This is a genomic window from Pseudomonas soli, from assembly GCF_021283165.2.
In the GTDB taxonomy this organism is placed as follows: domain Bacteria; phylum Pseudomonadota; class Gammaproteobacteria; order Pseudomonadales; family Pseudomonadaceae; genus Aquipseudomonas; species Aquipseudomonas soli.
This window is the reverse complement of record NZ_CP128543.1, coordinates 5303768-5533745: the sequence shown is the minus strand read 5'-3', so window position 1 is coordinate 5533745 and position 229978 is coordinate 5303768. Positions and strand designations below refer to the sequence as shown.

The window sequence follows — 229978 nt, the reverse complement described above, 5'->3', positions numbered from 1 at the left end:
CTGCGCGCCCCCTGCGCGGCGAATGGGCCGGCGCGCAGGAGGCGGGGCGTTGGCGGGTGCAGGTCAGGCTGCACGAATAAAAGAGGGGATATCCCGGCCTGCCTGTACCAGGGTCCCCGAAACTGGAGATGTCTGGGTTAATGCAGGTGTCGTGCCAGTTTTATCGGTATGGAAAAACAGGGGTTAGCCGGTATCTACAGCGGTCTTGGTGGATTATTTGCCTCGTCACGGTGCAAGGGGCACGTAATCGGTGCATGCACCGCTCGTGGGGCCAGCCCGTTCCCACGACATCAATGGCGTGGGAGCGGGCTGGCCTCACGATTCGTTGCAACGTTTGGATTCAGTGCTCTTCCGCCTCGTCCTCATCCCCTCCGGCGATATTCATCCCCAGCTCCTTGATCTTGCGCGTCAGGGTATTGCGTCCCCAGCCCAGCAACAGCGCCGCATCGCGACGTCGCCCAGCGGTGTGCTTGAGCGCGGTTTCGATCATGATCCGCTCGAAGCTGGGCACGGCGCTATCCAGCAGGTTGGTCTGGCCGCGGGCAAGGGCCTGGTCGGCCCACTGGCGCAGGGCCTGTTCCCAGTTGGTCACCGGCGCGGCGTCCTGGGGCAGGTTGAGCAGTTCCGGCGGCAGGTCACCGATCAGCACTTCGCGGCTGGAGGCCATCACGGTGATCCAGCGGCAGGTGTTCTCCAGCTGGCGCACGTTGCCCGGCCAGGGCAGGTTGCGGATGAATTCCTCGGTCTCCGGCTTGAGCAGCTTGGGCTCCACCGCCAACTCCTGGGCGGCGCGGCCGAGGAAATGGCGGGCCAGCGCCGGGATGTCCTCGCGCCGGTCGGCCAGGCGCGGGATATGGATGCGGATCACGTTGAGGCGGTGGAACAGGTCCTCACGAAACTTGCCGGCCTGCACCAGGGATTCTAGGTTTTGGTGAGTGGCGGCGATGATGCGCACGTCCACCTTCACCGGCACATGGCCGCCGACCCGGTAGAACTCGCCGTCGGCCAGCACTCGCAGCAGGCGGGTCTGGGTGTCGGCGGGCATGTCGCCGATCTCGTCGAGGAACAGTGTGCCGCCGTCGGCCTGCTCGAAACGCCCGCGACGCAGGTTGGCGGCGCCGGTGAAGGCGCCCTTTTCGTGGCCGAACAGTTCGGACTCCATCAGGTCCTTGGGGATCGCCGCCATGTTCAGGGCAATGAACGGCGATGCCGCACGCGGGCTGTGGCGATGCAGGGCATGGGCCACCAGCTCTTTGCCGGTACCCGACTCACCATTGATCAGCACGGTGATGTTGGAATGGCTGAGGCGGCCGATGGCGCGGAACACCTCCTGCATCGCCGGCGCTTCGCCGATGATCTCCGGGGTGCGGGCCAGCGCCTGGGGCACTTCCAGGGCCTGTTGCTCCTGGGCGTGCTGGTTGGCGCGTTTGACCAGCGACACCGCTTCGTCGACATCGAACGGCTTGGGCAGGTACTCGAAAGCACCGCCCTGATACGACGCCACGGCGCTGTCCAGGTCGGAATGGGCAGTCATGATGATCACGGGCAGCCCAGGGTGCTGTTCGCGGATCTGGGCGAGCAGGTCGAGACCGCTGGCGCCGGGCATACGGATATCCGAGATGATCACGTCCGGTTGCTGGCGGGCCAGGCGGCCCATGACACCATCGGCGCTGTCGAAGCTCTGGGTGGTCATGCCTTCCTGCTGCAGGGCCTTTTCCAGGACCCAGCGGATGGAACGATCATCATCGACGATCCAGACGGTTTCACTTCGGCTCATGGGGCGGTGGCTCCTTGTTCCAGGGGCAGGTAGATCGAGAACGTGGTGTGGCCGGCGTGGCTTTCACATTCGATCAGGCCCTGGTGCTGGCTGATGATGTTCTGGGTGATGGCCAGGCCCAGCCCGGTGCCGTCCGGGCGGCCGCTGACCATGGGATAGAAGAGCGTGTCCTGCAGTTCCGCGGGGATGCCGGGGCCGTTGTCGATGATCTCGATCCGCGCCACCAGGCGGTGGCGCACATGGCCGATGGTGAACTGGCGCACGGCGCGGCTGCGCAGGGTGATACGACCCAGGCGCAGTTCGTTCTGCCCGGCGATGGCCTGCATGGCGTTGCGCACGATGTTGAGTACGGCCTGGATCATCTGCTCACGGTCGATCAGTACGTCCGGCAGGCTCGGGTCGTAATCGCGCACCAGGGTGATGCCGCCCTGGCTCTCCGCCTCGACCAGACTGCACACCCGCTCAAGCACTTCGTGGATGTTGGTCATGCATAACGACGGCAGCTTGTTCGAGCCGAGCATGCGGTCGACCAGATTACGCAGGCGGTCGGCCTCTTCGATGATCACATTTGTGTAGTCGCGCAAGCCATCCTCCGGCAGCTCGCGGGCCAGCAACTGCGCCGCGCCGCGAATACCGCCGAGGGGGTTCTTGATTTCGTGGGCAAGGCCGCGCACCAGCATCTTGGTGGTCTCCTGCTTGCTCAGCTGGGCCTCCTCCTTGGTGATGCGCAGCAGGCGGTCACGCGGGTGCACTTCCAGCAGCAGCAGGGTCTGGCCCTGGTGCAGGATGGGCGTGACGGCGTAGTCGACGGTGATGCTCTGGCCGGTCAGCGAGGTCAGCTGGGCTTCGCGCTTGGTGAACGGGTGCGCCTGCTCCACCGCCTGGCGCAGCGAGTTGAGTGCCTCGGCCGATTCGGTGAACAGCTCGCTGATGAACTGGCCATGGCTGCGCTGGCCACTGACGGCCAGAAGCATTTCCGCAGCGGGGTTCATGTACTCCAGGCGCAGTTCGGCATTGAGCAGGAGCGTAGCCGTGGTCAGGTTGTCCAGAAGCAGACGGTGCTGTGCATCGCTGATGGTCATAAGGCGTCGTTGACCTCTGTAGGCACTCTTTTGGCGCCCCGGCCAGACCTGGGGCGCGCACGGATGACGTGCAGGATGCATTGAAAATGCAAGATCCAAACCAAGGCTCCGAAAAGAAGCGGAATTTCCGGATAAAGTCGCGTATGCGCGCAAATTCGGCACACAAAGTCTTGGTTAAACGATTCTTGCGACCCAAACTGGGATGCCTGCCGAGGCGCTCGGCCTAGTCATGCACCATTATGGAGCATAGGGTGCTCAGGTGTTTTTGCACAGTTGGCCGGTGGCGCGGATGAGTGCGAGGTGTCGCGTGGCTTCGTGGGTGCGTCGCTGAAGTGCGTCGGCCAGATACCCGGGGCAGTTGATCGAGGCGCTTTGGTCGAAGCGGGCAAGGGCCACCAGGAGTTGCGCCTGAAGGCGGTCCAATGTGGGGCGCACATCTTGGCCAAGATCGCGTCGAGGACGGTCCGGTGCCTGCCGTTCCCGGTGCCAGCTGTCTAGCAGGTAATATTGGAGCAGTTTACTGGCCTCGATCTGGTCAGCGAAGAATGCTTCGGCGCGTGCGGGATCCAGTTGGTAGGCAGTTGCGGCCTGGCGTGCACTGGTCAGGACCTGTTGCTCGCGTTCAACGGCCTGCACCGGTTGCCCTCGGTCCCATTTGTGCAGGGCGACCGCTTCGGCAAGGTCAAGGCGGCGCTCGATGGCGTCGAGCAAGGTTTCAAGGTTCGCAGTGGACGGCGCCGCGGCGCTGCAACCAGACAGTGCGAGGCAGCAAGTGAAGGCGAGGTGGGTGGTGCGCATGGCGATCTCCTGAATTGGTGGAGAGTCGAGTGTCGCAGTGCTGCCAAATACGGCTGTAAGCCTAGTCCGATGATGCCGATGCAAAAATGGAAACGGCCTCCCGAGGGAGGCCGTCCTGATGTCACCGACGCGAGGCGCCGATCAGATCAGCAGCTGTAGTACAGCTCGTATTCCAGCGGGTGCACGAAGGTGCGGACCTTGATCTCTTCTTCGCTCTTCAGCTCGATGAAGGCATCGATGAAGTCGTCGGAGAACACGCCGCCCTTGGTCAGGAACGCACGGCCTTTGTCCAGCTCTTCCAGGGCTTCCTTCAGGCTGCCACAGACTTGCGGGATTTCCTTGGCCTCTTCAGGCGGCAGGTCGTAAAGGTTCTTGTCGGCGGCATCGCCTGGGTGGATCTTGTTTTGGATGCCATCCAGGCCTGCCATCAGCAGGGCCGCGAAGGCGAGGTACGGGTTGGCCGACGGGTCCGGGAAGCGCGCTTCGATACGACGGGCTTTCGGGCTGCCGACGTAAGGAATACGGATCGAGGCGGAACGGTTGCGCGCCGAGTAGGCCAGCATCACCGGAGCTTCGAAACCTGGGACCAGACGCTTGTAGGAGTTGGTCGACGGGTTGGTGAAGCCGTTCAGGGCCTTGCCGTGCTTGATGATGCCGCCGATGAAGTACAGGGCGGTATCGGACAGGCCGGCATAGCCTTCGCCGGAGAAGGTGTTCTTGCCGTCTTTCCAGATCGACATGTGCACGTGCATGCCCGAGCCGTTGTCGCCGTATAGAGGCTTGGGCATGAAGGTGGCGGTACGGCCATAGGCGTCGGCAACGTTGTGCACGACGTATTTCAGAGCCTGTACTTCGTCAGCTTTCTTCACCAGGGTGTTGAACTTGACGCCGATTTCGTTCTGGCCGGCAGTCGCCACTTCATGGTGGTGAACTTCGACGGTCTGGCCCATTTCTTCCAGTGCGTTGCACATGGCGGTGCGGATTTCGTGGTCGTGGTCGAACGGCGGAACCGGGAAGTAGCCGCCTTTCACGCCCGGGCGGTGGCCTTTGTTGCCGCCTTCCACGTCAGCGCCAGTCATCCACGAGCCTTGCTCGGAGAAGATCTTGAACATCGAGCCGGAGATGTCCGAATGGAACTTCACTTCGTCGAAGATGAAGAACTCAGGCTCTGGGCCTGCGAACACGGTGTCACCGATGCCGGTGCTCTTCAGGTACTCTTCGGCGCGCTTGGCGATGCCGCGCGGGTCACGATCGTAGCCCTGCATGCTCGACGGGTCGACGATGTCGCAGGTGATGATCAGGGTCGGTTCTTCGGTGAATGGGTCCAGCACGGCGGTTTCGTCGACCGGCATCAGGATCATGTCGGAGGCTTCGATGCCTTTCCAGCCAGCGATGGAGGAGCCGTCGAACATCTTGCCGACTTCGAAGAAGTCTTCATCCAGGCCATCGCGCGCTGGCATGGTCACGTGATGCTGAATGCCTTTGGTGTCCGTGAAACGCAGATCAATCCACTTGACGTCATGATCTTTGATGAGTTGAACCGACTTCGACATGTTGTCCTCCGGATGGTCGAGGGCGCAGTTGGCCGCTGCCCTGGAAATAAGGGTGTCGCTGGGCGCGGATAGTCGGCCAAGCTTACCTGCCTCACAAGGGAGCAAATTGCATGCCAGTGCCCGAAAATGGCGAGGGTGGGATAAAAGGGGGCGTTGGCGGGCATTTGTCCAGGTGGCGCTGATGCAGAGCGCACCCATAAGATGCGCTTTTCAGAATTGCTGCACTATTATGGTGCGCGCCCGGGGGCCTCATTGCGGGGCAAGTCGCATCGGCGCTCCGCCGTGCCACGGTACATGCGCGATAAATCCAACCCTCTGTACAAAAGTTGGTCAAAAGCTGAGCAATTTCCGCTATAATTCGCGCCCCTCATTTTCGGTAGGCCCTGGGCGCGCTGTTAAACCAATGAAACTTATCGTCAAAGTCTTCCCAGAAATCACCATCAAGAGCCGGCCGGTGCGCAAGCGCTTCATCCGCCAGCTCGGCAAGAACATTCGCAACGTGCTCAAGGATATCGATCCTGAGCTCGCGGTCGATGGTGTCTGGGACAATCTCGAAGTGGTTACCCGCGTCGAGGACGAGAAGCTCCAGCGCGAGATGATCGAGCGCCTCACCTGCACACCGGGTATCACCCACTTCCTGCAGGTCGAGGAATATCCGCTGGGCGATTTCGACGACATCGTCGCCAAGTGCAAGCACCACTTCGGCCATCTGCTGGCCGGCAAGCGCTTCTCGGTACGCTGCAAGCGCGGCGGTCACCACGACTTCACCTCGATGGACGTCGACCGCTACGTCGGCAGCCAGCTGCGCCAGCAGTGCGGCGCCGCCGGCATCGACCTGAAGACGCCAGAAGTCGTGGTGCGCATGGAAATCCGTGACCAGCGCCTGTACGTGATCCACAACCAGCACAACGGCATCGGCGGCTACCCGTTGGGTGCCCTGGAGCAGACCCTGGTACTTATGTCCGGTGGTTTCGACTCCACCGTGGCGGCTTACCAGATGATGCGCCGCGGCCTGATGACCCATTTCTGCTTCTTCAACCTCGGTGGCCGTGCCCACGAGCTGGGCGTGATGGAAGTGGCCCACTACCTGTGGAAGAAGTACGGCAGCAGCCAGCGCGTGCTGTTCATCAGCGTGCCGTTCGAGGAAGTGGTCGGCGAGATTCTCAACAAGGTCGACAACAGCTACATGGGCGTCACCCTCAAGCGCATGATGCTGCGCGGCGCGGCGCACATGGCCGACCGCCTGCAGATCGACGCGCTGGTCACCGGCGAGGCGATTTCCCAGGTGTCGAGCCAGACCTTGCCGAACCTGTCGATCATCGACTCGGCCACCGACAAGCTGGTGCTGCGCCCGCTGCTGGCCAGCCACAAGCAGGACATCATCGACCAGGCCAGCGAAATCGGTACCGCCGACTTCGCCAAGCACATGCCCGAATATTGCGGTGTGATCTCGGTGAATCCGACCACTCATGCCAAGCGTCACCGCATGGAGCACGAAGAAAAGCAGTTCGACATGGCCGTGCTGGAGCGCGCCCTGGAGCGAGCCAAGTTCATCTCCATCGACCATGTTATCGACGAGCTGGGCAAGGACATCGAAATCGAGGAAGTGGCCGAGGCGCTCCCGGGCCATATCGTCATCGACATTCGTCATCCCGACGCCCAGGAAGACGAACCTCTGGTGCTCGAAGGCATCGAAGTCCAGGCCATGCCGTTCTACGCCATCAACAGCAAGTTCAAGCACCTGGACCCAACGCGCCAGTACTTGCTGTATTGCGACAAGGGTGTGATGAGCCGTCTGCACGCACACCACCTGCTCAGTGAGGGACATGCCAATGTGCGTGTTTATCGTCCGACATAAGACGCCAGGGCTGTATGGCGGCAGCATCCGCCATCGCCCTCCCGACCACCGGGCCCGCTGAGCCGTAAACCGTACATATTGGCCGCCTACACTGGCGGCAACCGAATCCTCTGATCGAGATACAGTTGTGATCGAAAATCTGCGTAACATCGCCATCATCGCCCACGTTGACCATGGTAAAACCACCCTGGTCGACAAACTCCTGCGCCAGTCCGGCACCCTGGAGCGTAACGAGCTCAACGACGAGCGCGTCATGGACTCCAACGACCAGGAAAAAGAGCGCGGCATTACCATTCTGGCGAAGAACACCGCCATCAACTGGAACGGCTACCACATCAACATCGTCGACACCCCCGGCCACGCCGACTTCGGTGGCGAGGTTGAGCGTGTAATGTCGATGGTCGACTCCGTGCTGCTGCTGGTCGACGCCCAGGACGGCCCGATGCCGCAAACCCGCTTCGTGACCAAGAAGGCCTTCGAAGCTGGCCTGAAGCCAATCGTCGTGATCAACAAGGTCGACCGTCCGGGCGCGCGTCCTGACTGGGTTCTGGACCAGATCTTCGACCTGTTCGACAACCTCGGCGCCACCGACGAACAGCTGGACTTCAAAGTCGTCTACGCCTCGGCCCTGAACGGCATCGCCGGTCTGGACCACACCGCCATGGGCGAAGACATGACCGCCCTGTACCAGTCGATCGTCGACAACGTACCGGCGCCGGACGTTGACCGTGAAGGCTCGTTCCAGATGCAGATCTCGGCACTGGACTACAACAGCTTCCTCGGTGTTATCGGTGTTGGCCGTATCGCCCGTGGTCGCGTCAAGCCGAACACCCCCGTTGTCGCCATCGACACCAACGGCAAGAAGCGTAACGGTCGAATCCTCAAGCTGATGGGTCACCACGGCCTGCACCGCGTCGACGTCGAAGAAGCCCAGGCTGGCGACATCGTCTGCATCAGCGGTTTCGACGAGCTGTTCATCTCCGACACCCTGTGCGCCCCGGACGCGGTCGAAGCGATGAAGCCGCTGACCGTCGACGAGCCAACCGTCTCGATGACCTTCCAGGTCAACGACTCGCCGTTCTGCGGCAAGGAAGGCAAGTTCGTCACCAGCCGTAACATCAAGGACCGTCTGGACAAGGAGCTGCTGTACAACGTTGCCCTGCGCGTCCAGGAAACGGACTCCCCAGACAAGTTCAAGGTCTCGGGCCGTGGTGAGCTGCACCTGTCCGTTCTGATCGAAACCATGCGCCGTGAAGGCTTCGAGATGGCCGTAGGCCGTCCTGAAGTGATCATCCGCGAAGTCGACGGCGTCAAGCAGGAGCCGTTCGAGAACGTCACCATCGACATCCCTGAAGAAGCCCAGGGCAAGGTCATGGAAGAAATGGGTCTGCGTAAAGGCGACCTGACCAACATGGTGCCGGATGGCAAGGGCCGTGTTCGCCTGGAATACAACATTCCAGCCCGTGGTCTGATCGGTTTCCGTAACCAGTTCCTGACCCTGACCAACGGTGCAGGCATCCTGACCTCGATCTTCGATCGCTACGACACCATGAAGTCGGGCCAGATGTCCGGCCGCCTGAACGGCGTACTGGTTTCGGTCGAGACCGGCAAGGCACTGACCTACTCGCTCGAAACCCTGCAGGCGCGCGGCAAGCTGTTCGTCGAGCACGGCCAGGAGATCTACAACGGTCAGATCATCGGCCTGAACAGCCGTGACAACGACCTGGGCGTGAACCCGACCAAAGGCAAGAAGCTCGACAACATGCGTGCTTCGGGCAAGGACGAAGTCATCGCCCTGGTACCGCCGGTTCGCCACACCCTGGAACAGGCCCTGGAGTTCATCCAGGACGACGAGCTGTGCGAAGTCACGCCGAAGTCGATCCGTCTGCGCAAGAAGATCCTGGACGAAGGCGAGCGTACCCGCGCTGCCAAGAAAGCCAAGAACTGAGTTAGCTCAGGCTGAATGAAAACGCCCCCGGTCGAAAGGCCGGGGGCGTTTTTGTTTGCCTTCAGAAATACGGGCTGCTTTGCAGTCCCGACATTTCAGGCGTGGCGCAGTCTCAGCGCCCGACCACCTTGGGCTTGTACGCGCAATACCCCGGCCGCGGTCCGACCTTGGGATGGTTGCGGCAGGTATCCGGGCGCTTGTCGTAGATGGTGCACAGACGGCTCTTGCGGTCCAGATAGAGGCAGTCATCGTTACTCATCCGGGTCAGGGTGAAGATTCCCGACTTCTGGTTGAAGCGTTCGATGATGCCGTCCTTCTGCAGGCGCTTGGCGATGTTCTTCGGTGGCTCGTCCTTCTCGAACTCGTCCACCACGCCAATGCGGATCAGATCCTTGATCTTCACCTCCACCGGCAGGGTGCAGCAGGTCGAGTGGCAGCCACCACACATGTGGCTGGCATAGCGCTGCCAAGTCTCCAGGCGGTCGACTTCAGCGGCGGCGATCAGGGTCGGTTTCATGGTTGCGGTTTTATTCTTGCAAGGAAAATCACGGTTTTGGGGCGCGCGATGATACCGGAGTTGTTCAAATTGTGAACAACCTTTTGCCGGTTTCGCAAACGGTGGATGAAAACCGCGAACCGTCGCTGTCGCTGTGTGTCAGAGCGTCTAGGCTGAACACTCTCCCTGCGCTTTCGCCTACTTGCCCGAGGATGCCGCATGTCCCAGGAAAACAAGGCCCGTGAGGCCAAAGCTCATCATGAAGAAGTGGCCGAGTTTCGCGCCGCCGTGCTGGCCAAGCTGACCTATGCGGTCGGCAAGGACCCGGAACACGCCTTCGACCACGACTGGTTCGAGGCCATCGCCCTGGCGGCTCGCGACCATATGGTCGACCACTGGATGGATCACACTCGCCAGGCCTACCGACGTAGCCAGAAACGGGTGTATTACCTCTCCCTGGAGTTCCTCATCGGCCGCCTGCTGTACGACAGCCTGAGCAACCTCGGCTACCTGGAGATCGCCCGCGAGGCCCTCGAGGGGCTGGACGTCGACCTGGAGCGCATCCGCCTGCTCGAGCCTGACGCGGCGCTGGGCAACGGTGGCCTCGGGCGCCTGGCGGCGTGCTTCATGGAAAGCATGTCGACCCTCGGTATCGCGGCCCATGGCTATGGCATTCGCTACGAGCATGGGTTGTTCCGTCAGGCGGTGGTCGATGGCTGGCAGCAGGAGCAAACTGAGAACTGGCTGGACTTCGGCAACCCATGGGAGTTCGAGCGGGCCGAGGTGATCTACCCGATCAGTTTCGGCGGCAGTGTCGAGACCGTGAACGAAGGTAACGGCCAGCAGCGTCAGGTCTGGTGGCCGGGCGAGACGGTTCGTGCGGTGGCCTACGACACCCCAGTGGTCGGCTGGCGCGGCTCCAGCGTCAACACCTTGCGCCTGTGGCGTGCCCGGGCGCTGGAGGAGCTGCACCTGGAGCGCTTCAATGCAGGTGACCACCTGGGCGCGGTGGCCGAAGTGGCCCGCGCCGAAAGCATCTCGCGAGTGTTGTATCCGGCCGACAGCACCGAGGCGGGTCAGGAACTGCGCCTGCGCCAGGAGTACTTCTTTGTATCGGCTTCCCTGCAGGACCTGCTGCGGCGCCACCTGAACATGCACAAGGACCTGCTCAACCTGCCGGACGCCGCTGCCATTCAGCTCAATGACACTCATCCGTCGATCGCCGTGGCCGAACTGATGCGTCTACTGGTGGACCAGCACGAAATCCCCTGGGAAAAAGCCTGGGAGCTGACCGTAGGGACTCTGGCCTACACCAACCACACGCTGCTGCCCGAGGCTCTGGAAACCTGGCCGGTGGCGCTGATGGAGCGCATGCTGCCGCGGCACATGCAGATCATCTACCTGATCAACGCCTACCATATCGATGCCCTGCGGGCCAAAGGTCTGCACGACTTCGACGTGCTGCGTGCCGTGTCGTTGATCGAGGAAGACAATGGCCGGCGTGTGCGCATGGGCAACTTGGCGTTCCTTGGTTCGCACAGCGTCAATGGTGTCTCTGCGCTGCACAGTAAACTGATGAAAAGCACGGTATTCGCCGAGCTGCACAAGCTCTATCCACAACGGATCAACAACAAGACCAACGGCATCACTTTCCGCCGATGGCTGTATCAGGCCAACCCGCTGCTCACCGCGATGTTGATCGAGGCGTTGGGTCCCGAGCTGCTCGACGATCCTGAAGGCAAGTTGAAGGGGCTGGCGCCGCATGCCGACAAAGCTACCTTCCGCAAGCAGTTCGCCGCCCAGCGCCTGCACAGCAAGCGCGCCCTGGCTAGCATCATCCAGGACAGGTTGGGGGTGACGGTGAATCCGGAGGCGTTGTTCGACGTACAGGTCAAGCGCATTCACGAGTACAAGCGGCAATTGCTCAACCTGCTGCACACCGTGGCGCTGTACCAGGCCATCCGCAATGACCCCAGCACCGACTGGGTGCCCAGGGTGAAGATTTTTGCCGGCAAGGCGGCGGCCAGCTACCACCAGGCCAAACTGATCATCAAGCTGGCCAACGACATCGCCCGGGTGGTCAATAACGACCCCACGGTACGAGGCCTGCTCAAAGTGGTGTTCCTGCCCAACTACAACGTCAGCCTGGCCGAGAGCATCATCCCGGCGGCGGACCTGTCCGAGCAGATTTCCACGGCGGGTTACGAGGCCTCCGGCACCAGCAACATGAAGTTTGGCCTCAATGGCGCCTTGACAATCGGCACGCTCGACGGCGCCAACGTCGAGATGTGCGAGCAGGTGGGGGCGGAGAACATGTTCATCTTCGGCCTGACCGCGCAGCAGGTGGAGGCGCGCAAACGCAGCGGCGACTTTGGCGCCGCGTCGGCGATCGCCGCCTCCCATCGTCTGGGCGACGTGCTGCAGGCGATTCGCAGCGGGGTGTTCTCGCCTGATGATCCAGCGCGCTATGCCGGGTTGGTGGACGGGCTGATCGCCTACGACCGCTTCCTGGTGTGCGCCGACTTCGATGCCTACTGGGACGCCCAGCGGCGGGTCGAGGAGTTGTGGCACGCGCCGCAGGACTGGTGGCGCGTGGCGGTGCTGAATACGGCGCGGATGGGCTGGTTCTCGTCGGACCGGACCATTCGCGAGTATGCGACCGAGATCTGGAAGGCCTTGGATTGAAGCGTGGGGCTGCCCGGCAGCCCCAATCGACCAGCTGCATGAACTCAATGGTCAAAGCGCCGTCTGATCCGCCAGTCGAGTCTCTTTGCTCGCTAGCCCGTCACTCTCCCTGTAAACTGCGGGGGTTTTTCTCCCCCTTTCCTTTTCGGAGCCATACATGTCCCGCGTTACCCTGAGTCGCTATCTGATTGAGCAGACCCGCAGCAACAATACCCCTGCCGATCTGCGCTTCCTGATCGAAGTGGTGGCGCGTGCGTGCAAGGAGATCAGCCACCACGTGTCCAAGGGCGCCCTGGGCGGCGTGCTGGGCAGCATGGGCACCGAGAACGTGCAGGGCGAGGTGCAGAAGAAGCTCGACGTGATTTCCAACGACATCCTGCTCGAAGCCAACGAGTGGGGCGGTCACCTGGCCGGCATGGCTTCCGAAGAGATGGACAATGCCTACCAGATCCCGGGCAAGTACCCCAAAGGCGCCTACCTGCTGGTCTTCGACCCACTGGACGGCTCGTCGAACATCGACGTCAACGTCTCGGTCGGCACCATCTTCTCGGTGCTGCGTTGCCCGAACGAATACCTGAGCCAGAACGAAACCCTGAACGAGAACGCATTCCTGCAGCCAGGCACCCAGCAGGTCGCCGCCGGCTACGCCATCTACGGCCCGCAGACCATGCTGATCCTGACCCTGGGCAACGGCGTCAAGGGCTTCACCCTGGACCGCGAGCTGGGCAGCTTCGTCCTGACCCACGAAAACATCCAGGTACCGGCCACCACTGCCGAGTTCGCCATCAACATGTCCAACCAGCGTCACTGGGAAGCCCCGGTGCAACGCTACGTGGGCGAGCTGCTGGCCGGCGAGACCGGGCCGCTGAAAAAGAACTACAACATGCGCTGGATCGCCTCGATGGTGGCCGACGTGCACCGCATCCTGACCCGTGGCGGCCTGTTCATGTACCCACGCGATGCCCGCGAGCCGAGCAAGCCGGGCAAGCTGCGCCTGATGTACGAAGCCAACCCGATGTCGTTCATCATCGAACAGGCAGGCGGCGCTTCCACCAACGGTTACGAGCGTATCCTCGACATCAAGCCGGAGAGCCTGCACCAGCGCGTGTCGGTGATCCTCGGCTCGAAGGAAGAGGTCGAGCGCGTCACCGCCTACCACAAGGAGTAAGTCATGCTCGCACCTTGGCAGCCGTTGCTGGAGTGGTGGTTCGGTTGGGGCACGAGTGCCCAGGCCGTGGCTGACGAGAAGAACACGCTGTGGTTCGGCAAGCATCACGACGCCGATGCCCAGGCGCTGTTCGGCGACCTGGTCGAGCAAGCCCTGGCGGGCGGGCTCGACGAGTGGCAGCAGAGCCCCCAGGGCTGGCTCGGTCTGGTGCTGCTGCTGGATCAGCTGCCGCGCATGATCTATCGCGACACGCCGCGTGCCTTCGAGGGTGACCGGCGTGCCCAGGTAGTGGCCATGCAGGGGTTGCAGAAGGGCTGGGACTACCAGCTGCTGCCGATCCAGCGGGTGTTCGTGCTGCTTGTGCTGGAGCATGCGGAGGTGCTGGACTGGCAAAATCTGTGCGTCGAGCGTTACCAGACCTTGCTGGACGAGCAGCCCGAGGCCAACCGTCGGTTGTTCGAAGGCTTCCTCGACTATGCCGAGCAGCACCAGCGGGTGATCGCCCGCTTCGGGCGCTTCCCGCACCGCAACCTGGTGCTGAACCGCCCGAGCACCAGTGAAGAGATGGACTTCTTGCTGGAGCCTGGGTCCAGGTTCTAGTGCCAGTGGGGCCGCGAAGCGGCCCCAGCCATCTCAGATCCTGAAGCTACCCACCAGATGCTTCAACCGCTCGACCTGATGCTCCAGGTCGGTGCAGGCACGCAAGGTGCTCTGCAGGTTCTGCACCCCTTCCTGATTCAGCGTATTGATCTCGGTGATGTCGACATTGATCGACTCGACCACGGCCGTCTGCTCTTCGGTGGCGGTGGCCACCGACTGGTTCATGCCGTCAATCTCGCCGATGCGCTGGGTGACGCTGCACAGGCGTTCGCCGGCCTGGTTGGCGATGCCGACGCTGCGGTCGCTGTGCTGCTGGCTCTGGTTCATGGTGCTCACGGCCACCTGGGCGCCGGCCTGCAGCTCCTCGATCAGGCGCTGCACCTGCTGTGCCGAGTCCTGGGTGCGGTGTGCCAGGTTGCGCACCTCGTCGGCCACTACCGCGAAACCGCGTCCGGCTTCGCCGGCACGGGCCGCCTCGATGGCCGCGTTGAGCGCCAGCAGGTTGGTCTGCTGCGAAATGCCGCTGATTACATCGAGGATCTGACCAATGTTCGCCGTGTGATTATTCAGCGTCTCGATGTTGCCGCTGGCATCGCTGATGCGCGCCGATAGCTGGTTCATCACATCGATGGTCTCGCCGACCACTTGCTGGCCTTCCTCGGCCAGGCCGCGGGCGGCGCTGGAATGCTGCGAGGCGAGGGCGGCGTTCTGGGCGATTTCCTGGGCGGCGGCGCCGAGCTGGTTGATCGCCGCGGCGACACTGCTGGTGCGGCTGGACTGCTGGTCGGCGTTGTGGATCGAGGCGTTCGAGGCGCTGACCACCTGACCGGCCACGGCATTCACCTGGCCGGTGGCCGAGGCCACTTCGCGGATCGATTCGTGGATCCGCTCGACGAAGCGGTTGAACGACTGCGCCAGGCTGCCGAACTCGTCCTGGGCGTGGATGGCCAGGCGCCGGGTCAGGTCGCCTTCGCCCTCGGCGATGTCGCGCATGGCGCGGCCCATGACGTGCAGCGGTTCCATCAGCACGCGGATCAGCAAGCCGAGCAGGGCGATGATCACCACCACCGCGATCAGTGTCGCCACCACGGCCGAAGTGCGCAGTTCGCCGAGCATGGCGAAGGCTGCGTCCTGGTCCAGTACCAGCGCCACGTACCAGTCCGCCGACGGCACGCCATCGACGTGGGTGAAGCTGATGAACTGTTTGCGACCCTCGACTTCCACTTCCTTCAGGCCGCTGCCGATGCGCAGGTTGCTGCCAGGGTAGACATCCGCCAGGGGCTTGAGCGCCAGTTCGCCCTTGGGGTGGATGAGCACCTTGCCCTCGCCGTTGACGATGAAGGCGTGCCCGTGGCCGCCGAAGTCCAGGGTGTTGACCAGGTTGCTGATGGTCTGCAGATCGGTGTCGACACCGCTGACGCCGATCATGCGCCCGCCCTGTTGCACCGGAGTGGCCAGGGTAATTACCAGCTTGCCGGCCGATACCGAGATGTACGGTTCGGTGACGATGGTCTGGCCCGCGGCGCTGGCCGCCTTGTACCAGCCGCGCACGCGCGGGTCGTAGTCGGCGGCGCGGTTGCCCACCGGCACCGACTGCATGCTGCCATCCTGGCCGCCGAAGTAGGTGAGGATGAAGTTGCTGCCGTACACCGGCAGCGCCAGGATGCGCTCGAGGCTGCTCTTGGCGGGGCCGTCGACGGCAATCTGCTGGGCCACCGAGTTCACCAGCTGGATACGGCTGTCGAGCCAGGTGCGGATGTTGCCGGCGGTGAGGTTCCCCAGCGATTGCAGCGTCGACTCGGTGTCGCTACGCAGCGACTGACGCTGTCGGTAGTCGTTGAACAGGACGAAGCAAGTGAAGGCGACGGCCACCACCAGAGCGGCGGCCAGCAGGATCTTGTGGCTGAACTTGAGGTTCTTGGTCATTTTTCTTGGAATCTGCGCACGGGCACGAAGGGGAGGGGTGCGGCAAAAGGCCACACAACCGCTCTATGTCGACGCGCAGAGATAAAACATTAATCGTTTGCGCGCCAGGCGACCAACGGTGCACAACGAAACCTCGTCGGCCAGGGAACCGAGGAGCCTTTTTCCCTTCTAAGCTCCCTGCAGGCCCTCGCGCCTGTGTATCCATCTCCAGGAGTGTCCCTTCATGTCGTTGCGTTCCCTCGCCCTGTTGTCCTTGTGCGTCGTCCTGACCGCCTGCAGCAAGATCAACCAGGAAAACTATTCCAAGCTCAAGGCCGGCATGAACAAGGCCGAGGTCGAGCAGTTGCTCGGCACGCCCAAGGAGTGTTCCGGCGCGCTGGGCATGAGCAGCTGCACCTGGGGTGACGAGAAGAGCTTCATCAGCGTGCAGTACGCGGCGGACAAGGTCCTGATGTATTCCGGGCAGGGCCTCAAATGAGGCACCTGCACCTGCTGCTGGGCGTGTGCCTGGTGATGCTGCTGGGTGGCTGCGCCACCTCGGCCACCCACCCGCTGGCGCCGAAGACCGCAGGTGCGGTCGACCTCAAGCGTTACCAGGGCAAATGGTTCGAGCTGGCGCGCCTGCCAATGAAGTACCAGGACGGTTGCGCCCAGTCCGAGGCCCATTACAACCTCAAGCCCGATGGCACGGTCGGCGTGCTGAACCGTTGCCGTACCCTGGGTGATGAATGGCTGCGGGCCGAGGGCCATGCCACGCCGCAGCAGGCGGGGCACACCGACAAGCTGTGGGTGGAGTTCGACAATTGGTTCACCCGCCTGGTGCCCGGGGTGGCCAAGGGGGACTACTGGATCTTGTTCGTCGACGAGCGCTATCGCACGGCGATCGTCGGCAGCCCGGACCGCAAGTACCTGTGGATACTTTCGCGTACGCCCTCGTTGCCGGCGTGGGAGCGTGAGAACCTGCTGGCCAAGGCGCGGCAGCAGGGCTTTGATACCAGCCGCCTGATCTGGCGCACGCCCGACAAGAGCATCGTCGCCCGGCATTGAGGACGCCATCGCGCGTCAAACCCGCTCCCCACACGTACTCGTGGGAGCGGGCCCCGCGATGTTTCGACTGTCAGTCCAGCAACTGTCGCAGCACTTGTACAAACGCTGCCGCGCTTTGCTCCTCCTGTTCATGCCGCCCTTGGCGCACCACCCACTGCCCGTTGACCATCACATCGCGCACCTGGCGATCAGAACCCGCGAACAACCAGCGGTTGAGAATGGCATCGCCGTCGGCCACGGCCAGATACGGATCCTGCCCGTCGAGAACCAACCAGTCCGCCCGCTTGCCCACGGCCAGCTCGCCGATCGGCTGCCCCAGCGCCTGGGCACCGCCCAGCAGCGCGGCGTCGTACAAGGTTCGCCCAACCATCGGTTGATCGGCGCGATACAGGCGATTGCGCCGCTGGTCACGCAGGCGCTGGCCGTACTCAAGCCAGCGCAGTTCCTCGACCACGCTCAAGGACACATGGCTGTCCGAGCCGATACCCATCCGCCCGCCCTGGGCCAGGTAGTCCAACGCCGGGAAGATGCCGTCACCCAGGTTCGCCTCGGTGGTCAGGCACAGGCCTGCCACCGCGCCACTGCGGGCCATGGCGGCGACTTCGTCGCCTTCGGCGTGGGTGGCATGGACCAGGCACCAGCGCTGATCGACATCGACATGCTCGTACAGCCATTGCAGCGGACGGCGGCCGCTCCAGGCCAGGCAGTCATCGACTTCCTTCTGTTGCTCGGCAACGTGGATATGGATCGGGCAGGTTTTGTCGCTGGCACCGAGCACATCGGCGATCTGCTCCGGTGTCACGGCGCGCAGCGAGTGGAAGCACAGTCCCAGTGCCTGCGCCGGCTGTAGTGCCAGCAATGGCGCTAGCTGCTGTTGCAGGCGAAGGTATTGTTCGGTTGAGTTGATGAAGCGCCGTTGCCCGTCATTGGGCGCCTGGCCGCCGAAGCCGGCATGGCTGTACAAGACCGGCAGCAGCGTCAGGCCGATGCCGCTGGCGCCGGCGGCGGCGCTGATGCGGCGTGACAGCTCGGCGGGGTCGGCGTAGGCCTGGCCGTTCTGGTCATGGTGCACATAGTGGAACTCGGCCACCGAGGTGTAGCCGGCCTTGAGCATCTCGATATACAGCTGGCGCGCGATCACTTGCAGTTGTTCCGGCGTGATCCGGCCGACCAGGCGGTACATCAGCTCGCGCCAGGTCCAGAAGCTGTCGTTGGGATTGCCGGCCACTTCCGCCAGCCCCGCCATGGCCCGCTGGAATGCGTGCGAGTGCAGGTTGGGCATGCCCGGCAGCAGCGGCCCGGCCAGGCGCTCGGCGCCCTCGGCGTCGGCATCGGCCATGATCGCGGCCAGCCGACCGTCGGCGGCGACCTCCAGGCGGACATTGCGGGCCCAGCCCGAAGGGAGCAGGGCGCGTTCGGCGAAGTAGGCGGGCATCGGTGAAATCCTGTTATTGTTAACTTGTATATACATATACAGCCGTTTGCCTGCCGGGTAAACTCCGGCAAGCTACCGTTCACTCCAACCGCACAAGGATTCAACGCCGTGCCGACACTTCCTGTCTCCGCGCTGGTTGCCCAGATGGGCGAAGGGCCGGCGCCGCTCTACGCCCGGGTGAAACACATGATCATCCAGCAGATCGAGAGCGGCAGCTGGCCGCCTCATCACCGGGTGCCATCGGAAAGCGAACTGGTCAGCGAGCTGGGCTTCAGCCGCATGACCATCAACCGCGCCCTGCGCGAACTCACCGCCGAAGGCCTGCTGGTGCGCATGCAGGGCGTCGGCACCTTCGTCGCCGAACCCAAGAGCCGCTCGGCGCTGTTCGAGGTCAACAACATCGCCGACGAGATCGCCGGACGTGGCCACCAGCATAGCTGCCAGGTGATAAAGCTTGCCGAGGAAGCCGCCGGTTCCGAACGCGCCCTGGCCCTGGACATGCGCGAAGGCCAGCGGGTCTTCCACTCGCTGATCGTGCATTACGAAAATGGCGTGCCGGTGCAGATCGAGGATCGCTACGTCAACGCCGCCATCGCTCCGGACTACCTCAAGCAGGATTTCACCCGGCAGACGCCCTACGCCTACCTGTCGCAGGTGGCGCCGCTCACTGAAGGCGAGCACGTGGTCGAGGCGATCCTTGCCGAACCTGAAGAATGCAAGCTGCTGCAGATCGAGCGGGGCGAGCCGTGCCTGTTGATCCGTCGTCGCACCTGGTCGGGACGCCAGCCAGTCACCGCTGCGCGCCTGATCCACCCCGGTTCCCGTCACCGTCTGGAAGGACGATTCAGCAAATGACCCAGTTGCAGCTGTTGCGTGCCCAGGATTATCCGCGCATGCCCTGGAAAAACGGTGGCGGTTTCACCGAAGAAATCACCCGCGACGCAGGCGACAGCCTGGACGGTTTCGGCTGGCGCCTGTCGATCGCCGATATCGAGGAGTCCGGTGGTTTTTCCAGCTTCACCGGGTACCAGCGGATCATCACCGTGTTGCAGGGCGATGGCATGCGCCTGCTGGTCGATGGCCAAGCCAGCCGGCCGTTGCTGCCGTTCGACGCCTTCGCCTTCAATGGTGAAAGCCAGGTGAGCTGCAAGTTGTTGGGTGGGGCGATACGCGACTTCAACCTGATCTATGCGCCGCAGCGGTATCGGGCGCGGTTGCAGTGGTTCGATGGTTCGAATCGGTTGTTCAGCTCGGCTTCGACGCTATTGCTGTTTGCCGCCAGCACTCATGTCGAGGTGGGGCTGGCTGGGGAGGAGACGCAGCAGCTTGGGCGGTATGACTGCCTGCGTGTCGATGGCAATGAAGGGTTGCTGGAAGTGGATGTACAGGGGCGGTTCTGCCTGATCGAGCTGATTTCACACTGACCTGTCATCGTTGAAAGGGGCTGCTGTGCAGCCCATCGCTGGTAAGCCAGCTCCCACATGGGCCAAGTGAACCCTGTGGCAGCTGGCTTGCCAGCGATGGGACGCACAGCGGCCCCTTTTTCGTTTCTCCGAGGAATGGGCACTCTTTTTAGTTGCCTATGCTTGTACATACAAGTAAAGATGTGTTTGTATAGTCGCCACGACACACACATGCCGTCGGACGACCGCAGAGGACATCCCCGTGACTGACAACAACAAGTACCGTGACGTAGAAATCCGTGCCCCGCGTGGCAACAAGCTGACCGCCAAGAGCTGGCTCACCGAAGCTCCGCTGCGCATGCTGATGAACAACCTCGACCCACAGGTCGCCGAAAACCCGAAAGAGCTGGTGGTATACGGTGGCATCGGCCGCGCCGCGCGCAACTGGGAGTGCTACGACAAGATCGTCGAAACCCTGACCCGCCTGGAAGACGACGAAACCCTGCTGGTGCAGTCGGGCAAGCCGGTCGGCGTGTTCAAGACCCACAGCAACGCCCCGCGCGTGCTGATCGCCAACTCCAACCTGGTACCGCACTGGGCCAACTGGGAACACTTCAACGAACTGGACGCGAAAGGCCTGGCCATGTACGGCCAGATGACCGCTGGCAGCTGGATCTACATCGGTAGCCAGGGCATCGTCCAGGGCACCTATGAAACCTTCGTCGAGGCCGGCCGCCAGCACTACAACGGCAGCCTCAAAGGCAAGTGGGTATTGACCGCGGGCCTGGGCGGCATGGGCGGCGCCCAGCCACTGGCGGCAACACTTGCCGGCGCCTGCTCGCTGAACATCGAGTGCCAGCAAAGCCGCATCGACTTCCGCCTAGAGACCCGCTACGTCGACGAGCAGGCCACTGACCTGGACGACGCCCTGGCGCGCATCGCCAAGTACACCGCCGAAGGCAAGGCCATCTCCATCGCCCTGCACGGCAACGCCGCCGAGATTCTGCCTGAGCTGGTCAAGCGTGGCGTGCGCCCGGACATGGTCACCGACCAGACCAGCGCCCACGACCCGCTCAACGGCTACCTGCCGGCCGGCTGGACCTGGGAGCAGTACCGCGACCGCGCGGTGACCGACCCGGCAGGCGTGGTCAAGGCCGCGAAACAGTCGATGGCCGTACATGTACAAGCCATGCTCGACTTCCAGAAGCAGGGCATCCCGACCTTCGACTACGGCAACAACATCCGCCAGATGGCCAAGGAAGAGGGCGTGGCCAACGCCTTCGACTTCCCGGGCTTCGTCCCGGCGTACATCCGCCCGCTGTTCTGCCGCGGCGTCGGCCCGTTCCGCTGGGCCGCGCTCTCGGGCGATGCCGAAGACATCTACAAGACCGACGCCAAGGTCAAGGAACTGATCCCCGACGACGCCCACCTGCACCGCTGGCTGGACATGGCCCGCGAGCGCATCAGCTTCCAGGGCCTGCCGGCGCGCATCTGCTGGGTTGGCCTGGGCCTGCGCGCCAAGCTGGGCCTGGCGTTCAACGAGATGGTGCGCAGCGGTGAGCTGTCGGCGCCCGTCGTCATCGGCCGTGACCACCTGGACTCGGGCTCGGTATCCAGCCCCAACCGCGAAACCGAAGCCATGCGCGACGGCTCCGACGCGGTCTCCGATTGGCCGCTGCTCAACGCCCTGCTCAACACCGCAGGCGGCGCCACCTGGGTTTCGCTGCACCACGGCGGTGGCGTGGGCATGGGCTTCTCCCAGCATTCGGGCATGGTCATCGTCTGCGACGGTACCGATGAGGCCGCCGAGCGTATCGCCCGCGTACTGACCAACGACCCGGGCACCGGCGTGATGCGCCACGCCGACGCCGGCTACCAGATCGCCATCGACTGCGCCAAGGAGCAGGGCCTGGACCTGCCGATGATCACCGGCTGATCGCCGCGCTTTGGATCGCACCCTCCACGGGTGATACTGAACAATAAGAAGGGGGCCATGGCCCCCATGCGATTGGAGTAGCGAAGTGACCGAATTGACCCTCAAGCCCGGCACCCTGACCCTGGCCCAGCTGCGCGCCATCCACGCCGCGCCCGTGCGCCTGCAGCTCGATGCCAGCGCCGCGCCCGCCATCGACGCCAGCGTCGCCTGCGTCGAGCAGATCATCGCCGAAGACCGTACCGCCTACGGCATCAACACCGGTTTCGGCCTGCTGGCCTCGACCCGCATCGCCAGCCACGACCTGGAAAACCTGCAGCGCTCGCTGGTGCTGTCCCACGCCGCCGGTATCGGCGCGCCGCTGGACGACGACCTGGTGCGGCTGATCATGGTGCTCAAGATCAACAGCCTCAGCCGTGGCTTCTCTGGCATCCGCCGCAAAGTCATCGATGCGCTGATCGGCCTGGTCAACGCCGAAGTCTATCCGCACATCCCGCTGAAAGGTTCGGTCGGCGCCTCCGGCGACCTGGCGCCGCTGGCGCACATGTCGCTGGTGCTGCTGGGCGAAGGCAAGGCCCGTTACAAGGGCCAATGGTTGCCGGCCACCGAAGCCCTGGCCGTCGCCGGCCTGGAGCCACTGACCCTGGCCGCGAAAGAGGGCCTGGCCCTGCTCAACGGCACCCAGGCCTCCACCGCCTATGCCCTGCGTGGCCTGTTCCAGGCCGAAGACCTGTACGCCGCGGCCATCGCCTGTGGCGGTCTGAGCGTCGAGGCGGCGCTGGGTTCGCGCTCGCCGTTCGATGCGCGCATCCATGAAGTGCGCGGCCAGCGTGGCCAGATCGATACCGCCGCCTGCTTCCGCGACCTGCTGGGCGATTCCAGCGAAGTCTCGCTGTCGCACAAGAACTGCGACAAGGTGCAGGATCCGTACTCCCTGCGCTGCCAGCCGCAAGTCATGGGCGCCTGCCTGACCCAGATCCGCCAGGCCGCCGAGGTGCTGGGCATCGAAGCCAACGCCGTGTCGGACAACCCTCTGGTGTTCGCCGCCGAGGGCGACGTGATCTCCGGTGGCAACTTCCACGCAGAACCCGTGGCCATGGCTGCCGACAACCTGGCCCTGGCCATCGCCGAGATCGGCTCGCTGAGCGAGCGCCGCATCTCGCTGATGATGGACAAGCACATGTCCCAGCTGCCGCCGTTCCTGGTGGAAAACGGTGGTGTGAACTCCGGCTTCATGATCGCCCAGGTCACCGCTGCCGCCCTGGCCAGCGAGAACAAGGCACTGTCGCACCCGCACAGCGTCGACAGCCTGCCGACTTCGGCCAACCAGGAAGACCATGTGTCGATGGCCCCGGCCGCCGGCAAGCGCCTGTGGGAAATGGCCGAGAACACCCGTGGCGTGCTGGCCATCGAATGGCTGGGCGCCTGCCAGGGCCTGGACCTGCGCAAGGGCCTGAAGACCTCGGTCAAGCTGGAACTGGCGCGCCAGGCGCTGCGTCGCGAAGTGCCGCACTATGACCGCGACCGTTTCTTCTCGCCGGATATCGAGGCGGCTGCCGCGTTGCTGGCCAAAGGCACGCTGACCGGGCTGCTGCCGGTGGGCGTCCTGCCAAGCCTGTAACGCCCTCGGGGCCGCTTTGCGGCCCATCGCCGGCAAGCCGGCTCCCACAACTGCTTGTGTGGGAGCCGGCTTGCCGGCGATTGGGCTGCGCAGCAGACCCCATCCCGATATCACGACCAGAACAACAATAAGGACGTGACATGCAACAAGCTCAAGGTCTCAAGCGCGGGCTATCGGCCCGGCACATCCGTTTCATGGCGCTCGGTTCGGCAATCGGTACCGGGCTTTTCTACGGTTCGGCCTCGGCCATCCAGATGGCTGGCCCGGCCGTGCTGCTGGCCTACCTGATCGGCGGCGCCGCGGTGTTCATGGTCATGCGTGCCCTCGGCGAAATGGCCGTGCACAATCCGGTGTCCGGCTCCTTCGGCCACTACGCCAGCACCTACCTCGGCCCCATGGCCGGCTTCATCCTCGGCTGGACCTACGCCTTCGAGATGGTCATCGTCGCCATCGCCGATGTCACGGCCTTCGGGATCTACATGGGTTTCTGGTTCCCCGAAGTGGCACGCTGGATCTGGGTGCTGGGTATTGTCTTCCTGATCGGTGGCCTGAACCTGTGCAACGTGCGGGTGTTCGGCGAGATGGAGTTCTGGCTGTCGCTGCTCAAGGTCGGGGCCATCGTCGCGATGATCCTCGCAGGTCTCGGCATCATGGCCTTCGGCTTCAGCCAGGTGGGCAGCGGGCACGCCGTCGGGGTGAGCAACCTGTTCGAACATGGCGGCTTCATGCCCAATGGCGTCAGTGGCCTGATCGCCTCATTCGCGGTGGTGATGTTCGCCTTCGGCGGCATCGAGATCATCGGCGTCACCGCAGGTGAAGCGAAAGACCCGCAACGGGTGATCCCGAAAGCGATCAACGCCGTGCCGCTGCGCATCCTGCTGTTCTACGTGCTGACCCTGTTCGTGCTGATGTGCCTGTACCCCTGGCCGCAGATCGGCAGCCAGGGCAGCCCGTTTGTGCAGATATTCAGCAACCTGGGGATTGGCTCGGCGGCGGCGGTGCTTAACATCGTGGTGATTTCGGCAGCCATTTCCGCGATCAACAGCGACATCTTCGGCGCTGGCCGGATGATGTACGGCCTGTCCCAGCACGGCCAGGCGCCGCGTGGCTTTGGCAAGCTGTCCAGGCACGGCGTGCCGTGGATGACCGTGGTGGTGATGGGCGCGGCGTTGCTGGTGGGCGTGCTGCTCAACTACCTGATTCCGGAGAACGTGTTCCTGCTGATCGCTTCGATCGCCACCTTCGCCACTGTGTGGGTGTGGCTGATGATCCTGGTCACCCAGGTGGCCATGCGTCGCAGCATGAGCCGCGAAGAAGTCGCCCAGCTCAAGTTCCCCGTGCCGTTCTGGCCCTATGGTCCGGCGATGGCCATTGCTTTCATGCTGTTCATCTTCGGTGTGCTGGGTTACTTCCCGGATACCCAGGCGGCATTGATCGTCGGCGTTATCTGGGTCGTGTTCCTGGTCGCTTCCTACCTGCTGTGGTGCAAGCCGCGCGCAGGTGACGGCGAGCCGGTCCGTGAACCTGCCGAGCTGCACCGTTGAGTCTTACAAGGAGATCCTGATGAGAACCCTCTGGCAGCACTGCCATGCGGCAACCATGGCCGAGGGCCGCTACTCGATCATCGAGGATGCGGCGATCGTCACCAGCGCCGGCCTGATCGAATGGATCGGCCCACGTGACGAGGTGCCGCCAGTGGCGGCCGATCGCATCGTCGACCTCGGCGGTGCCTGGGTTACCCCGGGGTTGATCGACTGCCACACCCACGCGGTGTTCGGCGGCAACCGCAGCGGCGAGTTCGAGCAGCGCCTGCAAGGCGTCAGCTATGCCGAGATCGCCGCTCAGGGCGGCGGCATCGCCAGCACCGTGCGAGCTACCCGTGCCGCCAGCGAGGACGAACTGCTGGTGAGTGCCCGTCAGCGCGTCCAGACGCTGATGCGCGACGGTGTGACCACGATCGAGATCAAGTCCGGTTACGGCCTGGACCTCGAGAGCGAGCGCAAGATGTTGCGTGTCGCCCGGCGCCTGGGTGAGGAACTGCCCGTGACCGTGCGCAGCACCTGCCTGGCGGCCCATGCCCTGCCGCCGGAATTTGCGGGGCGGGCCGACGACTACATCGCCCATATCTGCGACGTCATGCTCCCGGCATTGGCTGCCGAGGGCCTGGTGGACGCGGTGGATGCGTTCTGTGAACACCTGGCGTTCTCCCCAGCCCAGGTCGAGCGGGTATTCATCAAGGCTCGTGAGTTGGGACTGCCGGTGAAACTGCACGCCGAGCAACTGTCGTCGCTGCACGGTTCGAGCCTGGCGGCGCGTTACCACGCTCTGTCGGCCGATCACCTGGAGTTCATGACCGAAGAAGACGCCATCGCTATGGCCGAGGCCGGCACGGTGGCGGTGCTGCTGCCGGGGGCGTTCTACTTCCTGCGCGAAACCCAGCTTCCGCCGATGGATGCCCTGCGCCAGCACGGCGTGAAGATCGCCCTGGCCAGCGACCTCAATCCCGGTACCTCGCCGGGGCTGTCGCTGCGCCTGATGTTGAACATGGGCTGCACCTGTTTCCGCATGACCCCCGAGGAAGCTTTGGCCGGTGTCACCGTGCACGCCGCCACGGCGCTGGGCCTGGGCGATAGCCATGGTTCGCTGGAAGAGGGCAAGGTCGCGGACTTCATCGCCTGGCAGATCGAACGCCCCGCCGACCTCAGCTACTGGCTCGGCGGCGACCTGCCCAAGCGCGTGGTGCGCCTGGGCCATGAGATATCCAATTGAGCGAGGGCATATGGACAAAGTATTGAGTTTTCATCAGGGCCGTCTGCCGCTGCTGATCAGCATGCCCCACGCCGGGCTGGGCCTGACCGATGCGGTGCGCGACGGCCTGGTGGACCAGGCGCGCAGCCTGCCGGACACCGACTGGCACATCCCGCGCCTGTATGACTTCGCCCGCGACTTGGGCGCCAGCGTGGTGACGGCGGAGTATTCGCGTTTCGTCATCGACCTCAACCGGCCGGATGACGACAAGCCACTGTATGCCGGTGCCACCACCGGTCTGTACCCGGCCACGCTGTTCGAGGGAGAGCCGCTGTTCAAGGACGGGCTGGAACCGACTGGCGAGCAGCGCAAACAGTACCTGGAGCAGATCTGGCGCCCTTACCACGACACCATTCGCAACGAGTTGGAGCGTCTGCGCGAGCACTTCGGCTACGCCCTGTTGTGGGATGCCCACTCGATCCGCTCGCTGATCCCGCACCTGTTCGACGGCAAGCTGCCGGACTTCAACCTGGGCACCTTCAACGGTGCAAGTTGCGACCCGGAGCTGGCTCAACGGCTGGAGGGGGTATGCGCTGCGGCGCAGGGCTATAGCCATGTGCTCAATGGTCGCTTCAAGGGTGGGCACATCACCCGCCACTATGGCGACCCGTCCAACCACATTCACGCGGTGCAGCTGGAACTGGCGCAGAGTACCTACATGGAGGAACACGCGCCGTACCTTTATCGACAGGACTTGGCGCAGCCCACGCAGGCTGTCCTGCGCGCATTGCTGCAGGCCTTGTTGGACTGGGGCCGCGCGCGCTACGTCCAATAGGCTGAAAGTGCCCCTGCCTGGGGCACTGAACATTGGTCAGTCGTGCGTGAAGTAAGGCCGCGTCAGTGTCTGAAGCAACTCCCGCTCTTCCTGTTCTTTGTCCTCCATCAGCCCCTGTTGCAGCGCCAGCTCTTCCTGCAACGGCAGGTCCAAAGCGCTCAGCTCCTGCACGCGCCTACCGAAACGTTGGTTGATCCTCCCGAACCGGTCGGTGTACTCGGCGCGCAGGCGCTCGGTCCAATAGCGGTTTGCCAGCAGATACTGCATGAACGAATCGCCGCTTTCTCTTCCCCTGACCTGCTCCAGCACGCTTGCCAGTTCACCTTGCGCAAGCTGGGCAGCGCTTCGAAAGCGCATGCTGTCAGCGATTGGCAAGTCCAGTTCGGCGGCGAGCTCGCGGCGGTATGCCAGGCGTACCGAAACATGGTCGCCAGGAGTGGTGCGTTGGCTGGCAAGTACTTCGAGCTGCCCCATGCGGTACAACTGGCGCAGGCGTCGGAACAGCGTCTGCAATGTGTCACCAGCATCGGTCAGCACTCGGCTGTTCATGACATAGATTTCGATGTTGTTGAACGCCTGGAGCGCACCGTCGTGGCAGGTCTGAGAGTCGTTTATCGGGTCGGGCAATGCTTCTGCGGCAATCACGCTCATGGTGGGCCTCAACTCGTCGTGAGTCGCCGCAGTCACCAACATCAGACGCACGCGCTCGCAGAAGTCGGCTTGCGAGCTCATGTCCACATAGGGCGCGGCGTTGCGCAAACGCCCAGCCAGGCGCAGCAGGTTGTTACCGTCCTCCAACCGTTGCAGCGTCTCCCAGCAATTGTGCAGGGCTTCGTTCTGCGCTTCGGTGCCAAGCGCCCATAGTTCGACTCTTGGGGTGTCGTCACCGGCGAGGGGAAAGTGCGGGTGGTCGGTCAGCGACCCTTCACTCGTGCTATCGGTAAGCATCAGGTTGTCAGGGTCAAGGGCAAAGGTGAAGCTGTGCTGGCTCTCCGAGTAAGCGCGCAGGCGCGTCAGGGTATCGAGTGCCAACGGGTTGTCAAACAACGCAATCGATGAGATAGGCATCCGGTTTTCGAGGTTGTTAAGCACGAAATCCGGTAATTGCGAAATGTTGTTGTTGCTCAAGTCCAGCAGTTCCAATGGCAACAAGCGTTCACACCAGGCTGGCCAGGTTTGCAATCCCATGTTGCTCAGCGTCAACGAAGTGAGGCTCGTGGCCAGGCGTGCAGGTACCTCGGTGATGGCCCCCATTCGATTACCGGAGAGGTCCAGGGAAGTGAGGTTGTGCAGTCGACCGAATGCCTGGAGCATATTCTGGTCAATTTCCAGCCCCATGCCACGAAATTCCAAATGAACCAATCGCGGCAGGTGCGCAAGGGCCGAGGCGAGCGTCTGCGTGGCGGCCACGTGTGCGTCGATGGTCAGGCGGGTTATGTGGGGGAAGTGCCTGAGTAGCTCGCCGAGCTGCTCACTGGAGCCGCTTACCCGGCTGAGCGTCAACGCGTTCACGTGTTCGCTGAAAAATGACGGCAGCCTGCGCGGAAAATTTTCAATGGCCACATCCGCGAGCTGTAATCGCAGATAGCGCAAGCCCCGTTCCTGGTTTTCCCAGAACTGGCGGATCGCGCTGGCGATGCGCTGGCGGTCTTCCAGCATGGCCTGTGTCAAAGGCTGGTTCGAGCTTGACGCTTGCGCCCAGCCATCGATGGCGTCGCGCAGTTGGTCCCGCTCCCGACGGACTCGATCCAGCCGTTGGGTGAGTTCAGGCGATCGGTCGACATGGATGCGCGACGTCATCCCGCTTTCATTCAGCAGCAAGCGCTGCAGGTGGTCTTCGTTTATATCATTGCCCTCCAGCGAGAGCATTGTACCGCCGAGGGCGAGCTCGGGTTGGTCGAGGAGGAATGTCGGAAGCGACCTCAGGTTGTTGTTGCGTAGCGAAACATGCGCAATTCGCCCCAGCGCGTCGCCGCCCAGCCCGATGGGCCATTGGCTGATTTGCATGTCATCCAGGCCGAGATAATCCAGCGATAGCTGATGTAGGCTTGGGCTGTCGCGCTGGGCAAACCGGTTGCCACTCAGATCCAGACGGCGCAGCTCGGGCAGACTGGACAGTTCTGCCATGTGCATCGCACTGAGCGGGATGTTCTGATTGGTGAAAGTCAGCACTCGCAAGCCAGGCAGGTGCTGGCTGATCGTGCCGATACTGTAGAGGAAGGACGAGGGTGCCGCCCGCAATTCGAAGGGCCGGGTGATCACCAGTTCCTCGAGCTGCGGCATCTGCCGCAGCAGGCGTTGCAGCAGACGCTCATGCTGAGCCCAGCCTGAATTGTTGTCTGCTGCCGAACCGATCAAGCGCAGCCGGCGCACACGCGAGGTGAAGTGTGCGGGCAAATTCATCGGAATGTCGGCCAGGCGCACGTGGTTCAGGCTTAGCTGCGCAGCGTGTTGGTTGCTCTCCTCAAGCGCGCTGTCGTACCAGTGCTGGATGATTTCGGTGCGCACATTGGCGTGCTCCAAGGCTTCCTGATCTGAGCCTGAAAAGATCCCCTCGTACCATTCGTCCAGCCTGCTCTGGAGTTCAAGGCGCTGTTCCAGCAACTGTTGAAGGTGATCGAGGACTTGCACTTGAGTGCGGCCGGTACTGGTAATCATCATCAATATCTGCTCTGTGGACCTGCGCGTGTGTTCAGGCAGGCCGGTCGCCGCGATCGCATCGAGCAGCGCCTGGCGGCTGACACCCGTGGCCGCGGCACCGCCACTCAGCGGGTAACCAACGCGGCCATCGGCGAGGCGCATGGGGGAGCGATAGCCTGGCTTCACGGGGCGCATGCCGAGCACCTGGCGTAGTGGCGCGCGGGGCAGGGCATTTTGTTGCAGCAACCGGCGCAACGCGGCTTCGTCGCTGACAGCCAGCTGCACCATGACCTGGGGCAGAGCCTCGAACAGGGCACCGTATAGGTTGGTCAGGGGCCTCATCGGTCTACCCGCCAGCGGCGCGGCATGGACGATGTAACCCGCATGCGCGCACGTGACGGTAGCACGCAATGAGGCGTCCATCGGGCCGACGCTCGCGTGTTGGCTTGGCCAGAATCGGTATTGGCGCAGTTCCAGGTAGGTATCTGCAGGCCATTGGGGCAGTTGTTGCAAGGTGTGGATGATCAGCCGGTCTATGTCCCAGCTCCGCACGCAGTTCAGGTACAGACCTTCGTAGGCGCGTGTCAGGCGAATCTGTTGCTGGTATGCGCGAACTTCCTCGGCCAGACGCAGGGGGACCTTGCCAGCATTGAGCAGTTGCCGCTCCTCGACGCTGGCGTTGCGAACCAGTTCCTCGCCGACTGCGGGCGGCAGTTGCGGGAATACCCGCCGGATGACCTCGGTGCCTGGCTGCCGAGTAGTCGGAAGACCATCATAGGCTCTGGTGAATTCGCCAAATCGGGCGCTGCTGATGGCGCGGTGACCAACTGTCTCGTCCAGCCTGAAGCGCTGCATCGTGTCTTCCAGCAAGGCAGGAAGCCGTTGATTCTTGACCAGGGTCCGGCGCAGTTCGCCTTCGTCAATGTCAGTGATGGCAAGCATGCTGCGTAACGTCGACTCGTCGAAATGCGCGTTCAAGTGGCCAATCCGGCGCAGCAAGGTGGTCCCACTCCAAGTCGTGGGTTGATCGACGACATGCAGCCAGGCGCCAGCACCGTTATGTAGAACCGGCGGCGCGTAGCGCTGGGGCCCGAGCGGGTGTTGTACACGGTAGTCAGCGGTTGCCGATGCGTGTTCGACGATGTAGCGATCGCCCATCGTATCCAGCCAGAGCTTGCCCTGGTGATGCCTGAGGCCCAATGCATCTGGTTCCAGATGGTCGGGCAGGGCATCGCTGCGCCGATAGGGTGTTAGGTCTGGTTTCCAGAGGCGTACCTGGCCATCGGGCATTTCCACGTCCTGCAGTTCCTCGATGAAGGACGGTGTCAGCACAGCAATACGTTCTCGCTCGGGCGCGTGTCTCTCTACACCCTCTGAAGCAGCGGGCGCCCCGGCGCCTGAACTGTTCAGTGCCTTGGTTGCTGTGGCAAGGGCGGCCATCAATGCCACATTTTCGATGACATCGACCAGATAGCCGTAGGCAATGTCGCGTTCGTCGTTCTTCCAGGCGTCGATACCGTCGTACACCTCGAAGGCCAACTGGGTCAGGCTAAGGAGAAGCATCGCCTCCCCAAGCCCTGGTACGAAGAAACCGGCGATGTTCAAGCCGGTCAGCACGCGTCCGAAGACCAGCTTGCGATGGGCCAGGGCGGTGCGCCGGTCGACAATTTCGGTGGGAACGGCGTGGTACAGCGCATCCATCTCGTGACGCTCGGCCTTCTGGAGCGCCATCATCTCCTGAAACCCATGTTTGAACGGTCGGGTGTATGGGTATAGTGCCGCCTGTGGGGCAGACACGCGTTCGTAGAGGCCACGGCTGCTCCATCCGAACGGGGTCAGGCGGCCTGCGAGGCGGCTTTGTACCGAGGCTTTGTCGCGTTCGGCGATGTGTTTGTCCAGGTAGCCGGCGTTGGCCCGCAGTCGTTCGCCCAGCTCGCTGAACAGCGCGTCCAGGGTGGCGAACGCCTTGAGCGGCGTCTCATCATCTTCGGGAATATACAGCGCTTGGCACTTCTGCCCATTTGTTTGCCGAGTGATGAGCAGGACGCCGGTCAGTTCGGCTTCCCAGAGGGACATCGTACTGAAGGTGATGCTTGCAGTTGCCTTCGCAGCGGTGTCCAGGCACTGCGCAAGCGCGCTCTCATAAAAGTCACGGTCGATATCGCCCTTGAGGCGAGCAAAGTGCAGAGACTGTCTGAATGCGGAGACTTCGGCGTTGCCCAAGGTTCGATACACATCCAGTGCCTGCTCATCGGCGCTGCGCCTGGGCGTGGCGGCGGGGTAGTAGATGGCATGCACCAGGTCATGGTATCTGGCGCCGATATCCAAGGTGCGGCACAGGTCGGCGAAGGCTTCGGCGGTGAAGTCTATCTGGTTGGTGATGGGTACGGTGCCCATGAAGCGGCGGTGATCGACGATGACGGACTTTTTCAACGGGGCAGCGGGCGCGTCCATGCCATGCTCTTGCGCAGCGCCAGCGTCGAAATTGTGCAATGCGCAGTGCAGCAGCGAGCGGGTTGCCCTGTCGACTGCCTGGCGACCATCAATGGCTGAGGACGTGTCGATCAGGCGGGCGTCGATCAGATAGGTCTTGTCGACGTCGAGCTCCAGGCCGAAGCGATTTTTGATCCCGTCTGCCAGTATCTTCCTGGCGTAGGTTTCCAGTTCGGGAAGTCCTTCGAACAATCTCTGGACGCCGGCCTGGTGTCGTCGATGGCGAGCATGTTCATCCTGCCACGCCTTGGCAGCATCTGGTTGTTGCCGGACGGCAGCGGCCAGCCAGTCGGGCCCTCGCTGCCAGTTTTGCAGACCTGCGCGCGTCGCTGGCGTGCTCTCCTTGAGCCAGGTGGGTATTGCCTGCTCGATTGTCGTGTAGTGACGGCCGGGTGAGGTGCTTGCGGTTGCTGGCATGTCTTGCTCCTTTGCCGGGTAGGTGGGAGCAACGGACTATGGGCAGGATGCCTGGCGCGCAAGCTGTAGGTATGTAGGCCGCAGATACCTTACCTGGCCCAGCGGCTTGTGGGCACCGGTCCATGCAGTCGGAGTGCCGATTTGCCATAGATACATGCTCAAAGCGTCATTCAGGTTTATGATGGCCCACGGCTGAACCAAACCTCACACGGAGTGCGCGATGCAGACCCTCTACCCGCAGATCAAACCCTACGCCCGGCACGATCTGGCCGTGGAAGCGCCGCATGTGCTGTACGTCGATGAAAGCGGCTCGCCGGAAGGTCTGCCCGTGGTGTTCATCCACGGCGGCCCGGGCGCCGGTTGCGATGCCCAGAGCCGTTGCTACTTCGACCCCAATCTGTATCGGATCATCACCTTCGACCAACGCGGCTGTGGCCGCTCCACGCCGCATGCGAGCCTGGAGAACAACACCACCTGGCACCTTGTCGAGGACTTGGAGCGCATCCGTGAACACCTTGGCATCGACAAGTGGGTACTGTTCGGCGGATCGTGGGGCTCCACCCTGGCCCTGGCCTATGCCCAGACCCATCCCGAGCGCGTGCATGGGCTGATCCTGCGCGGGATTTTCCTGTGCCGCCCGCAGGAGATCAGCTGGTTCTACCAGGAAGGCGCCAGCCGTCTCTTCCCCGATTACTGGCAGGATTACATCGCACCGATACCACCGGAAGAGCGTGGCGACCTGGTCAAGGCTTTCCACAAGCGCCTGACCGGCAACGACCAGATCGCCCAGATGCACGCCGCCAAGGCCTGGTCCACCTGGGAAGGCCGCACGGCCACCCTGCGGCCGAACCCCTTGGTGGTCGACCGCTTCTCTGAACCCCAGCGTGCTCTGTCCATCGCTCGTATCGAATGTCATTACTTCACCCACAACGCGTTCCTCGAACCTGACCAGCTGATCCGCGACATGCCGAAGATCGCTCATCTGCCGGCAGTAATCGTGCATGGCCGATACGATGTGATCTGCCCGCTGGACAACGCCTGGGCGCTGCACCAGGCCTGGCCGAACAGTGAACTGAAGGTGATCCGCGACGCCGGTCACGCCGCCTCCGAGCCGGGCATCACCGACGCCTTGGTGCGCGCCGCCGACCAGATGGCGCGACGCCTGCTCGACCTGCCCCTGGAAGAGGCATGAAAGGGCTGATCCAGCGTGTGCGCGGCGCACGGGTGGAGGTGGCGGGCGAGATCGTCGGGGCCATCGACCAAGGGTTGCTGGCGCTGGTGGCGGTCGAGCCAGGCGATTCGCCCGAGCATGCCGACAAACTGCTGCACAAGCTGCTGAACTACCGAGTGTTCAGCGACGAGCAGGGCAAGATGAACCGCTCGCTCAAGGATGTCGGCGGTGGCCTGTTGCTGGTGTCACAGTTCACCCTGGCCGCCGACACCCGCAACGGCATGCGCCCGAGCTTCTCGACAGCAGCGCCACCGGCCCTTGGCGCTGCGCTTTTCGACTATCTTTTGAATCAGGCACAAGCTCAGCACCCGCAGGTGGCCAGTGGTCGCTTCGGCGCTGACATGCAGGTGCATTTGGTCAATGATGGCCCGGTAACATTTATGTTACAAATATGAGGTCAAAAAACCCCTTGTTTGGCGAAAACAAGGGGTTTTGTACGATAAATAGTTTGTTCAGCCTGATGCGTTGTAACGCGACCTGCTGGATAATCGCGCGCTGCATGAACCTGCGTTCGCAGGTTCGTTTCACTTTGACTCGAGCATTGTCAGGATCCGTTTGGGGAATCATTACGCCCTCACGGGGTCCGAACAGTGCTCGCCAACCCGGCATTTGTCGCTGGCCGTTGGTTTCATGATCTGTTTTCGGCGAGGATTGCTCGTGATTGTAAGCCCCTGTATTGCACCTAGAATCCCCGGTACCCGGCTGCGCAAGGCACTGTTGGCCGGCGTGGCGCTGGTCGGCCTGATGAGCGCGGGCCAGCTGTGGGCATTCAATCTGGACGATGTTGCAGCCAAGGCAAAGGATCTGGCCGGTCAGAAGTTCGAGGCGCCGAAGAGCAACCTGCCGCCGGTGTTCCGCGACATGAAGTACGCCGACTACCAGAAGATCCGCTTCCTGCAGGAAAAGGCCGAGTGGGCCAAGGACAAGACGCCGTTCAAGCTGTCCTTCTATCACCAGGGCATGCATTTCGACACGCCGGTGACCATCAACGAGATCACCGCCAACAAGGTCAGGGAAATCAAGTACGATCCGAGCCGCTTCGAGTTCGGTGACGTGCCCCATGACGCCGACGCCACCAAGAACCTCGGCTATGCCGGTTTCCGTGTGCTCTACCCGATCAACAAGGCCGACAAGCAGGACGAGATCATGACCCTGCTTGGCGCCAGCTATTTCCGCGTGGTCGGCAAGGGCCACCGCTATGGCCTGTCAGCCCGTGGCCTGGCCATCGACACCGCACTGCCGTCGGGCGAGGAATTCCCGCGCTTCCGCGAATTCTGGATCGAGAAGCCCAAGCCGAACGACAAGCACCTGGTGATCTATGCACTGCTCGACTCGCCGCGCTCCACTGGTGCCTACAAGCTGACCCTGCGTCCGGGCGAGGACACCCTGGTCGACGTCAAGTCGCGCGTCTACCTGCGTGAAAACGTCAGCCGCCTGGGCATCGCCCCGCTGACCAGCATGTACCTGTTCGGCCCCAACCAGCCGTCGAAGATCATGAACTACCGCCCAGCGCTGCATGATTCCGAAGGTCTGGCCATCCACGCCGCCAACGGCGAGTGGCTGTGGCGCCCGTTGAACAACCCGAAACACCTGGCTGTCAGCAACTTCAGCGTAGAGAATCCCCGTGGTTTCGGCCTTCTGCAGCGCCAGCGCGCCTTCAGTGACTATGAAGATCTCGACGACGAGTACGAGAAGCGTCCGAGTGCCTGGATCGAGCCGAAAGGCGACTGGGGCAAGGGCACTGTAGATCTGGTCGAGATTCCGACCGCCGATGAGACCAACGACAACATCGTGGCCTTCTGGAGCCCTGAAAAGCTGCCTGAGCCAGGCAAGCCGTTCGAATACGACTACCGCCTGCGCTGGACCATCAAGGAAGACCAACTGCACTCGCAGGAGCTGGGCTGGGTGAAGCAGACCTTGCGCTCGGCTGGTGACGTCAAGCAGTCCAACCTGATCCGCCAGACTGACGGCAGCGTTGCCCTGCTGGTCGATTTCATCGGCCCGAACCTCGCGGCATTGCCGGCGGACACCGCCGTGCGCAGCCAGGTCAGCGTCGGCGACAACGCCGAAGTGGTCGAGAACAATCTGCGTTACAACCCGGAAACCAAAGGCTGGCGCCTGACCCTGCGCCTGAAGGTGCAGGATCCGAAGAAGTCCACCGAGATGCGCGCCGCGCTGCTGCGTGACGTGCCGGTCGAGCAACCGAAGCCCGCCAAGGAAACCAAGCAGGACAAGGCCGCGGCCAAGCACGCCCACGCCAAGGCTGAGAAAGCCAAGGCCGAGCAGGCTGCCGAGCAACCCGCCGCCGACGCGGCATCCACCAACGGGGCCCCGGCCACCACCGAGAAGGTGCTGACCGAGACCTGGAGCTATCAGTTGCCTGCCGATGAGTAACTCAAGCGCAAGGCCGGAATCGCTTGGCGAATACCTGGCCCACCTCCCCCTGAGCGACGAGCAACGCGCGGAACTCGCCCGTTGCACTTCGTTCAGCGAGCTGCACCAACGCCTGGCGGCCAACCCGGCCGCCGCCACCGCCGAGGCCGTCCAGGCTTCGGTGGGGGCCCGTCTTACCGTAGGCAGCGCCGCCGAACTGGAAGAGGCCGAGATGCTCGGCGTCGATGGCAGCGGCCGCCTGTGCCTGAAGATCGCCCCTCCGATCAAACGCACCAAGGTCGTGCCCGAGCCGTGGCGCACCAACGTGCTGATCCGCATGTGGCGGCGCATGACCGGCCGCACCAACGCCCCACAGCCGCCCAAGCGCGAACTGCCGCCGGCACGCTGGCGCACGGTCGGCTCGATTCGCCGCTATATCCTGCTCACCCTGATGATCGGCCAGACCATCGTTGCCGGCTGGTACATGAAGGGCATCCTGCCGTACCAGGGCTGGTCGTTCGTCGACCTCGACGAAGTCATCCACCAGCCGTTGTGGGACACCGTGGTGCAGGTCTGGCCATATGCGCTGCAGACGTCCATTCTGATCCTTTTCGGTATCCTGTTCTGCTGGGTGTCGGCGGGCTTCTGGACCGCACTGATGGGCTTCCTCGAGCTGCTCACCGGGCGTGACAAGTACCGCATCTCCGGCAGCAGCGCCGGCAACGAGCCGATTCCCGCCGAGGCGCGTACCGCGCTGGTGATGCCGATCTGCAACGAAGACGTGCCACGGGTGTTCGCAGGCCTGCGGGCGACCTTCGAGTCGGTGGCCGCCAGCGGCAACCTTGATCGTTTCGACTTCTTCGTGCTCAGCGATACCAACGACACCGATATCGCCGTGGCCGAACAACAGGCCTGGCTGGACGTGTGTCGCGAGACCAAGGGCTTTGGCCGCATCTTCTATCGTCGTCGCCGGCGCCGGGTGAAGCGCAAGAGCGGCAACCTCGACGACTTCTGCCGTCGCTGGGGGGGCGATTACAAGTACATGGTCGTGCTCGACGCCGACAGCGTCATGAGCGGCGAGTGCCTGAGCAGCCTGGTGCGCCTGATGGAGGCCAACCCGGATGCCGGCATCATCCAGACCGGGCCGAAAGCCTCGGGCATGGATACCCTCTATGCGCGCATGCAGCAGTTCGCCACCCGCGTGTACGGCCCGCTGTTCACCGCCGGCCTGCACTTCTGGCAGCTGGGCGAGTCGCACTATTGGGGCCATAACGCGATCATCCGCATGAAGCCGTTCATCGAGCACTGCGCCTTGGCGCCGTTGCCGGGCAAGGGCGCGTTTGCTGGTGCTATCCTTTCCCACGACTTCGTCGAAGCCGCGTTGATGCGCCGTGCCGGCTGGGGCGTGTGGATCGCCTATGACCTGCCGGGCAGCTACGAAGAGCTGCCGCCAAACCTGCTCGACGAGCTCAAGCGCGACCGTCGCTGGTGCCACGGCAACCTGATGAACTTCCGCCTGTTCCTGGTCAAGGGCATGCACCCGGTGCACCGCGCGGTGTTCCTCACCGGGGTGATGTCGTACCTGTCGGCGCCGTTGTGGTTCCTGTTCCTGGTGCTGTCGACCGCGCTGCTGGCGACCAACACCTTGATGGAGCCGCAATACTTCATCGAGCCGTTCCAGCTCTACCCGCTGTGGCCGCAGTGGCACCCGGAGAAGGCCATCGCGCTGTTCTCCACCACCATCGTGCTGCTGTTCCTGCCCAAGCTGCTCAGCGTCATCCTGATCTGGGCCAAGGGCGCGACCGAGTTCGGCGGGCGTATCAAGGTCACCTTGTCGATGCTGATGGAGATGCTGTTCTCCATGTTGCTGGCACCGGTGCGGATGATCTTCCACACCCGTTTCGTGCTGGCCGCGTTCCTCGGTTGGGCCGCGACCTGGAACTCGCCGCAGCGTGACGATGACTCGACTCCGTGGAGCGAGGCGGTACGTCGCCATGGTCCGCAGACCCTGCTGGGCATCGCCTGGGCCGGCCTGGTGGCCTGGTTGAACCCGAGCTTCCTGTGGTGGCTGGCGCCGATCGTCGGCTCGCTGGTGCTGTCGATCCCGGTCTCGGTGATCTCCAGCCGCACCCGCCTGGGCCTGGCGGCCAAGGACGAGAAGCTGTTCCTCATCCCCGAGGAATATGCGACGCCGCAGGAGCTGCTGGCCACCGACCAGTACACCCACGAGAACCGCTGGCATGCCCTGCACGACGGCTTCGTCCGGGCCGTGGTCGATCCGCGCCAGAACGCCCTGGCCTGTGCCATGGCCACGGCACGTCATGGCCAGGCGGCGCCGATCGAGGCGCTGCGCGTTGAGCGTGTGGCCAAGGCGCTGGAGGTTGGGCCGCAGGGCCTGGACCTGAACACCCGTCTGGCGCTGCTCAGCGACCCGGTGGCGCTGTCGCGCCTGCACGAGCAGGTATGGGCCGGGCACAACACGGCGTGGATCGATGTATGGCGCGCTTCCATCGCCAACGACCCGCACTCGCCGCTGCTGCCGTTGCATCCGGAGAACGTGGTCCAGCCAGCACTGGCATGATCGCGTCGCACCGATAATCGCGGGGCAGGCCGGGCCGCCGCATCGCCGCTCCCACGCCGTATCAGCGCTGCGTGGGAGCGGCGATGCGGCGGCCTGACTTGCCCCGCGATTGTTTTACCCTCATCGATTTTTGGCCAACAAAGTCCCCACCGGCTCTAGGTCCCGGCCTTCGCATGCGTTAGCATCCGTCCCGACATTACGCATCGGTCTGTAGGACCGTGCTTACAAAAAAAATCTGCGTACTTCTTGCTAGGGGACTTGGTGATGATGAAGAAATACCTGTCGCGGCTGCTGGTAGGTGCGACCGCCCTGATCGCGGTAGCCACCGCCCAGGCCGGCGCCATCGATGACGCGGTCAAGCGCGGCACCCTGCGTGTGGGCATGGACCCGACCTACATGCCGTTTGAAATGACCAACAAGCGTGGCGAGATCATCGGCTTCGAGGTCGACATCCTCAAGGCCATGGCCAAGTCCATGGGCGTAAAGCTGGAGATGGTCTCCACCGCCTACGACGGCATCATTCCGGCACTGATGACCGACAAGTTCGACTTCATCGGCAGTGGCATGACCCTGACCCAGGAGCGCAACCTGCGCCTGAACTTCAGCGAGCCCTTCATCGTCGTCGGCCAGACCCTGCTGATCCGCAAGGAGCTGGCGGGCGAGATCAAGTCGTACAAGGACCTGAATAACGAGAAGTACCGTCTCACTTCCAAGCTCGGCACCACTGGCGAGATGGTCGCTAAGAAGCTGATCGGCAAGGCCAAGTACCACGGCTACGACAACGAGCAGGAAGGGGTGATGGATGTAGTCAACGGCAAGGCCGACGCCTTCGTCTACGACTCGCCCTACAACGTGGTGGCCGTGGAGAAGGCCGGCGCTGGCAAGCTGGTGTTCCTGGAAGAGCCCTTCACCTACGAGCCGCTGGCCTTCGGCCTGAAGAAGGGCGACTACGACAGCATCAACTACATCAACAACTTCCTGCACCAGATCAAGCATGACGGGACCTACGATCGTATCCACGACAAGTGGTTCAAGAACAAGGACTGGCTGAAGGAAATGGAATAAGGCCTGGGCCAAAAAACCAAGCGCTGACCTCGACGCGCAGGCGAACCCTGCGCGTTCGCATTTACGGAAGTACCCCACGTGATCAAACACAAGAAAGCACAGTGGCCGTGGCACGGGCTGACCGCGCTGGTCCTGGTGGGCCTGGCGATCAGCTTGTACCTGGCCACCTCGATGATTTCCTACGAGTGGCGCTGGAACCGCGTTCCGCAATACTTCGCCTACAAGGCCGAGGAAACCCAGCGTGCCGCCAACCCTGGCACGGTCGAGGAAATCGTGGTCTCCGGCGACAACGCCCGGGTCACCCTGAAGAGCGAGAGCGGCGACACCCAGTTCGTCGAAGTGGCCAAGGACAGCATGCTGCTGGCCCGTGGCGACGACGTCGCCGAGGGCGATGCCATCGGCGTCACCCGCCACTGGGCCGCTGGGCCTTTGGCCTGGGGCCTTTGGACCACGCTGTGGATCTCGGTCATATCCGGCGCCCTGGGCCTGGTTATCGGCCTGTTCGCCGGGCTCTGCCGGCTGTCGAGCAACCCCACCCTGCGTGACCTGTCCACGGTCTATGTCGAACTGGTGCGCGGCACGCCGCTGCTGGTACAGATCTTCATCTTCTACTTCTTCATCGGCACCGTGCTCAATCTGTCCCGGGAGTTTGCCGGGGTAGCGGCGTTGGCACTGTTCACTGGCGCCTACGTGGCCGAGATCGTCCGTGCCGGGGTGCAGTCGATCGCCAAGGGCCAGAACGAGGCGGCTCGCTCGCTCGGCCTGAATGGCGCGCAGTCCATGCGCCACGTGATCCTGCCCCAGGCGTTCAAACGCGTACTGCCGCCGCTGGCGGGGCAGTTCATCAGCCTGGTCAAGGACACTTCGCTGGTGTCGGTGATCGCCATCACCGAGCTGACCAAGAGCGGTCGCGAGGCCATCACCACCTCGTTCTCTACCTTCGAGATCTGGTTCTGCGTGGCGGGGCTGTACTTGCTGATCAACCTGCCGCTGTCGCACATTGCCAGCCGGCTCGAGCGGAGGCTTGCGCAAAGTGATTGAAGTCCGTGACCTGCTTAAAGTCTTCGACACCCGCGGCCAAGTGGTGCGTGCGGTGGACAACGTCACCACCCAGGTCGCCAAGGGCGAAGTGGTGGTGGTGCTGGGCCCGTCCGGTTCGGGCAAGTCCACCTTCCTGCGTTGCTTGAACGGCCTGGAGCATTTCGACCAGGGCCATGTGTCCATCAATGGCGTGCAGCTGGACGACCCTAAGACCGATATCAACGCCTACCGCCGTGAAGTCGGCATGGTATTCCAGCACTTCAACCTGTTCCCGCACATGACTGTGCTGGAGAACCTGTGCTTGGCGCAGAAAGTGGTACGCAAGCGCAACAAGGCCGATCGTGAAGCCAAGGCCCGGGCGTTGCTGGAAAAGGTCGGTATCGCCCAGAAGGCCAACGAGTACCCGTCGCGCCTCTCAGGTGGCCAGCAGCAGCGGGTAGCCATCGCCCGCGCCCTGGCGATGGATCCGAAGGTGATGTTGTTCGACGAACCGACCTCGGCGCTCGACCCGGAGATGGTCGGGGAGGTGCTGGATGTGATGAAGACCCTGGCCCAGGAAGGCATGACCATGGTCTGCGTGACGCACGAGATGGGCTTTGCCCGGGAAGTGGCGGATCGGGTGTTGTTCTTCGATCACGGCAAGCTGTTGGAAGATTCGCCGCCAAAGGCGTTCTTCGATGCGCCGAAGGACCCTCGGGCCCAGGCGTTCTTGCGGCAAGTTTTGTGAGGATGTTGAGGCCTGCGTAATTCGTGGGTGAAATATATCTGATCAAACTGTTCAGGCCTCTTGCCATATATTGGTGAGAGGCCTGGTTGTCGAAATACCTCTAGCCTCCAATCAAAGAACGCTCTCTCTTGATCTTGATCTTGATCTGCTTTTGCTTCTAGGTGCGCGATAGTTCAGGCGACACAAATTGCGACTTCAGGAGGCCGAACGGAGGTCTTGCGGAGGGAGGTGACGGGCATGGATGCCCGTCAAGCGCTGCGCCCCAGGATGGGGCGTTCAGCGCGGTCCTCCCGGGAGCAAGGCCGGAGTGAGGGGACCCCGGAGCGAAGCGTAGGGGCCGGATGAATGGAGCGATGTACGGATCACCCACATGGGTTACACAAAAGTTCACTCACATAGGTGACGACACCTTGAGTGTTACATAACCATCAGTGGCATCCCGCACATCGACTCTGCCAAGGATGATGGGACCGAAAATAACATCCCAGACGCCATCCCCAACCTGCTCCAGTCCAATGGTCTGGTGCTTGAGCACATAACCTACGTAGATCCTCAAGCCCCGGCGATTGATGATGCCGGAGCTATCAGCCGGCAAGCTCTCGATATGACTGGGATAGGTCATTTCGGGGAGCTTTTCAGGGAATGGGCGTGGAGATGGCTGGTAGCAAGACGCCGGTGTTTTCTGCTTCAGCGCTTCATGCAAGCGCTCGTGATTGTAGTGCTGCCGAAAGCGATCAAAGTGCCGTTGTTGAGCCTCCCAGGCCACTGCCGGCGGCGATGGGAGCGTGCTTTTGAGCGTTCGATGCATGCGCTCGTGGCGGCCATTTTGTTCAGGCCGACCAGGCGCAATGCGCTCGGGAATGATGCCTAGACGCAGCCACCAGATCGACAGCTGAGAAAGTCCCGCACGCCCCTTACTGGCAAACGGCACACCGTTATCGGTACGAATCCGCTCAGGCAAACCATTCTCTCGGAACACTTGGGTGAAAACGGCCTGGGTTTCCAGCAGGTTGGTATTGGGCATGCTGTGGCAGGCGAGCAGGAAACGACTGGCGTGATCCATGATCGTCAGCGGATAGCACCAGACGCCTGCACCTGTCAGAAATTGACCTTTGTAGTCCGCACTGAACAGCTGGTTAGGCGACTCGGCCTTCTCCAGGGGCTTGGGATAGACCGCTACACGCTGACGTAAGCGGCGTGGTTTGACCAATTGGGCTTTCTTGAGGATGTTGTAGATCGCTGTCTTCGAGGGCGGCGCCTGATCAGGGAAACGCTCCTGCAGCGCAGCCTGGATCTTTTTCGGCCCCGGTTCCGTTTCGCCTCGACTGCGCAATTCGATGATGGCTTCGCGAACTGCGGCGGGTACGACCCAATCCTGGTTCAACCGGCGGCGGCTGCGTTCTTCCAGCCCCGAAGGCCCCTCTTTCTCATATCGCTCGACCCATTTGTAGCCGGTCTTTCGGCTGATCTCGTAGGCCTGGCACAGGGCGCTGAAGCTGGGCGGCCCCTGCAGGTAATCCGCAATGAAAAGCATTTTAAGGTCCATAGGTTTCAGCTCTCGCCAAGGCATGGTCAGATCCTCGAAAACCGACCCTGCCAGTTAAAGACTGTTACCTATGTGCGTGAACTGATTTGTAACCCATGTGGGTGAGTCATACCGCGAGGATTTTTTGGTTCCTTTTTGATCCTTCAAAAAGGGACCCGCCGTAAGGGCGGAAAGGTGATTAAGCGTCACCATCGCAAATGAATGCGAATATAACTTTCAAAACACACATTGTTTAAGTCAAAGTCAAAGTCAAAGTCAATTGGCATCGGTTTTTATAGTTTTAAGTGCATTCATTTGCGATGTCGACGCACAGTCACCTTTCCGCCCTTACGGCGGCTTACTTAATGAGATGGTCACCCCGGCACCCTGCGAGGCGTACGCTTTCGCAGGGTGTTTTTTCTTCGGAGACCGTCATCATGAACAACGTGACACTGATCGGCATCGACATCGGCAAACATGTCTTCCACCTGCATGCCCAAGACAAGTTCGGCAAAGAGGTATCGCGCAAGAAGTGTTCAAGGCCGCAGATGATGCGGTTTCTGGCCAATCATCCTCTTTGCACGGTGGTGATGGAGGCCTGTGCCGGCTCGCACTGCCTGGCCCGAGAAATCAAAGCGATGGGGCATGAAGCCAAGCTGATCTCTCCCCAGTTCGTTAGGCCTTTCGTCAAGAGCAACAAAAACGACTTCGTTGATGCGCAAGCCATCTGCGAAGCCGCTTCCCGACCTTCCATGCGCTTTGTGACGCCAAAATCGCCTGAGCAGCAAACACTCTCTGTTTCTCATCGGATGCGTGAGTCATTGATCCGCGACCGAACCAAGACGGTGAACCAGATGCATGGGTTCCTGCTCGAGCTCGGTGTGAGCCTGCCGACCGGACTGGCGGTAATCAAACGCCTCGCTTCAGTGCTTGAAGAGCACGACCTGCCTGTACGTCTCGTTGCACTGCTGCAGCGCCTGCATGAGCATTTCGTCTACCTGAGCGAGCAGATCAAGGTGTTGGACGAAGAGCTGGCGAGCCAGCTGGCTGACGATGATCTAGGTAGCCGTTTGCTGACTATCCCGTGTGTCGGGCCGATCACCGCCAGCCTGCTGGCTGTGGAAATGGGTGACGCGCAGCAATACGGCAGTAGCCGGGACTTTGCTGCCTCTGTAGGTCTGGTGCCCCGCCAGTACAGCACTGGTGGTAGGCCAGCTTTGCTGGGGATCAGCAAGCGCGGCGACAAGAACCTTCGACGCTTGTTGGTGCAGTGCGCACGGGTTTACCTGATGCGTTTGAAGTACCAGAAAGGCCCATTGGCCGATTGGGTGTGTTCACTGCTCGCGCGACGTCACTCCAATGTGGTGGCCTGCGCGTTGGCCAACAAACTGGCACGCATTGCGTGGGCCATTACCACTCGGCATACGCAATACAAAACGGAGCCAGACGCCATGAACGCCTGACCCCGTAGTGCTGCACCGTGTTTCACCATCAGGTTTTGCGATAGCTGAACAACAGATGAAATAAACGGCCGATCGGCCTGGCGATGATCCTGAACGACCAATTGGCTCTTGGAAGCCGCTTACTTTATTAGGATCGCCAGGCGCGAATGCTCATCGTGGCGCGGGATACGAGCCCAATAGACGCCGGATAGATTGAAGCAAGCCATCCATTCCATCTGATGAACAGTATTGCAAAAAATGGGGTGACCATAGATTGGTCGTGGCCAAAGTAAGCAAAGCCGTGGCGCTCCATTCATCCGGCCCTCCGCTTCGCTCCGGGTCCCCTCACTCCGGTCTTGCTCCCGGGAGGACCGCGCTGAACGCCCCATCCTGGGGCGCAGCGCTTGACGGGCATCCATGCCCGTCACCTCCCTCCGCAAGACCTGCGTTCGGCCTCCTGAAGTCGCGAAGTTACGGGCGGCGCCTGGGCTGACGCAGCTGTCGCTAGTGGGCTGGGGGGAACCTTCTGATCGCCAAAGCCAAAGCCAAAGCCAAAGCCCGGGGCTGGAGATTTGAACGCACGGCCGGAAGGCCTAAAGGCTGAACCGCCCCACCATGCCCCGCAACTGCTGCCCCAAGTGCTCCAGTTCCCCGCTCGAAGCCGCCGTCTGCTCACTGGCCGCACTGGTCTGATCCGATACATCGCGCACATTGATCACGCTGCGGTTGATCTGCTCGGCAACCACGCTCTGTTGCTCGCTGGCCGTGGCGATCTGTTGGTTCATGCCCTGGATGCTCGATACCGTTTCGGTGATCTGCCCCAGCGCGGCACCCGCCTTGCGGCTGAGCTCGACACTCTGCCCGGTCAGGCTCTTGCTGTCGTCGAGCAAGCCGGTGACCTCGTCGGTACCTCGATGCAGGCTGTCGATCAGTAGCTCGATTTCCTCGGTCGACTGCTGCGTGCGTTGGGCCAGGCCGCGCACTTCGTCCGCCACCACAGCGAAGCCACGCCCTGCTTCCCCCGCCCGGGCCGCCTCGATGGCTGCGTTCAGCGCCAGGAGGTTGGTCTGTTCGGACACCGACTTGATCACATCTAGAATCGATCCGATGCGCTGGCTTTCGCCGGCCAGGTGGCCCATGGCGGTGAGACAGTGGTCCATCTGGCTTGCCAGTTGCTCGATGCGGGCGATGGCTTCGGCCACCACCTGGTCGCCCAGCTGTGCCTGATGATCGGCGGTGGTTGCCGCCAGCGAGGCCTGTTCGGCGTTCTGCGCGACTTCCTGCACCGTGGCGCTCATCTGGTTCATGGCCGTGGCCACCTGATCGGTCTCTTCGCGCTGTTGGCTGATGCGCTCGCGCGTATCCACACTGGCGCTGGCCAGCTCTGCCGCTGCCTTGGATAGCTGGCCAACGCCCTGATCGATGCCGCCGAGCAGTTCGCGAAGGCTCAAGGTCATCTCGCGCATGCTGGTTTGCAACTGGCCCATCTCGTCACGGCGGTGCACCGTCTGTACCTGGCTGAGATCGCCTCGGGCGATTCGCGCAGCCTGGGACAGCACTTGGCGTAGCGGTTGGGTGATCTGGCGGGTGATGAGCCAAGCTGAAAGTACCCCGACCAGCAGAGCCAGCACGGCCACGCTGGTCAGCAGCGAGCGCGCGGCCAGCGCCTCTTCGTCGCGTTGTTCGATCTTGCGTTCGCTAAGCTCGCCGCTGACCGTTTGCAGCTCATCGCCGATTTTTTCCATGCCATCCTGCAATTGCTCGACCTTGAGCGCGGCACCGCGATACTCCCGCAGGTTGTCGCGATAGCGGTCCAGCTCCACCTGCGGGCGTTGCGTCAGGGCACGCGGCAGGTCCAGTGGTGTGGTAGCCCGCAGCAACTGCGCCAGGCTGGTATTCGCCGCTTCCAGCGCGGCATCGCCCATCGTGGCGAAGCTGTCCCGGGGGGAGAATGCATAGGCCGGTACCAGGCTTTGCTGGCTGGCACTTTCAATATGACGTCCCAAGGTATCCATTAACCCCACCAGGCTGCCCTGTTGGCCATCCCCTGGCATTTTCAGCAGCGCCTGGGTCTGCAGTTCGTCGATCACGGTTTCGAGCACGCCGGCTTGCTTCTGCATTGCTACGCGCAAACTGTCACGACTGTCCACGCTGCTCTGCAGGGTGACGAAGTCATCCTGCAGGCGTTGCAGCAGTTGCAGCTTCTGCGCCAGCATCTGTTGCGACTGGTCGATGCTCGCGCGTTGCTGAAGGTTGCTCAGGCGGTTGTGCAACTGTTCGAGGATGCGCGAGATCCGCGTCTTGCTGGTGTCGTCGGCAAGCACCCGGTAAGTGATGCGCTCGGCCCGCAGGTCGCGGGTCAAGTCGTTGAGTTGGCCGATGTCGCTGAGCTGCTCCGAGCGCTCGATGGCGCCGTCAAGGGCGCGCCAGCCGCTGAGTGTGGTGGCCAGGGTGAGCAGCAACACCACGGTGAAGCCCAGGGCGAGCTTGAGCCCGACGCCAAGGTTGCCGAGCTGACGGTCAAGGTATCCGAACATGGCAGGTCTCCGTCCAATTGAGAAATGGCCATAGCGGGTTTTAGCCGCCATGGCCCTTGCTCATCGGCCGGGAGTCCGTCGGACTGGACCTGTAAATAGGGTAGGAAAAGTCCTTACGGGCTGAAGGGTAATGCCTACAGCCCGAAAGCCGCAGTCTAGAGCTTGAAACGTCCTACCAGACCCTGCAGGTGAGTCCCCAGGCGCGCCAGCTCGACGCTGGAGCTTGCCGTCTCCTCGCTGGCCGCGGAGGTCTGGTCGGAGATATCGCGCACGTTCATCACGCTGCGGTTGATCTCTTCGGCTACGGCGCTCTGTTGCTCGGCGGCAGTGGCGATCTGCTGGTTCATCGACTGGATCGACGACACAGTGCGGGTGATGGTGCCCAGCGAATCGCCGGCGCGGCGCGTCAGTTCCACGCTGCTGTCGGTGAGGGCACGGCTGCTGTCCATGACACCGGCCACGCGCTCGGTACCGTTCTGCAGGCTGGCAATCAGCTCTTCGATCTCTTCGGTGGACTGCTGGGTGCGCTGGGCTAGGCTGCGTACTTCGTCGGCGACCACGGCGAAGCCACGGCCCGCCTCGCCGGCACGGGCCGCCTCGATGGCGGCGTTGAGGGCCAGCAGGTTGGTCTGTTGGGCCACCGACTTGATCACATCGAGCACACTGCCGATCTTGTCGCTCTCGGCCTTTAGCTGGTTCATCGCTTCGCTGGAGTTGACCACTTCGCTGGCCAGACGCTCGATCTGGCTGATCGCCTCGCCCACCACCTTGTCACCTTCGCGGGCCTGCTGGTCGGCCATCAGTGCCGCTTCCGAGGCCTGTTCGGCGTTGCGCGCCACTTCCTGGACGGTGGCGGCCATCTCGTTCATGGCGGTGGCGACCTGGTCTGTCTCGACCTTCTGGTTGTTGACCCCGGCGCTGGTCTGCTCGGTGACCGCTGACAGTTCCTCGGCGGCGCTGGCAATCTGGGTCACGCCGTCGCCGATGCCACCGATCAGTTCGCGCAGGCCCTGGGTCATGCGTTGCATGCTGGCCTGCAACTGGCCCAGTTCGTCGCGTCGATCGCTCTTGAGATCCTGGCGCAGGTCGCCTCCGGCCACGCGTTCGGCGGCGGCGAGGGTCTGGCGCAGGGGCACGATGATCTGCCGGGTAATGGCGAACGCGGCGAGCACGCCCAGCAGCAAGGCCAGCGCCGTGGCACCGGCCAGTAGGGTCTTGGCCTGTTGGGTGCCCTGGTCGCGTACGGCGGTTTGCGAAACGGTCATTGCCTGGCTGGTGTCCAGCAGCACCTGACCCTGTGCGGACATGCGCGTCAACGCTTGCTCGCTGGCGGCCTGGGCATTGCCGAACTGCTTCACCGCGTCGCGGTAGGCGGCCAGCGCGCTGGCGGCGTCGTCCAGGCTGGCGGCGAACTCGGCGGGGAGCCTGGCGGGCAGGGCCTTGAGCACGGTCAGGGCCTGGTCGATGGCAGTGAGCGCTGTCTGCTGGAATTCGGCCTTGCCGCTATAGGTGTAGCCACGCACCTGGAAACGCGCCTGCTGCAGCAGCGCCGCGACTTGCACAGCCTCCTGGTACTGCTGGATATCGCCGCCCTGCAGCAGGCGCTGCTGGACCTTGCCGATCAGTTCGGCAGCCTTGTCGGCGCTGTCGCCCAGGGTGCCCCGGCTGGCCTCGCGACGCTGGCCGGCCTGCCTGAGCTCGGCGAAGGCTTGCTGGTACTGGCGCACGGCGCCTTGTTGCTGGTCCAGGCGCTGGCGGTCGGCGGGCAGTTCGATCTGCCCGAGCATGAACTGCACCTGGCGCTCGAGGTTGGCCAGGGCCTTCTCCAGCTCGGCCACGGAGGCGTCATCACGGTTGCGCTCATAGGCCAAGCGGGCGAGGCGCAGGTCCTGGGTGTACTGGTGGATTACCGAGATATTGCCGAGCTTGTCACCACGGCTGGTGACGCTGTCGATGCCCAGCCAACCGGTGAAGGTGATGCCCAGGGTGAGCAGTAGCACCAGGCCGAAGCCGATCCCCAACTTGCGATTGACGCTTACATTTCCCAGTGACTGGGCAAACCAACGGTACATAGACGACTCCCCGGCGCGTGGCAGTGCGGATTATTGTTTTGTTGCATAGGGCATCGGCGCACTGCGGGGAAACTTGATGAGAAAAAGCTGACTGTTTCGTCAGAAAATTCGCGAAAGCAAGGCCGTCACGGCCGTCTCCACGCGTAGGATCCTATCCCCTAATTGCACGGGCTCAAGGCCAGCCTTTCCTAGCAGCTCGACTTCATAGGGAATCCAGCCGCCCTCCGGGCCGATCGCCAGGGTTACCGGGCCTTCAACGGCCCGTGGGCAAGCGGGGTAGGGGCCAGGATGCCCGACCAGGCCGAGGGTGTCTGCGGCAATGGCGGGCAGGCGGTCTTCGACGAAGGGCTTGAAGCGCTTCTCGATGATCACCTCCGGCAGCACCGTGTCACGGGCTTGCTCCAGACCGAGAATGAGGTTTTCGCGGATGGTCTCGGGCTGGAGGAACGGCGTCTGCCAGAAGCTCTTCTCGACCTTGTAGCTGTTGACCAGGATCAGCCGCGGCACGCCCAGGGTGGCGACCGTCTGTAACAGCCGGCGCAGCATCTTCGGACGCGGCACGGCCAGCACCAGGGTAAGCGGCAGCTTGGCCGGTGGCTGCTGGTCGAAGGCTACCTGCAGTTCGGCTTCGTGATGCTCGAGGCGCACGACCTCGGCCTTGCCCATCAAGCCGTTTACGCGGCCCACGCGCAGGCTGTCGCCCACCGCCACGCGGTGGATCTCCTGCATGTGGATGAAGCGGCGATCAGCCAGGACAACACGGTCGGCCGACACGAAGTCGGCCTCTTCGAGGAGCAACAGATTCACGGTTGGGTCGCAGGCGGCTGGTCGTTGTGGTCGTTGTTCGCTTCGTCCGGCTCATGGCTGCGCTTGCGGATCAGACTGCCGCACAGCACGCCGACCTCGAACAGCATCCACATGGGCACGGCCAGGAGGGTCTGGGAGAAGATGTCCGGCGGGGTGAGGATCATGCCGACCACGAAGCAGCCGATGATTACGTACGGGCGGATCTTCTTCAGGTACTGCACGTCGACCACGCCGATCCACACCAGCAGCACCACCGCCACCGGGATCTCGAAAGCGACCCCGAAGGCGAAGAACAGAGTCATGACGAAGTCGAGGTAGCTGGAAATGTCAGTCATCATCGACACGCCTTCGGGCGTGGCGCTGGCGAAGAAGCCGAAGATCAGCGGGAACACCAGGAAATAGGCGAAGGCCATGCCGGCGTAGAACAGGAAGATGCTCGACACCAACAGCGGGATGGCGATGCGCTTCTCATGGCGGTACAGGCCGGGGGCAATGAAACCCCAGATCTGTTGCAGGATGAACGGGATTGCCAGGAACAGCGAGACGATCATGGTCAACTTGAACGGCGTCAGGAACGGCGAGGCCACGTCGGTGGCGATCATCGTCGCGTTGGCCGGCAAGTGCTCGCGCAGCGGCGCCGAGACCAGGGTGTAGATCTGCTGGGCGAAGGAGAACAGCCCGGCGAAGATCAGGAAGATGGCGGCGACGCAGCGCAGCAGGCGGGTGCGCAGCTCGGTCAGGTGCGAGACCAGCGGCATCGGCTGGTCGGTTTCCGGATTCTCGCTCATGGGGCTCGCGGCGGTTGTGGCGGTTCGGAGGGTGTTGCTGCGGCCGGCTGCGCGGGCGCTGCGTCGGCGGCAGGCGTGGCGGGCGTTTCAGCGTTTGCCGGCGGCTGTGTGGGCGGCGTCAGCGGATTGAGGATGCGCTTGGCCTCCTGCTCCATCTGCAGGATGTGCTCGTTGTGCAGCTGGCGGCGGATGTCGTCCGCGCCGATCTCGCGCTCGACTTCCATCTTGATCGCGTTGAAGCTGCGCTTGAGACGGCCAATCCATAGCCCGGCAGTGCGTGCGGCCCCCGGCAGGCGCTCGGGGCCGAGCACCAGCAGGGCGACCAGGCCGACGAGCAGCAGCTCGCTGAAACTGATACCGAACATGGGTCAGTCTTTCCGCTGCGGCTCTTGAACCGGCTGGGCCTGGCCTTCGATGGTGTGGCCCTGGGCCTGCTGCGCGGTGTTCTGCACCGGCGCAGCAGGTTGCGCCGGCGGCGGGGTCTGCTCGGCCGGCTTGACTTCTTCTTCGTTCATGGCCTTGCGGAAGCCCTTGATCGATTCGCCCAGGTCGCTGCCGAAGTTTTTCAGTTTCTTGGTGCCGAACACCAGCACCACGACGACTAGCAGGACGATCCAGTGTTTCCAGTCAAAAATACCCATTTCGTACTCCTGAAAAATGTATGTCAGCCGGAGCCGGCGCTATCGCGGGGCAAGCCCGTTCCTGTAAATACGCGCGGTCAGGCCTGTGGCTGACGGGCGGCCTTCTCGTCATGGCCGGAAAGGCCGAAGCGGCGCTCCAGTTCGTCGAGCACTGCTTGCGGATGCTGGCCCAGCGCGCTGAGCATGACCAGGCTATGAAACCACAGGTCCGCGGTCTCGTAGATGACATCGCTGTAATCCTTGCTGACGGCGGCATCCTTGGCAGCGATGATGGTCTCGATGGACTCTTCGCCGAGCTTCTCGAGTATCTTGTTCAAACCCTTGTGATGCAGGCTGGCCACGTAGCTGCTGTCGGGCGCCGCGTGCTTGCGTTCTTCCAGGACCTCGGCGAGGCGGTCTAGCGTGTCGCTCATGTCAATGTCCTGCGCTATAGATGGCGTCCGGATCCTTGAGGACCGGATCGACAATTTTCCACTGGCCGTCTTCGAACACGCGATAGAAGCAGCTTTCGCGGCCGGTATGGCAGGCGATATGGCCCAGTTGCTCGACCATCAGGATGATCACGTCGGCGTCGCAGTCCAGGCGCATTTCGTGCAGCTTCTGCACATGGCCCGACTCTTCGCCCTTGCGCCACAGCTTGCCCCGCGAGCGCGACCAGTAGATGGCGCGATGCTCGGCAGCGGTCAGGGCGAGGGATTCACGGTTCATCCAGGCCATCATCAGCACGCGCCCGGTCTTGTGGTCCTGGGCGATCGCCGGTACCAGGCCATCGCTGTTCCACTTGATCTCGTCCAGCCAGTCTTTCATCGTCGACTCCAAACCGGGCCCGCTCCCGTACCGGGCCCCTGTACGCTAGTGTGCCAGCCGGCGGCGCGGCTGGCTATCGGCGCACGATCAGGTACAGGCCCGCTGCCAGCATCAACCACGCGGGCCAGGCGGCCGGGGCGCTGAGGCTGACCGCGCCGGCCGCCAGGGTGGCACCACCGCCGAGCAGGCCGGCACCGAGCAGGCGCAGCGCCCAGTTGTCGCCGGCGCGGCGTCGCTCGGGCAGTTGCGGGTCGTGCAGGTGCGGTTGCGACAGGCGCTCGAGCAGGTCGCGGGTCATGTCGGCCAGGTGCGGCAGTTGCTCGGCCTGGCTGTAGAGGTTGCCGATTACCGCCTTGGGGCTCATGCGCTCGCGCATCCAGCGTTCGAGGAAGGGCTTGGCGGTGCTCCACAGATCCAGGTCGGGGTAGAGCTGGCGACCCAGGCCTTCGATATTGAGCAGGGTCTTCTGCAGCAGCACCAGTTGTGGCTGGACTTCCATGTTGAAGCGCCGGGCCGTCTGGAACAGGCGCATCAGCACCTGGCCGAAGGAGATATCCTTGAGCGGTTTTTCGAAGATCGGCTCGCACACCGTGCGGATCGCCGCTTCGAATTCGTTGACCTTGGTCTGCGCCGGTACCCAGCCCGAATCGATGTGCAGCTGGGCCACGCGGCGGTAGTCGCGCTTGAAGAAGGCGATCAGGTTGCGGGCCAGGTAGTCCTGGTCCTCGGCGGTGAGGCTGCCGACGATACCGCAGTCGATGGCGATGTATTGCGGGCTCCACGGCTTGACCGTGCTGACGAAGATGTTGCCCGGGTGCATGTCGGCATGGAAGAAGCTGTCGCGGAACACCTGGGTGAAGAACACCTCGACGCCGCGTTCGGCCAGCATCTTCATGTCGGTGCGCTGGTCGGCCAGCGTCGCCATGTCGGTGACCGGCACGCCGTAGATGCGCTCCATCACCAGTACCTTGGGCCGGCAGAAGTCCCAGTAGACCTGGGGCACGTACATCAGCTCTGAGCCTTCGAAGTTGCGCCGCAGCTGGCTGGCGTTGGCGGCCTCGCGCAGCAGGTCGAGCTCGTCGTAGATGGTCTTTTCGTAGTCGCCGACGATTTCCACCGGGTGCAGGCGACGGGCATCGGCCGAGGCGCGCTCGGCGGCCTTGGCGATCAGGAACAGCCAGGCCAGGTCCTGGGCGATGACCGGTTTCAGGCCCGGGCGCACCACCTTGACCACCACTTCCTCGCCGCTCTTCAGGCGGGCGGCGTGTACCTGGGCCACCGAAGCCGAGGCCAGCGGCTCGACGTCGAAACGGCTGAACACCTCGCCCACCTTGGCGCCGAGCTGTGCTTCGATCAGCGCCACGGCATGCTGCGGGTCGAACGGTGGCACGCGGTCCTGCAGCAGCATCAGCTCGTCGGCGATGTCGGTGGGCAGCAGGTCGCGGCGGGTGGAGAGCAACTGGCCGAACTTGATGAAGATCGGCCCCAGGTCCTGCAGCGCCAGGCGCAGGCGTGCGCCGCGGCTCAGCTCCAGGGGCTTGCGCGGCAGCCAGCGCCAGGGCATCAGCAGGCGCAGGCTGGCCAGCCACCAGGGCAGCAGGGGTTGTTCGAACAGCAGGTCATCGAGGCGGTAGCGGATCACGACGCGCTGGATGCGCAACAGACGGCGGACGGCGAGCAGCTTCATGCGTTATCGCTGGTATCAAGAGTGTGGGCGAGGCGGCGCAGGCGTGCCTCGAGGCGTTCGATATCGACCTTCAGCGCATCGAGCTCGCTGAATGCCGCTTCGGCTTCGCGTTTGCCGACCAGGGTACGCGATTCCTCCGCCAGGTACTCGGAGAGATTCTCGCCGAAGCGGGCCAGGCCCTGGCGGGTCCAGCGCGCACGCAAGCGCAGGTGGCCGGCGATCAGTGCGGTGGGGACCGGCCCCAGCCAACGCTGCAGTTCGTGTTCCCAGTCCAGTTCCAGGTCCTGCAGGATGCCGAACAGGTCGAGCAGCACGGCGCTGTCGCCATGCAGCTCGACCTGGGGGCTGTGCAGCACCGCGGTCTTGTCTTTGGCCAATGCCAGCTGCGCCAGGCGCCCGGCGGGGGCGCGCAGGGTGCAGTCGACCTCGCTTTCCCAGTGGGCGGCGAGCATCAGGCCTTCCTCGTCGGGCAGCACGAACAGCTTCAGGGCCGGCTGCACGCAGTCGATCTCGATCACCTTGCCTTCCAGCGCCGCCAGGCGCGGGAGGGCGGTGCTGTCCAGGCGCAGGACACGGTTGAGCCCGTGCTCGACGCTGGCGAGCAGGCCGGCCAGGAGCATCAGGGCTTGATCCCCCGGTGCACGGCGACGATACCGCTGGTCATGTTGTGGTAGGTGACGCGGTCGAAGCCTGCCTCGACCATCATGCTCTTGAGCGTCTCCTGGTCGGGGTGCATGCGGATCGATTCGGCCAGGTAACGGTAGCTTTCCGAGTCGTTGGTGATGAGCTTGCCGGCCAGCGGCATGAAGGCGAACGAGTAGGCGTCGTAGGCCTTGGACATCAGCTTGTTGGTCGGCTTGGAGAATTCCAGGATCAACAGGCGGCCACCGGGCTTGAGCACGCGCAGCATGGAGCGGATGGCCGCATCCTTGTGCGTCACGTTGCGCAGGCCGAAGGCGATGGTCACGCAGTCGAAGTGGTTGTCCGGGAACGGCAGCTTTTCAGCGTCGGCCTGGACGAACTCGATATTGCCCGACACGCCGCGGTCGAGCAGGCGGTCGCGGCCGACCTTGAGCATCGATTCGTTGATGTCGGCCAGCACCACCTGCCCGGTCGGGCCGACCAGGCGCGAGAACTTGGCGGCCAGGTCGCCCGTGCCACCGGCGATGTCCAGCACGCGGTTGCCGCTGCGCACCCCGGACAGCTCGATGGTGAAGCGCTTCCACAGGCGGTGCATGCCGCCGGACAGCACGTCGTTCATCAGGTCGTACTTGGCGGCCACCGAGTGGAACACCTCGGCGACTTTCTTCGCCTTCTGGCTCTCGGGAACGTCCTGGTAGCCGAAGTGGGTGGTGGGTTCGGCGTGGTCGCCTTTGCGCTGGTCGGTCATATCGCTTCACCAGAAAAAAATTACGGCCATTCTAGGGGCTACGGGCGGATTTGTCTTGGCGGGGTGTGTCATGCAAAGGGGGCGGGCATAATGGCGATTATGTATTCATATCCAGGATCACCCGCATGACCCAGATCAGCGTCGAACGCAAACACACCCTCGGCCGTGAAGCCGCTCGCGCCAAGGCCGAGGCGCTGGTGGACAAGCTGACCCGCGAATACGACCTCAAGGCCAGCTGGAACGGTGATCGCGTCGATGTGAAACGCAGCGGCGCCAACGGCAGTGTGCATATCGGTGAGGACACCATCCGCGTCGAGCTCAAGCTGGGCATGATGCTGTCGATGATGAGCGGCACCATCAAGGGCGAGATCGAGCGGGCCCTGGACAAGGCGCTGGCCTGAGGTCACGGGTTCCTTGGCGTTTGTGGGAGCAGGCCTTGTGGAAGCAGGTATCGCGGGGCAAGCCCGCTCCCACGCAAACGCAAACGCTGCATGACTCCACCTTAGGGTGAGGATTCTAATTTTTCCGCCTACCTTCACGCTCAAGCCCTACCACCCCGGGCAGTTCCTCCCTCCCTTAAATGAGCATGAGGTGCAGAGCATGGCCAAAGTGAATCTCAAGCAGAAAGACGACGCCCAAGGCAGCACGCTGGGCGAGGTGCGCGGCTACGCCCGCAAGATCTGGCTGGCGGGCATCGGTGCCTACGCCCGTGTCGGCCAGGAAGGCTCCGACTACTTCAAGGAGTTGGTAAAAGCCGGCGAAGGCGTCGAGAAGCGCGGCAAGAAACGCCTCGACAAGGCTGTCGAAGCCGCCAATACCCAGATCGACGAAGCCACCCAGGAAGTCACCCGCGTGCCCGGCCGGGTCGAGGCGCAGCTGGACAAAATCGAACGCGCCTTCGACGCCCGTGTCGGTCGCGCCTTGAATCGCCTCGGCATTCCGTCTAAACATGACGTTGAGGCGTTGTCCATCAAGCTTGAACAGCTGCACGAGCTGCTCGAGCGCGTCGCGCACAAACCATAAGGAGAGCAGGATGGCTGGCAAGAAGAACACCGAGAAAGAAGGCAGCTCCTGGATCGGCGGAATCGAGAAGTACTCCCGCAAGATCTGGTTGGCTGGCTTGGGTATCTACTCCAAGGTCGACCAGGACGGTCCGAAGCTGTTCGATTCGCTGGTGAAAGACGGCGAGAAGGCCGAGAAGCAGGCGAAGAAAACCGCCGAAGACGTGGCTGAAAGCGCCAAGTCGTCGACCAATTCGCGAGTGTCGGGCGTGAAGGATCGTGCGCTGGGCAAGTGGAGCGAGCTGGAGGAAGCCTTCGACAAGCGCCTGAACAGCGCCATCTCGCGCCTGGGCGTGCCCAGCCGCAATGAGATCAAGGCCCTGCACCAGCAGGTCGATTCGCTGACCAAGCAGATCGAGAAACTGACCGGTGCCTCGGTCACCCCAATTTCCAAGACCAGCGCCAGCAAGACGGCCGCCAAACCGTTGGCCAAGGCAGCAGCCAAGCCAGCAGCCAAGACCGCTGCAGCAAAACCTGCGGCGAAACCTGCGGCGAAAACCGCCGCCGCGAAGCCGGCTGCCAAGGCCGCGGTCAAGCCTGTTGCGGCAAGACCTGCAGCAAAACCTGCTGCGGCGAAGAAGCCGGCCGTGAAGAAAGCGACGCCAGCCAAGCCTGTCGCCGCCAAGCCGGCTGCACCGGCGCCTGCTGCCACCGCTGCCCCGGCACCGAGCGCGGCGCCGGCTGGCAACACGCCGTCGGCACCGGTGAGCACAGGCTCCCAGGCCTGACATCGCGTCGCACGGATCGCGGGGCAAGCCCGCTCTCACGAAGCCAAGCACTCGTGGGGCGAACTTGCCCCGCGAGTGCTTCAGCCTTCCAGATAACGCATTGCCAGCTGCTCCGCCGCCATCCGCGCCGGGGGCTGCAGGTGCGGCGCTACCAGCATCATCACCTGGTACACCACCACGCCGACATCGCCCTCGCGGCCAAGCACGCGCTGATAATCAAGCGAGCACATCAGGGTCAGGGTGATCTGTTCCACCAATTGCCCCAGTGCCTGGGTCTCGCTGGTCACCTGGCCTTGGCCCTTGAGACTGGCCAGCAGCGCGGCCAAGGTGCGCTTGAGGGCGTTGATCAGGCTGCGCATGCCCCGCGCCAGCTTGGGCAGGCGCCCGGTCAGGTTGGACAGGTCCTGGAACAGGAAACGGTACTGGGCCATGCGTTCGACGATCAGGTGCAGGAACAGCCAGTAGTCCTCGGCATCCAGGCGTACGTCCAGCGGCGGGTCGAGCAGTGGCATCAATTGCTCTTCGAAACGCTCGAACAGGCCGATCACCAACGGCTCCTTGCCGTGGAAGTGGTAGTAGAGGTTGCCAGGGCTGATCCCCAGTTCGTTGGCGATCTCCAGGGTCGAGACGTTCGGTTCGCCCTGGCGGTTGAACAGCTGCAAGGCACATTCGAGGATTCGGTCGCGGGTCTTCATCCGGTCAGCGTGCCAGTACGTAGCTGCCGGGCGCGGGGCCCAGCGGTGGATAAGTGGCGTTGCCCAGCTCGTCGCGTGGCGTCCTGGGCGTGCCGGAGCGCTGCTCTATCCATTCCAGCCACAGGGGCCACCAGCTGCCGTCTCGGCGCTGGGCGTCGTGGAACCAGGCCCGCGGGTCGCTGGAGAGCTTGGGGTTTTCCAGGTAGTAGGCCTTGGGGTTGCCGGGCGGGTTGATGATGCTCTGGATATGGCCGCTGTTGGCCAGGATGAAGCGCCGCTCGCCGCCGAGCAGCAGGGCCGAGCGGTACACCGCGTCCCAAGGGGTGATGTGGTCGTTGCTGCCGGCCACGGTAAAGCTGTCCAGTCCGACCTGCGAGAGGTCGATCGGAGTGCCGCACACCTCCAGGCCTTCGGGGAAGGTCAGCGGGTTGAGCTTGAAGAAATCCAGCAGGTCGCCGTGCAGCGCGGCCGGCAGGCGCGTGCTGTCGGCGTTCCAGTATAGGATGTCGAAGGCCGGCGGCGTCTTGCCCATCAGGTAGTTGTTGACCCAGTAGTTCCAGATCAGGTCGTTGGGGCGCATCCAGGCGAAGATCCGTGCCACCTCGCCGCCGTCCAGCACGCCGCGCTGGTAGGAGCGGCGCTTGGCCGCCTCGATGGTCTGCTCGTCGGCGAACAGGCTGGCGGGGCTGTCGAACTGGCTGTCGAGCAGGCTCACCAGGTAGGTGGCACTGCGCACCTTGCGCAGCTGCTTCTTCGCCTGCAGGTGGCCCTGCAGCGCGGCCATGGTCAGGCCGCCGGCACAGGCGCCCATCAGGTTGGGGTCGCGGCTGCCGCTGATGCTTCGACAAGCGTTGAGCGCCTCCTCCAGGGCCTGTACATAGCTGGACAGGCCCCACTCGCGGTGGCGTGGGTCGGGGTTGCGCCAGCTGACCATGAATACCTGCAGGCCCTGCTTGAGCATGTACTGGACGAAGCTGTTGGTCGGGCCCAAGTCGAAGATATAGAACTTGTTGATCTGTGGTGGCACCACCAACAGAGGTCGGGCGTACTGTTTCTCGCTCATGGGCTTGTACTGGATCAGCTCCAGCAGCTCGTTGCGAAACACCACTGCGCCCGGTGTGGCGGCCAGGTTGCCGCCAACCTCGAAGGCCCGTTCGTCCACCTGCCGTGGCAGGCCGTCGTTGTGGCGCAGGTCGTCGAGCAGGTGGCTGACACCGCGCAGAAGGCTCAGGCCGCCGGTGTTGAACAGTTCCTTGACCGCTAGCGGGTTGAGCAGCGAGTTGCTAGGGGCGAAGGCGTCGCTGACCAGGTTGAACAGGAACTGCGCCCGGGCCCGATCGTCGTCGGCCAGGCTGCTTTCCTCGATCCACAGGCGCGTCTGCTTCTGCCAGGCAAGGTAGGCCTGCAGGCCGCGGCGGTAGAACGGGTTCTGGCTCCAGGTCGGGTCGCTGAAGCGGGTGTCCCGTGGGTGGGGCTGGTAGGGGCTGTCGCCGATCAGCACGCGTCCCAGCTGGCCGCCGAGGGTCAGCAGGTGATGCGCGGTGTGTAGCGGATTGCGCAGGCCGATCCGGCTGACCTGGCGCAGGGTCGAGAACAGGTCGCGACCGCGCAGTCCGGTGATGGCGTTCTGCACGTTCATGCTCGTGGCGGGGACCGGTGTCGATCCTCTGGCCGGTTTGTCCTTCATGCCAACACTCCTTCGTCAGATCCATTTCCGCGTTGGCCTTGGCGCGGGTAAAGCACCTCCTGCAGGCTCGCATCACCTGCCTGGGAGTGCCCGCAAAGGCCCGTGCTGACGCAATAAAAAGCCTTCCTACCCCCGTGCCGCTGGCCGAGGGTGCATGACCGCACGTTGGCGTTCTTGCTCGAGGAATTTCATGATGATCGGGGCGACGGCCTCGGCCCGGGTGATCAGGAACAGGTGGCCATCATCGATTATGTGTAGCTGGGCATTGGGAATCCGCCAGGCCAGCAGGCGCATGTTGATCAGCGGGATCAGCGGATCGTCGTCGCCGGCCAGCACCAGGGTGGGCTGGTGGATCTTGTGCAGCCAGTGGATGCTGGTCCAGCCGAGCCCGGCGAACAGCTGCCAGTAGTAGCCCAGCTTGCCGCCCGAACGAACCTTCGAGGCATGGTGCATGGCCAGGTCCGGATCCCGGCGAAAGCCGCCGCCATAGATCAGCGGCGCGATGCGGATGACATGGGAGGGCTGCACGTAGCGCCGTGGGCTGGCCATCATCCACAACACCTTGGGCTTGCCCGGTACCATCACCGCGCCGGCGGCGGTGGCGGCCAGCACCAGTTTCTTGCAGCGTTCGGGGTAGTCGTGGGCGAACTGCTGGGCCAGGGCGCCGCCCCAGGACACGCCGATGACGTTGACCTGGCCGTAGTCCAGGTAGTCGAGCATGCGCGCGGTCAGCTTGGCCAGGCCGGGAAAACGGTAGGGGTGACGGGGCGTGGACGAGCCGCCCACCCCGGGCACGTCGAAGGCGATGACCTCCAGGTCCGGGTCCAGGGCCTCAATGAATGGAAAAACCAGCTCGAGGTTGGCGCCGATGCCGTTGAAGATCAGCAGCGGCGTCAGGTGAGGCTTGCCCGGGCGGACCGCAGTGCGGATGGACTGGTCGTCCAGCTCGACGGTCCTGAAGATATACGGTTGCGGCATGCGCGTGACTCTGTGGTGAAAGTAGCGCCGCGCTGCGCCACCAGGCGCACCACGGCGGTTCGGCTCAACGCTCGTGCACGTATGTTCCCGGTGCGGCCTCGCCTGCGGTATAGGCGCGGTTACCCAGGCGTGTAGGTGCCTTCTTGAGTTCGCCGGCGCGCTCACCCAGCCAGGCCTGCCAGTGCAGCCACCAGGAGTCGGCGTGCTTGACCGCGTTCTCCTGCCAGGCCACCGGGTCGTCCGGGCGATCCTCGCCGGTCATGAAGCGCGCCTTGGGGTTGCCCGGTGGGTTGAGAATGCTCTGGATATGGCCACTGTTGGACAGCACGAACTCGATCTTGCCGCCGAACAGGTGGGCCGAGCGGTAGCACGACTGCCAGGGCGTGATGTGGTCGGCGGTGCCGGCAACGCTGTAGATGTCGCAGTCGACCTGTTTCAGGTCGATGGCGGTGCCGCACACCTCGAGGGCATTGGAGCGGGTCAGCGGGTTGTTCTTGAACATTTCGATCAGGTCGCCGTGGAAGGCGGCCGGCAATCGGGTGGTGTCGTTATTCCAGAACAGAATGTCGAACACTGGCGGCTCGTTGCCGAGCAAGTAGTTGTTGACCCAGTAGTTCCAGATCAGGTCATTGGGGCGCATCCAGGCGAACACCTTGGCCATGTCGCTACCTTCGAGCACGCCGGACTGATAGGAGTGACGCTTGGCCGCCTCCAGGGTCTGCTCGTCGACGAACAATGCCACCTGGGTGTCGACGGTGGTGTCGAGCACGCTTACCAGCAGGGTCAGGGCATTGACCTTTTTCTCGCCGAGGGCGGCGTAGTGGCCCACCAGCGCCGTGCAAGTGATACCCCCGGAGCAGGCACCGAGCATGTTCAGGTCCTTGCTGCCGGTGATTGCCAGTACCGCGTCGACGGCTTCCTTGAGTGCGTCGATGTAGGTGGACAGGCCCCACTCGCGCTGGGCCTTGGTCGGGTTGCGCCAGCTGACGATGAAAGTCTGTTGCTGTGAGCGCAGGCAGAAGCGCGCCAGGCTCTTTTCCGGGCTCAGGTCGAAGACGTAGAACTTGTTGATCTGCGGCGGCACTACCAGCAGCGGGCGGCTGTGCACCTGCTCGGTGATGGGGCTGTACTGGATCAGCTCCAGCACATCGTTGCGGTACACCACCGCGCCTTCGCTGGTGCCGAGGTTCTTGCCGACCTCGAAAGCCTCCATGTTCACCTGGCTGGGCATGCCGCCGTTGTTGACGATGTCCTTGGCCAGGTTGGACAAGCCGTCGAGCAGGCTCTTGCCGCCGGTCTCGAAGAAGCGCTTGACCGCGGCCGGGTTGGAGAGGGTGTTGGTGGGGGCCATGGCCTCGGTCACCAGGTTGATGACGAACTGCCCGCGGCTGATGTCCTGCGGCGACAGGTCGCTCTCGCTGATCCAGTCGTTGAGTTCCTTGCGCCAGGCCAGGTAGGTCTGCAGGTAGCGGCGATAAAGGGGGTTCTTGCTCCACGCCGGGTCGCTGAAGCGACGGTCGTCGCCTTCCGGTTGCAGCGCCGACTTGCCCAGCAGGACGTTCTTCAGCTCCAGGCCAAAGTGCGCCACGTGCTTGGCGCTGTGCAAGGGCTGGCGCATGGCCTGGCGCAATACCGTGCGCGCCGATGTCAGTAGATCCTTGCGGCGAATGCCGATGACCGGGTTCAGCCCCAGGGTGTTTTCCGAGGCCTGCCGCTGCAACTCATCGTTGTTCTTGTTACTCATCTACGACGCTCCGTTGTCCTGAGACGAGTACCGGTGTGCTGTGACAGCCCGGTACTGCTACTCGGGTGACCAGTGATAAGGAACAGCGGTGCTGCGACCGGATGCGTGCCGATGATGAGCTGCGGGGGTTTCTGCGTGTGAAGACAACCTGCTTTCGCTCGCGACCTCTACATACCGGCCTGGCCCTGCCTGCCCGGAGGCGATGCAGGGAACTTGCCAGCTCCATTGGTTACCCGACTTTCGTGTAATGCGCAAGACAGCCAATCTTTGGCAGTCATCCAGGCATTCAAGCAGATGAGATTAGAAAATGCGCTCTAAAGCTTGCGGGGCTTGAGCTAGAGCATCAATTTCACCACCGATTCGGACGGGTCGCGGGATTTGCCCGCTTTGTGCAATTCGTCGAGGTAGTCGGCCCATAGCTGCTCCTGGCGCAGGCACAGCTGCTCGAGGTATTCCCAGGTGAACAATCCTGAGTCATGGCCGTCGTCGAAGGTCAGTTTCAGTGCATATTGACCGGCCGGTTCCAGGCCGCTGAGGCCGACGTTGATCTTGCCGAATTGCAGGATGGGATTGCCGTGGCCCTGGACTTCGGCGGAAGGCGAGTGCACGCGCAGGAACTCGGCGGGCAGGTGGTAGACCTCGCCGGGGGCGTAGGTGAGGGTGAGGGTCTTGGAGGCTTTGTGCAGATTGATCGCGGTGGGTAGGCGGGCCATGGGTGACTCTCTCTTTGGCTTCAAGCTGCAAGCTTCGAGTGATTCCAGGCATTGTGCAAGGGGGCCGCAAGGCGGCCCCCCTGAGGTCTTACAGGATGTAACGCGACAGGTCTTCGTTCTGCGCCAGCTCACCCAGGTGGCTGTTGACGTAGGCGGCGTCGATGTGGATCGGCGTCTCGTCGTGAGCGCTGGCCAGGTCGCCGGCGCTGAACGACACCTCTTCGAGCAGGCGCTCGAGCAGGGTGTGCAGGCGGCGGGCACCGATGTTCTCGGTCTTCTCGTTGACCTGGTAGGCGATCTCGGCCAGGCGCTTGAGGCCCTCGTCGGCGAACTCGATGTTCAGGCCCTCGGTCTTGAGCAGGGCGCTGTACTGCTCGGTCAGCGAGGCGTGCGGCTCCTTGAGGATGCGCTCGAAGTCTTCCGGGGTCAGCGCCTTGAGCTCGACACGGATCGGCAGGCGGCCTTGCAGCTCGGGCACCAGGTCGCTCGGCTTGCTCAGGTGGAACGCGCCGGAGGCGATGAACAGGATGTGGTCTGTCTTGACCATGCCCAGCTTGGTGTTGACGGTGCAGCCTTCGATCAGCGGCAGCAGGTCGCGCTGCACGCCTTCACGGGAGACATCGGCGCCGCCAACGTTACCACGCTTGGCAACCTTGTCGATTTCGTCGATGAACACGATACCGTGCTGCTCGACCGCTTCCAGGGCCTTGGCCTTGAGCTCTTCCTCATTGACCAGGCGGCCGGCTTCTTCGTCGCGGACCATCTTCAGCGCGTCCTTGACCTTGAGCTTGCGCGCCTTGCGCTTGCCCTTGCCCATGTTGGCGAACAGGCTCTGCAGCTGGTTGGTCATCTCCTCCATGCCGGGCGGCGCGGCGATCTCGACGCCCATGTTCTCGGCGACTTCGATCTCGATTTCCTTGTCGTCCAGCTGGCCTTCGCGCAGGCGCTTGCGGAACAGCTGGCGGGTGTTGGAGTCGCTGCTGCTCTGCTGGGCTTCCTCGCTGAAGCTGCTGACCCGCGCCTGCGGCAGCAGGGCATCGAGGATGCGGTCCTCGGCGGCGTCCTCGGCGCGGTGGCGCACGCGGACGATCTCCTGCTCGCGCAGCATCTTCAGCGCGGCGTCGGCCAGGTCGCGGATGATCGACTCGACGTCACGGCCAACGTAGCCAACCTCGGTGAACTTGGTCGCCTCGACCTTGATGAACGGCGCATTGGCCAGCTTGGCCAGGCGGCGGGCGATTTCGGTCTTGCCCACGCCGGTGGGGCCGATCATCAGGATGTTCTTGGGGGTGACTTCGGCACGCAACTCGGCGGGTAGCTGCATGCGCCGCCAGCGGTTGCGCAGGGCAATGGCGACAGCGCGCTTGGCGTCGTCCTGGCCGATGATGTGGCGGTTGAGTTCGTGGACGATTTCGCGTGGGGTCATGGACATGATGTATGGGGTCCTCAAGCACAGTGATCAGTGTGGAAAAGTCCCGCTGCGAGCGGGACGCCAAAACAACTGATTCACTCGGCCAGGTCCTGCTCCTCGATGGTCAGGTTGTGGTTGGTGAACACGCAGATGTCGCCGGCGATGTTCAGGGCGGCCTCGGTGATCTCGCGGGCCGACAGGTCGGTCTTGTTCAGCAGGGCGCGGGCCGCGGCCTGGGCATAGCCACCGCCGGAACCCATGGCGATCAGCCCGTCCTCGGGTTCGACCACGTCGCCGTTGCCGGTGATGATCAGGGATGCATCCTTGTTGGCCACGGCCAGCATCGCTTCCAGGCGGCTCAGCGAGCGGTCGGTACGCCATTCCTTTGCCAGCTCGACGGCGGCACGCACCAGGTGGCCGGAGTGTTTCTGCAGCTGGGCTTCGAAGCGCTCGAACAGGGTGAAGGCATCGGCGGTGGCACCGGCAAAACCGGCGATGACCTGGCCGTTGTACAGGCGACGCACTTTCTTGGCGTTGCCTTTCATCACGGTGTTGCCGAGGGAAACCTGGCCGTCGCCGCCCATGACGACTTTGCCGTTACGGCGGACAGAAACGATGGTAGTCAAGGGAGAGTCTCCACGCAGCGGGGCGAAAATGCCTGATGCAGACTCATATGGGGGGAGGGGGGAAGGATTTCAACCGAGAGGGATGAATGGTTGTTTCAAGGCATTGCCTGGCAGGCCTGCTCCACACGATGACCCCAGGGGGCTTCGTGGGAGCGGGCTTGCCCCGCGAGGGCGTTACTCAGGCCTCGTGGCAGACGTGTCCATCGACCAAGGTATAACGCACCGCACCCGGCAGGCAGTGGCCGATGAACGGGCAGTTTTCGCCGCGGGAGAACCAGTGTTCGCCGGCCACGGTCGAGGCTTTCGGGTCGAACAGCACCAGATCGGCGGCGGCGCCGACTTTCAGCTCGCCGGCCGGCAGGCGCATGGCGTTGGCCGGGCCGCTGCTCAGGCGCGCCAACAGGGTCGGCAGGTCGAGCAGGCCATCTTCGACCAGGGTCATGGCCAGTGGCAGCAACAGCTCGACACAGCTGATGCCTGGCTCGGTGGCACCGAACGGCGCCAACTTGGCATCGCGCTCGTGGGGCTGGTGATGACTGGAGATCGCCTGGATCACCCCGGATTTCACCGCTTCGCGCAGGCCGTCGCGGTCGGCGGCAGTGCGCAGCGGCGGCTGCACGTGGTACAGGCTGGAGAAGTCGCGCAGGGCCTCGTCGGTGAGGATCAACTGGTACAGCGCCACATCGGCGGTGACCGGTAGCCCCAACTGCTGGGCCTGGGCGATTAGCCGGGCGCCGCGGGCGCTGGTGATCTGGGTGAAGTGGGCGCGCACGCCGCTCTGCTCGACCAGCAGCAGGTTACGGGCCAGGGCCACGGTCTCGGCGGTTTCCGGGATGCCAGGCAGGCCGAGGAAGCTGGCCATCGGGCCCTCGTGGGCGAGGCCGCCCTGGGCCAGGTCACGGTCCTGGGAGTGGAACACCACGGTCAGGTCAAAGGTGGCGGCGTATTCCAGGGCGCGGGCCAGGGTGCGGTTGTTGGGGATCTCTTTCAGGCCGTTGCCGAAGGCCACGCAGCCGGTGTCGCGCAGGGCCACCAGTTCGGCCAGTTGCTCGCCTTCCAGGCCTTTGGTCAGGGCGCCGATCGGATAGACCTTGCTGTTGGCCGCTTCGCGGGCGCGGTCGAGGATCAGTTCGGCGACCGCCGAGGTGTCCAGTACCGGCTTGGTCTGCGGCGGGCAGCACAGGCTGGTGACGCCGCCGGCGACCGCGGCGCGGGTTTCGCTGGCGATGTTGCCCTTGCGGCTGTAGCCCGGTTCGCGCAGGGAGACGCCGAGGTCGACCAGGCCAGGTGCGGCGACCAGGCCTTCGGCCTGGATCGTGCGGCTGGCGCTGAAGCCGGCCGGGGCCGCGCCGATGGCGGCAATGCGCCCGCCATCGAGGTGCAGGTCGGTGATGGTGTCCAGGCCGTTGGCAGGGTCGATGACCCGGGCGCCGATGATGCTTAGGGTCACTGGGCGTTCTCCTGCTCGAATTGACGTTGCGCGTTCTGCCCGCTCATGGCCATGGACAGCACGGCCATGCGCACGGCGATGCCGTAGGTGACCTGGTTGAGGATCACCGAGTGCTTGCCGTCGGCCACCGCCGACTCGATCTCCACCCCGCGGTTGATCGGACCCGGGTGCATGACGATGGCGTCGGGCTTGGCGCCGGCCAGGCGCGCGGTGGTCAGGCCGAACAGGCGGTAGAACTCGCCCTCGCTGGGCAGCAGGCCGCCGGCCATGCGCTCGCGCTGCAGGCGCAGCATGATCACCACGTCGACATCCTTTAGGCCTTCGGCAAGGTCGGTGTAGACCTTCACGCCGTACTGCTCGATGCCGATCGGGATCAGTGTCTTCGGGCCAATCACGCGGATGTCCGGGCAGCCCAGCGCCTTGAGCGCAAGCATGTCCGAGCGTGCTACGCGCGAGTGCAGGATATCGCCGACGATGGCCACCGACAGGTTCTCGAAGCTACCCTTGTGTCGACGAATGGTGAGCATGTCGAGCATACCCTGGGTCGGGTGCGCGTGGCGGCCGTCACCGCCGTTGATCACGGCCACGTCCGGGCACACGTGCTCGGCGATGAAATGGGCGGCACCGGAGTCGGAGTGGCGCACGACGAACATGTCGGCGGCCATGGCCTCCAGGTTGCGCAGGGTATCGAACAGGGTCTCGCCCTTGCTGGTCGAGGAGGTCGACACGTTCAGGCTGATCACGTCGGCCGACAGGCGCTGGGCGGCCAGCTCGAAGGTGGTGCGGGTACGGGTGGAGTTCTCGAAGAACACGTTGCACACGGTCTTGCCGCGCAGCAGCGGGACTTTTTTGACGGCCCGGGCGCCGACTTCGAGGAACGAGTCGGCGGTGTCGAGGATTTCGGTCAGCAGTTCGCGGGGCAAACCGTCGAGCGAGAGGAAGTGGCGCAGCTGGCCCTGATCATTGAGCTGCAGCGGGCGCTTGGCGTCGAATGGCGTCATCGCGGGGGACTCTTAAAGGGCGGATGCGGGAGCGAGGTCCTGGCGCTCGAGGGCGAGCGGCGTGGGTCCGGTCAATTTTACCCGTTCATGGGCGCCCAGGGACAGGGTGGCGCCAAGCACATTCGGGCGGATCGGCAGTTCGCCGGCATCCAGGTCGAGCAGGCACACCAGTGTCACGCTGGCCGGGCGGCCGTAGTCGAACAGCTCGTTGAGGGCGGCGCGGATGGTACGCCCGCTCATCAGCACGTCGTCCACCAGCACCAGGTGCTGGCCTTCGACCTCGAAAGGCAGTTCCGAGGGGCGCACCTGCGGGTGCAGGCCGTTCTGGCTGAAATCGTCACGATAGAAGGAGACGTCCAGGGTACCCAGCGGGCTCTGGTCGCCGAGCTCGGCCTGCAGGGCCTGGGCTACCCACACGCCGCCGGTGCGGATACCGATGAAGCGTGACTCGACGATGGCGCGGCGGGCCAGGTGGGCGCGAAGGTCGACGGCCATCTGCCGGATCAGGTCGGCGGGATTGGGTAGGCTCATTGCGTGCTCCTCGGAAGGCGGGCGCCGGCAAGCCGCCGGCGGCAAAGCGGATTTAAGTGTTGGCCTCCAGCCAGCCTTGCAGCAGCAGGGCCGCGGCGATGGCGTCGACCGGATTGTCGCGGTAGCTGCCGTGACGGCCGCCACGGGCCATCTGCTCGCCCTTGGCTTCGAAGGTGGTGAGCCGTTCGTCGTGGGTGTGTACGGGCAGGTTGTAGCGGCCGTGCAGGCGACGGGCGAATTTTTCGGCGCGTTCGCTCATTTCGCTGGGCGTGCCGTCCATGTTCAGCGGCAGGCCGACGACGATGGCGTCGGGTTTCCATTCCTTGATCAGCTTCTCGACCTGGTTCCAGTCCGGCACGCCGTTCTGTGCCTTGAGCGTGCACAGTTCTCGGGCGTGGCCGGTGATCACCTGGCCGACGGCCACACCGATCTGCCGGGTGCCGTAGTCGAAGCCAAGCAGCAAGCGCAGTTCGGCCATCAGGCGTGGCCCGCCTGGCTGGTCAGCAGGCTGAGGTTGATCCCCAGGCTGGCGGCGGCGGCGCCCAGGCGCATGTCGCTGGCCACGCCGAAGATGATCTCGGGGTCGAAGGGGCAGTTGAGCCAGGCGTTGTCGGCAAGCTCGGCCTCCAGCTGGCCGGCTTCCCAGCCCGCGTAGCCCAGGGTGATCAGGCTCTTGCGCGGACCGTCGCCGGCGGCGATGGCGAACAGCACGTCCTGTGAGGTGGACAGCGACAAGCCCTCCAGCTCGACCGTGGCCTGGTAGCTGCGGTCGTTGCTGTGCAGCACGAAGCCGCGGTCGGTCTGCACCGGCCCTCCCTGGTAGATCGGGATGTGCAGGGTGCTGGCCGGCGGCTCATCGTCCGGGCGCAACTGTTCGAGGATGTCGGCCAGGTTCAGCTCCTGCGGGCGGTTGACCACCAGGCCCATGGCGCCGTGGGCATTGTGCTCGACGATGTAGGTGAGGGTCTGGGCAAAGTTCGGATCGGCCATGTGCGGCATGGCGATCAGGAACTGGTGCTTGAGGTAGCTGGGGGCGAGGGTCTTCATGTCCGCTAGTGTGGCGCCAGGTGGCGAGGCTGACAAGGTGTGCAGAGGGCTGGAGGTATTCCCGCTCCCACCGGGGTGCCCGTCACCCTCGGGTCAGTTGCTCTGCAGCCGGTCACCCCGGGCAAAGCGCCAGGTACGGATGATCTCCAGGCGGTCGAACTCCGCCAGGTCCCCGGTGAACGGCGCGAAGGGCGCCGCCAGGCGCACGATGCGCTGGGCGGCCTGGTCCAGCACTGGCTGGCCCGAGGACTCCAGCACCAGTACCTCGTACAGTGAGCCGTCGCGGTTGATCGACACCATCATCCGCAGGCTGCCGTACATCTGCTGGCGCCGGGCTTCTTCGGGGTAGTTGAGGTTGCCGATGCGCTCGACCTTCTTGCGCCACTCTTCCTTGTACCAGGCGCCCTTGTCGCGCAGGGTCGAGGCGGCGTTCAGGCGGTGGATGCGCGGGCGCTTGGCGTAGAGCTGCTGTTCCTGGGACAGCTCGGCCTCGAGGCTGGCGATCTGGCTGGACAGCTGCGAGCTGTCGAAGTCCGGAACCTTTGCCTGGGGCTGGGGTTGCGGCTTGCTTTCCTTCGGCTTGGGCTCGACTTTCTGCGGCTTCGGCGCCTGGGTGGCGACCACGGCCTTGGCCGGTGCCGGGGGGGGTTGCGGTTTCGCCGCCGGGGGCGGGGTGATCTTGTTGATCTTGCTGTCCTGGAACGGCGCGACCTCGGTGGTCTTGGGCACCGCTTTCTTGTCCAGGGTGCCGCTGCCCTGCTGGTTGTCCTGGGCCTGGAAGTCGGCCTTCTCGGGCGCTTTCTCGCTCTTGAAGGTGGCCAGGGTGATGTCCATGGCGTGACGAATCTCGGCCGGTTTGACCACGGTGAAACCCACGCCCAGGATCAGCGCCAGGTGCACCAGGGCGGCCAGGAACAGGGTGAAACCGAGCCGGTCCACCGGGCGAACGCGCGGTGGCAGCAGGTCGGGTGGGATGTCAGCGGGAAGCGTCATCGGGTATCCAGCAACCGCTAGGCTCTGTACGAAAAGCCTTGATACTTGTTCATGCTGCGTTGAGAACAGCCTCGGAATGCTCATGTACTCCAGTACACTCCGCTTCCTCGGCTGTTTTCGCCTTGCCTGACCTGCGTCTCAAGACTTTTCGTGCAGAGCCTCTGCGGGGCAGCAGCTCAGTCAAAAAGGACCGGCATCATACCCCACTGCGCGGTGTTGCCACGTGTCCTCGGTCAGCGCGCCTGAAGCTTGCGATCAATGGCGTCCATCAATTGCCCGCCGATATTGGTGTTGAAGGCAGCGTCGATCTCGCGGATGCAGGTCGGGCTGGTGACGTTGATTTCGGTGAGGTAGTCGCCGATCACGTCCAGGCCGACGAACAGCAGGCCCTTTTCACGCAAGGTCGGGCCGACCTGGGCGGCGATCCAGCGATCACGCTCGCTCAAAGGGCGGGCTTCGCCGCGACCGCCGGCGGCCAGGTTGCCGCGGGTCTCGCCGCTGGCCGGGATGCGCGCCAGGCAGTAGTCCACCGGCTCGCCGTCGATCATCAGGATGCGCTTGTCGCCGTCCTTGATCGCCGGCAGGTAGGCCTGCGCCATGATCTGCTGGGCGCCGAGCGCGGTCAGGGTTTCGAGGATCACCGACAGGTTGGGGTCGCCGACCCGGTGACGGAAGATCGAAGTGCCACCCATGCCATCCAGCGGCTTGAGAATCACATCACCATGCTCGGCGGCGAACTCGCGGATGATGTCGGGGCGGCGGCTGACCAGGGTGGGTGGCGTGCACTGCGGGAACAGCGTAGCGAACAGCTTCTCGTTGCAGTCGCGCAGGCTCTGCGGCTTGTTGACCACCAGCACGCCTTCGGCCTCGGCCTGTTCCAGCAGGTAGGTGCTGTAGACGAACTCCATGTCGAAGGGCGGGTCCTTGCGCATCAGGATCACGTCCAGCTCGGCCAGGGTGCTGTCCTGCTCCTCGCCCAGTTCGAACCAGCGGGCCGGGTCGGCGAACACCTTGAGCGGGCGCATGCGTGCGCGGGCCTTGCCCTGGCCCTGGTACAGGTCGCGCTGCTCCATGTAGAACAGGCTCCAGCCGCGGGCCTGGGCGGCCAGCAACATGGCCAGCGAGCTGTCCTTTTTGTAGGAGATGGACGCGATGGGGTCCATGACAATCCCGAGGCGAACGCTCATGGGGTAGTTCCTCTTGGCGGCACTGGCCGCATGGTACGAAAGAAAAGTGGCTCAGGGTGGCGCCGGGCGCGCCCACGGTCAAGGGGCGGGCGGATGGAATGGCCTTCGGGAGTGTGCTAAAAAGGCCAGGCACATGGCCTGCATGGCCTTTTGGCGAATTCGCTCCCAGGCAGAAGCGCAACTATGGAACAACCCCTGAAGGTGATGGTGATCGACGATTCCCGCACGATCCGCCGCACCGCGCAGATGTTGCTCGGCGAGGCAGGCTGCGAGGTGATCACCGCCAGTGACGGCTTCGACGCCCTGGCCAAGATCGTCGACCACAAACCGCGGGTCATCTTCGTCGACGTGCTGATGCCGCGCCTCGACGGCTACCAGACCTGCGCCATCATCAAGCACAACCGCGAGTTCAAGGACACCCCGGTGATCCTGCTCTCTTCCCGCGACGGCCTGTTCGACAAGGCCCGCGGCCGGGTGGTCGGTTCCGACCAGTTCCTGACCAAACCTTTCAGCAAGGAAGAACTGCTCGACGCGATCCGTGCCTGCGTGCCGGGCTTCGCCGCGCAGGATCCACACGCACCCTGACGCCGCCCACGCAGGGCGGCGTCTCTATTTCCTGATGGGGAAACAGCATGGCCCGAGTTCTGATTGTCGACGACTCGCCGACAGAGATGTACAAATTGACCGAATGGCTGGAGAAGCACGGCTATGGGGTGCTCAAGGCCGACAACGGCGCCGACGGCGTGGCCCTGGCGCGCCAGGAGAAGCCCGACGCGGTGTTGATGGACATCGTCATGCCCGGCATGAACGGTTTCCAGGCCACCCGCCAGTTGAGCAAGGACCCGGAAACCAGCGCCATTCCGGTGATCGTGGTCACCACCAAGGACCAGGAAACCGATCGGATCTGGGCCCAGCGCCAGGGCGCCCGCGACTTCCTGACCAAACCTGTGGAAGAAGACGCGCTGATCACCAAGCTCAAAGAAGTGCTGCAGGCTTGACCACCCGGCCCCAGGGCGCGTCGCTGACCGCCTTCGAACTGCTGCTGGACATCGACCGGCGCTGCCGCCTGCTGGTGGCCGACCAGCCACCGCAGGACATCCGCCTGCAACAATGGAGCGGCATCGGTTTTCGAGTTGCCGGACAGTGGTTCGTCGCGCCCATGGGCGAAGTCGCCGAAGTGCTGCGTGAGCCCCGCGCTAGCCGGGTGCCGGGTGTGCAGCCCTGGGTGCGCGGAGTGGCCAACCTGCGTGGGCGGCTGCTGCCGGTGATGGACCTGTGTGCGTTTTTTGGCCTTGGCCCGGCCGCGGCGGGCAAGCAACGGCGCGTGTTGGTGCTGGATCATGAAGAGCTGTTCGCCGGGCTGCTGGTGGATGAGGTGGTCGGCTTGCAGCATTTCGCTCTGAGCAGCCTCGAGCTGTCACCGCCGCAACCGTTGATCCGTGCGGCCGCGCCCTTCGTACATGGGCATTTTCCCCGTGAGCGTAATTGGGCGATCTTCAGCCCGTTCGCCCTGGCCCAGGCGCCGGGCTTTCTCGATGTGGCGTTGTAGAGGACTTTCGACGTGAACAAGCCAGGACCCACCGTTGCCGCAGCTGGCGTCTCGCCCGCCGCCGTGGCCCAACGCCCGCGTAGCACCGCGCAGATCACCGTGCTGTTCGTGGTGCTGATCCTGTCGATCGTCCTGTTGTTCGCCAACTTCGCCTACCTCAACACCCAGGCCAACCACGACAAGCAGTACATAGGCCATGCCGGCGAGCTGCGCGTGCTGTCCCAGCGCATTGCCAAGAACGCCACCGAGGCTGCGGCGGGCAAGGCGTTGGCGTTCAGGTTGCTCAGCGATGCACGCAACGACTTCGAACGACGCTGGAGCTACCTGCGCGAAGGTGACAAGGCCACCGGCCTGCCCGCAGCGCCCGCCGCGGTGCGCGACGAAATGGATGCGGTACGCCAGGACTGGGAGAACCTGCGCAAGAACACCGACACCATCCTGGCCAGTGAACAGACCGTGCTGTCGCTGCATCAGGTCGCGGCCACCCTGGCCGAAACGGTTCCGCAGTTGCAGGTCGAATACGAGAAAGTAGTTGAAATCCTGCTGCAGAGCGGTGCGCCGGCCAATCAGGTGGCCGTGGCCCAGCGCCAGTTGCTGCTGGCCGAGCGCATTCTCGGCTCGGTCAACACCGTGCTCGCCGGTGACGAGTCCTCGGTGCAGGCCGCCGATGCCTTCGGCCGCGACGCCAGCCGTTTCGGCCAGGTGCTCGAGGGTATGCTCGCCGGCAATCCGGCGATTCAGGTCACCCGCGTCGAGGACACCGATGCCCGGGCGCGCCTGGCCGAGATCGCCGAACTGTTCCAGTTCGTCTCGGGCTCGGTGGACGAGATTCTCGAAACCTCGCCCGAACTGTTTCGCGTGCGCGAGGCTGCCGGCAACATCTTCAGCCTGTCGCAGACCCTGCTCGACGAAGCCTCGCACCTGGCCAACGGCTTCGAGAACCTGGCCGGCGGGCGCACTCTCGACACCGTCGGCGGCTATGTGCTCGGCCTGCTGGCACTGGCCTCGATCATCCTCATCGGCCTGGTGATGGTGCGCGCCACGCACCGCCAGCTGCGCGAAACCGCCGAGAAAAACGAACGCAACCAGCAGGCGATCATGCGTTTGCTAGACGAGATCGAGGAACTGGCCGACGGCGACCTGACCGTCACGGTTTCGGTGACTGAGGACTTCACCGGCGCCATTGCCGACTCGATCAACTATTCGGTTGACCAGCTTCGCGATCTGGTTGCCACCATCAACCACAGCGCCGAGCAGGTGGCTGCTGCGGTGCAGGACACGCAGAACACCGCTCGCCAACTGGCCAAGGCTTCGGAGCACCAAGCGGAGCAGATCAGCGAGGCGTCCGAGGCGGTGGGTGACATGGTCGAGTCTATCGACCGGGTCTCCGCACATGCCTATGAATCGGCCAAGGTGGCCGAGCGCTCGGTGGCCATTGCCAACAAGGGCAACGAGGTGGTGCACAACACCATCCACGGCATGGACAACATCCGCGAGCAGATCCAGGACACCGCCAAGCGGATCAAGCGCCTGGGTGAATCCTCTCAGGAGATCGGCGATATCGTCAGCCTGATCGACGACATTGCCGAGCAGACCAATATCCTCGCCCTCAACGCGGCCATCCAGGCGTCGCTCGCCGGTGAGGCTGGCCGAGGCTTTGCCGTGGTCGCCGACGAAGTGCAGCGCCTGGCCGAGCGCTCGTCCTCGGCAACCCGGCAGATCGAGGCGTTGGTGCGCACCATCCAGGCCGACACCAACGAGGCGGTGATCTCCATGGAGCAGACCACCGCCGAAGTGGTGCGCGGCGCGCGCCTGGCCCAGGACGCCGGCGTGGCGCTGGCTGAGATCGAAGGTGTATCGCAGACGATGGCCGACCTTATCCACAGCATCTCTGATGCCGCTCAGTTGCAGACGTCGTCTGCCGGGCAGATTTCCCACACCATGGCGGTGATCCAGCAGATCACCGCACAGACCTCCGCCGGTTCCGGGGCCACGGCCGACAGCATCCGCCACCTGGCGCGCATGGCCAGCGAGATGCGCCGTTCGGTATCCGGTTTCACCCTGCCCAGACCGGTGGAACGGTCGTGAGCGGGGCAAGCATGGCCGGCCCGGGCAGTACGGCTGGCGAGCGCCACGACACGGTGGCCCTGGCATGGATCAAGGCCCCCATCCTTGATTGCCTGGCACAGGCGCGACAGGCCCTGGAGCGTTTTTCGGCAGATCCGGGCGACCTGTCGATGCTGGCGTTCTTTGTCGACAACCTTCACCAGGTGCACGGTTGCCTGCACTTGCTCGAATTGCCGGGCGCGACGCGCCTGGCCGAGGAACTGGAGCTGCTTGGGCGGGCCATGTCCGACGGACAGGTGCGCCCTCGTGGCGACTGCCTGGGCGCGCTGTTCCGGGGGCTCGAGCAATTGCCGCCCTACCTGGATCGCCTGCGCGGGGCACGCCACGACCTGCCATTGGTGGTCATGCCACTGCTCAACCAGCTGCGGGTCTGCCGCGGTGCCGAACCCCTGGCCCAAGGCAGCCTGCTGGGCGACCTCGGACAGCGCCTGGCTGGCGCGGCGGACCTGGCCAACCTCGATCTTTCCCTGGGGAGCTGGCGTGAACACATGCAGGCCGGTCCTGGGCGCGACGCGCTGCGTTCGGTGGTGATGGCGCTGTGCGATGACCTGATGCGCATCAAGGACCGTCTCGACCCCTTCGTCAGTGGCGAGCATCCGCCACGCGAACCGCTGGAGACGTTGCTGCCGCCCCTGCGCCATGTCGCCGACACTCTGGCAGTGCTGGGTTTCCAGCAGCCACGACGTGTGATCATCGACCAGGTGCTGGCGCTGCAGGCGCAGGTCGAGAATGACGGCGCGGTGGACGAGGCGCTGTTGATGGATGTCGCCGGGGCGTTGTTGTACGTCGAGGCGACCCTCAACGGCATGGTCGGGCCGCTGGAGGAGACCTCGCCAGGCAACCTGCCTGGTTCTGACCTGGCCGAGATTCGTCAGTTGGTACTCAACGAGTCGCTCAATGTGCTGCAGCAGGCCAAGGACCTGATCGGCGACTGCCTGGAGTCGGACTGGTCGCGTCAGCGCCTGCAGGCCTTGCCCGGTCTGCTGCAGCAGGTGCGCGGGGCGTTGGCGATGCTGATGCTTCCGGCTGCCGCCGAAGTGTTCGGCGGGTGTGCGGGATATGTGCAGGGCTGGCTGGGTCATGTGGAGGAAGAGCCGCTGCCCGATGAGTTGGCCCATCTGGCCGATGCCCTGTGCGCCGGCGAGGCCTGGTTGCAGTGGCGAGTGGCCGACCCGCTGGCTGATGCCCAGCGTTTCATCGACATGGCCCTCGCCAGCCTGACCGCCCTGGGCGTGCAATGCCCGCGCCTCGAGCGCCCCTTGGCTGACGCCCGGACGGCGGACGGGATCGATGACGAGTTGCGCGAAGTGTTCCTCGAAGAGGCCGGCGAACTGTTGCCTGAAATAGAGCGCCAATGGCTGCGTTGGCGTGCCGACAATGGTTTGCGTGATTCACTGATCGAGGTGCGTCGTGCGCTGCATACGCTCAAGGGCAGCGGGCGGATGGTCCACGCAGAGGCCGTGGCGGAGCTTGCCTGGGGCGCCGAGCACCTGCTTAACCGGGTGCTGGAGGGGCGCATCACGCTGAGTGCCGAAGGCCTGGTGGCCTTGCAGCAGGTCTTCGTGCGCCTGCCCGACCTGCTCGCCGACTTCGCCGCCAGCCAACTGCCGCCCACTGCGGAAATCGAGCAACTGGCCGGGCATCTGCACGCGCTGGCGCTCAACGACACGCCGGCCAGTGCCAGCATCGACGGTCTCGATCCGCAGCTGCTGGAGATCTTCCGTAACGAGGCACAAGGGCACCTGGCCGGGCTCGATGTCTTCCTGCAGATGGCTGATGCTCAAGGCACAGGGGTCAGCGACAGCCTGCAACGCGCCTTGCACACCCTAAAGGGCAGCGCCGCCATGGCCGGCGTGATGCCGGTGGCGGAGCTGGCCACCGCGCTCGACCGCCTGGTGCGCGAATACAAAGGTCATCACCTGCCTTTGCAGCAGGCCGAAACCGAGCTGCTGGAGGCTGCACGTGCGCTGTTCCACCTGGGGCTGGCCCAGCTGGACAGCACGCCATTGGCTGCCATCCCGGGGGCTGCGGCGTTGATCGAGCAGGTCGGGCAAACGGTCGATGCTAGGCTGGCCAGGCACCAGGCCGAGGCGCATCCGGCACGCCGGGCCCGGCGTGACCCGCAACTGACGGCCACTTTCCTGACCCTGGGCATGGATGTCCTGCTCGACGCCGAGGCGCGGCTCGCCAACTGGCAGGCCGACGCCACGCAGCATCATGAGCTGCACCTGCTGCTCGAGGAAATGACCACCCTCAGCCATGGCGCGCACCAGGCCGAGCTGTGGCAGGTGGATGAAGTCTGCGAAGGGTTGCTCGACCTGTACGGTGCGGTCGAAGAGGGCAGCCTGGCGGTGACGCCGCGTTTCTTCGCCATCGCCCGGCAGGCCCACGAAGCGCTGTTCGACCTGTTCGATGAAATAGCCGCCGGGCAGGATCCGACAGCACGCCCCGATTGCCTGGCCGCCTTGCACGGCTTGCTTGATGATGCCCTCGATCCGGCGGCCCTGGGGCTGGTAGGCGCAGCTGGCGCGACAACGCTGCCTGTCGCAGGTCAGCTACCGGACCCAGCGGTCGTTGACCTGTTCCTCGAGGAAGCCGCCGATATTCTCGAGGGCGCCGACCAGGCGCTGCGGCAATGGAAGGACGATCCCGAAAGCCTGTCACCGCTGTCTGCGTTGCAACATGATGTGCTGACCCTCAAGGGCGGCGCGCAGATGGCTGCGATCGGTGCGATCGAAGTGCTTGCCCAGGAGCTCGCGCTGCTCTACGAAGGGCTGGTGGACCGGCGGATCGGGGCAAGCCTGCGGCTGTTCGAGCTGCTCGCACGCAGCCATGACGCCCTGGCCGGGATGCTGCGCAGCTTGCGCGAGGGACAGTCACCGCTGTCGGCGGTGGAGTTGCTGGGTGAACTGCGCGATTTCCGTCACAACGCTCCGCCACCTGGCCCGGTCGAGGCGCAGGACGACACGCAGGAAAGCGAAGGCGACAAGGAACTGCTGGAAGTTTTCCTCGAGGAAAGCTCCGATATCCTCGAAAGTGCGGCCCAGTCCCTGGCGCGCTGGCAGGCCGACCCGCGCAACACGGTCGAGGTGGAGAACCTGTTGCGCGACCTGCACACCCTCAAGGGGGGGGCGCGCATGGTCGAGATCGCCGCCATCGGCGACCTGGCCCATGAGCTGGAATTCCTCTACGAGCTGCTGGCGGCCGCACGGCTGCCGTCGACGCCGGCCTTGTTCAGCCTGCTGCAGAACTGCCATGACCGCCTGGCGCACATGCTCGACGCGGCGCGCCTGGGCGAGCCGCTGCATGCGGCGACGGCGCTGATCGACTATATCCGCAACTTCTCCAGTGCAGCGCTGACCGACAGCGCCGCCGGGCAGTCCCAGGCTGAGCCCGCCCCGGCCGAAGCCCCGGCTGTCGCCCCCGAGCGGGCCGGGGACATGGTCAAGGTCGATGCCGAACTGCTGGACGACCTGGGCAACCTGGCCGGCGAACATTCGGTGATCCGCGGGCGCATCGAGCAGCAGGTCAACGATGCGCAGTTCGCCCTCAACGAGATGGAGACCACGCTGGAGCGCATGCGCGACCAGCTGTTGCGCCTGGATATCGAGACCCAGGGGCGGATCTCGAGCCGGCACCAGTTCGAGGGTGATGCCTACGACGACTTCGACCCACTTGAGATGGACCGCCATTCGCAGTTGCAGCAATTGTCGCGGGCGCTGTTCGAGTCCACCTCGGACCTGCTCGACCTCAAGGAAACCCTGCTGCAGCGGGCCCAGGAGGCGCACAGCCTGTTGCAGCAGCAGGCGCGGGTCAACAGCCAGTTGCAAGAGGGGCTGACCGCCACCTTGATGGTGCCGTTCGAACGCCTGGTGCCGCGTTTGCAACGGGTGGTGCGACAGGTGGCCAGCGAACTGGGCAAGCAGGTCGAACTGGTGGTCGGCAATGCCGAGGGCGAGCTGGACCGCAGCGTGCTCGAACGCATGGTCGCGCCGCTGGAGCACATGCTGCGCAATGCCGTCGACCATGGCCTGGAAGCCCGCGAGGCGCGCCTGGCGGCCAACAAGCCGGAGCAGGGCACCATCCACCTGAACCTGCTGCACGAAGGTGCCGACATCGTCATCGAGATGAGCGACGACGGTGCCGGGGTGCCGCTGGAGGCGGTGCGCAACAAGGCGATCAAACGCGGTCTGCTCGATCCGCAGGCGCGTCTGAGCGACCACGAGATCCTGCAGTTCATCCTGCGCCCGGGATTTTCCACGGCCGAGAAGATCACCCAGATCTCCGGGCGCGGCCTGGGCATGGACGTGGTCCATGAAGAGGTCAAGCAATTGGGCGGTTCGATGAGCATCGAGTCCAGCCCCGGCAAGGGTGCGCGCTTCCTGATCCGCCTACCGTTCACGGTGTCGGTGAACCGGGCGTTGATGGTGCATGTGGAGGATGAGCAATACGCAATTGGGCTGAACACCATCGAGGGCATCGTGCGCGTGCCGCCGGCGGAGCTGGAAGCCTGCTACCGGCTGGACCCGCCACGCTACAGCTATGCCGGGCATGACTACGCACTGCGTTACCTCGGCGAACTGTTGCAGGAGGGCGCGCAGCCCAACCTGCTGGGCCAGAGCGTACCGCTGCCGGTGCTGCTCACCCATTCCCACGAACAATCGTTCGCGATCCAGGTCGACAGCCTGTCGCCCAGCCGCGAAATCGTGGTCAAGAGCCTGGGCCCGCAGTTCGCGGCGGTGCCGGGGCTGTCCGGTGCCACTCTGCTCGGCGACGGACGGGTGGTGCTGATTCTCGACCTGCTCGGCCAGTTGCGTGGCCAGCAGCGACGCCTGGCGCGCCTGCCGGGCGTGGCGCAGGGGCAGCATCTGCTGACGGGGCCCGTGCCGCGTCGGCCGCTGCTGGTGATGGTGGTGGACGATTCGGTGACCGTGCGCAAGGTCACCAGCCGCCTGCTCGAACGCCACGGTATGAGCGTGCTGACCGCCAAGGATGGGGTGGATGCCATGGCGCTGCTCGAAGAGCACCGCCCGGACGTGTTGCTGCTGGACATCGAGATGCCGCGCATGGACGGTTTCGAGGTGGCCACGCGTATCCGCCGCGACCAGCGCCTGGCGCAGTTGCCGATCATCATGATCACCTCGCGCACCGGGCAGAAGCACCGCGACCGGGCCATGGCCATCGGCGTCAACGAATACCTCGGCAAGCCTTACCAGGAGTCGGTCCTGTTGCAGAGCATCGCCCACTGGAGCCAACCCCATGCTTGAACATATCGCCGGCCAGCGCAGCAGCCTCACCGGCCTGCTGTTGCCCTTGGGCGACCGCACCCTGGTACTGCCCAACGTGGCGGTGGCCGAATTGATTGGTCATCGCGCCATCGCCTGCGAGCCAGGAGAGCCGGCCTGGCACCTGGGCTGGGTGGACTGGCGCCAGCAGCGCTTGCCGTTGATCGGTTTCGAGGCCGCTTGTGGCGGGCAGACCACTTGCGGCGAGCGGGCACGGGTAGTGGTGCTCAATGCACTGGGGGATACCGGCCTGCGCTTCCTGGCGTTGCTGCTGCAGGGCATTCCGCGCTCGTGCAAACTCGACAGTCAGTTGAACTATGTTGATGTGCCACTGGCCGCGCTGGAGCTGGCGGCAGTGCAGGTGGGCGAGCAGGTGGCGCGGGTGCCTGACCTGGCCGGGCTGGAAAGATTGGTGCGTGACGCTTATCTGCAATCTGCAGCTGGCTAGGATGATGGTTGAGCGGGCCCTGTCGCGGGGCTCAGGAACCCTGACTGCTGCGGGAGGTCTGTGTTTGCATGTATTACGGTGAACGCTTCAACGCCTGGACCCACTTGGTCGGTGCGGTATTGGCCTGTATCGGCGCGAGCTGGCTGATCGTCGTGGCGGGCCTGCAGGGCGATCCCTGGAAGATCGTCAGTTTCTCCATCTACGGTTTCACCCTGCTGCTGCTCTACAGCATCTCTACCCTCTACCACAGCACTCGCGGGCGTGCGAAGCGCATCATGCGCAAGCTAGACCACCTGTCGATCTACCTGCTGATCGCCGGCAGCTACACGCCGTTCTGTCTGGTGAGCCTGCGGGGCCCCTGGGGCTGGAGCCTGTTCGGAGTGGTCTGGGGGCTTGCGCTGATCGGCATGTTGCAGGAGATCAAGCCGCGCTCCGAGGCGCGGATCCTGTCGATCGTGATCTATGCGCTGATGGGCTGGATCGTGCTGGTGGCGGTGAAGCCGTTGCTGCATAGCCTGGGTGCTGCGGGCTTCGCCTGGCTGGCGGCCGGCGGTGTGTTCTACACCGTCGGCATCATCTTCTTTGCGTTTGACAGCCGATTCCGTCACTGGCATGGCATCTGGCATCTGTTCGTGATTGCCGGCAGCCTGATGCACTTTGTCGCCGTATCTTTTTACGTGCGTTAGAAGTCGCCCCACAATTGCTGCGCCACCGACAGGGCCACCACAGGGGCGGTTTCGGTGCGCAGCACCCGAGGGCCGAGGCGAGCTGCGTGGCAGCCGGCGGCCTTGGCCAGCTCGACTTCCGCTTCGCTCAGGCCGCCCTCGGGGCCGATCAGGAAGGCCAGCCTGGCCGGTTTGGCATGGCTGGTCAGCGGCTCGGCCACCGGGTGCAGCACCAGCTTGAGTTCGGCTTTGGTGCTTTTCAGCCACTCGGCCAGGGTCACGGGCGGGTGGATCATCGGCAGGGTCGAGCGCCCGCACTGCTCGCAGGCACTGACAGCCACCTGGCGCCAGTGGGCCAGGCGCTTGTCGGCGCGCTCGTCCTTTAGACGTACTTCGCAGCGTTCGCTGACGATAGGGGTGATTTCATTGACACCCAGCTCGGTGGCTTTCTGGATTGCCCAGTCCATGCGCTCGCCCCGGGACAGCCCCTGGCCGAGGTGGATGTGCAAAGGCGAGTCGGCCTGGCCGGGGAGGGCCTGGTCGAGGCTGACGCGCACGGTTTTCTTGCCGACTTCGAGCAGTTGGCCGAGGTATTCCTGGCCGCTGCCGTCAAACAGCTGCACGGCGTCGCCAGCGGCCATGCGCAGCACGCGGCCAATGTAGTGGGCCTGGGCTTCGGGGAGCTCGTGCTCGCCAAGGCCCAGTGGGGCGTCGATGAAGAAGCGGGAGAGTCTCATGGGCTTGCTCTGGAAAAAGGCTGACGCAGATCCTGTAGGAGCGGACGCGCCGGCTCCTACAGGTTTCGGGTTGGTCTGGGGTTAGCCCGGATCGCGGAAATCCGGATGGAAGTCGGCCGGCACGGCGACGCTCACCTTGTCGCGGGTGGCGATATCGATCCCCTCGCTGGCCACCTCTGCCAGGAAGTCGATCTGCTCGGGTGTGATGACGTAAGGCGGCAGGAAATACACCACGCTGCCCAGCGGGCGCAACAGCGCGCCCCGGCTCAGGGCGTGCTCGAAGACCTTCAGGCCGCGGCGCTCCTGCCAGGGGTAGGCGGCCTTGGTGGCCTTGTCCTGGACCATCTCGATGGCCACGACCATGCCGGTCTGACGGATTTCGGCGACGTGGGCATGGTCGGCCAGGTGCGCGGTGGCGCTGGCCATGCGCGCCGACAAGGCCTTGTTGGCCTCGATCACGTTGTCTTGCTCGAAGATGTCCAGAGTGGCCAAGGCCGCGGCGCAGGCCAGCGGGTTGCCGGTGTAGCTGTGCGAGTGCAGGAAGGCGCGCAGGGTCGGGTAGTCGTCATAGAAGGCCTGGTAGACCTTGTCGGTGGTCAGGCAGGCGGCCAGCGGCAAGTAGCCGCCGGTCAGGGCCTTGGACAGGCACAGGAAGTCCGGGGTGATGCCGGCCTGCTCGCAGGCGAACATCGTGCCGGTGCGGCCGAAGCCGACGGCGATCTCATCGTGGATCAGGTGCACGTCGTAACGGTCGCAGGCCTCGCGCAGCAGCCTGAGGTACACCGGGTGGTACATGCGCATGCCGCCGGCGCCCTGGATCAGTGGCTCGACGATCACCGCGGCGATGCTGGCGTGGTGTTCGGCCAGGGTCTGCTCCATGGCCGCGAACATGTTCCGCGAGTGCTCTTCCCAGCCCATGCCTTCCGGGCGCAGGTAGCAGTCCGGGCTTGGCACCTTGATGGTGTCCAGCAGCAACGCCTTGTAGGTTTCGGTGAACAGCGGCACGTCGCCCACCGACATCGCGGCGATGGTCTCGCCATGATAACTGTTGGTTAGGGTGACGAAGCGCTTCTTCTGCGGTTTCCCGGTGTTCTGCCAGTAATGGAAGCTCATCTTAAGCGCCACTTCGATGCACGACGAGCCATTGTCGCCGTAGAACACCCGCTCGAGGCCGGCAGGAGTGATGGCCACCAGGCGTTCGGACAACTCGATCACCGGCTGATGGCTGAAACCGGCGAGGATCACGTGCTCGAGCTGATCGACCTGGTCTTTGATGCGCTGGTTGATGCGCGGGTTGGCATGGCCGAAAGCGTTGACCCACCATGAGCTGACGGCGTCCAGATAGCGTTTGCCCTCGAAGTCCTCCAGCCACACCCCCTCGCCGCGCTTGATCGGAATCAGCGGCAGCTGTTCGTGGTCTTTCATCTGGGTGCATGGGTGCCAAAGGACCTTCAGGTCGCGCTGCATCCACTGATCGTTGAGGCCCATGGGCACTACTCCTGGCTTTACGGCTCGGTTTGACCGCGTAAGCCTAAGCAATGCCGGGTGGCAGGACAACCGCTCAATGTCTCCAGGCCGGGCGCCATTCCAACTGGCGGATATGCACGGTGCACTGCGGCAGGGTGGACAGGGTCAGGCGGTCGAGCGGGCCAGGTACGTCGTGCCAGGAGGTACCGTGGGTGCCGGGGCCGGGGGCGAACTCGGTGTAGCCCTGGTCGCGCAGTGTCAACCAGTAGGCGGTCGAAACGGCCCTGCCGAGCGTGTTGACGTCTACCTCGAGCAGCAGGCAATCGACCGTCTGGCCGAAGATGAACTCGATATCGCACTGGCCATGGATGATCAATTCGGTGCCGAGCCGCCCCTCGTCGGTTTGGTAGCGCGCGCTGTAGACGATGCCATTGGATACGATGCTCAGACCAGTGGGCGCGTGCCAGGTGCATTCGGGGAGGGGCGCCGAAGGCGTCCATCTGGCAAAGTCTTCGCTGTAGATCACGGCTGTACCCCGGCTCGGTGCTTGAGTGCCAGCCAAGGCTGCACGAGCCGGCGACCCACTGCTACTGACAAAATTACCAGTTGCCAAAGGCACTTGATGTCACTGCGGTGGCAGGGTGGGCAGAGGTGACGTATTCTTAACGCATCTCTCCCGGGGCATTGCTCCCGTCTCTTCTGTCGCTTCTCTAACCGGAGTTCGCCATCATGGCTGCTGCTTGGGTGCGCCTGTGCGCGTTGGTATTGATCGGGGTTTCCAGCGGTGCCGCGCTGGCCAAGGACAAGACGGCTATCGTCGTCGGTGGTGGCCTGGCGGGCCTGACTGCGGCTTACGAGCTGCAGAGCAAAGGCTGGCAGGTGACGCTGCTGGAAGCGAAGGCCGGCATGGGCGGGCGTTCGGGCCTGGCAACCAGCGAGTGGATCGGCAACAGCAAGGCCCAGCCGGTACTGAACCAGTATCTGGAGCAGTTCAAGGTGGGCACCCTGCCGGCCCCGGAGTTCGTGCGTAATCCCGGCTACCTGATCGATGGTGAATACTTCAGCGCCACGGACCTCACAAGCAAGCAGCCGGCCACAGCTGAAGCGCTGAAACGCTTTGAGAAGACCCTCGATGACTTGGCGCGCTCCATCGATGACCCGCTCAATCCCGCGGCGAACAGCACACTGTTCGCCCTCGACCAGATGACTGTGTCTACCTGGCTGGACAAGTTGCAATTGCCGGCGACCGCTCGCCAACTGGTGAACCAGCAGATCCGTACCCGCTATGACGAGCCGTCGCGCCTGTCGCTGCTGTATTTCGCCCAGCAGAGCCGGGTCTATCGCAACGTCAGCGATCGTGACCTGCGCGCCGCGCGTCTGCCGGGTGGCAGCCCGGTACTGGCCCAGGCCTTCGTCAAGCAATTGAAGACCATCAAGACCAGCTCTCCGGTGACCGCTATCGTCCAGGACAAGGACGGTGTGACCGTCAAGGTCGGCGGTGTCGGCTACCAGGCTGACTATCTGGTCATGGCCGTGCCGCTGCGTGCACTGGCCAAGATCCAGATGACCCCTGGCCTGGACGGGCAGCACCTGGCGGCCTTGAAGGGTACCAACTATGGCTGGCGCGACCAGCTGATGCTCAAGTTCAAGAACCCGGTATGGGAAAGCCGTGCACGCATGTCCGGCGAGATCTTCAGCAACACTGGCCTGGGCATGCTGTGGATCGAGCCGGCGTTAAAGGGTGGCGCCAACGTGGTGATCAACCTGTCCGGCGATAACGCCCGCTTGCTCCAGGCTTTCGGTGACAAGCAGATGGTCGATCAGGTGCTGATCCGCCTGCACGCCTTTTACCCGCAGGCACGCGGCGCCTTTACCGGTTATGAAATCCGCCGCTACAGCACCGACGCCGGCATGGGCGGTGCCTACCTGGCCTATGGCCCGGGACAGATCAGCAAATACTGGCGCCTGTGGGAGCGCCCGGTACAACGGATCGCCTTTGCCGGCGAACACACCGATGCGCTTTACCCAGGTACCCTCGAAGGGGCCCTGCGTAGCGGTCAGCGTGCTGCGGGACAGGTCCAGGACCTGGCGGCGGGCAAGTCCTTCGACCCGGCCAAGGCTGCATCGGTAGCCGCCGCAGCGGCTACTGGAGCGGCTGGCGTCGCGGCCGCGAAGGACAAGGGCGGGTTCTTCTCCAACCTGTTCGGCGGCTCGTCCGACAAGGCCCCCGCCAAGGCAGAGCCAGTGAAGGTCGAGCAGGCCAAGCAGGACAAGCCGGGCTTTTTCTCGCGCCTGTTTGGTGGTGGTGACCAGCCAGAGGTAAAGGCTGCGCCGATCACCAAGGCCGAAGAGGTTGCACCTGTGCCCGTACCGGCCCCCGCCCCTGTCGTCCCGGCGCCTGTGGCCAAGGATGAACCGGTGAAACCTGCCGTTACCAAGCCCGCTCAAGCCAAGCCTGCGGCCAAGCAGGCCCACAAGCCTGCAGCCAAACCGGCGCCGGTGAAGAAGGCCACCGCCAAGTCGGAACCGGCCAAGAAGCCGGTGGTCAACAGCCAGGCCAAGGCCGGCTGATCCCGGTATAGCTGCCTGCGCGGGGCCCTGTGTGAGCGGGCTTGCCCCGCGATGGCGTCGGATCTTCCAAACGTCTATCGTTAATGTTTCCTTAATAGGAAGCTTGCAGAATAAATATCTGGTTTTTCGATAATCAGAAGCTGTTTTTTACGCTTTTATTCGATGCATTACGCGTTAGTCTTGTGCACAGCTTTCACGGGGAAATACGCCAACATGCAACTGCGCAATTCATCTTCTCGCTACGGCCTGGTCAGCATCGTCCTGCACTGGGGTGTGGCGCTGGCGGTCTTCGGGCTGTTTGGCCTTGGCCTGTGGATGGTCGGCCTCGATTATTACGACCCATGGCGCAAGTCGGGCCCGGACCTGCACAAGAGCATCGGCCTGGTGTTGCTGGCACTGATGCTGTTGCGGGTAGTCTGGCGTTTCGTCAGCCCGCCGCCGCCGGCACCGGCCAATCATGGCAAGGTCACTCGCCTGGCCGCCAAGCTGGGCCATCTGGCGCTGTACCTGGGCCTGTTCGCGGTGATGATAGCGGGCTATCTGATTTCCACGGCCGACGGCGTGGGTATTCCGGTGTTCGGCTTGTTCGACGTTCCCGCGCTGGTCAGCGACCTGCCCGACCAGGCCGACCTGGCAGGTGTGATCCACCTCTGGCTGGCCTGGGGCCTGGTGATTTTCGCTGTACTGCACGCATTGGCGGCACTGAAACATCATTTCATCGACCGTGACGCGACCCTGACCCGCATGCTGGGCCGCAAAGCTTGAATCTCAACCTCAATTGCAAAGGAAGGAAGTAAGGATGTTGAAAAAGACTTTTGCCGCTCTGGCGCTCGGTACCGCACTGATTTCCGCTGGCCAGGCCATGGCGGCCGAGTACAAGATCGACAAGGAAGGCCAGCACGCGTTCGTCGACTGGAAGATCAGCCACCTGGGCTACAGCTTCATCCACGGCACCTTCAAGGACTTCGACGGCAACTTCACCTGGGACAGCGCCAAGCCCGAGGCGAGCAAGATCAGCGTCGACCTGAAGACTGCCAGCCTGTGGTCGAACCACGCCGAGCGTGACAAGCACATCGCCAGCAAGGACTTCCTGGATGTCAAAAAATATCCAGAAGCCAAATTCGTCTCCACCAGCGTCAAGTCGACCGGTGACAAGACTGCCGATGTGACCGGCGACCTGACCCTGCACGGCGTGACCAAGCCGGTAACCTTCAAGGCCGTGTTCAATGGCGAGGGCAAGGACCCGTGGGGCGGCGAGCGCGCTGGCTTCAACGCCACCACCACGCTGAACCTGAACGACTTCGGCATCAAGGGCCCGGGCCCGACTTCGCAGACCCTGGACCTGGACATCAGCGTCGAAGGCGTGAAGCAGAAGTAATTCGCTTCGCCAGCAACAAAAACGCCGCCCAATGGGCGGCGTTTTTGTTGGCTTTGCATGGCCGCATCGCGGGGCAGGCCCCGCGATGGCGCGCTCAGCCCTTGCGGGTCAGCAGTGCTGGGCGTTCACCGCGTGGGCGGCTTGGCAGGTCGTCCAGTTGCTCGGGGGTCGGGTAACGGTCCAGCTTGGATTCCTTGCGGATGATCACTGGCGCGCTCTGCGACTCGCGCGGGTTGCGCACGGCCGGTTCCTGGCGGGACGAATCTTCACGGCGGGCACGGCCGCCGTTGTTGTCGCGTCGGGCGCCACCATTGCTGCCGCCGCCGTTGCGCGGGCGCTTTTCACCGGAGCCCTGGCCCTGGCGCTGCTGGCCATTGCCACGACCCTGGCCTTGCCCCTGGCCGCCACCACTGCGCTGGCCTTGGGCTTGGCCGCCGTTGCCGCCCGGGCGACGATTGCGCCCCTGGTTCTTGGCGTTCTGGTAGGGGCTGACGTAGTCGGCGCGGTTGCCGAAGTTGTCGACGTCGTCGTCGAGGAACTCCTCAGGGTCACGGTTGGGTGCGGCGACAGGCACGGCTTTCTGGCCGTTGTTCTGCTGCTGGCGTGGCTTCTGGTCGCGCGGCTTGCGCTGCTGGCCTTGCTGCTGTTTCTCGCCAGACTTGTCCTTTTCCGCGGCCTTCTCGGACGAAGGCTTGTTGCGGCCCTTGTCCTTGCCTTTGTCCTTGCGTCCGCCACTGCCTTCCTTGCCGCCTTCGCCGCGAGGTTGCTGGTTGCGGCCACCGCGGCCATTGTTCGGCTGGCGCTCGCGCACTTCCGGCTTCTCGGCCTCGACCTGCGATGCGTCAAAGCCCATCAGGTCGCCATCCGGGATTTTCTGGCGGGTGACGCGCTCGATGCTCTTGAGTAGCTTTTCTTCGTCCGGCGCAACCATCGAAATGGCTTCACCGGAGCGACCGGCACGGCCCGTACGGCCGATGCGGTGAACGTAGTCTTCCTCGACATTGGGCAGCTCGAAGTTGACCACATGAGGCAGTTGGTCGATGTCCAGGCCGCGAGCGGCGATGTCGGTGGCGACCAGCACGCGCACGGTATTGGCCTTGAAGTCGGCCAGCGCCTTGGTGCGGGCATTCTGGCTCTTGTTGCCGTGGATCGCCGCCGCGGTCAGGCCGTGCTTCTCGAGGTACTCGGCCAGGCGGTTGGCGCCGTGCTTGGTACGGGTGAACACCAGCACCTGTTCCCAGGCGCCCAAGGTGATCAGGTGCGCCAGCAGGGCGCGTTTGTGGCTGGCCGGCAGGCGGTAGACCCGTTGCTCGATACGCTCGACGGTAGTGTTCGGCGGCGTGACCTCGATGCGCTCGGGGTTGTGCAGCAGCTTGTCGGCGAGGTCGGTGATGTCCTTGGAGAAGGTTGCCGAGAACAGCAGGTTCTGGCGCTTGGCCGGCAGGCGCGCCAGCACTTTTTTGACGTCATGGATGAAGCCCATGTCGAGCATGCGGTCGGCTTCGTCCAGCACCAGGATCTCGACCCGCGAAAGGTCGACACTGCCCTGGCCAGCGAGGTCGAGCAGGCGACCTGGGCAGGCGACCAGGACGTCGACGCCCTTGGCCATGGCCTGGACCTGCGGGTTCATGCCGACGCCACCGAAAATGCAGGCGCTGATGAAATTCAGGTCGCGGGCATAGACCTTGAAACTGTCATGTACCTGGGCAGCCAGCTCACGGGTGGGCGTCAGCACCAGCACGCGCGGTTGGCGGGGACCATGACGTTGAGACTTGTCGGGATGGCCGTCCGGGAACAGACGCTCAAGGATCGGAAGCGCGAAGCCGCCGGTTTTACCAGTACCTGTCTGGGCGGCGACCATCAGGTCGCGACCTTGCAACACGGCGGGAATGGCCCGCTGTTGCACCGGAGTGGGCTGGGTATAGCCCGCAGCCTCGATAGCGCGGACAAGAGCCTCGGAGAGACCGAGGGAAGCAAAGGACATGGGCAATCCTGTTCTCGTGGGGGCTAGGCCCGATGGGGTGTTCTGCCTGGCGCGACGGGCATCGGAGGGATGCGATCGCGTCCGGTCCAGCTGGGCGTTCACTGCGCATCCTGGAGCCTGCGGGCGGGCACCAAAGGTGCGCGGCGCCTGGTCGAGATGCCTGTTGCGAGGCCGAGCGTCCGGGCGTGAGCCGGGCGGGAAGGCTCGAGTATAACAGAGCAATCAGCGTGTGCCGCGTTCCTGCTGCTCAACGGCGAAAGGAAAATCCTGATTGCCGAGGTAGCGGGCATTGATCGCTGCATAGGCCGGCTCTTGTTTGAAGCGCCGCAGTTCATCACTGAATGCCTGTGCCAGCTGTTCGCGCCCAGGTTTGCGGGCCAGTCCCAGATACTGGGGCCGACGGCTTATCAGCAGTGGCAGTTCTTGCACAGTCTGCTCCAAACCCAGTCGGCGGCTCACATAGCGGCCGACCCGGCGGTCGGTCACCAAGAGGTCGATGCGCCCACGGGTCAACTTGCCGAAGTTGGCCTCGTGGCTGGGCGCAGGCTCACGGCGAAACAGCGGCGATTCTGCGAAGCTGCTGTCGTAGACATAACCGGGGGAGGTGCCTACGGTCAGCCCGGCCAAGTCCTCCAGGTGCACGACAGGGTGCGGGCGTGAGCGGGCCTGGTAGAGGACGAACTCGACCTGGGACATGGGTTCGTCCGGGTAGACCATATAGCCCTGGCGTGAATCGACCTTGAAGATGTCCATCACTGCATCCGCCAGCCCCTGCTCTACCATCGCCAGGCAGCGCCTCCAAGGCAGGAACTGCCACTGCACCTCGACGCCCAGGCGTTTAAACACCTCGTTGGTTATCTCGTAGTCAATGCCTTTGGCCTGGCCATTCTCCTGGTAGAGGTAGGGGGCCCAGTCGTCGCTGACGATGCGCAGGCGTTCGGCATGGGCCAGCGGGCTCAGGCCGGCGAGCAGCAACAGCAGGAGAGGGAGGATGAGCGTGCGCATGGCGTGAGAGTACGCTGCAAGCCCGGGCAAGACCAGTGAACGCTGGCCGCAGGCGCGAGCGCGAACGAACAAGGCTTTGACCTGCGCCAAAGCCTTGTTCGCGACCATCAGCGTGGCAGCTTCAGGTTGTTCCAGATCGCCAGGCTCGGCTCGGACTGGTTGAGGGTATAGAAGTGCAGTCCCGGTGCGCCGCCTTGCAGCAGCTGTTCGCACATGTGGGTGATCACTTCCTCGCCGAATGCCTGGATGCTGGCGGTGTCGTCGGCATAGGCTTCCAGCTGCTTGCGTATCCAGCGTGGGATCTCGGCGCCGCAGGCGTCGGAGAAACGCGCCAGCTTGCTGTAGTTGGTGATCGGCATGATGCCGGGCACCACCGGGATCTCGACGCCCAGTTTCTGCGCGCGCTCGACGAAATAGAAGTAGCTGTCGGCGTTGAAGAAATACTGGGTGATGGCGCTGTCGGCACCAGCCTTGACCTTGTGCACGAAGTTGGCCAGGTCGCTCTCGAAGTTGCGCGCCTGCGGGTGCATCTCCGGGTAGGCGGCCACTTCCAGGTGGAAGTGGTTGCCGGTTTCCTGGCGGATGAACTCGACCAGGTCGCTGGCGTAGCGCAGCTCGCCGCTGGCCATGCCCATGCCCGACGGCAGGTCGCCACGCAGGGCGACGATGCGCTTGATGCCGGCGGCCTGGTACTCGGCCAGCAGGGCACGCAGGTCGTCCTTGCTGTCACCCACGCAGGACAGGTGCGGGGCGGCGGGGACTTTCACCTCGTTTTCCAGCTGCAGCACGGTGTTGAGCGTGCGGTCGCGGGTCGAGCCACCGGCACCATAGGTGCAGGAGAAGAAGTCCGGGTTGTAGCTGGCCAGCTGGCGGGCAACGCCCATCAGCTTTTCGTGACCGGCATCGGTCTTGGTGGGGAAGAACTCGAAACTGTAGCGGCGTTCTTGTGACATCTCTGGTTCCTTCGGCAGTGAGCCTGGGCTGCTGCCTGCAAATAAAAGCCAGGACGGTGGGGGCCGGCCTGGCTCGGACATCGGTTCGAAACGTTGCCTGCCAGTGCCGGGCAAGAATACCTGGCACTGGCAACCAGCCGCTTAGTAGCGGTAAGCGTCCGGCTTGAACGGGCCTTCGACGGTCACACCAATGTACTCGGCCTGCTGCGGGGTCAGCTGGGTGACCACGCCGCCGAAGCCGCGGACCATCTCCAGGGCCACTTCTTCGTCGAGTTTCTTCGGCAGCACTTCCACGGTCAGGCGCTCGGCCTTCTTCGCGGCAGGCAGCGCGGCGAACTTCTGCTCGAACAGGAAGATCTGCGCCAGGACCTGGTTGGCGAACGAGCCGTCCATGATGCGGCTTGGGTGGCCGGTGGCGTTGCCCAGGTTCACCAGGCGGCCTTCGGCCAGCAGGATCAGGTAGTCGTCGTTCTGCGGGTCGAACACGCCGGCACCGGTGCGGTGGATCTTGTGCACCTGTGGCTTGACCTCTTCCCATGCCCAGTTCTTGCGCATGAAGGCGGTGTCGATCTCGTTGTCGAAGTGGCCGATGTTGCAGACCACGGCGCGCTTCTTCAGGGCCTTGAGCATGTTGGCGTCGCAGACGTTGACGTTACCGGTGGTGGTGACGATCAGGTCGATGCGGCCGAGCAGGTCCTTGTTGATGCCGGCTTCGGTACCGGTGTTGATGCCGTCCTTGAACGGCGAGACGACTTCAAAGCCGTCCATGCACGCTTGCATGGCGCAGATCGGGTCGACTTCGGTGACCTTGACGATCATGCCTTCCTGACGCAGGGACTGGGCCGAGCCCTTGCCCACGTCGCCGTAGCCGATCACCAGGGCCTGTTTGCCCGACAGCAGGTGGTCGGTACCGCGCTTGATGGCGTCGTTGAGGCTGTGACGGCAGCCGTACTTGTTGTCGTTCTTGCTCTTGGTGACCGAGTCGTTGACGTTGATCGCCGGGACTTTCAGCTCGCCCTTGGCCAGCATGTCCAGCAGGCGGTGCACGCCGGTGGTGGTCTCTTCGGTCACGCCGTGGATCTTGTCCAGCATGGCCGGGTATTTCTTGTGCAGGATCTCGGTCAGGTCACCGCCGTCGTCCAGCACCATGTTGGCGTCCCATGGCTGGCCATCCTTGAGGATGGTCTGCTCGATGCACCATTCGTATTCCTGCTCGGTTTCACCTTTCCAGGCGAACACCGGGATGCCGGCGGCAGCAATGGCGGCGGCGGCCTGGTCCTGGGTGGAGAAGATGTTGCACGACGACCAGCGCACTTCGGCACCCAGGGCGACCAGGGTCTCGATCAGCACGGCAGTCTGGATGGTCATGTGGATGCAGCCGATGATCTTCGCGCCCTTGAGCGGTTGCTCGGCTTGATACTTGCGGCGCAGGCCCATCAGCGCGGGCATTTCCGATTCGGCGATGATGACTTCCTTACGGCCCCAGTCGGCCAGGGAGATGTCGGCGACCTTGAAGTCGGAAAAACCTGCAGGCGTGTTTACAGCGCTCATTGAGAGCCTCCATTCGTAGTGTGCGAATGGGCGCCGTTGTGCGTTGAGCGTCCGCTTGCGCGGACAACGCCCCAACCGAGCCTGACAGGCCGAGCCTGCTGCAGCGCCCCTCGGATGGGTGGCGGGATGGCCACCACTGCGGGGGACCATGTGAAACGGCGAGATTATAGCCGCGGGCGTGTGACACACCCAAGACTTTCTGTCGATTAATCACGACGATAGTCGATGTTCAATGGAGCGTGACCGAGCGGTCTGCCATCATTAGCGCATGTCAGCAAGCAGGTCAGGAGTACAGATGAACTTTCACACCCGCAAATGGGTAAAACCCGAAGACCTCAATCCCAACGGCACCCTGTTCGGCGGCAGTCTGCTGCGCTGGATCGACGAGGAGGCGGCAATCTACGCCATCGTCCAACTGGGCAACCAGCGCGTGGTGACCAAGTACATTTCCGAGATCAACTTCGTCAGTGCTTCGCGTCAGGGCGACATCATCGAGCTGGGCATTACCGCCACCGAGTTCGGCCGCACCTCGATCACGCTCAAGTGCGAAGTGCGCAACAAGATCACCCGCAAGGCGATCCTGACCGTCGACAAGATGGTCTTCGTCAACCTGGGTGAGGATGGCCTGCCGGCCGCCCACGGGCGCACCGAGATCAAGTACATCCAGGACCAGTTTCCGGACAGCGCGGTGGAATAGATCCATTTGCTCAAGCTTGGGAGCGGGCTTGCCCCGCGATGGCGCCGGCAGGATCAACATCGATGCCTGTGCAGACGATATCGCGGGGCTAGTCCGCCCCTATGCTGTCACTCGGGTTGTGTGCTGACCTTGCGCACAACCTTTCCGACCGTCAGACCCTGCACCAGGATCGACGACAGCACCACGATGTAAGTGATCGACAGCAGCAGATCACGCTCGGCGCCCTGCGGTAGCGACAGTGCCAGGGCCACCGACACGCCACCGCGCAGGCCACCCCAGGTCAGTACGCGAATGGTGCCTTGCGGCACGCTGCGCCAGCGGCGCAACAGCACGATCGCCGGCGCCACGGTCAGCAGGCGCGAAGCCAGCACCGCAATCGCCAGCACACCACCCGCCGCCAGGTGCAACCAGTTGAACGGCAGCAGCAACAGTTCCAGGCCAATCAGCGCGAACAGCAGGGCGTTGAGCATGTCGTCGATCAGTTCCCAGAAGCCATCCATGTAGCGGCGGGTCATGTCGTTCATCGCCAGGTTGCGCCCCAGGTTGCCGATGATCAGGCCGGCCACCACCATGGCGATCGGCGCCGACACGTGCAACTCGTAGCACATGGCCGAGCCGCCGATCACCAGTGCCAGGGTCAGCATCACCTCCACCTGGTACTGCTCGACGCTCTTGATCATGCGGTAGGTGGCGTAACCGATCAGGCCGCCGAAGGCGATGCCACCCAGTGCCTCACGGGCGAACAGGATGGCGGTATCGGCGACGCTCGGCGTCTCGCCCAGCTGGATGATGCCCAGCAGCACGGTGAACACCACGACCGCCGTGCCGTCGTTGAACAGCGACTCGCCGACGATGGTGGTCTTCAGCGGTTTGGAGGCGTTGGCGGTACGCAGCGCGCCGAGCACGGCGATCGGGTCGGTTGGCGAGATCAGCGCACCGAACAGCAGGCAGTAGATCAGTGGCACGTTCCAGCCGAACAGGGCGAACACCCAGTGCGACAGGTAGCCAATCACCACGGTGGCGATGAGCACGCCCAGGGTGGCCAGCAGGCCGATCGGCCAGCGGTAGCTGCGCAGGTCGGCAAGATTGACGTGCAACGCGCCGGCGAACAGCAGGAACGACAGCATCCAGTGCATCAGCAGGTCGTTGAAGTCGATCTGGTTCATCAGGCCTTCAACGCGTTCTTCCAAGCCAGGGAAGCCGATCAGGCTCAGGCCCTGCAGCATCAGGGAGAATAGCAATGCGGTGACCATCACGCCGATGGCCGGCGGCAGGCCGATGAAGCGGTAGTTCACATAAGTGAGGAGGGTGGTGAGGCAGATAAACGCGGCAACTAATTCAAGCATCCCGAATCCTGTGAAAGTGGCTTCCAAGTCATTACCCGAATGGCTCGGGCAGTTCTTTGATGATCTGGCGCGGCAGTCGGGACACACCTTATGACCGGATTTCTCCAATTGGTTCCTGTCAGGCAGTGGCGTGGGGGCGGGCTCGCCGAGATGGGGCCATAACACGCCAGGCGCTATATAGTGGTCCCCACCGAACGACAACAAGGATTCCAAGGCGTGCTGGCAACTTCCCTCGTACTGGTCGCAGCCCTGCTCCATGCCACCTGGAATACCTTGATCAAGTTCAGCGCCGAGCGGCTGCTGGTCATCGCCAGCATGGACGTGGTGGCGCTGAGTTTCGCCCTGCTGGCGGTGGCCTTCGTAGATTTCCCGCCCGCCGGGATCTGGCCCTGGCTGTTGGCCTCGGCGCTGGCCGAGCAGCTGTACCGCTTTCTGCTGATCCAGGCCTATCGGGTCGGCGACCTGGGCCTGGTCTATCCGTTGATGCGTGGCCTGTCGCCCTTGGTGGTACTTGGGTTGACCCTGGCCTTTGCCGGCGAATCGCTGAGCCAGCAGCAGATCATCGGCATCCTGCTGATCCCCTGTGGCATGGCGTGTCTGCTTTGGCAGGGCGGTGGCGGCGACCGCCTGCCCTGGTCGATGCTGCCGGTGGTGGCGCTGATCGGCCTGTGCATCGGCTGCTACACCTGGTTCGACGGCCAGGCCGTACGCCTGTGGGGCAAACCGTGGGATTACCTGGTGTGGCTGAGCCTGCTCAGCTCCTGGCCGTTCCCGCTGCTGGCCGTGGTGGCTCGCCGGGGGCCATTCATGCTGTTCTGGCGAACCCAATGGAATCTGGGCCTGGCAGTCGGGTTCTGTGTGTTGTTCAGCTACGCTCTGGTGCTCTGGGCCATGCACCTGGGCTCGGTGGCCGAGGCGGCAGCGTTGCGCGAACTGAGCGTGATTCTCGTGGTGCTCCTGGGCATGCGCTACCTCAAAGAACCTTTTGGCGGGCCAAGACTCCTAGCTTGCACGCTGGTGCTGGCCGGCATGCTGGTGATGAAGCTCTGAAGCCAACCTCTGTGAAACAAGGAGTCCTGTAGATGACCGTAGCCCTGTGGTGCATTCTTGTCGCCCTGGTCCTGCCGCCGCTGTGTGCGTTGATCGCCAAACTCAGCAGCGGGTATTTTGGCTTTCGCGCCAATCATGACCCGCGTGCCTTTCTGGACGAGCTTGACGGGCTGCCACGGCGGGCCCATGCCGCTCAGTTGAATGGCTACGAGGCGTTTCCGGCATTTGCCGCGGCGGTGCTGGTGGCCGATATCGTCGGCAATGCCGAACAAGTAACCCAAGATGTGCTGGGCGTGATGTACATCACCAGCCGGTTGCTCTACATCATCTGCTACCTGGCGGATTGGGCGGTGTTGCGCTCGCTGGTGTGGTTCGTCGGGATGGCGCTGATCGTGTCGTTCTTTGTCGTTTCGATCTGAGTGCATCGCGGGGCATGCCCGCTCCCGCAGTGGGAGTAGGCATGCCCCGCGATAGCGCCCGTCAGGGTACCTTCGGTACTTCGGGCAAAGGCTGACCCTTGGGCCACAACATCCAGATCTGCCCCTGTTGTTTCATGTTGCCTGCCAGTTCCCCTGCCTCTGGCCCGGTGCCCCAGAACAGGTCCGCACGCACTTCACCAGTAATCGCCCCACCCGTGTCTTGAGCTCCCACGGGGCGCACCACCGGGCTGCCGTCGGGGCGGGTGGTGGACAGCCACAGCAGGCTGCCCAGCGGGATCACCTTGCGGTCGATGGCCACGCTGTAGCCAGCGGTCAGCGGCACGTTGAGTGAGCCGCGCGGACCTTCGTTGCTGTCCGGGCGGGTGCTGAAGAACACATAGCTCGGGTTGCTGGCCAGCAACTCAGGGATCCGCTTCGGGTTGGCCTGGGCCCAAGCGTGGATGCTGCCCATGGTCACCTGTTCCTTAGGCAGCTGGCCCTGTTCCACCAGCCAGCGGCCAATCGGCCGATAGGGATGGCCGTTCTGGTCGGCATACCCCAGCCGTAGCTGGCGGCCACCTTCCAGCTGGATGCGACCGGAACCCTGGATCTGCAGGAACTGCAAGTCCATCGGGTCGGTCAGCCAGGCCAGTACCGGCGCCATGGCACCGTCGCGGTTGATCACTTCGGCGGTGTCATAGGGTTTGAGCACGCGGCCATCAAGGCGCCCGCGCAAGCGCTTGCCCTTGAGTTCGGGATACACACTGGCCAGATCGACCACGATCATGTCCTCGGGTACGCCGTACACTGGTACATGCGCGGCTTCGGTGCGTTCCAGGCTGCCGGGGTAGACCGGTTCGTAATACCCGGTGATCAGGCCGTTGGCGCTGTTCTGCGCCGAGCGCAGTCCAAACACCTGGAGATTCTGCTCGAGGAAGGTGCGTACCTGATCAGGGTTCGCCATGGCTGAGCCGGCTGCCTCGCAGGTTGCGGCCCACACCGGATCGCGCTTGAGCTTCTCGCAACCGTTGCGCCAGGCATAGAAGCCGGCCAGCAGGTCGTCGTCGCTGACCTGGGGCAGGTCCTTCCAGGTGGCTGGCACATAAGTGGCGATGGCATGAGGCTCAGGCTTGGCGCTTTCGCCGCCGTTGCAGCCGGCCAGGAGCGCCAGGGCGGGCAGGGCCCAGGCGAGATGGCGCAATGCAGATTTCATCGAGAAGGTCCTGTGCTGGGCGAAACATGAACATTCACCCTTGTTTTCTGTGTGGCTATTGGTCTTTGCCCGGCGGGCGGCGATACTGGCCACCCGTTTGCCTGGCCAAAGAGACCGTGATGTTCAAGCGATTGACCGTAGTACTGCTCGCCGCCCTCGCCCTGACCGCCTGTGACGGCGTCGATCCCAACTCGCCACTGGGCCAGCGCAAGGCGATCTTCAAGCAGATGCTCAAGACCAGTGAAGACATGGGAGGCATGCTGCGCGGACGGTTGCCCTTCGATGGCGTGAAGTTCGCCGAGGGCGCGGTGAAGCTGGATTCCCTGGCCCATGAGCCGTGGCAGCACTTCCCGCAGGTGCGCGACGAGGGTGACAGCAGCGCGCGGGCGGATGTCTGGGAGCGGCAGGCGCGGTTCCAGGACCTGGCCCGGCAGCTGGAGGGCGTCACCGGCGAGCTGGTGACGGTGACCCGCAACCCGTCGCTGGACGCAACGCAGATGAAGGCACCGATGGACAAGGTCGAGGCGGCGTGCAAGGCCTGTCATAGCGAGTTTCGTAATCATTGAGCCGTGGGAGGCTGTCGTGGGAGCGGGTTCGCTCCCACATCAAGGGCTGTTAGGTCAGCGCTCGAGGTCGTCCACGGCTTCCTGCAGTTCTTTCTTTGCCTCGGCCAGCTTGTCCTTGCGCTTGTTGATCTTTTCCGCGTCACCCTTCTTCATGGCTTTGTCCAGGTCCTTGGTGCGCTGGTTCACTTCGTGGCGGGCATCGAGCACTTTCTGCTCGCGCTCTTTGCGCAGCCCGGCTTCGGTGCAGTTGTCCACGCCACGCAGCGCCTCTTCGAGCCCGGCAACTTGGTCACTGTTGCCATGGTCACGGGCAATCTTCAGCTGGTTCTCGATGGCGCTGCGTTTGGCGGCGCAGCCGGTCAAGCCTGCATCCGGCTGGGCGGCTTGCGCGACGCCGGTCGCCAGGCCAAGGGTTGCCAGCAGGAAAAGAGCGGTGAAACGTGTCATGAAAAGCCTCCTGAGCGGGGCGGAGCAGCAAAAGTTGGTGGAATCCTGCCTTGGTTTGCCGGATTTAGGAACCCTTGGTGGGGCTTTAAACGGCAAACTCGGAGTTACCCTACGCTCGTCATTGTTCGGCGGTGTCGTTCGAGTGCTGGAAACCGGCGATACGATACCCGCCCAGTTGCGCGGCAAGGGCTTGAACATCTTCTGTTGCAAAAAAAACCTCGAGTTGTTTCGATTTTGCGCCACCGACCCCCGGCGAGGCTTGCCATGCGTCAGCCGATCGGGTTGCGAGCGTCGACCAGTCGGCCTCCAGCGGCATCTCCTGAGGCAAGGGCGCGCCCAGCGCTTTCAACCACTGGTGGAAGGAGCGCAGGTGAGCCGCGCTGAAACTGTCATGAAGCTGTCGGGCCCTGGCGTCGCCGAGACCCGGCACCTTCGTCAGGACTTGGGTGTCGAGCTCCAGCCAGTCCACGAGGGAGGTCACCAGGCCGGCATTCACCAGTCGGCGCCAGGTACCCGGTCCGATCCCTGGCAGGGCCAGCCCCTGCTTGCCGCTCAACCAGTTCAATCGGGCAATGAATTGCTCTTCGCAGCCAGCGCCAGCCCGCCAGCAAGTGTGGGCGTCATACTGGCCGGCAGCCGGTGAGGCCACGGGCTGTCGCACGACCGTGCGATGTACCACGTCGTCAAACCGCGGAACGGTGAGGCCGGCAAGGCTGATGGCCACCTGGTCGCCAGGGCGAATATCGAGTTTCTGCCAGCGAGCCAGGGAACCAAGGCTGACCTGGGAAACCTGACGGTCGTCCAGTTCGACAGGCGCCAGATGCAGGATGGGGGTTACCTTGCCAGTGCGTCCAATGCGAAAGCGCACTTCGCGCACCTCGGCCAGTGCCTGGGAGAAGGGGTATTTCCAGGCCGCAATCCAGTAAGGGGCCTTGGCCTGCCAGCGTTCGGCGGGCGGGCGGCTGTCCTGGCGCAGGATCACGCCATCGGTGGCGAAGGGCAGGGCGGTGCGATACCAGTGCAGGCGCATCTCGGCGGCCTGCTCCGGGCTGGCGATGGCGACGCTGTAGCGCTGGCTGTCGGCAAAGCCCATGGCGGCCAGTCGCTCGAGACGCTCTGTCTGGGTTTGCGGCCCGTGCGGCCAGTCCCAGACGAACAGGCCGATGCTCGCGCCGAGCGCTGTGTCCAGCTGCTTGCGTGCCATCAGCCCGGCCACGTTGCCGCGAGCGTTGAGGCTGCCTGCCTGGGCCTGCACATGGCCCTCCAGGCGTTTGTACAGTTCCCCTTGCAGCACCAGGTCCACAGGCTGCGGCAGCTGTCGGGTGATGGCGCCGAGCGAGGGAATATGCCGGCTCCAGTCATGGCCCTGGACGCCATCGCCACGGCTGAGCAGCCGGACCAACCGACCCTTCTGGTAGACCAGGGAAACCGCGACGCCGTCGACCTTGGGCTGTATCCAGACATCGCGTTTGTCGGCCAGCCAACGACGCATTGCCTGTTCGTCAGGGAGCTTGTCGACGCCGGTGTGGACGATCGGGTGTGCAATCGGACCGCGTGCGCTTGCCAGTGGGGCGGGCGCCGCGTCTGGCAGGTTGAAGCACCGCTGTAGCAGCAATTGGCGCTGGCGGCTCTGGTCATAGAGCTCGTCGGCCACCAATGACTTGCCCTGACGATGGTAGTGGTCGTCCCAGCGGGCCAGGGTCTCGCCCAGCCGGGCCATTTCGGCATTCGCCTGGGATACGCTCCAATCCGGACACTGGCCGGCCTGTGCGCTGGCGATGAGTATCGGCAGGAGCATGAGTATCAGCAGCAACGGCATGGCCGGCATCCTTGCGAGGCGGTAAGGAGTCCTCAGCCTAGGTGTCAGCTGCGCGCTGCGACGTGCCGCATTGTCAGACGATATGTCACGAAAAAGCCCCTGCCGATTGCTCGGCAGGGGCTTTCTTTTACTGCTGTAGGAGACTTACAGGCCGGCGGCGTCGCGCAGGGCGGCGGCGCGGTCGGTGCGCTCCCAGGTGAAGGTGGTGAAGGTGTCGTCACCCACGGTCTTCTGCTGCGGGGTACGACCGAAGTGACCGTAGGCAGCGGTTTCCTGGTACATCGGGTGCAGCAGGTCGAGCATGGTGGTGATGGCGTACGGACGCAGGTCGAAGCATTCGCGCACCAGTTGCACGATCTTCTCGTCCGAGACCTTGCCGGTGCCGAAGGTGTTGATCGAGATGGAGGTCGGCTGGGCCACGCCGATGGCGTAGGACACCTGGATCTCGCAACGCTCGGCCAGGCCGGCGGCGACGATGTTCTTGGCCACGTAGCGGCCGGCGTAGGCGGCGGAACGGTCGACCTTGGACGGGTCCTTGCCGGAGAACGCGCCACCACCGTGGCGAGCCATGCCGCCGTAGGAGTCGACGATGATCTTGCGGCCGGTCAGGCCGCAGTCGCCCACCGGGCCACCGATGATGAAGTTGCCCGTCGGGTTGATATGGTACTGGGTACCCTTGTGCAGCAGCTCGGCAGGCAGGGTGTGCTTGACGATCAGCTCCATCACCGCTTCCTGCAGGTCTTTTTGCGAGACCTCGGGGTTGTGCTGGGTCGACAGTACGACCGCGTCGATACCGACGACCTTGCCGTTTTCATAGCGGCAGGTGACCTGTGACTTGGCGTCCGGGCGCAGCCAAGGCAGCAGCTTGGACTTGCGCGCCTCGGCCTGGCGCTCGACCAGGCGGTGCGAGAAGCAGATCGGGGCCGGCATCAGCACGTCGGTCTCGTTGCTGGCGTAGCCGAACATCAGGCCCTGGTCGCCGGCACCCTGGTCTTCCGGGCGGGAACGGTCGACGCCCTGGGCGATGTCCACCGACTGCTTGCCGATGATGTTCATCACGGCGCAGGTGGCACCGTCGAAGCCGACGTCGGAGCTGTTGTAGCCGATGTCGATGATCACGTTACGTACAAGGTCTTCCAGATCGACCCAGGCCGAAGTGGTGACTTCACCGGCGATGATGGCGACACCGGTCTTGACCAGGGTCTCGCAGGCCACGCGGGCATACTTGTCCTGGGCGATGATGGCGTCCAGCACCGCGTCGGAGATCTGGTCGGCGATCTTGTCCGGATGCCCTTCGGACACGGACTCGGAGGTGAAAAGGGAGTATTCGCTCATCTCGATGGGTTCCTGAAATTTACCGATGTTGTATGTCGCCAGTGGCCCGCTGGAAATGCCGGACCTGGATCTGAAAACCGTTACGCAAGCCCACGTAGAGGCTGTCCCCGGGGGCCAGCCCTGCCGCGTTGGCCCAACGGGCCAGGTCGTCCTGCTCGAAGCCAAGCCACAGGTCGCCGCAGGCTTCGCGCGCCCACCCCTGGTCATGGCTGCACAGCTCGGTGACCAGCAGGCTGCCGCCCGCTTTCACCCGTCTGGCCAGCAGGCGCAAGGCCTGGGCCGGGTCGCTGAAATGGTGCAGGACCATGTTCAGCACAACGCAGTCGGCTTCCACATCCGTTGTACCCAGTGCATCGGCCAACTGCAGGTTCACGTTGTTCAGTGCATTGCGCTCACAGACCTGGCGCGCCAGCTCGAGCATGGTCGGGCTGTTGTCCATGGCCGTGACCTGGTCGAAGCGGCGCGCCAGGTCAGGCAGGAAACCGCCGTCGCCAGGCCCCACTTCCAGGGCGCTGGCGCCGACGCCGAAGCTGAGCTTGTCGAGCAATGCCAGCAGGCTTTCGCGGTACTGCGGCAAGCCGGCGATGAGGTCCTGCTGGGCGCGGAATTTCTCTTCGACGCGCTGGAAAAAGTCCTGGCTGGTGGCGGCGCGGCGCTGTTGCACCAGGGCGATACGTGCCTGTACGTCCACGGGCAGCGAGAGGTCGTCGGCTTCCTCCAGCAGCGCCGTGTGCAGGCGGCCACCCAGGCGCTGACTGTCGGGCAGGGCGCGGCGGTAGAAGATCGCATTGCCCTCGCGACGGGTCGCCACCAGGTCGGCCTGGGCCAGTACCTTGAGGTGGTGGCTCATGCCCGACTGGCCGATGTCGAAGATCTGCGCCAGCTCCAGCACGCCGAACGAGTCGTTGGCCAATGCGCGCAGCACGTTCAGGCGCAGAGGATCGCCGCCGGCCTTGCACAGGGCGGCCAGCTCGTCGCTGCGTTGCGGGGTGATGGGCGCATTGAGGTTCATGGGGCGGGAGTCTAGTCAGGGGATGCTCTCGTCGCAATAGCAATATCAAAAAGTTTTGATATTGCTGGATGGGTGGTGGTTTCGCAGGCGGATTTCTCGTGAAAAGCAGGCCAAACACAGGAAAAAAGCCCGACTGCGACCATACGTCATTGCCCCCGGCCCCCCCTGTGGGCGAAAATGGTCGCCTTTTTTCGCTTCACCACCCTTTCAAGCCCCAGGAGACTCAGCGATGCCCAGCCGTCGTGAACGTGCCAACGCCATTCGTGCCCTCAGCATGGATGCCGTGCAAAAGGCCAACAGCGGCCACCCAGGTGCCCCCATGGGTATGGCGGATATCGCCGAAGTGCTTTGGCGCGACTACCTGAAGCACAACCCGAGCAACCCGAACTTCGCCGACCGTGACCGCTTCGTGCTGTCCAACGGTCACGGCTCGATGCTCATCTATTCGCTGCTGCACCTGACCGGCTACGACGTCACCATCGACGACCTCAAGGCCTTCCGTCAGCTGCACAGCCGCACCCCGGGCCACCCGGAGTTCGGCTACACCCCAGGCGTGGAAACCACCACCGGCCCCCTGGGCCAGGGTCTGGCCAACGCCGTGGGCTTCGCCCTGGCGGAAAAGGTGCTGGGCGCCCAGTTCAACCGTGAAGGCCACAACATCGTCGACCACAACACCTACGTGTTCCTCGGCGACGGCTGCATGATGGAAGGCATTTCCCACGAAGTCGCCTCGCTGGCCGGCACCCTGGGCCTGAACAAACTGATCGCCTTCTACGACGACAACGGCATCTCCATCGACGGCGAAGTGCACGGCTGGTTCACCGACAACACCCCGGCGCGCTTCGAAGCCTACAACTGGCAGGTGATCCGCAACGTCAACGGTCACGACGCCGACGAGATCAAGATGGCCATCGACACCGCTCGCAAGAGCGACCGTCCGACCCTGATCTGCTGCAAGACCATCATCGGCTTCGGCTCGCCTAACAAGCAGGGCAAGGAAGACTGCCACGGCGCACCGCTGGGCAACGAAGAAATCGCCCTGGCCCGCAAGGAACTGAACTGGAACCACGGTCCGTTCGAGATCCCGGCCGACATCTATGCCGAGTGGGACGCCAAAGCCGCTGGCGCCAAGGCCGAAGCTGCCTGGAACGAGCGTTTCGACGCCTATGCCAAGGCTTACCCGGAACTGGCTGCCGAGTTCAAGCGCCGTGACGCAGGCGACCTGCCGGCGGACTTCTCCGAGAAGGCCCAGGCCTACATCAACGAAGTCGCTGCCAAGGGCGAAACCATCGCCAGCCGCAAGGCCAGCCAGAACACCCTGAATGCCTTCGGCCCGCTGCTGCCGGAGTTCCTCGGGGGTTCGGCGGACCTGGCCGGCTCCAACCTGACCTTGTGGAAAGGTTGCAAGGGTGTCGAGGCCAATGACGCCAGCGGCAACTACGTGTTCTACGGGGTGCGCGAATTCGGCATGACCGCGATCATGAACGGCGTCGCCCTGCACGGTGGCCTGGTGCCTTATGGCGCGACCTTCCTGATGTTCATGGAATACGCCCGCAACGCAGTGCGCATGTCGGCGCTGATGAAGCAGCGCGTGATCCACGTCTACACCCACGACTCCATCGGCCTGGGCGAAGACGGTCCGACCCACCAGCCAATCGAGCAACTGACCAGCCTGCGCAGCACGCCGAACCTGGACACCTGGCGTCCGGCCGATGCGGTGGAATCCGCCGTGTCCTGGAAAGTCGCCCTGGAGCGCAAGGACGGTCCATCGGCGCTGATCTTCTCGCGCCAGAACCTGCAGCATCAGGATCGCAATGCCCAGCAGATCGCCGATATCGCCCGTGGCGGTTACGTGCTCAAGGACTGCGCCGGCGAGCCTGAGCTGATCCTGATCGCCACCGGTTCCGAAGTGGGCCTGGCCGTCCAGGCGTTCGACAAGCTGAGCGCCGAGGGCCGCAAGGTCCGCGTCGTGTCGATGCCGAGCACCAGCGTGTTCGATGCCCAGGACGCTGCCTACAAGCAGTCGGTCCTGCCACTGGAAGTCGGTGCGCGCATCGCCATCGAGGCTGCCCATGCCGACTTCTGGTACAAGTACGTCGGCCTCGAAGGTCGCGTGATCGGCATGACCACCTACGGCGAGTCGGCACCGGCCTCCGCGCTGTTCGAGGAGTTCGGCTTCACCCTGGACAACATCCTGGGTACCGCTGAAGAGCTGCTGGAAGACTGATGCACCCGGGAGGCTCCGTGCCTCCCGCCTGATCGCGGGGCAAGCCCGCTCCCACAAGGCATCCCGGTGCCTTGTGGGAGCGGGCTTGCCCCGCGATGGTCGTTCAACGCACCTGCACGTGAGTATCGAATGCCCCACCCGCGTCCCTACAAAGTTGCACTCAACGGTTACGGCCGCATCGGCCGCTGTGTCCTGCGCGCACTGTTCGAGCGAGGGGCGAAGGCCGGTTTCGAGATCGTCGCGCTGAACGACCTGGCCGACCAGGCCAGTCTGGAATACCTGACGCGCTTCGACTCCACCCACGGGCGTTTCCCCGGTGAGGTGAAAGTCGACGGCGATTGTCTGCATATCAATGGCGACTGTGTGAAAGTGCTGCGCAGCGCCACCCCCGAAGGCATCGACTGGGCCGCCCTGGATGTCGACCTGGTACTGGAGTGCTCTGGCGCCTACAACACCCGAGCCGACGGCCAGCGTTTTCTCGATGCCGGTGCGCCACGGGTGCTGTTCTCGCAGCCGATGGCCAGTGAAGCCGACGTCGATGCCACGGTGGTCTACGGCATCAACCAGGGTTGCCTGACCGGCAACGAACTGCTGGTATCGAACGCGTCCTGCACCACCAACTGCGGCGTGCCCCTGCTGCGGGTGCTGGACCAGGCCTTTGGCATCGAGTACGTACAGATCACCACCATCCACTCGGCGATGAACGACCAGCCGGTGATCGACGCCTATCACCATGAAGACCTGCGCCGCACGCGCTCGGCATTCCAGTCGGTGATTCCGGTGTCCACTGGTCTGGCGCGGGGCATCGAGCGCCTGCTGCCGGAACTTGCCGGGCGAATCCAGGCCAAAGCGGTACGCGTGCCAACCGTCAACGTGTCGTGCCTGGACATCACCCTGCAGACCGCGCGCGACACCAGCGCGGCCGAGGTCAACCGGGTGTTGCGCGAGGCCGCCCTGGTTGGCCCGCTAAAAGGCTTGCTGGCCTACACCGAGCTGCCCCACGCCAGCTGTGATTTCAACCATGACCCGCATTCGGCCATCGTCGATGCCAGCCAGACCCGTGTCTCAGGCTCCCGCCTGGTGAACCTGCTGGCCTGGTTCGACAACGAATGGGGGTTTGCCAACCGTATGCTCGACGTTGCCGAACACTATCTGCACGTCGTCCACCCAACCCGCAGCAAACAGCCCTGAAGGACTGCATTCATGACCGTGTTGAAGATGACCGACCTCGACCTGCAAGGTAAGCGCGTACTGATCCGCGAAGACCTCAACGTCCCTGTGAAAGACGGCGTGGTCGCCAGCGATGCGCGTATCCTGGCAGCGCTGCCGACCATCAAGCTGGCCCTGGAGAAGGGCGCGGCGGTAATGGTCTGCTCGCACCTGGGGCGCCCGACCGAAGGCGAGTTCTCCGCCGAGAACAGCCTCAAGCCGGTTGCCGACTACCTGGGCAAGGCCCTGGGCCGCGACGTGCCGCTGGTCGCCGACTACCTCGACGGCGTTCAGGTGCAGGCCGGTGACCTGGTGCTGTTCGAGAACGTGCGCTTCAACAAGGGCGAGAAGAAGAACGCCGACGAGCTGGCGCAGAAGTACGCCGCCCTGTGCGACGTGTTCGTCATGGACGCGTTCGGCACCGCGCACCGCGCCGAAGGCTCCACCCACGGTGTTGCCAAGTTCGCCAAGGTCGCTGCTGCCGGCCCGCTGCTGGCGGCCGAGCTGGACGCCCTGGGCAAGGCCCTGAAGGCGCCGGCCAAGCCGATGGCGGCCATTGTTGCCGGCTCCAAGGTGTCGACCAAGCTGGACGTGCTGAACAGCCTGAGCACTGTGTGCGACCTGCTGATCGTCGGCGGTGGTATCGCCAACACCTTCCTCGCCGCTGCCGGTCACCCGGTGGGCAAGTCGCTGTACGAGGCTGACCTGGTCGAAACCGCCAAGGCCATCGCCGCCAAGGTCAATGTGCCGCTGCCGGTCGACGTGGTGGTTGCCAAGGAATTCGCTGAAAGCGCCGAAGCTACCGTCAAGGCGATCGCCGACGTGGCGGCTGACGACATGATCCTCGACATCGGCCCACAGACCGCTGCCAACTTCGCCGAACTGCTGAAGTCGTCGCAGACCATCCTGTGGAACGGCCCGGTCGGTGTGTTCGAATTCGACCAGTTCGGCAACGGCACCAAGGTACTGGCCAAGGCCATCGCCGACAGCGCCGCATTCTCCATCGCCGGTGGCGGTGACACTCTGGCAGCCATCGACAAGTATGGCGTTGGCGCCGATATCTCCTACATTTCTACCGGTGGCGGCGCGTTCCTCGAGTTCGTCGAGGGCAAGGTCCTGCCTGCCGTGGCAATCCTGGAAGAACGGGCCAAGGCCTGAGTTTGAAGGCGCCTGGCAAAGGGAGCGACCTGATGGTCAAGCAATTGCCTGTGATGATCGTGGCAGTGTTGCTGGGCGCCTGCTCCAGCAACACGGGCAGCGAGGCTGACCCGGCGCAGCCGCCCAAGGGCGGTTGCTACCAGTCCCAGTGGCAGGCCGAGACGGCACCGGTGATCAACAAGCGCCTGGGCCCGGACGGCCTGGAAAAGTACGACGACGAGCACCAGCGCAAGGCGCCGGGCTGCCCTTGATCGGGCGCCAGGCAACCTGAAGGCTGTTTTGTGGTCTTGAACATAGGGCTGCTTTGCAGCCCCTGGCGGAGTGATTGAATGAAAGCGCTTCTGGCCGCATTGGCCCTGGCGACCCTGGCAGGCTGTTCGTTGCTGCAACCCGCCCAACCCGCCCCGGCGGACAACTGGACCCGCTGGGTCTGCGACAGCCAGGCCGAGGTGCTGTGGCGCTTCGCCGATGCACAACGGGACGCGGTCGATGTACGCCTGGGTGGCGGCGACCAGGTCTACCGGCTAAAGGCCGAGCCGGGCGCCTCCGGCGCGCTGTACAGCGATGGCATGCTGGCCTTCCACACCAAAGGTGACGAAGGCCTGGTGTATTGGGTGGCGACCAACGATCTGATTGGGCGGGGCTGCAAGGCACCGTGACTGGCCGGGCCGCGCAGGTGGCCCACACTACTTGAACAGCAACCGCCCCTGCGGCAGGCTTGCACGAAACAAACGACGCTTGTCGGGAGAGAGATACACAATGGCACTCATTAGCATGCGCCAGATGCTGGACCACGCCGCCGAGTTCGGCTACGGCGTTCCGGCTTTCAACGTCAACAACCTCGAGCAGATGCGCGCGATCATGGAAGCCGCCGACAAGACCGACTCCCCGGTCATCGTCCAGGCTTCCGCTGGCGCTCGCAAATACGCCGGTGCGCCGTTCCTGCGCCACCTGATCCTGGCGGCCATCGAAGAGTTCCCGCACATTCCGGTGTGCATGCACCAGGACCACGGCACCAGCCCCGACGTGTGCCAGCGCTCCATCCAGCTGGGCTTCAGCTCGGTGATGATGGACGGCTCGCTGGGTGAAGACGGCAAGACCCCGACCGACTACGAGTACAACGTCCGTGTCACCCAGCAGACCGTTGCCATGGCCCACGCCTGTGGCGTTTCGGTAGAAGGCGAGCTGGGCTGCCTGGGTTCGCTGGAAACCGGCATGGCCGGTGAAGAAGACGGCATCGGCGCCGAAGGCGTGCTGGATCACAGCCAGATGCTGACCGACCCGGAAGAAGCGGCCGACTTCGTCAAGAAGACCCAGGTCGATGCCCTGGCTATCGCCATCGGCACCAGCCACGGCGCCTACAAGTTCACCAAGCCGCCTACCGGTGACGTGCTGGCGATCGACCGCATCAAGGAAATCCACAAACGCATCCCCAACACCCACCTGGTGATGCACGGCTCGTCCTCGGTGCCGCAAGAGTGGCTGGCGATCATCAACCAGTACGGCGGCGACATCAAAGAGACCTACGGCGTGCCGGTCGAAGAGATCGTCGAAGGCATCAAGTACGGTGTCCGCAAGGTCAACATCGACACCGACCTGCGTCTGGCCTCCACTGGCGCCATGCGCCGCCTGATGGCGCAGAACCCGAGCGAGTTCGACCCGCGCAAGTTCTTCGGTGAAACCGTCAAGGCCATGCGTGACGTGTGCATCGCCCGCTACGAAGCTTTCGGCACCGCCGGCAACGCCTCGAAGATCAAGCCGATCTCCCTGGAAGGCATGTTCCAGCGCTATGCCAAAGGCGAACTGGCCGCCAAGATCAACTGATCTGGTACCGTTCAACGAAAGAGCCCGCCGCGAAGCGGGCTTTTTTTGTGCGCGCAAGACCCGATTCGTACGTCGGCTGTCCACCGCTTATACCGTTAGTCGGCTAAGATCGGTTCCGATGGCTTATGGCCATGCGCCTGCATTGCGTCTTGAGATGCCGAGACTAGAGTAACAATCGGATCCAATTAAAAGTCGCAGTTGGACTTACCAAGAGAAGCAACATGGATGGCGCTTATTCTCAAACACCGGAAAGCAGTTCGGTTCTGCTGATCGTAGACGACTATCCGGAGAACCTCATCAGCATGCGGGCTCTGCTGACCCGCCAGGATTGGCAGGTATTGACCGCCAGTTCAGGGATGGAAGCCCTGAGCACCTTGCTTGAGCACGAGGTCGATCTGGTGCTGCTCGATGTGCAGATGCCCGAGATGGACGGTTTCGAGGTGGCCCGCCTGATGCGCGGCAGCCAACGCACCCGTTTGACTCCGATTATTTTTCTGACCGCCAACGAGCAGTCCGACGCCGCGGTGCTCAAGGGGTATGCTAGTGGCGCAGTGGATTACCTGTTCAAACCGTTCGACCCGCAAATACTCAAGCCCAAGGTCCAGGCTCTGCTGGAGCAGCAGCGCAACAGGCGCATGCTGCAACGGCTGACCCGTGAACTGGAGTCGGCGCGGGCGTTCAACGCCTCGATCCTGGAAAATGCCGCCGAGGGCATCCTGGTGGTGGATGAGGGGGGCAGCATCGATTTCGCCAACCCGGCCATCTCGCGCCTCCTGGATGCGCCGGTGGAGAAGCTGCAAGGCGCGCATATGCTGGACCTGATCCAGCTCCCCTGCGCCAATCTTTGGCCTGAGTCGGACTTTTACCAGGCCTATCTGGGGCGGCAGATCTTCCGTGTCCACGACGCCCAGTTGCGCACCCTCGGTGGTCAGTTGGTGCCCGTAGCGCTGTCCTGCGCGCCTTTGCCCGCCGAGCAGAAAGCCATGGTGGTCACGGTGCTGGACATGTCGGTGGTGCGTAGCCTGCACCAGCAACTGGAGTACCAGGCAGTGACCGATCCTTTGACCGGGTTGCTCAATCGCCGTGGCTTCTACCAGACAGCCGAAAGCGCGTTGCTGCGCAACGAGCGTTCAGACAAGGCCAAGGCCCTGATGTACATGGACCTGGACGGTTTCAAGCGGATCAACGACCTGCTCGGCCATGACGCTGGCGATACCGTCCTGCGCTGGGTGGCTGACCAGCTCAAGGAATGCCTGGGCAGCGAGGCGCTGCTGGCGCGTATGGGCGGCGACGAGTTTACCGCCCTGTTCGATGGCCTGCCGTACCCCGAGCAGGCCGGCCGCTACGCCGAGAAACTGCTGGAGCGTATGTCGAGCTTCCAGCAGGTGGATGGGCTGGAGGTGAACCTGGGGGTGAGCATCGGCATTGCCACCTACCCGGACTGTGGCGCTAACGTGGAAGGCCTGTTGCGCGCCGCCGACGCGGCGATGTACGCGGCCAAGCAGGCCGGACGCCAGCAGTATCGCTTCTACGACCAGGAACTCAATGGCCGCGCCCGCTCGCGGCTGATGCTCGAGGACAGTGTGCGTACAGCCATCGAGCAGAATGACTTCACTCTGGTCTACCAACCGCAGGTGGCTTTCACCGATGGCCGCTTGCGGGGCTTCGAGGCGTTGTTGCGCTGGCAGCACCCCAGCGTTGGCGACGTGCCGCCCGGACTGTTCATTCCCCTGCTGGAGGAGGCTCGTCTGATCAACCGCCTGGCCAGCTGGATCTATCGCAAGGGCGCCGCGCAGCGCAATGCCTGGAGCGAGCGCTTCGGTTCGCAACTGGTGCTGGGTATCAGCCTGAGCCGCGCCCAGTTCACCATGCCTGGGTTGGTCGATGAACTGGCCCAGGTCATCGACAAGCACCAACTGCAGCCCGCCCAACTGGAAGTGGAGGTGGCCGAGACCTCGTTGATGTACAACATCGACGCGGCGGTGAAGCAGGTGCACCGCCTGCGAGAGCTGGGCATTCGCGTGGCGTTGGACGACTTCGGCGCCGGCGACTGCTCGTTGCGCATGCTGCGCGACCTGCCTATCGACACGCTCAAGCTCGACCGCCACCTGGTCGCGCGGTTGCCGGACTCGGCGGCGGATATCGCCTTGGTGCGCAGCGTCATCGACCTGTGCGCGGCCTACGACATCACGGTAATCGCCGAGGGTGTCGAGACTCGGGCCCAAGCCGAATGGCTCAAGGGCGCCGGTTGCGCCTACGTGCAGGGGTTCCTGGTGGCCCGGCCGCTCACTGCCGACGCCGCTGGCGATTTCCCGGCGCTTTTCCCATGGGCGTCGTGATTGGCTAAACTCGCGTCTTCTCGTTCCGAACGCCAGCCATGACCGCCCTACGTTACCTGCAAGCCTACCCGCCGCACCTGCAGGAACAGGTGCGCCAGATGATCGCCAGCGATCGCCTGGGCGACTACCTGCGCCAGCGCTATCCCGAACGCCACGACGTGCAGAGCGACAAGGCCCTGTACGGCTATGCCCAGGAAATCAAGCAGCAGTACCTGCGCAGTGCGCCGCCGCTGGACAAGGTCCTGTTCGACAACCGCCTGGACCTCACCCACCGTGCATTGGGCTTGAACACGGCGGTATCGCGGGTGCAGGGCGGCAAGCTCAAGGCCAAGAAGGAGATCCGCGTCGCCTCGTTGTTCCGCGAGGCAGCGCCGCAGTTCCTGCGCATGATCGTGGTGCATGAGCTGGCGCACCTGAGGGAGCGCGATCACAACAAGGCGTTCTACCAGCTCTGCCAGCACATGGAGCCGGACTACCATCAACTTGAATTCGACCTGCGCGTCTACCTGACCTATCGGGAACTGCCGGGCAACACCTGAGGGACAAGCACCCCATGACCACGGAAGTGAGCAAGACCCGCAGCAGCTTCTACCGCCGCCTTTACGTGGCCTGGCTGATCGACAGCCAGACCGCCACCAGTGTGCCGGCGTTGATGGAGGCCACCGGCATGCCCCGGCGTACCGCCCAGGACACCATCGCCGCCTTGGCCGACCTGGACATCATCTGCGAGTTCGAGCAGCAGGCCGGTGCGCGCAACCATGCCGGGCATTACCGGATTCACGACTGGGGCGCGATCGACAAGCAGTGGATCATCCAGCACCTGCGGCAGATCCGTGACGTACTGGGCTACCCTTGAGCGTCGCGGGGCAATGCCCTCAGCCCTTGCGCATGCCGATATGCGGAATATCGTCCTCGAGGTACTCCTCGCCCACCACCTCGAAGCCATGGCGGTTGTAGTAGCCCTGCAGGTGCGCCTGGGCCGACAGGTACACCGGCGTCCCCGCCCAGCAGTGCGCTGCGCACTCCAGCCCCTTGAGCAGCAACTGATGCCCCACCCCGCCCCCACGCGCCGACGGGGCGGTGACCACCCGGCCGATCACCACGTCGCCATTGTGTGATTGCGGGTCGAGCAAACGCAGGTAGGCCACCAATCGGTTCCCGTCCCAGCCCATCAGGTGCAGGGTATCGCCTTGCAGATCGAGCCCGTCGACTTCCTGGTAGGCGCATCGTTGCTCGACCACGAACACCTCGGTGCGCAGTTGCAGGATGGCGTAGAGTTGTTCCTTGGCGAGGTCGCCATGGTGCTTGCAGATCCACTCGATGGACATGGGGGGTCTCCTTCGGTTGACCGTCGATCATCGCAAATCCAGGCGGTCACGACGAGGGAGAATGACGCCGTCCAGGATTCGGCCAAAATAGAGGCTAAATGACATTATCGTCCGCTGCCGCCAGGATTTGGCTTGTGTAATCTGCAACCTCCGTTGCTAGTTAGAGATCGCCGTCACCAGCGTGGGCCCCCAACTTCGAAAGGATTTGAGCATGCGGCCACTGCTTTGCGTTCTTGCATTACTGGGACTGTTGTGCGCGGGGCCTGCCCTGGCCCATGGCAAGCTGCGGCTGGTGGCCGACAGCTGGCCGCCTTTCACCGATACCAGCATGCCCGGTGGCGGCCTGGCCACCAGCATCGTCACCACGGCGCTGACCCGTGCCGGCTACGCCACCGAGTTCGAGGAGGTGCCCTGGGCCAGGGCGCTGATGGGGGTGGGCGAGGGGCGCTACGATGTGTTGATCAATGCCTGGTACAACCAGGAGCGCACCCTGATCGGCCAGTTCTCTGCAACCTACCTGGTCAACCGCATCCGCCTGCTCAAGCGTGAAGGCGAGGCTTTTGCCTATGCCCGCCAGGCTGACCTGTACCCTTACACCATCGCCGTGGTGCGCGACTACGCCTATTCCCCCGAATTCGACAGCGACGAACGCCTGAACAAGGTACTGGTGCGTAACTTTTCATCAGCGGTGCGCATGCTGGCGGCCGGGCGGGTGAACCTGGCGGTGGAGGATGAATACGTGGCGCGCTACAACCTGCAGCGCGAGCCGCAGCAGGTGCGCGAGGGTGTGACCTTCGTCGAGCCGCCGCTGGGCGAGAACAGCCTGCACATCCTGGTGAGCCTCAAGCACCCGGAGCACAAGAAGATCGTGGCGCGTTTCGAAAAAGCCATCGCCACCATGAAGGCCGACGGCAGCTACGCCCGCCTGATGCGCCAGCATGGTTTCTGAGCCCGCTCCTGGTGTGGGAGCGGGTAATCAGGCGGGCTGGCCTTCCTTGATCAGATGCCCGGCCAAGGTCCGCAACGGCCCCAACTGCCGGCAGATCAGCGCCAATTGCGTCTGCACCAGGCGCTGATGCTCGTCCAGTTCCTCGGGCATCTGTTCCAGCGCGTTGGCCAGCGCCTCCTCGGCGTCACTGTGGATCGCCACCGGCAAGCGTGCCGCCAGGCCATTGGCGATCTCGTCCAGGCTGCTGGCCAGGCTCCGCCCGGCACCATCGATCAACTGCTCGTGGACTTCGGCCGGCAGCGCTGTATCGCGGTGCGCGCCCAGCCCCGAGAGGTAACTCAGCAAGGTATGTGACAACACCAGGAAGCGGAAGCCGACGTCGGCCTCCTTACGGAAATGTCCTGGCTCCATGAGCATGTTGGCCAGGGTGGTCGACAGTGCCGCGTCGGCATTGTGCGCATTGCGCCGGGCCAGGCGGTAGGCCAGGTCGTCACGCTTGCCATGGGCGTATTGCTGCATGATCTGGCGCAGGTACTCGCTGGCGCAGGCGAGGGTGTTGGCCAGTACCTTGTTCAACCGTCGGCCTTGCCAGTCGGGCAGGAACAGGAACACCGCGAGGATGGCGATCAGGCTGCCGACCAGGGTATCGAACAGGCGTGGCAGGAACAGCCCGTAGCCATCGCCGATCTGGTTGAAGCAGAACAGCACCATCAGGGTGATCGCCGCCGTGGCCAGGGTGTAGCGGGTGGTGCGGTTGACGAAGAACACCACCCCCGCGACCACCGCGAACAGCGACTGGACGATCGGGTTGGGGAACAGGTCGAACAGCGCCCAGCCCACGGTCAGGCCGATGGCGGTGCCGATGATCCGCTGCACCAGTTTGCGCCGCGTCGCGCCATAGTTGGGCTGGCAGACGAACAACGTGGTGAGGATGATCCAGTAGCCCTGGGTCGGGTGGATCAGGTGGACCATGCCATAGCCCACCGACAATGCCAGCGACAGGCGCAGGGCGTGGCGGAACAGCAGCGAGGTGGGCGTCAGCTGGGTGCGCAGGCGTTTCCACACATCCTTGAAATTGCGTGGTGAGCGGTCGAGCAGGCTGCTGTCGCTGGCATCGGCCAGGCTGTCCGGGTTGCTGGCGGCGCTGAGCAGGCGGTCCAGCGTGGCCAGGTTGGCCGCCAGGGCTCGTAGTGAACGCAGCAGGCCGCGCCAGGCTGGGTTGTTCTGGGTGCGCAGGTGCTCCAGCGAGGCATTGAGGTCTTCAAGGGCCTCTGGGTAGCCGCTGGCGAGTACGAAGGGTTGGCGCAGGCGGATCGAGCGGGCCAGTTCCTGGCAGGATGAGCCCTGATTGCGCAGCAGGCGCTGGCAGCGGAACATCACATCGCTGTGGAAAAACGCCTCGGTCAGCGCGTTGTAGGGGTAGTGCGAGGCGCTGACCCGCTCATGGATGTCCTGGGCCAGGAAGTACAGCTTGAGGTAGCGGCTGACCTTGGAGTTGGGCTGGCTGTTGCCGACCCGGTGCAGGATGATTTCCTTGGCAGCGTTGAGCGCGGCGACCACCTTGCCATTCTGTTTTGCCAGTTCCAGGCGCGTGGCCTCGACATCGAGGGTGCGGACCGGCTCGAACAGACTCGCCTTGAGCTTGAGGTAGCTGCCCAGCTCGTAGAACAGCCTGGCCAGGCTCTGTTGCACCGGCTGGTTGGAAAACAGCGCCTGCCACAACACCGACAGCAGTCCGTACCAGGCCGCACCCGTGACCAGCAGCAACGGCTCGTGCCAGAAATCGCTGACCTCTCCGCCGCGCTGGTCGACACCGATCATGGTGTAGACCGAGAGGATCAAGGTGGCCGAGGCGATCGCCCCATAGCGTTCGCCCAAGGCTCCGAGCATGGTCAGGGAGAACGCCGCCAGGGCCAGCGCGACCGCGAAGATCCAGGGGTAGGGGAACAACAGCTCGACCGACAGCGCGGCGACGGCGAAACAGCCCAGGGTCACCAGCAGGGCACTGAGGCGTCCCTGCCAGCCATCGTCGGTCTCGGCAAGGGCGCTGGCGATGATGCCCAGGAACAGCGGGATGAGCAGGCTCATCTCGTTCTGGTACCAGCACCAAGCCATGCTGCCGGTGAGGGCGATGGTCACACGGATGGCATAGCTGAACTTGTCTTGGCCCCACAGGCGACGCAATGAATGGCGGAACGAGCTCGATGACATGATGGCCTGCTGGGCAGTATTCGAAAAAGAATCTCTGGGGCCCCATCGCGGGGCAAGCCCTCTCGCACCGTTATGACGTGGGAGCGAGCTTTCCCCGCGATGGTTTCGCACCCTTCACAACACAGAACCAGCAAGAAGCGTTCCGTGCTGCTGAATGGATTCTACTCTACACGAACTGCGCCGCAGCGTTGGCCGAAGCCCAAGCCCACTGGAAGTTGAAACCGCCCAGGTGCCCGCTCACGTCCAGCACTTCGCCGATGAAGTACAGCCCAGGGCTCTTCAGCGATTCCATGGTTTTCGAAGACACTTCGCGGGTATCCACCCCGCCCAGGGTCACTTCTGCAGTGCGATAGCCTTCGGTCCCCGCCGGAACCACCTGCCAGGCCGCCAATTTTTCGGCGACCTGCGCCAGTTCCGCAGGGGTGTACTGCTTCAGCGGCTTGGATTCGAACCACTGCTCGGCCAGCAAGTTGGCCAGCTTGCGGGTGAATACCTCGGCCAGCACGGTCTTCAGCTCGCTGTTGGGACGCTCGGCTTGTTGGCCTTGCAGCCATTCCAGGGCGTCGCGATCAGGCAGCAGGTTGATCTCCAGCGTGTCGCCGGCCTCCCAGAAGGACGAGATCTGCAGGATCGCCGGCCCGCTCAGGCCACGGTGAGTGAACAGCAGGTTCTCGCGAAAGCTGGTGCCATTGCAGCTGGCGATGCAGTCCAGCGAGGTGCCGGACAGCTCGGTGCACAGTGCCTTGAGCTGGGGCTCGGTAATGGTGAACGGCACCAGGCCGGCGCGGGTGGGCAGCAGTTCGTGGCCGAACTGGCGGGCGACCTGGTAGCCGAAGCCACTGGCGCCGAGCGTCGGGATCGACAGGCCGCCGGTGGCGATCACCAGTGACTGGCAGGCGAATGGGCCGGCGCTGGTCTGCAGGGTGTAGCCGGCCTCGGTCTTTTCGATCTTGTCGATGCTGGTGTTCATCCGCAGCTCGGCGCCGGCCTGGTCGCACTCGGCCAGGAGCATGTCGAGGATGTCGCTGGACTTGTTGTCGCAGAACAGCTGGCCGAGTTTCTTCTCGTGGTACGGCACACCGTGCTTGCACACCAGCTCGATGAAGTCCCACTGGGTATAGCGGGCCAGCGCCGACTTGCAGAAGTGCGGGTTGTGCGAAAGGAAGTTGGCGGGTTCGGTGTACATGTTGGTGAAGTTGCAGCGCCCGCCGCCGGACATGAGGATCTTCTTGCCCGGTTTGTTGGCGTGGTCGAGCACCAGCACCCGGCGCCCGCGCTGGGCGCTGAGCAGGGCGCACATCAGGCCGGCGGCGCCGGCGCCGAGGATGATCACGTCGGTGGAGTGCACGGTTTTACCTCTTCAATGGCCGGCGATGGGCTGCACAGCAGCCCCAAAAAGACTTCAGACGATACGGACTTTCAGGGCGCGACCCTTGATCTTGCCGCTGTTCAGGCGCTGCATGGCCTGTCTGGCCACTGCCCGCTCCACGGCCACGAACGCGACGAAGTCGAAGATGGCAATCTTGCCCACCTGCTTGCCTGGCAACCCGGCGTCGCCGGTCAGCGCACCGAGAATGTCACCCGGGCGCAGCTTGTCCTTGCGCCCGGCGGCGATGCACAGGGTGGTCATTGGTGGCAGCAGCGGCTCGCCACCTTTGCTTTTGAGGCTGTCCAACTGTTCCCAGCGCAGCGGCTGCTTCTGCAGGTCTTCTATGGCCTGGGCGCGATGGCCCTCGGCCGGCGCCACCAGGCTGATCGCCACGCCTTTCTCGCCTGCACGACCGGTACGGCCAACGCGGTGCACGTGGATCTCGGCATCACGCGCCAGTTCGACGTTGATGACCATGTCCAGGGCATCGATGTCCAGGCCGCGGGCAGCGACGTCGGTTGCTACCAGCACCGAGCTGCTGCGGTTGGCGAACATGGTCAGCACCTGGTCACGGTCGCGTTGCTCCAGGTCGCCGTGCAGGGCCTGGGCGACGATGCCCTTGGCGGTCAGATGGGCGACGACGTCTTCGCACTGCTGCTTGGTGAAGCAGAACGCCACGCAGGACTGTGGACGGTAGTGGCCGAGTACACGGGTCACGGCGTCCAGGCGCTGCTGAGCGTCGATCTCGATGAAGCGCTGTTCGATCTGGTTGTCGCTGTGCAGCGCTTCGACCTTGACCTGCTGCGGCTGGCGCATGAAGGCCTTGGCCAACTGCTCGATGCCGGCCGGGTAGGTGGCCGAGAACAGCAGGGTCTGGCGGCGCGACGGGGTCTTGCCGATGATGCTGGCGATGGCGTCGAAGAAGCCCATGTCGAGCATGCGGTCGGCTTCGTCGAGCACCAAGGTGTTGAGTCCGTCGAGCACCAGGGTGCCTTTGTCCAGGTGCTGCTGGATGCGCCCCGGGGTGCCGACGATGATGTGCGCGCCGTGTTCCAGCGAGGCGATCTGCGGGCCGAGCGAGACGCCACCGCACAGGGTGAGGATCTTGATGTTGTCCTCGGCGCGGGCCAGGCGACGCAGCTCCTTGGCCACCTGGTCGGCCAGCTCGCGAGTCGGGCACAGCACCAGCGCCTGGCAGCCGAAGTAGCGCGGGTTGATCGGGTTGAGCAGGCCGATGCCGAAGGCGGCGGTCTTGCCGCTGCCGGTCTTGGCCTGGGCGATCAGGTCCTGGCCCTTGAGGATCACCGGCAGGCTCTGGGCCTGGATCGGGGTCATCGAGGCGTAGCCCAGGGCGTCCAGGTTGGCCAGCATGGCGGCGGACAGCGGGAGGGTGGCAAAGGCGGTGGTTTCAACGGTCACGAGGCGGGCCTGCGGCTGGAGCGAAAAATGTCGCACAGTCTACCAGCCTCACAGCCATTCGCCCTACGACTCGACGTGTTCTTCCGGACGACGAGCGCGCCTTCCGTCTGTCGGCGCCAATTGCAGGAAAATCGCCGCCGCCAGCATGGCCATCACGCCGATGGTGACGAAGGTCAGCTGGAACGCCCCCAGGGTGCTTTCCACGCCTTCGGCGCTGCCAGCCGCGGTGAAACCACCGAGCAGCGCGCCGGCGCAGGCTACGCCCAGGCTCAGCGACAGTTGCGCGACCACCGACAGCAGGCTGTTGCCGCTGCTGGCGCTGGCGTCGTCGAGGTCGATCAGGGTCACGGTGTTCATCGCCGTGAACTGCATCGAGTTCACCGCGCCCAGCATCGCCAGCTGCGCCAGCAGCAGCGCATACGGCGTCTGTTCATCGACCAGCCCCAGGCTGGCCAGCAGCAGGCCCAGCAGCAGGGTGTTGCCGGTGAGCACGATGCGATAGCCGAGGCGCTCGATCAGCGGCCGGGCGACCGACTTGGCGAGCATCGCCGCCGCCGCCAGCGGAATCATGCTCATCCCGGCCTGGGCAGGTGAATAACCCAGCGCCACTTGCAGCAGCAACGGCACCAGGAAGGGCAGGGCGCCGCTGCCAAGGCGGGCGAACAGGTTGCCGAGGATACCGATGGCGAAAGTGCGCACGCGGAACAGTGACGGCGAGAACAGTGGCTCCGGATCGCGCCCGGCGCGCAGCCAGTAGGCGGCCAGGCAGGCCATGCCGGCGAACAGCAACAGCATCACCCGCAGGTGCGGCAGGTGCAGTTCGCCCAGCCCTTCCATGGCAATGGTGATCAGCACCATCGCCGCGCCGAACAGCAGGAAGCCCGGCCCGTCGAAGGTGGTGCGCTCGGCGCCGCGCAGGTCGGGGATGAACCTCCACACCGCATAGCAACCCACGGCGCCCACCGGCAGGTTGAGCAGGAAGATCCAGTGCCAGCTAAGAATTTCCACCAGCCAACCGCCCACGGTCGGACCAAGCAGTGGCCCGAGCAGGCCGGGGATGGTGATGAAGCTCATGATCCGCACCAGTTCGCTGCGCGGGTAGGCGCGCAACACCACCAGCCTTCCGACTGGCAGCATCAGGGCGCCACCCAGGCCTTGCACCACCCGGGCGAAGATCAGGAAACCGAGGCTGTTGGCCATGGCACACAACAGCGAGCCGAAGCTGAACAGCAAGATGGCGCTGAAGAAGATGCGCTTGGTGCCGAAGCGGTCGGCAATCCAGCCCGAGGCCGGGATCAGCAGGGCCACGGTGAGCATGTAGGCGATGATCACCCCCTGCATGCGCAGCGGGTCTTCGGCCAGCGAGCGGGCCATGGCCGGCAGCGCGGTATTGAGGATGGTGCCGTCCAGCGATTGCATGAAGAAGGCGATGGCCACCACCCAGGGGATCCAGCGGGCGGTGACGGGGTCCAATGGTGCGCGGTCGGGCATGAGAAACCTCAGGCGAGTGTAGGGCCCATTGTAGGAGCAGGCTCGTGGGAGCCCGCTCCCACGCATGTTACAAGGTGAGGGTCAGCCCTTTGACCAGCGCCCCCGGCAGATGACTCGACCCGGTGCTGCGCTGTCCATAGGTGCTGGTCGACAGGATCATCTCGCGCTCCTGGCTCAGGTCCTCCAGCTGGTTGCCCAGCAGGTTGTACAGGCTGTCGTCGAAGCGCATGGTGCTCACCGGGCCCTGGATCTGCCCGTTCTCCACCCAGAAGGTGGCGAAGCGGGTCAGCCCGGTCATGCGCGCCGCTGGCAGGTCCGAGTAGTTCAAGTACCAGAGGTTGCTGATGTAAAGGCCGGTGCCCAGACGTTCGAGAATCTGCTCGCAGGGCAGGTTGCCCGGCGCCAGGCTCAGCGCGCAGGGCGACTCGTAGCTGTCGGCGCCGTTGGCCTGCTGGCCGAATTCGACGGCGCTGCGCGCACTCACCAGCCGCTCCAGCGCCCGCCCTTCACCGATCAGCAGCAGGTCGCGGCGCGGCGAACCCTCGTCGGAGAAGGCCGGACTCAGCGAGCCGCTGACCTGTTCGCGGAAACTCACCAGCGGGCTCAATTGCGCGTCGCCGTTGTACAGGCGCTGCAACGGGCTGTTGCCAGTGGCCAGCGCCTGCGCGGAAAAACCACCCCAGCACAGCATGCCGGCGATTTCGTCCATCGCCGCCGGTGCCAGGTAGGCGCGGTAGCTGCCGGGCTTGAGGGTGACGGCCGGGCGCCCCAGGTGCGCCAGCTGTTCGCGAGCCTGACGCAGGCGTGCGGCAAAGGTTTCGCCACTCCAGGCCTGCCCTGCGTAGTTGGCTTTGACGGCCTGGCCGTTGGCGTGGAACAGGCTCCAGTCAAAGTTGAAACTGTTGGCCTGGTGCCAGCCAAAGGCGCCGAACGAGCTCGCGAAGCCACGGCAGATGGGGCCGGCGGCATAGATGCCGACCAGATCCAGGTCGCCGGCTTCGCGCTCGACCAAGGCCAGCACTTCGTCCAGCTCGGGCAGTGGCTGCTCCAGCAGGCTATGACTGTGCCAGGCGCTGTAGTCGAGGTTCAGGTAGGGATCCACCGCCAGCAGCGGCAGGGTCTGGCGCAGTTGCGCGAGGGCGTCGTGCAGGCGCTGGCGGTCGAGTTCGGCATCGTCGCCCAGAGTGATCTGCTGCTCTGCCTGGCGTCCTTCGCGGACCAGCCGCAACTGCACGCTGGCCTGGCTGACCAGCCCGGCCTGGCGCACCTTGGCATGGTTGAAGCGCACGAACTGCGAGTGCTCGGCGCTGTAGCCCAGGGTGAACTGCTCGCCGGGCTGCACGGCGGCGTTCAGGCTATCGAGCAAGCTTTCGAAACGTTGCTGGTAGGCGGTGCTCATCAGGCGTCCCCTCCGAATACGTCGATCTGGCGGAACACGCAGGCCGGCGAGGCATGGCCGACTCGCACCACCTGGTTGGGCTCGCCTTTGCCGCAGTTGGGCGTGCCGAGTACCTGGAAGGTGCTGCGGTCACCGACCGCCGAGAGGTTGCGCCAGAAGTCGGCGGAGATGCCGCGATAGTTCGGGTTCTTCACCACGCCCTTGAGTTCGCCGTTCTCGATCAGTTGGCCCCACTCACAACCGAACTGGAACTTGTTGCGCGCATCATCGATGGACCAAGAGCGATTGGTGCGCATCAGGATGCCGTGCTCGATGCCGGCGATCAGTTGCGCAAGCGTCTGCTCGCCCGGCTCGATGTTGAGGTTGGCCATGCGGTCGATCGGCGCGCGGTTCCAGCCGCAGGCGCGGCTGTTGGCCACGCCGTCCAGGCCCGAGCGCAGTTGCGACAGGGCGCCACCCAGGGGGCGCACCAGCAAGCCATCGCGGATCAGGAACTGCTTGCTGGCCGGGGTGCCGTCGTCATCAAAGCTGTAGCTGGCCAGCTCCTCATGGATTGTCGGGTCGAAGGTCACGTTGAGCAGCTTCGAGCCGTACTGCAGATGGCCGAAATCGCTGGCTTTGACGAAGCTGGTGCCAGCGTAGTTGCGCTCATCGCCGAGAATGCGGTCCAGCTCCAGCGGGTGGCCGATGGATTCGTGGATCTGCAGCATCATCTGGTCGGGCATCAGCAACAGATCGCGCTGACCAGCCGGGGTGTTCGGCGCCAGCAGCAATTGCAGCGCCTCGTCGGCCACCCGGCGGGCCGCGCCGACCAGGCCGCAGCGCTCGACCACTTCGAAGCCGCCTTGCTGCCCGAAGTTCTCCCGGCCCAGGCTGCGGCTCTGGCTGTCCTGGCCGTCGCTGGCGGTGACGCCCAGGCCTGGGTAGATGAAGCGCTGGGCGTGACGCAGCTCGGCGCCGGCGGAGTTCAGGTAGGTCTGCTCGACCACGCTGAAGCCCAGGCTTGCCTGCCAGTCCACAAAGCGCTCGTCCCTGGGTACGCTGGCGGACTCGGCGGCGAGCAGGTCCAGGCAGTCGGCGAGTTTGGGCAGGGACTGTTCGAAGTTGGGCGATACATGATCGTGACGCCCGCTCGGGGCGGCCTGGCCACTCAGGTCGAGCAGGCTGCTGGCCTTGATCCTCCGGGCGAGTGCCTCGGCCTGTTCCAGCGCGCGTTGCAGGCCTGCCTGGGACAGGTCGGCGGTGGCCGCGTAGGCCTCGACGCCGTTGACCCGCACGGTGAGCATGGCGCCTTCGTCCTGGCTGAAGAAGGGCGGCTCGGCGACGTTGCGCCGAACCGACAGTGACTGGTGCGATTGCTTCACATGGCGAAGCGAGAACAGTTCGGCCGTGCTGCGCAGCGCGGCGAAGCGCTGGCGCAGCAGGGTGCTGGAGTCGAACATGGAAATCTCCGTGTGTGCGGTGGCTCCCCCTAGGCTTTATACGAAAAGTGCCTGCGCGTCGATCATGCTGCGTTGAAAACAGGCTCGGAATGCTCATTTGCAACCTGCAAAGTCGAGCGCGACTCCGACCGTTCCTCGCCTGTTTTCGCCTTGCCTGATCGCCGCTCGGCGACTTTTCGTACAAAGCCTAGAACCACCCCTCTTGCATGCCCAGGCACGTATCGTCGCGGGCCTCGAGCAAAGCGAGGTCATTATGGCAGCCCGGCACTTCCCAGGTGAGGAAATAACGCGCGGCCTGGAGCTTGCCCAGGTAGAAGTCGCGGTCGCTGCCCTTGAGCAGGCCGACCTCGGCATGGATCGCCTGCTCCAGCAAGCGCCAGCCGATCACGCAGTGGCCGAAGGCCTTGAGGTACAGCGCCGAGTTGGCCAGGGCCCCAGCGACCTTGCCTTGGCCCAGGTCACCGAGCAGGGCGAGGGTGACCGCTTGAAGGCGATTGACCAACTGCTCCAGCGGCTGGCGCAGTGTGTCGAGGTTCGGGTGATGGCTGGCGCGCTCGCAGGTGCCGGCGATCAGGCGGATCAGTTGCTTGAGCCCGGCGCCGTTGTTCTGCGCCAGCTTGCGCCCGAGCAGGTCGAGGGACTGGATGCCTTCGGTACCTTCGTGGATCGGGTTGAGGCGGTTGTCGCGGTAGTACTGCTCGACCGGGTACTCGCGGGTATAGCCGTGGCCGCCGAGGATCTGGATCGCCAGCTCGTTGGCCTTCAGGCAGAACGCCGAAGGCCAGGACTTGACGATGGGCGTGAGCAGGTCGAGCAGCTCCAGGGCTTGCCGGCGTGCCTCTGCATCCGCCGCGGTGTGGGTGTCATCGAACAACCGGGCCGCGTACAGGCCCAGGTCGAAGGCACCCTCCACGTAGGCCTTCTGTGCCAGCAGCATGCGCTTGACGTCGCTGTGCTCGATGATCGGCACGGCGGGGCTGTGCGGGTCCTTGTTGTCCGGCAGGCGGCCCTGTGGGCGTTGGCGGGCGTACTCCAGTGAATACAGGTAACCGGCGTAGCCGAGCATCACCGCGCCCATGCCGACGCCGATGCGCGCCTCGTTCATCATCTGGAACATGCAGGCCAGGCCCTGGTGCGGCTGGCCGACCAGGTAGCCGACGCACTGGCCGTTGTCGCCGAAATTGAGCGCGGTAGAAGTGGTGCCGCGCCAGCCCATCTTGTGAAACAGCCCGGCCAGCAGCACATCGTTGCGCGGGCCCAGGCTGCCGTCGGGGTTGACCAGATACTTGGGCACGATGAATAGCGAGATGCCCTTCACCCCGGCTGGTGCGTCCGGCAGCTTGGCCAGGACCATGTGCACGATGTTCTCGGACAACTCGTGATCGCCGCCGGAGATGAAGATCTTGTTGCCCTTGAGCCGGTAGCTGCCGTCGCCTGCGGGTTCGGCGCGGCTGCGGATATCGGCCAGTGACGAGCCGGCATGGGGCTCGGTCAGGGCCATGGTGCCGAAGTAGCGGCCCTCGATCATCGGCTGCAGGAACAGGCGCTTCTGCTCTTCAGTGCCGAAACTCTCGATCAGGTTGGCCGCGCCCATGGTCAGGAACGGGTAGGCCGTGGTGCCAGCGTTGGCCGCCTGGAAGTGGGCGAAGCAGGCCTGCGATACCAGGCTTGGCAACTGCATGCCGCCGACGTCGAAGTCGCGGTTGGCGTTGAGAAAGCCCGCTTCGAGGAAGGCGTCCACGGCCGGTTTCACTTCCGGGATCAGCTCGGCGCGGCCGTCCACGTAACGTGGCTCGTTTTCATCGGCTTTGCGGTTGTGCGGGGCGAAGTACTTTTCAGCAATGGTGCGTGCGGTGGTCAGCGCCGCGTCGAAGGTCTCGCGGCTGTGCTCGGCGAAGCGCGGGCGCTGGGTCAGGGCCTCGGCGTCGAGGACTTCGTAGAGTTCGAAGGCGAGGTTGCGGCTGCTGAGGAGTTGCTCGGACATGGCGGCATTCCTGGTTCGGGTTGCAGCGAGTCTAGGCGGGGTGGTGGGGCAGGGGACAGGTTAATTGGTGTGGGTGATATGGGGGCAGAAGTGGCCATCGCCCAGGCTGCCTCGGGCGCCGGGCGCTATGGATTCCCACCAAGGCCGCTGTCGCGGGCTGCCGTTTCTCGAGCCGGGCTAGCATGAACCTTTCACCCTAACACCTGCCTGCAGCTGTCGAGACTAGTAAAAGTACCAGTTTCAGAGTGCTCCACGACTATCAATACTTGTTTGAGATTCCTTTTGGCAGGTGTGCGATGAAGTATTTTTTCTATATGGAAGGTAGGCCTGTTGTCGTCGGGGAAGTGGGGGCGGGCAGGCGTATCGTGCGTGGAGCCGGAGGTGCCTTGGCTCAGGTCGGGCAGCGCGACGGGCTGCTTACCGGCACACGCAGCGATGGTTCGATCACCTTCAGCGCCTGGGGCTCCGGGCATTTTGGCCATGTCTATGGTCCCTACGGCTTTGAGCCTTCTGGGGATCACGCTGCCTTACTGGGCTATGCCGGTTATCTACGGGACTCGGAACCTGGCCGCTATCTGTTGGGAAATGGGCATCGTATGTACAGCACGAGGCTGATGCGCTTTAACAGCCCTGATGTACTGAGTCCATTTGCTGCCGGAGGGTTGAATGCATATGCCTATAGTGAGGGAGACCCCATCAATCGTATTGATCCCTCAGGACGGGTTGGATATCAATTTAACCAGACAACCGTAGGGAGATGGCCAGAACAGCGCGTTGTCTGGAGTAGGACAGTCCCACAGGTAAACAGCCAGAGTCCTGGCAGTGTGGTTTTTACCGGCGCAGCAAACTTAACGGATGCAATGACGCTCCATGTGGACAATCGTGACAGATTTGTGGGGCCAAACTATGACGCATTGCAAGCCGATTTTGAAAGTCTGATCCCCTTGGGCATGAAGCCGGAAGACTATGGTCAGTGGGTTTCCCCTGAATTGAGCAAGCAGTCACTGCTTGTCAACAGACGGTCTGCAGTGGGGGCGCTAGAAATTTTGGATAGTCTTGCGTCCGGCGATTACAGGATGGATCACCAGAATCTCTATTTGATAAACAAGAAGACGAGGAGTGTAAAGATTCATGGAGGAGTTATTAGCTCCGATGCCAAGGAGGTTTTCCATCAATATCTTGTGTTCAAGGAGTCTGTTCCCTTGCACAAGAGGCTGCTAGGTGATCAGTGGAAAAGAAAGTTTTCGAATACGCAACAATACGTAAATCTTAAGATGGCGTTAGAAATAAGGGCTTACTGGAATTAGCCAACATGATCAGCGCCCCTACCTGTTCACCCATAAGCATCGCGGGGCAAGCCCGCTCCCACAAAGTCCAAAACACGACCTTGTAGGAACGGGCTTGCCCCGCGATGGTGTCAGCCGTCTTAACCGATGGTCATCAGGCTGGCGTTACCACCCGCTGCCGCGGTGTTCACGCTCACCGCCCGCTCGATCACCAGGCGCTCCAGGGCGATCTGGTGATCGCCGCTCGACAGTCCATGCACGCCGACGATCGCGCCGGCACGCTTGGCCACCTGCTCGCAGACGCCGCGCAACTGGTCGGAGTGACCGTGGTGGATGACCGCGTCGAAGGCGACCTCATCCTTGCTCCAGTCCGCCACCAGCTTGATCTTCGCTTGCAGCTCCTTCGGCAGTCGGGCGCGCACGGTCTTGCCCGGCTCGCCGTCCTGGAACACCGCCGAGCTACCCACGGCCAGTACCGCCGCCAGCTGGGCCAGCAAGTCGGCCTCGTTGTCGGCCAGGCACAGCACGTGTTCGCGTGGCAGCACGCTGTAGGTGTTGCGCTCGCCGGTCGGGCCTGGCAGCACGCGGGTGATGCCGCTCTGCGACTGCTCGGCGAACTGCTCGCACAGCGCGACCAGGTCGTTCATCTGGCTGCTGGCCGCCCAGGTCTTGAGGGTGGTCAACGTCTTGAGCTGCTGGTCGCGCAGGGTGGTGTCGGCCTTGCTGCGCGCGTCGTCGGCCTGGAAGTGGCGGGCGATGGCGTCGGCCGGGCGGGTCGACAGCAGGCGGTACAGGTACAGCGGGCCGCCGGCTTTCGGGCCGGTGCCCGACAGGCCTTCACCGCCGAACGGCTGCACCCCGACCACGGCGCCGACGATGTTGCGGTTGACGTACATGTTGCCGGCGTTGACGTTGTCCACCACCTTGGCGATGGTCTCGTCGATGCGGGTGTGCACGCCCAGGGTCAGGCCGTAGCCGGAAGCGTTGATCTGCTCGATCAGCTGGTCCAGGTCCTTGCGGTTGTAGCGCACCACGTGCAGCACCGGGCCGAAGATTTCGCGCTTGAGCTCGTCGAAGCTTTCCAGTTCGATCAGGGTCGGCATCACGAAGGTGCCGCGCTTGATTTCTTCACCCTCGGCGATGGCCACCTGGTAAACGCTGCGGCCTTTGTCGCGCATGCCCTGGATGTGCTTCTCGATGCCGGCCTTGGCTTCGGCGTCGATCACCGGGCCGATGTCCACCGACAGGCGCTCCGGGTTGCCCAGGCGGCTTTCGGCCATGGCGCCCTTGAGCATCTCGATCACGCGGTCGGCGGAGTCCTCCTGCAGGCACAGCACACGCAGGGCCGAGCAACGCTGGCCGGCGCTGTCGAAGGCCGAGGACACCACATCGATCACCACCTGCTCGGTCAGCGCCGAGGAGTCGACGATCATCGCGTTCTGGCCGCCGGTTTCGGCGATCAGCGGGATCGGACGGCCCTGGTTGTCCAGGCGCCCGGCAATGTTGCGTTGCAGCAGGCGGGCGACTTCGGTGGAGCCGGTGAACATCACGCCCTTGACGCGCTCGTCACCGACCAGGCCGGCGCCGACGGTTTCGCCCTGGCCCGGCAGCAGTTGCAGCACGCCTTCGGGGATGCCGGCTTCCAGCATCAGGCGCACGGCCTGGGCGGCGATCAGCGGGGTCTGCTCGGCCGGCTTGGCCAATACCGGGTTGCCGGCGGCCAGGGCCGCGGCCACCTGGCCGGAGAAGATCGCCAGCGGGAAGTTCCACGGGCTGATGCACACCACCGGACCCAAAGGGCGGCAGTTGTCGTTGCGCAGGTCGTTGCGTGCCTGCACCGCGTAGTAGCGCAGGAAATCCACCGCCTCGCGCACTTCGGCGATGGCGTTGGCGAAGGTCTTGCCGGCTTCGCGTACCAGCAGGCCCATCAGCGGCTGGATATCGGCTTCCATCAGGTCGGCGGCGCGTTCGAGGATCGCGGCGCGCTCGGCCGGCGGGGTGGCCTGCCAGATCGGCGCGGCGTTGAGCGCGCACTGGATGGCGTTGTCGACGTCGGTGACGGTGGCTTCCTGCACATGGCCGACCACATCGCGATGATCGGACGGGTTGAGCACCGGTGCGGCCGGCTGTTCGCTGGCGGCGCAAGCCAGCAGCGGCGTGGCTTTCCAGTCGTTGTGTGCGGTGGCCAGCAGGGCGCAGGACAGCGACGCCAGGCGGTGTTCGTTGGCCATGTCGATGCCGGCCGAGTTGGCCCGCTCGCTGCCATAAAGCGCGCGCGGCATCGGGATGCGCGGGTGCGGCAGGCCGATGCTGCCTTCCTGGGTGCCCATGCGCTCGATGCTGGCGACCGGGTCGGCTACCAGTTCCTGGATCGAGATCGAGTGATCGGCGATGCGGTTGACGAACGAAGTGTTGGCACCATTCTCCAGCAGGCGGCGGACCAGATATGCCAGCAGAGTTTCGTGGGTGCCGACCGGGGCGTATACGCGGCACGGACGGTTTAGCTTACCTTCGGAGACTTTGCCTACCACTTGCTCGTACAGCGGCTCGCCCATCCCGTGCAGGCATTGGAACTCGTACTGGCCTGGGTAGTAGTTCTGCCCGGCAATGGTGTAAATGGCCGACAGGGTGTGGGCGTTGTGGGTGGCGAACTGCGGATAGATGGCTTCTGGCACGGCCAGCAGCTTGCGGGCGCAGGCGACGTAGGACACGTCGGTATACACCTTGCGGGTGTAGACCGGATAGCCTTCCAGCCCCTCGACCTGGGCGCGCTTGATCTCACTGTCCCAGTAAGCGCCCTTCACCAGGCGGATCATCAGGCGGTGACGGCTGCGCTTGGCCAGGTCGATGACGTAGTCGATCACGTACGGGCAGCGCTTCTGGTATGCTTGGATGACGAAGCCGATGCCGTTCCAGCCGGCCAGCGACGGCTCGAAGCACAGACGCTCGAGCAGGTCCAGCGACAGCTCCAGGCGGTCGGCTTCCTCAGCGTCGATGTTCAGGCCGATGTCGTATTGCTTGGCCAGCAGGGTCAGCGACAGCAGGCGCGGGTACAGCTCGCTCATCACGCGCTCGTACTGGGCGCGGCTGTAGCGCGGGTGCAGGGCCGAGAGCTTGATCGAGATGCCCGGGCCTTCATAGATGCCGCGGCCGTGCGAGGCCTTGCCGATCGAGTGGATCGCCTGCTCGTAGGAGGCCAGGTATTTCTGCGCGTCGTGCTCGGTCAGCGCGGCTTCGCCGAGCATGTCGTAGCTGTAGCGGAAGCCCTTGGATTCGAACTTGCTGGCGTTGGCCAGGGCCTCGGCGATGGTCTCGCCGGTGACGAACTGTTCGCCCATCAGGCGCATGGCCATGTCGACGCCCTTGCGGATCATCGGCTCGCCGCTCTTGCCGATGATGCGGGTGAGCGAGGAGGTCAGGCCGGATTCGTTGTGGGTGCTGACCAGCTTGCCGGTCAGCAGCAGGCCCCAGGTGGCGGCGTTGACGAACAACGATGGGCTGTTGCCCAGGTGTGGCTGCCAGTTGCCGGTGCTGATCTTGTCGCGGATCAGTGCGTCACGGGTGCCTTTGTCGGGGATGCGCAGCAGGGCTTCGGCCAGGCACATCAACGCCACGCCTTCTTGCGAGGACAGCGAGAACTCCTGCAGCAGGCCCTGGACGATACCGGCGCGGCCACCGGCGCTCTTCTGGTTGCGCAGCTTGTCGGCCAGGCTGGCGGCCAGCTTGTTGGTGGCTTCGGCCTGGGCCGCGGGCAGGCGAGCCTGCTCCAGCAACATCGGCACTACTTCCTGCTCGGGGCGGCGGTAGGCGGCGGTGATCGCCGAGCGCAGGACCGACTGCGGCAGGATGCTTTCGGCGAATTCCAGGAAGCACTGGTGGGCGTGGTCGGCGGCGACTTCGCCGGCGTCGTCGCCAGCGGCGGCATGGCCGTTGAGGTCGTTCAGGGTGGCGCCACCCTCGAGCTTCTCGAGATAGTTGAAGATCGCTTGCTTGATCAACCAGTGCGGCGTGCGGTCGATGGACTGCGCAGCTGCTTTGAGTCGCTCACGGGTCGGGTCGTCGAGTTTGACCCCAAGGGTGGTCGTCGCCATTTCTTATCCTCGTTATTGCCACGGATGTGGCCTAAGCTGGCGGCAAGATTAGCCTGTAGGACAATTCGGGTGCAACCGGGTGCAACCCGATTTTTTCAAGGTAAAGGTGCTACTCGTCTGAAGGATGTTTCCATACAACCGAAACGGTCTTTATTGGTTCAATTTGTTATGGAAAACGCTTTGTTTGCTCCGAATTGGAGCAAGAATGCGGTTTTATCTGAAAATGCATGGCTGGGTGCAACTGGCAAATGAAAAATGGTTGCACCTCGTTCACGTTGTTGCATAGGATTCGCCGCCTGGGTGCAACCGCCGTCGTGCACGGCGGGTCGCAAGAGATAAAAACAACGCCAGGGCACAACTCATGGGCAATCCACTAACGATCACTTTCGTGGTCTACATTGCGGTAATGGTGCTGATCGGCTTTGCCGCCTATCGCTCCACCAAGAACCTTTCCGACTATATTCTCGGCGGCCGTAGTCTCGGCAGCGTGGTCACCGCGCTTTCCGCCGGCGCATCGGACATGAGCGGCTGGCTGCTGATGGGCCTGCCGGGCGCCATCTACTTCGCCGGCCTTTCCGAGGCCTGGATCGCCATCGGCCTGACCGTTGGCGCCTACCTGAACTGGTTGTTCGTCGCTGGCCGGCTGCGTGTGCAGACCGAACACAACGGCGATGCCCTGACACTGCCGGACTACTTCGCCAGCCGTTTCGAAGATCAAACCGGCCTGCTGCGGATCATCTCGGCGATCGTCATCCTGGTTTTCTTCACCATCTACTGCGCCTCCGGCATTGTCGCCGGCGCCCGTCTGTTCGAAAGCACCTTCGGCATGTCCTATGAGACCGCCCTGTGGGCCGGTGCCGCAGCCACCATCGCCTACACCTTTGTCGGTGGCTTCCTGGCGGTGAGCTGGACCGACACCGTGCAGGCCTCGCTGATGATCTTCGCGCTGATTCTGACTCCGGTGATCGTGTTGATCTCCACCGGCGGCTTCGACCAGACCTTCGCTGCCATCGACGCGGTGAACCCGGCGCACTTCGACATGTTCAAGGGCGCCACCTTCATCGGCATCATCTCGCTGATGGGCTGGGGCCTGGGCTACTTCGGCCAGCCGCACATCCTGGCGCGGTTCATGGCTGCCGACTCGGTGAAGTCGATTGCCAACGCCCGTCGCATCTCCATGACCTGGATGATCCTCTGCCTGGCCGGTACCTGCGCCGTGGGCTTCTTCGGTATCGCCTACTTCTCGGCGCACCCTGACCTGGCCGGTCCGGTCACCGAAAACCACGAGCGCGTCTTCATCGAGCTGGCCAAGATCCTGTTCAACCCATGGGTCGCCGGTGTGCTGCTTTCGGCCATCCTGGCGGCGGTGATGAGCACCCTGAGCTGCCAACTGCTGGTGTGCTCCAGCGCCCTGACCGAAGACTTCTACAAGGCCTTCCTGCGCAAGAACGCTTCGCAGAAGGAGCTGGTATGGGTCGGTCGCATGATGGTGCTGGCCGTCGCGTTGATCGCCATCGCCATGGCCGCGAACCCCGAAAACCGCGTGCTGGGTCTGGTGGCCTACGCCTGGGCCGGCTTCGGTGCCGCCTTCGGCCCTGTCGTGCTGCTTTCGGTGCTGTGGAAAGGCATGACCCGCAATGGCGCGTTGGCGGGCATCGTGGTCGGTGCGCTGACCGTGATCGTCTGGAAACAGCTGGATACCGGCCTGTATGAGATCATCCCGGGCTTCCTGTTCGCCAGCATCGCCATCTTCCTGGTGAGCAAGCTTGGCAGCCCGACGAACAGCATGGTTTCGCGTTTTGAAACCGCTGATGCGCAGTATCACGCCGACAAGTAATACCTGCTGATTCGGCGTTGTCCCTGTCGCGGGACAAGCCCGCTCCTACGCAGCCTCTTCAAGTGGCGTGGGAGAGGGCTTGTCCCGCGATGCTTTTTGCGGCGGTCAAGGCAAGGTAAACTTGTCGCCTTCGCAGGAGCTGCCATGAACTATCGCCACGCCTTCCACGCCGGCAACCACGCCGACGTCCTCAAGCACATCGTGCTCACTCGCCTCATCGCCCTGATGTCGCGCAAGGAGCAGCCGTTCGCCTATATCGATACCCACGCAGGGCTTGGCCTGTACGACCTGCAGGGCGACCAGGCAAGCCGTACCGGTGAGTACCTCGAGGGCGTCGCCCGCCTGTGGAATCGCGATGACCTGCCCGCCGTTACCGCTGACTATCTGGGCGTTATCAAGCGCCTGAACAAGAACGGCGAGCTGCGCTACTACCCGGGCTCCCCCGAACTGGCCCGGCGTTTGATGCGTGAACAGGACCGTGCGCAGCTCAACGAAAAGCATCCTGAAGACGGCGTGCTGCTCAAAGAGAACATGAAAAAGGACCCGCGAGTCACCGTGCACCTGGGCGAGGGCTGGCACATCCCGCGGGCCCTGCTGCCGGTGCAGGAAAAACGCGCGATCATGTTGATCGACCCGCCGTTCGAGCAGGCCGACGAGCTCAAGCGCTGCACCGTGGCGATGAAGGAGGCGATCGGTCGCATGCGCCAGACCGTCGCGGCCATCTGGTACCCGATCAAGGACCAGCGCTCGCTGACCCGCTTCTACCAGGACCTCACCAGCACCGGTGCGCCCAAGCTGCTGCGCGTGGAACTGTATGTGCATCACCAGGACAGCCCGCAGGGCCTGAACGGCTCGGGCCTGGCCATCGCCAACCCACCGTGGGGCCTGGAAGATGAGCTCAAGGAGCTGCTGCCGTGGTTGGCCAAGGAACTGGCGCAGACCGCCGGCAGCTTCCGCATGGACTGGCTGATCGCCGAATAAACAGGCGTCGCAAGCACCGTGGGAGCGGCGATGCGGCGGCCTGACTTGCCCGGCGATGGCGTCAGCAAATCCAGCGCCATCGCGGGGCAAGCGCGCTGCCACGTCCATGCATCGCGTCAGGCGATCTTTGCGTTATAATCCCGCCCTTTAGCCGCCATCCGCCTGAATGGCCGGTGGCGCACTTCATACCGATTTGAGAGGCTAACCCCTTGGCACTGACGATTCTTGGCCTGTCCGGCGCCCTTAGCCATGACCCTTCCGCGGCCCTGTACATCGACGGCAAGCTGATTGCCGCCGCCGAAGAAGAGCGCTTCGTGCGTGACAAGCATGCGAAGAACCGCATGCCCTACGAGTCGGCGAAGTTCTGCCTGGAGCAGGCCGGCATCAAGCCGTCGGACGTCGACGTGGTGGCCATTCCTTTCGCCCCGATCAGCCTGTTCGGCAAGGCTCGCTGGCACTACGCCAAGCGCTACTGGTACGCCCCGGACCGCGCCCTCGACGCGCTGCTGATGGGCAACCGCCGTTACAAGCGCTATCGCAAGAAGATCGTCTGGTGCCTGGAGCAGTTGGGCTTCGATCCGAAGAAGATCAAGATCGAACCGGTCGAGCACCACCTGGCCCACGCCTCCAGCGCCTACCACTGCTCGGGCTTCAAAGAGAAGACCGCGATCCTCGGCATCGACGGCAAGGGCGAGTACGCCACTACCTTCTTCGGCTATGGCGAAAACGGCAAGATCCACAAGATCAAGGAATTCTTCGACCCGGATTCCCTGGGTGGCCTGTATGGCGCGATCACCGAGTTCCTCGGCTTCGAGATGCTCGATGGCGAGTTCAAGGTCATGGGCATGGCGCCGTATGGCGATGCCAGCAAATATGACTTCTCGCGCCTGGCCAGCTTCGAAAACGGCGAGCTGGTGATCAACACCGAGTACGCCAACGTCATTGGCCTGCGCCGCTATAAAGAGAAGGGCAAGGGCTTCTACTTCTCGCCCAAGCTGATCGAGTGGTTGGGTCCGAAACGCGAAGGCGATATCGCCGACGAGCCGTATATCCACTACGCGGCGAGCATGCAGGCATTGTTCGAGAAACTCGCCCTGCAGATGATCGACCACTACCTGGGCGATACCCTGAAAGAGACCGGCAAGCTGGCCTTCGCCGGCGGCTGTGCGCTGAACGTCAAACTGAACCAGAAGATCATCGCCCGCGATGACGTGAAAGAGTTGTTCGTCCAGCCAGCGTCCGGCGACGCCGGTACTGCGGTAGGTGCAGCTGCCTATGTGTCCCACGCCCGTGGCGTGCCGGTCGAGAAGATGGAGCACGTCTATCTCGGCCCTGCGTACTCCAACGAAGACGTGATCGCCGCCTGCGCCCGTCACCCGAGCAAACCGGTATGGCGCAAGCTCGAGAACATGCCCGAGCAGATTGCCAAGATCATGGTCGACGGCAACCCGGTTGCCTGGTTCCAGGGTCGCATGGAGTTTGGCCCGCGCGCACTGGGTGGTCGCTCGATCATCGGTTGCCCGAGCGTGCCGGGCGTGGCCGACCGCATCAACCACCAGATCAAGTTCCGCGAGCGCTGGAGGCCTTTCTGCCCATCGATGCTCGACACCGTCGCGCCGCAGATGATCAAGATCGACCATCCGGCCCCGTTCATGACCTTCACCTTCGAAGTGGCTGAAGAGTGGAAGACCCGCGTGCCGGAAGTGGTCCACGAGGACGGTACCTCGCGTGCCCAGGTGCTCAAGCGCGAGTACAATCCGCGCTACTACGACATGATGAAGGCGCTGGAAGACCTGACCGGCAACGGCGTGTCGCTGAACACCTCGCTCAACCGCCGTGGCGAACCGATGATCTGCTCGCCGACCGACGCCCTGAACATGTTCTTCGGCTCGGACCTGCAGTACCTGATCATGGAAGACATCCTGGTGGTCAAGGAAGGCGCCGCGCCGTATGACCAGCCGCTCTGAACCGCGGATCCTGCAGTTCTGCCATGGCTATGACGGGCCGTTCCTCGACTGCGCCCGTCAATACGCCAGCCTGTTCCAGGGCAGCGGCTACAAGGTCACCACCGTGTTCCTCACCGGGGCAGCTGACGCGCAGGTCGCGGCTGGCTGCGCCTCGGACGAGGTATTGTTCCTGGAATTCAGTTCAAAGGCCGTGCGTGGCCTGAAACTGGGTGCCATCGCCGCGCTGCGCAAGATCGCCGCGCAGCGCAATTTCGCGTTCTGCATCGCCCACCGCTTCAAGCCGATCTATGTCGCGCTGCTGGGCACCGGCCTGCCGGTGATCGGCGTGCACCACGCGTTTGGCGACTACCAGCGCAAGGGGCGTCGCCTGTTCGCCAACCTGTTCCGTAAACGCCTGAGCCTGCTCGGTGTCTCGGATGCGGTGCGCGACGACATGCGACGCTGCTTGGGGCGTTGGCCGGCCGAGCGTATCCAGACCCTGTACAACCGCATCGATGTCGAGACATTGCAGGCCAGCTTGGTGCCGCGTGACGAGGCGCGTTGTGCCTTGGGCCTGGATGAGCATGCCTGGGTGGTGGGCAATGTCGGTCGCCTGCACCCGGACAAGGACCAGGCCACGCTGTTGCGCGGCTTCGCCGAAGCCTTGCCTGGCCTGCCGGCTGGCGCGCGGCTGGCAATCCTGGGCAAGGGCCGCCTCGAGGCGCAGCTCAGGGCATTGGCCGCTGAGCTGGGCATTGCCGGGCAGGTGGACTTTCTCGGCCAGGTGCCGGACGCCCGCCGTTACTTCCGCGCCTTCGATGTATTTGCACTGAGCTCCGACCATGAGCCGTTCGGCATGGTCCTGCTGGAGGCCATGGTGGCAGGCGTGCCGCTCCTGGCCACTGCCTGTGGCGGCGCCCGGGAAGTGGTTGAGGGTGTGGGCGTGCTGTTCCCGCTGGGCGATGCCGCGCAGCTGGCCCAGGGCCTGAAACACATGGCCGGGTTGGACGCCGGGCAGCGCGAGGCCTGTGCTTTGCACATGCTGCAGCGCCTGCAGCAGCGTTTCAGCGACCAGGCAGTGCGCGGTGCCTTCTGGCAGTTGCCGCAGGTGCGTGCGCTGGTCGCGGAGGCCTGATGCTCAACTTTATCCAAGGCTGGCGCGAACGCGGTTGGCAAGTCATCGACGCGGCCGCCTACGGCGATACCTGGCAGCGGTTTGGCGGCAGTGTGGCGACCCATCCTCTGGTGATCGAGCAACTGGCCGACCTGGCCCAGATCCCGGTGCGTTATCTGGGTTTTCCACAGGATGGTGAGCTCAAGGCCGCGTTGCCGGTATGGGGGCGCCACTTGGCGCTGTCCAAGGACGTGCTCAAGCGGCATGGCAAGAAAGGCCTGTTCGACCTGGGCAACGCCGAGATCATCCTGCCGGCCGCCGATGACTGCGCCGCGCCGCTGCGCCATGCCGGGCGTTACCTGTCCGAGTTGAACCAGGGCCGTTTCAGCGGTCTCAAGGCGCAGCCCGAGCAATTGGCCATGTCTCGCCCGCACGAGGACCTGTCGAAGAAGTTTCGCTATAACCAGCGCCGTGAGCTGCGCCTGCTGGAAGAGGCCGGCGGCCAGGTGCGACCGATTGGCGATTTCACTGCAGCCGAGATCGCGGCGATGTACTGTGACTTGTTCCAGCGTCGCTGGGGGTTCCCGGCTACCGGCGCGGCCCGCATGGCCGAAGTGGTCGAGCGCCTGCGCGAACTGTTGATTGGCTCCGTGCTGTTCCTGGAGGGCGCGCCGATCGCGATCCAGCTGGTGTATCGCGTCGAGGCGCCACAGTGGATCAGCGTCGAATATGTAAACGGCGGTGTCGACCCGCAGACCAAGGCCTTCAGCCCTGGTAGCGTACTGAGCTTCCTTAATACCCAGGCTGCCTGGGAGGATGCCAATGCCCGCGGCAAGGCGCTGCGGTTCTCCTTCGGCCGGGCCGATCGAGAGTACAAGGATCGTTGGTGCAACCCCGTCAACGTCTTCCAGGTCTGAACATGAGCGCCAACAAGCAGCAACTGCTCAAACGCCATCGCAAGCGCAAGCGGGTGATCCTGCTGGTGTTGCTTGTCGCGCTGTTGCTCACGGCGCTGTGGGCATGGTGGTTGCCGCCTGTCCTCGCGGTGTTGTTGTGGGTGGCCCATGAGGCCTGGTTCTCCGACCACCTGTTCTACGTGCCCGGCAGCGACTACCAGTACGACTTGCAGGCCAGCGAGCGTCATGCACTGCACGGCCTTGGCGGGGTGCTTGCGTTGCCGAAAGATTGCCAACTGGACGGTAACGAGACCCTGTTGCTGCGGGTGAATCTGCGCGCCGGTTGGTTGGGGCGTCTGCTCGACCCTGCGGTACGCATCGAAGGTGGCGTCGCCGATTGCCAGGCCTTCGAGCGTGGTGTTCGCGGTGTGCGCTACCTGAACCTGGGGGGGCAGGCCGAGGCGCTGGGCGCCGGGCGGCTGCGCCTGAGTGGCCGGCACTGCCGCGTGGCGCCGGAGATGGAGTTGCTGGTGTTCCGTCACGACGACTACCTGGCCGGCTCGCTGATGGTCATCGCACCTCATGCCGACGATGCCGAGCTTGCGGCGTTCGCTGCTTATGCCCAGGCTAAAAGCAGCTGGATCGTGACCCTGACCGCAGGTGAGATCGAGAACGCGTATTACCGCGAAACCTTCGGCCTCGACCTGGTAGAGGCGGCCCGCCTCAAGGGCGAGTTGCGCAGTTGGGACAGCATCGCCGTGCCCCGCTGGGCCGGGGTGCCTTCCCAGCAGTGCGTGCAGTTGGGTTATTTCTGCATGCAGCTGCCGGCCATGCAGGCCGAGCCCGAGACACCTGTCGCATCGCGCGAGGCCGACCTGGCCGACACCCGGCCATTCCGCCGTTTCAATGAAGTCGCGCTGTGCAGCGATGCCGATGGCCGGCCGACCTGGAGCAACCTGGTCCAGGATCTGCGCGAGCTCATCGAGCGTGCGCGCCCGGCAACCATCGTGATGCCGCACCCGACACTCGACCCCCACCCGGACCACGTGTGCGCCCATGACGCCCTGCAGCAAGCGTTGCAAGGGGCGAGTTGGCAACCGCAAAACTTGCTGTTGTACGCCAATCACCTGCACGACAATGATCGCTGGCCGATGGGCGATGCCGGTACCGGGGTGCCTTTGCCACCGTTCTTCGATGCGGGCCTGCCCATGCGCCCCTGGGTGCTTGGGGTTGGCGAGCAGCAGCAGAGGCAAAAGGCCATCGCTTTGGGTATGATGCACGACCTGCAGCCTGCGGCTCCATTCAAACGCAGGGTTCGTCGCTTCCTGCAGCGCTGCTTGGCCGCCCGGCGCTGGCCGGCATTCGGTGACAATGAATTCTTCCGCAAGGCCGTACGGCGCCACGAACTGCTGTGGGTCGGTACAGTGATCGACAAGAGAGAGCCACGGTGAAAGTCCTGTTCCTGGTCCAGAAAGAGCAACGCGCCATCCTGGACCGTCTTTACGAAGGTATCGCGGCCGACTGCGAGTGCGATATCCGCTGGCTTACCGGTGACCAGCAGGCCGACTTGCGTAGCTATTTCCGCGAACATGTGCAAGTCGATCAGTACGACCGCATCCTGTTCTTCCTGCGGTTCAAGAAAGAAATCCGCCAGGCACGTTTCATCCGCACGCTCCCGAACCTGGTGATCCTCGAGCACGATGCCTACCAGAACTACATACCGTGCAAGTACACCGGCAAGTTCAGCGAGTACTACAGCCAGTTGCCGTGGGCACGGGTCATCACTTCAGGCGCGGTGGTTACCCGCCGGCTGCGTGATGAAGGTTTCGATGCGGTATTCGTGCCCAAGGGCTACGACCAGGCACTGTTGCGCAACGAGAACCGCGAGCGCGACATCGAACTGGCGTTCGTCGGCAGCCTGCGCAGCGTGGCTTACTCCGGGCGCAAGCAGATGCTCGAGTCGATCGCGGCGGTAGAGAACCTGTTGATCACCCGCACCAAGTCGGGCGAGGAATACAGCCAGACTCTCAGTCGCATTCGCTTCTTCGTCAGTGCCGACGTCGGCATGGGCGAGTACATGATCAAGAACTTCGAAGCCATGGCCTGTGGTTGTGTCCTGTTCGCCTATGACCAGGGCGAGGAGGAGAACCAGGCACTGGGCTTCGAAGACATGCACAACATCGTGCTCTATCGCGACCTTGAACAACTACGCGAGAAGCTCGCCCGGCTGCGTGGCGACCTCGCCCTGGCCGAGCGCATCTCACACAACGGCCAGCAGCTGGCCGAGCAGCGTTATACCTTTCACGCGCTTGGGCAGGCGATCACCGAGGCCATGCGCGCGCCGTTACGCCCGGCCAGCAAACCCGGCCTGGTGGAGCGTTTGCTGCATGCCATTGGTTGGTCGCGTTAAGCCCTGAACACATCGAGGAAGCCATGATCTTCAGTGAAAACAGCGAGATCACACTGGTGGTGACCAGCTGTGGTCGTTTTGAACTGCTCAAGCGCACGCTCGAGAGTTTTGATCTCTACAACACGGCGCCTATCCGCGAAGTGTTCATCACCGAGGACTCCGGTGACGAGGCGGTACGGGGTTGCATTCCCGAGCACTGGCGCGAGCACACCACCTTCATCGTCAACAACCCCAAGCTCGGGCAGTTGCGTTCGGTGGATGCCGCCTACTCGCAGGTCAAGACGTTCTGGGTGTTCCATTGCGAGGATGACTGGGCGTTCTATCGCCCGGGTTTCGTCGAGGAGTCCCAGGCCTTGCTCGAAGCCGACCCGCAAGCCTTGCAGGTCTGGCTGCGCAGCTTCAACCATGACTTGCAGGTGCACAGCCCCTATGTGTTCCTTGAAGCGCGCCAGGTGCTGCAGGGTATCCCCTTCCACAAGCTGGGTTCGCACAAGGCGGAATGGCAGGGGTTCTCTTTCAACCCTGGCCTGCGCAGGCTCGCCGACTACCAGGCGCATGCGCCGTACGCCGCGCATTCGGGCGAGAAGAGCCTGTCGCGGCTGTACGCCGAACGTGACCGCTACGCGCTGATCCTCGAGAACGACGCGGTGCTGCACACAGGGTTCGGCGAGCATGTGGAAATGCCGGAAGAGAAGATCAAGAAGGCTCGACGCAAGCGCATGGATCGCATTCGTCTGCTGGGCGTGTTGTTTATTGGACTATTGCTTGGATGGGTGTTGAAGGATGTTTGAAGGGATTGACAGCGATAACCGCACGAGTCAGCGCTATTTCAGTGCCGCGTTGATCGTGTTCCTCGCCAGCTTCGTGCTGATGGCGTCATCGAAATGGACGAACAACATTTTCTACGCTTTCATCGCGTTGCCTGGCTTGGTGTTCCTGGTCAAGGAGCGCGGTGCGGGGTTGTTCAACGACAAGCTTGGATTGGCGTGGCTGCTGTTCCTGCTTTGGTTCCTGGTGCCCGCAGCGATTGCTGGCGATGGGCAGTTCTACAAGCACATCGCTTATGTCGCGCTCTTTGTGTTCGCTGTGGCAGGGCTGACGAATCAGGGTTTCTTCCGCTCCGAAGTGTTTGCTCGTGCGCTGTTCTGGATCATCTGCCTGTACATCTTCGGCTATTCGGCTTTCGCTTACCTGACCGGCGTACATGCCTTGGGTGAGCGGGTGAGTCTGATGCCCGCGCGCATGCAGAACGTGATCTACACCAGTATATGGCTGCTCTGTGCGTTGGCACTGGCAATGCCGGGATGGTTGCACCGTCGCCGCTGGATCGAAGCGTTTGCCGCCGTCGCGCTGTCGGTGGTGGCGATCACCTTTGTCCTGCAGACGCGTACCGCTATGGTCGGCGCTGCCTTCCTGTTTGCCGCCTGGGCGTGCTGGGCATTGTGGCGCTTCCCGCGCGTGGCCGGGAGCTGGCTGTTGGTGTTCGCGGTACTCGGAGGCATCGCCCTCTGGTTGGTGAAGGACATGGCCTGGTTCCATTCGCTTTTCGAGCGCGGTGACTCCTATCGCGGCGAGTTGTTCCACGTGATGGTCGGCGAGTGGCAGAACTGTGGCTGGATGATTGGCTGCGGTGTCGAGTTCCATACCGACAAGCTGCTGAGCGGCTTCATGCCGATCCAGCATCCTCACAATATCTTTGTTGCGCTGGGCCTCTATACCGGTGGTGTCTCGCTGGTCCTGTTCCTGGTCATTGTGGCGATGACCCTGGTACAGGCCTTGCGCCTTCGTGATCCTTGGGGCATGTACCTGGCCTGTGCCCTGGTCATGCTCAACTTCGACGGCAGCAAGCTGATTGGTAACCCCGACGAGCTATGGCCGCTGGTCCTGCTGCCGGCAGCCATGGTGCTTGGCCGTGGGTTGCAGCAGCGACGTTTGCGCTGACGATGGCCGCCTCCGGGCGGCCATCTTCGTTCAGGCCAGTGCGCTGGCCAGGTCCTGGCGACGACAGACCTGCTGGCTGGCCAGGTAGGCCTCGATGAACACGTTGTCACGGTCACCCAGCAACCATTCCCGATCTTGCCGATACCGCAGCATGTGGCGGAAGTTGCGCTGACGTTGTGATCGGCGAAGTGGCTTGCGGTAAATGCGCAGGTCGGCGACATCGATCAACCCCAGCTTGCCTTCGGGCGTCAGTACCACGTTGCCCAGATGCGCGGAGCGGAAGTACACGCCTGACTCGTGCAGCGTCGCGATGAACTGCCCGAGCTGGTCGCGCAGCTCGGGATGCTCGCCGGGCTGGTCCAGTAGCTGACGCAGCGTAAGCCCTGGGAGCGGGTCGTAATGCACGGCATCGCGGGCGATCTCGGCGATACGATACACCGCCTTGACCTGTGGGCAGGGGATGCCGCGCGCGGCCAGGGCCTCGCAGTTGTCGGCGAAGCGTCGGGCATAGGGATACCAGGCCGCGGAGGTGATCAGGCGCTTGCGCCGGAACAGCTTGAGCATCGTGCCGTCGCGCAGGCGCAGGACCTTGTCGCCAGTGCCGTCGGCTTCGAGGACATGAGCGCCCTCGCGCAGGGCAAGGTAGCGGGCGTGGTCAAGTGCGTGCATCTAGCCTCCAGGGCCATGGGTTCGGGACAGCCGCCTATCTTACCTGCAGCGCGCGGTGCGAGACACCGCGTGTGTTATAATCCCGACTCTTTTTGACCCGACGGATTCTCATGACAGTTCCCGAATCGTCTTCGCCTGCGAGCCTGAAGATCTACCTGCGCCTGCTGGGCTACGTCAAACCTTATATTGGCATCTTCCTGCTGAGCATCGTCGGTTTCGTGATCTTCGCATCGACCCAACCGATGCTGGCCGGGATCCTCAAGTATTTCGTCGACGGCCTGAGCAACCCCCAGGCCGTGTTGTTCCCCAGCGTGCCTTACCTGCGCGACTTGCAGTTGCTGCAGGCGGTGCCGCTGCTGATCATCCTGATCGCCGCCTGGCAGGGCCTGGGCTCGTTCCTGGGCAACTACTACCTGTCCAAGGTGTCGTTGTGTCTGGTTCACGACCTACGGGTCGAGTTGTTCAACAAGCTGCTGGTGCTGCCCAACCGCTACTTCGACAACCACAACTCCGGGCATCTGATTTCGCGCATCACCTTCAACGTGACCATGGTTACCGGCGCGGCCACCGATGCCATCAAGGTGGTCATCCGTGAAGGCCTGACAGTGGTGTTCCTGTTCGCCTACTTGCTGTGGATGAACTGGAAACTGACCTTGGTGATGGTGGCGATCCTGCCGCTGATCGCGGTAATGGTGAGCACCGCCAGCAAGAAATTCCGCAAGCAGAGCAAGAAGATCCAGGTGGCCATGGGCGATGTCACGCATGTGGCCTCCGAGACCATCCAGGGCTATCGCGTGGTGCGCAGCTTCGGTGGCGAAAGCTACGAAGAGCGTCGCTTCAACGCCGCCAGCCAGAGCAACACCGACAAGCAGCTGCGCATGACCAAGACCGGCGCGCTGTACACGCCGTTGCTGCAACTGGTGATCTACACCGCCATGGCCACGCTGATGTTCCTGGTGCTGTTCCTGCGCGGCGAGGCGTCGGCCGGTGATCTGGTGGCCTACATCACGGCGGCTGGGTTGCTGCCCAAGCCAATTCGCCAGCTCTCGGAAGTCAGCTCGACCATTCAGAAGGGCCTTGCCGGTGCCGAAAGCATCTTCGAGCAGTTGGACGAGAAGCCGGAGGTCGATGCCGGCACCGTCGAGAAGGAGCGGGTCGACGGGCGCCTCGAAGTGCGCAACCTCAGCTTCACCTACCCCGGCACCGAGCGTCAGGTGCTCAGCGACATCAGCTTCACCGCCGAGCCTGGGCAGATGATCGCCCTGGTCGGGCGGTCCGGCAGCGGCAAGTCGACGCTGGCGGCGCTGATTCCGCGGTTCTATCACCACACGGAAGGGCAGATCCTGCTCGACGGCGTGGAAATCGAACAGTACCGCCTGCGCAACCTGCGTCGCCATGTGTCCCAGGTGACCCAGCACGTCACCCTGTTCAACGACACGGTGGCCAACAACATCGCCTACGGTGACCTGGCCGGCGCCCCCCGGGCGGATATCGAGGCCGCCGCCGCCGATGCCTACGCCAAGGAGTTCGTCGACCAGTTGCCCAAGGGCTTTGATACCGAGGTCGGCGAGAACGGCGTGCTGCTCTCCGGAGGCCAGCGCCAGCGTCTGGCGATTGCGCGGGCGTTGCTGAAAAACGCGCCACTGCTGATTCTCGACGAGGCGACCTCGGCCCTGGATACCGAGTCCGAGCGTCACATCCAGGCGGCGCTGGACCACGTGATGGAAGGTCGCACCACCCTGGTGATCGCCCACCGCCTGTCGACCATCGAGAAAGCCGACCTGATTCTGGTAATGGATCAAGGCCGTCTGGTGGAGCGTGGCACCCACGCCGAACTGCTCCAGGCCAATGGCCATTATGCCCGCCTGCACGCCATGGGCCTGGACGAAGCGGAAAAGGCCGATATCACCTGATCGGCCGTAGGGTGGGGCCCGCGCGGCCCCGCCAGTCAATCGATACAGCATTGCCGCGGTTGGCCGTAAAGCCCTGCGCAACCCTGTGCTAATATCCTGCCCCTGTTCACTTTTCCAATGATGGGTTGCCCATGAAGTTGTCCATGCCGCGTTTCGATCAAGCCCCGGTATTGGTGGTCGGCGATGTCATGCTCGACCGCTACTGGCATGGCGGTACTTCGCGTATCTCGCCTGAAGCGCCGGTGCCAGTGGTCAAGGTCGATCAGATCGAGGACCGTCCCGGCGGCGCCGCCAACGTGGCTTTGAACATCGCCGCGCTCGGGGCCCCGGCCGCGTTGGTCGGTGTTACTGGCCAGGATGAGGCTGCCGACAGCCTGTCCAACAGCCTGCAGGCCGCCGGCGTGCGCTCGATCTTCCAGCGCATCGCCCATCAGCCGACCATCGTCAAGCTGCGTGTCATGAGCCGCCACCAGCAGTTGCTGCGCATCGATTTCGAAGAGCCCTTCGCCACCGACCCGCTATCGCTGGGGGCGGAAGTGGATGCCTTGCTCGAAGGGGTCAAGGTGCTTGTGCTGTCCGACTACGGCAAGGGCGCGCTGAAGAATCACCAGTCGTTGATCCAGGCTGCGCGCAGCAAGGGCATCCCGGTGCTGGCCGACCCAAAGGGCAAGGATTTCTCGATCTACCGCGGCGCCAGCCTGATCACCCCGAACCTCAGCGAGTTCGAGACCATCGTCGGCCGTTGCGCCGACGAAGCCGAGCTTGTTGCCAAGGGGCTGAAGCTGCTCGAAGAGCTGGACCTGGGCGCGCTGCTGGTGACCCGTGGCGAGCACGGCATGACCTTGCTGCGCATCGGCCATCCGGCGCTGCACCTGCCGGCCCGAGCCCGTGAGGTGTTCGATGTCACCGGTGCCGGCGATACGGTGATTTCCACTCTCGCCGCGGCCATTGCCGCGGGCGAAGACCTGCCGCACGCGGTCGCCCTGGCCAACCTGGCTGCCGGCATCGTGGTCGGCAAGCTGGGCACCGCCGCGATCAGCGCACCCGAACTGCGCCGGGCGATCCAACGCGAGGAAGGCTCCGAGCGCGGTGTGTTGGGCTTGGAGCAGTTGCTGCTGGCCATCGACGACGCCCGGGCGCACAACGAGAAAATCGTCTTCACCAATGGCTGTTTCGATATCCTGCACGCGGGCCACGTGACCTATCTGGAGCAGGCGCGTGCCCAGGGTGATCGCCTGATCGTCGCCATCAACGACGATGCCTCGGTCAGCCGCCTGAAAGGCCCGGGTCGTCCGATCAACAGCGTCGATCGACGCATGGCCGTACTCGCCGGGCTCGGTGCGGTGGACTGGGTTATCAGCTTCCCCGAGGATACTCCCGAGAACCTGTTGCGCCAGGTCAAGCCAGATGTGCTGGTCAAGGGCGGCGACTACGGTATCGACCAGGTTGTCGGCGCCGACATCGTCAAGGCCTATGGTGGCACGGTGAAGGTGCTCGGCCTGGTGGAGAACAGCTCGACCACGGCGATCGTCGAGAAGATCCGCAAGCACTGAGACAGTGCTTGCGCGGGACAAGCCCGCTGCCATGATAGGTGGGGGCGGGCTTGTCCCGTGTTCATTTGTGCAGTGTGTCCCGGGCCCGCTCCAACAACGCCCGAGCCTTGTTACTGAAGCGCTCAAAGTGCGAGGCCGGTTCGCGCTTGTGCTCGGCCAGGCCTTGTTGCTTCAACCAATCCTTCCAGCGGACCCGCTCTTCGCGCACCACCCAGCCCTCCTGCTGCGCAAAGCTCTCGGCCAACCATAGGCCGCGCGTGCTTGCCGGCAGCAACTCGTCCTTTCTAAGGGTGAACAGCTCGGCCACGGGGCGGCCATCTTTCAACGGCATCAGGTAAAGGTCTGGGCGCTTGCGGTCAAGCCGAGCCACCAGTTGGTCGCCTTCGAGCCGCTCGTCGACATGGAACAGGCTCAGTGACTTGGCCTCCCTGGGCACTTGCAGTCGCAGGTCGTAGATCAGCTGTAACGATGCGGTAGGCAGGTGCACGTAGGCCCGTGGCCGCTCCATTAGCGTCAGCCTGGCGCAGTGCACCGGGCGGGCGGCACCGGACTCGGGCGAGAGCACGAACGGCAGCGCCTCGCGATAGTGCAGGGCGGCGGCATAAGGCGCCGGCAGCCAGGTGTCGTTGAAGCGCCCGCCAAGCCAGCCCTCGGGGGTTTCCAGCAGGCACTCCTCGGCCACTTCCTGGATCGCCGTGTGCAGCGGCAGGTTCAGCTCGTGGGCCGGGACATAGCCGGAAATCAGCTTGAGCACCACATCGCCACGGTCCTGTCGGCGTTGGCGCACCAGCACCCAGTAGTCGCGGCCTTGCCAGTTCAGGGTGAGGCGCACTGACACGCCAAGGTTGGCCAGCTCCGCCACGAAGTGTTCGGGGTTGGCGACCTGGATGGCCTTGCGTCGCTGCAGGGTCTGGGCGAAGTTCAGCGGCATGCCGATGCTCTGGTAGGTCAGGCCATCGGGCGTGGCTTCGACGTGCAGCGGCAGGGTCTTGAAGTTGCTCGGATTCTTGCGGATCAGCGTACGCGGCACGAGGCTCCTCCTTGCGTTGGGCCCCCGTCTGGGCGGCTCAGGGCCGGCCCAGGATGCGGGCGACGGTGGCCACGTTGTGGGCCAGGTGTACCGGGTTGATGGTGCCGACGATGGCACTGCACACGCCGGGGTGGGCGAACAGCAACTCGAAACTGGCTTGCACCGGGTCGACCCCCGGCGCCAGGCAGATATGGCCGCTGGCCAGGGCCTTTTTCACCAGGATGGCCTTGCCGTGTTCGGCAGCGTAGTCGAGCACGGGCCGCTCCGCCTGCTCGTTGAGGTTGTAGGTGACCATGGCGCAATCACCTTGTTCCAAGGCCTTCAGGCCTCCCGCGGCAGTCTTGCCGGAGAATCCGTAGCCGAGGATCTTGCCTTCGCGCTTGAGCGCGGCGAGGGTTTCGTACACCCCCTCCTGCTCGAGAATCGCCAGGTCGTTGCCATCGGAATGCACCAGTACCAGCTCGATACGGTCGGTTTCCAGGCGCTTGAGGCTGCGCTCCACCGAGCGACGGGTGTGGGCGGCGCTGAAATCGAAATGCGACTGGCCGTCCTCGAACTCCTCACCGACCTTGCTGACGATGACCCATTGGTCGCGCTGGCCGCGCAGCAACGGGCCGAGCCGCTCCTCGCTGCGGCCATAGGCCGGGGCGGTGTCGATCAGGTTGATGCCCAGCTCGCGGGCTTGCGCGAGCAAGAGATGCGCGGCCTGGTCATCGGGAATGGTGAAACCATTGGGGTACTTGACGCCTTGGTCGCGGCCCAACTTGACCGTGCCCAGGCCCAGTGGCGATACCCGCAGGCCGGTGCTGCCCAAGGTACGGTGGTGATCGTGCAGGGTCGGCAGGCTCATGGCAGCAGTTGCTCCCAGGCTGGCAGCGCCAGCGGCGGGCGCGGCAGGTCGGCAAGATCAGGCTGGCTCGTCGCGCGCACGCCGTCGCGCTCGAAGCTGGCCAGCACGCGATCGGCAAAGTCCGGCGCCAGGGCCAGCTTGGTCGGCCAGCCGACCAGCAGGCGCTGCTGGTCGGCAAGGAAGGCGTTGTCCGGGCGTACCAGACCCGATTGCGCGGGCTCGGCGCGATCGACGCGCAGGGTGGCCCAGCGCACCAGGCTTTGGTCGACCCAAGGCAACAGGCTGGCGATTTCCTTCTGCGCCGCGGCGATTTGTGCGGCGGGCTCACGGGCAACACCGTCGGCCTCGGCGATATCGCCACCCAGGTACCACACCCATTGGCCATCGGCGGCCGGATGGGTGGTCACGGTGATGCGTGGCTTGGGGCCACCGCCCAGGCAGTGGGCATACAGGGGCTTGAGGTTGGGCCCCTTGGCCAGGACCATGTGCAGCGGTCGGCGTTGCATGGCTGGTTGGTCCAGCCCCAGAGCGTGCAGCAGGTCTGCGGTGCCTGCGCCGGCGCTGAGGACGATGCGCTGGGCGCGGATCTCGCGGCCATCGACCACCAGGCCGGCCAGCTCTTCACCGTCGCGCAGTGGTTCGATTCGCTCGCCGGCCAGCAAGCTGTCACCCGCCAGTTGCGCGAGGTTGGCCAGCAAGCTGGGTACGTCGATGACCAGTTCGGCCAGGCGGTAGACCTTGCCCTTGAACGCACGATCCTGCAGGGCCGGCGGCAGCTGCTCGCCCTTGACCTGGTCGACCCGGCCGCGCACGGCCTTGCTGGCGAAGAAACTGGTGAGGTTGCCGGCCAGGGTGCCGGGGGACCAGAGGTAATGGGCCTCGGACAGCAGGCGGGTGGCGCTCAGGTTCAGCTCGCCGTTGCCGGCCAGCGCTTCGCGCCAGCGCCGCGGCATGTCGGCGATGGCCTCGGAGGCGCCGGTCAGCGCCCCGTGCAGGGCGTACTTGGTGCCGCCGTGGATGATGCCCTGCGACTTGATGGTCTGCTCGCCACCGAGGCTGGCGCGTTCCACCAGTACCGTCGAGTAGCCCAGGCGGCGCAGCCGGGCATTGAGCCAGAGGCCTGCGACCCCGGCGCCGACGATCAGCACGTCAGTGGTAATGGCGGATGGCATGCGGGCACCTCGAAAACTGGGACAGGTGCGCAGTATACAGGCTGTGGCGTCGTGCTGACCCCTGTGGGAGCCGGCTTGCCGGCGATAGGGCCGCGCAGCGGCCCCATGGGCTCAGGCTCAGTGCCCTGCGGTATTGGAAAACACCTGGATCACCACCACCCCGCCGACGATCATGGCCATGCCCAGCATCGCCGGCACATCCAGCTTCTGTCCATAGATAACCAGCGCAGCGACGCTGATCAGGACGATCCCCAGCCCCGACCAGATTGCATAGGCAATCCCCACCGGAATGCTGCGCACCACCAGGGTGAGCATCCAGAACGCCACGCCGTAGCCGCACACCATCAGCAGCAGCGGCAGAGGCGTGCTCAGCCCCTTGACCGCTTTCATGGAAGCAGTGGCGATGACTTCGGCACAGATGGCGATGGCGAGATAGGTGTAGGCGTTCATGGTGCGGGTCCTCCGGTACTGGATGGGCATTCTAGAGGATCCAAGGATGCGGTAAAGTCATTACCTATCTGATATGGAGATAGGTTGAATGATGACCGAGCACTGGAACCTGGAACAGTTGCGTCTTTTCGTGCGGGCGGCGGAGCTGCGTTCGTTTTCCGCAGTGGCCCGTGAGCAGCACAAGGCGCAGTCGGCGGTGAGCAACGCCATCGCCCTGCTCGAGACGGACCTGGGCGTGACGCTGTTCGAGCGCAGCAGCGGCCGCCAGCCACGCCTTACCGAAAACGGCACCGCGCTGCTGGAGGACGCCCGCGAGCTGTTGCGCCAGTGCGAGCGTCTGGACGGTCGGGCACTTGCGCTGATGCGTGGCCAGGAAGCGCTGCTGCGGGTGGCCCAGGACGAAGCCATGCCCTATCAGCCGGTGATCGACAGCCTCGACGAGCTGGCGGCGCGCTATCCCTACCTGGAGGTGCAACTGGCCAGCGGTGCCCAGGGCGATGTGGCGCGCAAGCTGGTGGAGCGGCGCGCCGACCTGGGGTTGTTCTTCCACCACGAAAGCATTCCCGCCTCGCTGGAGAGAAGGGCCCTGGGCAGCGTCGAGATGGTCACGGTGTGCGCCATCGACCATCCCCTGGCGAACCTGGCCAAGGTCAGCCGCCAGCAGTTGGCCCGCCATCGCCAGTTGCTGATCACGCCGCAGCAGAGCGGCTACCCCGGCGGCGAGGCGATCAGTCCACAGGTCTGGCGTGCCGACAGCTTCTATGCCATGGCCGAATTGCTGATGCGCGGACTGGGCTGGGCCTGGCTGCCGCGTCATGTGGTGCAGTACCCCACTTACCAGGCGCAGATGGTCGAGCTGGACAGCGAATGGCGTCCGCCGGCGCTGGTGGCGGAACTGGCCTGGCGCCGTGACGAGCCCTTGGGCCCTGCGGCGCAGTGGCTGGCCGAGCGCTTTGCCGTACACCTGAGGGCCATTGGCTGACAGGCCTTTTCATCCAGTTCCTAGTAAACTCCGCCGCCATGAACAGAACCCTCTATACCCTGCTTTTCCATCTGGGCCTGCCGCTGGTCGCGCTGCGCCTGTTCCTGCGCGGGCGCAAGGCGCCGGCCTACCGTGCGCGGATCGCCGAGCGCTTCGCTTGTGGCTTGCCGCCCATGCGTCAGGGCGGCATCTGGGTGCATGCGGTCTCGGTGGGCGAGAGCATCGCCGCCGCGCCATTGGTCCGGGCGCTGCTCAAGCAGTATCCGGACCTGCCGATCACGCTGACTTGTATGACCCCGACCGGCTCCGAGCGCATTCGTGCGATGTTCGACGGCGAGCCACGGGTGCAGCACTGCTACCTGCCGTACGACCTGCCATGGGCGGCGGGGCGTTTTCTCGACCATGTGCGCCCGCGCCTGGGCATCATCATGGAAACCGAGCTGTGGCCCAACCATATCCATCAGTGCTCAAGGCGCGGTATTCCGGTGGCGTTGGCCAATGCGCGGCTGTCCGAACGCTCGGCCCGAGGCTATGCGCGCTTTGCCGGCCTGACCCGGCCGATGCTCGAGGAGATGAGCCTGATCGCGGTACAGACCGAAACCGAGGCCAAGCGTTTCCGCTCGCTCGGTGCGCGCCAGGCGAGCGTGCAGGTGACCGGCTCGATCAAGTTCGACCTGAAGGTCGACGAGCAGTTGATGCCTCGCGCCCGGCAGTTGCGCGAGCAGTGGGGGGCCAGCCAGCGCCCGGTATGGATCGCCGCCAGTACCCACGATGGCGAGGATGGGTTGATCCTCGAAGCCCACCGGCAACTGCTGAGCGTACACAGCGATGCACTGTTGGTGCTGGTGCCGCGCCATCCCGAGCGTTTCGCGGCGGTACATGAACTGTGCGCCGGCCAGTTCTCCACGGTGCGTCGTTCGACAGGGGATGCCGTGACGGCGCAGACCCAGGTGTTGCTCGGCGACACCATGGGTGAATTGCTGTTCCTGTACGCCCTGGCCGATATCGCCTTCGTCGGTGGCAGCCTGGTCCCCACGGGTGGGCACAACCCGTTGGAGCCGGCGGCGCTGGCGCTGCCGGTGCTCATGGGGCCGCATGTGTTCAACTTCCTCGAGATCAGCGCGATGCTGCGCGAGGCGGGGGCGTTGCAGCAGGTGGACGATGCCGAGGGCTTGGCCGCGGCGGTGCGCCGCTTGGTCGAGCTGCCGCAGGATGCCCGGCGCATGGGCGAGGCGGGCAGGGCGGTGATGCAGGCCAACCAGGGGGCGTTGCAGCGGTTGCTCGATGGGCTGGCGCGGCTTCTGAGCTGATGATGAACCTGTAGGCGCGGTTGTTGTGGGAGCGAGTTTGCCCCCACGAAGCCCGCGCTACAGGTAGTGTGTTGCCTTCAAGGCCGGCGTTCGAAGTTCTTCGCCGCCGCCGCCGCCAGGTCCGGTGGCAGGAAATCCTTGTCCGGGTTGTAGTCGGCCTTCAGGTACCGTCCCAGGTCCTGCAGGTCCTGCGGGCTCAGGGTGCCGGCCGCCTGCTTGAGGCGCAGGTTGTCGAGGATGTAGTCGTAGCGGCTGTTGTTGTAGTCGCGCACCGAGGTGTACAGCTGGCGCTGCGCGTCGAGCACGTCGACGATGTTGCGGGTGCCGACCTGGTAGCCGATCTCGGTGGCTTCCAGGGCGCTCTGGTTGGAGATGATCGACTGCTTGCGCGCCTGGACCTGTTCCACGTCGGTGTTCACCGCGCGGTGCAGGTTACGGGTGTTCTCCACCACTTGGCGGCGCAGGCTTTCGCGCTGCTGCTCGCTCTGGGTCAGGCGCGCATAGGCCTCGCGTACCTGGGAGCTGGTCAACCCGCCGCTGTAGATTGGAATGTTCAGTTGCAGGCCGACGCTGGTCTGCTCCACGTCACCGCCGTAGCGCACGCCGTTCTGCGAAGGGTTGGTGAACCCGAGGTTGTCGTTGTCGCCCTTCTGGTACTTGGCCACGGCATCCAGGGTTGGCGCATGGCCGGCCTTGCGCTGGCGCACGGTCTCTTCGGCGGCCGCCACGGCATGGTTGGTGGCCTGCAGGTTGAGGTTCTGCCGCCCGGCGGTCTCGACCCAGGCCTTGGCGTCATTGGGCGTCGGCACTTGCACGGGCAGGGTGTGGACCACGCCCTGGATCGCGCTGTATTGGCGGTTGGTCAGGGTGATCAGGGCCTCGAAGGCATCCTGCACCTGGCGCTCGGCGATGATCCGGTTGGCCCGGGCCGTGTCGTAGCTGGCCTGGGACTGGAGTACATCGGTCTTGTCCGAAAGGCCGACATCGAAGCGTTCGTTGGACTGGTCGAGCTGGCGCTTGAAGGCCGCCTCTTCGGCCTTGGTCGAGGCCAGGTTGTCCTGGGCGCGCAACACCGCGAAGTAGTTCTCGGCGCTCTGCAGGATCAGGTTCTGCTCGGTGGCCGACAGTTCCAGTGCGGCCTGCTCGTTGACCGCTTCGGCAGCCTGCAGCTGGAACCAGCGGTCGGCGCGGAAGATCGGCTGCGCCAGGGTGGCGCTCCAGGCATTGCCGCTACGGTTGGAGGTGATCGACGGCTCGTCGAGCTTGGTGCGGGTATTCATCATCTCGGCGCCAGCCGAAAGGTTGGGCAGCAAGCCGGCGCGGGCCTGGGGCACCACCTCGCGGCGGGCGCCGTAGTCGGCGCGGGCGGCGGCCAGGTCGGCATTGTTGTCCACCGCTTCCTGGTAAACGCTGACCAGGTCGGTCTTCACCGTCGTGGGCGTATCTACTGCCCAGGCCACTCCGTTGGACGCACAAGACACGGCAATCGCCAGTGAGAGTTTGCGCAGCATAGGGCAATCCTTGATCAAGATGTATTTACTGTACTGTCGGGTACCGAGCACGCCAGTGTAGTGCCGCGCGCCGCCCTCAACAATCCGTCACGTGTGCCATTTATCACGCCAGGGATTTACCCGCTTGGCTTTGCCAACCACTCCAGTCTAGACTGCGCAGGTTCTTGTCGGGGTGCCTTGATGCAAAGGCTGAGATCGCAAAGTTGCGGATCCCGTTGAACCTGATCAGGTTAGCGCCTGCGTAGGGAACAAGATTGCTCTCATGTCCCGGGAGCCTCTTGTGCCAGGTCCGGGATCGCCACAGCTGCTTGCAGCCCACGGCACCCCTTGTCCGGCACTGCACCCGTCAACACGGGTGCGTCCGCGCCTTTCAGGTTCACCCCGACATTCCGCCCGCTAGGAAGCTGTCTGGAGAGCCTGTGATGAGCAAACAAGAAAAAACGATCAGTCTGAGCGAGTCGGCCCAAGTCGACCAACAGTCCGTGCAACCGCTGCCCAATTCGCGCAAGGTCTATGTCGAAGGTTCGCGCCCCGACATCCGTGTGCCCATGCGCGAGATCAGCCTGCATGACACCCCCACCGACTTCGGCGGCGAAAAAAACGCCCCGGTGCTGGTGTATGACACTTCCGGCCCGTACACCGACCCTAACGTCATCATCGACGTGCGCAAGGGCCTGGGCGATGTGCGCTCGGCCTGGATCGACGCCCGTGGCGATACCGAGCGCCTCGAAGGCCTGAGCTCGAACTTCGGCCAGCAGCGCCTGAACGACGCTGAGCTGGCCAAGCTGCGCTTCGCCCACGTGCGCAACCCGCGCCGGGCCAAGGCTGGCGCCAACGTTTCGCAGATGCACTACGCGCGTCAGGGCATCATCACCGCCGAGATGGAATACGTCGCCATCCGTGAGAACATGAAACTGCAGGAAGCCCGCGCCGCCGGCCTGCTCAGCCAACAGCACGCGGGGCACAGCTTCGGTGCCAATATCCCGAAAGAGATCACCCCCGAGTTCGTTCGCGAGGAGATCGCCCGCGGTCGTGCGATCATCCCGGCCAACATCAACCACACCGAGCTGGAGCCGATGATCATCGGCCGCAACTTCCTGGTGAAGATCAACGGCAACATCGGCAACAGCGCCCTGGGTTCCTCCATCGAGGAAGAAGTGGCCAAGCTGACCTGGGGCATCCGCTGGGGTTCGGACACGGTCATGGACCTGTCCACCGGCAAGCACATCCATGAGACCCGCGAGTGGATCATCCGCAACTCGCCGGTGCCGATCGGTACCGTGCCGATCTACCAGGCCCTGGAAAAGGTCAACGGCGTTGCCGAAGACCTGACCTGGGAGCTGTTCCGCGACACCCTGATCGAACAGGCCGAGCAGGGTGTGGACTACTTCACCATCCATGCCGGCGTCTTGCTGCGCTATGTGCCGCTGACCGCCAAGCGCGTCACCGGCATCGTCAGCCGTGGCGGCTCGATCATGGCCAAGTGGTGCCTGGCGCACCACAAGGAAAACTTCCTGTACACGCACTTCGACGAGATCTGCGAAATCATGAAGGCCTATGACGTCAGCTTCTCGCTGGGCGACGGCCTGCGTCCGGGCTCGATCGCCGACGCCAACGACGCCGCGCAGTTCGGTGAGCTGGAAACCCTTGGCGAGCTGACCAAGATCGCCTGGAAGCACGACGTGCAGTGCATGATCGAAGGCCCCGGCCATGTGCCTATGCAGTTGATCAAGGAGAACATGGACAAGCAGCTCGAATGCTGCGACGAGGCGCCGTTCTACACTCTAGGCCCGCTGACCACCGATATCGCTCCGGGCTACGACCACATCACCTCCGGCATCGGCGCGGCGATGATCGGCTGGTTCGGCTGCGCCATGCTCTGCTACGTCACGCCCAAGGAGCACCTGGGCCTGCCGAACAAGGACGACGTCAAGACCGGGATCATCACCTACAAGATCGCCGCCCATGCCGCCGACCTTGCCAAGGGCCACCCGGGCGCGCAGATCCGTGACAACGCGCTGTCCAAGGCGCGCTTCGAGTTCCGTTGGGAAGACCAGTTCAACCTCGGCCTGGACCCGGACACCGCCCGTGCGTTCCACGACGAGACGCTGCCCAAGGAGTCGGCCAAGGTCGCGCACTTCTGCTCGATGTGCGGGCCGAAGTTCTGCTCGATGAAGATCACCCAGGAAGTGCGTGAGTACGCGGCCAAGATCGAGACCGTGGACGTGACAGTCGAACAGGGCATGCGCGAGCAGGCCGAGCGGTTCCGCCAGGAAGGCAGCCAGTTGTACCAGAAAGTCTGAGTAGCAGACCCAGGCGGTGCGCGATGCGCACCGCATCGCTGGCAAGCCAGCTCCCACAGAGACTGTGATGCGGCCCCTGTGGGAGCTGGCTTGCCAGCGATGGGTTCACCCCAACTCTTCCGTCGAGCGCCCGAGCATGACCACTCCCAGCCACTTCTCTCCCGACCACCCGGTACCCTCCCACCATCGCCAGTTCGGCGCCCGCGACCTGTTCTCGCTGTGGTTTTCCCTTGGCATCGGCCTGATGGTCCTGCAGGTCGGCGGCCTGCTGGCGCCGGGGCTGGGTCTGGCGGGCTCGATCCTGGCGATCACCCTGGGCACGGCGGTAGGGGTATTGCTGCTGGCGGCGGTGGGGGTGATCGGTAGCGATACCGGCCTGTCGGCCATGGCGACCTTGCGCCTCACGCTCGGTAGCCATGGCGCGCGCCTGCCGGCCTTGCTCAACCTGCTGCAACTGGTGGGCTGGGGTTCGTTCGAGATCATCGTCATGCGTGATGCCGCCAGCCTGCTGGGCGCACGCGCGTTCGGCGAGGGCAGCGGCTGGAGCAGCCCGCTGCTGTGGACCTTGTGCTTTGGCGCCCTGGCCACTCTGCTGGCGGTCAGCGGGCCGCTGGCGTTCGTGCGCAAGGTCTTGCGCAAGTGGGGGATCTGGCTGCTGCTGGGCGCCTGCGCGTGGTTGACCTGGAACCTGTTCGCCAAGGCCGACCTGGCCGATCTGTGGCGACGCCCTGGGGATGGTTCGTTGTCCCTGGCCCTGGGTTTCGACATCGTGATCGCCATGCCGCTGTCTTGGCTGCCGCTGATCGCCGACTATTCACGCTTTGGCCAGCGCGCCATCCGCGTGTTCGGAGGTACCGCGCTGGGCTTCTTCATCGGCAATGCCTGGCTCATGAGTCTGGGCGTGGCCTACACCTTGGCGTTCGCGCCCAGCGGCGAGGTGAATGCCCTGCTGTTGGCACTGGCCGGCGCCGGGCTGGGGATCCCGCTGCTGCTGATCCTGCTGGACGAGACGGAGAACGCCTTTGCCGATATCCACTCGGCGGCGGTGTCCACCGGCCTGCTGGTGAAAATGAAGGTCGAGCACCTGGCCCTGGCGATTGGCGTGCTGTGCACGCTGATCGCCTTGCTGGCGCCGCTGGGCCAGTACCAGAACTTCCTGTTGCTGATCGGCTCGGTGTTCGCGCCCTTGTTCGGCGTGGTGCTGGTGGATCACTTTGTGCTTCGCCGCCGTCGCCTGCCGGCGATGGTCGAGGGTTTGCACTGGCAGGCGCTGCTGGCCTGGGGCGCGGGAGTGGCGGCCTATCACCTGATGGCCAGCCAGGCGCCGGAGCTGGGGGCGACCCTGCCGGCACTGTTGCTGGCAGGGGTACTGCATTTGCTGCTATCGCTCAGCCGCGGCCGGGAAACAGCTCGGGCTTGATCACGCCATTGAGGCGCGGGTAGGGGATCTTCAGCTCGACGTGGCCCATGGAGTAGGGCGCGATGGAGTAGACCTCGTACTTGATCACCACCGCGCCGTAGGTCAGGGCGATGTGCGGGGACTGCTTGAACGGCCAGGTCTTGACGAACTCGGGGTCCTTGTCCATGCCGGTGCTGATCAGCCAGGCGCGGTGGGACTCCTCGGCGGTCTTCCAGAAGGTCGCCTCCTGGCCGGGCACCAGCATGTCGTCCAGGGTCAGTACCTTGTCCAGCTTGCGTGAATAGTTGATGAAGCCGCGCCCAGGCATGCCGTGGGCACCGCCGCTGTCGAGGTAGCTGGACAGCTCGACGATCACCAGCCCGTCATGCTGCTCGCGTACCTTGGCCTGCAGATAGGTGCTGTTGCGCTTGTCGGCGCGAGCGAGGTACTGCTGCTCATAGGCTTGCAGCGAGGCTGGCGGGGTGCCGCGCTGGTTGTCCTCGGTCAGCATCAGCAGGCGTTTCTCGACAATGTCGTCAAGTTTGGGCAGGGCTGGGAAGTGCACGACGTCAATGTTGACCAGCGGGCAGTCGCTTTCGCTGCAGCCGGGTTTGACGTGCTCCCAGGCCTCGCGCTTTACCTCGAGCGGGGCCCGGTAGTTGGGCGTGAACAGGCTCTGGCAGGCGCCGAGCGCCAGTGCCAGGACGGCCACGGAAGTCAGTTTGACAAGCGTCATGTTGCCTCTTTCACAACGGTGATGATCGGCCTTGGACCGCCTGCGCGGCCTTCAGTTCGCCACTAAGCTAACAGAGAGTGACACGCCTGTCCCGGCTGCCCGAACGGTCGACGGAAAGGGATGAAACCGGGCCGTGCGCAGAGTAGGATTGCGCGATGCGGTAAACGAGGCATGAGGAGTTTGCATGACGGACACGCACAATACAGTGCCTACCCAGGTCGAGATCGTTCGGCGGGAGTCGCTGTTCAAGGGCTTCTACAAGCTCGACAAGCTACACCTGCGCCACGAGCTGTTCGCCGGGGGCATGAGCCGCGAGTTCACCCGTGAACTGTTCGTGCGCCATGACGCGGTCTGCGTGCTGCCCTACGATCCACAGCGCGACGAAGTGGTGCTGATCGAGCAGTTTCGTGTCGGCGCCATGGGCAAGGTGGCCAACCCCTGGCTGATCGAGATGGTCGCCGGGCTGATCGACAAGGACGAGCAGCCCGAGGAGGTTGCCCACCGCGAAGCCGAGGAAGAAGCGGGCCTGGCCTTCTCGGCGCTGTGGCCGATGACCAGGTACTTCCCGTCACCGGGCGGCAGCGACGAGTATGTCCACCTGTTCCTGGGCCGTTGCGTTAGCGAGGGTGCCGGTGGCCTGCATGGCCTGGAAGAGGAAAGCGAAGACATTCGCGTGCGCGTGTGGTCGTTCGAGGATGCCCTGCAGGCCGTACGCGATGGGCGTATCTGCAACGCCGCCACGATCATCGGGTTGCAATGGCTGGCGCTGAACCGAGACGAAGTACGAGGTATGTGGAAGTGAACCTGCTGCGCGAGCGCTATCGAGTCGACCTGGTCGGGCTGCAATCGGCCTGCGAGGCCAACTATGCCCGCCTGATGCGCCTGTTGCCCGACATGCGCACCACGCAGAGCTCGCGTCGTATCGGCATGACCCAGGGCGACCAGATGCTCGGTGTGCTGGTGCTTGAAGTGCTATTGGCCTGCCCCTACACCACCACGCTCAAGGTGCGCCAGGAGCACAGCCTGCCCTGGCTGCCGGTGCCCGAGCTGGAGGTGCAGGTCTACCATGACGCGCGCATGGCCGAGGTGGTCAGTGCCGAACATGCGCGTCGCCTGCGCAGCATCTACCCCTATCCCAACACGGCGATGCACCAGCCGGACGAGAAGGCCCAGCTCAATCTGTTCCTCGGTGAATGGCTGAGCCACTGCCTGGCCTGCGGCCACGAACTGGAAGCCGTGCGCTGAAATGTGATGCGCGTCGGTTTCGAGTATTTGCTCGAAAGCGATCCGCCGCCATAATTCGTGCTGAATCCGTTCGAGGAGACGGCCGTTGCCGCAACCACTTTCACCCCCGTCACCTGTCCATGTGGTGCAACTGACCGATGCCCATCTGTTCGCCGACCCGGCGGGTACCTTGTTGGGCCTCAATACCCGCGCAAGCCTCGGGCACGTGGTCGGCCAGGTTCGCCGCGAACAACCGCGCATCGACCTGCTGCTGTGCACGGGCGATCTTTCCCAGGATGCCAGCGTCGAATCCTACGCGGCCTTTCGCGAGCTCACGTCGACGCTCGGCGCGCCAGCGCGCTGGCTGCCGGGTAACCATGACGAGGCGCGGGTCATGGCAGAAGTGGCGGCGGAACTGGTGCAGGCAGTGACCGATATTGGTGCCTGGCGCATCGTCATGCTCGACTCGGCAGTGGTCGGTGCCACCTTCGGTCTGTTGGCCGATGACCAGCTGGTCGTGCTGGACCAGGCGCTGAGCGGTGCGGACGAGCGCCATTGCCTGGTGTGCTGCCATCACCAGCCGGTGGATATCGGTTGTGCCTGGATCGCGCCGATCGGGCTGCATAATGCCGATGAACTGTTGCGGCGTCTGCGCAGTTATCCACAGGTGAAGGCGCTGCTGTGGGGGCATATCCACCAGGAATGGGACGAAGTGCGTGACGGCATCCGTTTCCTCGCCACGCCTTCGACCTGCATCCAGTTCGCGCCGCGCAGCGAGGACTTCAAGGTGAGCGAGGAGCAGCCGGGTTACCGCTGGCTTCTTCTGCATGCCGACGGGAGGTTGGAGACCGGGGTGGAGCGGGCGCGGGATTTCGTGGTAACGCTGGATTTCGACAGCCCAGGCTATTGAGAGGCCGCTGCGCTGCCTTTGGGAGCTGGCCTGCCAGCGAAAGGGGCGCAGAGCGCCCTGTCATTTGAAGAATTTGTTGCGAAAATCCCCAGGCTGCGCCAATGACCATCGAACACGCTACACTGCGCGTCTTTGCGTCCGGGGGCAGCATGTCGGGTTCCATCCTCTATATCCATGGCTTCAACAGCTCGCCGCTGTCGACCAAGGCACGCCAGCTCGAAGCGGTGATGCAGCAGCTCGACCTGTCCGAGCAACTGCGCGTTCCGGCCCTGCACCATCATCCACGCCAGGCCATCGCCCAACTGGAGACGGCAATCGCCGAGCTCGGCGCGCCCTTGCTGGTCGGCAGCTCCCTCGGCGGCTACTATGCCACCCACCTGGCCGAGCGACACGGGCTCAAGGCGCTGTTGATCAACCCGGCGGTGGCCCCGCACAAGCTGTTCGACGGTTACCTCGGCACCCAGCGCAACCTCTATACCGATGAAGCCTGGGAGCTCACCCACGACCACGTGGACGCCCTGGCCGAACTGGAAGTACCGGCACCGCAGGATGCTGCCCGCTATCAAGTGTGGTTGCAGACCGCCGATGAAACCCTGGACTATCGCCAGGCCGAGCGCTACTACCGTGCTTGCGCCCTGCGGATCCAGGCCGGTGGTGACCACAGCTACCAGGGCTTCGCCGAACAATTGCCGGCACTGCTGGCGTTCGCCGGCATTGCCCGCGGACAGTACGCGGCACTGGACTTTTCTGTATTTTGACTTTTGCATTCACCAGACTGACGACGAGAACCCATGGCCAATCCCAGCGCTAGCGCCTATAACGCAGACGCCATCGAAGTCCTCTCGGGCCTTGACCCGGTCCGCAAGCGACCGGGCATGTACACCGACACCAGCCGGCCCAACCACCTGGCCCAGGAAGTTATCGACAACAGCGTCGACGAAGCCCTGGCCGGCCACGCCCGTTCGGTACAGGTCGTCCTACACGCCGACCATTCCCTGGAAGTCAGCGACGATGGCCGCGGCATGCCCGTGGACATCCACCCCGAAGAGGGTGTTTCCGGTGTTGAACTGATCCTCACCAAGCTGCACGCCGGGGGCAAGTTCTCCAACAAGAACTATCAATTTTCCGGCGGCCTGCACGGCGTCGGCATCTCGGTGGTCAACGCCCTGTCGAGCCAGGTACGCGTGCGCGTCAAGCGCGACGGCAACGAGTACCAGATGACCTTCGCCGACGGCTTCAAGGCCAGCGAGCTGGAAGTGGTCGGCACCGTCGGCAAGCGTAACACCGGCACCAGCGTGTACTTCAGCCCCGATCCGAAGTACTTCGATTCGCCGAAGTTCTCCATCAGCCGCCTCAAACACGTACTCAAGGCCAAGGCGGTATTGTGCCCGGGGCTGTCCATCAGCTTCGAGGACAAGGGCACCGGCGAGAAGGTCGAGTGGCACTACGAGGACGGTCTGCGCTCCTACCTGGTCGATTCGGTCAGCGAGTTCCAGCGCCTGCCCGACGAGCCGTTCTGCGGCAGCTTGGCCGGTAACAAGGAGGCCGTGGACTGGGCCTTGTTGTGGCTGCCGGAAGGTGGCGACAGCATCCAGGAAAGCTACGTCAACCTGATCCCCACCGCCCAGGGCGGCACCCACGTCAACGGCCTGCGCCAGGGCCTGCTGGACGCCATGCGCGAGTTCTGCGAGTTCCGCAACCTGCTGCCGCGCGGGGTCAAGCTGGCCCCCGAGGACGTCTGGGAACGCATCAGCTTCGTGCTGTCGATGAAGATGCAGGAGCCGCAGTTCTCCGGCCAGACCAAGGAGCGCCTGTCGTCCCGCGAGGCGGCCGCGTTCGTTTCCGGCGTGGTCAAGGACGCCTTCAGCCTGTGGCTCAATGCCCACCCCGAACTGGGCATGCAGCTGGCGGAACTGGCCATCAGCAACGCCGGCCGGCGCCTGAAGGCGAGCAAGAAGGTCGAGCGCAAGCGCATTACCCAGGGCCCTGCATTACCGGGCAAGTTGGCCGATTGCGCCGGCCAGGACCCGATGCGCGCCGAGTTGTTCCTGGTCGAGGGTGACTCGGCCGGTGGCTCGGCCAAGCAGGCACGGGACAAGGAATTCCAGGCCATCCTGCCGCTGCGCGGCAAGATCCTAAACACCTGGGAGGTCGATGGCGGTGAAGTCCTGGCCAGCCAGGAAGTGCACAACATCGCCGTGGCCATCGGCGTCGACCCGGGCGCAGCCGACCTCTCGCAGTTGCGCTATGGCAAGGTCTGCATCCTTGCCGACGCCGACTCCGACGGCCTGCACATCGCCACACTGCTGTGCGCGCTGTTCGTCCAGCACTTCCGCCCGCTGGTCGAGGCCGGGCACGTGTACGTGGCCATGCCGCCGCTGTACCGCATCGACCTGGGCAAGGAGATCTACTACGCCTTGGACGAGGCCGAGCGTGACGGCATCCTCGACCGCCTGGTCGCAGAGAAGAAGCGTGGCAAGCCACAGGTCACCCGATTCAAGGGCCTGGGCGAGATGAACCCGCCGCAACTGCGCGAAACCACCATGGACCCCAACACCCGGCGCCTGGTCCAGTTGACCCTGGACGATGTACAGGGCACCACCGAGATCATGGACATGCTGCTGGCCAAGAAGCGTGCGGGTGATCGCAAGAGCTGGCTGGAGACCAAAGGCAACCTGGCCGAGGTCCTGGTTTGATTCGTCCGTTGCTCCTGGCCTGCCTGGCGTGGTTTGCCCTGCAGGCCCAGGCCGGCGACTGGCCGCAGCTCAAGCTTAGCGCCGAGCATGCGGTCGATGGCATGCGCGGCGGTAACCTGTCGGGCCTGGCCTGGTGCCGTGCGGCATTGTGGGCGGTGTCCGACCGCGATGACGACCGGATCTACCGCCTCGACCAGGAGGGGGCGACGTGGCAGGCCCAGCCACTGACCTTCACCCCGCCGGCGGCGCCAGACACCGGCCTGCCATGGGGGCTCAAGTCGCGCAACTGGGCGGCGTCCTACATCCGCGGCGGCGAGCTGGACTTCGAGGGCATCACCTGCGATCAGACCGGCAACCTCTATATCGTCAGCGAGGCCCACGCCGCCGTGCTGCAGTTGCCCGTGGACGGTGAACCGGACTGGCTGAAAATCGACCAGGCCATGGTGCGCCAGGCGCGGGCCAGCGGCATGTTGCTGCATTTCAACGCACTGTTCGAGGGGCTGGCGATCAACCCGGCGGGCGATCGCCTGTGGCTGGCAGCCGAGCGCGAGCGTCGCGGCCTGCTCGCGGTGCAGCGCCAGCAATCGGTGTGGACCTGCGGGCGCGGCTGCGTGCTGCTCAGCGAGGCGGGTGTCGAGATGCAGCCGCCACAGTTCCCCGAGTCGCGTCCGGTATCACGTGACTTTGCTGACCTGGCCTGGTTCGAAGGCAAGCTGTTCACCCTCGAGCGCAATGCCTACCGCATTTGCCGGCGGGATGCCGACACGGGCGCCGTGGAGCGCTGTTGGTCGTTCGCCGCCGACGCCCTGATGGAATCGCGGCGCTACTCGCAGTCCTACGGCCTGGCCGAGGCGCTGGTGATCGACAAGGGCGGCGCCTGGATCGGCGTGGACAACAACGACCGCCCGCGGGTGGATGGTGAAACACGGCCGATCGTCTGGCGCTTCGACGCGCCACAGGGCGGCTGGAGCGCCCAGCCATGAGCCAGCCACCGTGCAAGCGCGCGGGCAGGGTGTTGATGATTGTCGCCTGGGCGGCGGCGTTGTTCCTGGCCACGCGCTTTTTCGGGCAGTGGGAAAAACATCAGCAGAACCCCAACAGCGTGGTGCAGAGCGAGCAGGGCGACGGCTTCGTCGAGGTGCGCCTGTTGAGCAACGGTCAGGGCCATTTCGTTGCCGATGGCGCGATCAATGGGCGACGGGTGCTTTTCATGCTCGACACCGGCGCCACCGACGTGGCGATCCCCGAGGCACTGGCCCGCGACCTGGACCTGGCGCGTGGCGCCGCGGTGCAATTGAGCACCGCCAATGGCCGGACCCAAGGCTACCGTACGCGGCTCGACAGCCTGCAACTGGGCGATATCCACCTGCGCGACGTACGCGCGCTGGTGGTGCCTGGCCTGGATGGACAGGGCGTGCTGCTGGGCATGAGTGCCCTGAAACAACTTGAATTTACCCAGCGCGGCGGCACCATGCTGCTGCGCCAGAACCTGAAATGACGAGGCCCGCATGAGCGACTCACTCGAACTCAGTCTCGACGGCGTCGAACGCCGTTCCCTGGCTGACTTCACCGAACAGGCCTACCTCAACTACTCCATGTACGTGATCATGGACCGCGCCCTGCCGCACATCGGCGACGGCCTCAAGCCGGTCCAGCGACGCATCGTCTATGCCATGAGCGAGTTGGGGCTCGATGCCGACTCCAAGCACAAGAAATCGGCACGTACCGTCGGTGACGTGCTCGGCAAGTTCCACCCCCACGGCGACTCGGCGTGCTACGAGGCCATGGTGCTGATGGCCCAGCCGTTCAGCTACCGCTACACCCTGGTCGACGGCCAAGGCAACTGGGGTGCGCCGGACGATCCGAAGTCGTTCGCCGCCATGCGTTACACCGAGGCGCGCCTGTCGCGCTACTCCGAGGTGCTGCTCACTGAATTGGGCCAGGGCACCGTCGACTGGGTACCGAACTTCGACGGCACTTTGCAGGAGCCGGCCGTGCTGCCCGCGCGTCTGCCGAACATCCTGCTCAACGGCACCACCGGCATCGCCGTGGGCATGGCCACCGACGTGCCGCCGCACAACCTGCGCGAAGTGGCCAGCGCCTGCGTGCGCCTGCTCGACGAGCCCAAGGCCACCATCGAGCAACTGTGCGAGCATATCCAGGGGCCTGACTATCCGACCGAAGCCGAGATCGTCACCCCGCGCGCCGACATCCAGAAGATCTACGAGAGCGGCAAAGGCTCGATCCGCATGCGTGCGGTATACCGCATCGAGGACGGCGACATCGTCGTCACCGCGCTGCCACACCAGGTCTCCGGCGCCAAGGTGCTCGAGCAGATTGCCGCGCAGATGCAGGCCAAGAAGCTGCCGATGGTCGCCGACCTGCGCGACGAGTCGGACCACGAGAACCCTTGCCGCATCGTCATCATCCCGCGCTCGAACCGCGTGGATGCCGCCGAGCTGATGCAGCACCTGTTCGCCACCACCGACCTGGAGAGCACCTACCGGGTCAACGTCAACATCATCGGCCTCGACGGCCGTCCGCAACTGAAGAACCTGCGGGCGCTGCTGCTGGAGTGGCTGGAGTACCGCATCGGTACCGTGCGACGCCGCCTGCAGCACCGCCTGGACAAGGTCGAGAAGCGCCTGCACCTGTTGGAAGGCTTGCTTACCGCGTTCCTCAACCTGGATGAGGTGATCCACATCATCCGCACCGAGGAGCACCCCAAACAGGCCTTGATCGCCCGTTTCGATTTGAGCGAGATCCAGGCCGACTACATCCTCGAGACCCGCCTGCGTCAACTGGCGCGTCTGGAAGAGATGAAGATCCGCGGCGAGCAGGACGAACTGCTCAAGGAACAGAAGCAACTGCAAGCGCTGCTGGGTAGCGACAGCAAACTGCGCAAGCTGGTGCGCAGCGAACTGATCAAGGACGCCGAGACCTACGGCGACGACCGCCGCTCGCCGATCGTCGAGCGCGCCGAGGCCAAGGCCCTGTCGGAAAACGAACTGATGCCGACCGAGCCGGTTACCGTGGTGCTGTCGGAGAAGGGCTGGGTGCGCTGCGCCAAGGGCCACGATATCGATGCCACGGGGCTTTCGTACAAGGCTGGCGACGGCTTCAAGGCCGCCGCCGCCGGACGTTCCAATCAGTTCGCCGTGCTCATCGACTCCACCGGCCGCAGCTACTCGCTGGCCGCCCACAGCCTGCCGTCGGCCCGTGGCCAGGGCGAGCCGCTGACCGGCCGCCTGACCCCGCCACCGGGCGCCACCTTCGAGTGCGTGCTGCTGCCGGAAGACGATGCCCTGTACGTTGTGGCCTCCGACGCCGGCTACGGTTTCGTGGTCAAGGGCGAGGACCTGCAGGCCAAGAACAAGGCCGGCAAGGGCCTGCTCAGCCTGCCCAATGGCGCCAAGGTGATGACCCCGCGTCCGGTGGCCGACCGCGAGCAAGACTGGCTGGCAGCGGTAACCACCGAGGGGCGCCTGTTGGTGTTCAAGGTCGCCGACCTGCCACAGCTGGGTAAAGGCAAGGGCAACAAGATCATCGGCGTGCCGGGTGACCGGGTGGCCAGCCGCGAGGAATACGTGACCGATCTTGCGGTGATCAGCGAGGGCTCGACCCTTGTATTGCAAGCTGGCAAGCGTACCCTTTCACTCAAGCCGGATGATCTCGAGCACTACAAGGGCGAGCGGGGTCGCCGTGGTAGCAAATTGCCACGCGGTTTCCAGCGCGTCGATGGGTTGCTGGTGGAAACCCCTGCTTGAGTGGATGGGCTGTCTGTTGCGGCGTTTTCGACGCCGCTTCGGGCGGAAATGCTGGAGTCGGGCGACCATTTCGCGGATGATAGGGCCCTCGTTGGCGCCGGCGTGGCCGAGTGCCCGGATGAATCTACATGAGTATCACTGCGGTCAGTCTACTGACGACCGCCTGGATGGGATGAATGAAATTTCTGCGCCTTCCATTTGCGCTGCTGATGACTGGCTTGCTGGGCTTGAGCGGGTGCAGCATGCACCAGCCGGTTGCCCTGTATCAGCTCGACAGCGGTGATCCCGGTCAGCCGACCCAGGCTGCGGGCATGGCGGTGGTGCTTGGCCCGGTATCGGTGGCCGATTACCTGCAACGCGAAACCTTTTTGCAGCGTCAGACCGATGGCAGCCTGACTGCAGCGACCGACGGTCGCTGGGCCGGCAGCCTTTCGTCGGATATTGACCAATTGCTGGTACGCCAGCTGGCCTGGCGCCTGGACAGCCAGCGCGTGGTGCTGGCGCCGGCAAGTGCCGGCTTCACGCCGGACGTGCAGGTGCTGCTGTCAATCACCCGCCTGGACTCGGGCAAGAACCAGCCGGCGATCCTTGATGCGCAGTGGCGCGTGTTGGACCGCCGTGGCCAGGTGCGTGACAACCGTATCGTCCACCTCGAACAGCCCCATGCCGGCAGCGAGTCGGCGCAGGTTCAAGCCCAGGGGCAGTTGCTGCAGAAGCTGGTCGAACAGCTCAGCACCACGGTCAAGCCGTTGGCCAACCAGCCGGCCATCGCCGAGGAGGCGCCACGCAAGCCGGCCGCGCCGGTGCAGGTGAAGAAAGAGCCGGAGAAGCCAAAGATTCCGATGGCTTCACCGATTCGTACCGATATGGAAGTGTTCCGCTTCTGATATCCGTAGCCACAAAAAAGCCCGCAGCGATGCGGGCTTTTTTGTGGGTCTCGCCATGTGATCGGGACGGCGTGGGAGTGGGCTTGCCCCACGATAGGGCTCGCCATACAGCAACATTGCCTGCCCCGATGTTATCGTGGGGCTAGCCCGCTCCCACACAGGCCTTGAATCAGCGTTGGCTCATGCGCGGCGCTCGTGCATCCGCGCCAGTTGGCGCTCCAGCATGGACGGGTAAGGCTCCATCAGGCGCTCGACACAGCACGCGCCCTCCGGGCTGGCGATCGGCCGGATACGCGCACGCTGGCGGATCAGAGCATCATCGCTGATACGGCGCTCCACGAGCAGCAGGTTGCGGCTGTGCTGCGACAAGGCCAGCGCGTCCTGGGCTTGTTCGGTCATCAGCAAGTCGACCTGATCCATGCCTTGCAGGTCGTCGGCCAGCACCAGGCCCAGCTGCAGTTGCAGGGTGATGCCGCTGTCGGCCACCTCGATCTGCAGGGCGTGGCCCAGGGCGCGTAGCAGCTCGCCACAGCAGATGGCGTTGGTGAGGTAGTCCTCGCCGCTGTCACGGCTGTGGAACAACAGCAGGGTGCTGCCGTCGTTCAAGGTATGGACTTCCCCTTCGTACAGCGAGGCGGCCTGGTCCAGGCAGTCGCGGTAGCGCTCCAGCAGTTCGGTCAGGCGAGTGCGTGGCAGGCGGCGCAGTTGCTCCTGGGAGCCCAGTTGCACGGCCAGCACGGCGCTGTGCTGCGGTTCGTCGGACTCAACGATGACGGGTTTGGCCGGCGCGCTTTGCTCATCCAGCAGATCGGCGAAGGCGTCATCGTCATCGTCTTGATCGGGTGCCAGCGCCGCTACCTTCGTGCGTGGCGCGGTCTTGGGAGCGGGCATGTCATCGAAATCGTCTGGCTCGTCTTCTTCTTCCGGTTCCGGAGGTGGCGGCGGGGCGAGGCGGGCGTGCAGCTGACGGGCCAGGTCGCCTATCTCGTCCTGACGCTCGATGCCCGGCGTGTAGGGGTGCGGATCACGCAACCAGACGCGCAGTTGCAGCAGCGGGGTGGAGATGAAACGACCCAGGCGCAGGCTGAGGGTCAGTGCCAGGGCCAACAGGATCGCGGCAAGGATACCCATGCTCTGCAGGCTGATCAGCATCGGTTGCTGGAACTGGCTCATGTCCAGGCTGATGCGCAACTGGCCGGCGGTCACGTCCTGGAAGGTGATCTTGGTCTGGTAGACCCCTTCGGTTTCGCCCAGCAAACTATTGCGTGGGCGCTGGCCGGCCTCGGCGAGGATGCGGTTGTCCACGCTGTAGATGGCGGCATGGGCCACCAGCGGGTTCTTCACCAGGTTGCCGAGCAGCACGTTGAGGCTGAGGATGTCGTTGGACACCAGCAGCTCGGTGGCCGATGTGGCCGTTTGCGTGGTCAGGCTCTGGCCAACGGCATCGGCTTGATCGTGCATGGCCTGCTTGAACTGCAAACCCATCACGCAGGCATAGATCACCAGGGCCAGGGCCACCAGGAAGATGTTATGGCAGGCAATGCGCAGGGCCAGTGGGATTCGGCGCTGGCTGAGGGCTCGGTAGATCATCAGGAAGAAGTTATCGGGTTTAACGGGCGTGGGCCGGTTCACAGAGCGCGGCTCTTCATGGCGAGAAAGTTGCTGGGCAGTATAGCGATACGTGTTTTGTCGGCAAAGTAGCGTTGGCGCCCGATGGTCATGGAAAATCGGTAGAATGCGCATTTTTCATCGAGTTGGAGCCCGGTCTTGCGCGAAATCGTCCTGATCAACATCACTGGTGAAGACCGTCCAGGTCTTACCGCGGCCATCACCGGCGTCCTGCTCCAGGGCGGTGTGAATATTCTCGACATCGGCCTTGCGGTCATGCATGGCACGCTGTCGTTCGGCATCCTGGTCGACATCCCCGACAACGAGGTGGCCACCGCGCTGCTGCAAAGCGTACAGGCCAAGGCCCATGAGCTGAACCTGCAGGCGCGCTACACGCCGATCTCCGAGGCCGACTATCAGCACTGGGCCGACAGCCAGGGCGAGGCCCGCCACATCGTCACCCTGCTCAGCCGCCGGGTCACGCCACAACAGTTGCAGCGGGTCAGCGCCATCATCAGCCAGTACGGCCTGACTATCGAGCGCATCGAGCGCCTGTCGGCCCGCGTGGCGCTTGATGCCCAGGTCGAGAAGGGCAAGTCCGCGCTGGAAATCTCCGTGCGTGGCGAAGCCAGCGACGCCCAGGCACTGCGCGCCGACTTCTTCGCGCTGTCCGAAGAGCTGAACATCGACATCGCCTTCCAGCGTGACGACCTGTTCCGCCGCAACCGCCGCCTGGCGGTGTTCGACATGGACTCGACGCTGATCGAGGCCGAAGTCATCGACGAGCTGGCCAAGGCTGCCGGTGTCGGTGAGCAGGTGGCGGCGATCACCGAGCGCGCGATGCGTGGCGAGCTGGATTTCCGCGCCAGCTTCAAAGAGCGCATGGCGCTGCTCAAGGGCCTGGACGTGAACGTACTGGACCAGATTGGCGCCTCGCTGCGCCTGACCGAGGGTGCCGAGCACCTGTTCGCCGAGCTCAAGCGCCTGGGCTACAAGACTGCGATCCTTTCCGGCGGCTTCACCTACTTCGCCAAGCAGGTACAGGCGCGCCTGGGCATCGACTATGTATTCGCCAACGAGCTGGAAGTGGTGGACGGCAAGGTCACCGGCGTGGCCGTCGAGCCGATCGTCGATGCGCAGCGCAAGGCTGCTCTGCTGCAGCAACTGGCCAGTGAAGAGGGCCTGCAGCTTGAGCAGACCATAGCCGTGGGCGATGGCGCCAACGACCTGCCGATGCTGTCCCTGGCCGGCCTGGGTGTGGCGTTCCGCGCCAAGCCGCTGGTGCGTCAGTCGGCCAAGCAGGCGATCTCGACCCTGGGCCTGGATGGTGTGCTGTACCTGCTCGGCGTACGCGATCGCGAAGCGCGGGGTTGATCTTGAGCCCTGGGGCTGCAAAGCCGACCCTATGAAAAAGGCCCTGCATGACGTGAATCATGCAGGGCCTTTTGCTTACCAGATTGATCAGGCCTGGGCGGGCTGCGCCAGTAGCTCACCCATGCGCACGGCGGAGCCGGCACCGAGGCTCTCCGCCCACTTCACCTGTTCTGGCCCGAACAGCACGATGGCGGTGGAGCCCAGCTTGAAGCGGCCCAGCTCGGCGCCTTTCTCCAGATGGATCGGAGCACGGCTGGAGTCGTCGTAGCGGAAAGTCTTCAGCTCGCGCTTCGGCGGCGTGACCAGGCCGGCCCAGACGGTCTCGATCGAGGCAACGATCATCGCGCCGACCAGCACCACGGCCATCGGCCCGCGCTCGGTATCGAACAGGCAGACCACGCGCTCGTTACGGGCGAACAGCTCCGGTACGTTCTCTGCAGTGGTCTGGTTGACCGAGAACAGCCGCCCCGGCACATAGACCATCTCGCGCAGGGTGCCGGCCAGCGGCATGTGCACGCGGTGGTAGTCCTTGGGCGACAGGTAGATGGTGGCGAACTCGCCGCCCATGAACGGCGCGGCCAGGGCCGGGTCGCCGCCCAGCAGCTCCAGGGCGCTGTAGCCGTGACCCTTGGCCTGGAAGATGCGGCCATGTTCGATCGGGCCGAGCTGGCTGACCGCGCCGTCGGCCGGGCAGAGGATCGCGCCGGGGGTTTCGTCCAGCGGGCGGGCACCGGGCTTGAGGGCACGGGTGAAGAAGGCGTTGAAGTGCTCGTAGGCGCTGAGGTCTTCGACCAGTGCCTCGGATATGTTCACCTGGTAGCGCTTGGCGAACCAGGCAGTGAAGGCGTTCTTGAACCAGCGTGCGCGGCACTCGGCGACGCAGCCGGCCAGCCGCGACAGCAGGTGGTGCGGCAGCAGGTACTGGCTGATGATGAACAAGCGGGATTTCATTGAGCGTCCTTAAACTTCGACGGGCGTGTCGGGGTGGTTGCCCCATTCGCCCCAGGAACCGGCATAGCCCTTCACCCGTGGATAGCCGAGGGCCTTGGCCACGAGGTAGGTGAAGCCGGAGCGGTGGTGGGTCTGGCAGTGGGTGATCACTTCCTTGTCTGGGGTGATGCCCAGGTTTTGCAGGACTTCGGCGATGTCCTTGCGGATGCGCAGGTGGTCGTTGAGGTCCATGCCGGCGGTCCACTCGAAGTTGATCGCGCCGGGAATATGCCCGCCTTTGGCGGCCAGTACTTTCTCGCCGCTGTATTCCAGTGGCCCGCGAGCGTCCCAGATGACCAGGTCGGCGGCGCCCAGGCGGCTTTGCAGGTATTCGCGGGTGGCGGTGGGCTCCGGGTGCAGTCGCAGGTTCACCGCGCCGCCCATGCTGGCGGGCACCTCGGTGGACAGTTTGTCCGCCGGCCAGGCCTGTATGCCGCCGTTCAGGTAGTGATAGCGCTGGTGGCCAATCACGTCGAGCAACCAGATGAAACGGCCGGCCCAGCCGCCGCCTTCGTCGTCGTAGACCACATAGATCGCATCGTCGCGATGACCGAGTTCGGCGAACAGCTTTTCCAGATCGGCGCGTGCCGGCAGCAGGCCAGGCGCCGGTGGTTGCCCCAGCTGGGTGCGCTTGGGATCGACGAAGCGTGCCCCGGGGATGTGGCCGCTGCCATAGCGGTTGGCGCTGGTCAGGTCGACCAGGATCAGTTGCGGCGATTCCAGGCGCGGCAGCAGGTCCTTGGCTTCGATCACCAGGGGCAAGCCGGAAAAGTCAGTCATCCACGGTCTCCAGGGTGCAAAGGGGGCGATTGTAGCGCAAGGCAATCATGAATGGCGGTTGCCGAAGATGGCCAGGGCGCGCTCGATGCATTGCACGGTTTTACCGAACGCCTGCACGCTGACATCGGCCAGCGGTTTGCCGTCCTGGTCCGCCACCGCCAGCATCAGCACCTGGTCGCCGACCGCCAGCGAGCGCAGCAGCAGGTGTTCGCTGCGGAAGAATGCGCGCAGTGGCGCTGGCAGCAGCGCGGTGAACTGGGCGTGGTTCTCGGGAGTCAGGCGCAATTGCCCGGCCTTGCTCATCAGTTTCTGCAGGAGTTTGTTCTGCGCGATCGGCAACGCAATGACGCTGGCTTCCTTGGGCAGGCCCGCAGTTTGCTGCACCCGCAGGTGGTCGGTAGCCTTGTCCAGGCTCAGCAGCATCAGGCGCTGCATGCCGCACGCCAGTAGCGCTTCGCGGGCCTGGGTGGCCAGGTGCACGGTGTTGCTGAACGGGCTCGGCTGGGCGAGCAGTTCCTGGCACAGCGTGCGCCAGCGGCCCAGCTCCTCGGTGCTGGGCGGTGGCGGGGTGAGCATGTCCGGGTGCGGGCGGCGCTGGTGCCAAGGCCAGATCAGCGCCTCGGCCGGGTGGAACAGGGCATGCCGGGCGTGATGGCGGGCACTGGCCGCGGCCTGCTGGTGAACCTGCTGCTGCACATCGTCCAGCGTGGTCTGCAGATAAAGGGCGGTAAGCAGCTGCCAGCGCAGCAAATGCGGATTGTCCCAGCCAACCTGGGCGGCCAGGGCAAGGCCGTTGGCCAGCAGTACGGTATTCGGGGGCTGGTTGAACCAGCGGCGCAGGGCCGGCTCTTCGTCCAGGCGCTGTTGCTGGACCAGCGGGTCCTGTTCGCGGGCGATGTTCAGTACCTGCGCCAGTTGTTCGCGCTCGTCCATCAGCAGGCGGTAACCCTGGGTCACCCACTCGGGCAGGCGCCAGTGGTCGGCCATGGCCTGGCACAATTGCATGATGCGCACGCCAAACAGTTGCTGCTCGACTTCAGCAGCCTCCTCGCCCTTGTGGATAACTCGCAGCTCCCATGTGTCCAGCAACTTGGGATAGGCCAGGGCCAGCGGCCACAGGGGCGAGAGGAACAACAAGCTGCCCCAGTGGATTTCCTGCCACAAGCGCGCCAGGCGGCTGGCGAACAGGCCGTTGGCCTGCTGGGTGGCATGCTGGCTGATCAGCAGGAACTGGCGCAGCACCGGCGGGATCTCGTCGGCCGGCAGCGATGGCAGGCGTGCCAGCAGTTGGCTGACGCGGGCCAGGCCAAGGCGGTTAAGGGCTATTTCCAGGCTCTCGGCCGGTTCGGCCTGGCTGGCGTTGGCCGGGTGGTTGGCCTCGCGCAGCACGCAGAGCACCAGCGCGGGGCTGTCCTGCATCAGTTCGGCGATATCGCGCAGGGAGCGACGGCTGTCGTTGATGGCTTGCAGCACGCGATCATGGCTCTCTTTCGGCACCGGTACGCGGACCCCGTCGAGCAGCTTGATCCAGGCCTCTAGACTCGACGGAGCCTGACTTGGCACCTTGGTTTCAATTGGCATATTGACATCAGTCCGAACTGGCTTTTCGCAATGAGTGGCTATAGTCTGGCGCAGTTCTGCCGATAAGTAGAAGAAGAGTTTTCAAGCTTCCGTTCCCTATCCTGACCACGACAGCAAGTGCTTCCAACTTATGGCTAAAATTATCGGCATCATCGTCGTATTCGCGAGCGTGCTCGGCGGCTACGTGCTTTCCCACGGCAAGATCGCGGCACTGATCCAGCCGTTCGAAGTGCTGATCATCGGCGGCGCGGCCTTTGGTGCGTTCCTCCAGGCCAACCCTGGTTACATGACCATGCATGTAATCAAGAAGTCGCTGAAGATGTTCGGCACCCGCTTCACCCACACCTTCTACCTGGAAGTGCTGGGCCTGGTGTACGAGATCCTCAACAAGAGCCGTCGTGAAGGCATGATGGCGATCGAGGGCGACATCGAGGACGCCGCGGCCAGCCCGATCTTCGCCAAGTACCCGGCGGTGCTGGGTGACGAGCGCATGACCGCGTTCATCTGCGACTACCTGCGGATCATGTCCACCGGCAACATGGCGCCCCACGAGCTTGAAGGGCTGTTCGACATGGAGCTGCTGAGCATGAAGGAAGAGCTCGAGCACCCGTCTCACGCAGTGACCGGGATCGCCGACGGCATGCCCGGCTTCGGTATCGTCGCGGCGGTACTGGGTATCGTGGTGACCATGGCGTCGCTGGGTGACGGTGACCAGAAGTCCATCGGCCTGCACGTTGGTGCGGCGCTGGTTGGTACCTTCTTCGGTATTCTTGCTGCCTACGGCTTCTTCGGCCCATTGGCCAACGCCCTGCGCCACGATGCCAAGGAAGAGCTGAACGTCTACGAGGCGATCAAGGCCTCGCTGGTGGCCTCGGCTTCCGGCATGCCGCCGTCGCTGGCGGTCGAGTTCGGTCGCAAGGTGCTGTACCCGGCGCACCGCCCGAGCTTCGCCGAGCTGGAACAAGCAGTACGCGGTCGCTAAGCCATGGAGAACAATCAGCCCATCATCGTCAAGCGCGTCAAGCGCTTCGGCGACGGCCATCACGGCGGCGCCTGGAAAATCGCCTTCGCCGACTTCGCCACGGCGATGATGGCATTCTTCCTGGTGCTGTGGTTGCTGTCGACCGCCACGCCCGAGCAGAAGATCGCCATTGCCGGTTACTTCAAGGATCCGATCGGCTTCTCCGAAAGTGGCACGCCCTACATCATTGACCTGGGTGGTTCGCCACAGCTGGCGCCCGAAAAGACCATCAACCCGGAAGTGAAGTCCGAGCCGACGCCGGATACAAGCTTGCAGTTGGACAAGGACAAGGTCGAGACCATGGCCGAGCAGGTCGAGCGCGAGCGCCTCGAGTTGCTGCTGCAGGAGCTGCAGAACAAGGTCGAGGAAAACCCGCAGTTGCAAAAGTTCAAGGACCAGATCCTGTTCGAGATCACCCAGGACGGCCTGCGCATCCAGATCATGGATGCCGAGAACCGGCCGATGTTCGACCTGGGCAGCGCACGCCTGCAGCCGTACTTCGAAGACATCCTGCTAGCCATGGCCGACACCATCAAGGCGGTGCCGAACAAGATCAGCATCAGTGGCCATACCGATGCCAAGCCGTATTCCGGTACCGGCGACTTTGGTAACTGGGAGCTGTCGGCCAACCGCGCCAACGCGGCGCGTCGCGCACTGGTCGCCGGTGGCTATCCAGATGAGCAGGTGGCCCGTGTGGTCGGCTATGCATCGTCGTCGCTGTTCGATCGCGCCAACCCGTTCAACCCGGTCAACCGTCGTATCGACATCATCGTCCTGACCAAGAAAGCCCAGCGCGATATCGAGGGTGAGCAGGGCAAGCCGCAGGCTGCGCCGCCTGGCGCTGAAGCACCGCCTGCGGGCGCTGCGCCAGGTGCGGCCGCGACTCCGGGCGATACGCCGATGCAACCGCGCGAGTTGCGCCAGAAGCTGAACATCTTCGAGGATGGCGTGTTGAAGATGGATGAGGCCAAAGACCAGTAAAGGACAGGGGCCGCTTCGCGGCCCCGATGCATTCAGAACCCCCGCCTGATCTTGGCCTTGAGATCGGCATGGAAGAAATCCGCATTGTCCCTGTCCGACACTAAGCTGCGCCCGGCCTGCGAAGCCATGGCCCGGCCAAAAGTCTGCTCGTCATGGTATGCGCGCACGAAAAGGTCTATATGCTCCCGTTCCCGCATCACTGGCCACTTGCCCAGGCGCTGCGGCAGGTCAGTCGAGCCAGCATGGTAGAAAGTCACTCGCCGATGCGCCATGGCCGCAGCGCCCAGCAGCCAGGCTGTCCACCAGTCTTCGCCATGGGCCTCGTAGAGCACGCCGATCCAGTGAGTGGCATCGGCCATGTGCTGGCAAAAGCAACCATGCAGGTCGTCGAGGGTCTGGCCTTCGTCGTCGAAGGGGACAAGTTGAGTAGGAATGCCTTCTAGCAGAAGGCGTTCGTTGAGGATGAAGGCATCGAGCCGCTCATCTCGGCGGTAACTGATGAAAACCGGCATCCTTGTTGCCCTCCCTGATCAATGCCGACGACAAGGCATGACCATCGGGGAAAGCGGAGAGCTGGACAATAGGTGACTGCGAAACCGGAGTGGTCCTACCTGCTCCGGTAACATCTCCTACAGCAAAAGCCGGCAGATCCGCCAATCAGTAGGTGTCTTCCGGCAAGCTGGCAATGATTGAACGGTAGCTGTTCATCCGTTGCTGCGTGACGCCGCCGTCTTCCAGCGCCTTGAGCAGGGCACAACCAGGCTCGCGGTCATGCTTGCAGTCACGGAAGCGGCAGTTGCCGATCAGTTCGCGGAATTCGATGAAGCCATCCTCGACATCGTCACGGCTGACATGGCCCAGGCCGAATTCACGGATGCCTGGAGAGTCGATCAGGTCACCGCCATTGGGGAAGTGGTAGAGGCGCGCGGTGGTGGTGGTGTGGGTGCCCTGGCCGGACCATTCCGACAGGTCGCCGACACGGGTGCCCGCATCAGGCAGCAGGCTGTTGACCAGCGAGGACTTGCCCACGCCCGACTGGCCGACGAACACGCTGATATGACCATCGAGTGTCTGCTGCAAGCGCTGCATGCCATCGCCCTGGTGCGCCGAGACTTCCAGCAGCGGGTAGCCCAGGCCACGGTAGACCTCGAGCATGGCATTGAGAGTCGGGGCGTTCTCGTCGTTGATCAGGTCGGCCTTGTTCAGCAGCAGCAACGGGCGGATGCCGGCATGCTCGGCGGCGACCAGGTAACGGTCGATCAGGTTGGGGTGCGGTTCGGGCGCAGGGGCGAAGACAATGACGATCAGGTCGACGTTGGCTGCCACCGGCTTGAGCTGGCCATGGTTGTTCGGCCGGCACAGTTCGGTGTTGCGCGGCATCTGCGCGACGATCACGCCGATGCCCTGGTTGCCGGCGCGCCAGACCACACGGTCGCCAGTCACCAGCGCCGGCAGGTTGGCCCGCAGGTGGCAGCGGAATACCTGGCCCGCGACCTCGCCGTCCTGGGCCTCGACCTCGACCTGCACGCCGAAGTGGGCAATCACCAGGCCCAGTTGCTCCGGTCCCAGGTCGCCACCCTCCAGTTCCTGCAGCACATGCTGCTCGCGTTTGGCGGCGCGAGCGGCGCGTTCACCCTGGATCTTTTCGATGCGCCAGTTCTGGCGGCGGTTGAGCTGGCGTTTGGCCATGAAGGTTCCGTGTCGGCGGGGCAGAAAGAAAACGGCAGGCAGTTTAGCACGGCGCGCCCAACACCCGTTCGCTAGGCTAATATGACGGCCTATTCGAGGAGCCCTTTCATGCTAAACCCACAGAACCTGATCTGGATCGATCTGGAGATGACCGGCCTGGATCCGGACAACGACGTCATCATCGAGATGGCCACCATCGTCACCGACAGCGAGCTGAACACCCTGGCCGAAGGCCCGGTGATCGCCATTCACCACAGCGACGAGGTGCTGGCGCGCATGGACGAGTGGAACACCCGCACCCATGGCGCCTCGGGCCTGACCCAGCGCGTGCGCGAAAGCAAGGTGAGCATGGCCGAGGCCGAGGCGCAGACCATCGCTTTCCTCGAGCAGTGGGTACCGAAGGGCAAGTCGCCGATCTGCGGTAACAGCATCTGCCAGGACCGCCGTTTTCTCTATCGCCACATGCGCGAGCTGGAGAACTACTTCCACTATCGCAACCTCGATGTGTCCACGCTCAAGGAATTGGCCGCGCGCTGGGCGCCGGAAGTGCGTGACAGCTTCAAGAAGGGCAACACCCATTTGGCGTTGGACGACATCCGTGAGTCGATTGGCGAACTGCGTCACTACCGTGAGCATTTCATCAAGGTCTGACCTCCTGCGCCGATGATCGTCGGCGCGCCCCTTTTGGTGCCTTGCGTGACTGGGTAGACTGCGCGCCTTTCCCGCACGGACCTGCACCATGTTGCTGATGCTCTATCTCATTGCCATCACCGCCGAAGCCATGACCGGCGCCCTGTCCGCTGGCCGTCGGGGCATGGACTGGTTCGGCGTGGTGCTGATCGCCTGCGTCACCGCGCTGGGTGGCGGCTCGGTGCGTGACGTGCTGCTCGGGCACTACCCGCTGACCTGGGTGAAGCATCCCGAGTACCTGGTGCTGACCAGCTTCGCGGCGCTGCTGACCATCTTCATCGCGCCCTTGATGCGCCACCTGCGGTCGTTGTTCCTGGTGCTCGACGCCCTGGGTCTCGTGGCGTTCACCCTGATCGGCTGCATGACCGCGCTGGAGATGGGGCAGGGGTTCCTTGTCGCCTCCATCAGCGGGGTGATTACCGGGGTGTTTGGCGGCATTCTGCGGGACATCTTCTGCAATGATATTCCGTTGGTGTTTCGGCGTGAGCTGTATGCCAGTGTTTCGTTCGCGGCGGCTTGGTTCTATCTGGGGTGTGTTTACTTCAAGGTGCCGGCGGAGCAGGCCATGCTGCTGACACTGTTTGGTGGTTTTCTGGTGCGGTTGTTGGCGATTCGGTTTCATTGGGAGATGCCGAAGTTTCATTACAATGATCAGCAATAACGGCTTTTGCGGCGCAGCCACTGTATTCAGAATTTTTCTGGCAGGACTGTAACTGTAGCTATATAGCCATTTTTCAGAAGAGTTGCTGCTCTTGATCTTGATCTTGATCTTGATCTTGATCTGCTTTTGCTTCTAGGTGCGCGATAGTTCAGGCGACACAAATTGCGACTTCAGGAGGCCGAACGCAGGTCTTGCGGAGGGAGGTGACGGGCATGGATGCCCGTCAAGCGCTGCGCCCCAGGATGGGGCGTTCAGCGCGGTCCTCCCGGGAGCAAGGCCGGAGTGAGGGGACCCCGGAGAGAAGCGTAGGGGCCGGATGAATGGAGCGTGTACGGATCACCCACATGGGTTACACAAAAGTTCACTCACATAGGTGACAACACCTTGAGTGTTACATAACCATCAGTGGCATCCCGCACATCGACTCTGCCAAGGATGATGGGACCGAAAATAACATCCCAGACGCCATCCCCAACCTGCTCCAGTCCAATGGTCTGGTGCTTGAGCACATAACCTACGTAGATCCTCAAGCCCCGGCGATTGATGATGCCGGAGCTATCAGCCGGCAAGCTCTCGATATGACTGGGATAGGTCATTTCGGGGAGCTTTTCAGGGAATGGGCGTGGAGATGGCTGGTAGCAAGACGCCGGTGTTTTCTGCTTCAGCGCTTCATGCAAGCGCTCGTGATTGTAGTGCTGCCGAAAGCGATCAAAGTGCCGTTGTTGAGCCTCCCAGGCCACTGCCGGCGGCGATGGGAGCGTGCTTTTGAGCGTTCGATGCATGCGCTCGTGGCGGCCATTTTGTTCAGGCCGACCAGGCGCAATGCGCTCGGGAATGATGCCTAGACGCAGCCACCAGATCGACAGCTGAGAAAGTCCCGCACGCCCCTTACTGGCAAACGGCACACCGTTATCGGTACGAATCCGCTCAGGCAAACCATTCTCTCGGAACACTTGGGTGAAAACGGCCTGGGTTTCCAGCAGGTTGGTATTGGGCATGCTGTGGCAGGCGAGCAGGAAACGACTGGCGTGATCCATGATCGTCAGCGGATAGCACCAGACGCCTGCACCTGTCAGAAATTGACCTTTGTAGTCCGCACTGAACAGCTGGTTAGGCGACTCGGCCTTCTCCAGGGGCTTGGGATAGACCGCTACACGCTGACGTAAGCGGCGTGGTTTGACCAATTGGGCTTTCTTGAGGATGTTGTAGATCGCTGTCTTCGAGGGCGGCGCCTGATCAGGGAAACGCTCCTGCAGCGCAGCCTGGATCTTTTTCGGCCCCGGTTCCGTTTCGCCTCGACTGCGCAATTCGATGATGGCTTCGCGAACTGCGGCGGGTACGACCCAATCCTGGTTCAACCGGCGGCGGCTGCGTTCTTCCAGCCCCGAAGGCCCCTCTTTCTCATATCGCTCGACCCATTTGTAGCCGGTCTTTCGGCTGATCTCGTAGGCCTGGCACAGGGCGCTGAAGCTGGGCGGCCCCTGCAGGTAATCCGCAATGAAAAGCATTTTAAGGTCCATAGGTTTCAGCTCTCGCCAAGGCATGGTCAGATCCTCGAAAACCGACCCTGCCAGTTAAAGACTGTTACCTATGTGCGTGAACTGATTTGTAACCCATGTGGGTGAGTCATACCCGCGAGGATTTTTTGGTCCCTTTTTGATCCTTCGAAAAGGGACCCGCCGTAAGGGCGGAAAGGTGATTATGCGTCACCATCGCAAATGAATGCGCATATAACTTTCGAGACACACGCTGTGTAAGTCAAAGTCAAAGTCAAAGTTAAATGCGATTGGCGTGGGTTTTTACAGTTGTAAGCGCATTCATTTGCTATAATGACGCATAGTCACCCTTTCGCCACCCGGCGAGTCACTTTTTGTCAAACGCGACAAAAAGTAACCAAAAAACGCTGCGCTCCATTCATCCGGCCCTCCGCTTCGCTCCGGGTTCCCTCACTCCGGCCTTACTCCCGGGAGGACCGCGCTGAACGCCCCATCCTGGGGCGCAGCGCTTGACGGGCATTCATGCCCGTCACCTCCCTCCGCAAGACCTGCGTTCGGCCTCCTGAAGTCGCGAAGTTACGGGCGGCGCCTGCACTGGCGCAGCTGGCGCTCGCAGGCTATGGGGTTGACCTTTTGATCGCCAAAGGCAAAGACAAAGGCAAAGGCAAAGGCAAAGTCGAAGCAGCGAGCTTCAAAGGGCGTTGTGGCGAGCCAGGGCCCATTCCACGTGTTCGCGTACCAGCTCCGAAGGATCATCCCGCCGCGCATTGAGCGCCTCCAGCACGGGGATGGTCGACGGGGCGTTGCCAAGCCCCACCGCGAGGTTGCGCAGGAACCGTTCATACCCCGCCCGGCGCAATGGCGAGCCTTCGGTGCAGCCGAGAAAACGCTTTTCATCCCACAGGAACAGTTCGGCCAGCTCGATATTGTCCAGCCCCCGGCGGGGCATGAAGTCGTCTTCGGTCGTGGTCTTGGCGAAACGGTTCCACGGGCAGACGAGCTGGCAATCGTCGCAACCAAACACTCGGTTACCGATCAATGAACGCAGTTCCATTGGAATGGCCCCGCGCAATTCGATGGTCAGGTACGAGATGCAGCGCCGGGCATCGAGCTGATAGGGCCCGACGAACGCCTGGGTCGGGCAGATGTCCAGGCAGGCCTGGCACCGCCCGCAATGATCGCTACCCTGCACGCCGTCGATCGGCAGCGGCAAGTCGACGAACAACTCGGCGAGGAAGAAATAGCTGCCCGCCTTGCGGTTGAGCAGCAGGGTGTTCTTGCCTATCCAGCCAAGGCCGGCCTCCTGGGCCAGGGCTTTCTCCAGCACCGGAGCGCTGTCGACGAAGGCGCGGTAGCCGAACGGGCCGATGGCTTCCTGGATGCGGTCGGCGAAGTGCTGCACCCGCTTGCGCACCAGCTTGTGATAGTCGCGGCCCAGGGCATAGCGCGAGATGTAGGCTTTTTCAGGGTCCGCCAAGCGCTTTGCCATCTGCGTGTCGCCGGGCAGGTAGTCCATGCGCAGCGAGATCACCCGCAAGGTGCCGGGTATCAGCTCGGCCGGGCGCGAGCGCTTGTTGCCATGCTCGCCCATGTACTCCATCTCGCCATTGTGGCCAGCGGCCAGCCAACGCTGCAGGTGCTGTTCGTGCTCGCCAAGGTCGACACCGGCGATGCCGACATGGGCAAAACCGAGTTCGCGGCCCCAATCCTTGATCGATTGGGCCAGTGTGGCGATGTCTGGAAGGTCGGCGGACATGTATGAACAAGCATTACAAGCGGAGGTGCGTATAATTCTGCCAGACATCGGAGCCTTTGACCCCATGCCTCAGACCAAACACCCCCCATTACCGCTCAGCAGCCTGACCTTGGCCAGGTTGCCGCCACGTGCTGCTGATGCCCACAAGGGCGATTTCGGCCATGTGCTGGTGGTCGGCGGCGACCTGGGCACAGGCGGCGCGGTCATGCTCAGTGGCGAGGCGGCGTTGCGTTGCGGCGCCGGCCTGGTCAGCGTCGCCACCCGCCCCGAGCACGTAGCTGCGGGGCTGACACGCCTGCCCGAGACCATGTGGCTGGGCGTGAGCTCGGCCAACCAGCTGATGCCGCTGCTCGAGCGTGCCACGGTGCTGGTGGTCGGCCCTGGCCTCGGCCAGGCCGGGTGGGGGCGCAGCCTGTTGTCGGCGGTGGCCAATGCCCACCGACCACAGGTGTGGGACGCCGATGCGCTCAACTTGCTGGCGCGCACGCCACTGGCACTGCCCAGCGGCAGCATCCTCACCCCGCACCCCGGCGAGGCCGCGCGCCTGCTGGGGATTTCCACCGAGGCGGTGCAGGCTGACCGGCCGGGTGCGGCGCGCAAGCTTGCGCGTCGTTACGCCAGCGTCTGTGTGCTCAAGGGCGCCGGCACGTTGGTGGCCGACCCTGCCGGGCAACTGGCTTTTTGCGGCCGTGGGCACCCAGCCATGGCCGGTGCCGGATTGGGCGATGTGTTGACTGGCGTGCTGGCAGCCTTGCTGGCCCAGGGGCTGGATGCCTGGCAGGCCGCGTGCCTGGGGGTGTGGCTGCATGCGTGCGCCGGCGAGCGGTTGGGTGTCAAAGGTAGAGGGCTGGCGGCCAGTGATCTGGTGCCGGTCATTAGAGCGTTATTGGAGGAGCATTCAGCGTGTCAGGCATAACCCTGTTTCTGGGCGACGAGGACGCCACCGTCGCCTTTGGCGCGAAACTGGCCGAAGTGACCAAAGGTCATGGTGTGATTTTTCTCGAGGGCGACCTGGGGGCCGGCAAAACCACCCTGTCCCGCGGGCTGATCCGGGGCCTGGGTCATACCGGCCCGGTGAAAAGTCCGACATTTACCGTGGTTGAACCCTACGAGATAGGTGATGTTCGCGCCTTCCATTTCGACCTCTATCGTCTGGTCGACCCGGAAGAGCTTGAATTCATGGGCATTCGCGATTATTTCGAGGGCGATGCATTGTGCCTGTTCGAATGGCCCGATAAAGGTGCGGGCGTTTTGCCAAAGCCCGACCTGACCATTACCATAAGCCCGCAAGCGGGCGGACGTTCGCTGAACCTGTCGCCGCAGGGGGCACGCGGCGAAGCCTGGTGTGCCGTTCTGGCCAAAGAATTCATACAGTAAGTGGGGAAAGGTATGCGCATACGCGCACTGGTCGCTGTCGTTGGGCTGCTGCTGACCGCGGTGACCGTTGACGCTCTGGCCGTCACTCAAGTCAAGAGCATGCGCCTGTGGCGCGCTCCGGACAACACGCGGCTGGTCTTCGACCTGTCCGGGCCTGTGCAGCACAGCGTCTTCACCCTCACCGCTCCCGATCGTCTGGTGATCGACATCAACGGTGCCACCCTGGGGGCGCCGCTGAACGTCTCCACCTCGAACACGCCGATCACCAGCGTGCGTTCGGCCCAGCGCACGCCCACCGACCTGCGCGTGGTGGTCGACCTGAAGAAAGCCGTGTCGCCGAAGAGCTTCACCCTGGCCCCGAACGCCCAGTATGGCAATCGCCTGGTGGTCGACCTGTACGACCAGGAAGCCGACGCCATCGCCGCCAGCAACCCGACACCGCCGCCGACACCGCAGCCACCGGCCACCACGCCGGCGGTGCCCGTCACCCCGGCGCAGCCGGCGATCAAGTTGCCACCGGCACCGAGTGGCAAGCGTGACATCGTGGTCGCCATCGACGCCGGCCACGGCGGCGAAGACCCGGGCGCGTCCGGCTCGCGTGGCCAGCACGAGAAAGACATCGTGCTGGATATCGCCAAGGAACTGCAGCGCCAGATCAACTCCGAGAAGGGTTATCGCGCCGAGCTGACCCGCACCGGCGACTACTTCATCCCGCTGCGCAAGCGCACCGAGATCGCCCGCAAGAAGGGCGCCGACCTGTTCGTCTCGATCCACGCCGACGCCGCGCCGTCCAAGGCTGCCTTCGGCGCCTCGGTGTTCGCCCTGTCCGACCGCGGTGCCACCTCCGAGACCGCCCGCTGGCTGGCCGACACGGAAAACCGCTCCGACCTGATCGGCGGTGCCGGCAACGTCAGCCTCGACGACAAGGACCGCATGCTGGCCGGCGTGCTGCTCGACTTGTCGATGACCGCCACCCTCAGTTCCAGCCTCAATGTCGGGCAGAAGGTGCTTGGCAACATGGGCCGGGTCACGCCGCTGCACAAGCAGCGGGTGGAGCAGGCCGGGTTTATGGTGTTGAAGTCGCCGGACATCCCTTCGATCCTCGTTGAAACCGGGTTCATCTCCAATGCCAACGAGGCGGCCAAGCTGGCTACCCGCAGTCATCAGCAGGCCTTGGCGCGTTCGATCCATACCGGTGTGCGTCAGTTCTTCCAGCAGAACCCGCCGCCTGGCACCTACATTGCCTGGCTGCGTGACAGCGGCAAGATCGCCGAGGGCCCGCGTGAGCACACCGTGCGACCGGGCGAGACCCTGGCGATGATCGCCGTGCGCTACCAGGTGAGTGTTGCCGCCCTGCGCAGCAGCAACAGCCTGAAAAGCGATGAGTTGAAAGTCGGCCAGCACCTCGACATTCCGACCACCGCCCTGGCGTCCCAGCGATGAGTGGCGGCTCGCGCATCCAGCTGCTCAGCCCGCGGCTGGCCAACCAGATTGCCGCCGGCGAGGTAGTCGAACGTCCCGCGTCGGTGGCCAAGGAACTGCTGGAGAACAGCCTCGACTCCGGTGCCCGGCGTATCGAGGTCGAGGTCGAGCAGGGCGGCGTGAAGTTGCTGCGGGTGCGCGACAATGGCAGCGGCATCGCCCCTGACGACCTGCCGCTCGCCCTGGCGCGCCATGCCACCAGCAAGATTCGTGAGCTGGAAGACCTCGAAGGTGTGCTCAGCCTCGGGTTTCGCGGCGAGGCGCTGGCATCGATCAGCTCGGTCGCCCGCCTGACCCTCACCTCGCGTACTGCCGAGGCGAGCGAGGCCTGGCAGGTGGAGACCGAGGGGCGCGACATGCTCCCGCGGGTGCAGCCGGCGGCTCATCCGGTCGGCACCTCGGTCGAAGTGCGTGACCTGTTCTTCAATACCCCGGCCCGACGCAAGTTCCTCAAGGCCGAAAAGACCGAATTCGATCACCTGCAGGAGGTGATCCGGCGTCTGGCGCTGGCGCGCTTCGACGTGGGCTTTCACCTGCGGCACAACGGCAAGACCATCTTCAGCCTGCATGAGGCCGCCGACGAGATGGCGCGGGCGCGGCGCGTCGGCACCATCTGCGGCCCGGGCTTCCTCGAGCAGGCGCTGCCGATCGATGTCGAGCGCAACGGCCTGCGCCTGTGGGGTTGGGTGGGCTTGCCGACCTTCTCGCGCAGCCAGGCCGACCTGCAGTACTTCTTCGTCAATGGCCGCGCGGTGCGCGACAAGCTGGTCGCCCATGCGGTGCGCCAGGCTTATCGGGATGTGCTGTTCAATGGTCGGCACCCGACCTTCGTGCTGTTCCTCGAGTGCGACCCGACTGGCGTGGACGTCAACGTCCACCCCACCAAGCACGAAGTGCGCTTCCGTGAAGGGCGCATGGTCCATGACTTCCTCTACGGCACCTTGCACCGTGCCCTGGCCGATGTGCGCCCGGAAGACCAGCTTGCCGCGCCGGCGGCCAGCGACGAACTGGTCCGCCCCAGCGGCTTGCAGGCTGGCGAGTTCGGCCCCCAAGGCGAAATGCGCCTGGCCTCGCCAGTGCTCGAGCAGCCTCAGGGCGAGCAGCGGGGCTTCGCTTCGAGCGGTTCGGGCGCGGGCTATCAGTACCAGTATACGCCCAGGCCCTCCCAGCCGCTGAATGCCGGCGAGGCGCAGGCGGCCTACCGCGAGTTCTACGCCCCCCTGGACAATGCCGCCGCCGCGCCGAGCGCGTTGCCGGAAAGCCAGGGCGATATCCCACCGCTCGGCTACGCGCTGGCGCAGCTCAAGGGGATCTATATCCTTGCCGAGAACGCCGTCGGCCTGGTGCTGGTGGATATGCACGCCGCCCATGAGCGGATCATGTACGAGCGTCTGAAGGTGGCCATGGCCAGTGAAGGCTTGAGCGGCCAGCCATTGCTGGTGCCCGAGTCGCTGGCGTTGAGCCAGCGCGAAGCCGATTGCGCCGAGGAGCATGCCCAATGGTTCCAGCGCCTGGGCTTCGAACTGCAGCGCCTGGGCCCGGAAACCCTGGCGATCCGCCAGATCCCGGCCTTGCTCAAACAGGCCGAGGCTAATCGCCTGGTGCAGGATGTGCTGGCGGACCTCATGGAGTACGGCACCAGTGACCGTATCCAGGCGCACCTCAACGAGCTGCTGGGGACCATGGCCTGCCATGGCGCGGTGCGGGCCAACCGGCGTCTGGCCATCCCGGAGATGAACGCCTTGCTGCGCGACATGGAGAACACCGAGCGCAGCGGCCAGTGCAACCACGGCCGACCGACCTGGACTCAGATGGGCCTGGACGATCTGGACAAGCTGTTCCTGCGGGGGCGATGACATGAGTGCCAGACCTCCGGCGATTTTCCTCATGGGCCCGACCGCGGCCGGCAAGACCGACCTGGCGATCGAGCTGACCAGCAAGCTGCCCTGCGAGCTGATCAGTGTCGACTCGGCGCTGGTCTATCGCGGCATGGACATCGGTACCGCCAAGCCCTCCAAGGAAGTGCTGGCCGCGCATCCGCACCGCCTGATCGACATTCTCGACCCCGCCGAAAGCTACTCGGCCAAGCGTTTCTGCACCGATGCACTCCAAGCCATGGCCGAGATCACCGCGCGCGGCAAGATCCCGCTGCTGGTTGGCGGCACCATGCTCTACTACAAGGCACTGGTCGATGGCCTGGCGGACATGCCGCCAGCCGATGCCACGGTCCGCGCCGAGCTCGAGGCACAGGCGCAGGCCCTCGGCCTGGCCGAATTGCACCGGCAACTGGCCGAAGTCGATCCAGAGTCGGCGGCGCGCATTCATCCGAATGACCCGCAGCGGCTGATCCGTGCGCTTGAAGTGTACAAAGTGAGCGGCGAGAGCATGACCGCCCACCGTCAGCGTCAATACGCGCAAAGTAGCGGCGCAGACGCAGGCGCGGGCGAGCATTTGCCCTATACTGTCGCCAGCCTGGCGATAGCGCCTACAGATCGTCACATTTTGCATCAGCGAATTGCGTTACGATTTTCACAGATGCTGGAACAGGGCTTTGTCGACGAGGTCCGAACGCTGCGGGCCAGAAGTGACTTGCACGCCGAGCTGCCGTCTATAAGGGCAGTGGGGTATCGGCAGGTGTGGGACTACCTCGACGGCAAGCTGAATGAGAATGAGATGCGTGAACGCGGTATCATTGCCACGCGTCAGCTGGCCAAGCGGCAATTCACCTGGTTGCGCGGCTGGTCCGACGTCCACTGGCTGGATAGCCTGGCCTGCGACAATCTGTCCCGCACCTTGAAATACCTGGGGACCGTCTCCATATTGAGCTGAGTCCCTGCCAGTTGCCGTCTATTCTTGCGAAGGGGCGGCATAATTTATCGATTTTCTTGATTTTCTATTATTGATCCTTACAGGAGTGCGGCATATGTCAAAAGGGCATTCGCTACAAGACCCTTACTTGAACACCTTGAGAAAAGAAAAAGTCCCGGTTTCGATCTATCTGGTCAACGGGATCAAGCTGCAGGGCCAGATCGAATCCTTCGACCAGTTCGTCGTGCTGCTGAAAAACACCGTCAGCCAGATGGTCTACAAGCACGCCATTTCGACCGTCGTCCCAGCACGCCCGGTTCGTCTGCCAAGCCCGACCGATGGTGAGCACGGCGACAGCGAGCCAGGCAACGCTTGAAAAAAGTAGGAGCCTGCATTGTTCTTTGAGCGCCACGGTGGTGGTGAGCGAGCGTTGCTCGTTCACTTGGAAGGTCAGAACCCTGAGGCGCGCGAAGACCCGCAGGAGTTTCAGGAGCTGGCGCTGTCGGCCGGAGCCGATATCGTTTCGCTGGTGACAGTGGCGCGGCATCAGCCCACCGCCAAGTTTCTGATCGGCAGTGGCAAGGTCGAGGAGTTGCGCGACCTGGTCCATTCGGCCGAAGCCGACCTTGTGATTTTCAATCACACCCTCACGCCCAGCCAGGAACGCAACCTCGAGCGCGTCTTCGAGTGTCGCGTGCTGGACCGTACCGGGCTGATTCTCGATATCTTCGCCCAGCGGGCGCGTACTCACGAAGGCAAGCTGCAGGTCGAACTGGCCCAGCTCGAGCACATGAGCACGCGACTGGTACGCGGTTGGACCCACCTTGAGCGGCAGAAAGGCGGTATCGGCCTGCGTGGCCCGGGTGAAACCCAGCTCGAAACCGACCGCCGCCTGCTGCGGGTGCGCCTGCGCCAGATCAAGGCACGCCTGGAGAAGGTGCGCAGCCAGCGCGAGCAGGCCCGTCGTGGGCGCAAGCGCGCCGACATTCCTTCGGTGTCGCTGGTGGGTTATACCAACGCCGGTAAATCGACCCTGTTCAACGCACTCACGCAATCCGATGTGTATGCCGCGGACCAGCTGTTCGCCACCCTCGACCCGACCTTGCGCCGGCTCGAGCTGGCCGACCTGGGGCCGATCGTGCTGGCCGACACCGTAGGTTTCATCCGCCACCTGCCGCACAAGCTGGTCGAGGCATTTCGGGCTACGCTCGAAGAGTCGAGCAACTCCGACCTGCTGCTGCACGTGATCGATGCCCATGAGCCCGAGCGCATGGAGCAGATCGAACAGGTACTGGCGGTGCTGGGCGAGATCGGTGCCGAGAGCTTGCCGATCCTCGAGGTCTATAACAAACTCGACCTGCTCGAAGATGTCGAGCCGCAGATCCAGCGCGATGCCGATGGCAAGCCGCAGCGGGTCTGGGTATCGGCACGCGATGGACGAGGCCTGGAGCTGGTTGGCCAGGCGATTGCCGAGTTGCTGGGGGACGATCTTTATGTCGGAACCCTGTGCCTGGAGCAACGGTTTGCCCGCCTGCGCGCGCAATTCTTTGCCCTGGGTGCCGTGCAGAGTGAAGAGCATGATGAAGAAGGGCGCAGCCTGCTGAGCGTGCGACTGCCCAGGGTCGAGCTGAATCGCCTGGTCAGCCGCGAAGGCATGGAGCCGCAAGTGTTTGTCGAGCAACACACTTTGCAATAAATGCCCGTCGAGGTCGCCGGGCAGCCGTGACAGGCATTCTGTAGCATTGGACGGCGCGCCGTGGGCGCGTCTTTGCTTTATCAGATGGAGAGCGCTATGGCTTGGAACGAGCCGGGTGGCAACTCGAACAATCAGGATCCCTGGGGCGGCCGCCGTAATGGTGGCGGCGGTGGTGGCGACAAGAAAGGTCCACCGGATCTGGACGAGGCCTTCCGCAAGCTGCAGGACAGCCTGAACGGCATGTTCGGCAGTGGCAAGAAACGTGGCGGCGGCGGTGACCGCAATATCGGCAAGGGTGGCGGCTACGGGCTGCTGGGCATCGGCCTGGCGGCTCTGGCGGCAATCTGGCTGTACAACGCCGTCTATGTCGTGGACGAGCAGGAGCAGGCCGTGGTGCTGCGCTTCGGCAAGTACTACGAGACCGTCGGTCCCGGCCTGAATATCTACTTCCCGCCGATCGACCGCAAGTACATGGAAAACGTGACCCGCGAGCGGGCCTACACCAAGCAGGGGCAGATGCTCACCGAAGACGAGAACATCGTCGAAGTGCCACTGACCGTGCAGTACCGCATCAGCAACCTGCAGGACTTCGTGCTCAACGTCGACCAGCCGGAAGTCAGCCTGCAGCATGCGACTGACAGCGCCCTGCGCCACGTGGTGGGTTCCACCTCGATGGACCAGGTGCTGACAGAAGGCCGCGAGCAGATGGCCGTGGACATCCGCGAGCGTCTGCAGCGTTTCCTCGACACCTACCGTACCGGTATCACCGTCACCCAGGTCAACGTACAGAGCGCGGCAGCCCCGCGTGAAGTGCAGGAAGCCTTCGACGACGTGATCCGTGCCCGTGAGGACGAGCAGCGTGCGCGCAACCAGGCCGAGTCCTACGCCAACGGCGTGGTGCCGGAGGCCCGTGGCCAGGCGCAGCGCATCATCGAGGACGCCAACGGCTACCGCGATGAAGTCATCGCCCGTGCCAAGGGTGAGGCCGATCGCTTCACCAAGCTGGTCGCCGAGTACCGCAAGGCGCCGGAGGTCACGCGTCAGCGTCTGTACCTGGACACCATGCAGGAGGTCTACAGCAACTCCAGCAAGGTCCTGGTCACGGCCAAGGACGGGCAGAACAACCTGCTCTACCTGCCGTTGGACAAGATGGTCGAAGGCAGCCGCGGCACCAGTGCAGCGCCGTCCAGCAGCGTATCGCCGTCGGTCAATGACGCCGCCGCGCGTGCCGCCCAGGATCTGCAACCACAACCGCCGCTGCGTTCCAGGGAGAGCCGCTGATGAGCAATAAGTCACTGTTCGCCCTGATCGGCGCCGTGGTGCTGGCGATCGCCGCCTGGAACTGCTTCTACATCGTTTCGCAGACTGAACGCGCGGTACTGCTGCAGTTCGGCCGCGTGGTCAAGGCCGATGTCCAGCCTGGCCTGCACGTGAAGGTGCCGTACGTCAACCAGGTGCGCAAGTTCGACGCCCGCCTGATGACCCTCGACGCGCCGACCCAGCGTTTCCTGACGCTGGAGAAGAAAGCGGTGATGGTCGATGCCTACGCCAAATGGCGGGTCAAGGACGCCGAGCGCTTCTATACCGCAACGTCGGGTATGAAGCAGATCGCCGACGAGCGCCTGTCGCGTCGTCTGGAAAGCGGCCTGCGTGACCAGTTTGGTAAACGCACCCTGCACGAAGTGGTTTCCGGTGAGCGTGATGCGCTGATGGCGGATATCACCGCCTCGCTGAACCGCATGGCCAGCAAGGAGCTGGGTATCGAAGTGGTCGACGTTCGCGTCAAGGCCATCGACCTGCCCAAGGAAGTCAACCGCAGCGTGTTCGACCGTATGAGCACCGAGCGCGAGCGTGAAGCCCGCGAGCACCGTGCCAAGGGTAACGAACTGGCCGAAGGTATTCGTGCCGACGCCGACCGTCAGCGCCGCGTGCTGCTGGCCGAAGCGTACCGCGAAGCGGAAGAGACCCGCGGTGATGGCGATGCCCAGGCAGCTGCCATCTATGCCAAGGCGTACACGCAGGACGCCGATTTCTACGCGTTCTACCGTAGCCTCAAGGCCTACCGCGAAAGCTTCTCCAGCAAGAGCGACGTGCTGGTCCTGGATTCTAAGAACGAGTTCTTCCGCTTCCTGGACAAGAGCAAGCCCTGATCGTGCTCTCATGAGGGATTCGCCCCGCCGGGCAGCTAAAATGCCTGGTGGGGTGCATCCTGAATGAAAAGGGGTGTATGATGAGTCAGCCGGGAAATTCCCGGCTTTTTTGCGTCTGCAAGGTTGATTGGCAAACGGCCAGTTGACGGTTTGGTCAGGTCGCAAGGCAATTCGAGGGTATTGGCTACGGTGGTTGCGCTGGGATCAGTGCTGCCCGCTGTTGTGCGTCAATGCCTGCTTTACTCACGGCTCGCCAGCTGGCAGGCCGCCCGGACCAGAGGGGAAATGGCGTAATGGCAACGGTAGACCGCTGGCTACTGCCAGATGGCATCGAGGAAGTACTGCCACCTGAGGCCGCGCGCATCGAGATCGCGCGTCGTCAGGTGTTGGACCTGTTCCAGAGTTGGGGTTACGAACTGGTCGTCACCCCGCATATCGAGTACCTGGAGTCGCTGCTCACCGGCGCCGGCCAGGACCTGGACCAGCGTACCTTCAAGGTCGTCGACCCGCAGTCCGGCCGCCTGATGGGCTTCCGTGCCGACTTCACGCCGCAGGTGGCGCGCATCGACGCCCACACCCTGCGCCGTGAAGGCCCGAGCCGCCTGTGCTATGCCGGCAGCGTGCTGCATGCACAGCCGCGTGCCCTGTCGACCTCGCGCAGCCCGATCCAGCTGGGCGCCGAGCTGTACGGCGACGCCAGCCCTACCAGCGATGTCGAAGTCATCAGCCTGATGCTCGCCACGCTGCAACTGACCGATGTCGCCGATGTGCACATGGACCTTGGCCATGTCGGTATCTATCGCGGCCTGGCCCGTGCCGCCAACCTGTCCGGCGCGGTCGAGCAGCAACTGTTCGATGCCCTGCAGCGCAAAGCCGTCGATGAAGTGCAGGCGCTGACCGCAGACCTGCCGAAGGACCTGGGCAACATGCTGCGCGCCCTGTGCGAGCTCTGCGGTGGTCGTGAAGTGCTGGCCGAGGCCCGTGTGCGCCTGGGCCGTGCCCCCGCCAGCGTGCTGGCGGCGCTGGACGACCTGTTGGCGATCGCCGATCGCCTGGCTTCGCGCTACCCGGACCTGCCGCTGTACTTCGACCTCGGCGAATTGCGCGGCTACCACTATCACACCGGCGTGGTGTTCGCCGTGTTCGTGCCTGGCGAAGGTCAATCGATCGCCCAGGGCGGCCGCTATGACGACATCGGCGCCGATTTTGGCCGGGCACGCCCGGCCACCGGATTCTCCACGGATTTGAAGACCCTGGTCACACTGGGGCGAGCGGAGGTCGTATTGCCTGCTGGCGGCATCTGGATGCCCGACAGCAGCGATGCGGCCCTCTGGCAGATGGTCTGCCAGTTGCGCAACGAGGGCCAGCGAGTGGTCCAGGCTTTGCCTGGCCAGCCGCTGAGTGCTGCTCTCGAGGCGGATTGTGATCGGCAATTGATTCAGCAAGACGGGCGCTGGCAGGTTCTGCCGCTGACCCATTGAGATTCTTCGCCGGCAATGGGCCGGCACCAAGTTTGCGTGAATGAGGACAAATGTAATGGGTAAGAATGTCGTCGTCCTGGGCACCCAGTGGGGTGATGAGGGCAAAGGCAAGATCGTCGATCTGCTGACCGAACATGCTGCCGCCGTCGTGCGCTACCAAGGTGGCCACAACGCGGGCCACACCCTGGTGATCAACGGTGAGAAGACTGTTCTGCACCTGATTCCGTCCGGCATCCTGCGTGAAGGCGTGCAATGCCTGATCGGCAACGGCGTGGTCGTTGCCCCGGATGCCCTGATGCGTGAAATCACCAAGCTGGAAGAGAAGGGCGTACCGGTGCGCGAGCGCCTGCGCATTTCCCCGGCGGCTCCGCTGATCCTGTCGTACCACGTGGCCCTCGACCAGGCCCGTGAAAAAGCCCGCGGCGAAGCCAAGATCGGCACCACCGGTCGTGGTATCGGCCCGGCCTACGAAGACAAGGTGGCCCGTCGCGGCCTGCGCGTCGGCGACCTGTTCCACCGCGAGCGCTTCGCCGCCAAGCTCGGTGAGCTGCTGGATTACCACAACTTCCAGCTGGTGAACTACTACAAAGAGCCGGCCATCGACTTCCAGCAGACCCTGGACGAGTGCATGGCCTACGCCGAGCAGCTCAAGCCGATGATGCTCGACGTCACCGCCGAACTGCACAACCTGCGCCGCGCCGGCAAGGACATCATGTTCGAAGGCGCCCAGGGCTCGCTGCTGGACATCGACCACGGCACCTACCCGTATGTCACCAGTTCCAACACCACCGCCGGCGGCATCTCCACCGGTTCCGGCGTTGGCCCGATGTACCTGGACTACATCCTGGGCATCACCAAGGCCTACACCACTCGCGTCGGTTCCGGTCCGTTCCCGACCGAGCTGTTCGACGAGACCGGCGCCACCCTGGCCAAGCGTGGCCATGAGTTCGGCTCCACCACCGGCCGTGCCCGTCGTTGCGGCTGGTTCGATGCCGTGATCCTGCGTCGCGCCATCGACGTCAACAGCATCTCGGGCATCTGCCTGACCAAGCTGGACGTGCTGGACGGCCTGGAAACCATCAACATCTGCGTTGGCTACAAGAACGAGAACGGTGCCGTCATCGACGCGCCTTCCGATGCCGACAGCTACATCGGCCTGGAGCCGGTGTACGAAGAGATGCCAGGCTGGAGCGAGTCGACCTTGGGCGTTAAAACCCTGGAAGAGTTGCCGCAGGCCGCGCGCAACTACATCAAGCGCATCGAGGAGCTGGTCGGCGCGCCGATCGACATCATCTCGACTGGTCCGGACCGCAACGAGACCATCGTGCTGCGTCATCCGTTCGCCTGATCAGCTACTTGCTAGCTGACTGAACGCCGCGCCCCCGCAAGGAGGCGCGGCGTTTTCATATGGGTACGAAGTAGCGGGAGGCTTGCCCCGCGCGTGGCATCGGCGCAGGCAATTTCGCTGCCATGGATAATCGCCTCATATCTTTGGCATTTATACCTGCTGTCTCAGGCACAACCCTTGCTGTAAGAAGTTTCTGTAGATGCCATCAAAGTAATGGCGCCAGAAACACGAGGGTTACAACGTGTCTGCCATCCTTTCACTGTTACGAAGCCGCCTCTTGCGGCCTGTGTTTGTTGCGCTTGGTATCGCTCTTCTGGTGCAGGTGCTGGTTGCCGTTGCACTGACGCGGAGCACGGTCACCGCCCTGGAAGCCGATTTGGGGGCGCGCCTGGGCAATGACAGCCAGAAACTGGCTGCCGAACTGGAGCAGGCCGGGGAGGATGTCCGGGCTGGGCTCGACAGCCTTTCCGTCAGTACGCGTCAGCGTTTGAGTGCGGGCCTGTCCAGCCGTCTGCAGGATGAGCAGCAGCAGTTGCGCGCGACGCTGGAGGAAAATCTCAGGGACTCGGCCCATGAAATGGCCGATCTGTTGGCCTCGGTCGCGCCACGGGCGATCTGGGACAACGATGTGCCGATGCTCTCGGACTTCGCTCGCCGTGCCCAGCGCAATCCCAACGTGTTGTTCGTGATCTACGACGATGCCCAGGGCCAGCACCTGACCCGCTACCTCAACCGGCAGAACCCGATCAACCAGGCATTGATGGAAAAAGGCCAGGGCGAACGGGCGCTGGACAAGGTGCTGGATGCCGCACGCAAGGATTCGTCGGTGTACTTCGTAGAGGCGTCGATCAACCCCAACGGCGCAGAGATCGGCAAGGTGCTGATGGGCGTGTCCACCGCGGGCATCGACCAGGAGCTCAAGGCTCTGGATCAGCGCTTCGCGGCCTTGATCGCCAGTGGCGAGCAACTGGTCGGGGACAGCCTGGTGGCCGCCGCCGCCGACAGTGGCAAGGCCTTGCGTGCGCGCCTGGAGACAGCCCAGCACAGCGCCACGGCGATGCAGGCCAATACCGCGCAGACGGTGCGTGATGCCGCCGCCGAGCTGCGCTGGCGCATCGGCCTGGGTCTGGTGCTGGTCGGTCTGGGTGTGCTGCTGGTGGTGGCCGTGGTGCTCGGGCGTCGCGTCCTCAGCAAGCTCGGCCTGCTGATCGCCGCGTTGAACGACCTGGCCGCCGGCGAAGGCGACCTGACCAAGCGCGTCAAGCTCGACAGCCGTGACGAGATCGGTGACATGGCTTCGGCGGTCAATCGCTTCGTCGACAAGCTGCAGCCCATCGTCCGCGAAGCCGGCGAAGTGGCGCAGCGTACTGGCGTGGAGATCGACAGCATGGCCCAGCGCAACGCCGGTGCCGATGCCGCTGCCGCGTTGCAGCGCGACGAAGTGGCTGCCAGCCTGCGCGACCTGTCGAGTATGGCTGACGAGGCCCAGGCCGAGAGCCATGCCATGCAGGCGGCATTGCAGCAGGTGGTGGACATTCGCCAGGCGACCGACGAGAACAGTCGTGCTTCGACGCAGCTGGCGCGGTTGATCGAGAACCTGGCCGGCGAAGTGCAGACTGGCTCCCAGGTGATCGAGCGGCTGGCCAAGCAGAGCGAGCAGATCGAGGTGGTACTGACTGTGATCCATGGCATTGCCGAGCAGACCAACCTGTTGGCGCTCAACGCCGCCATCGAAGCGGCGCGGGCTGGAGAAACCGGGCGCGGTTTCGCCGTGGTGGCCGATGAGGTGCGTGCCTTGGCGAGCAAGACACAGAGCTCGACCGGGGATATCCAATCGCATATCGCTGCGCTGCAGCAAGGCGCCAAGGAGGCGGTGGCGACCATCAGTCAGGCCGGGCGCCAGGCCAGTGAAGGCTTGCTGGTGTTACGCGACAATGAGCGGCGCCAGCAGTCGGTGCAGGCTGCGGTCGAGCAGGTGCATGCGGCGATCGGCCTGGCCACGCGAGCGGCCGAGCAGCAGGCCAGCGGCGCGCAAGCCGTGCGTGGGCGAGTCGAAACCATCCATGCCCAGGCCGAGCGTTCGGCCGAGGTGGTAATGCAGACCACCGCCAGCAGCAAGGTACTGGATGACCTGGCGGCGCAGTTGCGGGCCAGTCTGGGGCAGTTCAGGGCCTGAGGAAAGGTGGGGGGCTGATCGCCGGCAAGCCGGCTCCCACATTTACAGTGCGGCTTGAGAGCGACGCGGTAGGGGTGGGAGCCGGCTTGTCGTGGCGACGAACCGCGGCAAAAGGGGCGCAACGCGCCCCCAAGAGGAGGTTGTCACGCCTTGTTCAGGTACATCCTGGTAGTCAGCAGATACACCGGCAGCCCCGACACCACGATCAACAACGCCGCATAAGGCGCCGCCGCCGCGAACTCGACGTTGGCGGTATGCGCCCACACCTCGGTGGCCAAGGTGGTCATCCCGGTCGGGCTGAGCAGCAGGGTCGCGGTCAGTTCCTTCATCGCATCCAGGAACACCAGGGCGAACGCTGCTGCCATCGCCGGGAAGATGATCGGCAAGGTAACCCGGCAGAAGGCTGCGAAGCTGCTGGCGCCCAAGGTGCGCGCCGCCTCTTCCAGGGTTGGCGAGGCCTTGTTCAGTGCGGTGCGCACCGGCGACTGCGCCAACGGCAGGAACAGCAAGGCATAGGCCAGGATCAGCAGCGCCGTAGTCTGGTACAGCGCCGGCACATAGTGCAGGGCGAAGAACACCAGGGTCAGTGCAATGACCAGACCGGGCAGGGCGTGCAGCAGATAGGGCAACCGCTCGGCCCAGATCGCCAGGCGCCCCTTGTAGCGAACCACCAGGAAGCTGATTGGCAGTGCCAGCAGCACGCAGAAGCCAGCGCCACCCAATGACACCGACAGCGAGGTGCCCAGGGCCTTACCGATGGCCGCGACCGGGAAGGCCGCCGATGAGCCCACGCTCAGCCAGTAGCCGAGCATGGCCAGTGGAATGCCACTGCCCAGCACCGCCAGCGCTAGGCAGAACAGCTGCCCCAGTGGCATCCAGCCGCGCAGTCGCAAGGGTTGGGCGCGGCGCGCCACGCCCTGGCCAATGCGCACATGACGCGCCTTGCCACGCACCCGCAGTTCCAGCCACAGCATCGCCAGGCACAGCACCAGCAGCACCGCCGAGAGCATCGCGGCGTTGGCGTTGCTGAATTCCAGTTCGAACTGCTGGTAGATCGCCGTGGTAAAGGTCTGCAGGCCAAGGATCGACAGGGCGCCGAACTCCACCAGCATGTGCAGGGCAATCAGCAGCCCGCCGCCGAGCATCGACGGCCACAGCAACGGCAGGGTGATCTTGCGGAACACGCCCCAGCGGCTGCAGCCCAGCGTGCGCGCCGACTCCTCCAGCGCGGTATCCAGGTTGCGCAGGGTGGCGGCCACCGGCAGGAACACCAGCGGGTACTTCGACAGTGCCATCACCAGGATCGCCCCGCCCAGCCCTTCGAAGTCCGAACTCAGCGACACCCAGGTGAAGCTGCTGACGAACGATGGCACGGCAAACGGCAGGCATAGCACCACGCCCCACAGGCGTCGGCCAGGCAGGTCGCTGCGCTCCAGCAGCCAGGCCAGGGCCACGCCCACCACCAGGCACAGCGCGGTGACGCCGACCATCAGCAGCAGGGTGTTGCGCAGCAAGCCCCACACGAACGGACGCCATAGCAGGCGCAGGGCTTCATGCCAGCCGGCATCCCAGGCCTTGAGCCCGACGTACAGCAATGGCAGCAGGCTCATGGCCACCAGGAACAGCACGGGCAGCACCACCCAGATGGACGGGCGCTTGCGCTTGGGGACGAAGCGCGCCAAGGCGGGCGAGGGCAGGGCGGCAGTCATCAGAGCAGGCCAACCTCACGTTCCAGCTCGATGGCTTCCTCGGCATTGCCAAGGTCGGCCGGCGAGATCTTCGGCGGGCGCAGCTCATCGAACGGCTTCAGGCCACGGTCAGAGACCATGCCTTTATGCAGCGGGTATTCGGCGGTGGTCTGGGTGATCACGCGCTGGCCTTCTTCGCTGGCCATCCAGTTGAGCAGGGCCTGTGCTTCTTTCGGATGCTTGCTGGCCTTGACCGCAGCGGCGCCGGAGATGGTCACCAGGTTGCCGGCGTCGCCGTCGGCCAGGTAGTACAGCTTGGAGTCGAGCTTGCCGCGCTCGCGCTCCAGGGCGTACCAGTAGTAGTTGTTCACCAGCACGGCGGCGACTTCGCCCTTCTCCACGGCCTTCAGTGCGACCATGTTGTTGGTGTAGGTCTTGCCGAAGGCTTTCAGGCCGGTCAGCCATTCTTCGGTGGCTTCGCGCCCGTGCATCTTGAGGATGGCCACCGCCTGTTCCTGGAAGGCGCCGCTGGTGGGCACGTAGCCGACACGGCCGTCCCATTCGGGGCCGGCGAAATCCATCACCGTGGTCGGCAGGTCTTTCTCATCGATCTTCTTCGGGTTGTAGACCACCACGCGGGTGCGCGCGGTAACGCCCATCCAAGTGCCGTTGGCGCCCACGTATTCCTTGGGCAGCATGTTCAGGGTGGCGTCGTCGATCTTCGCCAGTAGGCCCAGTTCGCCCAGGTTGTTCAGCGGTGGCGACTCTTCGGTATAGATGATGTCGGCCGGCGAGCGTTCGCCTTCCTCGATGATCTGGCTGGCCAACTGGTTGCTGCTGCCCTTGCGAATATTGATATGAATGCCGGTCTTGGCCTCGTAGGCCTTGGCGATGGCTTCACCGATTTCCTTGTGCTGGCCGTTGTACATCGTCAACGTGACCGGTTCGTCTGCCAGGGCGGCCGGAGCGCCGATCACCAGGCTCAGAACTGCGGCGGCCAGGGAGCGCATCAGCGGTTGCGGGCGGATCGTCATGCGGGTATTTCCTCGCTTACGGCTACATATTTGGAAACAATGGTAAACGAAATTGTTTCTCAAATGGGCGCATGTCGGGAAATTCATGGGTAGACGAAGGAGGGGCTGCCCGGCGACATGAAATCGCAGGCAAGAAAAAACCCACTAGCAAGCTAGTGGGTTTTTGTATGGTGCCCAGGAGAAGACTCGAACTTCCACGACCGTTAAGTCACTGATACCTGAAACCAGCGCGTCTACCAATTCCGCCACCTGGGCAAAGCTTTGCATTGTCTGCTGAAGGCGACTTTCGTCTGCTTTCACACAGTAGTAACAGATCCTTGGTCATCTGTTACTTGAAAATTTTTGGTGCCCAGGAGAAGACTCGAACTTCCACGACCGTTAAGTCACTGATACCTGAAACCAGCGCGTCTACCAATTCCGCCACCTGGGCACACATTCGAGATTAAAAGATGCTTTACAGCGTCGTTCATCTCTACTACAACTCCGGGGTTGTCCGTCGTTGTGGTGCGCACTATACGGACGCTCCTGATGGCTGTAAAGCCCCTGATCGAAAAAAAATTCAAAAAATTCAACCCGTTGATTCCACGCGCCTATTTCCGTTCGGCGGATACCGCGTCGGGGCTGTCCAAGGCTGACATTTCCGGTTTCAATACGTCTATGCCAGAATTCATATCTATATACCCCAAGGTGAACCCCTTCTGATGGCCGATTGGCAATCCCTCGATCCCGAGGCCGCTCGCGAAGCGGAAAAATACGACAACCCTATCCCCAGCCGTGAGCTGATCCTGCAGCGCCTCGCCGACCGTGGCGAGCCGGCTGCCCGCGAACAGCTGGCCGAAGAGTTCGGTCTTTACGAAGAAGACCAGATCGAAGCCCTGCGCCGCCGCCTGCGTGCCATGGAGCGCGACGGTCAGCTTATCTATACCCGGCGCGGCACCTATGCCCCGGTGGACAAGCTCGACCTTATTTGTGGCCGTGTCTCCGGGCACCGTGACGGCTTCGGCTTCCTCATCCCCGACGATGGTAGCGAGGACCTGTTCCTCAGCCCGGCACAGATGCGTCTGGTGTTCGATGGCGACCGCGGCCTGGCCCGGGTCTCCGGTGTAGACCGCCGTGGCCGTCGCGAAGGCGTGCTGGTAGAGATCATCTCCCGCGCCCATGAAAGCGTGGTTGGTCGCTACTTCGAAGAAGGCGGCATCGGCTACGTAACCCCTGACAATCCGAAAATCCAGCAGGAAGTCCTGGTCACTGCCGGACGCAACGGCGGCGCCAAGATCGGCCAGTTCGTGTCGATCAAGATCACTCACTGGCCAACCCCACGCTTCCAGCCGCAGGGTGATGTGGTCGAGGTGATCGGCAACTACATGGCTCCGGGCATGGAAATCGACATCGCCCTGCGCAGCTATGACATCCCGCATGTCTGGCCACAGGAAGTGATCAAGGAAGCGCGCAAGTTCCGCTCCGAAGTCGAGGAAAAAGATAAAGAGAAGCGCATCGACCTGCGTCATCTGCCTTTCGTCACCATCGACGGCGAAGACGCTCGCGACTTCGACGATGCGGTGTATTGCGAACCGTTGGGCAAGCTGCGCATGTTCTCCGGCGGCTGGCGCCTGTACGTGGCGATCGCCGACGTTTCCAGCTACGTGCGCCTGGGCTCGGCGCTGGATACCGAAGCGCAGCAACGGGGTAACTCGGTGTACTTCCCCGAGCGCGTCGTGCCGATGCTGCCCGAAGAACTGTCCAACGGCCTGTGCTCGCTGAACCCGCACGTCGATCGCCTGGCCATGGTCTGCGAAATGACCATCAACAAGGCCGGCCAGATGGTCGACTACCAGTTCTACGAGGGTGTGATCCACTCCCACGCGCGCCTGACCTACAACAAGGTCAGCAGCATGCTCGAGCATTCCCGCACCCGCGAAGGCAAGGCACTGCGCGAGGAGTACAGTGCGGTGTTGCCGGACCTGAAGAGCCTTTATGCCCTGTACAAGGTGCTCCTGGCGGCCCGTCACACCCGCGGTGCAATCGACTTCGAGACCCAGGAAACCCGGATCATCTTCGGTGAAGATCGCAAGATCGACGAAATCCGTCCGACCGTGCGCAACGACGCCCACAAGCTGATCGAGGAATGCATGCTGGCGGCCAACGTTGCGACGGCCGAGTTCCTGCAGAAACACAACGTGCCTGCGCTGTACCGCGTGCACGATGGTCCACCGCCCGAGCGTCTGGAAAAGTTGCGCGCATTCCTCGGTGAGCTGGGCCTGAGTCTGCACAAAGGCAAGGACCCTTCGCCTAAGGACTACCAGGCACTGCTGGCGAGCATCGCCGGGCGCCCGGACTTCCACCTGATCCAGACCGTCATGCTGCGCTCGCTGAGCCAGGCGGTGTACAGCGTCGAGAACAACGGCCACTTCGGCCTGAACTACGAGGCCTACACCCACTTCACCTCGCCGATCCGTCGTTACCCGGACCTGCTGGTGCACCGCGCCATCCGCAGCGTGATCCGCTCCAAGGTGGACACCCCGCACGTCAAGCGTGCCGGTGCCATGAGTATTCCCAAGGCGCGCATCTACCCGTACGACGAGAACAGTCTCGAGCAGATGGGCGAGCAGTGCTCGATGACCGAGCGCCGCGCCGACGAAGCTACCCGCGACGTGGTCAACTGGCTCAAGTGCGAGTACATGCGTGATCGCGTCGGCGAGACCTTCCCTGGCGTGATCACCGCGGTGACCGGCTTTGGCCTGTTCATCGAACTGACCGACATCTATGTCGAAGGCCTGGTGCATGTTAGCGCCCTGCCGGGTGACTACTACCACTTCGATCCTGTGCATCACCGCCTGTCCGGTGAGCGTAGCGGCCGCAGCTTCCGCCTGGGCGACACGGTCGAGGTTAAGGTCATGCGTGTCGACCTCGAGCAGCGCAAGATCGACTTCGAAATGTCGGAGAAGACCGTCACTGCACCGGTCGGCCGCAAGCCACGCGCTGCCGCGCAACCGGTGGCCGAGCAGGCGCCTGCCGTCGAAGCGAAGATTTCGCCCAAGCCGCGCAGCCGCAAGAGCGAGGCCTCCGAGGCGTACTTCCCGAAAGACGCGGTGCAGCGCAATGCCGAGGTGCGCAAGAGTCGTGAAATGAAGAAGGCGCTGATGGGCGAGGCGCGTGCCAGCGGCCATGCCGGCGGCAAGTCGGAAAAAGGTGGCAAGTCATCCGGCAAGCCGACCAAGCATCGCAAGGGGCCGCCCAAGTCCGGCGCGCCACGCAAGGGCAAGAACAAGTCATGAGTCAGCTGGAAAAGATCTACGGCGTGCATGCCGTGCAGGCACTGCTGCAACACCACCCCAAGCGGGTAAAGCAGATCTGGCTGTCCGAAGGGCGCAGTGAGCCACGCATCCAGGCTCTGCTGGAGCTGGCTGCGCAGAATCGCGTTCAGATCGGCCAGGCCGAGCGCCGTGAGCTCGACGCCTGGGTCGAAGGTGTGCACCAGGGGGTGGTTGCCGAGGTGAGCCCGAGCCAGGTGTGGGGCGAGGCGATGCTCGACGAACTGCTCGAGCGCACCGAGACGCCGCCCTTGATCCTGGTGCTCGATGGCGTCACCGACCCGCATAACCTCGGCGCCTGCCTGCGCACCGCCGATGCGGCCGGGGCGACCGCCGTGGTGATCCCCAAGGACAAGTCCGCGACCCTGACCGGCGTGGTGCGCAAGGTGGCCTGCGGCGCCGCCGAGGTGATGCCACTGGTGGCCGTGACCAACCTGGCACGTACCCTGGAGAAACTCCAGCAGCGCGGACTGTGGGTGGTCGGAACCGCTGGCGAGGCCGAACAGGAAATCTACCAGCAGGACCTGACCGGTCCGCTGGTGATGATCATGGGGGCCGAAGGCAAGGGCATGCGCCGCCTGACCCGTGAACACTGTGATTTCCTGGTGAAGTTGCCGATGGGTGGCAGCGTCAGCAGCCTGAACGTTTCGGTGGCCACCGGGGTGTGCCTGTTCGAGGCAGTGAGGCAGCGTCAGGCCAAGCGCTGATCTGACCGTGTGCGGGAGCGGCGCACCGCCGCTCCCTCGTTGTTTCTCAGGCTTGCGGCCTGTTGGGCGAATATGTTTCCGGCTGTTCAAATATTCGCCAACCTCCTTGCTTGTCCTTCCCGGCTTCTCTACAATTGCGCCCCTTGCCGAGCTGGCAGGCGCGCATGTGCCTTCTCTCTAGGGCAAGACATACAGTGTCATTCACTCCTTGTCTGACCAGGTTGCTGGCAGACTACTAACCCGTAAGGAGCATTCATGCGTCATTACGAAATCATCTTCCTGGTTCACCCGGACCAGAGCGAGCAAGTCGGCGGCATGGTTGAGCGTTACACCAAGCTGATCGAAGAAGATGGTGGCAAGATCCACCGCCTGGAAGACTGGGGCCGTCGTCAACTGGCCTACGCAATCAACAATGTTCACAAGGCTCACTACGTGATGCTGAACGTTGAGTGCTCCGGCAAGGCCCTGGCCGAGCTGGAAGACAACTTCCGCTACAACGATGCCGTGATCCGTAACCTGGTCATCCGTCGCGACGAAGCCGTCACCGGCCCGTCCGAGATGCTCAAGGCAGAAGAGAACCGCAGCGAGCGCCGTGAGCGTCGCGAACGTCCTGAGCATGCTGATGGCGCCGAAGGCGACGACAGCAATGACAGCGACAACAGCGATAACGCTGACGAGTAATCCACGGACCTTTTGAGGAGCCTATTACATGGCACGTTTCTTCCGTCGTCGTAAATTCTGCCGCTTCACTGCTGAAGACGTGAAAGAGATCGACTTCAAAGATCTCAACACCCTGAAAGCTTACGTATCCGAAACCGGCAAGATCGTTCCAAGCCGCATCACCGGTACCAAAGCTCGTTATCAGCGTCAGCTGGCCACCGCTATCAAGCGCGCCCGCTTCCTGGCCCTGCTGCCCTACACCGACAGCCACGGCCGCTGAGACCGGGTCGTCGACTAAGTAGCAAGGGATAGGCATGCGAGCGTTGGCAAGTTTCATCATGCGCGGTCGTGTGCAGGCCACCCTCGTGGTGGTCATCAGCGCGGTACTGCCGCTGCTGTTCTGGTTGAGTGCCGCCGCTGGGAGCCTGGTTCTCCTGCGGCGCGGGTTCAAGGACGCTTCATCGGTCATCGCCTGGGGCCTTCTGCCAGCGTTGATCATGGGGTTCTTCGGCGAACCGAGCACCTTGCTGGTGCTGCTGGGAACGCTGGGTCTGGCCGCCTTGTTGCGCGCTGGGCATTCGTGGACTCGGGTACTGCTGTCCAGTGTCGCGTTAGGCTTGCTATACAGCCTGATCCTGGATGCGGTGATGCGCGAGACCTTCGAGGTGCTGGCCAAGGCGCTTGAAAAAGCCCTGCCGCAGTTCGAGGGCCAACCGGTACTACCTGGTGAGCTGATCGGCCCTTTGCTGGTCGCTTCCAGTGCGGTAATGCTGCAGCTGTTCAGCCTGCTGGCTTTGATGCTGGCGCGGTATTGGCAGGCTGCGTTGTACAACCCCGGTGGTTTCGGGCGCGAGTTTCGCGAGCTGAGGCTGCCGCTGGTACCGATGCTGGTGCTGGTGTCATTGATGGTGTTGGGCCCGTTCATCGGGTCGCAGTTCATCGTCCTGGCCAGTGCGTCCAGTCTGGTGCTGCTGCTCGCTGGCATCGCCCTCATTCATGGGTTGGTGGCACAAGGGCGACTAGCTGGTTTCTGGCTGGTGGGGATGTACGTGACGCTGCCGCTGCTCATGCAGCTGATGTATCCGTTGCTCGTGGTTCTGGCCATTGTCGACAGCCTGATTGATTTTCGCGGTCGCAAGTCCCCTTCACAGGGTGACGACTCCGCGAACGGTGAAGGTTAAAAGTTAAGAGGTTTTACCAAATGGAACTGATCCTGCTGGAAAAAGTCGCCAACCTGGGCAACCTGGGCGACAAAGTAAACGTTAAGGCTGGTTACGGCCGTAACTTCCTGCTGCCATTCGGCAAGGCCACCGTTGCCAACGCCGCCAACCTGGCTGCGTTCGAAGAGCGCCGCGCCGAGCTGGAAAAAGCCGCAGCAGACAAGAAAGCTTCGGCTGAAAGCCGCGCTGCCCAACTGGCCGAGCTGGAAGTGACCATCACTGCCACCGCTGGCGACGAAGGCAAGCTGTTCGGTTCGATCGGCACCCACGACATCGCTGACGCCCTGACCGCCTCCGGCGTTGAAGTGGCCAAGGCTGAAGTTCGCCTGCCGAACGGCACTATCCGTCAGGTTGGCGAATACGACGTAGCCGTGCACCTGCACAGCGACGTTGAAGCTACCGTACGTGTGGTTGTCGTAGCTGCCTAAGCTGCCTTAATCGACTGGCCCCTCGTGGGTCAGGCGGTTAACATCGGGCACGGTCCTGTTTTGCGCAGGCCGTGCCCTTTGTCTTTTTCATCTTGCAGAATTTTTCGTGGCCATGAACGAGATCACCACCCCCGAACAACTCGACCTGCAAACCGCTGCCCTGAAGGTGCCGCCGCATTCCATCGAGGCCGAACAGGCCGTGCTCGGTGGCCTGATGCTGGACAACAACGCCTGGGAGCGAGTGCTGGACCAGGTGTCGGACGGCGATTTCTACCGGCATGACCATCGCCTGATCTTCCGCGCCATCCACAAGCTGGTGGACGCGAACCAGCCGTTCGACGTGGTCACCTTGCACGAACAGTTGGACAAGGAAGGTGTGTCCACCCAGGTGGGCGGCTTGGCGTATCTGGCCGAGCTGGCCAAGAACACCCCGTCGGTGGCCAACATCAAGGCCTACGCCGCGATCATCCGTGAGCGGGCCACGCTGCGACAGCTGATCAGCATCAGCACCGACATCGCCGACAACGCCTTCAACCCCCAGGGCCGTAACGCCGAAGAGATCCTCGATGACGCCGAACGGCAGATCTTCCAGATCGCCGAGGCGCGGCCGAAGACCGGTGGGCCGGTGGGGGTCAACGAACTGTTGACCATGGCCATCGATCGCATCGACACACTGTTCAACTCCGACAGCGATATCACGGGCGTGTCCACTGGCTTCACCGACCTGGATGAAAAAACCAGCGGCTTGCAGGCGGCAGACCTGATCATCGTCGCGGGCCGGCCGTCGATGGGCAAGACCACCTTCGCCATGAACCTGGTGGAAAACGCCGTGTTGCGCAGCGATAAGGTGGTGCTGGTGTTCTCCCTGGAGATGCCCGGTGAATCGCTGATCATGCGTATGCTGTCGTCGCTCGGGCGCATTGACCAGACCAAGGTGCGTTCCGGCCAACTGGACGACGACGACTGGCCGCGGCTGACTTCGGCGGTGAACCTGTTGAACGACCGCAAACTGTTCATCGATGACACTGCCGGCATCAGCCCCTCGGAAATGCGTGCGCGTACCCGCCGCTTGGCGCGAGAGCATGGCGAGATTGCCATGATCATGGTCGATTACCTGCAGCTGATGCAGATCCCGGGTTCGGCCGGTGACAACCGAACCAACGAGATTTCCGAGATCTCCCGCTCGCTCAAGGCGCTGGCCAAGGAATTCAACTGCCCGGTAATCGCCCTGTCACAGCTCAACCGCTCCCTCGAGCAGCGTCCCAACAAGCGCCCGGTCAACTCCGACTTGCGTGAATCGGGTGCGATCGAGCAGGACGCCGACGTGATCATGTTCGTTTACCGCGACGAGGTGTATCACCCGGAAACCGAACACAAGGGCGTGGCCGAGATCATCATCGGCAAGCAGCGTAACGGCCCCATCGGCTTCGTGCGCCTGGCGTTCATCGGCAAGTACACCCGTTTCGAGAATCTCGCGCCGGGCATGTATAACTTCGACGACGACGAATAAAACCATCGGGCTGGGCTGGCCCCTGTGGGAGCGGATCGTGGGAGCGGGCTTACCCGCGATGGCGATGGTGAATTCCCCGATGTCAACGCGAGGCAAGCTCGCTCCCACAGTGATATTTGTTGGCACGCTTGAATCCGACCACCACCGTCGGATTTGGTCAAAATTTGTGCTATATTTCGCGCCCGCGATTTCCCTGCACTTTAAAACCGGTCACTGACATGCAAGCAGCCAAACCACTCTACGACTATCCCAAGTACTGGGCCGAATGCTTCGGGCCAGCGCCGTTCCTGCCGATGAGCAGGGAGGAGATGGATCAGCTCGGCTGGGATTCCTGCGACATCATCATCGTGACCGGTGACGCCTACGTCGACCACGCGTCGTTCGGCATGGCCATCATCGGTCGACTGCTCGAGGCCCAGGGCTTCCGGGTGGGCATCATCGCCCAGCCGAATTGGCAGTCGAAAGACGACTTCATGAAGCTCGGCGAGCCGAACCTGTTCTTCGGGGTCGCGGCGGGCAACATGGACTCGATGATCAACCGCTACACCGCGGACAAGAAAATTCGTTCCGACGACGCCTATACGCCTGGCGGCCTTGCCGGCAAGCGCCCGGACCGCGCCAGCCTGGTGTACAGCCAGCGCTGCAAGGAAGCCTACAAGCATGTGCCGATCGTGCTTGGTGGCATCGAGGCTTCGCTGCGCCGCATCGCCCACTACGACTACTGGCAGGATAAGGTCCGCCATTCGATCCTGGTCGACGCCAGCGCCGACATCCTGCTGTACGGCAACGCCGAACGAGCGATCGTCGAGGTTGCCCAGCGCCTGTCCCAGGGTGAAAGCATCGAGCACATCACCGATGTGCGCGGCACCGCGTTCATTCGTCGCGACACCCCGCAGGGCTGGTTCGAGATCGACTCCACCCGTATCGACCGCCCGGGCCGCGTCGACAAGATCATCAACCCGTACGTGAACACCCAGGACACCCAGGCCTGTGCCATCGAGCAGGCCAAGGGCGACCAGGAAGACCCGAACGAAGCCAAGGTGGTGCAGATCCTCGATAGCCCGAGCGTCACCCGCGAGAAGTCGGTGATCCGCCTGCCGTCGTTCGAGAAGGTGCGCAACGACCCGGTGCTCTACGCCCATGCCAACCGCGTGCTGCACATGGAGACCAACCCGGGCAACGCCCGCGCCCTGGTGCAGAAGCATGGCGACGTGGATGTGTGGTTCAACCCGCCACCCATTCCCATGACCACCGAGGAAATGGACTACGTGTTCGGCATGCCCTATGCGCGCATCCCGCACCCGGCGTATGGCAAGGAGCGCATCCCGGCGTACGAGATGATTCGCTTCTCGGTTAACATCATGCGTGGCTGCTTCGGTGGCTGCACCTTCTGCTCGATCACCGAGCACGAAGGCCGGATCATCCAGAACCGCTCCCACGAGTCGATCCTGCACGAGATCGAGGAGATGCGCGACAAGGTGCCGGGCTTCACCGGCGTGGTCTCCGACCTCGGCGGCCCGACCGCCAACATGTACCGCATCGCCTGCAAGAGCCATGAAATCGAGAAGCACTGCCGCAAGCCGTCGTGCGTGTTCCCGGGCATCTGCGAGAACCTCAACACCGACCACAGCTCGCTGATCGAGCTGTACCGCAAGGCTCGTGCCCTGCCGGGGGTGAAGAAGATCCTGATCGCCTCGGGCCTGCGCTACGACCTGGCGGTGGAGTCGCCGGAGTACGTGCGTGAGCTGGTTACCCACCACGTCGGCGGTTACCTGAAGATTGCCCCGGAGCACACCGAGCGTGGTCCGCTGGACAAGATGATGAAGCCGGGCATCGGCACCTACGACCGCTTCAAGCGCATGTTCGAGAAGTTCTCGAAAGAGGCGGGCAAGGAGCAGTACCTGATCCCGTACTTCATCGCTGCCCACCCGGGCACCACCGACGAAGACATGATGAACCTGGCCCTGTGGCTCAAGGGCAACGGCTTCCGTGCCGACCAGGTGCAGGCGTTCTATCCGTCGCCGATGGCTTCGGCCACGGCCATGTACCACTCGGGCAAGAACCCGCTGCGCAAGGTCACCTACAAGAGCGAAGGGGTGGAGATCGTCAAGAGCGAGGAGCAGCGCCGCTTGCACAAGGCGTTCCTGCGCTATCACGATCCGAAGGGCTGGCCGATGCTGCGCGAAGCGCTGCAGCGCATGGGCCGCGCCGACCTGATCGGACCGGGCAAGCACCAGCTGATCCCGCTGCACCAGCCGGCGACCGACACTTACCAGAGTGCGCGGCGCAAGAACTCGACCCCGGCCGGGAGCCACAAGGTGGGCAAGGACCAGAAGATCCTCACCCAGCACACCGGCCTGCCGCCGCGCGCCAGCGATGGCAGCAAGCCGTGGGACAAGCGCGAGAAGGCCAAGGCCGAGGCGTTCGCCCGCAACCAGCAGGCGGCCAAGGAACGCAAGGAAGCGGCCAAGGGTGGCAAGGGCAAGAAGCCGCGCCAGCCGGTGATTCCGCGCTGATCATCAAAGGGGCTGCAAAGCAGCCCCTTCCTGGTCAATCAGGCTGTTTGTCGACCCACTTCGGCACCACGGGTGCAACGAAGCTGTCCATCCCGTCCAGCAACTCATCCGGCTGCTCCCCGAGCAACAGCATTGCCCGGTGCTGCGGCCGCACGAAGCCTTCCTCGACAATATGGTCGAGGAACCCGCCCAGCTTCGCGTAGAAACCATTCACATCCAGCAGCCCCAGCGGCTTGGCGTGATACCCCAGCTGCCCCCAGGTCCATACCTCGAACAGTTCCTCCAGCGTGCCCAGGCCACCTGGCAGGGCAATGAAGGCGTCGCTGAGTTCGGCCATGCGCGCCTTGCGCGCATGCATGCCGTCCACCACTTCAAGGCGGGTCAGGCCCTTGTGGCCGATTTCGGCGTTCATCAGGCTTTGCGGGATGATGCCGACGACTTCACCTCCCGCAGCCATGGCGGCATCGGCAACGGTGCCCATCAGGCCGACCGCGCCGCCGCCATAGACCAGCGTCAGGCCACGGCGGGCGATGGCCTGGCCGAGGGCGACGGCGGCTTCACGGTAGGCAGGGTTGGCACCGATGCTGGCGCCACAGAAGACACAAACGGAACGTACAGGCATTGCTTATCTCCCTTTACATGCGCGCACAGGGTAAGGCGCATGCCTGTCGGTTCCAAGGGGATCATTCGGGACGGGCGAACTCGCAGACCGCTGAACCGGCGGTACCGCAGGCGTAGGCTGCCAGCAGGCTGCGCATCATGTTGCTCAATGTCATGACATTTGCTCCTGATTGAGAGGTTGTCTCATCGTCCATTAAGAAGGCATGATGTGCACTTTGATTGGTTGTATACAATCCATTGAACAAATCTACTGGCTGGCGACTTGACACCCCTTGACCCATATCAGGTACGGGCGTCCTGTTTTCAGGCAGTCTCGCAATTGATAAAACCCTGCCAAGGAGATTCATGATGTTTGCGAAAGCTGTAGCGGTATCCCTGCTGACCCTCGCCAGCGCCTCCGTCTTCGCTGCTGACAAGTGCTCGGTGACTGTCGACTCGACTGACCAGATGTCCTTCAATACCAAGGAAATCACCGTCGACAAGAGCTGCAAGGAGTTCACCGTAAAACTGACCCACTCCGGCAGCCTGCCGAAGAACGTCATGGGGCATAACCTGGTGATCAGCAAGACCGCCGACATGCAAGGCATCGCCACCGAAGGCATGTCGCAAGGCCTGGACAAGGACTACATCAAGGCCGACAACGCCGCGATCATCGCCCACACCAAGATGATCGGCGCTCCTGAGAAAGAAACCGAAGTGAAGTTCGATGCCACCAAACTGGAAGCTGGCGGCGACTACAGCTTCTTCTGCACCTTCCCGGGCCACATCTCGATGATGAAGGGCAAGGTCGTCGTCAAGTAATCAAAACCTGACGCAATACCCTGTGGGAGCGGCCTTGCACCGCGATGGCGATGGTGAATCCACCACGTCATCGCAGGGCAAGGCCGCTCCCACAGTTGTTTCTAAGCCTGATCAAGGGGCGAACGGCAGCTCGCGCTTGTGCTGGGTCTTGCGGTAGGTAGCGACGATGATGTCGAACGCCTCCTGGCTCACCGGCTCACCGTGCAGGAAGGCGTCGATCTGCTGGTAGGTCACGCCGTGGGACGCTTCGTCCGGCTTGCCCGGTTCAAGGTCTTCCAGGTCTGCGGTCGGTACTTTCTCCACCAGCGATTCCGGCGCGCCAAAGCTGCGCGCAATGGCCCGCACCTGGTTTTTCACCAGCCCGCTCAGCGGTGCCAGGTCGCAGGCACCATCACCAAACTTGGTGAAGAAGCCCATTACCGCTTCGGCTGCATGGTCCGTGCCGATCACCAGGCCGGCACGGGCGCCGGCGACGGTGTATTGGGCGACCATGCGCGTGCGCGCCTTGACGTTGCCGACGACGAAGTCGACCAGGGTCGGCGAGCCGTTTTTCAGTTCCTCGACCTCTGCCGCCAAGGCCTTTACGGCTGGGGCGATGTCGATGGTGTGCACCTCGTCGGCCTTGATCACCTCCAGGCAGGCCTGGGCGTCGTGCTCGTCGTGCTGCACGTGGTATGGCAGGCGTACGGCGATGAAGGTATAGGCCTTGTCGCCGGTCTCGGCGCGCAGTTCGTTGATGGCGCGCTGGGCGAGGAGGGCGGCGGTCAGCGAGTCGACACCGCCACTGATGCCCAGTACCAGGGTCTTGAGCCGGGCATTGGCCAGGCAGTCCTTGATGAACGCCACGCGTCGGGCCACTTCCTGCTCGAGGGCGGCGGCATCGGCGAACGGCGGCTGCACCTTGAGCGCCTGGGCAATCTCTTGCTGAACGGCTTGCATGGGTTACTCCTTGCTGGGGACTTTGAATACATGGCGCATGTAGGCAACGAAGTTTTCGTCGCGGCACTGGGTCTTGGCGGCTTCGTCGGAGATCTTTGCCACCGGCGAGCCGTTGCAGTCGGTCATTTTAAGCACGATGCTCATGGGCGCCACGCCGGGAATGTCACAGGTCAGGTTGGTGCCGATGCCGAAGCTGACATTGATGCGCCCACGCAGGGCCCGGAAGATCTCCAGCGAGCGGGTCAGGTTCAGGCCATCGGAGAACACCAGGGTCTTGGTCATCGGGTCGATACCTAGCTTCTGGTAATGGGCGATGGCCTTTTCCGCCCAGGCCACCGGCTCGCCCGAGTCATGGCGCAGGCCATCGAACAGCTTGGCGAAGTACAGGTCGAAATCCTTCAGGAAGGCATCCATGGTGATGCAATCGGTCAAGGCGATGCCGAGCAGTCCGCGGTATTCGCGCACCCAGCAGTCCAGGGCGGCGATCTGGCTGTCGATCAGTCGTGGGCCGAGCTGCTGGTGGGCCATGATCCATTCATGGGCCATGGTGCCCAGGGGCTTGATATCCAGTTTCCATGCCAGGTCGACGTTGCTGGTGCCGACGAAGCGGCCCGGGAACTCATCGCGCAGCACCCGTACCACGTCTTCCTGCACGCGGCTGGAGAAGCGCCGGCGGGTGCCGAAGTCGGCTACCTGCAGTTCGGCCAGTTCGTCGTCGCTGGCGTGGGCGCGCAGCCAGTCGAACTTGCGATATAGCTGGTCGCGGGCTTCGGCCAGGCGCATGCGCGGATGCAGGTGGCGGTTGCGCACTTCGCTGATGATGGCCAGCAGCGGCACTTCGAACAGGATCACATGCAGCCATGGGCCTTTCAGGCGGAGAAACAGTTGGTCGTTCTCGATGCCGATGCGCACATAGCGCAGGTTGAAGCGGAACAGGCGCAGGAAACGCAGGAAGTCCGGCTTGAGGAAGCTGATGCGCTCGAGGAAGGCCAGTTGGCCGTCATCCAGGGTCAGCTCGCTGAGCAGCTCGAGCTGGTTGCGGATCTCGCCCAAGTAGGGGCGCAGGTCCTCGCCGTTGCGGCAGCGAAACTCCCATTCGACATCGGCGTCCGGGTAGTTGTGCAGGACGCCCTGCATCATCGTGAGCTTGTAGAAGTCGGTGTCGAGCAGGTTGTGCACGATGCGCTCGGCGAATGCGCTCTCGCTCATCAGGGGGAAGCTCCAAGGCGGGCAATAGCGACCATTGTGCCAGATCGCGGGGCAAGCCCGCTCCCACGCCGCCCACGATATTGGCCTCTGCAGGTAATTTTCCGTGTGCCAGCTAGCCTTCAAACAGTGCTCCCTGTAGCAGTCGCGCACCAGTGGTGTGCAGTTCGGTGACGTCCGCTGTTACAGCGCGGTTGCACGTTAACACTTGCGAGGGTTGCAATGATGGCAGGCGCTGGTTGCTCCTTGTCTAGGCGTGTTGGTGTCACTTGTCGTGCGGCAGACGGTTGCACGCTCAGTAAAGAAAAGGCCGCCGGTCGCCTCTGTCCACCCCTTGTCGTGTGTTTTCCCGGAAGACAAAACCACTGGCACGGCCCTTGCTCGGAGCACAGGGCTGAGAAGTTGTAGTGCCAACCAAAAAAATATTCTAGGAGCACCACCTCATGTCGCAGACGTTTTACAAGAAAGGTTTCCTGGCACTGGCTGTAGCCACCGCACTGGGTGTTTCTTCGTATGTTCAGGCCGACATCAAGATCGGCGTCGCGGGCCCGATGACCGGAGCCAACGCAGCGTTTGGCGAGCAGTACATGAAAGGTGCGCAGGCCGCGGCCGACGTGATCAACAAGGCTGGCGGCGTCAACGGCGAGCAGATCGTCCTGGTCAAGGGCGATGACGCTTGTGAACCGAAACAGGCCGTGGCCGTGGCCAACCGCCTGGTCGACCAGGACAAGGTGGCGGGCGTGGTCGGTCACTTCTGTTCCTCCAATACCATCCCCGCTTCCGAGGTTTACGACGAGGCCGGTGTGATCGCCATCACTCCCGGCTCCACCAACCCGCAGGTGACCGAGCGCGGCCTGTCCGCGATGTTCCGCATGTGCGGCCGTGACGACCAGCAGGGCATCGTCGCCGGCAACTACATTGTCGATGTGCTCAAGGGCAAGAAGGTGGTGGTGCTGCACGACAAGGACACCTATGGCCAGGGCCTGGCCGACGCGACCAAGGCGCAGCTTGAAAAGCGTGGCGTCAAACCCGTGCTGTACGAAGGCCTGACCCGTGGTGAGAAAGATTTCAGTGCCGTGGTCACCAAGATCCGTTCCGCGGGTGCCGACGTTGTCTACTTCGGCGGCCTGCACCCGGAGGCCGGCCCGCTGGTGCGCCAGCTGCGCGAGCAGGGGCTGAAAGACGTCAAGTTCATGTCCGATGACGGCATCGTCACCGACGAACTGGTCACCACCGCCGGTGGCGCGCAGTACGTCGAAGGCGTGTACATGACCTTCGGCGCCGACCCGCGCCTGCTGCCCGACAGCAAGGCGGTGGTCGAGGAGTTCCGCAAGAACGGCACCGAGCCTGAAGGCTACACCCTGTATGCCTACGCCTCGGTCCAGGCCCTGGCCGCCGCGTTCAACGGCGCCAAGTCGAACAAGGGCGAGGACGCCGCCAAGTGGCTCAAGGCCAACCCGGTCAAGACCGTCATGGGCGAGAAGAAGTGGGACCAGAAGGGCGACCTGACCGTCTCCGACTACGTGGTCTACCAGTGGGATGCCAAAGGCAAGTACCACCAGCTGGAAAAACAACAATAACAATGGCTGACGGCCCGGGCGCGCACTGCCCCGGGCCATAGCCCCGCGGTACCTGTCTTTGTCAGTAGATGTGCACAGTTCTGCGCTGCGAGGGCCGCTGCATCCGGGCCCTGCGTGGTCGGCGCTCGTGCAATCTCAATCAGGTGAGATTGCGTTATGGATGGTATTTTCCTGCAGCAACTGGTCAACGGCCTGACCCTCGGGTCGGTCTACGGCCTGATCGCCATCGGCTACACAATGGTCTATGGCATCATCGGCATGATCAACTTCGCGCACGGCGAGGTGTACATGATCTCCGCGTACCTCGCGGCGATCAGCCTGGCATTGCTGGCCTACTTCGGTATCGAGTCGTTTCCGCTGCTGATGCTGGGCACCCTGTTGTTCACCATCGTCGTCACTGGCGTCTATGGCTTCACCATCGAACGCATCGCCTACAAACCCCTGCGCAACTCCACCCGCCTGGCGCCCTTGATCAGCGCCATCGGCATTTCGCTGATCCTGCAGAACTACGCGCAGATCAGCCAGGGCGCCCGCCAGCAAGGCGTGCCGACCCTGCTCGAAGGCGCCATGCGCGTCGAAGTGGGCACCGGCTTCGTGCAGCTCACCTACACCAAGATCTTTATCCTGGTGGCCGCTTTCGTCGGCATGGGCCTGCTCACCTACGTGATCAAGTACACCAAGCTCGGGCGCATGTGCCGGGCCACGCAACAAGACCGCAAGATGGCCTCGATCCTGGGCATCAATACTGACCGGGTGATCTCCTACGTGTTCGTCATCGGCGCTGTGATGGCTGCGCTGGCGGGCGTGCTGATCACCATGAACTACGGCACCTTTGACTTCTACGCCGGCTTCATCATCGGCATCAAGGCCTTCACCGCCGCGGTGCTCGGCGGCATCGGCTCGCTGCCGGGAGCCATGCTTGGCGGGATCATCCTGGGGATTTCCGAATCGTTGTTCTCCGGCCTGATCAACTCCGACTACAAGGACGTGTTCAGCTTCTCGCTGCTGGTGATGATCCTCATCTTCCGTCCCCAAGGCCTGCTGGGTCGCCCGCTCGTGGCTAAGGTGTGAAACATGTCCGTTGCCAATACTGCCTCTACTTCGCAAACCAAGGGTTTCGACCTTAAACGCAGCCTGCTGGAGACCATCGTCGCCGGCTTGCTGGCCCTTATCGTCTTCGGCCCCGTCGTCGGCGTGGTGCTCGATGGCTACACGTTCAACGCCGAACCCGCCCGCGTCGCCTGGCTGGTCGGCGGCGTGATGATCGGGCGTTTCATCCTCAGCCTGTTCCTGCAGACGCCGACCGGCCAACGCATGCTCCAGGGCTTCGACAGCGGTGGCTCGGGCGTGCATGTGCTGGCGCCGAACTACAAGTCGCGCCTGCGCTACATCATCCCGGCGCTGATCGTCATCGCCATCGTGTTCCCGATCTTCGCCAACAAGTACCTGCTGACCGTGGTCATCCTCGGCCTGATCTACGTGCTGCTGGGGCTGGGCCTGAACATCGTGGTCGGCCTGGCCGGCCTGCTCGACCTGGGTTATGTGGCGTTCTACGCCATCGGTGCCTACGGCCTGGCGCTGGGCTATCAATACCTGGGCCTGGGCTTCTGGAGCGTGCTGCCACTGGCGGCCATTGCCGCGGCGCTGGCGGGGTGCATCCTCGGCTTCCCGGTGTTGCGCATGCATGGCGACTACCTGGCCATCGTCACCCTCGGCTTCGGCGAGATCATCCGCCTGGTGCTGAACAACTGGCTGTCGTTCACCGGCGGCCCCAACGGCATGCCGGCGCCGTCGCCGACGTTCCTGGGCCTGGAGTTCGGCCGGCGGGCCAAGGACGGCGGGGTGCCGATCCACGAGTTCTTCGGCTTCGAATACAACGCCAACCTCAAGTTCGTGTTCATCTACGCGGTGCTGTTCCTGGTGGTGCTGGCGGTGCTGTACATCAAGCACCGGCTGACCCGCATGCCGGTGGGCCGCGCCTGGGAAGCCTTGCGCGAGGACGAGATCGCCTGCCGCTCGATGGGCCTGAACCACGTACTGGTCAAGCTTTCCGCGTTCACCCTCGGCGCGTCCACCGCAGGCCTTGCCGGGGTGTTCTTCGCCACCTACCAGGGCTTCGTCAACCCATCGTCGTTCACCTTCTTCGAGTCCGCGCTGATCCTGGCCATCGTCGTGCTCGGCGGCATGGGCTCGACCGTGGGCGTGGTGATCGCGGCGTTCGTGCTGACCGTGGCGCCGGAGCTGCTGCGCAGCTTCTCCGAGTACCGGGTGCTGCTGTTCGGCGTGCTGATGGTGCTGATGATGATCTGGCGACCGCGGGGGCTGATCCGCATCAGCCGTACCGGCGTGGTCCCGCGTAAAGGAGTGGCGCCATGAGCGACGAAGTCATTCTGTCTGTAGATAACCTGATGATGCAGTTCGGTGGGATCAAGGCGCTCAGCGATGTCAGCCTGCAGGTCAAACGCAACCAGATCTTCGCCCTGATCGGCCCCAATGGCGCTGGCAAGACCACGGTGTTCAACTGCCTCACGGGCTTCTACAAGGCCACCGGCGGGCGGATCGAACTGAACGTGCGCGGCAGCCATACCAACGTCATCCAACTGCTCGGCGAGCGCTTCCGGGCGGCGGACTTCGTTTCGCCGGCACGCTTTGCCAACCGCCTGTACTACAAGATGTTCGGTGGCACCCACCTGGTCAACCGCGCCGGGCTGGCGCGCACCTTCCAGAACATCCGCCTGTTCAAGGAAATGTCGGTGGTTGAGAACCTGCTGGTGGCCCAGCACATGTGGGTCAACCGCAACCTCCTGGCCGGGGTGCTCAATACCCCGGGCTACCGCAAGGCCGAGAGCGATGCCCTCGACCATGCGTTCTACTGGCTGGAGGTGGTCGACCTGGTGGACTGCGCCAACCGCCTGGCCGGCGAGCTGTCCTACGGCCAGCAGCGTCGCCTGGAGATTGCCCGGGCGATGTGCACGCGGCCGAAGATCATCTGCCTGGACGAACCGGCTGCCGGCCTCAACCCCCAGGAAACCGAAGCGCTGAGCCGCATGATCCGTGTGCTGCGCGACGAGCATGACATCACCGTGGTGCTGATCGAGCACGACATGGGCATGGTCATGAGCATCTCCGACCACATCGTCGTGCTCGACCACGGCAACGTGATCGCCGAAGGATCACCGCAGGATATCCGCCACAACCCGACGGTGATTGCCGCCTACCTGGGTGCCGACGAAGAGGAACTGACATGAGCGCGCCCATTCTCGAGCTGAAGGACCTGGATGTGTTCTATGGGCCGATCCAGGCCCTGAAGAAGGTCTCGATGCACATCAACGAAGGCGAGACGGTCAGCCTGATCGGCGCCAACGGCGCGGGCAAGTCCACGCTGTTGATGTCGATCTTCGGCCAGCCGCGCGCGGCATCCGGGCAGATCGTCTATCGCGGTACCGACATCACCCGCAAGTCGTCGCACTACATCGCGTCCAATGGCATCGCCCAGTCCCCGGAGGGGCGTCGCGTGTTCCCCGACATGACCGTCGAGGAAAACCTGATGATGGGCACCATCCCGATCGGCGACAAGCATGCAGATCAGGACATGCAGCGCATGTACGAGCTGTTTCCGCGGCTCAAGGAACGGCGCAACCAGCGGGCCATGACCATGTCCGGGGGGGAGCAGCAGATGCTGGCGATTGCCCGGGCGCTGATGAGCCGGCCCAAGCTGCTGCTGCTCGATGAGCCGTCGCTGGGCCTGGCGCCGATCGTGGTCAAGCAGATCTTCTCGACCCTGCGCGAGCTGGCGCAGACCGGGATGACCATCTTCCTGGTCGAGCAGAATGCCAACCATGCGTTGAAGCTGTCGGACAGGGCCTATGTGATGGTCAACGGGCAGATCCGCATGACCGGGACGGGACAGGAGCTGTTGGTCAACGAGGAGGTGCGTAACGCCTACCTGGGCGGGCACTGAAGTAAATCGCGGGGCAAGTCGGTGCGGCAACCCGACTTGCCCCGCTATGCGTTTTATGCCTTTCAGCACATGTGGACAACTTGTCGCATATCTTTCTCGAAGCACTCCACAACTCCCACGCAAGCCATTGTTTCCACAGCTGGAAAACTTTCCACGGATTATGTGGAACCGCCTGTGGAAAACATGGTGGCACCTTGCTCAAGCCCTTGTGTAGCAACGCTTCCAAGGATCTGTTCGTTTTTTGATCAGGTGTTGCTTGTGCATGATTTATCGAGGGTTTTTAGCAGTAGCGCGGTTCATCCACAGTTGTTCGGATTCTGTGGATAAGTCTGTGAAAAAACTTTGGACAGACCGCCGCAGACGGCAGGCTGAAAGCGTTGCGCCATCACGGGCAGATGTCCACAGCAGGCAAAGGTTCCCTGGAGCCGACGAGTTGCCCCCAATCTGTGGGGAAAGCCTTGTGGATAAGATGCGCATAGCCTCACGAAAGCCCGCAATCACGGGGCTTTTCAGCGTCTGTACGTTTTTTGACCAGTCGCTGAAACGGTTGTCGACAACGCTTGCGCCGGGCATGCTGCAAGCCCCGCCGAGTACACCCAAGGATAAGAGCATGACATCAACAGTATTCATCACTGGCGCGACCTCCGGTTTCGGTGAAGCCACCGCCCGCCGTTTCGCCGATGCCGGCTGGAAGCTGGTGCTCACCGGTCGCCGCAAGGAGCGCCTGGATGCGCTGTGCCAAGAACTCTCGGCCAAGACCGAGGTGCATGGGCTGGTGGTCGATGTGCGTGATCGCCAGGCCATGGAGGCCGCCATCGCCAGCTTGCCGCCGAGCTTCGACAAGCTCCAGGGCCTGGTCAACAATGCCGGCCTGGCATTGGGTGTGGATGCGGCGCAGAACTGCAGCCTGGACGACTGGGAAACCATGGTCGACACCAACATCAAGGGCCTGATGTACACCACCCGCCTGTTGCTGCCGCGCCTGATCGCCCACGGGCGCGGCGCGTCGATCCTCAATGTCGGTTCGGTGGCGGGCAACTACCCGTATCCGGGCGCGAATGTGTATGGCGGCACCAAGGCCTTCGTCGGCCAGTTCTCGCTGAGCCTGCGCTGCGACCTGCGCGGCACTGGCGTGCGGGTCAGCAACATCGAGCCGGGACTGTGCGAAAGCGAGTTCTCGCTGGTGCGTTTCGGCGGCGACCAGGCAAAGTACGACGCTACCTACGCCGGTGCCGAGCCGATCCAGCCGCAGGACATCGCCGAGACCATCTTCTGGATCCTCAACCAGCCGGCGCATATCAACATCAATAGCCTTGAGCTGATGCCGGTTAGCCAGGACTGGGCAGGGTTCTCGATCGACCGGTCGGTTAAAGGTTGATTCGCTGATGATCGCGGGGCAAGTCGCATCGGCGCACCGCCCCGCGATAGCGTCAGGTCAGGCGCTGCAGACCTTCGAGGCAAGTCGCCAAATGATAGGGCGTGGTCGACGGCATGTCATGGCGGCTCACCGCCCCCTCGCCATCGCGGCACTCATGCCAGCCGCCTTCATGCAGGAAGCGTGACTCCAGCGCCGTGAGTTGCTCAAGCAGCCGCGCCTCGCTTCCCGGCCGCAGGGCCAGTGCCCGCAGGTACTCCGCCTGGGCCCAGATACGCTGTGTCGCGTCGATCACCTTGCCGTCCACATCCAGCGTCGCCAGCACCGCAGCATCCTTTACGCCGCACTGTTCGGCGAAGTCGAAGGCCCGCTCGATGGAGGCATGCAGCGCAGTACCGCGCAGCAACCCGGAAGTGTCGAGCAGGTAGAACCATTCGAACTGGTGGCCCGGCTCGAACCAGTTATCCACAGCCCCGCGCGGCTTCTCCAGCATCAGGCCATGGGCCGGTTCGACGAACTGCGCCTGCAGCGCTTCGCACAGCTGCAGCAGCGATTGGCGAACGTCGTCGTCCTCACGTACGGCCAGCACCTGCAGGAAGGCCTCGGCCAAGTGCATCTGCGGGTTCTGCAGCGGGCCGCTGCCCAGGTCTGACCAATCCTCACCCAGGCTGGCCTCGTACAGGCCATCGTCGCGGGCGAACTGCTCGTGGATCACCTCGAGGGCGCCATTGAGCGTGGCCTCCACCAGCCCTTCGTCGACCTTGCCCAGGTAATGGGCGCAAGCGAAGACGATGAAGGCGTGGGTGTAGAGGTCCTTGCGCCGGTCCAGCGGCCTGCCCTGGGCGTCGATGCTGTAGAACCAACCGCCGTGTTCGGCGTCATGGAAGTGCTTCTGCAACGAACGGAACAATGCCGCGGCGCGTTCGGCCGCGCCAGGTTGTTCGATGCGGCTGCTGAACAGGTACAGCTGGCGGGCGCAGGCCATGGCCCGGTAGCGTTGCACTGGCAGTGGCCGGTGCCGGGTGTCCAAAGCTTCGTACGGCAGGGCCATGTCGGCGTTCCAGCCCGGGCCTTGCCACAGCGGCACGATGCGCTCGGCGAAGTGCTGTTGGAAACGGGTCAGTGCGGGGCGGGGGTCGGACATGGTGGCGCTCGTGGACGGTCGGGCAGGGCGCCATGGTAGCAGAAGTGGCCATCGGTTCGTGGGAACGGGCAGCGTGGGAGCGGCGATGCGGCGACCCGACTTGCCCCGCTATGGCGCTATCGCGGGGCAAGTCGGGTCGCCGCATCGCCGCTCCCATGATCCTGTTTGGGCAAAAGCGTCAGGCTGGATTGCCCAGCCCCTGCCAATGCCGAGCGCCGACAAAAATGAAGCGCAGTTGCTGGGTGATCTTTTCCTGTGCCGTCAGTGCCTGTGCATGGCCCGGTTCGGGGCTGTCGATCAGCTCGGGCAGGGTGGCGAACACGGTCTTGACCACCAGGTCGGCCATCACCGCCAAAGCGGCGCCGTCCAGGTGCCGCCAGCGCGGCATGCGCGCAAGGTCGGTGGCCAGGTCGCTGCTGATGTCCTGGCGCAGGCGGGCGATGGCCTGGCGCACCGGTTGCGAGCCGCCGTACTGCTCGCGGGCCAGGAACAGGAACTGCGCGCGGTGGGCGGCGACCACGTCGAGGAAGATGCGCACCGAGGCATCGGTGATACCACCCAGTTCGAATTCGTTATGGCGCACCAGGCGGATGGTCTGGCGGAAGGTGGTGTCCACCTCGGCGACCAGGGCCAGGCCCAGGGCATCCATGTCAGGGAAGTGGCGGTAGAAGCCGGTGGGCACGATGCCGGCGGCCTTGGCCACCTCGCGCAGGCTGATGCTGCCGAAACCCCGGCCGCTCTCCATGAGCAGGCAGGCGGCATCCAGCAGGGCCTGGCGGGTTTGTAGCTTCTGTTCGGCGCGCGGCAGCATGGGGCAGGCTTCTATGACGGTACGGCTGGGCATTCTGGATAGAAAAACGAAGCCCGGTCAATGGACCGGGCTTGGAGGGGAGCAGCTACCGCACGGAGGGTTGTTGTTTTCGGCCATGGCGATCAGCTCACACGGCTGAGTTCGACCAGGCGATCCGAGCCACCCTCGGCTACACGGTTGTTGCGTTCGTTGAGGCGATCGGAGCCACCTTCGGCGACACGGTCGTTGCGTTCGATCAGGCGATCGGAGCCACCTTCGGCGACACGGTCATTGCGTTCGATCAGGCGATCAGAGCCACCCTCGGCGACACGGTCGTTGCGTTCGATCAGGCGATCCGAACCACCCTCGGCGACACGGTCATTGCGTTCGATCAGGCGATCAGAGCCACCTTCGGCAACACGGTTGTTACGTTCGAGCAGGCGTTCGGCACCGCCTTCGGCCACGCGGCCTGCACGTTCCTGCAGGCGCTCGGCGCCACCTTCTGCCAGGGGGTTCAGCGGTTGGCTGACGGTGATGGTGCTGGAGCGCGACTCGGCGCTCAGGTGCTGGTCTTCGGCTGGCAGGGCGAAGGCGTTGGCAGCAAGTACGGACAGGGTCAGGCTCAGCAGCAGATGGCGCTTCATGATTCGGTGCTCCTCTGGGGGGCTGGAAAGTGGGTACGGAGCCAATGCTACGCCCGGTAACTCCAGAGAAAAGTTCATCAGGATAATGGTAACAATCGACGGCATTGATACTGTGCGCGGAGCGCTCTGGCTCAATGTTTTCGGCGATGCGCCGAGCATTGAGGCAAGTCGACTCCCCGGTAACACTGCCACGCTCCGTAGACCAAAAGCTGAGAAAATCGTCAGGAAAATCTTGGTTATCATGCTGCGCGGATTAAACCCGGCGGGTTTTCATCAGTCCGACATAATGAGTGCCATCGTCGCGCCGCCTTCCAAGCAGTCAGGAGAATCACGCAATGACGCGCCCTGCCAGAATCATCGTCTGGACCTTCGCCACCCTGGCCACCCTGTTGGCAATCCTGGTGGTGGTGATCGCCACCTTCGACTGGAACCGCGTCAAGCCGCTGCTCAACGAGAAAGTCTCCGAAGCCCTGCACCGGCCTTTCGCGATCAACGGCAACCTCGCCGTGCACTGGCGCACCGAACCCGAGGAGGGTGGCTGGCGTGCCTTCGTGCCCTGGCCGCACTTCACCGCCGAAGACCTCACCCTGGGCAACCCCGAATGGCTCAAGGAGCCGCGCATGGTGGGCCTGGAGCGAGTGGATTTTCGCCTGGCGCCGCTGCCGCTGATCGTCCAGCGCATCAGCATCCCGCGCATCGACCTGGTCAAGCCCAGTGCCAGCCTCATCCGCCTGGCCGATGGCCGGGCCAACTGGGTGTTCGACTTCGGGCCCAAGGATGAGCACGAGGAGCCGTCGAAGTGGGTGCTGGACATCGGCGCGATCGGATTCGACCAGGGCAATGTCAGCTTCGACGACCAGACCCTGAAAACCAGCATGAAAGTGCAGGTTGATCCGCTGGGCAAGCCGATCCCGTTCAGCGATATCGTCGGCAAGGCCCGCGCCGAGAAAGCCGGCAATGCCCAGGACTATGCCTTCGGCTTCAAGGCCCAGGGGCGCTACAAGGGCCAGGCGGTTGCCGGCACCGGCAAGATCGGCGGCCTGCTGGCGCTGCAGGATGCCAGCCAGCCATTCCCGCTGCAGGCCGACGTGCGCATCGGCGATACCCACGTCGCCCTTGCCGGTACCCTGACCGACCCCCGCAACCTGGGCGCCCTCGACCTGCGCCTGAAGCTCTCCGGCAGCAGCCTGGGCAACCTCTACCCGCTGACCGGCGTGACCCTGCCAGACACGCCACCCTACGCCACCGACGGCCACCTGAGCGCCAACCTGCATGCCGCCGAGGGCGCGCATTTCCGCTATGAAGGCTTCAACGGCAAGATCGGCGACAGTGATATCCACGGCGGCCTGGCCTTCGTCGCCAGCCAGCCTCGGCCGAAACTGTCCGGCAACCTGGTCTCCAACCAACTGCTGTTCAAGGACCTGGCACCGCTGATCGGCGCCGATTCGAACGCCGAGCAGAAGGCCCGGGGCGGCGCCAGCAAGCAGCCGGCCAACAAGGTGTTGCCGGTAGAGGAGTTCCGCACCGAGCGCTGGCGGGCGATGGATGCCGATGTGACCTTCGCCGGCAAGCGCATCGTGCACAGCGAGAAACTGCCGTTCAATGACCTGTCTGCCCATGTGATTCTCGAGGACGGCCTGCTGCGCCTGGAACCGCTGCGCTTTGGCGTGGCCGGGGGCAACCTCGATTCCAACATCCGCCTGGACGGGCGCAGCACGCCGCTGCAGGGGCGTGCCCAGCTCACCGCCCGGGGCTTCAAGCTCAAGCAATTGTTCCCCAGCTTCGCGCCCATGCAGACCAGCTTCGGCGAGCTCAACGGCGACGCCGATATCAGTGGCAGGGGCAACTCGGTGGCGGCGCTGCTCGGTACTTCCAGCGGCGACCTGCGCCTGCTGATCAACGATGGCGCCATCAGCCGCAGCCTGATGGAGATCGCTGGGCTCAACGTGGGCAACTACGTGATCGGCAAGCTGTTTGGCGATGAGGAAGTGAAGATCAACTGTGCCGCAGCCGATGTCGGCATCAAGGAGGGCCTGGCGACCACCCGCCTGTTCGTCTTCGATACCGAGAACGCGATCATCTACATCGACGGCACGGCCAATTTCGCCAGCGAGCAACTGGACCTGAAGATCACCCCGGAATCGAAAGGGCTGCGGCTATTCTCGCTGCGGTCGCCATTGTACGTGCGCGGGCCGTTCGCCAAGCCCAGTGCCGGTGTGCAGGCAGTGCCGCTGGCGCTGCGTGGCGCGGGGATGGTGGCGTTGGGGGTGGTGGCGGGGCCTGCGGCGGGGCTGCTGGCGCTGATCGCGCCGAGCAGCGGGGATGTGCCCAACCAGTGCACGCCGTTGTTGCAGCAGATGCGCGCCGGCAAGGCGCCGGCGGCGGTGAAGGCCAAGAAGTAGGGGCGCTGCGCGCCCCCAATATTTACAACCCCTGCAACAGATCCGACATATCGTCGGCGTGCTCTTCTTCCTGGGCCAGGATGTCTTCGAAGATGCGCCGAGTGGTCGGGTCTTTATCACCGATGTACTGGATGATCTCGCGGTAGCTGTCGATGGCGATCCGTTCGGCCACCAGGTCCTCCAGCACCATCTCCTTCAATGAACTGCCCGCCACGTACTGGGCATGGGAATTCTTGGTCAGGTTGTCGGGGTTGAAGTCTGGCTCGCCGCCCAATTGCACGATGCGCTCGGCCAGCTTGTCGGCATGCTCGGCTTCCTGGGTGGCGTGCTCGAGGAACTCCGTGGCGGCGACGCTGGCCTTGATACCGCTGGCCATGAAGTAGTGACGCTTGTAGCGCAGCACGCAGACCAGCTCGGTGGCCAGCGACTCGTTGAGCAGGCGCAGGATCTTCTCGCGATCGGCGTGGTAACCCTCGGTCACCGCGCCTTGCTCGACATGCTGACGGGCACGTTCGCGCAGGGTTTTCACATCGGTCAGTTCAACGCTCATGTTCATCTCCGAAAGGATCAGGGTAGTCATGGGGTGTCATGCGCCGTGGACGGCGTCGCTGTCTTCCTGGCGTTGCTTGCAGGTCTTGAAGCCCTTGGCGTCGACATGGCCGGTGGCGTCGAAGCGCACGTAGTAGGGCTGTTGCTGGCCGTCACGGTTGAGGATGTAGTCGTTGCAGGTGCCACCGTGGGGCAGGTCGCTGACATTCGAAGGGCTGCCGCCGATGGCGATGACCTTCTGCATGGTCATGCCGTGCTCCACCTGCTTGACCAGCGGCTCGTTGCGGTAGGTGACGTAGTCCACCGGGTTTTCCGGGCGGCTGCCGCAGGCGGCGAGGGTGGCGCTTGCCAGAAGGATGGCCAGAGTCTGCTTGTACATGGTCCCGCTCCTTGCTCAGGGTCTGTTCTCCTTGGAACCGCGCAGCACGCCGGGAGTTCGATTGCGAATGACACAGGGCGCGCTGTAGTGTGGGCCGGTCGTCCATGGAAGAGGGCAGGGTGATGAGTCAGGAACTGGCCACGCGTTATCCATTGGTGCTGGTGCCGGGCATGCTCGGTTTCGTGCGGGTGCTGCTGTATCCCTACTGGTTCGGCATTGTCCCGGCGTTGCGCCGGGGCGGCGCGCAGGTGTATCCGGTGCAGGTGTCTCCGCTGCATTCCAGCGAGGTGCGCGGCGAGCAGCTGTTGATCATCATCGAGGACATCTGCCGGCGAACGGGGGCCGAGAAGGTCAACCTGATCGGCCACAGCCAGGGCGCGCTCAGTGCCCGCTATGCGGCGGCGAAGCGGCCAGGCCGGGTGGCCTCGGTGACCTCGGTGGCCGGCCCCAACCATGGCTCGGAACTGGCCGACCACCTTGAACGCACGGCGCCGGGCCACTCCGCCAAGGGGCGCCTCCTCAAGGCCGTGCTGCATGGTTTCGCCGTGCTGCTGGGCTGGCTGGAGACCGGCTGGCGCCGAGATCCGCTGCCGATCGACGTGCATGCCTCGCACCAGTCGCTGACCAGCGCCGGGGTGGCGCTGTTCAACCAGGCTTATCCACAGGGGCTGCCCGAGGTCTGGGGCGGCGAGGGGCCGGCCGAGGTGAACGGCGTGCGTTACTACTCCTGGTCAGGCACCTTGCAGCCGGGCCGCACCGACCAGGGGTTGAACCGCTTCGACGGCAGCAATCGCTTCTGCCGTCTGTTCGCCCGTAGCTTCGTGCGCGAGAAGGGTCACTGCGACGGCATGGTCGGGCGCTTCAGCTCGCACCTGGGCCAAGTGATCGGCGACGACTATCCGCTCGATCACCTGGACATCGTCAACCAGTCCCTCGGCGCCGTGGGCAAGGGCGCCGAGCCGGTGCGGCTGTTCACCGAACATGCTGCGCGGCTCAAGGCCGCGGGGTTGTGACCGTGCGCCGTACTGGCGTTGTCCAGCGCTCGGCCAGCAGCACGCCGACCAGTGTCAGCAAGCCGCCAACCAGGTGATAACTGGCCAGTTGCTCGTCCAGCACCACGGCGGCGATCACCGCCGTGACCACCGGCAGCAGGTTGAAGAACAGCGTGGTGCGGCTCGGGCCAAGGCGATGCACGGCCTGCATCCATACCCGCGGCGCGACCATCGAGGCCAGCAGGCCGGCATACAGCACCAGGCCGAAGTTGTGGCCGTTCAGCCCGGTCTTCGGTGACAGCACGAACAGCGGCAGCAGCACCAGGATAGCCACCAGCACCTGCAGGTAGAGCAACTGCAGCGGCGGCAGGCGCAGCTGCCATTTCTTCAGCAGGAAGCTGTACAGCGCATAGGCGAGGGTGGCCACCAGCATCATCAGGTCGCCACTGTTCAGGCCCTGATGTAGCAGCGTGCCAGGCTGCCCGGCCGAGACAACTTCGAGCACACCGAAGAACGACACGATCGCGCCCAGCAGCGCGCCGTAGCTCAGGCGCTGGCCCAGCCAGGCGATGGACAGGGCCAGTGACATCAGCGGCATCAGCGAGAGAATGATGCCCATGTTGGTGGCGCTGGTGATGCTGGCGGCGAAGTACGCCAGGCTCTGGTAGATGGCCATGCCCAGCACGCCCAGCACGAACACCTTGCCCAGGTGCGGGCGGATCGCCGCGCGGTTGCGCCAGACCTGGGGCAGCAGGAAGGGCGTGAACAGCAGGCCGGCCAGCAGCCAGCGGTAGAAGCCGATCTCTGCCGGGAAGATGGCCCCCGCGGACATCTTGGTGACCACGGTGTTGCCGGCCCAGATGAGGATGGCGATGAGGGGGAAGAGGTAGTTCATTGGGACTCTCAGGTAACGGGTGTCCCCTGCGGGAGCGGGCTCGCTCCTGCAGGGAGGGTATGACGGCGGGTATTATCGCTTGTCTGCTTGCATGCTTATACTTCCATCCAGACAACCTACCCCGCGAAGCAGACAGCATGACTCGCAAGTACCTCGACATTCCGCGCTTCGACCAGCTCCCGGCCCCGGTGTACTTTCGCTACGACGAATTCGGTGCCGACACCCACAGCGCCCCGCACCGTCACCCCTGGGGCCAGCTCAACTACGCGTCCCATGGCCTGATGCACCTGGACGTCGAAGGCCAGCGCTTCATCTCGCCGCCGCACTACGCCGTGTGGGTACCGCCGGATACCGAGCATGGCTGCTACAACCCCCAGGCCATCGTCTACCGCTCGGTCTACCTTGACCGCAGCCTGTGTGCCGGGCTGCCGGCGCAACCCTGCTGCCTGGTGATCAGCGACATCCTCAAGGCGATCCTTGGCGACTTCGCCCGCCGTGACCTGCGCGTCGCCCGGGACGAGCGTGACCAGCGCCTGGCACAGGTGCTGCTGGACCAGTTGCACCTGGCGCAGACCCAGACCTGCTACCTGCCCTTCGCCCGCAGCGACAGCCTGCGCCAGGTGCTTGAAGGATTGCATGACGAACCCGGCGACAACCGCCCGCTGGCTCACTGGGCCGGGCAGGTGCATGTCAGCGAGCGCACCCTGGCGCGGCAGTTCTTGCGTGAACTGGGAATGAGCTTCGGCGAATGGCGCCTGCGTCTGCGCTTTCTGCGCGCCATCGAGGCGCTCGAGGCAGGCACCGCGATCCAGTCCATCGCCTTCGACCTCGGCTACAGCAGCGCCTCGGCCTTCATAGCCATGTTCCAGCGCCAGGCCCGGTGCACCCCGGAACAGTACCGACGGCGAGCGCGGACAGAGATGTAAAAATTCTTGTCTACACTCAGCAGCGACGAGCGCGCATTCGGCGCGCAGGCAAGGAGACCACGCCATGAAGCTGCTGCACGTACCCCTGCTGGTGTTGGGCATGATGATCGCGGGGCAAGGATTTGCCGCCACCGCGCAACAGGAAAAGATGAAGACCTGCAACGCCGATGCCACTGCCAAGGCGCTCAAGGGCGACGAGCGCAAGGCATTCATGAGCACCTGCCTCAAGGCCAAGCCCGCCGCCACTCAGCAGGAAAAAATGAAAACCTGCAACGCCGACGCCACCACCAAAGCGCTCAAGGGCGATGAACGCAAGACCTTCATGAGCGACTGCCTGAAGAAGAAATGACCTGCGCCTATGCCTCTGCCGTGAAGGCTGGCAGACTGCGGAACTTTCCGCTGTCTGCCGTCGAGGCTGTATGACCTTCACCCCCCGCCAGATCACCCTTGCCAGCCTGCTCATCGTTGTCGCCGGCCTGCTGCTGGCGTTGCCGCTGAAACTGCTGCCCAGCTTGCTCGCCGGCCTGCTGGTATTCGAGCTGGTCAACATGCTGACGCCGCGCCTGCAACCGCTGATCGCTGGGCAGCGCGCACGCTGGCTCGCTGTGGCGCTGCTTGGCACCCTGGTAGTGAGCACATTGACCCTGCTGATCGCCGGTGCCTTCAGTTTCCTGTTGCATGAGGCCGAGAACCCCGGCGCCTCGCTGGACAAGTTCATGGGTTTGGTCGAGCGTGCGCGGGGCCAGTTGCCGCCGTTCATCGACGCCTACCTGCCGGCCAGTGCGGCCGAGTTCAAGGTGGCCATCGGCGATTGGCTCAAGAGTCACCTGAGCGAGTTGCAGCTCGTGGGCAAGGGCATGGCGCACATGTTCGTGACCCTGTTGATCGGCATGATCCTCGGCGCCATCGTCGCCCTGCAGCGCATCCCCGACATTTCCCGGCGCAAGCCCCTGGCCGCTGCCTTGTTCGAGCGCCTGAGCCTGCTGGTGCAGGCGTTTCGCAACATCGTCTTCGCGCAGATCAAGATCTCGCTGCTCAACACCTTCTTTACCGGCATCTTCCTCGCCGTGGTGTTGCCGCTGTTCGGCGTGCACCTGCCGCTGACCAAGACCCTGATCGTGCTGACCTTCCTGCTCGGGCTGCTGCCGGTAATCGGCAACCTGATGTCCAATACCCTGATCACCATCGTTGGTCTGTCGCTGTCGATCTGGGTGGCGATGGCGGCGCTGGGCTATCTGATCGTTATCCACAAGGTCGAGTATTTCCTCAACGCGCGGATCGTCGGCGGGCAGATCAGTGCCAAGGCCTGGGAGCTGTTGCTGGCGATGCTGGTGTTCGAGGCGGCGTTCGGCCTGCCGGGTGTGGTGGCGGGGCCGATCTACTACGCCTACTTGAAGAGCGAGTTGAAGCGGGCGGAGCTGGTCTGAGGATCACCAGGGCCGCAAAGCGGCCCCAAATCGATCAGAGCACGCCGTAACGCTTGCGCGCCTCGATCGCCAGGCCGCTGCCAATGCTGCCGAAGATATTGCCTTCCACATGCCGCGCATTGGGCAGCATCGCCGCCACGCTGTTGCGCAGCGCCGGAATGCCGCTGGAGCCGCCGGTGAAGAATACCGTGTCCACCTGGCTCTCGCTCACGCCGGCCTTGGCCAGCAATTCGCTCACACTGCCGCGCACGCGCTCGAGCAA

The 229978-nt window shown here is 63.8% G+C and carries 195 protein-coding genes, 2 tRNA genes, 5 pseudogenes and 2 riboswitches (2 of these 204 cut by a window edge); of the genes and pseudogenes, 114 read left to right on the top strand and 88 right to left on the bottom strand.

Annotation, left to right across the window (positions count from 1 at the left end; translation table 11 throughout):
• A protein-coding gene (locus tag LU688_RS25480; protein WP_023628819.1) for a hypothetical protein crosses the window boundary here: on the top strand, positions 1-80 show its final stretch. Its footprint begins 358 nt before the window's first position; only the last 80 of its 438 coding nucleotides appear in the window; its start codon lies beyond the left edge, outside the window; the stop codon is at positions 78-80.
• 260 nt (positions 81-340) lie between these two features.
• Here the strand turns inward: LU688_RS25480 and ntrC are convergent, their stop codons facing one another.
• The 4 genes from ntrC to glnA form a co-directional block, all read right to left on the bottom strand.
• Positions 341-1777 (bottom strand): nitrogen regulation protein NR(I), encoded by a 1437-nt coding sequence (ntrC, locus tag LU688_RS25475; RefSeq protein WP_023628818.1) that lies wholly within the window; start codon positions 1775-1777, stop codon positions 341-343.
• The gene (gene glnL, locus LU688_RS25470) at positions 1774-2859 is read right to left on the bottom strand and encodes a nitrogen regulation protein NR(II) (protein WP_160291128.1); all 1086 of its coding nucleotides are present in this window, start codon (positions 2857-2859) and stop codon (positions 1774-1776) included. Before glnL ends, ntrC begins: the two co-directional genes overlap by 4 nt.
• A 255-nt stretch (positions 2860-3114) precedes the next feature.
• A complete protein-coding gene (locus LU688_RS25465) occupies positions 3115-3657 on the bottom strand; it encodes a chorismate mutase (protein WP_160291129.1) in 543 nt (180 codons plus the stop codon).
• A 146-nt stretch (positions 3658-3803) separates the two neighbouring features.
• Positions 3804-5210, bottom strand: coding sequence for a type I glutamate--ammonia ligase (gene glnA / locus LU688_RS25460; RefSeq protein WP_023628815.1), 1407 nt, complete (start codon positions 5208-5210; stop codon positions 3804-3806).
• A gap of 403 nt (positions 5211-5613) precedes the next feature.
• Here glnA and thiI point away from each other — a divergent pair, with 403 nt between their 5' ends.
• Positions 5614-7068 carry a tRNA uracil 4-sulfurtransferase ThiI gene (gene thiI, locus LU688_RS25455; RefSeq protein ID WP_023628814.1) on the top strand — a complete coding sequence of 485 codons (1455 nt, stop codon included), beginning with the start codon at positions 5614-5616 and terminating at the stop codon, positions 7066-7068.
• Between the two features lie 127 nt (positions 7069-7195).
• Entirely contained in the window at positions 7196-9016 is a 1821-nt protein-coding gene (typA, locus tag LU688_RS25450) for a translational GTPase TypA (RefSeq protein WP_023628813.1), read from the top strand.
• 112 nt (positions 9017-9128) lie between these two features.
• Here the strand turns inward: typA and LU688_RS25445 are convergent, their stop codons facing one another.
• A complete protein-coding gene (locus LU688_RS25445) occupies positions 9129-9533 on the bottom strand; it encodes a YkgJ family cysteine cluster protein (RefSeq protein ID WP_023628812.1) in 405 nt (134 codons plus the stop codon).
• Positions 9534-9731: 198 nt separating this feature from the next.
• On the opposite strand from LU688_RS25445, the gene LU688_RS25440 reads away from it, so the two are divergent.
• The 3 genes from LU688_RS25440 to LU688_RS25430 all read left to right on the top strand — a co-directional run bounded on the left by LU688_RS25440 (position 9732) and on the right by LU688_RS25430 (position 13965).
• Positions 9732-12197: a glycogen/starch/alpha-glucan phosphorylase gene (locus LU688_RS25440; RefSeq protein ID WP_094011045.1), complete on the top strand. Its 2466-nt coding sequence runs from the start codon at positions 9732-9734 to the stop codon at positions 12195-12197.
• A gap of 157 nt (positions 12198-12354) precedes the next feature.
• The gene (locus tag LU688_RS25435; RefSeq protein WP_038706942.1) at positions 12355-13365 is read left to right on the top strand and encodes a class 1 fructose-bisphosphatase; all 1011 of its coding nucleotides are present in this window, start codon (positions 12355-12357) and stop codon (positions 13363-13365) included.
• A gap of 3 nt (positions 13366-13368) precedes the next feature.
• Positions 13369-13965, top strand: a complete 597-nt coding sequence (locus LU688_RS25430) for a DUF924 family protein (protein ID WP_046853890.1) — start codon at positions 13369-13371, stop codon at positions 13963-13965.
• 33 nt (positions 13966-13998) lie between these two features.
• On the opposite strand, the gene LU688_RS28110 is transcribed toward LU688_RS25430, so the two are convergent.
• On the bottom strand, positions 13999-14787 hold the full coding sequence (locus LU688_RS28110) for a methyl-accepting chemotaxis protein (RefSeq protein WP_376752403.1): 789 nt from the start codon (positions 14785-14787) through the stop codon (positions 13999-14001).
• A 66-nt stretch (positions 14788-14853) separates the two neighbouring features.
• Positions 14854-15891, bottom strand: a pseudogene (locus tag LU688_RS28105) (cache domain-containing protein); the annotation flags it as partial.
• 223 nt (positions 15892-16114) lie between these two features.
• On the opposite strand from LU688_RS28105, the gene bamE reads away from it, so the two are divergent.
• Both bamE and LU688_RS25415 read left to right on the top strand, forming a co-directional pair.
• Positions 16115-16369, top strand: a complete 255-nt coding sequence (bamE, locus tag LU688_RS25420) for an outer membrane protein assembly factor BamE domain-containing protein (RefSeq protein WP_011536093.1) — start codon at positions 16115-16117, stop codon at positions 16367-16369.
• Positions 16366-16938: a lipocalin family protein gene (locus LU688_RS25415; RefSeq protein ID WP_160291131.1), complete on the top strand. Its 573-nt coding sequence runs from the start codon at positions 16366-16368 to the stop codon at positions 16936-16938. Before bamE ends, LU688_RS25415 begins: the two co-directional genes overlap by 4 nt.
• Positions 16939-17008: 70 nt before the next feature.
• Here LU688_RS25415 and LU688_RS25410 read toward each other — a convergent pair whose 3' ends face one another.
• Positions 17009-18373: a formimidoylglutamate deiminase gene (locus LU688_RS25410; RefSeq protein WP_104444788.1), complete on the bottom strand. Its 1365-nt coding sequence runs from the start codon at positions 18371-18373 to the stop codon at positions 17009-17011.
• Between the two features lie 144 nt (positions 18374-18517).
• On the opposite strand from LU688_RS25410, the gene hutC reads away from it, so the two are divergent.
• The 7 genes from hutC (at position 18518) to hutG (ending at position 26913) form a co-directional block, all read left to right on the top strand.
• Complete coding sequence (gene hutC, locus LU688_RS25405) at positions 18518-19228, top strand: histidine utilization transcriptional repressor HutC (RefSeq protein ID WP_167335938.1); 711 nt, start codon at positions 18518-18520, stop codon at positions 19226-19228.
• Positions 19225-19797 (top strand): HutD/Ves family protein, encoded by a 573-nt coding sequence (locus LU688_RS25400; RefSeq protein WP_094011049.1) that lies wholly within the window; start codon positions 19225-19227, stop codon positions 19795-19797. The genes hutC and LU688_RS25400 overlap by 4 nt, the downstream gene beginning before the upstream one ends.
• 241 nt (positions 19798-20038) lie before the next feature.
• The gene (gene hutU / locus LU688_RS25395; protein WP_038706939.1) at positions 20039-21712 is read left to right on the top strand and encodes a urocanate hydratase; all 1674 of its coding nucleotides are present in this window, start codon (positions 20039-20041) and stop codon (positions 21710-21712) included.
• Between the two features lie 85 nt (positions 21713-21797).
• Entirely contained in the window at positions 21798-23330 is a 1533-nt protein-coding gene (hutH, locus tag LU688_RS25390; protein WP_038706938.1) for a histidine ammonia-lyase, read from the top strand.
• Positions 23331-23470: 140 nt separating this feature from the next.
• Positions 23471-24874 carry an amino acid permease gene (locus tag LU688_RS25385; RefSeq protein WP_023632099.1) on the top strand — a complete coding sequence of 468 codons (1404 nt, stop codon included), beginning with the start codon at positions 23471-23473 and terminating at the stop codon, positions 24872-24874.
• 19 nt (positions 24875-24893) lie between these two features.
• Entirely contained in the window at positions 24894-26099 is a 1206-nt protein-coding gene (gene hutI / locus LU688_RS25380; RefSeq protein ID WP_094011050.1) for an imidazolonepropionase, read from the top strand.
• Between the two features lie 10 nt (positions 26100-26109).
• Positions 26110-26913, top strand: a complete 804-nt coding sequence (gene hutG, locus LU688_RS25375; protein ID WP_094011051.1) for an N-formylglutamate deformylase — start codon at positions 26110-26112, stop codon at positions 26911-26913.
• Between the two features lie 36 nt (positions 26914-26949).
• On the opposite strand, the gene LU688_RS25370 is transcribed toward hutG, so the two are convergent.
• The gene (locus LU688_RS25370; protein WP_232887956.1) at positions 26950-32463 is read right to left on the bottom strand and encodes a dermonecrotic toxin domain-containing protein; all 5514 of its coding nucleotides are present in this window, start codon (positions 32461-32463) and stop codon (positions 26950-26952) included.
• Positions 32464-32683: 220 nt separating this feature from the next.
• Between LU688_RS25370 and pip the strand changes: the two genes are divergently transcribed.
• The 7 genes from pip to LU688_RS25335 all read left to right on the top strand — a co-directional run bounded on the left by pip (position 32684) and on the right by LU688_RS25335 (position 41481).
• Positions 32684-33655: a prolyl aminopeptidase gene (pip, locus tag LU688_RS25365; RefSeq protein WP_038706936.1), complete on the top strand. Its 972-nt coding sequence runs from the start codon at positions 32684-32686 to the stop codon at positions 33653-33655.
• Positions 33652-34089, top strand: coding sequence for a D-aminoacyl-tRNA deacylase (gene dtd / locus LU688_RS25360; RefSeq protein WP_023629093.1), 438 nt, complete (start codon positions 33652-33654; stop codon positions 34087-34089). The genes pip and dtd overlap by 4 nt, the downstream gene beginning before the upstream one ends.
• 262 nt (positions 34090-34351) lie before the next feature.
• A complete protein-coding gene (locus LU688_RS25355) occupies positions 34352-36088 on the top strand; it encodes a glucan biosynthesis protein G (RefSeq protein WP_081941296.1) in 1737 nt (578 codons plus the stop codon).
• Positions 36081-38648, top strand: a complete 2568-nt coding sequence (gene mdoH, locus LU688_RS25350; RefSeq protein ID WP_038706934.1) for a glucans biosynthesis glucosyltransferase MdoH — start codon at positions 36081-36083, stop codon at positions 38646-38648. Before LU688_RS25355 ends, mdoH begins: the two co-directional genes overlap by 8 nt.
• A 267-nt stretch (positions 38649-38915) precedes the next feature.
• Entirely contained in the window at positions 38916-39713 is a 798-nt protein-coding gene (locus LU688_RS25345; RefSeq protein ID WP_167335937.1) for a transporter substrate-binding domain-containing protein, read from the top strand.
• Positions 39714-39791: 78 nt separating this feature from the next.
• Positions 39792-40754 carry an amino acid ABC transporter permease gene (locus LU688_RS25340; RefSeq protein WP_023631233.1) on the top strand — a complete coding sequence of 321 codons (963 nt, stop codon included), beginning with the start codon at positions 39792-39794 and terminating at the stop codon, positions 40752-40754.
• A complete protein-coding gene (locus tag LU688_RS25335; protein WP_094011062.1) occupies positions 40747-41481 on the top strand; it encodes an amino acid ABC transporter ATP-binding protein in 735 nt (244 codons plus the stop codon). Before LU688_RS25340 ends, LU688_RS25335 begins: the two co-directional genes overlap by 8 nt.
• A 391-nt stretch (positions 41482-41872) precedes the next feature.
• Here the strand turns inward: LU688_RS25335 and LU688_RS25330 are convergent, their stop codons facing one another.
• Positions 41873-43051 carry an integrase core domain-containing protein gene (locus LU688_RS25330; protein WP_104443889.1) on the bottom strand — a complete coding sequence of 393 codons (1179 nt, stop codon included), beginning with the start codon at positions 43049-43051 and terminating at the stop codon, positions 41873-41875.
• A 392-nt stretch (positions 43052-43443) separates the two neighbouring features.
• On the opposite strand from LU688_RS25330, the gene LU688_RS25325 reads away from it, so the two are divergent.
• On the top strand, positions 43444-44469 hold the full coding sequence (locus LU688_RS25325) for an IS110 family RNA-guided transposase (protein WP_160291352.1): 1026 nt from the start codon (positions 43444-43446) through the stop codon (positions 44467-44469).
• A gap of 572 nt (positions 44470-45041) precedes the next feature.
• On the opposite strand, the gene LU688_RS28100 is transcribed toward LU688_RS25325, so the two are convergent.
• The 13 genes and pseudogenes from LU688_RS28100 to ubiE all read right to left on the bottom strand — a co-directional run bounded on the left by LU688_RS28100 (position 45042) and on the right by ubiE (position 55177).
• On the bottom strand, positions 45042-45746 hold the full coding sequence (locus LU688_RS28100; protein WP_371041592.1) for a methyl-accepting chemotaxis protein: 705 nt from the start codon (positions 45744-45746) through the stop codon (positions 45042-45044).
• A gap of 198 nt (positions 45747-45944) precedes the next feature.
• Positions 45945-46985, bottom strand: a pseudogene (locus LU688_RS28095) (methyl-accepting chemotaxis protein); the annotation flags it as partial.
• 155 nt (positions 46986-47140) lie between these two features.
• Positions 47141-47845 (bottom strand): methyl-accepting chemotaxis protein, encoded by a 705-nt coding sequence (locus LU688_RS28090; protein ID WP_434784948.1) that lies wholly within the window; start codon positions 47843-47845, stop codon positions 47141-47143.
• Positions 47846-48043: 198 nt separating this feature from the next.
• Positions 48044-49057 (bottom strand): annotated as a pseudogene (locus LU688_RS28085) (methyl-accepting chemotaxis protein); the annotation flags it as partial.
• Positions 49058-49156: 99 nt separating this feature from the next.
• Complete coding sequence (locus LU688_RS25310; RefSeq protein WP_104444793.1) at positions 49157-49864, bottom strand: 16S rRNA (uracil(1498)-N(3))-methyltransferase; 708 nt, start codon at positions 49862-49864, stop codon at positions 49157-49159.
• On the bottom strand, positions 49861-50652 hold the full coding sequence (gene tatC, locus LU688_RS25305; protein ID WP_094012335.1) for a twin-arginine translocase subunit TatC: 792 nt from the start codon (positions 50650-50652) through the stop codon (positions 49861-49863). The genes LU688_RS25310 and tatC overlap by 4 nt, the downstream gene beginning before the upstream one ends.
• Positions 50649-51017 (bottom strand): Sec-independent protein translocase protein TatB, encoded by a 369-nt coding sequence (tatB, locus tag LU688_RS25300; RefSeq protein WP_023632587.1) that lies wholly within the window; start codon positions 51015-51017, stop codon positions 50649-50651. Before tatB ends, tatC begins: the two co-directional genes overlap by 4 nt.
• Positions 51018-51020: 3 nt before the next feature.
• The gene (locus LU688_RS25295; RefSeq protein WP_038706932.1) at positions 51021-51293 is read right to left on the bottom strand and encodes a twin-arginine translocase TatA/TatE family subunit; all 273 of its coding nucleotides are present in this window, start codon (positions 51291-51293) and stop codon (positions 51021-51023) included.
• Between the two features lie 77 nt (positions 51294-51370).
• On the bottom strand, positions 51371-51706 hold the full coding sequence (locus tag LU688_RS25290) for a phosphoribosyl-ATP diphosphatase (RefSeq protein WP_023632586.1): 336 nt from the start codon (positions 51704-51706) through the stop codon (positions 51371-51373).
• 1 nt (position 51707) lies between these two features.
• Positions 51708-52100, bottom strand: coding sequence for a phosphoribosyl-AMP cyclohydrolase (gene hisI / locus LU688_RS25285; protein ID WP_023632585.1), 393 nt, complete (start codon positions 52098-52100; stop codon positions 51708-51710).
• Positions 52101-52173: 73 nt separating this feature from the next.
• Positions 52174-53787, bottom strand: a complete 1614-nt coding sequence (ubiB, locus tag LU688_RS25280; protein WP_038706931.1) for a ubiquinone biosynthesis regulatory protein kinase UbiB — start codon at positions 53785-53787, stop codon at positions 52174-52176.
• Positions 53784-54407, bottom strand: a complete 624-nt coding sequence (locus LU688_RS25275) for a ubiquinone biosynthesis accessory factor UbiJ (protein WP_038706930.1) — start codon at positions 54405-54407, stop codon at positions 53784-53786. The genes ubiB and LU688_RS25275 overlap by 4 nt, the downstream gene beginning before the upstream one ends.
• A complete protein-coding gene (ubiE, locus tag LU688_RS25270) occupies positions 54407-55177 on the bottom strand; it encodes a bifunctional demethylmenaquinone methyltransferase/2-methoxy-6-polyprenyl-1,4-benzoquinol methylase UbiE (RefSeq protein WP_023632556.1) in 771 nt (256 codons plus the stop codon). The genes LU688_RS25275 and ubiE overlap by 1 nt, the downstream gene beginning before the upstream one ends.
• 125 nt (positions 55178-55302) lie before the next feature.
• On the opposite strand from ubiE, the gene LU688_RS25265 reads away from it, so the two are divergent.
• The 3 genes from LU688_RS25265 (at position 55303) to LU688_RS25255 (ending at position 56966) form a co-directional block, all read left to right on the top strand.
• A complete protein-coding gene (locus tag LU688_RS25265; protein ID WP_023632555.1) occupies positions 55303-55578 on the top strand; it encodes a polyhydroxyalkanoic acid system family protein in 276 nt (91 codons plus the stop codon).
• 199 nt (positions 55579-55777) lie between these two features.
• Complete coding sequence (locus tag LU688_RS25260) at positions 55778-56200, top strand: phasin family protein (protein ID WP_023632554.1); 423 nt, start codon at positions 55778-55780, stop codon at positions 56198-56200.
• Positions 56201-56210: 10 nt separating this feature from the next.
• A complete protein-coding gene (locus LU688_RS25255; protein ID WP_160290833.1) occupies positions 56211-56966 on the top strand; it encodes a phasin family protein in 756 nt (251 codons plus the stop codon).
• 80 nt (positions 56967-57046) lie between these two features.
• Here LU688_RS25255 and LU688_RS25250 read toward each other — a convergent pair whose 3' ends face one another.
• The 14 genes from LU688_RS25250 to gshB form a co-directional block, all read right to left on the bottom strand.
• Positions 57047-57661: a TetR/AcrR family transcriptional regulator gene (locus LU688_RS25250; RefSeq protein ID WP_023632837.1), complete on the bottom strand. Its 615-nt coding sequence runs from the start codon at positions 57659-57661 to the stop codon at positions 57047-57049.
• Between the two features lie 4 nt (positions 57662-57665).
• Positions 57666-59348 carry a class II poly(R)-hydroxyalkanoic acid synthase gene (gene phaC, locus LU688_RS25245; RefSeq protein ID WP_094012338.1) on the bottom strand — a complete coding sequence of 561 codons (1683 nt, stop codon included), beginning with the start codon at positions 59346-59348 and terminating at the stop codon, positions 57666-57668.
• 126 nt (positions 59349-59474) lie between these two features.
• Entirely contained in the window at positions 59475-60326 is an 852-nt protein-coding gene (phaZ, locus tag LU688_RS25240) for a poly(3-hydroxyalkanoate) depolymerase (protein ID WP_038706927.1), read from the bottom strand.
• Between the two features lie 64 nt (positions 60327-60390).
• Complete coding sequence (gene phaC / locus LU688_RS25235) at positions 60391-62070, bottom strand: class II poly(R)-hydroxyalkanoic acid synthase (RefSeq protein WP_023630549.1); 1680 nt, start codon at positions 62068-62070, stop codon at positions 60391-60393.
• 335 nt (positions 62071-62405) lie between these two features.
• Entirely contained in the window at positions 62406-62783 is a 378-nt protein-coding gene (locus tag LU688_RS25230) for a gamma-butyrobetaine hydroxylase family protein (protein ID WP_046853917.1), read from the bottom strand.
• A gap of 88 nt (positions 62784-62871) precedes the next feature.
• Positions 62872-64215 carry an ATP-dependent protease ATPase subunit HslU gene (hslU, locus tag LU688_RS25225; protein WP_046853918.1) on the bottom strand — a complete coding sequence of 448 codons (1344 nt, stop codon included), beginning with the start codon at positions 64213-64215 and terminating at the stop codon, positions 62872-62874.
• A 74-nt stretch (positions 64216-64289) separates the two neighbouring features.
• On the bottom strand, positions 64290-64820 hold the full coding sequence (gene hslV / locus LU688_RS25220; RefSeq protein WP_011536056.1) for an ATP-dependent protease subunit HslV: 531 nt from the start codon (positions 64818-64820) through the stop codon (positions 64290-64292).
• 178 nt (positions 64821-64998) lie between these two features.
• Positions 64999-66270, bottom strand: coding sequence for a dihydroorotase (locus LU688_RS25215; protein ID WP_094012339.1), 1272 nt, complete (start codon positions 66268-66270; stop codon positions 64999-65001).
• Positions 66267-67271: an aspartate carbamoyltransferase catalytic subunit gene (locus LU688_RS25210; RefSeq protein WP_038706925.1), complete on the bottom strand. Its 1005-nt coding sequence runs from the start codon at positions 67269-67271 to the stop codon at positions 66267-66269. Before LU688_RS25210 ends, LU688_RS25215 begins: the two co-directional genes overlap by 4 nt.
• A 12-nt stretch (positions 67272-67283) precedes the next feature.
• Positions 67284-67802: a bifunctional pyr operon transcriptional regulator/uracil phosphoribosyltransferase PyrR gene (pyrR, locus tag LU688_RS25205; RefSeq protein ID WP_038706924.1), complete on the bottom strand. Its 519-nt coding sequence runs from the start codon at positions 67800-67802 to the stop codon at positions 67284-67286.
• 52 nt (positions 67803-67854) lie between these two features.
• Positions 67855-68280, bottom strand: coding sequence for a Holliday junction resolvase RuvX (gene ruvX, locus LU688_RS25200; RefSeq protein ID WP_023633141.1), 426 nt, complete (start codon positions 68278-68280; stop codon positions 67855-67857).
• Positions 68280-68849: a YqgE/AlgH family protein gene (locus LU688_RS25195; protein ID WP_038706923.1), complete on the bottom strand. Its 570-nt coding sequence runs from the start codon at positions 68847-68849 to the stop codon at positions 68280-68282. Before LU688_RS25195 ends, ruvX begins: the two co-directional genes overlap by 1 nt.
• Before the next feature lie 93 nt (positions 68850-68942).
• Positions 68943-69842, bottom strand: a complete 900-nt coding sequence (locus tag LU688_RS25190) for an energy transducer TonB (RefSeq protein ID WP_160290835.1) — start codon at positions 69840-69842, stop codon at positions 68943-68945.
• Between the two features lie 233 nt (positions 69843-70075).
• Entirely contained in the window at positions 70076-71029 is a 954-nt protein-coding gene (gene gshB / locus LU688_RS25185; protein WP_046853923.1) for a glutathione synthase, read from the bottom strand.
• Between the two features lie 183 nt (positions 71030-71212).
• On the opposite strand from gshB, the gene pilG reads away from it, so the two are divergent.
• The 7 genes from pilG (at position 71213) to trhA (ending at position 81124) form a co-directional block, all read left to right on the top strand.
• Positions 71213-71614, top strand: a complete 402-nt coding sequence (gene pilG, locus LU688_RS25180) for a twitching motility response regulator PilG (protein WP_023631716.1) — start codon at positions 71213-71215, stop codon at positions 71612-71614.
• 47 nt (positions 71615-71661) lie between these two features.
• Complete coding sequence (pilH, locus tag LU688_RS25175) at positions 71662-72027, top strand: twitching motility response regulator PilH (RefSeq protein ID WP_023631715.1); 366 nt, start codon at positions 71662-71664, stop codon at positions 72025-72027.
• On the top strand, positions 72024-72578 hold the full coding sequence (locus LU688_RS25170; RefSeq protein WP_038706921.1) for a chemotaxis protein CheW: 555 nt from the start codon (positions 72024-72026) through the stop codon (positions 72576-72578). The genes pilH and LU688_RS25170 overlap by 4 nt, the downstream gene beginning before the upstream one ends.
• Before the next feature lie 63 nt (positions 72579-72641).
• On the top strand, positions 72642-74666 hold the full coding sequence (locus tag LU688_RS25165) for a methyl-accepting chemotaxis protein (protein WP_094012386.1): 2025 nt from the start codon (positions 72642-72644) through the stop codon (positions 74664-74666).
• A gap of 11 nt (positions 74667-74677) precedes the next feature.
• Positions 74678-79972: a hybrid sensor histidine kinase/response regulator gene (locus tag LU688_RS25160; RefSeq protein ID WP_160290838.1), complete on the top strand. Its 5295-nt coding sequence runs from the start codon at positions 74678-74680 to the stop codon at positions 79970-79972.
• Positions 79965-80438, top strand: a complete 474-nt coding sequence (locus LU688_RS25155) for a chemotaxis protein CheW (RefSeq protein WP_094012341.1) — start codon at positions 79965-79967, stop codon at positions 80436-80438. The genes LU688_RS25160 and LU688_RS25155 overlap by 8 nt, the downstream gene beginning before the upstream one ends.
• 68 nt (positions 80439-80506) lie before the next feature.
• Complete coding sequence (trhA, locus tag LU688_RS25150) at positions 80507-81124, top strand: PAQR family membrane homeostasis protein TrhA (protein WP_023632083.1); 618 nt, start codon at positions 80507-80509, stop codon at positions 81122-81124.
• On the opposite strand, the gene LU688_RS25145 is transcribed toward trhA, so the two are convergent.
• From LU688_RS25145 to LU688_RS25135, 3 genes are all read right to left on the bottom strand, one after another.
• Positions 81121-81840: a 16S rRNA (uracil(1498)-N(3))-methyltransferase gene (locus LU688_RS25145; protein WP_094012342.1), complete on the bottom strand. Its 720-nt coding sequence runs from the start codon at positions 81838-81840 to the stop codon at positions 81121-81123. The two genes, trhA and LU688_RS25145, sit on opposite strands and share 4 nt — an antisense overlap.
• Positions 81841-81921: 81 nt before the next feature.
• The gene (locus tag LU688_RS25140) at positions 81922-83328 is read right to left on the bottom strand and encodes an adenosylmethionine--8-amino-7-oxononanoate transaminase (RefSeq protein ID WP_038706917.1); all 1407 of its coding nucleotides are present in this window, start codon (positions 83326-83328) and stop codon (positions 81922-81924) included.
• Positions 83329-83401: 73 nt separating this feature from the next.
• Positions 83402-83833, bottom strand: a complete 432-nt coding sequence (locus LU688_RS25135) for a hypothetical protein (protein WP_023629961.1) — start codon at positions 83831-83833, stop codon at positions 83402-83404.
• A gap of 203 nt (positions 83834-84036) precedes the next feature.
• Here LU688_RS25135 and LU688_RS25130 point away from each other — a divergent pair, with 203 nt between their 5' ends.
• From LU688_RS25130 to LU688_RS25120, 3 genes are all read left to right on the top strand, one after another.
• Positions 84037-85878, top strand: a complete 1842-nt coding sequence (locus LU688_RS25130; RefSeq protein ID WP_094012343.1) for a flavin monoamine oxidase family protein — start codon at positions 84037-84039, stop codon at positions 85876-85878.
• A gap of 213 nt (positions 85879-86091) precedes the next feature.
• The gene (locus LU688_RS25125; RefSeq protein WP_094012344.1) at positions 86092-86643 is read left to right on the top strand and encodes a cytochrome b; all 552 of its coding nucleotides are present in this window, start codon (positions 86092-86094) and stop codon (positions 86641-86643) included.
• Between the two features lie 34 nt (positions 86644-86677).
• Positions 86678-87256 (top strand): YceI family protein, encoded by a 579-nt coding sequence (locus LU688_RS25120; RefSeq protein WP_023629958.1) that lies wholly within the window; start codon positions 86678-86680, stop codon positions 87254-87256.
• Positions 87257-87350: 94 nt separating this feature from the next.
• Here LU688_RS25120 and rhlE2 read toward each other — a convergent pair whose 3' ends face one another.
• The 4 genes from rhlE2 to ahcY form a co-directional block, all read right to left on the bottom strand.
• Entirely contained in the window at positions 87351-89240 is a 1890-nt protein-coding gene (gene rhlE2 / locus LU688_RS25115; protein WP_177182945.1) for an RNA helicase RhlE2, read from the bottom strand.
• A 222-nt stretch (positions 89241-89462) separates the two neighbouring features.
• On the bottom strand, positions 89463-90245 hold the full coding sequence (locus tag LU688_RS25110; protein ID WP_094012387.1) for a substrate-binding periplasmic protein: 783 nt from the start codon (positions 90243-90245) through the stop codon (positions 89463-89465).
• Between the two features lie 107 nt (positions 90246-90352).
• Positions 90353-91198 carry a methylenetetrahydrofolate reductase [NAD(P)H] gene (metF, locus tag LU688_RS25105; protein WP_094012345.1) on the bottom strand — a complete coding sequence of 282 codons (846 nt, stop codon included), beginning with the start codon at positions 91196-91198 and terminating at the stop codon, positions 90353-90355.
• A gap of 141 nt (positions 91199-91339) precedes the next feature.
• The gene (ahcY, locus tag LU688_RS25100; RefSeq protein WP_046853939.1) at positions 91340-92749 is read right to left on the bottom strand and encodes an adenosylhomocysteinase; all 1410 of its coding nucleotides are present in this window, start codon (positions 92747-92749) and stop codon (positions 91340-91342) included.
• Between the two features lie 21 nt (positions 92750-92770).
• Positions 92771-92867: riboswitch (S-adenosyl-L-homocysteine riboswitch) on the bottom strand.
• A gap of 177 nt (positions 92868-93044) precedes the next feature.
• On the opposite strand from ahcY, the gene LU688_RS25095 reads away from it, so the two are divergent.
• A complete protein-coding gene (locus LU688_RS25095) occupies positions 93045-93446 on the top strand; it encodes an acyl-CoA thioesterase (RefSeq protein WP_003257757.1) in 402 nt (133 codons plus the stop codon).
• A 107-nt stretch (positions 93447-93553) separates the two neighbouring features.
• Here LU688_RS25095 and LU688_RS25090 read toward each other — a convergent pair whose 3' ends face one another.
• The gene (locus LU688_RS25090) at positions 93554-94792 is read right to left on the bottom strand and encodes a cation:proton antiporter (RefSeq protein WP_094012346.1); all 1239 of its coding nucleotides are present in this window, start codon (positions 94790-94792) and stop codon (positions 93554-93556) included.
• Positions 94793-95008: 216 nt separating this feature from the next.
• Between LU688_RS25090 and LU688_RS25085 the strand changes: the two genes are divergently transcribed.
• Both LU688_RS25085 and LU688_RS25080 read left to right on the top strand, forming a co-directional pair.
• Positions 95009-95842, top strand: a complete 834-nt coding sequence (locus LU688_RS25085) for an EamA family transporter (protein WP_023629466.1) — start codon at positions 95009-95011, stop codon at positions 95840-95842.
• A 32-nt stretch (positions 95843-95874) separates the two neighbouring features.
• Positions 95875-96261 (top strand): MAPEG family protein, encoded by a 387-nt coding sequence (locus LU688_RS25080; protein WP_094012347.1) that lies wholly within the window; start codon positions 95875-95877, stop codon positions 96259-96261.
• Positions 96262-96322: 61 nt separating this feature from the next.
• On the opposite strand, the gene mltA is transcribed toward LU688_RS25080, so the two are convergent.
• Entirely contained in the window at positions 96323-97474 is a 1152-nt protein-coding gene (mltA, locus tag LU688_RS25075) for a murein transglycosylase A (protein ID WP_094012348.1), read from the bottom strand.
• Positions 97475-97593: 119 nt separating this feature from the next.
• On the opposite strand from mltA, the gene LU688_RS25070 reads away from it, so the two are divergent.
• Positions 97594-98040 (top strand): c-type cytochrome, encoded by a 447-nt coding sequence (locus tag LU688_RS25070; protein WP_038706915.1) that lies wholly within the window; start codon positions 97594-97596, stop codon positions 98038-98040.
• Between the two features lie 54 nt (positions 98041-98094).
• On the opposite strand, the gene LU688_RS25065 is transcribed toward LU688_RS25070, so the two are convergent.
• The 4 genes from LU688_RS25065 to LU688_RS25050 form a co-directional block, all read right to left on the bottom strand.
• Positions 98095-98487: a DUF1090 domain-containing protein gene (locus LU688_RS25065; RefSeq protein ID WP_104444803.1), complete on the bottom strand. Its 393-nt coding sequence runs from the start codon at positions 98485-98487 to the stop codon at positions 98095-98097.
• A 118-nt stretch (positions 98488-98605) separates the two neighbouring features.
• Entirely contained in the window at positions 98606-100306 is a 1701-nt protein-coding gene (ligB, locus tag LU688_RS25060; RefSeq protein WP_160290837.1) for an NAD-dependent DNA ligase LigB, read from the bottom strand.
• A 144-nt stretch (positions 100307-100450) separates the two neighbouring features.
• On the bottom strand, positions 100451-101641 hold the full coding sequence (metK, locus tag LU688_RS25055) for a methionine adenosyltransferase (protein ID WP_038706913.1): 1191 nt from the start codon (positions 101639-101641) through the stop codon (positions 100451-100453).
• A 19-nt stretch (positions 101642-101660) separates the two neighbouring features.
• On the bottom strand, positions 101661-102653 hold the full coding sequence (locus tag LU688_RS25050) for an ArsR/SmtB family transcription factor (protein WP_104444805.1): 993 nt from the start codon (positions 102651-102653) through the stop codon (positions 101661-101663).
• A gap of 229 nt (positions 102654-102882) precedes the next feature.
• On the opposite strand from LU688_RS25050, the gene tkt reads away from it, so the two are divergent.
• The 9 genes from tkt to LU688_RS25005 all read left to right on the top strand — a co-directional run bounded on the left by tkt (position 102883) and on the right by LU688_RS25005 (position 112266).
• Positions 102883-104880, top strand: coding sequence for a transketolase (gene tkt, locus LU688_RS25045; protein ID WP_104444806.1), 1998 nt, complete (start codon positions 102883-102885; stop codon positions 104878-104880).
• 129 nt (positions 104881-105009) lie between these two features.
• The gene (gene epd / locus LU688_RS25040; protein ID WP_023631030.1) at positions 105010-106071 is read left to right on the top strand and encodes an erythrose-4-phosphate dehydrogenase; all 1062 of its coding nucleotides are present in this window, start codon (positions 105010-105012) and stop codon (positions 106069-106071) included.
• A 12-nt stretch (positions 106072-106083) separates the two neighbouring features.
• Entirely contained in the window at positions 106084-107247 is a 1164-nt protein-coding gene (locus LU688_RS25035; protein WP_038706911.1) for a phosphoglycerate kinase, read from the top strand.
• Between the two features lie 32 nt (positions 107248-107279).
• Entirely contained in the window at positions 107280-107498 is a 219-nt protein-coding gene (locus LU688_RS25030) for a hypothetical protein (RefSeq protein WP_031315764.1), read from the top strand.
• Between the two features lie 78 nt (positions 107499-107576).
• Positions 107577-107906, top strand: coding sequence for an MliC family protein (locus LU688_RS25025; protein ID WP_104444808.1), 330 nt, complete (start codon positions 107577-107579; stop codon positions 107904-107906).
• A gap of 100 nt (positions 107907-108006) precedes the next feature.
• Positions 108007-109071, top strand: a complete 1065-nt coding sequence (fba, locus tag LU688_RS25020; protein ID WP_023631710.1) for a class II fructose-bisphosphate aldolase — start codon at positions 108007-108009, stop codon at positions 109069-109071.
• A 221-nt stretch (positions 109072-109292) separates the two neighbouring features.
• Entirely contained in the window at positions 109293-111410 is a 2118-nt protein-coding gene (locus tag LU688_RS25015) for a putative bifunctional diguanylate cyclase/phosphodiesterase (RefSeq protein ID WP_160291091.1), read from the top strand.
• A 38-nt stretch (positions 111411-111448) separates the two neighbouring features.
• Complete coding sequence (locus LU688_RS25010) at positions 111449-111949, top strand: M48 metallopeptidase family protein (protein ID WP_023631708.1); 501 nt, start codon at positions 111449-111451, stop codon at positions 111947-111949.
• A 14-nt stretch (positions 111950-111963) separates the two neighbouring features.
• On the top strand, positions 111964-112266 hold the full coding sequence (locus tag LU688_RS25005) for a winged helix-turn-helix domain-containing protein (protein WP_023631707.1): 303 nt from the start codon (positions 111964-111966) through the stop codon (positions 112264-112266).
• Positions 112267-112285: 19 nt separating this feature from the next.
• On the opposite strand, the gene LU688_RS25000 is transcribed toward LU688_RS25005, so the two are convergent.
• On the bottom strand, positions 112286-112738 hold the full coding sequence (locus LU688_RS25000) for a GNAT family N-acetyltransferase (RefSeq protein ID WP_104444809.1): 453 nt from the start codon (positions 112736-112738) through the stop codon (positions 112286-112288).
• 211 nt (positions 112739-112949) lie between these two features.
• Between LU688_RS25000 and LU688_RS24995 the strand changes: the two genes are divergently transcribed.
• On the top strand, positions 112950-113687 hold the full coding sequence (locus LU688_RS24995; RefSeq protein WP_104444810.1) for a substrate-binding periplasmic protein: 738 nt from the start codon (positions 112950-112952) through the stop codon (positions 113685-113687).
• A gap of 27 nt (positions 113688-113714) precedes the next feature.
• Here the strand turns inward: LU688_RS24995 and yccS are convergent, their stop codons facing one another.
• From yccS to LU688_RS24960, 7 genes are all read right to left on the bottom strand, one after another.
• Positions 113715-115898, bottom strand: a complete 2184-nt coding sequence (gene yccS / locus LU688_RS24990; protein WP_160291092.1) for a YccS family putative transporter — start codon at positions 115896-115898, stop codon at positions 113715-113717.
• 166 nt (positions 115899-116064) lie between these two features.
• Complete coding sequence (locus tag LU688_RS24985) at positions 116065-117246, bottom strand: BaiN/RdsA family NAD(P)/FAD-dependent oxidoreductase (RefSeq protein WP_094012354.1); 1182 nt, start codon at positions 117244-117246, stop codon at positions 116065-116067.
• 54 nt (positions 117247-117300) lie between these two features.
• The gene (gene dbpA / locus LU688_RS24980) at positions 117301-118638 is read right to left on the bottom strand and encodes an ATP-dependent RNA helicase DbpA (protein ID WP_232888263.1); all 1338 of its coding nucleotides are present in this window, start codon (positions 118636-118638) and stop codon (positions 117301-117303) included.
• A 111-nt stretch (positions 118639-118749) separates the two neighbouring features.
• Positions 118750-120177, bottom strand: a complete 1428-nt coding sequence (gene mdtD, locus LU688_RS24975) for a multidrug transporter subunit MdtD (RefSeq protein ID WP_023632381.1) — start codon at positions 120175-120177, stop codon at positions 118750-118752.
• A 67-nt stretch (positions 120178-120244) separates the two neighbouring features.
• Entirely contained in the window at positions 120245-121576 is a 1332-nt protein-coding gene (locus LU688_RS24970; protein ID WP_094012356.1) for a TldD/PmbA family protein, read from the bottom strand.
• The gene (locus tag LU688_RS24965) at positions 121576-123018 is read right to left on the bottom strand and encodes a TldD/PmbA family protein (protein WP_094012357.1); all 1443 of its coding nucleotides are present in this window, start codon (positions 123016-123018) and stop codon (positions 121576-121578) included. Before LU688_RS24965 ends, LU688_RS24970 begins: the two co-directional genes overlap by 1 nt.
• Positions 123019-123205: 187 nt before the next feature.
• Positions 123206-125002, bottom strand: a complete 1797-nt coding sequence (locus LU688_RS24960) for an acyl-CoA dehydrogenase (protein ID WP_232888261.1) — start codon at positions 125000-125002, stop codon at positions 123206-123208.
• Between the two features lie 296 nt (positions 125003-125298).
• Here LU688_RS24960 and LU688_RS24955 point away from each other — a divergent pair, with 296 nt between their 5' ends.
• Positions 125299-126309 (top strand): RHS repeat-associated core domain-containing protein, encoded by a 1011-nt coding sequence (locus tag LU688_RS24955; RefSeq protein WP_094012359.1) that lies wholly within the window; start codon positions 125299-125301, stop codon positions 126307-126309.
• A 119-nt stretch (positions 126310-126428) separates the two neighbouring features.
• On the opposite strand, the gene putA is transcribed toward LU688_RS24955, so the two are convergent.
• Positions 126429-130379 carry a trifunctional transcriptional regulator/proline dehydrogenase/L-glutamate gamma-semialdehyde dehydrogenase gene (gene putA / locus LU688_RS24950; protein WP_094012360.1) on the bottom strand — a complete coding sequence of 1317 codons (3951 nt, stop codon included), beginning with the start codon at positions 130377-130379 and terminating at the stop codon, positions 126429-126431.
• 361 nt (positions 130380-130740) lie between these two features.
• Here putA and putP point away from each other — a divergent pair, with 361 nt between their 5' ends.
• The 9 genes from putP (at position 130741) to LU688_RS24905 (ending at position 141504) form a co-directional block, all read left to right on the top strand.
• The gene (gene putP / locus LU688_RS24945; protein WP_023630134.1) at positions 130741-132216 is read left to right on the top strand and encodes a sodium/proline symporter PutP; all 1476 of its coding nucleotides are present in this window, start codon (positions 130741-130743) and stop codon (positions 132214-132216) included.
• 144 nt (positions 132217-132360) lie between these two features.
• Complete coding sequence (locus LU688_RS24940) at positions 132361-133197, top strand: 23S rRNA (adenine(2030)-N(6))-methyltransferase RlmJ (RefSeq protein ID WP_094012361.1); 837 nt, start codon at positions 132361-132363, stop codon at positions 133195-133197.
• 209 nt (positions 133198-133406) lie between these two features.
• Positions 133407-135164 carry a carbamoyltransferase family protein gene (locus tag LU688_RS24935; RefSeq protein WP_023630136.1) on the top strand — a complete coding sequence of 586 codons (1758 nt, stop codon included), beginning with the start codon at positions 133407-133409 and terminating at the stop codon, positions 135162-135164.
• The gene (locus LU688_RS24930; RefSeq protein WP_094012362.1) at positions 135148-136278 is read left to right on the top strand and encodes a glycosyltransferase; all 1131 of its coding nucleotides are present in this window, start codon (positions 135148-135150) and stop codon (positions 136276-136278) included. The genes LU688_RS24935 and LU688_RS24930 overlap by 17 nt, the downstream gene beginning before the upstream one ends.
• Entirely contained in the window at positions 136278-137174 is an 897-nt protein-coding gene (locus tag LU688_RS24925) for an antimicrobial resistance protein Mig-14 (protein ID WP_094012363.1), read from the top strand. The genes LU688_RS24930 and LU688_RS24925 overlap by 1 nt, the downstream gene beginning before the upstream one ends.
• Positions 137175-137176: 2 nt before the next feature.
• Entirely contained in the window at positions 137177-138604 is a 1428-nt protein-coding gene (locus tag LU688_RS24920) for a PIG-L deacetylase family protein (RefSeq protein ID WP_094012364.1), read from the top strand.
• The gene (locus LU688_RS24915; RefSeq protein ID WP_094012365.1) at positions 138601-139563 is read left to right on the top strand and encodes a glycosyltransferase family protein; all 963 of its coding nucleotides are present in this window, start codon (positions 138601-138603) and stop codon (positions 139561-139563) included. The genes LU688_RS24920 and LU688_RS24915 overlap by 4 nt, the downstream gene beginning before the upstream one ends.
• Positions 139564-139586: 23 nt before the next feature.
• Complete coding sequence (locus tag LU688_RS24910) at positions 139587-140354, top strand: glycosyltransferase family 2 protein (RefSeq protein WP_094012366.1); 768 nt, start codon at positions 139587-139589, stop codon at positions 140352-140354.
• Positions 140347-141504: a hypothetical protein gene (locus LU688_RS24905; protein WP_094012367.1), complete on the top strand. Its 1158-nt coding sequence runs from the start codon at positions 140347-140349 to the stop codon at positions 141502-141504. The genes LU688_RS24910 and LU688_RS24905 overlap by 8 nt, the downstream gene beginning before the upstream one ends.
• 30 nt (positions 141505-141534) lie before the next feature.
• On the opposite strand, the gene LU688_RS24900 is transcribed toward LU688_RS24905, so the two are convergent.
• Positions 141535-142173: a phosphotransferase gene (locus tag LU688_RS24900; protein ID WP_094012368.1), complete on the bottom strand. Its 639-nt coding sequence runs from the start codon at positions 142171-142173 to the stop codon at positions 141535-141537.
• A gap of 110 nt (positions 142174-142283) precedes the next feature.
• On the opposite strand from LU688_RS24900, the gene msbA reads away from it, so the two are divergent.
• Both msbA and hldE read left to right on the top strand, forming a co-directional pair.
• Positions 142284-144086, top strand: a complete 1803-nt coding sequence (gene msbA / locus LU688_RS24895) for a lipid A export permease/ATP-binding protein MsbA (protein WP_046853969.1) — start codon at positions 142284-142286, stop codon at positions 144084-144086.
• 131 nt (positions 144087-144217) lie between these two features.
• Complete coding sequence (gene hldE, locus LU688_RS24890) at positions 144218-145639, top strand: bifunctional D-glycero-beta-D-manno-heptose-7-phosphate kinase/D-glycero-beta-D-manno-heptose 1-phosphate adenylyltransferase HldE (RefSeq protein ID WP_104444823.1); 1422 nt, start codon at positions 144218-144220, stop codon at positions 145637-145639.
• Between the two features lie 61 nt (positions 145640-145700).
• Here the strand turns inward: hldE and LU688_RS24885 are convergent, their stop codons facing one another.
• The 4 genes from LU688_RS24885 to LU688_RS24870 form a co-directional block, all read right to left on the bottom strand.
• Positions 145701-146669, bottom strand: a complete 969-nt coding sequence (locus tag LU688_RS24885) for a metal ABC transporter ATPase (RefSeq protein WP_160291095.1) — start codon at positions 146667-146669, stop codon at positions 145701-145703.
• Positions 146670-146706: 37 nt separating this feature from the next.
• A complete protein-coding gene (locus LU688_RS24880; protein WP_160291096.1) occupies positions 146707-147519 on the bottom strand; it encodes an aldo/keto reductase in 813 nt (270 codons plus the stop codon).
• On the bottom strand, positions 147516-148691 hold the full coding sequence (locus tag LU688_RS24875; protein WP_094012372.1) for an NAD(P)/FAD-dependent oxidoreductase: 1176 nt from the start codon (positions 148689-148691) through the stop codon (positions 147516-147518). Before LU688_RS24875 ends, LU688_RS24880 begins: the two co-directional genes overlap by 4 nt.
• 117 nt (positions 148692-148808) lie before the next feature.
• Complete coding sequence (locus tag LU688_RS24870) at positions 148809-149141, bottom strand: DMT family transporter (RefSeq protein ID WP_023632892.1); 333 nt, start codon at positions 149139-149141, stop codon at positions 148809-148811.
• A 91-nt stretch (positions 149142-149232) separates the two neighbouring features.
• Between LU688_RS24870 and LU688_RS24865 the strand changes: the two genes are divergently transcribed.
• Positions 149233-150123: a LysR family transcriptional regulator gene (locus tag LU688_RS24865; RefSeq protein WP_038707609.1), complete on the top strand. Its 891-nt coding sequence runs from the start codon at positions 149233-149235 to the stop codon at positions 150121-150123.
• 38 nt (positions 150124-150161) lie between these two features.
• Positions 150162-151433, top strand: a complete 1272-nt coding sequence (gene waaA, locus LU688_RS24860; protein WP_160291097.1) for a lipid IV(A) 3-deoxy-D-manno-octulosonic acid transferase — start codon at positions 150162-150164, stop codon at positions 151431-151433.
• 77 nt (positions 151434-151510) lie between these two features.
• On the opposite strand, the gene LU688_RS24855 is transcribed toward waaA, so the two are convergent.
• Complete coding sequence (locus LU688_RS24855) at positions 151511-152944, bottom strand: TolC family outer membrane protein (RefSeq protein ID WP_023632667.1); 1434 nt, start codon at positions 152942-152944, stop codon at positions 151511-151513.
• A gap of 158 nt (positions 152945-153102) precedes the next feature.
• Positions 153103-153209, top strand: a riboswitch (TPP riboswitch).
• 157 nt (positions 153210-153366) lie between these two features.
• On the opposite strand from LU688_RS24855, the gene thiC reads away from it, so the two are divergent.
• Positions 153367-155247 carry a phosphomethylpyrimidine synthase ThiC gene (thiC, locus tag LU688_RS24850; RefSeq protein ID WP_094012374.1) on the top strand — a complete coding sequence of 627 codons (1881 nt, stop codon included), beginning with the start codon at positions 153367-153369 and terminating at the stop codon, positions 155245-155247.
• Between the two features lie 136 nt (positions 155248-155383).
• Positions 155384-156667, top strand: coding sequence for a putative hydroxymethylpyrimidine transporter CytX (gene cytX / locus LU688_RS24845; protein WP_038706900.1), 1284 nt, complete (start codon positions 155384-155386; stop codon positions 156665-156667).
• On the opposite strand, the gene LU688_RS24840 is transcribed toward cytX, so the two are convergent.
• A complete protein-coding gene (locus LU688_RS24840) occupies positions 156636-157382 on the bottom strand; it encodes an RsiV family protein (RefSeq protein ID WP_023630806.1) in 747 nt (248 codons plus the stop codon). The genes cytX and LU688_RS24840 overlap by 32 nt on opposite strands.
• Positions 157383-157566: 184 nt before the next feature.
• On the opposite strand from LU688_RS24840, the gene LU688_RS24835 reads away from it, so the two are divergent.
• The 9 genes from LU688_RS24835 (at position 157567) to LU688_RS24795 (ending at position 166866) form a co-directional block, all read left to right on the top strand.
• The gene (locus LU688_RS24835) at positions 157567-158184 is read left to right on the top strand and encodes an NUDIX domain-containing protein (protein WP_160291098.1); all 618 of its coding nucleotides are present in this window, start codon (positions 157567-157569) and stop codon (positions 158182-158184) included.
• A complete protein-coding gene (locus LU688_RS24830; protein ID WP_023630808.1) occupies positions 158175-158627 on the top strand; it encodes a DUF1249 domain-containing protein in 453 nt (150 codons plus the stop codon). Before LU688_RS24835 ends, LU688_RS24830 begins: the two co-directional genes overlap by 10 nt.
• A gap of 85 nt (positions 158628-158712) precedes the next feature.
• Entirely contained in the window at positions 158713-159516 is an 804-nt protein-coding gene (gene cpdA, locus LU688_RS24825) for a 3',5'-cyclic-AMP phosphodiesterase (RefSeq protein ID WP_094012376.1), read from the top strand.
• Positions 159517-159665: 149 nt separating this feature from the next.
• A complete protein-coding gene (locus LU688_RS24820; protein WP_038707608.1) occupies positions 159666-160274 on the top strand; it encodes a YqiA/YcfP family alpha/beta fold hydrolase in 609 nt (202 codons plus the stop codon).
• A 33-nt stretch (positions 160275-160307) separates the two neighbouring features.
• On the top strand, positions 160308-162212 hold the full coding sequence (parE, locus tag LU688_RS24815) for a DNA topoisomerase IV subunit B (RefSeq protein ID WP_023630810.1): 1905 nt from the start codon (positions 160308-160310) through the stop codon (positions 162210-162212).
• Complete coding sequence (locus LU688_RS24810; RefSeq protein WP_160291099.1) at positions 162209-163195, top strand: esterase-like activity of phytase family protein; 987 nt, start codon at positions 162209-162211, stop codon at positions 163193-163195. Before parE ends, LU688_RS24810 begins: the two co-directional genes overlap by 4 nt.
• Entirely contained in the window at positions 163192-163710 is a 519-nt protein-coding gene (locus LU688_RS24805; protein WP_160291100.1) for a retropepsin-like aspartic protease family protein, read from the top strand. The genes LU688_RS24810 and LU688_RS24805 overlap by 4 nt, the downstream gene beginning before the upstream one ends.
• Positions 163711-163720: 10 nt before the next feature.
• A complete protein-coding gene (gene parC, locus LU688_RS24800; RefSeq protein ID WP_023631342.1) occupies positions 163721-165979 on the top strand; it encodes a DNA topoisomerase IV subunit A in 2259 nt (752 codons plus the stop codon).
• Between the two features lie 176 nt (positions 165980-166155).
• On the top strand, positions 166156-166866 hold the full coding sequence (locus tag LU688_RS24795) for a PqiC family protein (protein WP_038706898.1): 711 nt from the start codon (positions 166156-166158) through the stop codon (positions 166864-166866).
• A 180-nt stretch (positions 166867-167046) separates the two neighbouring features.
• On the opposite strand, the gene LU688_RS24790 is transcribed toward LU688_RS24795, so the two are convergent.
• Positions 167047-168498: a histidine kinase gene (locus LU688_RS24790; RefSeq protein ID WP_094012380.1), complete on the bottom strand. Its 1452-nt coding sequence runs from the start codon at positions 168496-168498 to the stop codon at positions 167047-167049.
• 135 nt (positions 168499-168633) lie between these two features.
• Here LU688_RS24790 and serB point away from each other — a divergent pair, with 135 nt between their 5' ends.
• Positions 168634-169848, top strand: a complete 1215-nt coding sequence (gene serB / locus LU688_RS24785; protein WP_094012381.1) for a phosphoserine phosphatase SerB — start codon at positions 168634-168636, stop codon at positions 169846-169848.
• An 87-nt stretch (positions 169849-169935) separates the two neighbouring features.
• Here the strand turns inward: serB and asd are convergent, their stop codons facing one another.
• From asd to LU688_RS24770, 3 genes are read right to left on the bottom strand one after another with little or no spacing between them, the layout of a single operon-like run.
• A complete protein-coding gene (gene asd, locus LU688_RS24780) occupies positions 169936-170799 on the bottom strand; it encodes an archaetidylserine decarboxylase (RefSeq protein WP_232888262.1) in 864 nt (287 codons plus the stop codon).
• A 9-nt stretch (positions 170800-170808) separates the two neighbouring features.
• Positions 170809-171618, bottom strand: a complete 810-nt coding sequence (gene rhdA / locus LU688_RS24775; RefSeq protein WP_094012383.1) for a thiosulfate sulfurtransferase — start codon at positions 171616-171618, stop codon at positions 170809-170811.
• A 45-nt stretch (positions 171619-171663) separates the two neighbouring features.
• Entirely contained in the window at positions 171664-173199 is a 1536-nt protein-coding gene (locus LU688_RS24770; protein WP_094012384.1) for an HDOD domain-containing protein, read from the bottom strand.
• A 130-nt stretch (positions 173200-173329) separates the two neighbouring features.
• Here LU688_RS24770 and motA point away from each other — a divergent pair, with 130 nt between their 5' ends.
• Together motA and motB are read left to right on the top strand one after the other, a co-directional pair.
• A complete protein-coding gene (motA, locus tag LU688_RS24765; protein ID WP_023630652.1) occupies positions 173330-174181 on the top strand; it encodes a flagellar motor stator protein MotA in 852 nt (283 codons plus the stop codon).
• Positions 174182-174184: 3 nt separating this feature from the next.
• Entirely contained in the window at positions 174185-175201 is a 1017-nt protein-coding gene (motB, locus tag LU688_RS24760; RefSeq protein ID WP_023630651.1) for a flagellar motor protein MotB, read from the top strand.
• A gap of 32 nt (positions 175202-175233) precedes the next feature.
• Here the strand turns inward: motB and LU688_RS24755 are convergent, their stop codons facing one another.
• Together LU688_RS24755 and rsgA are read right to left on the bottom strand one after the other, a co-directional pair.
• Positions 175234-175713 carry a hypothetical protein gene (locus LU688_RS24755; RefSeq protein ID WP_023630650.1) on the bottom strand — a complete coding sequence of 160 codons (480 nt, stop codon included), beginning with the start codon at positions 175711-175713 and terminating at the stop codon, positions 175234-175236.
• A gap of 145 nt (positions 175714-175858) precedes the next feature.
• Positions 175859-176890 (bottom strand): small ribosomal subunit biogenesis GTPase RsgA, encoded by a 1032-nt coding sequence (gene rsgA, locus LU688_RS24750; protein WP_094012385.1) that lies wholly within the window; start codon positions 176888-176890, stop codon positions 175859-175861.
• Positions 176891-176998: 108 nt separating this feature from the next.
• Between rsgA and orn the strand changes: the two genes are divergently transcribed.
• Both orn and LU688_RS24740 read left to right on the top strand, forming a co-directional pair.
• On the top strand, positions 176999-177541 hold the full coding sequence (gene orn, locus LU688_RS24745; protein WP_023630648.1) for an oligoribonuclease: 543 nt from the start codon (positions 176999-177001) through the stop codon (positions 177539-177541).
• 88 nt (positions 177542-177629) lie between these two features.
• A complete protein-coding gene (locus LU688_RS24740; RefSeq protein ID WP_023630647.1) occupies positions 177630-178241 on the top strand; it encodes a trimeric intracellular cation channel family protein in 612 nt (203 codons plus the stop codon).
• 365 nt (positions 178242-178606) lie between these two features.
• Here LU688_RS24740 and LU688_RS24735 read toward each other — a convergent pair whose 3' ends face one another.
• Positions 178607-179785, bottom strand: a complete 1179-nt coding sequence (locus LU688_RS24735) for an integrase core domain-containing protein (RefSeq protein ID WP_104444790.1) — start codon at positions 179783-179785, stop codon at positions 178607-178609.
• A gap of 643 nt (positions 179786-180428) precedes the next feature.
• Entirely contained in the window at positions 180429-181493 is a 1065-nt protein-coding gene (queG, locus tag LU688_RS24730; RefSeq protein ID WP_160291360.1) for a tRNA epoxyqueuosine(34) reductase QueG, read from the bottom strand.
• 64 nt (positions 181494-181557) lie between these two features.
• On the opposite strand from queG, the gene LU688_RS24725 reads away from it, so the two are divergent.
• The 13 genes and pseudogenes from LU688_RS24725 to LU688_RS28075 all read left to right on the top strand — a co-directional run.
• Entirely contained in the window at positions 181558-182409 is an 852-nt protein-coding gene (locus tag LU688_RS24725) for an NAD(P)H-hydrate dehydratase (protein WP_038706895.1), read from the top strand.
• Entirely contained in the window at positions 182397-182870 is a 474-nt protein-coding gene (tsaE, locus tag LU688_RS24720; protein ID WP_023631735.1) for a tRNA (adenosine(37)-N6)-threonylcarbamoyltransferase complex ATPase subunit type 1 TsaE, read from the top strand. The genes LU688_RS24725 and tsaE overlap by 13 nt, the downstream gene beginning before the upstream one ends.
• On the top strand, positions 182871-184313 hold the full coding sequence (locus LU688_RS24715) for an N-acetylmuramoyl-L-alanine amidase (protein WP_376780524.1): 1443 nt from the start codon (positions 182871-182873) through the stop codon (positions 184311-184313).
• Complete coding sequence (gene mutL / locus LU688_RS24710) at positions 184310-186208, top strand: DNA mismatch repair endonuclease MutL (RefSeq protein WP_038706893.1); 1899 nt, start codon at positions 184310-184312, stop codon at positions 186206-186208. Before LU688_RS24715 ends, mutL begins: the two co-directional genes overlap by 4 nt.
• 1 nt (position 186209) lies before the next feature.
• Positions 186210-187181, top strand: a complete 972-nt coding sequence (gene miaA, locus LU688_RS24705; protein WP_094012214.1) for a tRNA (adenosine(37)-N6)-dimethylallyltransferase MiaA — start codon at positions 186210-186212, stop codon at positions 187179-187181.
• Between the two features lie 94 nt (positions 187182-187275).
• A complete protein-coding gene (gene hfq, locus LU688_RS24700) occupies positions 187276-187536 on the top strand; it encodes an RNA chaperone Hfq (protein WP_023629894.1) in 261 nt (86 codons plus the stop codon).
• An 18-nt stretch (positions 187537-187554) separates the two neighbouring features.
• Complete coding sequence (gene hflX / locus LU688_RS24695) at positions 187555-188856, top strand: ribosome rescue GTPase HflX (RefSeq protein ID WP_023629895.1); 1302 nt, start codon at positions 187555-187557, stop codon at positions 188854-188856.
• 96 nt (positions 188857-188952) lie between these two features.
• Positions 188953-190137 (top strand): FtsH protease activity modulator HflK, encoded by a 1185-nt coding sequence (gene hflK, locus LU688_RS24690; RefSeq protein WP_038706892.1) that lies wholly within the window; start codon positions 188953-188955, stop codon positions 190135-190137.
• Positions 190137-191006, top strand: coding sequence for a protease modulator HflC (gene hflC, locus LU688_RS24685; protein WP_023629896.1), 870 nt, complete (start codon positions 190137-190139; stop codon positions 191004-191006). Before hflK ends, hflC begins: the two co-directional genes overlap by 1 nt.
• A 293-nt stretch (positions 191007-191299) precedes the next feature.
• Entirely contained in the window at positions 191300-192487 is a 1188-nt protein-coding gene (locus tag LU688_RS24680) for an ATP phosphoribosyltransferase regulatory subunit (protein ID WP_038706891.1), read from the top strand.
• A gap of 55 nt (positions 192488-192542) precedes the next feature.
• On the top strand, positions 192543-193835 hold the full coding sequence (locus LU688_RS24675) for an adenylosuccinate synthase (protein ID WP_028688256.1): 1293 nt from the start codon (positions 192543-192545) through the stop codon (positions 193833-193835).
• A gap of 577 nt (positions 193836-194412) precedes the next feature.
• A pseudogene (locus LU688_RS28080) lies at positions 194413-195105 on the top strand (methyl-accepting chemotaxis protein); the annotation flags it as partial.
• Between the two features lie 390 nt (positions 195106-195495).
• Positions 195496-196011, top strand: a pseudogene (locus LU688_RS28075) (methyl-accepting chemotaxis protein); the annotation flags it as partial.
• Between the two features lie 143 nt (positions 196012-196154).
• On the opposite strand, the gene LU688_RS24665 reads toward LU688_RS28075, so the two are convergent.
• From LU688_RS24665 to LU688_RS24650, 4 genes are all read right to left on the bottom strand, one after another.
• Positions 196155-197720, bottom strand: a complete 1566-nt coding sequence (locus LU688_RS24665) for an ABC transporter permease (protein WP_038706889.1) — start codon at positions 197718-197720, stop codon at positions 196155-196157.
• Complete coding sequence (locus LU688_RS24660) at positions 197720-198733, bottom strand: extracellular solute-binding protein (RefSeq protein WP_094012215.1); 1014 nt, start codon at positions 198731-198733, stop codon at positions 197720-197722. The genes LU688_RS24665 and LU688_RS24660 overlap by 1 nt, the downstream gene beginning before the upstream one ends.
• 168 nt (positions 198734-198901) lie before the next feature.
• Positions 198902-198988, bottom strand: a tRNA-Leu gene (locus LU688_RS24655).
• A gap of 88 nt (positions 198989-199076) precedes the next feature.
• Positions 199077-199163, bottom strand: a tRNA-Leu gene (locus LU688_RS24650).
• 98 nt (positions 199164-199261) lie between these two features.
• On the opposite strand from LU688_RS24650, the gene LU688_RS24645 reads away from it, so the two are divergent.
• The 9 genes from LU688_RS24645 to LU688_RS24605 all read left to right on the top strand — a co-directional run bounded on the left by LU688_RS24645 (position 199262) and on the right by LU688_RS24605 (position 209085).
• The gene (locus LU688_RS24645) at positions 199262-199435 is read left to right on the top strand and encodes a hypothetical protein (RefSeq protein WP_023629372.1); all 174 of its coding nucleotides are present in this window, start codon (positions 199262-199264) and stop codon (positions 199433-199435) included.
• Positions 199435-202008 carry a ribonuclease R gene (gene rnr, locus LU688_RS24640; protein ID WP_094012216.1) on the top strand — a complete coding sequence of 858 codons (2574 nt, stop codon included), beginning with the start codon at positions 199435-199437 and terminating at the stop codon, positions 202006-202008. Before LU688_RS24645 ends, rnr begins: the two co-directional genes overlap by 1 nt.
• Complete coding sequence (gene rlmB, locus LU688_RS24635; protein WP_023629371.1) at positions 202005-202751, top strand: 23S rRNA (guanosine(2251)-2'-O)-methyltransferase RlmB; 747 nt, start codon at positions 202005-202007, stop codon at positions 202749-202751. The genes rnr and rlmB overlap by 4 nt, the downstream gene beginning before the upstream one ends.
• A gap of 255 nt (positions 202752-203006) precedes the next feature.
• Positions 203007-203432 carry a 30S ribosomal protein S6 gene (gene rpsF / locus LU688_RS24630; protein ID WP_023629370.1) on the top strand — a complete coding sequence of 142 codons (426 nt, stop codon included), beginning with the start codon at positions 203007-203009 and terminating at the stop codon, positions 203430-203432.
• 28 nt (positions 203433-203460) lie between these two features.
• Positions 203461-203691 carry a 30S ribosomal protein S18 gene (gene rpsR, locus LU688_RS24625; RefSeq protein WP_003249563.1) on the top strand — a complete coding sequence of 77 codons (231 nt, stop codon included), beginning with the start codon at positions 203461-203463 and terminating at the stop codon, positions 203689-203691.
• Between the two features lie 34 nt (positions 203692-203725).
• Positions 203726-204592, top strand: coding sequence for a hypothetical protein (locus tag LU688_RS24620; RefSeq protein WP_023629369.1), 867 nt, complete (start codon positions 203726-203728; stop codon positions 204590-204592).
• Positions 204593-204612: 20 nt separating this feature from the next.
• Positions 204613-205059 (top strand): 50S ribosomal protein L9, encoded by a 447-nt coding sequence (gene rplI, locus LU688_RS24615; RefSeq protein WP_011535934.1) that lies wholly within the window; start codon positions 204613-204615, stop codon positions 205057-205059.
• 112 nt (positions 205060-205171) lie between these two features.
• Positions 205172-206569 carry a replicative DNA helicase gene (gene dnaB, locus LU688_RS24610; RefSeq protein WP_023629368.1) on the top strand — a complete coding sequence of 466 codons (1398 nt, stop codon included), beginning with the start codon at positions 205172-205174 and terminating at the stop codon, positions 206567-206569.
• A gap of 218 nt (positions 206570-206787) precedes the next feature.
• Positions 206788-209085, top strand: a complete 2298-nt coding sequence (locus LU688_RS24605; RefSeq protein WP_094012217.1) for a YgiQ family radical SAM protein — start codon at positions 206788-206790, stop codon at positions 209083-209085.
• 34 nt (positions 209086-209119) lie between these two features.
• Here LU688_RS24605 and LU688_RS24600 read toward each other — a convergent pair whose 3' ends face one another.
• The gene (locus LU688_RS24600) at positions 209120-209707 is read right to left on the bottom strand and encodes a cytokinin riboside 5'-monophosphate phosphoribohydrolase (RefSeq protein WP_094012218.1); all 588 of its coding nucleotides are present in this window, start codon (positions 209705-209707) and stop codon (positions 209120-209122) included.
• A 347-nt stretch (positions 209708-210054) separates the two neighbouring features.
• On the opposite strand from LU688_RS24600, the gene azu reads away from it, so the two are divergent.
• A complete protein-coding gene (azu, locus tag LU688_RS24595) occupies positions 210055-210507 on the top strand; it encodes an azurin (protein WP_023629364.1) in 453 nt (150 codons plus the stop codon).
• 111 nt (positions 210508-210618) lie between these two features.
• Here azu and nadE read toward each other — a convergent pair whose 3' ends face one another.
• Complete coding sequence (gene nadE / locus LU688_RS24590; protein WP_031314652.1) at positions 210619-211446, bottom strand: NAD(+) synthase; 828 nt, start codon at positions 211444-211446, stop codon at positions 210619-210621.
• A 3-nt stretch (positions 211447-211449) separates the two neighbouring features.
• The gene (gene pncB / locus LU688_RS24585) at positions 211450-212655 is read right to left on the bottom strand and encodes a nicotinate phosphoribosyltransferase (protein WP_031314651.1); all 1206 of its coding nucleotides are present in this window, start codon (positions 212653-212655) and stop codon (positions 211450-211452) included.
• Between the two features lie 440 nt (positions 212656-213095).
• Between pncB and LU688_RS24580 the strand changes: the two genes are divergently transcribed.
• The 6 genes from LU688_RS24580 to LU688_RS24555 all read left to right on the top strand — a co-directional run bounded on the left by LU688_RS24580 (position 213096) and on the right by LU688_RS24555 (position 219571).
• Entirely contained in the window at positions 213096-214232 is a 1137-nt protein-coding gene (locus LU688_RS24580; RefSeq protein WP_094012219.1) for a branched-chain amino acid ABC transporter substrate-binding protein, read from the top strand.
• 156 nt (positions 214233-214388) lie between these two features.
• Positions 214389-215303, top strand: a complete 915-nt coding sequence (locus tag LU688_RS24575) for an ABC transporter permease subunit (protein ID WP_019098910.1) — start codon at positions 214389-214391, stop codon at positions 215301-215303.
• A gap of 3 nt (positions 215304-215306) precedes the next feature.
• Complete coding sequence (gene livM / locus LU688_RS24570) at positions 215307-216608, top strand: high-affinity branched-chain amino acid ABC transporter permease LivM (RefSeq protein WP_023629362.1); 1302 nt, start codon at positions 215307-215309, stop codon at positions 216606-216608.
• Positions 216605-217480, top strand: a complete 876-nt coding sequence (locus tag LU688_RS24565) for an ABC transporter ATP-binding protein (RefSeq protein WP_031314650.1) — start codon at positions 216605-216607, stop codon at positions 217478-217480. The genes livM and LU688_RS24565 overlap by 4 nt, the downstream gene beginning before the upstream one ends.
• Complete coding sequence (locus LU688_RS24560) at positions 217477-218193, top strand: ABC transporter ATP-binding protein (protein ID WP_023629375.1); 717 nt, start codon at positions 217477-217479, stop codon at positions 218191-218193. Before LU688_RS24565 ends, LU688_RS24560 begins: the two co-directional genes overlap by 4 nt.
• A gap of 610 nt (positions 218194-218803) precedes the next feature.
• Positions 218804-219571 carry an SDR family oxidoreductase gene (locus tag LU688_RS24555; RefSeq protein ID WP_094012220.1) on the top strand — a complete coding sequence of 256 codons (768 nt, stop codon included), beginning with the start codon at positions 218804-218806 and terminating at the stop codon, positions 219569-219571.
• A gap of 52 nt (positions 219572-219623) precedes the next feature.
• On the opposite strand, the gene LU688_RS24550 is transcribed toward LU688_RS24555, so the two are convergent.
• The 3 genes from LU688_RS24550 to LU688_RS24540 form a co-directional block, all read right to left on the bottom strand.
• On the bottom strand, positions 219624-220712 hold the full coding sequence (locus LU688_RS24550) for an AGE family epimerase/isomerase (protein WP_094012221.1): 1089 nt from the start codon (positions 220710-220712) through the stop codon (positions 219624-219626).
• A gap of 178 nt (positions 220713-220890) precedes the next feature.
• The gene (locus LU688_RS24545) at positions 220891-221523 is read right to left on the bottom strand and encodes a TetR family transcriptional regulator (protein WP_038706886.1); all 633 of its coding nucleotides are present in this window, start codon (positions 221521-221523) and stop codon (positions 220891-220893) included.
• Positions 221524-221645: 122 nt separating this feature from the next.
• Complete coding sequence (locus LU688_RS24540) at positions 221646-222146, bottom strand: phage infection protein (protein ID WP_094012222.1); 501 nt, start codon at positions 222144-222146, stop codon at positions 221646-221648.
• A gap of 335 nt (positions 222147-222481) precedes the next feature.
• Between LU688_RS24540 and LU688_RS24535 the strand changes: the two genes are divergently transcribed.
• Positions 222482-224548 (top strand): AsmA family protein, encoded by a 2067-nt coding sequence (locus LU688_RS24535; protein WP_094012223.1) that lies wholly within the window; start codon positions 222482-222484, stop codon positions 224546-224548.
• Positions 224549-224570: 22 nt separating this feature from the next.
• Here the strand turns inward: LU688_RS24535 and LU688_RS24530 are convergent, their stop codons facing one another.
• Entirely contained in the window at positions 224571-225128 is a 558-nt protein-coding gene (locus tag LU688_RS24530; RefSeq protein ID WP_094012224.1) for a ferritin-like domain-containing protein, read from the bottom strand.
• A gap of 6 nt (positions 225129-225134) precedes the next feature.
• Positions 225135-225476, bottom strand: coding sequence for an osmotically-inducible lipoprotein OsmE (osmE, locus tag LU688_RS24525; RefSeq protein WP_094012225.1), 342 nt, complete (start codon positions 225474-225476; stop codon positions 225135-225137).
• 122 nt (positions 225477-225598) lie between these two features.
• On the opposite strand from osmE, the gene LU688_RS24520 reads away from it, so the two are divergent.
• Positions 225599-226489 carry a lipase family alpha/beta hydrolase gene (locus tag LU688_RS24520; RefSeq protein WP_094012226.1) on the top strand — a complete coding sequence of 297 codons (891 nt, stop codon included), beginning with the start codon at positions 225599-225601 and terminating at the stop codon, positions 226487-226489.
• On the opposite strand, the gene LU688_RS24515 is transcribed toward LU688_RS24520, so the two are convergent.
• Positions 226470-227363, bottom strand: a complete 894-nt coding sequence (locus LU688_RS24515; protein ID WP_023632532.1) for a DMT family transporter — start codon at positions 227361-227363, stop codon at positions 226470-226472. The genes LU688_RS24520 and LU688_RS24515 overlap by 20 nt on opposite strands.
• Positions 227364-227500: 137 nt before the next feature.
• On the opposite strand from LU688_RS24515, the gene LU688_RS24510 reads away from it, so the two are divergent.
• The 3 genes from LU688_RS24510 (at position 227501) to LU688_RS24500 (ending at position 229716) form a co-directional block, all read left to right on the top strand.
• Entirely contained in the window at positions 227501-228289 is a 789-nt protein-coding gene (locus LU688_RS24510; RefSeq protein WP_094012227.1) for an AraC family transcriptional regulator, read from the top strand.
• Positions 228290-228353: 64 nt separating this feature from the next.
• Positions 228354-228638: a PsiF family protein gene (locus tag LU688_RS24505; protein ID WP_023630090.1), complete on the top strand. Its 285-nt coding sequence runs from the start codon at positions 228354-228356 to the stop codon at positions 228636-228638.
• A gap of 70 nt (positions 228639-228708) precedes the next feature.
• Positions 228709-229716 (top strand): AI-2E family transporter, encoded by a 1008-nt coding sequence (locus tag LU688_RS24500; protein ID WP_023630089.1) that lies wholly within the window; start codon positions 228709-228711, stop codon positions 229714-229716.
• 34 nt (positions 229717-229750) lie between these two features.
• Here the strand turns inward: LU688_RS24500 and LU688_RS24495 are convergent, their stop codons facing one another.
• Positions 229751-229978 carry the end of an Hsp70 family protein gene (locus tag LU688_RS24495; RefSeq protein ID WP_094012228.1) on the bottom strand. 1044 nt of this gene lie beyond the right edge of the window, so 228 of the gene's 1272 nt are visible here — the last part of the coding sequence; its start codon lies beyond the right edge, outside the window — the gene reads right to left on this strand; its stop codon occupies positions 229751-229753.

Bases quoted from the DNA above. Each gene is read 5' to 3' on its own strand.
- azu (WP_023629364.1), top strand. From the start codon at position 210,055: ATGTTTGCGAAAGCTGTAGCGGTATCCCTGCTGACCCTCGCCAGCGCC.
- phaC (WP_023630549.1), bottom strand. From the start codon at position 62,070: ATGAGTAACAAGAACAACGATGAGTTGCAGCGGCAGGCCTCGGAAAAC.
- LU688_RS24555 (WP_094012220.1), top strand. From the start codon at position 218,804: ATGACATCAACAGTATTCATCACTGGCGCGACCTCCGGTTTCGGTGAA.
- LU688_RS25430 (WP_046853890.1), top strand. From the start codon at position 13,369: ATGCTCGCACCTTGGCAGCCGTTGCTGGAGTGGTGGTTCGGTTGGGGC.
- thiI (WP_023628814.1), top strand. From the start codon at position 5,614: ATGAAACTTATCGTCAAAGTCTTCCCAGAAATCACCATCAAGAGCCGG.
- livM (WP_023629362.1), top strand. From the start codon at position 215,307: ATGTCCGTTGCCAATACTGCCTCTACTTCGCAAACCAAGGGTTTCGAC.
- pilG (WP_023631716.1), top strand. From the start codon at position 71,213: ATGGAACAACCCCTGAAGGTGATGGTGATCGACGATTCCCGCACGATC.
- LU688_RS25035 (WP_038706911.1), top strand. From the start codon at position 106,084: ATGACCGTGTTGAAGATGACCGACCTCGACCTGCAAGGTAAGCGCGTA.
- LU688_RS24600 (WP_094012218.1), bottom strand. From the start codon at position 209,707: ATGCCTGTACGTTCCGTTTGTGTCTTCTGTGGCGCCAGCATCGGTGCC.
- LU688_RS25415 (WP_160291131.1), top strand. From the start codon at position 16,366: ATGAGGCACCTGCACCTGCTGCTGGGCGTGTGCCTGGTGATGCTGCTG.
- LU688_RS24900 (WP_094012368.1), bottom strand. From the start codon at position 142,173: ATGCACGCACTTGACCACGCCCGCTACCTTGCCCTGCGCGAGGGCGCT.
- LU688_RS25080 (WP_094012347.1), top strand. From the start codon at position 95,875: ATGACCGTAGCCCTGTGGTGCATTCTTGTCGCCCTGGTCCTGCCGCCG.
- mutL (WP_038706893.1), top strand. From the start codon at position 184,310: ATGAGTGGCGGCTCGCGCATCCAGCTGCTCAGCCCGCGGCTGGCCAAC.
- LU688_RS25005 (WP_023631707.1), top strand. From the start codon at position 111,964: ATGACCACGGAAGTGAGCAAGACCCGCAGCAGCTTCTACCGCCGCCTT.
- LU688_RS24970 (WP_094012356.1), bottom strand. From the start codon at position 121,576: ATGAGCACCGCCTACCAGCAACGTTTCGAAAGCTTGCTCGATAGCCTG.
- phaZ (WP_038706927.1), bottom strand. From the start codon at position 60,326: ATGCCGCAACCGTATATCTTCAGGACCGTCGAGCTGGACGACCAGTCC.
- LU688_RS25435 (WP_038706942.1), top strand. From the start codon at position 12,355: ATGTCCCGCGTTACCCTGAGTCGCTATCTGATTGAGCAGACCCGCAGC.
- yccS (WP_160291092.1), bottom strand. From the start codon at position 115,898: ATGTCATCGAGCTCGTTCCGCCATTCATTGCGTCGCCTGTGGGGCCAA.
- LU688_RS25385 (WP_023632099.1), top strand. From the start codon at position 23,471: ATGCAACAAGCTCAAGGTCTCAAGCGCGGGCTATCGGCCCGGCACATC.
- LU688_RS24840 (WP_023630806.1), bottom strand. From the start codon at position 157,382: ATGACGCTTGTCAAACTGACTTCCGTGGCCGTCCTGGCACTGGCGCTC.
- LU688_RS24740 (WP_023630647.1), top strand. From the start codon at position 177,630: ATGTTGCTGATGCTCTATCTCATTGCCATCACCGCCGAAGCCATGACC.
- ligB (WP_160290837.1), bottom strand. From the start codon at position 100,306: ATGCCGTTGCTGCTGATACTCATGCTCCTGCCGATACTCATCGCCAGC.
- hldE (WP_104444823.1), top strand. From the start codon at position 144,218: ATGAAGTTGTCCATGCCGCGTTTCGATCAAGCCCCGGTATTGGTGGTC.
- miaA (WP_094012214.1), top strand. From the start codon at position 186,210: ATGAGTGCCAGACCTCCGGCGATTTTCCTCATGGGCCCGACCGCGGCC.
- hutI (WP_094011050.1), top strand. From the start codon at position 24,894: ATGAGAACCCTCTGGCAGCACTGCCATGCGGCAACCATGGCCGAGGGC.
- LU688_RS24805 (WP_160291100.1), top strand. From the start codon at position 163,192: ATGAGCCAGCCACCGTGCAAGCGCGCGGGCAGGGTGTTGATGATTGTC.
- LU688_RS25065 (WP_104444803.1), bottom strand. From the start codon at position 98,487: ATGACACGTTTCACCGCTCTTTTCCTGCTGGCAACCCTTGGCCTGGCG.
- LU688_RS25050 (WP_104444805.1), bottom strand. From the start codon at position 102,653: ATGAACCTCAATGCGCCCATCACCCCGCAACGCAGCGACGAGCTGGCC.
- rplI (WP_011535934.1), top strand. From the start codon at position 204,613: ATGGAACTGATCCTGCTGGAAAAAGTCGCCAACCTGGGCAACCTGGGC.
- LU688_RS24965 (WP_094012357.1), bottom strand. From the start codon at position 123,018: ATGTTCGACTCCAGCACCCTGCTGCGCCAGCGCTTCGCCGCGCTGCGC.
- LU688_RS25190 (WP_160290835.1), bottom strand. From the start codon at position 69,842: ATGACGCTTCCCGCTGACATCCCACCCGACCTGCTGCCACCGCGCGTT.
- mdtD (WP_023632381.1), bottom strand. From the start codon at position 120,177: ATGCCCGACCGCGCACCATTGGACCCCGTCACCGCCCGCTGGATCCCC.
- LU688_RS24580 (WP_094012219.1), top strand. From the start codon at position 213,096: ATGTCGCAGACGTTTTACAAGAAAGGTTTCCTGGCACTGGCTGTAGCC.
- LU688_RS24725 (WP_038706895.1), top strand. From the start codon at position 181,558: ATGCCTCAGACCAAACACCCCCCATTACCGCTCAGCAGCCTGACCTTG.
- LU688_RS24675 (WP_028688256.1), top strand. From the start codon at position 192,543: ATGGGTAAGAATGTCGTCGTCCTGGGCACCCAGTGGGGTGATGAGGGC.
- pncB (WP_031314651.1), bottom strand. From the start codon at position 212,655: ATGAGCGAGAGCGCATTCGCCGAGCGCATCGTGCACAACCTGCTCGAC.
- pip (WP_038706936.1), top strand. From the start codon at position 32,684: ATGCAGACCCTCTACCCGCAGATCAAACCCTACGCCCGGCACGATCTG.
- LU688_RS25160 (WP_160290838.1), top strand. From the start codon at position 74,678: ATGGCCGGCCCGGGCAGTACGGCTGGCGAGCGCCACGACACGGTGGCC.
- LU688_RS24500 (WP_023630089.1), top strand. From the start codon at position 228,709: ATGACCTTCACCCCCCGCCAGATCACCCTTGCCAGCCTGCTCATCGTT.
- LU688_RS25265 (WP_023632555.1), top strand. From the start codon at position 55,303: ATGACCCAGATCAGCGTCGAACGCAAACACACCCTCGGCCGTGAAGCC.
- LU688_RS24645 (WP_023629372.1), top strand. From the start codon at position 199,262: ATGGCTGTAAAGCCCCTGATCGAAAAAAAATTCAAAAAATTCAACCCG.
- LU688_RS25025 (WP_104444808.1), top strand. From the start codon at position 107,577: ATGAAAGCGCTTCTGGCCGCATTGGCCCTGGCGACCCTGGCAGGCTGT.
- putA (WP_094012360.1), bottom strand. From the start codon at position 130,379: ATGGCGACGACCACCCTTGGGGTCAAACTCGACGACCCGACCCGTGAG.
- LU688_RS24880 (WP_160291096.1), bottom strand. From the start codon at position 147,519: ATGAGCCTGCCGACCCTGCACGATCACCACCGTACCTTGGGCAGCACC.
- metK (WP_038706913.1), bottom strand. From the start codon at position 101,641: ATGAGCGAATACTCCCTTTTCACCTCCGAGTCCGTGTCCGAAGGGCAT.
- LU688_RS25410 (WP_104444788.1), bottom strand. From the start codon at position 18,373: ATGCCCGCCTACTTCGCCGAACGCGCCCTGCTCCCTTCGGGCTGGGCC.
- hflC (WP_023629896.1), top strand. From the start codon at position 190,137: ATGAGCAATAAGTCACTGTTCGCCCTGATCGGCGCCGTGGTGCTGGCG.
- LU688_RS25260 (WP_023632554.1), top strand. From the start codon at position 55,778: ATGGCCAAAGTGAATCTCAAGCAGAAAGACGACGCCCAAGGCAGCACG.
- LU688_RS24515 (WP_023632532.1), bottom strand. From the start codon at position 227,363: ATGAACTACCTCTTCCCCCTCATCGCCATCCTCATCTGGGCCGGCAAC.
- LU688_RS28100 (WP_371041592.1), bottom strand. From the start codon at position 45,746: ATGAGCGCCACGGTGCAGGAAGTCGCGCAGAACGCCGAACAGGCCTCG.
- LU688_RS24510 (WP_094012227.1), top strand. From the start codon at position 227,501: ATGACTCGCAAGTACCTCGACATTCCGCGCTTCGACCAGCTCCCGGCC.
- queG (WP_160291360.1), bottom strand. From the start codon at position 181,493: ATGTCCGCCGACCTTCCAGACATCGCCACACTGGCCCAATCGATCAAG.
- LU688_RS25250 (WP_023632837.1), bottom strand. From the start codon at position 57,661: ATGAAGACCCGCGACCGAATCCTCGAATGTGCCTTGCAGCTGTTCAAC.
- LU688_RS25345 (WP_167335937.1), top strand. From the start codon at position 38,916: ATGAAGAAATACCTGTCGCGGCTGCTGGTAGGTGCGACCGCCCTGATC.
- LU688_RS24920 (WP_094012364.1), top strand. From the start codon at position 137,177: ATGAGCGCCAACAAGCAGCAACTGCTCAAACGCCATCGCAAGCGCAAG.
- LU688_RS24620 (WP_023629369.1), top strand. From the start codon at position 203,726: ATGCGAGCGTTGGCAAGTTTCATCATGCGCGGTCGTGTGCAGGCCACC.
- pilH (WP_023631715.1), top strand. From the start codon at position 71,662: ATGGCCCGAGTTCTGATTGTCGACGACTCGCCGACAGAGATGTACAAA.
- LU688_RS24795 (WP_038706898.1), top strand. From the start codon at position 166,156: ATGAAATTTCTGCGCCTTCCATTTGCGCTGCTGATGACTGGCTTGCTG.
- tatB (WP_023632587.1), bottom strand. From the start codon at position 51,017: ATGTTCGGTATCAGTTTCAGCGAGCTGCTGCTCGTCGGCCTGGTCGCC.
- ubiB (WP_038706931.1), bottom strand. From the start codon at position 53,787: ATGAAGCTGCTCGCCGTCCGCCGTCTGTTGCGCATCCAGCGCGTCGTG.
- putP (WP_023630134.1), top strand. From the start codon at position 130,741: ATGGGCAATCCACTAACGATCACTTTCGTGGTCTACATTGCGGTAATG.
- LU688_RS28090 (WP_434784948.1), bottom strand. From the start codon at position 47,845: ATGGCCGCCACCGTCCAGGAAGTGGCGCGCAACGCCGAACAGGCCTCG.
- LU688_RS24520 (WP_094012226.1), top strand. From the start codon at position 225,599: ATGAGTCAGGAACTGGCCACGCGTTATCCATTGGTGCTGGTGCCGGGC.
- hflK (WP_038706892.1), top strand. From the start codon at position 188,953: ATGGCTTGGAACGAGCCGGGTGGCAACTCGAACAATCAGGATCCCTGG.
- LU688_RS24930 (WP_094012362.1), top strand. From the start codon at position 135,148: ATGACCAGCCGCTCTGAACCGCGGATCCTGCAGTTCTGCCATGGCTAT.
- waaA (WP_160291097.1), top strand. From the start codon at position 150,162: ATGAACAGAACCCTCTATACCCTGCTTTTCCATCTGGGCCTGCCGCTG.
- rhdA (WP_094012383.1), bottom strand. From the start codon at position 171,618: ATGACTGACTTTTCCGGCTTGCCCCTGGTGATCGAAGCCAAGGACCTG.
- LU688_RS24870 (WP_023632892.1), bottom strand. From the start codon at position 149,141: ATGAACGCCTACACCTATCTCGCCATCGCCATCTGTGCCGAAGTCATC.
- mdoH (WP_038706934.1), top strand. From the start codon at position 36,081: ATGAGTAACTCAAGCGCAAGGCCGGAATCGCTTGGCGAATACCTGGCC.
- osmE (WP_094012225.1), bottom strand. From the start codon at position 225,476: ATGTACAAGCAGACTCTGGCCATCCTTCTGGCAAGCGCCACCCTCGCC.
- tkt (WP_104444806.1), top strand. From the start codon at position 102,883: ATGCCCAGCCGTCGTGAACGTGCCAACGCCATTCGTGCCCTCAGCATG.
- thiC (WP_094012374.1), top strand. From the start codon at position 153,367: ATGAGCAAACAAGAAAAAACGATCAGTCTGAGCGAGTCGGCCCAAGTC.
- LU688_RS25140 (WP_038706917.1), bottom strand. From the start codon at position 83,328: ATGGGCCTCAACGATCAGTGGATGCAGCGCGACCTGAAGGTCCTTTGG.
- LU688_RS24545 (WP_038706886.1), bottom strand. From the start codon at position 221,523: ATGCTGCCGCGCGCCGAACAGAAGCTACAAACCCGCCAGGCCCTGCTG.
- LU688_RS24575 (WP_019098910.1), top strand. From the start codon at position 214,389: ATGGATGGTATTTTCCTGCAGCAACTGGTCAACGGCCTGACCCTCGGG.
- LU688_RS25275 (WP_038706930.1), bottom strand. From the start codon at position 54,407: ATGCTCCTGGCCGGCCTGCTCGCCAGCGTCGAGCACGGGCTCAACCGT.
- tatC (WP_094012335.1), bottom strand. From the start codon at position 50,652: ATGAGCGAGAATCCGGAAACCGACCAGCCGATGCCGCTGGTCTCGCAC.
- LU688_RS25295 (WP_038706932.1), bottom strand. From the start codon at position 51,293: ATGGGTATTTTTGACTGGAAACACTGGATCGTCCTGCTAGTCGTCGTG.
- rnr (WP_094012216.1), top strand. From the start codon at position 199,435: ATGGCCGATTGGCAATCCCTCGATCCCGAGGCCGCTCGCGAAGCGGAA.
- LU688_RS24905 (WP_094012367.1), top strand. From the start codon at position 140,347: ATGTTTGAAGGGATTGACAGCGATAACCGCACGAGTCAGCGCTATTTC.
- LU688_RS24665 (WP_038706889.1), bottom strand. From the start codon at position 197,720: ATGACTGCCGCCCTGCCCTCGCCCGCCTTGGCGCGCTTCGTCCCCAAG.
- LU688_RS25440 (WP_094011045.1), top strand. From the start codon at position 9,732: ATGTCCCAGGAAAACAAGGCCCGTGAGGCCAAAGCTCATCATGAAGAA.
- LU688_RS24550 (WP_094012221.1), bottom strand. From the start codon at position 220,712: ATGTCCGACCCCCGCCCCGCACTGACCCGTTTCCAACAGCACTTCGCC.
- LU688_RS25125 (WP_094012344.1), top strand. From the start codon at position 86,092: ATGCAACTGCGCAATTCATCTTCTCGCTACGGCCTGGTCAGCATCGTC.
- cytX (WP_038706900.1), top strand. From the start codon at position 155,384: ATGACCACTCCCAGCCACTTCTCTCCCGACCACCCGGTACCCTCCCAC.
- nadE (WP_031314652.1), bottom strand. From the start codon at position 211,446: ATGCAAGCCGTTCAGCAAGAGATTGCCCAGGCGCTCAAGGTGCAGCCG.
- LU688_RS25070 (WP_038706915.1), top strand. From the start codon at position 97,594: ATGTTCAAGCGATTGACCGTAGTACTGCTCGCCGCCCTCGCCCTGACC.
- LU688_RS24605 (WP_094012217.1), top strand. From the start codon at position 206,788: ATGCAAGCAGCCAAACCACTCTACGACTATCCCAAGTACTGGGCCGAA.
- rsgA (WP_094012385.1), bottom strand. From the start codon at position 176,890: ATGGCCAAACGCCAGCTCAACCGCCGCCAGAACTGGCGCATCGAAAAG.
- fba (WP_023631710.1), top strand. From the start codon at position 108,007: ATGGCACTCATTAGCATGCGCCAGATGCTGGACCACGCCGCCGAGTTC.
- LU688_RS25000 (WP_104444809.1), bottom strand. From the start codon at position 112,738: ATGTCCATCGAGTGGATCTGCAAGCACCATGGCGACCTCGCCAAGGAA.
- asd (WP_232888262.1), bottom strand. From the start codon at position 170,799: ATGAAATCCCGCTTGTTCATCATCAGCCAGTACCTGCTGCCGCACCAC.
- rhlE2 (WP_177182945.1), bottom strand. From the start codon at position 89,240: ATGTCCTTTGCTTCCCTCGGTCTCTCCGAGGCTCTTGTCCGCGCTATC.
- motB (WP_023630651.1), top strand. From the start codon at position 174,185: ATGGAGAACAATCAGCCCATCATCGTCAAGCGCGTCAAGCGCTTCGGC.
- LU688_RS24770 (WP_094012384.1), bottom strand. From the start codon at position 173,199: ATGCCAATTGAAACCAAGGTGCCAAGTCAGGCTCCGTCGAGTCTAGAG.
- hutG (WP_094011051.1), top strand. From the start codon at position 26,110: ATGGACAAAGTATTGAGTTTTCATCAGGGCCGTCTGCCGCTGCTGATC.
- mltA (WP_094012348.1), bottom strand. From the start codon at position 97,474: ATGAAATCTGCATTGCGCCATCTCGCCTGGGCCCTGCCCGCCCTGGCG.
- glnA (WP_023628815.1), bottom strand. From the start codon at position 5,210: ATGTCGAAGTCGGTTCAACTCATCAAAGATCATGACGTCAAGTGGATT.
- orn (WP_023630648.1), top strand. From the start codon at position 176,999: ATGCTAAACCCACAGAACCTGATCTGGATCGATCTGGAGATGACCGGC.
- metF (WP_094012345.1), bottom strand. From the start codon at position 91,198: ATGTCACAAGAACGCCGCTACAGTTTCGAGTTCTTCCCCACCAAGACC.
- LU688_RS24565 (WP_031314650.1), top strand. From the start codon at position 216,605: ATGAGCGACGAAGTCATTCTGTCTGTAGATAACCTGATGATGCAGTTC.
- LU688_RS24820 (WP_038707608.1), top strand. From the start codon at position 159,666: ATGTCGGGTTCCATCCTCTATATCCATGGCTTCAACAGCTCGCCGCTG.
- LU688_RS25145 (WP_094012342.1), bottom strand. From the start codon at position 81,840: ATGAGACTCTCCCGCTTCTTCATCGACGCCCCACTGGGCCTTGGCGAG.
- LU688_RS24530 (WP_094012224.1), bottom strand. From the start codon at position 225,128: ATGACTACCCTGATCCTTTCGGAGATGAACATGAGCGTTGAACTGACC.
- LU688_RS25030 (WP_031315764.1), top strand. From the start codon at position 107,280: ATGGTCAAGCAATTGCCTGTGATGATCGTGGCAGTGTTGCTGGGCGCC.
- LU688_RS24755 (WP_023630650.1), bottom strand. From the start codon at position 175,713: ATGCCGGTTTTCATCAGTTACCGCCGAGATGAGCGGCTCGATGCCTTC.
- LU688_RS25400 (WP_094011049.1), top strand. From the start codon at position 19,225: ATGACCCAGTTGCAGCTGTTGCGTGCCCAGGATTATCCGCGCATGCCC.
- LU688_RS24540 (WP_094012222.1), bottom strand. From the start codon at position 222,146: ATGAAGCGCCATCTGCTGCTGAGCCTGACCCTGTCCGTACTTGCTGCC.
- ahcY (WP_046853939.1), bottom strand. From the start codon at position 92,749: ATGAGCGCTGTAAACACGCCTGCAGGTTTTTCCGACTTCAAGGTCGCC.
- msbA (WP_046853969.1), top strand. From the start codon at position 142,284: ATGACAGTTCCCGAATCGTCTTCGCCTGCGAGCCTGAAGATCTACCTG.
- glnL (WP_160291128.1), bottom strand. From the start codon at position 2,859: ATGACCATCAGCGATGCACAGCACCGTCTGCTTCTGGACAACCTGACC.
- LU688_RS25325 (WP_160291352.1), top strand. From the start codon at position 43,444: ATGAACAACGTGACACTGATCGGCATCGACATCGGCAAACATGTCTTC.
- hisI (WP_023632585.1), bottom strand. From the start codon at position 52,100: ATGAAAGACTGGCTGGACGAGATCAAGTGGAACAGCGATGGCCTGGTA.
- LU688_RS24960 (WP_232888261.1), bottom strand. From the start codon at position 125,002: ATGTCCGAGCAACTCCTCAGCAGCCGCAACCTCGCCTTCGAACTCTAC.
- LU688_RS24855 (WP_023632667.1), bottom strand. From the start codon at position 152,944: ATGCTGCGCAAACTCTCACTGGCGATTGCCGTGTCTTGTGCGTCCAAC.
- LU688_RS25290 (WP_023632586.1), bottom strand. From the start codon at position 51,706: ATGAGCGACACGCTAGACCGCCTCGCCGAGGTCCTGGAAGAACGCAAG.
- ruvX (WP_023633141.1), bottom strand. From the start codon at position 68,280: ATGGCCGAACTGCGCTTGCTGCTTGGCTTCGACTACGGCACCCGGCAG.
- LU688_RS24560 (WP_023629375.1), top strand. From the start codon at position 217,477: ATGAGCGCGCCCATTCTCGAGCTGAAGGACCTGGATGTGTTCTATGGG.
- LU688_RS25110 (WP_094012387.1), bottom strand. From the start codon at position 90,245: ATGCGCACGCTCATCCTCCCTCTCCTGCTGTTGCTGCTCGCCGGCCTG.
- rpsR (WP_003249563.1), top strand. From the start codon at position 203,461: ATGGCACGTTTCTTCCGTCGTCGTAAATTCTGCCGCTTCACTGCTGAA.
- LU688_RS25255 (WP_160290833.1), top strand. From the start codon at position 56,211: ATGGCTGGCAAGAAGAACACCGAGAAAGAAGGCAGCTCCTGGATCGGC.
- LU688_RS25330 (WP_104443889.1), bottom strand. From the start codon at position 43,051: ATGCCTTGGCGAGAGCTGAAACCTATGGACCTTAAAATGCTTTTCATT.
- dnaB (WP_023629368.1), top strand. From the start codon at position 205,172: ATGAACGAGATCACCACCCCCGAACAACTCGACCTGCAAACCGCTGCC.
- LU688_RS24535 (WP_094012223.1), top strand. From the start codon at position 222,482: ATGACGCGCCCTGCCAGAATCATCGTCTGGACCTTCGCCACCCTGGCC.
- LU688_RS24995 (WP_104444810.1), top strand. From the start codon at position 112,950: ATGCGGCCACTGCTTTGCGTTCTTGCATTACTGGGACTGTTGTGCGCG.
- LU688_RS25010 (WP_023631708.1), top strand. From the start codon at position 111,449: ATGACCGCCCTACGTTACCTGCAAGCCTACCCGCCGCACCTGCAGGAA.
- gshB (WP_046853923.1), bottom strand. From the start codon at position 71,029: ATGAGCGTTCGCCTCGGGATTGTCATGGACCCCATCGCGTCCATCTCC.
- rlmB (WP_023629371.1), top strand. From the start codon at position 202,005: ATGAGTCAGCTGGAAAAGATCTACGGCGTGCATGCCGTGCAGGCACTG.
- parC (WP_023631342.1), top strand. From the start codon at position 163,721: ATGAGCGACTCACTCGAACTCAGTCTCGACGGCGTCGAACGCCGTTCC.
- parE (WP_023630810.1), top strand. From the start codon at position 160,308: ATGGCCAATCCCAGCGCTAGCGCCTATAACGCAGACGCCATCGAAGTC.
- LU688_RS25230 (WP_046853917.1), bottom strand. From the start codon at position 62,783: ATGGCCCGCCTACCCACCGCGATCAATCTGCACAAAGCCTCCAAGACC.
- dbpA (WP_232888263.1), bottom strand. From the start codon at position 118,638: ATGCTGGCCAACCTGGACGCCCTGGGCTACGCCTCGATGACCCCGATC.
- LU688_RS24505 (WP_023630090.1), top strand. From the start codon at position 228,354: ATGAAGCTGCTGCACGTACCCCTGCTGGTGTTGGGCATGATGATCGCG.
- LU688_RS25090 (WP_094012346.1), bottom strand. From the start codon at position 94,792: ATGCTTGAATTAGTTGCCGCGTTTATCTGCCTCACCACCCTCCTCACT.
- LU688_RS25370 (WP_232887956.1), bottom strand. From the start codon at position 32,463: ATGCCAGCAACCGCAAGCACCTCACCCGGCCGTCACTACACGACAATC.
- LU688_RS24680 (WP_038706891.1), top strand. From the start codon at position 191,300: ATGGCAACGGTAGACCGCTGGCTACTGCCAGATGGCATCGAGGAAGTA.
- bamE (WP_011536093.1), top strand. From the start codon at position 16,115: ATGTCGTTGCGTTCCCTCGCCCTGTTGTCCTTGTGCGTCGTCCTGACC.
- motA (WP_023630652.1), top strand. From the start codon at position 173,330: ATGGCTAAAATTATCGGCATCATCGTCGTATTCGCGAGCGTGCTCGGC.
- LU688_RS25445 (WP_023628812.1), bottom strand. From the start codon at position 9,533: ATGAAACCGACCCTGATCGCCGCCGCTGAAGTCGACCGCCTGGAGACT.
- epd (WP_023631030.1), top strand. From the start codon at position 105,010: ATGCCCCACCCGCGTCCCTACAAAGTTGCACTCAACGGTTACGGCCGC.
- rpsF (WP_023629370.1), top strand. From the start codon at position 203,007: ATGCGTCATTACGAAATCATCTTCCTGGTTCACCCGGACCAGAGCGAG.
- LU688_RS25130 (WP_094012343.1), top strand. From the start codon at position 84,037: ATGGCTGCTGCTTGGGTGCGCCTGTGCGCGTTGGTATTGATCGGGGTT.
- LU688_RS24660 (WP_094012215.1), bottom strand. From the start codon at position 198,733: ATGACGATCCGCCCGCAACCGCTGATGCGCTCCCTGGCCGCCGCAGTT.
- LU688_RS25155 (WP_094012341.1), top strand. From the start codon at position 79,965: ATGCTTGAACATATCGCCGGCCAGCGCAGCAGCCTCACCGGCCTGCTG.
- dtd (WP_023629093.1), top strand. From the start codon at position 33,652: ATGAAAGGGCTGATCCAGCGTGTGCGCGGCGCACGGGTGGAGGTGGCG.
- hutC (WP_167335938.1), top strand. From the start codon at position 18,518: ATGGGCGAAGGGCCGGCGCCGCTCTACGCCCGGGTGAAACACATGATC.
- hslU (WP_046853918.1), bottom strand. From the start codon at position 64,215: ATGTCCATGACCCCACGCGAAATCGTCCACGAACTCAACCGCCACATC.
- hfq (WP_023629894.1), top strand. From the start codon at position 187,276: ATGTCAAAAGGGCATTCGCTACAAGACCCTTACTTGAACACCTTGAGA.
- LU688_RS25195 (WP_038706923.1), bottom strand. From the start codon at position 68,849: ATGAAGACCCTCGCCCCCAGCTACCTCAAGCACCAGTTCCTGATCGCC.
- trhA (WP_023632083.1), top strand. From the start codon at position 80,507: ATGTATTACGGTGAACGCTTCAACGCCTGGACCCACTTGGTCGGTGCG.
- LU688_RS24940 (WP_094012361.1), top strand. From the start codon at position 132,361: ATGAACTATCGCCACGCCTTCCACGCCGGCAACCACGCCGACGTCCTC.
- LU688_RS24910 (WP_094012366.1), top strand. From the start codon at position 139,587: ATGATCTTCAGTGAAAACAGCGAGATCACACTGGTGGTGACCAGCTGT.
- LU688_RS25465 (WP_160291129.1), bottom strand. From the start codon at position 3,657: ATGCGCACCACCCACCTCGCCTTCACTTGCTGCCTCGCACTGTCTGGT.
- LU688_RS24865 (WP_038707609.1), top strand. From the start codon at position 149,233: ATGACCGAGCACTGGAACCTGGAACAGTTGCGTCTTTTCGTGCGGGCG.
- LU688_RS24955 (WP_094012359.1), top strand. From the start codon at position 125,299: ATGAAGTATTTTTTCTATATGGAAGGTAGGCCTGTTGTCGTCGGGGAA.
- LU688_RS25120 (WP_023629958.1), top strand. From the start codon at position 86,678: ATGTTGAAAAAGACTTTTGCCGCTCTGGCGCTCGGTACCGCACTGATT.
- LU688_RS24735 (WP_104444790.1), bottom strand. From the start codon at position 179,785: ATGCCTTGGCGAGAGCTGAAACCTATGGACCTTAAAATGCTTTTCATT.
- pyrR (WP_038706924.1), bottom strand. From the start codon at position 67,802: ATGAGCCTACCCAATCCCGCCGACCTGATCCGGCAGATGGCCGTCGAC.
- LU688_RS24835 (WP_160291098.1), top strand. From the start codon at position 157,567: ATGACGGACACGCACAATACAGTGCCTACCCAGGTCGAGATCGTTCGG.
- phaC (WP_094012338.1), bottom strand. From the start codon at position 59,348: ATGAAGGACAAACCGGCCAGAGGATCGACACCGGTCCCCGCCACGAGC.
- LU688_RS24875 (WP_094012372.1), bottom strand. From the start codon at position 148,691: ATGCCATCCGCCATTACCACTGACGTGCTGATCGTCGGCGCCGGGGTC.
- LU688_RS25015 (WP_160291091.1), top strand. From the start codon at position 109,293: ATGGATGGCGCTTATTCTCAAACACCGGAAAGCAGTTCGGTTCTGCTG.
- LU688_RS25095 (WP_003257757.1), top strand. From the start codon at position 93,045: ATGAACTTTCACACCCGCAAATGGGTAAAACCCGAAGACCTCAATCCC.
- ntrC (WP_023628818.1), bottom strand. From the start codon at position 1,777: ATGAGCCGAAGTGAAACCGTCTGGATCGTCGATGATGATCGTTCCATC.
- LU688_RS24925 (WP_094012363.1), top strand. From the start codon at position 136,278: ATGCTCAACTTTATCCAAGGCTGGCGCGAACGCGGTTGGCAAGTCATC.
- ubiE (WP_023632556.1), bottom strand. From the start codon at position 55,177: ATGACCGACCAGCGCAAAGGCGACCACGCCGAACCCACCACCCACTTC.
- LU688_RS25210 (WP_038706925.1), bottom strand. From the start codon at position 67,271: ATGACGCCATTCGACGCCAAGCGCCCGCTGCAGCTCAATGATCAGGGC.